The 230,686-nt window shown below is 50.1% G+C and carries 181 protein-coding genes, 13 tRNA genes and 2 pseudogenes (2 of these 196 only partly in view); 102 read left to right on the plus strand and 94 right to left on the minus strand.

Features of this window, described 5'->3' with window-relative positions:
• The 9 genes from ACO0LH_RS05340 to ACO0LH_RS05380 all read left to right on the plus strand — a co-directional run.
• Nucleotides 1-20, plus strand: partial view of a DUF1840 domain-containing protein gene (locus tag ACO0LH_RS05340; RefSeq protein ID WP_422940002.1) — the end only. It extends 325 nt beyond the left edge of the window; only the last 20 of its 345 coding nucleotides appear in the window; its start codon lies beyond the left edge, outside the window; it ends in the stop codon at nt 18-20.
• 4 nt (nt 21-24) lie between these two features.
• The gene (locus tag ACO0LH_RS05345) at nt 25-921 is read left to right on the plus strand and encodes a lysophospholipase (RefSeq protein WP_422940003.1); all 897 of its coding nucleotides are present in this window, start codon (nt 25-27) and stop codon (nt 919-921) included.
• Between the two features lie 183 nt (nt 922-1,104).
• Nucleotides 1,105-2,514 (plus strand): 16S rRNA (cytosine(967)-C(5))-methyltransferase RsmB, encoded by a 1,410-nt coding sequence (rsmB, locus tag ACO0LH_RS05350; RefSeq protein WP_422940004.1) that lies wholly within the window; start codon nt 1,105-1,107, stop codon nt 2,512-2,514.
• Nucleotides 2,515-2,570: 56 nt separating this feature from the next.
• Complete coding sequence (locus tag ACO0LH_RS05355) at nt 2,571-3,158, plus strand: DUF4390 domain-containing protein (RefSeq protein ID WP_422940005.1); 588 nt, start codon at nt 2,571-2,573, stop codon at nt 3,156-3,158.
• Entirely contained in the window at nt 3,155-5,515 is a 2,361-nt protein-coding gene (locus ACO0LH_RS05360; protein WP_422940006.1) for an ATP-binding protein, read from the plus strand. The genes ACO0LH_RS05355 and ACO0LH_RS05360 overlap by 4 nt, the downstream gene beginning before the upstream one ends.
• 171 nt (nt 5,516-5,686) lie before the next feature.
• Complete coding sequence (locus ACO0LH_RS05365) at nt 5,687-6,412, plus strand: response regulator (RefSeq protein ID WP_422940007.1); 726 nt, start codon at nt 5,687-5,689, stop codon at nt 6,410-6,412.
• A gap of 2 nt (nt 6,413-6,414) precedes the next feature.
• Nucleotides 6,415-6,777 carry a GTPase gene (locus ACO0LH_RS05370; RefSeq protein ID WP_422940008.1) on the plus strand — a complete coding sequence of 121 codons (363 nt, stop codon included), beginning with the start codon at nt 6,415-6,417 and terminating at the stop codon, nt 6,775-6,777.
• Nucleotides 6,778-6,937: 160 nt separating this feature from the next.
• A complete protein-coding gene (locus ACO0LH_RS05375) occupies nt 6,938-7,195 on the plus strand; it encodes a BTH_I0359 family protein (protein WP_422940009.1) in 258 nt (85 codons plus the stop codon).
• A gap of 403 nt (nt 7,196-7,598) precedes the next feature.
• Nucleotides 7,599-8,639, plus strand: a complete 1,041-nt coding sequence (locus tag ACO0LH_RS05380) for an adenosine deaminase (RefSeq protein ID WP_422940010.1) — start codon at nt 7,599-7,601, stop codon at nt 8,637-8,639.
• 26 nt (nt 8,640-8,665) lie between these two features.
• Here the strand turns inward: ACO0LH_RS05380 and ACO0LH_RS05385 are convergent, their stop codons facing one another.
• Both ACO0LH_RS05385 and ACO0LH_RS05390 read right to left on the minus strand, forming a co-directional pair.
• Nucleotides 8,666-9,832, minus strand: a complete 1,167-nt coding sequence (locus tag ACO0LH_RS05385; RefSeq protein ID WP_422940011.1) for an NAD(P)/FAD-dependent oxidoreductase — start codon at nt 9,830-9,832, stop codon at nt 8,666-8,668.
• Nucleotides 9,833-9,883: 51 nt separating this feature from the next.
• A complete protein-coding gene (locus tag ACO0LH_RS05390) occupies nt 9,884-10,885 on the minus strand; it encodes a GlxA family transcriptional regulator (RefSeq protein WP_422940012.1) in 1,002 nt (333 codons plus the stop codon).
• A gap of 112 nt (nt 10,886-10,997) precedes the next feature.
• On the opposite strand from ACO0LH_RS05390, the gene ACO0LH_RS05395 reads away from it, so the two are divergent.
• The 4 genes from ACO0LH_RS05395 (at nt 10,998) to ACO0LH_RS05410 (ending at nt 13,996) form a co-directional block, all read left to right on the plus strand.
• A complete protein-coding gene (locus tag ACO0LH_RS05395) occupies nt 10,998-11,429 on the plus strand; it encodes an MAPEG family protein (RefSeq protein ID WP_422940013.1) in 432 nt (143 codons plus the stop codon).
• Nucleotides 11,430-11,482: 53 nt separating this feature from the next.
• Nucleotides 11,483-12,064, plus strand: coding sequence for a gamma carbonic anhydrase family protein (locus tag ACO0LH_RS05400; RefSeq protein WP_422940014.1), 582 nt, complete (start codon nt 11,483-11,485; stop codon nt 12,062-12,064).
• Between the two features lie 125 nt (nt 12,065-12,189).
• Complete coding sequence (locus ACO0LH_RS05405; protein ID WP_422940015.1) at nt 12,190-13,395, plus strand: HDOD domain-containing protein; 1,206 nt, start codon at nt 12,190-12,192, stop codon at nt 13,393-13,395.
• A gap of 64 nt (nt 13,396-13,459) precedes the next feature.
• Nucleotides 13,460-13,996: a DUF6985 domain-containing protein gene (locus ACO0LH_RS05410; protein WP_422940016.1), complete on the plus strand. Its 537-nt coding sequence runs from the start codon at nt 13,460-13,462 to the stop codon at nt 13,994-13,996.
• 108 nt (nt 13,997-14,104) lie between these two features.
• Here the strand turns inward: ACO0LH_RS05410 and ACO0LH_RS05415 are convergent, their stop codons facing one another.
• The 10 genes from ACO0LH_RS05415 to puuE all read right to left on the minus strand — a co-directional run bounded on the left by ACO0LH_RS05415 (nt 14,105) and on the right by puuE (nt 26,518).
• Nucleotides 14,105-15,280: a hybrid sensor histidine kinase/response regulator gene (locus ACO0LH_RS05415; protein ID WP_422940017.1), complete on the minus strand. Its 1,176-nt coding sequence runs from the start codon at nt 15,278-15,280 to the stop codon at nt 14,105-14,107.
• 11 nt (nt 15,281-15,291) lie between these two features.
• Entirely contained in the window at nt 15,292-15,873 is a 582-nt protein-coding gene (locus ACO0LH_RS05420; protein ID WP_422940018.1) for a chemotaxis protein CheB, read from the minus strand.
• Between the two features lie 12 nt (nt 15,874-15,885).
• The gene (locus tag ACO0LH_RS05425; RefSeq protein WP_422940019.1) at nt 15,886-16,704 is read right to left on the minus strand and encodes a CheR family methyltransferase; all 819 of its coding nucleotides are present in this window, start codon (nt 16,702-16,704) and stop codon (nt 15,886-15,888) included.
• On the minus strand, nt 16,694-20,197 hold the full coding sequence (locus tag ACO0LH_RS05430) for a response regulator (protein ID WP_422940020.1): 3,504 nt from the start codon (nt 20,195-20,197) through the stop codon (nt 16,694-16,696). Before ACO0LH_RS05430 ends, ACO0LH_RS05425 begins: the two co-directional genes overlap by 11 nt.
• A 410-nt stretch (nt 20,198-20,607) precedes the next feature.
• Nucleotides 20,608-21,507, minus strand: coding sequence for a CPBP family intramembrane glutamic endopeptidase (locus tag ACO0LH_RS05435; protein ID WP_422940021.1), 900 nt, complete (start codon nt 21,505-21,507; stop codon nt 20,608-20,610).
• A 125-nt stretch (nt 21,508-21,632) separates the two neighbouring features.
• A complete protein-coding gene (locus tag ACO0LH_RS05440; RefSeq protein ID WP_422940022.1) occupies nt 21,633-22,079 on the minus strand; it encodes a carboxymuconolactone decarboxylase family protein in 447 nt (148 codons plus the stop codon).
• A 258-nt stretch (nt 22,080-22,337) separates the two neighbouring features.
• Nucleotides 22,338-23,033, minus strand: coding sequence for an ATP-dependent Clp protease proteolytic subunit (locus ACO0LH_RS05445; RefSeq protein WP_422940023.1), 696 nt, complete (start codon nt 23,031-23,033; stop codon nt 22,338-22,340).
• A gap of 272 nt (nt 23,034-23,305) precedes the next feature.
• Entirely contained in the window at nt 23,306-24,223 is a 918-nt protein-coding gene (gene sigJ / locus ACO0LH_RS05450; RefSeq protein WP_422940024.1) for an RNA polymerase sigma factor SigJ, read from the minus strand.
• Nucleotides 24,224-24,329: 106 nt separating this feature from the next.
• Complete coding sequence (locus ACO0LH_RS05455; protein ID WP_422940025.1) at nt 24,330-25,421, minus strand: porin; 1,092 nt, start codon at nt 25,419-25,421, stop codon at nt 24,330-24,332.
• 143 nt (nt 25,422-25,564) lie between these two features.
• A complete protein-coding gene (gene puuE, locus ACO0LH_RS05460) occupies nt 25,565-26,518 on the minus strand; it encodes an allantoinase PuuE (RefSeq protein ID WP_422940026.1) in 954 nt (317 codons plus the stop codon).
• Between the two features lie 281 nt (nt 26,519-26,799).
• Between puuE and ACO0LH_RS05465 the strand changes: the two genes are divergently transcribed.
• Nucleotides 26,800-27,645 carry a DUF817 domain-containing protein gene (locus tag ACO0LH_RS05465; protein ID WP_422940569.1) on the plus strand — a complete coding sequence of 282 codons (846 nt, stop codon included), beginning with the start codon at nt 26,800-26,802 and terminating at the stop codon, nt 27,643-27,645.
• Nucleotides 27,646-27,952: 307 nt separating this feature from the next.
• Here ACO0LH_RS05465 and ACO0LH_RS05470 read toward each other — a convergent pair whose 3' ends face one another.
• Entirely contained in the window at nt 27,953-28,933 is a 981-nt protein-coding gene (locus ACO0LH_RS05470; protein ID WP_422940027.1) for an alpha/beta fold hydrolase, read from the minus strand.
• Nucleotides 28,934-29,184: 251 nt separating this feature from the next.
• On the opposite strand from ACO0LH_RS05470, the gene ACO0LH_RS05475 reads away from it, so the two are divergent.
• Nucleotides 29,185-30,048, plus strand: a complete 864-nt coding sequence (locus tag ACO0LH_RS05475) for a helix-turn-helix domain-containing protein (RefSeq protein ID WP_422940028.1) — start codon at nt 29,185-29,187, stop codon at nt 30,046-30,048.
• Between the two features lie 39 nt (nt 30,049-30,087).
• Here ACO0LH_RS05475 and ACO0LH_RS05480 read toward each other — a convergent pair whose 3' ends face one another.
• Complete coding sequence (locus tag ACO0LH_RS05480; protein WP_422940029.1) at nt 30,088-30,750, minus strand: TetR/AcrR family transcriptional regulator; 663 nt, start codon at nt 30,748-30,750, stop codon at nt 30,088-30,090.
• A 225-nt stretch (nt 30,751-30,975) separates the two neighbouring features.
• Here ACO0LH_RS05480 and ACO0LH_RS05485 point away from each other — a divergent pair, with 225 nt between their 5' ends.
• Nucleotides 30,976-32,181 carry a TCR/Tet family MFS transporter gene (locus ACO0LH_RS05485; protein ID WP_422940030.1) on the plus strand — a complete coding sequence of 402 codons (1,206 nt, stop codon included), beginning with the start codon at nt 30,976-30,978 and terminating at the stop codon, nt 32,179-32,181.
• Between the two features lie 507 nt (nt 32,182-32,688).
• Here ACO0LH_RS05485 and ACO0LH_RS05490 read toward each other — a convergent pair.
• From ACO0LH_RS05490 to ACO0LH_RS05505, 4 genes are read right to left on the minus strand one after another with little or no spacing between them, the layout of a single operon-like run.
• On the minus strand, nt 32,689-33,705 hold the full coding sequence (locus tag ACO0LH_RS05490) for an ABC transporter ATP-binding protein (RefSeq protein WP_422940031.1): 1,017 nt from the start codon (nt 33,703-33,705) through the stop codon (nt 32,689-32,691).
• Nucleotides 33,698-34,684: an ABC transporter ATP-binding protein gene (locus ACO0LH_RS05495; RefSeq protein ID WP_422940032.1), complete on the minus strand. Its 987-nt coding sequence runs from the start codon at nt 34,682-34,684 to the stop codon at nt 33,698-33,700. The genes ACO0LH_RS05490 and ACO0LH_RS05495 overlap by 8 nt, the downstream gene beginning before the upstream one ends.
• 16 nt (nt 34,685-34,700) lie before the next feature.
• Nucleotides 34,701-35,621 carry an ABC transporter permease gene (locus ACO0LH_RS05500; protein WP_422940033.1) on the minus strand — a complete coding sequence of 307 codons (921 nt, stop codon included), beginning with the start codon at nt 35,619-35,621 and terminating at the stop codon, nt 34,701-34,703.
• A gap of 13 nt (nt 35,622-35,634) precedes the next feature.
• The gene (locus ACO0LH_RS05505; protein ID WP_422940034.1) at nt 35,635-36,612 is read right to left on the minus strand and encodes an ABC transporter permease; all 978 of its coding nucleotides are present in this window, start codon (nt 36,610-36,612) and stop codon (nt 35,635-35,637) included.
• Nucleotides 36,613-36,923: 311 nt separating this feature from the next.
• Here ACO0LH_RS05505 and ACO0LH_RS05510 point away from each other — a divergent pair, with 311 nt between their 5' ends.
• From ACO0LH_RS05510 to ACO0LH_RS05520, 3 genes are all read left to right on the plus strand, one after another.
• The gene (locus ACO0LH_RS05510) at nt 36,924-37,400 is read left to right on the plus strand and encodes a hypothetical protein (protein ID WP_422940035.1); all 477 of its coding nucleotides are present in this window, start codon (nt 36,924-36,926) and stop codon (nt 37,398-37,400) included.
• A gap of 301 nt (nt 37,401-37,701) precedes the next feature.
• Nucleotides 37,702-38,910 carry a M20 aminoacylase family protein gene (locus tag ACO0LH_RS05515; protein ID WP_422940036.1) on the plus strand — a complete coding sequence of 403 codons (1,209 nt, stop codon included), beginning with the start codon at nt 37,702-37,704 and terminating at the stop codon, nt 38,908-38,910.
• A 48-nt stretch (nt 38,911-38,958) separates the two neighbouring features.
• Nucleotides 38,959-39,537: an ATP-dependent Clp protease proteolytic subunit gene (locus ACO0LH_RS05520; protein ID WP_422940037.1), complete on the plus strand. Its 579-nt coding sequence runs from the start codon at nt 38,959-38,961 to the stop codon at nt 39,535-39,537.
• A 101-nt stretch (nt 39,538-39,638) separates the two neighbouring features.
• Here ACO0LH_RS05520 and ACO0LH_RS05525 read toward each other — a convergent pair whose 3' ends face one another.
• The 10 genes from ACO0LH_RS05525 to ACO0LH_RS05570 form a co-directional block, all read right to left on the minus strand.
• Nucleotides 39,639-41,366 carry a methyl-accepting chemotaxis protein gene (locus ACO0LH_RS05525; protein ID WP_422940038.1) on the minus strand — a complete coding sequence of 576 codons (1,728 nt, stop codon included), beginning with the start codon at nt 41,364-41,366 and terminating at the stop codon, nt 39,639-39,641.
• A 177-nt stretch (nt 41,367-41,543) separates the two neighbouring features.
• Complete coding sequence (locus ACO0LH_RS05530; RefSeq protein ID WP_422940039.1) at nt 41,544-43,289, minus strand: methyl-accepting chemotaxis protein; 1,746 nt, start codon at nt 43,287-43,289, stop codon at nt 41,544-41,546.
• Nucleotides 43,290-43,511: 222 nt separating this feature from the next.
• Nucleotides 43,512-43,925: a hypothetical protein gene (locus ACO0LH_RS05535; RefSeq protein WP_422940040.1), complete on the minus strand. Its 414-nt coding sequence runs from the start codon at nt 43,923-43,925 to the stop codon at nt 43,512-43,514.
• A gap of 11 nt (nt 43,926-43,936) precedes the next feature.
• Nucleotides 43,937-45,130, minus strand: a complete 1,194-nt coding sequence (locus ACO0LH_RS05540) for a hypothetical protein (protein WP_422940042.1) — start codon at nt 45,128-45,130, stop codon at nt 43,937-43,939.
• 336 nt (nt 45,131-45,466) lie between these two features.
• Nucleotides 45,467-47,683: a TonB-dependent receptor gene (locus tag ACO0LH_RS05545; protein ID WP_422940043.1), complete on the minus strand. Its 2,217-nt coding sequence runs from the start codon at nt 47,681-47,683 to the stop codon at nt 45,467-45,469.
• Nucleotides 47,684-47,840: 157 nt separating this feature from the next.
• Nucleotides 47,841-49,271 carry a metallophosphoesterase family protein gene (locus tag ACO0LH_RS05550; protein ID WP_422940044.1) on the minus strand — a complete coding sequence of 477 codons (1,431 nt, stop codon included), beginning with the start codon at nt 49,269-49,271 and terminating at the stop codon, nt 47,841-47,843.
• Between the two features lie 178 nt (nt 49,272-49,449).
• Nucleotides 49,450-50,628, minus strand: a complete 1,179-nt coding sequence (locus ACO0LH_RS05555; protein ID WP_422940045.1) for a serine hydrolase domain-containing protein — start codon at nt 50,626-50,628, stop codon at nt 49,450-49,452.
• A 106-nt stretch (nt 50,629-50,734) separates the two neighbouring features.
• Nucleotides 50,735-51,055: an AzlD domain-containing protein gene (locus ACO0LH_RS05560; protein WP_422940046.1), complete on the minus strand. Its 321-nt coding sequence runs from the start codon at nt 51,053-51,055 to the stop codon at nt 50,735-50,737.
• Entirely contained in the window at nt 51,052-51,810 is a 759-nt protein-coding gene (locus ACO0LH_RS05565) for an AzlC family ABC transporter permease (protein WP_422940570.1), read from the minus strand. Before ACO0LH_RS05565 ends, ACO0LH_RS05560 begins: the two co-directional genes overlap by 4 nt.
• Before the next feature lie 118 nt (nt 51,811-51,928).
• On the minus strand, nt 51,929-52,768 hold the full coding sequence (locus tag ACO0LH_RS05570) for an AraC family transcriptional regulator (RefSeq protein WP_422940047.1): 840 nt from the start codon (nt 52,766-52,768) through the stop codon (nt 51,929-51,931).
• Here ACO0LH_RS05570 and ACO0LH_RS05575 point away from each other — a divergent pair.
• From ACO0LH_RS05575 to ACO0LH_RS05595, 5 genes are all read left to right on the plus strand, one after another.
• Entirely contained in the window at nt 52,767-52,994 is a 228-nt protein-coding gene (locus ACO0LH_RS05575; RefSeq protein WP_422940048.1) for a hypothetical protein, read from the plus strand. The two genes, ACO0LH_RS05570 and ACO0LH_RS05575, sit on opposite strands and share 2 nt — an antisense overlap.
• A gap of 117 nt (nt 52,995-53,111) precedes the next feature.
• Nucleotides 53,112-54,692 (plus strand): ABC transporter ATP-binding protein, encoded by a 1,581-nt coding sequence (locus ACO0LH_RS05580; protein WP_422940049.1) that lies wholly within the window; start codon nt 53,112-53,114, stop codon nt 54,690-54,692.
• Entirely contained in the window at nt 54,685-55,752 is a 1,068-nt protein-coding gene (locus ACO0LH_RS05585; protein WP_422940050.1) for an ABC transporter permease, read from the plus strand. The genes ACO0LH_RS05580 and ACO0LH_RS05585 overlap by 8 nt, the downstream gene beginning before the upstream one ends.
• A gap of 6 nt (nt 55,753-55,758) precedes the next feature.
• Nucleotides 55,759-56,673 (plus strand): ABC transporter permease, encoded by a 915-nt coding sequence (locus ACO0LH_RS05590; RefSeq protein WP_422940051.1) that lies wholly within the window; start codon nt 55,759-55,761, stop codon nt 56,671-56,673.
• Nucleotides 56,674-56,768: 95 nt separating this feature from the next.
• Nucleotides 56,769-57,920 (plus strand): BMP family ABC transporter substrate-binding protein, encoded by a 1,152-nt coding sequence (locus tag ACO0LH_RS05595; protein WP_422940052.1) that lies wholly within the window; start codon nt 56,769-56,771, stop codon nt 57,918-57,920.
• A gap of 69 nt (nt 57,921-57,989) precedes the next feature.
• Here ACO0LH_RS05595 and ACO0LH_RS05600 read toward each other — a convergent pair whose 3' ends face one another.
• The 3 genes from ACO0LH_RS05600 to ACO0LH_RS05610 all read right to left on the minus strand — a co-directional run bounded on the left by ACO0LH_RS05600 (nt 57,990) and on the right by ACO0LH_RS05610 (nt 60,553).
• A complete protein-coding gene (locus tag ACO0LH_RS05600; protein ID WP_422940053.1) occupies nt 57,990-58,916 on the minus strand; it encodes a LysR family transcriptional regulator in 927 nt (308 codons plus the stop codon).
• A complete protein-coding gene (locus ACO0LH_RS05605; RefSeq protein ID WP_422940054.1) occupies nt 58,913-59,698 on the minus strand; it encodes a class II glutamine amidotransferase in 786 nt (261 codons plus the stop codon). The genes ACO0LH_RS05600 and ACO0LH_RS05605 overlap by 4 nt, the downstream gene beginning before the upstream one ends.
• Nucleotides 59,699-59,836: 138 nt before the next feature.
• Entirely contained in the window at nt 59,837-60,553 is a 717-nt protein-coding gene (locus ACO0LH_RS05610) for an ArsR/SmtB family transcription factor (RefSeq protein WP_422940055.1), read from the minus strand.
• A gap of 86 nt (nt 60,554-60,639) precedes the next feature.
• Between ACO0LH_RS05610 and ACO0LH_RS05615 the strand changes: the two genes are divergently transcribed.
• From ACO0LH_RS05615 to ACO0LH_RS05630, 4 genes are all read left to right on the plus strand, one after another.
• A complete protein-coding gene (locus ACO0LH_RS05615) occupies nt 60,640-61,851 on the plus strand; it encodes a cytochrome P450 (protein ID WP_422940056.1) in 1,212 nt (403 codons plus the stop codon).
• Nucleotides 61,848-62,192 carry an antibiotic biosynthesis monooxygenase family protein gene (locus ACO0LH_RS05620; RefSeq protein WP_422940057.1) on the plus strand — a complete coding sequence of 115 codons (345 nt, stop codon included), beginning with the start codon at nt 61,848-61,850 and terminating at the stop codon, nt 62,190-62,192. Before ACO0LH_RS05615 ends, ACO0LH_RS05620 begins: the two co-directional genes overlap by 4 nt.
• Before the next feature lie 44 nt (nt 62,193-62,236).
• The gene (locus tag ACO0LH_RS05625; RefSeq protein ID WP_422940058.1) at nt 62,237-62,941 is read left to right on the plus strand and encodes a DUF6058 family natural product biosynthesis protein; all 705 of its coding nucleotides are present in this window, start codon (nt 62,237-62,239) and stop codon (nt 62,939-62,941) included.
• Between the two features lie 261 nt (nt 62,942-63,202).
• Nucleotides 63,203-64,012: a tetratricopeptide repeat protein gene (locus ACO0LH_RS05630; protein WP_422940059.1), complete on the plus strand. Its 810-nt coding sequence runs from the start codon at nt 63,203-63,205 to the stop codon at nt 64,010-64,012.
• A 67-nt stretch (nt 64,013-64,079) separates the two neighbouring features.
• Here ACO0LH_RS05630 and mnmE read toward each other — a convergent pair whose 3' ends face one another.
• From mnmE to rpmH, 5 genes are all read right to left on the minus strand, one after another.
• A complete protein-coding gene (gene mnmE, locus ACO0LH_RS05635) occupies nt 64,080-65,486 on the minus strand; it encodes a tRNA uridine-5-carboxymethylaminomethyl(34) synthesis GTPase MnmE (protein ID WP_422940060.1) in 1,407 nt (468 codons plus the stop codon).
• Nucleotides 65,487-65,781: 295 nt separating this feature from the next.
• Nucleotides 65,782-67,461: a membrane protein insertase YidC gene (gene yidC, locus ACO0LH_RS05640; protein ID WP_422940061.1), complete on the minus strand. Its 1,680-nt coding sequence runs from the start codon at nt 67,459-67,461 to the stop codon at nt 65,782-65,784.
• A gap of 9 nt (nt 67,462-67,470) precedes the next feature.
• Nucleotides 67,471-67,767, minus strand: coding sequence for a membrane protein insertion efficiency factor YidD (gene yidD, locus ACO0LH_RS05645; protein ID WP_422940062.1), 297 nt, complete (start codon nt 67,765-67,767; stop codon nt 67,471-67,473).
• 1 nt (nt 67,768) lies between these two features.
• Nucleotides 67,769-68,176 carry a ribonuclease P protein component gene (rnpA, locus tag ACO0LH_RS05650; RefSeq protein WP_422940063.1) on the minus strand — a complete coding sequence of 136 codons (408 nt, stop codon included), beginning with the start codon at nt 68,174-68,176 and terminating at the stop codon, nt 67,769-67,771.
• 40 nt (nt 68,177-68,216) lie between these two features.
• A complete protein-coding gene (gene rpmH, locus ACO0LH_RS05655; protein WP_061535510.1) occupies nt 68,217-68,351 on the minus strand; it encodes a 50S ribosomal protein L34 in 135 nt (44 codons plus the stop codon).
• Nucleotides 68,352-68,817: 466 nt separating this feature from the next.
• Here rpmH and dnaA point away from each other — a divergent pair, with 466 nt between their 5' ends.
• The 8 genes from dnaA (at nt 68,818) to ACO0LH_RS05695 (ending at nt 85,414) form a co-directional block, all read left to right on the plus strand.
• Nucleotides 68,818-70,212, plus strand: a complete 1,395-nt coding sequence (gene dnaA / locus ACO0LH_RS05660) for a chromosomal replication initiator protein DnaA (RefSeq protein ID WP_422940064.1) — start codon at nt 68,818-68,820, stop codon at nt 70,210-70,212.
• Nucleotides 70,213-70,548: 336 nt separating this feature from the next.
• Entirely contained in the window at nt 70,549-71,655 is a 1,107-nt protein-coding gene (gene dnaN / locus ACO0LH_RS05665) for a DNA polymerase III subunit beta (protein ID WP_422940065.1), read from the plus strand.
• 226 nt (nt 71,656-71,881) lie between these two features.
• The gene (gene gyrB, locus ACO0LH_RS05670) at nt 71,882-74,377 is read left to right on the plus strand and encodes a DNA topoisomerase (ATP-hydrolyzing) subunit B (RefSeq protein ID WP_422940066.1); all 2,496 of its coding nucleotides are present in this window, start codon (nt 71,882-71,884) and stop codon (nt 74,375-74,377) included.
• Nucleotides 74,378-74,517: 140 nt separating this feature from the next.
• Entirely contained in the window at nt 74,518-75,270 is a 753-nt protein-coding gene (locus ACO0LH_RS05675) for a DUF4145 domain-containing protein (protein ID WP_422940067.1), read from the plus strand.
• Between the two features lie 208 nt (nt 75,271-75,478).
• Nucleotides 75,479-79,012, plus strand: coding sequence for a helicase-related protein (locus ACO0LH_RS05680; protein ID WP_422940068.1), 3,534 nt, complete (start codon nt 75,479-75,481; stop codon nt 79,010-79,012).
• The gene (locus ACO0LH_RS05685) at nt 79,009-79,674 is read left to right on the plus strand and encodes a DUF4145 domain-containing protein (protein ID WP_422940069.1); all 666 of its coding nucleotides are present in this window, start codon (nt 79,009-79,011) and stop codon (nt 79,672-79,674) included. Before ACO0LH_RS05680 ends, ACO0LH_RS05685 begins: the two co-directional genes overlap by 4 nt.
• An 11-nt stretch (nt 79,675-79,685) precedes the next feature.
• A complete protein-coding gene (locus tag ACO0LH_RS05690) occupies nt 79,686-82,538 on the plus strand; it encodes a DUF1156 domain-containing protein (RefSeq protein ID WP_422940070.1) in 2,853 nt (950 codons plus the stop codon).
• A gap of 11 nt (nt 82,539-82,549) precedes the next feature.
• Nucleotides 82,550-85,414, plus strand: coding sequence for an ATP-binding protein (locus ACO0LH_RS05695; protein WP_422940071.1), 2,865 nt, complete (start codon nt 82,550-82,552; stop codon nt 85,412-85,414).
• A 328-nt stretch (nt 85,415-85,742) separates the two neighbouring features.
• Here the strand turns inward: ACO0LH_RS05695 and ACO0LH_RS05700 are convergent, their stop codons facing one another.
• Together ACO0LH_RS05700 and ACO0LH_RS05705 are read right to left on the minus strand one after the other, a co-directional pair.
• Complete coding sequence (locus ACO0LH_RS05700) at nt 85,743-86,594, minus strand: hypothetical protein (protein ID WP_422940072.1); 852 nt, start codon at nt 86,592-86,594, stop codon at nt 85,743-85,745.
• Nucleotides 86,595-87,578 (minus strand): MOSC domain-containing protein, encoded by a 984-nt coding sequence (locus ACO0LH_RS05705; protein ID WP_422940073.1) that lies wholly within the window; start codon nt 87,576-87,578, stop codon nt 86,595-86,597.
• Nucleotides 87,579-87,737: 159 nt separating this feature from the next.
• On the opposite strand from ACO0LH_RS05705, the gene ACO0LH_RS05710 reads away from it, so the two are divergent.
• Together ACO0LH_RS05710 and ACO0LH_RS05715 are read left to right on the plus strand one after the other, a co-directional pair.
• The gene (locus ACO0LH_RS05710; protein ID WP_422940074.1) at nt 87,738-88,505 is read left to right on the plus strand and encodes a DNA adenine methylase; all 768 of its coding nucleotides are present in this window, start codon (nt 87,738-87,740) and stop codon (nt 88,503-88,505) included.
• Nucleotides 88,505-89,350: a hypothetical protein gene (locus ACO0LH_RS05715; protein WP_422940075.1), complete on the plus strand. Its 846-nt coding sequence runs from the start codon at nt 88,505-88,507 to the stop codon at nt 89,348-89,350. Before ACO0LH_RS05710 ends, ACO0LH_RS05715 begins: the two co-directional genes overlap by 1 nt.
• Here ACO0LH_RS05715 and ACO0LH_RS05720 read toward each other — a convergent pair.
• From ACO0LH_RS05720 to ACO0LH_RS05775, 12 genes are all read right to left on the minus strand, one after another.
• Nucleotides 89,285-89,962 carry a nitroreductase family protein gene (locus ACO0LH_RS05720; protein ID WP_422940076.1) on the minus strand — a complete coding sequence of 226 codons (678 nt, stop codon included), beginning with the start codon at nt 89,960-89,962 and terminating at the stop codon, nt 89,285-89,287. The two genes, ACO0LH_RS05715 and ACO0LH_RS05720, sit on opposite strands and share 66 nt — an antisense overlap.
• The gene (locus ACO0LH_RS05725; protein WP_422940077.1) at nt 89,940-90,545 is read right to left on the minus strand and encodes a 7-cyano-7-deazaguanine synthase; all 606 of its coding nucleotides are present in this window, start codon (nt 90,543-90,545) and stop codon (nt 89,940-89,942) included. The genes ACO0LH_RS05720 and ACO0LH_RS05725 overlap by 23 nt, the downstream gene beginning before the upstream one ends.
• A complete protein-coding gene (locus tag ACO0LH_RS05730; protein ID WP_422940078.1) occupies nt 90,542-91,759 on the minus strand; it encodes a PfkB family carbohydrate kinase in 1,218 nt (405 codons plus the stop codon). Before ACO0LH_RS05730 ends, ACO0LH_RS05725 begins: the two co-directional genes overlap by 4 nt.
• A gap of 5 nt (nt 91,760-91,764) precedes the next feature.
• Nucleotides 91,765-92,085: a hypothetical protein gene (locus ACO0LH_RS05735; RefSeq protein WP_422940079.1), complete on the minus strand. Its 321-nt coding sequence runs from the start codon at nt 92,083-92,085 to the stop codon at nt 91,765-91,767.
• A gap of 384 nt (nt 92,086-92,469) precedes the next feature.
• Nucleotides 92,470-95,115, minus strand: a complete 2,646-nt coding sequence (locus ACO0LH_RS05740) for an RNaseH domain-containing protein (protein WP_422940080.1) — start codon at nt 95,113-95,115, stop codon at nt 92,470-92,472.
• Entirely contained in the window at nt 95,112-98,615 is a 3,504-nt protein-coding gene (locus ACO0LH_RS05745; RefSeq protein ID WP_422940081.1) for a hypothetical protein, read from the minus strand. Before ACO0LH_RS05745 ends, ACO0LH_RS05740 begins: the two co-directional genes overlap by 4 nt.
• Complete coding sequence (locus tag ACO0LH_RS05750; RefSeq protein WP_422940082.1) at nt 98,612-99,907, minus strand: hypothetical protein; 1,296 nt, start codon at nt 99,905-99,907, stop codon at nt 98,612-98,614. The genes ACO0LH_RS05745 and ACO0LH_RS05750 overlap by 4 nt, the downstream gene beginning before the upstream one ends.
• A 239-nt stretch (nt 99,908-100,146) precedes the next feature.
• Complete coding sequence (locus ACO0LH_RS05755; RefSeq protein ID WP_422940083.1) at nt 100,147-102,021, minus strand: TniQ family protein; 1,875 nt, start codon at nt 102,019-102,021, stop codon at nt 100,147-100,149.
• Nucleotides 102,014-102,970 (minus strand): TniB family NTP-binding protein, encoded by a 957-nt coding sequence (locus ACO0LH_RS05760; protein WP_422940084.1) that lies wholly within the window; start codon nt 102,968-102,970, stop codon nt 102,014-102,016. The genes ACO0LH_RS05755 and ACO0LH_RS05760 overlap by 8 nt, the downstream gene beginning before the upstream one ends.
• A complete protein-coding gene (locus tag ACO0LH_RS05765; protein ID WP_422940085.1) occupies nt 102,967-105,048 on the minus strand; it encodes a hypothetical protein in 2,082 nt (693 codons plus the stop codon). The genes ACO0LH_RS05760 and ACO0LH_RS05765 overlap by 4 nt, the downstream gene beginning before the upstream one ends.
• Entirely contained in the window at nt 105,023-105,697 is a 675-nt protein-coding gene (locus ACO0LH_RS05770; protein WP_422940086.1) for a TnsA endonuclease N-terminal domain-containing protein, read from the minus strand. The genes ACO0LH_RS05765 and ACO0LH_RS05770 overlap by 26 nt, the downstream gene beginning before the upstream one ends.
• A 749-nt stretch (nt 105,698-106,446) precedes the next feature.
• Complete coding sequence (locus ACO0LH_RS05775; RefSeq protein ID WP_422940087.1) at nt 106,447-106,866, minus strand: helix-turn-helix domain-containing protein; 420 nt, start codon at nt 106,864-106,866, stop codon at nt 106,447-106,449.
• 918 nt (nt 106,867-107,784) lie between these two features.
• On the opposite strand from ACO0LH_RS05775, the gene ACO0LH_RS05780 reads away from it, so the two are divergent.
• Nucleotides 107,785-109,338, plus strand: coding sequence for a reprolysin-like metallopeptidase (locus tag ACO0LH_RS05780; protein WP_422940088.1), 1,554 nt, complete (start codon nt 107,785-107,787; stop codon nt 109,336-109,338).
• Between the two features lie 226 nt (nt 109,339-109,564).
• On the opposite strand, the gene ACO0LH_RS05785 is transcribed toward ACO0LH_RS05780, so the two are convergent.
• Nucleotides 109,565-109,888, minus strand: coding sequence for a helix-turn-helix domain-containing protein (locus tag ACO0LH_RS05785; protein ID WP_422940089.1), 324 nt, complete (start codon nt 109,886-109,888; stop codon nt 109,565-109,567).
• A gap of 170 nt (nt 109,889-110,058) precedes the next feature.
• Here ACO0LH_RS05785 and ACO0LH_RS05790 point away from each other — a divergent pair, with 170 nt between their 5' ends.
• The 3 genes from ACO0LH_RS05790 (at nt 110,059) to ACO0LH_RS05800 (ending at nt 111,691) form a co-directional block, all read left to right on the plus strand.
• Entirely contained in the window at nt 110,059-110,670 is a 612-nt protein-coding gene (locus tag ACO0LH_RS05790) for a hypothetical protein (protein WP_422940090.1), read from the plus strand.
• A gap of 97 nt (nt 110,671-110,767) precedes the next feature.
• Nucleotides 110,768-111,010 (plus strand): hypothetical protein, encoded by a 243-nt coding sequence (locus ACO0LH_RS05795; RefSeq protein WP_422940091.1) that lies wholly within the window; start codon nt 110,768-110,770, stop codon nt 111,008-111,010.
• Between the two features lie 48 nt (nt 111,011-111,058).
• Nucleotides 111,059-111,691, plus strand: a complete 633-nt coding sequence (locus ACO0LH_RS05800) for an HAD family hydrolase (RefSeq protein WP_422940092.1) — start codon at nt 111,059-111,061, stop codon at nt 111,689-111,691.
• A 7-nt stretch (nt 111,692-111,698) separates the two neighbouring features.
• Here the strand turns inward: ACO0LH_RS05800 and ACO0LH_RS05805 are convergent, their stop codons facing one another.
• The 6 genes from ACO0LH_RS05805 to ACO0LH_RS05830 all read right to left on the minus strand — a co-directional run bounded on the left by ACO0LH_RS05805 (nt 111,699) and on the right by ACO0LH_RS05830 (nt 118,052).
• A complete protein-coding gene (locus ACO0LH_RS05805; RefSeq protein ID WP_422940093.1) occupies nt 111,699-113,009 on the minus strand; it encodes a hypothetical protein in 1,311 nt (436 codons plus the stop codon).
• A gap of 52 nt (nt 113,010-113,061) precedes the next feature.
• A complete protein-coding gene (locus tag ACO0LH_RS05810) occupies nt 113,062-113,508 on the minus strand; it encodes a hypothetical protein (RefSeq protein WP_422940094.1) in 447 nt (148 codons plus the stop codon).
• 315 nt (nt 113,509-113,823) lie between these two features.
• A complete protein-coding gene (locus ACO0LH_RS05815; RefSeq protein ID WP_422940095.1) occupies nt 113,824-114,444 on the minus strand; it encodes a hypothetical protein in 621 nt (206 codons plus the stop codon).
• 262 nt (nt 114,445-114,706) lie between these two features.
• Nucleotides 114,707-115,591: a plasmid partitioning protein RepB C-terminal domain-containing protein gene (locus ACO0LH_RS05820; protein WP_422940096.1), complete on the minus strand. Its 885-nt coding sequence runs from the start codon at nt 115,589-115,591 to the stop codon at nt 114,707-114,709.
• A gap of 2 nt (nt 115,592-115,593) precedes the next feature.
• Nucleotides 115,594-116,490: a plasmid partitioning protein RepB C-terminal domain-containing protein gene (locus ACO0LH_RS05825; RefSeq protein ID WP_422940097.1), complete on the minus strand. Its 897-nt coding sequence runs from the start codon at nt 116,488-116,490 to the stop codon at nt 115,594-115,596.
• Nucleotides 116,487-118,052: a recombinase family protein gene (locus tag ACO0LH_RS05830; RefSeq protein ID WP_422940098.1), complete on the minus strand. Its 1,566-nt coding sequence runs from the start codon at nt 118,050-118,052 to the stop codon at nt 116,487-116,489. The genes ACO0LH_RS05825 and ACO0LH_RS05830 overlap by 4 nt, the downstream gene beginning before the upstream one ends.
• Before the next feature lie 647 nt (nt 118,053-118,699).
• On the opposite strand from ACO0LH_RS05830, the gene ACO0LH_RS05835 reads away from it, so the two are divergent.
• Both ACO0LH_RS05835 and ACO0LH_RS05840 read left to right on the plus strand, forming a co-directional pair.
• Nucleotides 118,700-118,876, plus strand: a complete 177-nt coding sequence (locus tag ACO0LH_RS05835) for a hypothetical protein (RefSeq protein WP_422940099.1) — start codon at nt 118,700-118,702, stop codon at nt 118,874-118,876.
• Between the two features lie 223 nt (nt 118,877-119,099).
• On the plus strand, nt 119,100-119,969 hold the full coding sequence (locus ACO0LH_RS05840; RefSeq protein ID WP_422940100.1) for a lysostaphin resistance A-like protein: 870 nt from the start codon (nt 119,100-119,102) through the stop codon (nt 119,967-119,969).
• 721 nt (nt 119,970-120,690) lie between these two features.
• Here the strand turns inward: ACO0LH_RS05840 and ACO0LH_RS05845 are convergent.
• The 5 genes from ACO0LH_RS05845 to ACO0LH_RS05865 all read right to left on the minus strand — a co-directional run bounded on the left by ACO0LH_RS05845 (nt 120,691) and on the right by ACO0LH_RS05865 (nt 141,658).
• A complete protein-coding gene (locus ACO0LH_RS05845; RefSeq protein ID WP_422940101.1) occupies nt 120,691-121,944 on the minus strand; it encodes a TolC family outer membrane protein in 1,254 nt (417 codons plus the stop codon).
• Between the two features lie 137 nt (nt 121,945-122,081).
• Nucleotides 122,082-123,464, minus strand: coding sequence for an HlyD family type I secretion periplasmic adaptor subunit (locus ACO0LH_RS05850; RefSeq protein ID WP_422940102.1), 1,383 nt, complete (start codon nt 123,462-123,464; stop codon nt 122,082-122,084).
• A gap of 218 nt (nt 123,465-123,682) precedes the next feature.
• Nucleotides 123,683-136,603, minus strand: a complete 12,921-nt coding sequence (locus ACO0LH_RS05855; RefSeq protein ID WP_422940103.1) for a hypothetical protein — start codon at nt 136,601-136,603, stop codon at nt 123,683-123,685.
• 634 nt (nt 136,604-137,237) lie between these two features.
• Nucleotides 137,238-139,328 carry a hypothetical protein gene (locus tag ACO0LH_RS05860; protein WP_422940104.1) on the minus strand — a complete coding sequence of 697 codons (2,091 nt, stop codon included), beginning with the start codon at nt 139,326-139,328 and terminating at the stop codon, nt 137,238-137,240.
• 134 nt (nt 139,329-139,462) lie between these two features.
• Complete coding sequence (locus tag ACO0LH_RS05865) at nt 139,463-141,658, minus strand: peptidase domain-containing ABC transporter (protein WP_422940105.1); 2,196 nt, start codon at nt 141,656-141,658, stop codon at nt 139,463-139,465.
• Nucleotides 141,659-142,015: 357 nt separating this feature from the next.
• Between ACO0LH_RS05865 and ACO0LH_RS05870 the strand changes: the two genes are divergently transcribed.
• Together ACO0LH_RS05870 and ACO0LH_RS05875 are read left to right on the plus strand one after the other, a co-directional pair.
• Nucleotides 142,016-143,245 carry a glycosyltransferase family 4 protein gene (locus tag ACO0LH_RS05870; RefSeq protein ID WP_422940106.1) on the plus strand — a complete coding sequence of 410 codons (1,230 nt, stop codon included), beginning with the start codon at nt 142,016-142,018 and terminating at the stop codon, nt 143,243-143,245.
• Between the two features lie 218 nt (nt 143,246-143,463).
• Nucleotides 143,464-143,574 (plus strand): annotated as a pseudogene (locus ACO0LH_RS05875) (helix-turn-helix domain-containing protein); the annotation flags it as partial.
• Here the strand turns inward: ACO0LH_RS05875 and ACO0LH_RS05880 are convergent.
• Nucleotides 143,524-144,546 (minus strand): hypothetical protein, encoded by a 1,023-nt coding sequence (locus ACO0LH_RS05880; RefSeq protein ID WP_422940107.1) that lies wholly within the window; start codon nt 144,544-144,546, stop codon nt 143,524-143,526. The pseudogene ACO0LH_RS05875 and the gene ACO0LH_RS05880 sit on opposite strands and share 51 nt — an antisense overlap.
• Nucleotides 144,547-144,935: 389 nt before the next feature.
• Between ACO0LH_RS05880 and ACO0LH_RS05885 the strand changes: the two genes are divergently transcribed.
• The 3 genes from ACO0LH_RS05885 to ACO0LH_RS05895 all read left to right on the plus strand — a co-directional run bounded on the left by ACO0LH_RS05885 (nt 144,936) and on the right by ACO0LH_RS05895 (nt 149,265).
• Complete coding sequence (locus tag ACO0LH_RS05885) at nt 144,936-145,649, plus strand: phosphoribosyltransferase (RefSeq protein ID WP_422940108.1); 714 nt, start codon at nt 144,936-144,938, stop codon at nt 145,647-145,649.
• A gap of 529 nt (nt 145,650-146,178) precedes the next feature.
• Nucleotides 146,179-148,107, plus strand: a complete 1,929-nt coding sequence (locus ACO0LH_RS05890) for a hypothetical protein (protein WP_422940109.1) — start codon at nt 146,179-146,181, stop codon at nt 148,105-148,107.
• Nucleotides 148,108-148,122: 15 nt separating this feature from the next.
• The gene (locus ACO0LH_RS05895) at nt 148,123-149,265 is read left to right on the plus strand and encodes a hypothetical protein (RefSeq protein ID WP_422940110.1); all 1,143 of its coding nucleotides are present in this window, start codon (nt 148,123-148,125) and stop codon (nt 149,263-149,265) included.
• A 70-nt stretch (nt 149,266-149,335) separates the two neighbouring features.
• On the opposite strand, the gene dndE is transcribed toward ACO0LH_RS05895, so the two are convergent.
• The 5 genes and pseudogenes from dndE to ACO0LH_RS05920 form a co-directional block, all read right to left on the minus strand.
• Nucleotides 149,336-149,704, minus strand: a complete 369-nt coding sequence (gene dndE / locus ACO0LH_RS05900; protein ID WP_422940111.1) for a DNA sulfur modification protein DndE — start codon at nt 149,702-149,704, stop codon at nt 149,336-149,338.
• Nucleotides 149,701-151,686, minus strand: coding sequence for a DNA sulfur modification protein DndD (gene dndD / locus ACO0LH_RS05905; protein WP_422940112.1), 1,986 nt, complete (start codon nt 151,684-151,686; stop codon nt 149,701-149,703). Before dndD ends, dndE begins: the two co-directional genes overlap by 4 nt.
• Before the next feature lie 8 nt (nt 151,687-151,694).
• Nucleotides 151,695-153,170, minus strand: coding sequence for a DNA phosphorothioation system sulfurtransferase DndC (dndC, locus tag ACO0LH_RS05910; RefSeq protein ID WP_422940113.1), 1,476 nt, complete (start codon nt 153,168-153,170; stop codon nt 151,695-151,697).
• Entirely contained in the window at nt 153,167-154,288 is a 1,122-nt protein-coding gene (gene dndB, locus ACO0LH_RS05915; RefSeq protein WP_422940114.1) for a DNA sulfur modification protein DndB, read from the minus strand. Before dndB ends, dndC begins: the two co-directional genes overlap by 4 nt.
• A gap of 99 nt (nt 154,289-154,387) precedes the next feature.
• Nucleotides 154,388-154,611, minus strand: a pseudogene (locus tag ACO0LH_RS05920) (GntR family transcriptional regulator); the annotation flags it as partial.
• Nucleotides 154,612-154,841: 230 nt separating this feature from the next.
• Between ACO0LH_RS05920 and ACO0LH_RS05925 the strand changes: the two are divergent.
• Nucleotides 154,842-155,087 (plus strand): hypothetical protein, encoded by a 246-nt coding sequence (locus tag ACO0LH_RS05925; RefSeq protein ID WP_422940115.1) that lies wholly within the window; start codon nt 154,842-154,844, stop codon nt 155,085-155,087.
• 313 nt (nt 155,088-155,400) lie between these two features.
• Here ACO0LH_RS05925 and ACO0LH_RS05930 read toward each other — a convergent pair whose 3' ends face one another.
• Complete coding sequence (locus tag ACO0LH_RS05930) at nt 155,401-156,078, minus strand: class I SAM-dependent methyltransferase (protein WP_422940116.1); 678 nt, start codon at nt 156,076-156,078, stop codon at nt 155,401-155,403.
• Nucleotides 156,079-156,427: 349 nt separating this feature from the next.
• Complete coding sequence (locus tag ACO0LH_RS05935) at nt 156,428-156,847, minus strand: DCC1-like thiol-disulfide oxidoreductase family protein (RefSeq protein WP_422940117.1); 420 nt, start codon at nt 156,845-156,847, stop codon at nt 156,428-156,430.
• 221 nt (nt 156,848-157,068) lie between these two features.
• On the opposite strand from ACO0LH_RS05935, the gene ACO0LH_RS05940 reads away from it, so the two are divergent.
• Nucleotides 157,069-157,347: a hypothetical protein gene (locus ACO0LH_RS05940; RefSeq protein ID WP_422940571.1), complete on the plus strand. Its 279-nt coding sequence runs from the start codon at nt 157,069-157,071 to the stop codon at nt 157,345-157,347.
• 67 nt (nt 157,348-157,414) lie between these two features.
• Here ACO0LH_RS05940 and ACO0LH_RS05945 read toward each other — a convergent pair whose 3' ends face one another.
• The 3 genes from ACO0LH_RS05945 to ACO0LH_RS05955 all read right to left on the minus strand — a co-directional run bounded on the left by ACO0LH_RS05945 (nt 157,415) and on the right by ACO0LH_RS05955 (nt 159,329).
• Entirely contained in the window at nt 157,415-157,666 is a 252-nt protein-coding gene (locus tag ACO0LH_RS05945; protein WP_422940118.1) for a hypothetical protein, read from the minus strand.
• Between the two features lie 102 nt (nt 157,667-157,768).
• A complete protein-coding gene (locus ACO0LH_RS05950) occupies nt 157,769-158,932 on the minus strand; it encodes an NADH:flavin oxidoreductase (RefSeq protein WP_422940119.1) in 1,164 nt (387 codons plus the stop codon).
• 1 nt (nt 158,933) lies between these two features.
• Nucleotides 158,934-159,329 carry a RidA family protein gene (locus ACO0LH_RS05955; protein WP_422940120.1) on the minus strand — a complete coding sequence of 132 codons (396 nt, stop codon included), beginning with the start codon at nt 159,327-159,329 and terminating at the stop codon, nt 158,934-158,936.
• A gap of 167 nt (nt 159,330-159,496) precedes the next feature.
• Between ACO0LH_RS05955 and ACO0LH_RS05960 the strand changes: the two genes are divergently transcribed.
• Nucleotides 159,497-160,417, plus strand: coding sequence for a LysR substrate-binding domain-containing protein (locus ACO0LH_RS05960; RefSeq protein ID WP_422940121.1), 921 nt, complete (start codon nt 159,497-159,499; stop codon nt 160,415-160,417).
• A 68-nt stretch (nt 160,418-160,485) separates the two neighbouring features.
• Here the strand turns inward: ACO0LH_RS05960 and ACO0LH_RS05965 are convergent, their stop codons facing one another.
• Nucleotides 160,486-160,782, minus strand: a complete 297-nt coding sequence (locus tag ACO0LH_RS05965) for a hypothetical protein (protein WP_422940122.1) — start codon at nt 160,780-160,782, stop codon at nt 160,486-160,488.
• Between the two features lie 67 nt (nt 160,783-160,849).
• The gene (locus ACO0LH_RS05970; protein ID WP_422940123.1) at nt 160,850-161,110 is read right to left on the minus strand and encodes a hypothetical protein; all 261 of its coding nucleotides are present in this window, start codon (nt 161,108-161,110) and stop codon (nt 160,850-160,852) included.
• Between the two features lie 170 nt (nt 161,111-161,280).
• Between ACO0LH_RS05970 and ACO0LH_RS05975 the strand changes: the two genes are divergently transcribed.
• From ACO0LH_RS05975 to ACO0LH_RS06015, 9 genes are all read left to right on the plus strand, one after another.
• Nucleotides 161,281-161,697, plus strand: a complete 417-nt coding sequence (locus ACO0LH_RS05975; RefSeq protein WP_422940124.1) for a DUF6130 family protein — start codon at nt 161,281-161,283, stop codon at nt 161,695-161,697.
• A 295-nt stretch (nt 161,698-161,992) separates the two neighbouring features.
• Nucleotides 161,993-164,887, plus strand: coding sequence for an FAD-dependent oxidoreductase (locus ACO0LH_RS05980; RefSeq protein WP_422940125.1), 2,895 nt, complete (start codon nt 161,993-161,995; stop codon nt 164,885-164,887).
• 38 nt (nt 164,888-164,925) lie between these two features.
• Nucleotides 164,926-165,672, plus strand: coding sequence for a hypothetical protein (locus tag ACO0LH_RS05985; protein WP_422940126.1), 747 nt, complete (start codon nt 164,926-164,928; stop codon nt 165,670-165,672).
• Nucleotides 165,673-165,733: 61 nt separating this feature from the next.
• Nucleotides 165,734-165,892, plus strand: coding sequence for a polyprenyl synthetase family protein (locus ACO0LH_RS05990; protein WP_422940127.1), 159 nt, complete (start codon nt 165,734-165,736; stop codon nt 165,890-165,892).
• 210 nt (nt 165,893-166,102) lie between these two features.
• On the plus strand, nt 166,103-166,249 hold the full coding sequence (locus ACO0LH_RS05995; protein ID WP_422940128.1) for a hypothetical protein: 147 nt from the start codon (nt 166,103-166,105) through the stop codon (nt 166,247-166,249).
• A gap of 155 nt (nt 166,250-166,404) precedes the next feature.
• On the plus strand, nt 166,405-167,265 hold the full coding sequence (locus ACO0LH_RS06000; RefSeq protein ID WP_422940129.1) for a DUF6920 family protein: 861 nt from the start codon (nt 166,405-166,407) through the stop codon (nt 167,263-167,265).
• 201 nt (nt 167,266-167,466) lie between these two features.
• Nucleotides 167,467-168,021: a lipocalin family protein gene (locus ACO0LH_RS06005; RefSeq protein ID WP_422940130.1), complete on the plus strand. Its 555-nt coding sequence runs from the start codon at nt 167,467-167,469 to the stop codon at nt 168,019-168,021.
• A 65-nt stretch (nt 168,022-168,086) separates the two neighbouring features.
• The gene (locus tag ACO0LH_RS06010) at nt 168,087-169,640 is read left to right on the plus strand and encodes an FAD-binding domain-containing protein (protein ID WP_422940131.1); all 1,554 of its coding nucleotides are present in this window, start codon (nt 168,087-168,089) and stop codon (nt 169,638-169,640) included.
• 19 nt (nt 169,641-169,659) lie between these two features.
• Nucleotides 169,660-171,033 carry a DASH family cryptochrome gene (locus tag ACO0LH_RS06015; RefSeq protein ID WP_422940572.1) on the plus strand — a complete coding sequence of 458 codons (1,374 nt, stop codon included), beginning with the start codon at nt 169,660-169,662 and terminating at the stop codon, nt 171,031-171,033.
• A gap of 80 nt (nt 171,034-171,113) precedes the next feature.
• Here ACO0LH_RS06015 and ACO0LH_RS06020 read toward each other — a convergent pair whose 3' ends face one another.
• Both ACO0LH_RS06020 and ACO0LH_RS06025 read right to left on the minus strand, forming a co-directional pair.
• Nucleotides 171,114-172,256, minus strand: a complete 1,143-nt coding sequence (locus ACO0LH_RS06020; RefSeq protein ID WP_422940132.1) for an ABC transporter substrate-binding protein — start codon at nt 172,254-172,256, stop codon at nt 171,114-171,116.
• 342 nt (nt 172,257-172,598) lie between these two features.
• Complete coding sequence (locus tag ACO0LH_RS06025; protein ID WP_422940133.1) at nt 172,599-173,231, minus strand: TetR family transcriptional regulator; 633 nt, start codon at nt 173,229-173,231, stop codon at nt 172,599-172,601.
• Nucleotides 173,232-173,391: 160 nt separating this feature from the next.
• On the opposite strand from ACO0LH_RS06025, the gene ACO0LH_RS06030 reads away from it, so the two are divergent.
• Together ACO0LH_RS06030 and ACO0LH_RS06035 are read left to right on the plus strand one after the other, a co-directional pair.
• Complete coding sequence (locus ACO0LH_RS06030; protein ID WP_422940134.1) at nt 173,392-174,210, plus strand: inositol monophosphatase family protein; 819 nt, start codon at nt 173,392-173,394, stop codon at nt 174,208-174,210.
• Between the two features lie 28 nt (nt 174,211-174,238).
• Entirely contained in the window at nt 174,239-174,865 is a 627-nt protein-coding gene (locus tag ACO0LH_RS06035) for an NAD(P)-dependent oxidoreductase (protein WP_422940135.1), read from the plus strand.
• 136 nt (nt 174,866-175,001) lie between these two features.
• Here the strand turns inward: ACO0LH_RS06035 and ACO0LH_RS06040 are convergent, their stop codons facing one another.
• The gene (locus ACO0LH_RS06040; protein WP_422940136.1) at nt 175,002-175,562 is read right to left on the minus strand and encodes a MarR family winged helix-turn-helix transcriptional regulator; all 561 of its coding nucleotides are present in this window, start codon (nt 175,560-175,562) and stop codon (nt 175,002-175,004) included.
• A gap of 226 nt (nt 175,563-175,788) precedes the next feature.
• Here ACO0LH_RS06040 and ACO0LH_RS06045 point away from each other — a divergent pair, with 226 nt between their 5' ends.
• Nucleotides 175,789-177,054, plus strand: coding sequence for a flavin-dependent oxidoreductase (locus ACO0LH_RS06045; RefSeq protein ID WP_422940137.1), 1,266 nt, complete (start codon nt 175,789-175,791; stop codon nt 177,052-177,054).
• Nucleotides 177,055-177,197: 143 nt separating this feature from the next.
• Here ACO0LH_RS06045 and katG read toward each other — a convergent pair whose 3' ends face one another.
• Nucleotides 177,198-179,372: a catalase/peroxidase HPI gene (katG, locus tag ACO0LH_RS06050; protein ID WP_422940138.1), complete on the minus strand. Its 2,175-nt coding sequence runs from the start codon at nt 179,370-179,372 to the stop codon at nt 177,198-177,200.
• Nucleotides 179,373-179,614: 242 nt separating this feature from the next.
• Between katG and ACO0LH_RS06055 the strand changes: the two genes are divergently transcribed.
• From ACO0LH_RS06055 to ACO0LH_RS06070, 4 genes are all read left to right on the plus strand, one after another.
• Nucleotides 179,615-179,863 (plus strand): DUF3297 family protein, encoded by a 249-nt coding sequence (locus tag ACO0LH_RS06055; protein WP_422940139.1) that lies wholly within the window; start codon nt 179,615-179,617, stop codon nt 179,861-179,863.
• Nucleotides 179,864-180,036: 173 nt separating this feature from the next.
• Nucleotides 180,037-180,840, plus strand: coding sequence for a tRNA-uridine aminocarboxypropyltransferase (locus ACO0LH_RS06060; RefSeq protein WP_422940140.1), 804 nt, complete (start codon nt 180,037-180,039; stop codon nt 180,838-180,840).
• 182 nt (nt 180,841-181,022) lie between these two features.
• Nucleotides 181,023-181,457, plus strand: a complete 435-nt coding sequence (locus ACO0LH_RS06065; RefSeq protein ID WP_422940141.1) for a MarR family winged helix-turn-helix transcriptional regulator — start codon at nt 181,023-181,025, stop codon at nt 181,455-181,457.
• A 174-nt stretch (nt 181,458-181,631) separates the two neighbouring features.
• Nucleotides 181,632-182,411 (plus strand): alpha/beta fold hydrolase, encoded by a 780-nt coding sequence (locus tag ACO0LH_RS06070; protein ID WP_422940142.1) that lies wholly within the window; start codon nt 181,632-181,634, stop codon nt 182,409-182,411.
• 85 nt (nt 182,412-182,496) lie between these two features.
• Here the strand turns inward: ACO0LH_RS06070 and ACO0LH_RS06075 are convergent, their stop codons facing one another.
• The 4 genes from ACO0LH_RS06075 to ACO0LH_RS06090 form a co-directional block, all read right to left on the minus strand.
• Entirely contained in the window at nt 182,497-183,978 is a 1,482-nt protein-coding gene (locus ACO0LH_RS06075) for a serine/threonine-protein kinase (protein WP_422940143.1), read from the minus strand.
• A 90-nt stretch (nt 183,979-184,068) separates the two neighbouring features.
• A complete protein-coding gene (locus tag ACO0LH_RS06080) occupies nt 184,069-186,318 on the minus strand; it encodes a hypothetical protein (RefSeq protein ID WP_422940144.1) in 2,250 nt (749 codons plus the stop codon).
• Between the two features lie 284 nt (nt 186,319-186,602).
• A complete protein-coding gene (locus ACO0LH_RS06085) occupies nt 186,603-188,186 on the minus strand; it encodes an FHA domain-containing protein (RefSeq protein WP_422940145.1) in 1,584 nt (527 codons plus the stop codon).
• A 117-nt stretch (nt 188,187-188,303) separates the two neighbouring features.
• Nucleotides 188,304-189,149 carry a dienelactone hydrolase family protein gene (locus tag ACO0LH_RS06090; protein WP_422940146.1) on the minus strand — a complete coding sequence of 282 codons (846 nt, stop codon included), beginning with the start codon at nt 189,147-189,149 and terminating at the stop codon, nt 188,304-188,306.
• A 325-nt stretch (nt 189,150-189,474) separates the two neighbouring features.
• Between ACO0LH_RS06090 and ACO0LH_RS06095 the strand changes: the two genes are divergently transcribed.
• The 10 genes from ACO0LH_RS06095 (at nt 189,475) to ACO0LH_RS06140 (ending at nt 204,771) form a co-directional block, all read left to right on the plus strand.
• Nucleotides 189,475-190,956: a glycine betaine ABC transporter substrate-binding protein gene (locus ACO0LH_RS06095; RefSeq protein ID WP_422940573.1), complete on the plus strand. Its 1,482-nt coding sequence runs from the start codon at nt 189,475-189,477 to the stop codon at nt 190,954-190,956.
• Nucleotides 190,957-191,156: 200 nt separating this feature from the next.
• Nucleotides 191,157-192,476 carry an ABC transporter substrate-binding protein gene (locus ACO0LH_RS06100; RefSeq protein WP_422940147.1) on the plus strand — a complete coding sequence of 440 codons (1,320 nt, stop codon included), beginning with the start codon at nt 191,157-191,159 and terminating at the stop codon, nt 192,474-192,476.
• Nucleotides 192,477-192,502: 26 nt separating this feature from the next.
• Nucleotides 192,503-193,216, plus strand: coding sequence for a response regulator (locus ACO0LH_RS06105; protein WP_422940148.1), 714 nt, complete (start codon nt 192,503-192,505; stop codon nt 193,214-193,216).
• A gap of 46 nt (nt 193,217-193,262) precedes the next feature.
• A complete protein-coding gene (locus tag ACO0LH_RS06110) occupies nt 193,263-194,726 on the plus strand; it encodes an ATP-binding protein (RefSeq protein WP_422940574.1) in 1,464 nt (487 codons plus the stop codon).
• Nucleotides 194,727-195,221: 495 nt separating this feature from the next.
• The gene (locus ACO0LH_RS06115) at nt 195,222-196,445 is read left to right on the plus strand and encodes an extracellular solute-binding protein (protein WP_422940575.1); all 1,224 of its coding nucleotides are present in this window, start codon (nt 195,222-195,224) and stop codon (nt 196,443-196,445) included.
• Nucleotides 196,446-196,837: 392 nt separating this feature from the next.
• Entirely contained in the window at nt 196,838-199,450 is a 2,613-nt protein-coding gene (locus ACO0LH_RS06120; RefSeq protein ID WP_422940149.1) for a TonB-dependent receptor, read from the plus strand.
• Nucleotides 199,451-199,748: 298 nt separating this feature from the next.
• Nucleotides 199,749-201,107 (plus strand): sugar MFS transporter, encoded by a 1,359-nt coding sequence (locus ACO0LH_RS06125; RefSeq protein ID WP_422940150.1) that lies wholly within the window; start codon nt 199,749-199,751, stop codon nt 201,105-201,107.
• A 349-nt stretch (nt 201,108-201,456) separates the two neighbouring features.
• On the plus strand, nt 201,457-202,185 hold the full coding sequence (locus ACO0LH_RS06130) for a class I SAM-dependent methyltransferase (protein ID WP_422940151.1): 729 nt from the start codon (nt 201,457-201,459) through the stop codon (nt 202,183-202,185).
• A gap of 276 nt (nt 202,186-202,461) precedes the next feature.
• Complete coding sequence (locus ACO0LH_RS06135; protein WP_422940152.1) at nt 202,462-203,613, plus strand: SPFH domain-containing protein; 1,152 nt, start codon at nt 202,462-202,464, stop codon at nt 203,611-203,613.
• 75 nt (nt 203,614-203,688) lie between these two features.
• Complete coding sequence (locus ACO0LH_RS06140; protein ID WP_422940153.1) at nt 203,689-204,771, plus strand: hypothetical protein; 1,083 nt, start codon at nt 203,689-203,691, stop codon at nt 204,769-204,771.
• 170 nt (nt 204,772-204,941) lie between these two features.
• On the opposite strand, the gene ACO0LH_RS06145 is transcribed toward ACO0LH_RS06140, so the two are convergent.
• Nucleotides 204,942-205,643: a YceH family protein gene (locus tag ACO0LH_RS06145; protein ID WP_422940154.1), complete on the minus strand. Its 702-nt coding sequence runs from the start codon at nt 205,641-205,643 to the stop codon at nt 204,942-204,944.
• A gap of 245 nt (nt 205,644-205,888) precedes the next feature.
• Here ACO0LH_RS06145 and ACO0LH_RS06150 point away from each other — a divergent pair, with 245 nt between their 5' ends.
• From ACO0LH_RS06150 to ACO0LH_RS06175, 6 genes are all read left to right on the plus strand, one after another.
• Entirely contained in the window at nt 205,889-206,713 is an 825-nt protein-coding gene (locus tag ACO0LH_RS06150; protein WP_422940155.1) for a hypothetical protein, read from the plus strand.
• Nucleotides 206,714-206,819: 106 nt separating this feature from the next.
• A complete protein-coding gene (locus tag ACO0LH_RS06155; RefSeq protein ID WP_422940156.1) occupies nt 206,820-211,121 on the plus strand; it encodes an MG2 domain-containing protein in 4,302 nt (1,433 codons plus the stop codon).
• Nucleotides 211,085-211,858 (plus strand): sigma-70 family RNA polymerase sigma factor, encoded by a 774-nt coding sequence (locus ACO0LH_RS06160; protein ID WP_422940157.1) that lies wholly within the window; start codon nt 211,085-211,087, stop codon nt 211,856-211,858. Before ACO0LH_RS06155 ends, ACO0LH_RS06160 begins: the two co-directional genes overlap by 37 nt.
• Entirely contained in the window at nt 211,855-213,153 is a 1,299-nt protein-coding gene (locus ACO0LH_RS06165) for a hypothetical protein (protein ID WP_422940158.1), read from the plus strand. Before ACO0LH_RS06160 ends, ACO0LH_RS06165 begins: the two co-directional genes overlap by 4 nt.
• A gap of 6 nt (nt 213,154-213,159) precedes the next feature.
• Complete coding sequence (locus ACO0LH_RS06170; protein WP_422940159.1) at nt 213,160-213,480, plus strand: hypothetical protein; 321 nt, start codon at nt 213,160-213,162, stop codon at nt 213,478-213,480.
• Between the two features lie 60 nt (nt 213,481-213,540).
• Entirely contained in the window at nt 213,541-213,843 is a 303-nt protein-coding gene (locus ACO0LH_RS06175; RefSeq protein WP_422940160.1) for a high-potential iron-sulfur protein, read from the plus strand.
• A 64-nt stretch (nt 213,844-213,907) separates the two neighbouring features.
• Here the strand turns inward: ACO0LH_RS06175 and ACO0LH_RS06180 are convergent, their stop codons facing one another.
• Entirely contained in the window at nt 213,908-214,414 is a 507-nt protein-coding gene (locus tag ACO0LH_RS06180; RefSeq protein WP_422940161.1) for a DinB family protein, read from the minus strand.
• A gap of 206 nt (nt 214,415-214,620) precedes the next feature.
• Entirely contained in the window at nt 214,621-214,926 is a 306-nt protein-coding gene (locus ACO0LH_RS06185) for a helix-turn-helix domain-containing protein (RefSeq protein WP_422940162.1), read from the minus strand.
• Between the two features lie 174 nt (nt 214,927-215,100).
• Between ACO0LH_RS06185 and ACO0LH_RS06190 the strand changes: the two genes are divergently transcribed.
• The 15 genes from ACO0LH_RS06190 to ACO0LH_RS06260 all read left to right on the plus strand — a co-directional run bounded on the left by ACO0LH_RS06190 (nt 215,101) and on the right by ACO0LH_RS06260 (nt 217,744).
• Nucleotides 215,101-215,358 carry a hypothetical protein gene (locus tag ACO0LH_RS06190; RefSeq protein ID WP_422940163.1) on the plus strand — a complete coding sequence of 86 codons (258 nt, stop codon included), beginning with the start codon at nt 215,101-215,103 and terminating at the stop codon, nt 215,356-215,358.
• A 34-nt stretch (nt 215,359-215,392) separates the two neighbouring features.
• The gene (locus ACO0LH_RS06195) at nt 215,393-215,563 is read left to right on the plus strand and encodes a hypothetical protein (protein WP_422940164.1); all 171 of its coding nucleotides are present in this window, start codon (nt 215,393-215,395) and stop codon (nt 215,561-215,563) included.
• 22 nt (nt 215,564-215,585) lie between these two features.
• Nucleotides 215,586-215,659: transfer RNA gene (locus ACO0LH_RS06200), tRNA-Gly, on the plus strand.
• 294 nt (nt 215,660-215,953) lie between these two features.
• A tRNA-OTHER gene (locus ACO0LH_RS06205) sits at nt 215,954-216,048 on the plus strand.
• 102 nt (nt 216,049-216,150) lie between these two features.
• Nucleotides 216,151-216,227: transfer RNA gene (locus ACO0LH_RS06210), tRNA-Pro, on the plus strand.
• A gap of 54 nt (nt 216,228-216,281) precedes the next feature.
• A tRNA-Ala gene (locus ACO0LH_RS06215) sits at nt 216,282-216,357 on the plus strand.
• A 77-nt stretch (nt 216,358-216,434) separates the two neighbouring features.
• Nucleotides 216,435-216,508: transfer RNA gene (locus tag ACO0LH_RS06220), tRNA-Lys, on the plus strand.
• 53 nt (nt 216,509-216,561) lie between these two features.
• Nucleotides 216,562-216,637 (plus strand) — tRNA-Asn (locus ACO0LH_RS06225).
• A gap of 322 nt (nt 216,638-216,959) precedes the next feature.
• Nucleotides 216,960-217,034: transfer RNA gene (locus ACO0LH_RS06230), tRNA-His, on the plus strand.
• Between the two features lie 35 nt (nt 217,035-217,069).
• Nucleotides 217,070-217,145, plus strand: a tRNA-Trp gene (locus ACO0LH_RS06235).
• Nucleotides 217,146-217,152: 7 nt separating this feature from the next.
• A tRNA-Arg gene (locus tag ACO0LH_RS06240) sits at nt 217,153-217,228 on the plus strand.
• 77 nt (nt 217,229-217,305) lie between these two features.
• Nucleotides 217,306-217,394, plus strand: a tRNA-Ser gene (locus ACO0LH_RS06245).
• Nucleotides 217,395-217,401: 7 nt separating this feature from the next.
• Nucleotides 217,402-217,477, plus strand: a tRNA-Thr gene (locus tag ACO0LH_RS06250).
• A 5-nt stretch (nt 217,478-217,482) separates the two neighbouring features.
• Nucleotides 217,483-217,557 (plus strand) — tRNA-Asp (locus ACO0LH_RS06255).
• Nucleotides 217,558-217,669: 112 nt separating this feature from the next.
• Nucleotides 217,670-217,744, plus strand: a tRNA-Met gene (locus ACO0LH_RS06260).
• Nucleotides 217,745-217,994: 250 nt separating this feature from the next.
• Here the strand turns inward: ACO0LH_RS06260 and ACO0LH_RS06265 are convergent.
• Genes ACO0LH_RS06265 through ACO0LH_RS06285 form a run of 5 tightly spaced genes read right to left on the minus strand, consistent with a single transcriptional unit; the run spans nt 217,995 to nt 221,508 of the window.
• On the minus strand, nt 217,995-218,297 hold the full coding sequence (locus tag ACO0LH_RS06265; protein WP_422940165.1) for a DUF3223 domain-containing protein: 303 nt from the start codon (nt 218,295-218,297) through the stop codon (nt 217,995-217,997).
• A 58-nt stretch (nt 218,298-218,355) separates the two neighbouring features.
• The gene (locus ACO0LH_RS06270) at nt 218,356-220,290 is read right to left on the minus strand and encodes an AAA family ATPase (protein ID WP_422940166.1); all 1,935 of its coding nucleotides are present in this window, start codon (nt 220,288-220,290) and stop codon (nt 218,356-218,358) included.
• Nucleotides 220,277-220,789 (minus strand): ABC-three component system middle component 5, encoded by a 513-nt coding sequence (locus ACO0LH_RS06275; protein ID WP_422940167.1) that lies wholly within the window; start codon nt 220,787-220,789, stop codon nt 220,277-220,279. The genes ACO0LH_RS06270 and ACO0LH_RS06275 overlap by 14 nt, the downstream gene beginning before the upstream one ends.
• On the minus strand, nt 220,783-221,337 hold the full coding sequence (locus ACO0LH_RS06280) for an ABC-three component system protein (protein WP_422940168.1): 555 nt from the start codon (nt 221,335-221,337) through the stop codon (nt 220,783-220,785). The genes ACO0LH_RS06275 and ACO0LH_RS06280 overlap by 7 nt, the downstream gene beginning before the upstream one ends.
• Before the next feature lie 18 nt (nt 221,338-221,355).
• Nucleotides 221,356-221,508 (minus strand): hypothetical protein, encoded by a 153-nt coding sequence (locus ACO0LH_RS06285; RefSeq protein ID WP_422940169.1) that lies wholly within the window; start codon nt 221,506-221,508, stop codon nt 221,356-221,358.
• Nucleotides 221,509-222,141: 633 nt separating this feature from the next.
• Here ACO0LH_RS06285 and ACO0LH_RS06290 point away from each other — a divergent pair.
• Nucleotides 222,142-223,212, plus strand: a complete 1,071-nt coding sequence (locus ACO0LH_RS06290) for a hypothetical protein (protein WP_422940170.1) — start codon at nt 222,142-222,144, stop codon at nt 223,210-223,212.
• On the opposite strand, the gene ACO0LH_RS06295 is transcribed toward ACO0LH_RS06290, so the two are convergent.
• Nucleotides 223,209-224,591 carry a hypothetical protein gene (locus tag ACO0LH_RS06295; protein WP_422940171.1) on the minus strand — a complete coding sequence of 461 codons (1,383 nt, stop codon included), beginning with the start codon at nt 224,589-224,591 and terminating at the stop codon, nt 223,209-223,211. The genes ACO0LH_RS06290 and ACO0LH_RS06295 overlap by 4 nt on opposite strands.
• Nucleotides 224,592-224,773: 182 nt before the next feature.
• Here ACO0LH_RS06295 and ACO0LH_RS06300 point away from each other — a divergent pair, with 182 nt between their 5' ends.
• Together ACO0LH_RS06300 and ACO0LH_RS06305 are read left to right on the plus strand one after the other, a co-directional pair.
• Complete coding sequence (locus ACO0LH_RS06300; RefSeq protein ID WP_422940172.1) at nt 224,774-225,595, plus strand: nucleotidyltransferase domain-containing protein; 822 nt, start codon at nt 224,774-224,776, stop codon at nt 225,593-225,595.
• Nucleotides 225,596-225,680: 85 nt separating this feature from the next.
• Nucleotides 225,681-226,682 (plus strand): LLM class flavin-dependent oxidoreductase, encoded by a 1,002-nt coding sequence (locus ACO0LH_RS06305; protein ID WP_422940173.1) that lies wholly within the window; start codon nt 225,681-225,683, stop codon nt 226,680-226,682.
• Between the two features lie 148 nt (nt 226,683-226,830).
• On the opposite strand, the gene ACO0LH_RS06310 is transcribed toward ACO0LH_RS06305, so the two are convergent.
• The gene (locus tag ACO0LH_RS06310; protein ID WP_422940174.1) at nt 226,831-230,070 is read right to left on the minus strand and encodes an efflux RND transporter permease subunit; all 3,240 of its coding nucleotides are present in this window, start codon (nt 230,068-230,070) and stop codon (nt 226,831-226,833) included.
• 2 nt (nt 230,071-230,072) lie between these two features.
• A protein-coding gene (locus ACO0LH_RS06315; RefSeq protein WP_422940175.1) for an efflux RND transporter periplasmic adaptor subunit crosses the window boundary here: on the minus strand, nt 230,073-230,686 show its 3' portion. It continues 565 nt past the right edge of the window; only the last 614 of its 1,179 coding nucleotides appear in the window; its start codon lies beyond the right edge, outside the window — the gene reads right to left on this strand; it ends in the stop codon at nt 230,073-230,075.

Raw genomic sequence — 230,686 nt, forward strand, 5'->3', positions numbered from 1 at the left:
AAGTCATGTGGGGAGTCTGATGCCATGACTTCCCACGTCGAAAATACCCGGGAATTCGTACTTCAGACTGAGGACGGTACGGAGATTTTTGTACGTGACTGGCCGCTCAATGTCAGCAGCCCGCTCGCTACTGACGAGGCACTGCAGCGGGGCGTGGTCATCATGCATGGCCTGGGTGAGCATTGTGGCCGCTATGCCCATGTCGCCCGTTTTTTCAATGCACTGGGTTTTGTCGTACGCACTTATGATCACCGGGGGCACGGCAAATCCGGTGGTGCCGTTGGCGATGTGCCTGACAACCTGGCAATTTTGCGTGATGCCCGCCAAATCATCAGCGATTTCAGTACGCAACTGGCAGAACCGCCTATCTTGCTTGGACATAGCATGGGCGGTTTATTCGCTGCCAGTCTGGCGCTGGAAAAAAGCGTGCCCTTGCGCGCACTGATTTTATCTTCACCGGCACTGGCGTTGCGTATGTCCGGCTTCCAGCATTCCCTGCTGAAAACCGCCAGGAAACTGATCCCTGGCATAGGTTTGCCAAACGGCTTGAAAACACGTTATCTGTCGCATGACGGTGAAGTTGTCATGGCCTATCAGAATGATGCCCTGGTTCACCCGCGTATCAGCGCTCGCCTGCTGACCTGCATGCTGACCGCCATGGATTTTTGCCATTCCCATGTTACTGAACTGGATATCCCCTTGCTATTGATGGCGGCAGGCGACGATCATCTGGTCGACCCCGATGGCAGCCGGCGCTTCCTGGGAAAATTAAGTCCGGCACAGGCCGTATCCCATTTTTATGAAGATTTCTATCACGAGATTTTTAATGAACTTGATGCCACCCGGGTATTTGATGATGTCCGTACCTGGCTCGAACAGCAACAATTTACCCCTCTCGAAGTCATACAAAAAGCAGCATAAATACAAGATCCGCTGTTGCGCATGACGCGGCGTTTTTCTTTGGTTCACATGCATCAGTAGTGAGGTGAGTACCTGCACACTGTTACACTAGCGAACCAGAGCAAGCTTTGTCCGCCGCATTTGCGCAGTAAAAATGTTTTATTGGCAATTCATGCAGGCTATCGCAATCATCATTTAAAGAATATGCCAGAACAACCAAGAAAAACACTGGGCAAACCCAGCAAATCAACGCCCGTCAATCCAGCAAATCCCGTTGCACCGGATTTCCAGGCGATAGAGATCAAACCTGATTCACTGGCATTCAGCCTGGTTGGTGCCGCGCAAGCGGTTGCCTATGTACTGGAAGGCACGGCCCTGCCACAGGCATTGACACGTGTATTTGCCCAGACTAATGCCCTGCCACAGGCGCGGGGCGCAATCCAGGATATTGCTTACCGTACCATGCGCCAGGTTGGCCGTGTCGATGCACTGCTCAAGGCAATGACCAACAAGCCGCCTGAACCTGCTTTGCTGTATGGCTTGTTGTGCTGCGCACTGACGCTACTGGTGGGCAATGAAGGTGAAGAAACGGCTGCTTATGAAGAGTTTGTAGTGGTCGACCAGGCCGTAACGGCAGCCACTTCCAGCCCGCACATGGTATTTGCCAAAGGTATGGTGAATGCGGTACTGCGTCGCTATCTGCGTGAAAAAGACGAATTGCTGAAACTGGTCATGAAACAGCCGGCAGCGGCATGGAATTACCCACAATGGTGGGTGGACCAGACCAAGGCAGCCTATCCACAAGATTGGCAGGCGGTGTTAAAGACCGGTAATCACCCGCCGCCACTGACTTTGCGCGTGAATCGCCGCGCAATGAATGTGCCAGAATATCTGCAATTATTGGCATCGCAACACATCGAAGCAAGACAAATCGGCCCGTATGCAGTGAAACTGGCGAAACCCCTGCCGGTTTTGAATATTCCCGGCTTTGAAGATGGCGTCGTCTCAGTGCAGGATGCCGCCGCCCAGCTGGCAGCACCGCTGCTGGATGTACAGGATGGCATGCGGGTACTGGATGCCTGCGCCGCACCTGGCGGCAAAACCGGTCATTTGCTCGAGCTGGCAGAGATAGAATTGCTGGCCATCGATACCGACCCCGCCCGCATCCAGCGTATCCATGAAAACCTCGCAAGGCTGAAGTTATTCGCCACCATCAAGGAAGGTGACGCCAGTCGTCTTTCATGGTGGGACAGCCAGCCCTATGACAGGATACTGGCCGACGTACCCTGCACTGCTTCCGGTGTTGTCAGGCGTCACCCGGACAGCCGCTGGCTGCGCCGCAAGACGGATGCGGCACAACTGGCTGCCCTGTCTGCCCGTATTCTCGACAATTTATGGCGCATGCTGAAACCAGGCGGCAAAATGCTGATGGTCACCTGCTCTGTCTGGCCACTGGAATCTGAAACCCAGGCAGCCGCTTTTGCCGAACGCCATGGCGCTTTGCGCCTGGATGCACCAGGGCAATTACTGCCGACCATGCTGACAACGTCCGAAAGCAACAACGAACATGACGGATTGTTCTATGCATTGTTTCAAAAACCCATGCAAAATTAACGAATGCCAACAAGTTCAAGCTATCATTAGCACACTTTTCATTTTGTATTGATTGCATGACACGACGTTCTGTTTCCCTGCTGCGCCAAATATTGCTGACGTTGATGTTGGCGATGATGGCATTGCTGGGTATATCTGCGGTGCACGCAGCGGACGTCGAAGTCAAATCAGCCAGACTCGAAGCCAGCGATGAAGGTTATCGCATGGCAGCCACCTTTGCCGTTGAATTGAGTGATGGTTTGCGCAAGGCCATCAAGGAAGGCATTCCTGTCTCGTTTACGACTGAAGTCGAACTGACCCGGCCACGCTGGTATTGGGTAGATGAAAAAGTGATCCGCAGTGAGCATACGGTCAAAATTGCGTATAACGAGTGGACGCAGCAATACACGGCCACCGTCAATAACGGTTTCCAGCAAACTTTCCCTTCACTTGATGCCGCCCTGAACCTGGTGCTGAGACCAAGCCGCTGGCTGGTAGCCGACAAAGGGGTATTGGCCAGTGGTGCCAACTATAACGGTGCCATACAGTTACGCATGGGTCTGAGCAAGATCCCCATGCACTTCCAGATACCCAGTTTCAACGACAGCAACTGGAGTCAAAAGACTGACTGGAAGCGTTTTTCCTTCAAGGCAGACGAAAAGTGACAAGATTTTTGCGGTATGCCCTGATTATCGGCGGTGCTCTGATGAGCATACTGCTGTTCTTTCTGACCACGGTTTCAGAAAACTCCTCCCGCTTTGAACGCTATTACGAATGGCTGCTGGATGCCAATGCCATCGTTGCACTGGCCTTGCTGGTACTGGTGCTGACACTGGTCTGGCGGCTGTTCAGGCGATTCCGCACGAAGGAATTCGGTTCCCGCCTGATGACGCGTCTGGTCGTCCTGTTTGCCCTGGTCGGCATCTTGCCGGGTACAGTCATTTATGTGGTCTCAGTACAATTCGTTTCCCGCTCAATAGAATCGTGGTTTGATGTCAGGGTTGAATCGGCACTTGATTCCGGCAAGAACCTGGGCTTGACTGCACTTGATTTCCTCCTCGCCGATTTGCAGAACAAGGCGCGCGATATGGCGTCCGAACTGACAGAACCTACCGACAGTTCCCTGGCCATCCATCTTTCCCGCCTGCGCGAACGCATGCAGATACAGGAAGCCACCATTGTCAACAGCAAGGGCCGCCTGATCGCTACCGCCAATGAAGGTGTAGGCAGCCTGCTACCGGAACTTCCCACGCAGGAAATGCTGCGTCAGGTCAAACTATCACGTTATTATGCGGCCCGGGATGAGAAAATTGCGCCTGTCAATTCAGAGGCAGCCAGTGCCGCTGACGAGAACCGTGGCGCCAACCATCCTGCTTTGGCGGCAGAACCTGCGCGTATCCTGCGTTCGCGCGTGGTGGTGCCCCTGCGCACCGGTGGCGGCTGGATTTCGCTACAGAATAATGAATCCCTATATTTGCAACTGATACAACCAGTGCCCGCCAACCTGGCCATGCATGCCGAAGCCCTGAGTAGCGCCTCGCGTGAATACCAGGTGCGCTCCATAGGCAGGGTCAACCTGAAGAAGATGTATATCATCACCCTGACGCTGACCTTGTTGCTGGCGATTGTGGCAGCAATCACCAGCGCCTTCCTGATTTCGGGCGAACTGGCCAAACCCCTGCTGTTGCTGGCAGAAGGGACCAAGGCGGTTACCGAAGGCAATTTCTCGCCGCGACCTATCGTCACCAGTTCAGATGAACTGGGCAGCCTGACCAAATCCTTCAACACCATGACGCGGCAGTTATTTGATGCGCGTTCAGCGGTGGAAAAAAACCGCAGTGAACTGGAAAACGCCAAGGCTTACCTCGAATCAGTACTTGCCAATATGTCGGCCGGTGTGATGGTGCTGGATCAAAGCGGTAATCTGGTCACTTGCAATGAATCCGTAGAACGCATCTTGCAGCGCAAACTGGAAACAGAAATCAACAAGCCGCTGGCGGATATCGAGGGTATGCAAGCCTTCGCCTTTGCCATTTCCAAGGCATTTTCCGAGCAGCATGCACAATCAGCAGCCGGTGGTGAAAATGAAAGAGAACAGCACTGGCAACAGCAGATAGAAGTGCCGCGCCCGAATGCCGGTAAAAAAACGATACCCTCACCAGATGCCTTGCCAGGGGAAGAAGAACCCCGAATTACCCTGCTGGCCCGTGGTTCGCACTTGCCGGTTGCGTCGGGCAGTGGTTATGTCGTGGTGTTTGATGACATCAGCAATATCATCTCTGCCCAGCGCTCCATCGCCTGGGGTGAGGTCGCACGCCGGCTGGCGCATGAAATCAAGAACCCGCTGACACCGATACAATTGTCGGCAGAACGCCTGCAGATGAAGTTGCAGGACAAGCTCAGCGCCAGTGACGTCCTGATTCTCAACAAAAGTACGACCACCATCGTCAATCAGGTTACGTCAATGAAGCGCATGGTCGATGATTTCCGCGATTATGCGCGTACGCCGCCGGCAGTTCTGATGCCGTTGAACCTGGCTGGTCTGATTGATGAAGTGCTGCATCTGTACATTGCCGGTGATGGCCGGGATGCTATACGACTGACACTGGCCCCGGATTTGCCGCTGATCATGGGTGACGCCACGCAGCTGCGTCAGGTAATTCACAATCTTTTACAAAACGCACAAGACGCTGTGGCCGACAATACCAATCCTGATATCGTGCCCCGTATTGACGTGATTACTGATGTGGTGCGCTATACCGGCACGGACCAGATTGCCCATTCTGCCGTACGGCTGTCAATTATCGATAACGGCCCGGGATTTTCGAGCAAAATTCTGGGACGTGCGTTTGAACCCTATGCCACTTCCAAGCCACGTGGTACCGGACTGGGCTTGCCAATGGTGAAGAAAATCATCGATGAACATGGCGGCAGGATCGATATTCAAAATCGCAGCGATACAAACGGTGCAAAAGTAGCGATTTTGCTGTTAAAGTTAGCACCGGATTCAAATACGGTATAAAAATGCAGTAGGAGAAGCGGCTATTCTTCTGATATTCCCAAAAGAGGAGTACGGATAAAGCAGTTGGCTTATTAGAGATTTTTTGTTCAGCGAAGATTGTCAGAGCTTCCCTGAAGATGAAACGACAAGAAGCACCCAGCAAAAACATAGAGGCGGTAATAGGGTAGATTTATGGCAAACATATTGGTCGTAGATGATGAAATGGGTATCCGTGAATTATTATCGGAGATACTCGGTGATGAAGGGCATGTGGTTCAACTCGCTGAAAATGCGCAGCAAGCCCGCCTGGCCAGGCAAGAAGCCAGGCCGGATCTGGTTTTGCTGGATATCTGGATGCCTGATACAGACGGTGTCACTTTGCTGAAAGAGTGGCAGCGTGACGGTTTGCTGACCATGCCGGTCATCATGATGTCTGGTCATGCCACCATAGATACGGCAGTAGAGGCAACGCGTATCGGCGCCCTGAATTTTCTGGAGAAACCTATCGCCTTGCAAAAATTGTTGAAAGCAGTGCAACAAGGTCTGACCCGCAATTCAGAAGCACCCAAACCGGCGGCCCCCGCCTTGCGCGTGATCAGCAATGATCATCCTGGTGCGCCGTCCATGTCAGGCAATAGCTTCGGCAGTGTGGCACCGGCTTATGAAGCCAGGCATTTTTCAGCGGCACAGCCTGTCGCAGCAACGCCTAATAACCAGTTTGCCAGCCTGTCTTTTGACTTGCCGCTGCGCGAAGCCCGTGATGCTTTCGAGCGTATCTATTTCGAATACCACCTGAACCGCGAAGGTGGCAGCATGACCCGTGTGGCTGAAAAAACCGGCCTGGAACGTACGCATCTGTACCGCAAACTGAAACAACTCGGCGTCGAATCCATGAAGTATGCCAAGCGCGGCGAGTAAATTTGGCTGCTGCCCTGGTTCTGGTTCACGGCGCTGATTATAGGCAAAGAGAAGCGGCAATCGCTGCCGCTATCTCTGATCTCTCCGAAAATCAAAAAATCACTGTCATACTTGAGGGCTTGCCTGATGGGCAAGACTTGTTGACGCCGCTTCCCCAACTACACATACATCGTATCGCCCCTGGTTGCTTTTGCTGTATTGGCAACCTTACCCTGCGCGTAACCCTGAACCGTGCTTTGCGTACCCAGCCAGACCATATCTTCCTGGCACTGGCCAGCCATGAACACCTGGATAAACTGGAACAAAGCCTGCAAACCCCGCCTTATAACGCACTCTTGTCGAACGCCGTCAGGCTCAGCTTGTAAAGCAATGTAAAACGGCCCTAAAGTTCAGAGGTTGCTTCGCCGTAATAGTTACTAGAAGCACGCACCATCTGTAACAATTTACATTTCGCTGTCATCAGGATCATGTCCGCAGCATGTACGCACCATGTACGGTTACCCCAAGCCTGAAAGGATGCATAAAATGAATATCATTTACAACAGCGATCAATATAGCGTCATCGAATACGGCGCCGACACAGATCATGAAGCCCTGCGCTTTGGTGGTTATGAAATTACTGACAAGTCAGTGCGCCGCGAATGGTTTATCGGTGGCCCGCTGGCCATCAATTTCCGCAAAGATGTGACCGAGCTCATCGCCTCCGAACCCAGCATAGAAGAAATCGATGATTTTCTCGGTCAGTTCGATGGCTATATGGGTCAAAGCGTATTGCTGCATTAACAGTAATCTTCAAGGACAGGAAGCCTGCCTGGTGAAATGCAAGGGTATTATTCCTGTCCTGTGAGAGTGCCTGAACTTATCGGTCAATTTCCTCTGATGTGGAACATGACTTTGCATGCCATGTAACAGTCCTGCCCCACCCTCTTTGTCAGCCTGGGCAGGGAGCCCCCGTCCTGATGCACAAGCCAGGCGATATCGCAGACACCATACAGAACATCACCTGCTTTTGATATACAGACATTGACGTAGTGCTATCGTAGAGTACTGTTCGCCAATGAAGCGCTGTCAGCATAAAGTGTGGATAATGCGGTGAATACGAGGTAGACAAGCAAGCTCTTCTATCCGTCAACTGCCATTCACGCCATCAGCGCTGCTTACTATCCATCATTTCAGGTTCGATATTATGAGTACCAACAGTACACAGTTACACGATTTTATCCGCGGCCTGCCAAAGGCAGAGTTGCATCTGCATATAGAAGGTTCGCTGGAACCGGAACTGATGTTCGCACTGGCGCAAAAAAATGTCGTCAGTCTGCCCTATACATCAGTCGATGAAGTACGTGCGGCTTATGATTTTGAAGACTTGCAGTCTTTCCTGAATCTGTATTATGCGGGGGCGGCAGTATTGCAGACCGAGCAGGATTTCTTTGACCTGACCCATGCCTATATCCAGCGTGCGCTGGCAGACAATGTACGCCATGTGGAATTGTTTTTTGATCCGCAAACCCATACTGCACGTGGCATTGCGATGGATATCGTATTCGCCGGCATCGCCCGCGCCCTGCGTGAAGCACGCAACAAGTATGGTTTTTCCGGCGCGATGATATTGTGCTTTTTGCGTCACCTGAGTGAAGAAGATGCCATCGCCACGCTGGAAGCCGCTTTGCCCCTGCGTGACCAGTATGCCGACCTATGGACAGGTGTAGGCCTGGATTCGGCCGAAGTCGGCAACCCGCCAGAAAAATTTGCCCATGTGTTTACTATCGCGCAGGCCATGGGGTTTCGCCTGGTGGCCCATGCGGGTGAAGAAGGCCCGCCCGCCTATATCCACAGCGCACTCGATGTCTTGCAGGTGGAACGTATTGATCACGGCGTACGCGCGGAAGAAGACGCTGCATTGATGACGCGCTTGCAGCAAAGCCGCATGCCACTGACGGTTTGCCCGCTATCGAACCTGAAACTCTGCGTGGTCAAGGATTTAAGCCAGCATAACCTGGCACGCATGCTGCGCGCCGGTCTGTGTGTGACGATTAATTCTGATGATCCGGCTTATTTCGGCGGCTATATGAATGCCAATTATATCGCGACCGCCGATGCCTTGGCGCTGAGCAAAAACGAATTGCTGCAACTGGCACGTAATGCGTTTGAAGCGTCTTTCGTGCCGGAAGAACAAAAGCAGTTGTGGTTCAAAGAACTCGATGCTTACGGCGCGGCCCATGCATAAATAAAACCGCTGAATATTCTCATCATTCAGATCACGTTCTTTTCTATCAGGGGCTGCTGATCAAGCAGCCGCTGTGCTGACAGTAACGACAGATCCAGGCTCTGATACGCACCATCGGCAATCAGTTCGGCAATGCCGCGCCCTGCGGCGGGTGAATGTTGCATGCCGTGGCCACTGAAGCCATTCGCCAGCATCAGGTTAGGCAACAGAGGATGTGGCCCCAGTACGGCATTCTGGTCAAATAAATTGTATTCATAGTAACCAGCCCAGGCCCGCTGCATGCGTAATGCTTCAAAACCCGGCACGCGCATGGCGATGATTTGCCAGACTGCATCAAACTGCCGGTGATCAACATCCAGCGGGACATCATCAAGATCTTCTTCTGGCGGTATGCCACATAACCAGAATTGCCCTTCCGGGCGAAACCACAAACCAGACGGGTCGATCACCAGCGGGCAATCCGGTGTTTTTGCCGGGCTTGATACGACGAAGACATCCCGCTTTTTGCCGACCACCGGCAAATCAAAGCCGGTATGTTGCAGCAAGGGCCGCGCCCAGGCACCAGCAGCATTGACGGCCCAGTCACACGCCAGGCTAGAACCATCTCGCAGGTGCACGGCATGGACGCGGCCAGCCTGATGCGCAAAGCCCTGTGCCTCAGTCTGCACATAAGTGACACCCAGGCTGCGTGCCTTGCGGCGAAATGCCATCAGCAGGGCATAGCCATCAAACCAGCCTTCGCCATGCACACCCAGCGACCCCAAAGCCAGATCATCTACATGCAGCCAGGGGAATTTTTGTGCCAGCGCAGCCCGGTCCAGCAGGGCAACATCGACGTCCTGCGTTTGCTGCACCAGATGATTTTCCTGTAATGCTGCTGCACCTGATTCACTGGCCAGATATAAATAGCCACGCTCCTGCAAGCCTACTTCGGGTGCATGTTCAGGCACACTCAGGGTTTGCTGGATATCACGCAAAAAAGCGAAGCCGAATTGCGACATCTGGATATTGACCGGCGTACTGAATTGCTGACGTATGGAGCTGGCAGACAGTGTGGATGACGCCTGCACATAACTGGGGTCACGCTCTATCACTGTGACCTGTCCTTGAAAACGCGGATGGGCAGCCAGGAAATAAGCGATGGCGCTGCCGATGACCCCACCACCCACAATCACCACATGATTCGATTTCATTGCACCCTTTCATCCTGTCCTGCTGTTTGCAGCCGTTTCACCGCAAGCGCCCTAAAACCGCAGACCAAAACGCTGGCGGTATTCTCTGGGCGTCAATTGCGCCCATTGTTTAAAGATTTTACTAAAACCGGAAACATCTTCATATCCGCAACGCACAGTGATATCTTCCAGAGACAGGCGTGTGGTTTCCAGGAACGCCTTGGCGCGCTCTACCCGCAATTGCTGCACATAATGAATGGGGCTGAGCTTCAGGGTTTCCTGAAAACGCCTGAGCAGGGTACGCTGGCTGACATGGCAGTGTTCTGCCAGTTCGGCCATGGTCCAGCGCTGATCCAGTCTTTCATTAAGCCAGCGACGTGCCAGTTCTATCACGGCATGGCCCTGGGTTTGTATCATGGCAGTCGCCATATACGGTGCCTGGCTGCTCCTGTTGGCATCCACCACCAGAATTTTTGCCGTCAACTGACGTAATTCTTCACCGGCAAAACGGGCGATCAGCCATAGCGCGAGGTCGATATTAGAGGTCACCCCGCCGGACGATACCAGATTGCCATCTTGTACCACCAGTTCTTCTGCCTCCAGCGAAACGTTTGGAAAATTCTTGCGGAAATAGGCGCTGAGCCACCAGCTCGTCGTTGCACGCCTGCCATCCAGCCTGCCTGTTCTGGCCAGCAGACAAGTGCTGGAACAACTGGAAATCAGCAAGTTGTTATTTTCCATGTAGGTGCTCAGCATGGCCTGTTCCAGTTGCAGGCCAGCGAGTAGCTGATGCAGGTCTTCTGAATCCACATGGTCGACACCCGGCACCATCAGCGCATGCAGGGGCTGGCGATGGATATCCTGCGCCTGGAAATGCAGGCCTTGAATTTCCATACAAATATCACCACGCGCACTGACCCAGCGTGGCGCAAATTGCAGGCGTTGCGCTGCGGGTCGCGTGCGCAGCAAGGTATTGGCAATGGCAAACACATCCAGCGGCATGACAGCACTGCTGCGCATGCAAACGGGGTAGACCAGTACACCGATGTGTATCAAATGATCAGTTGAACTCATATGGCTAATTACAACATATTTATGTCTATTTCGCCAATGGTGGTTTGCCTGTGCAAGGTCGACAATCGGTTTCATCTTCACACCCGACCATAACACTCATCAGGAGAACCCCATGTCTGCCATGCCCGCCCTCAATAGTTTTGCCTTTGCCCTGCTTGCCCTGTTCCTGAAAGCCAGCCTGCTCAGTATGTTCCAGGTCATCAGTCGCATGCGTAGCAAACGTTATTTGTTACCGGAAGATGCGGGTCTGGTCGGCCTGACCCCAGTCGCCAGTGAATCGGAACTGGTACAACGCTGCATGCGCGTGTGGCGTAATGATGTGGAAAACCTGCCATTCTTCCTGAGTCTGGCGCTCACCTATGTCTTGCTGGGGGCTGATCAGCAACCAGCGAGCTACCTGTTTGCTGCCTATGTCCTCGTCCGTTATCTGCACACCATCGTTTATTTGCGCGGCTTGCAACCCTGGCGCGCCATGCTGTATTTAACTGGTATGGCAATTTGCTGGATGATTGCCGCCGGAATTTTTCACAACATCATGGTCTGAAGCCGTATGCTATTCTTTTGTCAGCTTCCAGTCTGGATTTCAAGGAGATTTGCATGGCTTTTATCGGTCCCGATGTCACCCTCAGTCAAGCCGCCTATGTACATGACACGGCGCAGTTGTATGGCAAGATCAGCGTGGGCGAAAACGCCTCGATCTGGATGAATGTCGTGGCCCGCTCCGAGCACAAGGAGATCATCATCGGCCCTTACACCAATATCCAGGATTTTGTCATGCTGCATATCGGCGACCAGACCCCGACCATCATCGGCAGCCATTGTTCCATTACCCATCATTGCACGATACATGGCTGTACCATCGGTGATAACTGCCTGATAGGCATCAATTCCACCATCATGGATGGCTGCGTCATAGGCAATAACTGCATTATCGCCGGCCATACTTTTTTAAAGGAAGGCACGGTCATCCCTGATAATTCCATCGTCATGGGCACACCAGGCAAAGTCATACGCACGCAAAATAATTATGTGCGCAACCGTCTGAACGCCTATATGTACTACAAGAATGCCCTGGCTTATGCGACCGGGGAATTCCGTGAATGGGCACGTGCCGGTTTCCCTGTCGAAATCATGGCAGAAATTACCAGACTCAATGCAGAACTGGCGTCACTGGAATGACAATTTAAGTTAAAACGCTTACCGGGGGACAAAATACCCCGGCTTTGGCATTGACATGCCTGAGACAAATATCCAAACTAAAACCTGGCTTTGCTGCTTGTCCGAAAGCAAAATAAGCACCCTGCATGGAAAGGAAAGTTGTGGCCAGTACTCTGAGCAAATTTTTCAACCGCCTGTTCGGTGCCGAGCAAGAGCAAGCTGCGCCTGTCATGCGCAAACCGGAAGCAGACACGGCAACACCGCCCTCCGCACCGGTACAGCCAGCGACTCCCCTAGCGTCAGTACCCGTAGCAGCAGTCTTACGGCCGGAAACCAGTGCCCCAACACCAGCAGCAGTGACCCCGCCCGAACCCACTACAGCTGCCAGCTCTGCCGATATCCTCCCGCAAGAAAAAATCCAGACCTGGAAACCGGCATTGCCGATAGAAAGCCTGTATTTTGACTGGATCATGGGTTATCCCGGCGAAGGCGGCAATTTTGAGACTGAGCAGACCGTATTGCAAGCCCTGTACCGTTTGCTGGCATCGGATCTCAACGACGCAGTCATCGTGCCCCGCGTGCCCAGTGTGATACCGCAATTATTGAACAGCCTGCGCAGCAAGACTATTTCAGCTGGTGAACTGTCACGCCAGATCGTCAAGGATGTGGTATTGGTGGGTGAAGTCATCAACACCGTCAACAGCGCCTTGTATAACCCGGCTGACCGTATCAACAGCCTGGAAAAGGCGGTCATGATTTTAGGTGAAGGCGGCTTGCGGCTGGTGATTGCCAAAGTCGCGTTTCGCCCCATCATCAATCTCAATGTCGGGCAATTCACCCGTCGTGCTGCGCCGCATATCTGGAATCAATCTGAAAAATGTGCGGTCGCCTGTCATACCCTTGCGCACGACATGGACCCTTTCCATGCGTTCTTGACAGGGTTGATGAAAAACGTCGGCCTGATTATTGCCTTCCGGGTACTGGACCAGACTTGTGAGCATGGTAAATTCAAGTATTCCCCTGCCTTCCAGCCTATTTTCTCATCAGTCGCGGCGACACTGTCTTACCGCATTGCCCAGCGATGGGAATTTCCTGACCATGTGATACAGGCCTTGCAACAACAGACCGGTGGCCGCAAGGCCATAGAGTGGACCAGTCTCGGACATTTGCTGCACACGGCAGACCTTATTGCCAAAATGCGTTTGCTGGTCAATCACAGCCAGTTGAACAGCACCGATAAAAAACTCAGGGTGGGCCTCAATCCTGCTGAAGTCAGTTGCTTTGATCTCTTGAATGAAATCCAGTTATATGACACCACTGGGGTACAGCAACATCCTGAAGCGCAAACCTGAGCAGTTAGTGTGGGACAATAGCGCTTATGGCAAACGCTGCTCAACCCACTAAAGAAAACTGACCATGCATATCCCCGGACTTGGGCAAGTAGAAAAAGATGAAGAAAATGGCTGGTACATCAGTCAACCCATACTTATCCCCACCTTGCAAGAGCAAGACTATGAATTCCTGATAGAGGGCTACGATGAAGCTGATGAAGCTATCAGGGCAGCTTTTCATAATGCCATTGCCAACTTCATCAAACTCGATCCGGCCGTCCTGAGCAAGGCAGAAGCAGATATCTTTGCCTATTATCAGGACACGGCCAACTACCGCAAGTCTGAAAAACTGGATGTCGTGCAAATAGCCAAGCCTGCCGATGTCTGGCAACACATACAGTTTGGCTATGAAGCCTTGGTATGCCAGCGTCCCACAGGGGACAAGACAGTCTATGTGTCACTGGAATGTGATTGTGACTGGGATGAGGAGAATGGCCTGCAACTGGTTTTCCGCAACGGTGCAGAAATCAGCAAACTTGGTCCCTTTGATGACTACCTCAGCAATGCAGATGCCTTTGGTGAAGCCAGCCTTGACAAGGTGGTTTATCAAAGCCGGGGCTGATAAGGGCGGCAATGGCATACAGCGACAGATAGCGTGGGCAGGTTTTAATAAAGTTGAATTGATCTGCCTAATCGCTTTTTTCAAGGTTTGTTATTAACAAGCAAATAGTCAGCCCTCGCTCAAGGGCAAGACAACGGTGAAAGTAGAGCCTTCATCCACCACGCTTTCGACTCTGACAAATCCTCCATGGGATTCAGCCAGTTGCCGGGTGATGTACAAACCCAGGCCCAGGCCGCCGGAAGAATCAGAATTCAATGCCCGCTCAAATGGGGCGAAAATGCGTTGCAGGTTTTCATCAGAAATCCCTATCCCCCGGTCCTTTACATGGATATGGACGCTGTCTTCTTTCACCACACCAGAAACGGTAACCGGTTTTTTTGCACCATAGCGCAAGGCATTGGTCAGCAGGTTGATCAGCATTTGTTCTATGCGGAACTGATCCCACATGCCGGTCACAGGCTCTATTGCTTCCAGTTCTATCGTGCTACCACTAGACAGCGCCTGCGCGCTCAAATCATTGACGACACGTTGCAGCAAACTGGCAAGTTCGGTCGGTTGGCGGCGGATTGATAATTGCCCGCTTCTGATGCGCGATACATCGAGCATGTCATCAATCAAACGAACCATACTCTCAATCTGGCGGCGATCACGCTCTACCATTTTGCGAAGGCTGGTTTCATTGAAAAAATCGGTGTTATTACGATCCAGTTGTAGTGTCCGTAACTGGGATTCCAAAAACAGGGTATTCAAAGGCGTGCGTAGTTCATGCGCGACCATAGACATGAAATCATCCCGCATGCGCACGGCACGTTGCAGTTCTTCCTGCGCGAAATGCAGATCTTTCAACAGCACTTCCTGCTGCGCACGGCTGATTTCCAGTGCCAACACTTGCCTGCGGGTTTCATTGCGTTGCTGATAGAGGGCGACGAAGACGTTCACCTTGCTTTGTACCGCATGAATATCCAAAGGTTTATGCAGAAAATCTACCGCACCTGTTTCATAGCCCTTGAACGCATAATTGAGTTCCTTGCCCGCGGCACTGACGAATACGATGGGAATATGACGCGTTTTTTCTGTACTACGCATCATTTCGGCCAACTCGAAACCGTTCATATCCGGCATCTGCACATCCAGTATGGCCATCGCAAATTCATGCTCCAGCAATAAAGCCAGTGCCTGATCGCCGGACATTGCCTGGAAAACCTGCCGCCCCTCATGGCGGATGATGGCTTCCAGCGCCTGAAGATTTTCTGGCTTATCGTCGACAATCAGAAGTTTTGTCATATTGTTCGTGTTCATACCGTGGTTTTCAATATCAATAACAACTGATGAATCTCATGCGAGGGCAGTATCATGTCAGGCTGCATTTGCGCTATTGCTGCTTTTGGCATGGTGGCGACCTGCGCCTCGCCTGGGTCCTGCACTATCGTCAATCCTCCATGTCTTGCGATACTGGCCAGGCCATCTGCCCCGTCCTGATTTGCCCCCGTCAGCAATATACCCACCAGGTGCTTGCCGTAAGCATGGGCAGCAGATTCCATCAGGACATCTATCGACGGGCGCGAAAAAAATACTGGTGCTTCGCAACTCAGGGAAAAACTGCGGTCGACTTCCACTGACAGATGATACCCGGCAGTGGCAAAATATAAAGTGCCGGCATTGATCTGATCCTTGTCCTGCGCTTCCCTGACTGGCATAGCGATAAAATGTGCAAACAGCTCGGCCAGCTTGCTTTCACGGTTTTCAGGCAGATGCAGTAAAACAATGATGGGTAAGCCATAATCCGCTGGCAAGCCGGTCAATATGTCTTGCAAGGCACTGATGCCACCTGCCGATGCTCCAATCACAATGGCTTCTGTCTGATAGATACTGGACATGGGCTGAAGTTCTTAAAGCTTGCGGAACAAGCGGTCTTGCTTCGACAATGCCGTAAATTTATCTGCATACGCCGAAAAATCCAGACTTTCCTTACTACCCAGTGTCAGAAAACCCCGATGACAAAGGGATTCATGAAACAGGCCAAGCGCCCGGTTTTGCAGCGTCTTGTTGAAGTAGATCAACACATTGCGACAACACACCAGATGTGTTTCTGAAAACACACTGTCAGTTGCCAGGCTATGATCCGCAAAAGTGATATTGTCGGTCAAAGAGCGGTCAAACAGGGCAGTATCGTATGCTGAGGTGTAATAATCAGACAGATTATGCTTGCCACCGGACTTTAAATAACTGTTTGCATAGCCTTCTATCTTTTCCAGCGGATAAATGCCTTTCTTGGCCGTTTCCAGTGACTGCGGATTAATATCGGTGGCATAAATAAGACTGCGTTCGAGCAAACCTTCTTCACGCAGCATAATGGCCATGGAATACACTTCTTCACCCGTACTGCATCCGGCAATCCAGATCTTGAGAGACGGGTAAGTCTTCAAAAAGGGCAAGACCTGTTCGCGCACCCCCAGAAAATAAGCGGGGTCGCGGAACATGGACGATACCGGTATTGTCAGGAACTGCAATAATTGCGAAAACACATTCGGGTCATGCAAGACTTTTTCCTGCAAGGCTGAAATGGTGGCACAACCTAATTGCCTGATAGCATGCGTCACCCTGCGCCTTTGCGAAGATCCTGCATAATCGCGAAAGTCATAGCTGTACTTGAGGTAAATCGCTTCCATCAGCAAGCGCAGCTCAATGTCATTAATACTAGTCTGCATGACGTTCCAGATGTGGCATCCAAATACGTAACAAGGCATACAGACGGTCAAGATCAATCGGCTTGGCCAGATAATCGGTCGCACCCGCCAGCATGCACTGCTCCTGATCGTCTTTCATGGCTTTCGCAGTAATGGCGATGATAGGCAGTTTCTGAAAACGGCCATCGCTTCTGATACGGCGGGTAGCTTCCAGGCCATCCATGCCGGGCATCATGACATCCATCAAAACCAGGTCAATGTCAGGCACTTCGTCGAGCCTGGCGATGGCTTCAAAACCGTTGCGGCCTATCTGGACATTGACGCCTTTTTGCTCCAGCGCGCTGGTCAGGGCGAAAATATTACGGACATCATCATCGACCAGCAAAATTTTGCGTCCTTCAAAAATCCGGTCGCGGCTGCGCACCACTTTCAACATATTCTGTGCCTGCGATGGTAATTGCGATTCCACCTTGTGCAGGAACAATGTCACCTCATCGAGCAGCCGCTCTGGTGAACGCGCACCTTTCAGGATGATGGAGCGCGAATATTTCATCAGGTCAGCTTCTTCAGCCTGCGTGAGGTTACGGCCGGTATAAACAATGACAGGCGGGAAAGAAGGGATATTTTCCAGTGTCATGCGCTGTAATAATTCATGACCTTGAATGTCAGGCAATTTAAGGTCAATGATCATGCAATCAAATACCGTTGTGCGCAATAACTGCAAGGCCTGCTCGCCCAATTCTACCGCCGTGATCTCCACATTCAGGTCACTCAACAGCTGGATGACACTGTCTCTTTGACGGGCATCGTCTTCGACTACCAGGATGCGTTTTACTTCCTGCGTAAATTTCTCTTCGAGTTTCAGAAAAACATTTTTCAGTTCATCACGCGTCAAGGGTTTGTTGGCATAACCTATCGCTCCCAAATGCATGGCGGCATCACTGCGTTCCATGCCGGACACCATGTGGATAGGGATATGACGCGTCAGCGGATCTTCTTTTAATTGTTGCAACACAGTCAGCCCCGAACGGTCAGGCAGGCGAATATCCAGCAAGACCGCATCTGGCAGGAATTGGCGCGTCAGTGCCAAGCCTTCCTGCGCACTTTGTGCAACCAGGCAATTGAACTGCATTTCACGCGCCAGTTCATAAAGAATACCAGCGAACGTCAGTTCATCTTCAATGACCAGAATGGTACGATTGCGGGTGGATAAAGCCCCTCTATCATCAGGGAAAACCCCGACCGGAACTGTGTTGACCACTTCAGTTAATGGTGCTGCCGGTGACAGTGGCGCGGCAGCCGGTAACAAAGCCTGCGGCGTGGCTTGCTTATTATCGACAGTATTGGCAGCGGGACTGACAACTGGTGCCGTCTGCCATTGCTGTGGCAACGATAATGTAAATGTACTTCCCTTGCCTATCGTGCTGCAAACCCGGATACTGCCGCCCAGTAATTTCGTCAAGTCTCGCGAAATCGACAAACCCAGACCGGTGCCACCATAACGACGGTTGATCGTGCCATCTGCCTGCTGGAATGCTTCGAATATCGTTTCATGCTGGTCTGGCGCGATACCTATGCCGGAATCAGCAACGGCAAAGCTGACCATTTGATTCTGGTCAGCCGCAATGCGCAATGTCACCGTACCGGTCTCGGTAAACTTGATGGCATTTGACAGCAGATTCTTCAATATCTGATCGAGACGGGTAGGGTCAGACACGATCAATTCTGGCGCGCTTGGTTCCAGTTCAATATTGAATATCAGTTTTTTCTGTGACGCCAGGGGCTGGAAAGTTCTACCCAATTCCTCTGTCAGCCTACGCAGGCCAATTTCGTGCGGACTCAGTTCCAGCTTGCCAGCTTCCACTTTGGCGATATCAAGAATGTCATTGATCAGATTAAGCAAATCATTGCCGGCTGAATAGATCGTTTGGGCAAACTTGATCTGTTCATCATCCAGATTACCCTTTTTATTATCCGACAATAACTTGGCGAGGATGAGTGAGCTATTCAATGGTGTACGCAATTCATGCGACATATTGGCCAGGAATTCTGATTTGTATTTGCTTGCTCTTTGCAAATCCCGGGAATTTTTCTCCAACTCAATCTGTGCTGTATTCAGTGCAGCATTTTTACGATCAAGGATGCCGGTCTGCTCTGTCAGTTGATCATTAATTTGTTCAAGTTCAGCTTTTTGATTTTCCAAATTGGCTTGTGATTCTTCCAGTACACGTGATTGCTCTTCCAGCTCTTCATTCGCTGTACGCAATTCTTCCTGTTGTACCTGGAGTTCTTCATTCAATTGCTGGGTTTCTGCCAGCACATCCTGCAATTGCTGGCGATACAATGCCGCACCGATAGATGTGCCGATATTGTCTGCAATCAGTTTGAGCAGATCGATATCACGTTCTTGTACAACATCCATGAAACCCAGCTCGACTACCCCATTGACCCGGGCTTCATTTGAGAAAGGCAAGAGCACCACCATTTTCGGTTTGCTACTGCCAAGTCCGGACGTCACTTTCAGATAGTTGTCTGGTACATCATGCAAGGTCAAAATACGGTTTTCACTGGCAGCCTGTCCGACCAGACTTTCCCCAAAATGGAACGAACGCCCCAGGCTGTCATCATTGGTAAAGCCATAAGATGCAACTCTCTGCAATACATGACTTCCTTCACGCACATAAAACGCGGCGACACTCACATTCAGATATTTCGCCAGAAATTCAAGTACGCGCCCACCTACGGCAGATGCTGCCAGTTGACCTATGACTTGCTCTGCCAATTCTGTCTGACCAGACTTCAACCACGCCTGTTGCTGCAATACCAGCGCATGATCCGCATGCTTTTTGAGCGCATTGCCGTATGAAGCTGACAGGCCAAGCAAATCTCGCCTGCCCATGATGGCCAGCAAAGCCGCCAGTATCAGTGAAATGGTCAGATAAATGCTGATGGCCATCGTTACTGCCTGCTTGGAGGCATTATTGCGTTCCCATAATAAACTTCTTTCCATGGTGACGGCATCATCGAATTCATTGCGTATCTGGGTAAAGAGCGCCTTGCCACGCCCCGCACCAATAGCGGCCAGATAGTCCTGTTTGTTGCGTTTCATGTCGATGATGCCCAGCGAATATTTTTCCCATTCGGTTTGCAGGCTTTGTATGCGCTTGAAACGATCTACCTGAACAGGGTTATCGCTGACCATTTCGGTCAGGTTCCGCAACCGGTTGGCGACCTGTGATTTATCGACATCATAGGCGGCCAGAACATTCTCTTCGCCAGTTACCAGATAACCACGCATGCCGCTCTGCAAATTGACAGACAGTTGCGAAGCTTCATTAATGTTGGCAATGACCTGGACTGTATGTTCTACCCATTTCAGCACAGATAAGAGGTAAAAAATCATGCCGACAAAAAGGCCCGCGCTAATGACACCAACTATCAGTGGAAGCGAAATATTGCGGAAAAGAACACGTTTAAAATTTTCCTGTTCATTATTTGAAACTGGTGTCGTCATGCTTCTTCCTGAAATTGTGCAATACGATGTCGTTCAATTTTCAACCACTTTTTAGGTCATTCGAACATTTTCAATGTCGCTGCGCCTCCAGGAGACTTGAGAGGATATGCTTGCATGCGCGGGCAGTTTTAATGTCTGGTATGGCCGTCAATGAATATCGAAAATATTTAATTTTTGATTATATAATTGTTTTGCCATAGGATTTCCATCTATAGAAAATCGCCCAAAAAATACAGATTATAATGATCCGGTCAGAAATTGATTGTTCGCTGGCGCACATAATATCCATCACAGCGTCACTAGCTAGGTCGTAGATCGCATTATGGATTCGTTATGAAATCCGGGATATGCTAGGTATAGGAGAGGTCCAGGCTTGCTTTGACTTGAAAAATATCAATAAAAATAAAAAATCAAACTAACCGTGGATAAGTAAACAAAACGAAGTGACATAAATTGAAGGCTGCGTGTGTGAGTATCGCCCACTCCAGTCTGCGGGATTGATGATAGACGATTGCATAACCCAGTCCGGCAACTGTCGCCAGTGCAGCATACTGTATTCCACCGCCCAGATGTGCCAGGCCAAATAAAATTGCCGACACCAAAATTGCCAGGTAACCAAAGACCGGCTTGTTACCCAGTCGATAAATGAGTTCTTGAATCAGCCCACGGAAAAAAGCTTCTTCCGCCACACAAGTGAAAAACAGATTCACTGCCATAAACAATAAAGTCGCTTCTGGCAATTTTGGATGAAAACGGAAAAACTGCGTTACCAGACCCAAGGCTATCAAGACAGTAAGTGTCATGATGGCAGGAACAGCACTACGCTTTCCATCCACAATGAATTCCTTGAAGCTGCTGGCACGCTGACAAAACATCCTCAGCAACAGGTAGGCAACCATACCTTTGTCAAAGTTAGCGTACAGCGTAAACGGCAAGGCATCATCGGTCAACCGGATCTTGTCCAGCAAAAGGATATTGTGGAAACCCGGTACCTTGTGCATCGCCAGCATCAAGGCCACGAACAGTGCCAATGCGCCCGCGAAAACACGCAGTGGAAAAGGTAAACTTACCTTGACAGTTACCCACAACAAAAGCGCCAGTATCAATAATACCGCCGCTGCCGTCGGTAAAATGAGGCCAACTGTCAATGCCAGCACGCCGGCAAAAATAGCCAGCAAGTGACCAGGTACCAAGATTTTGAATGGTCCGGTCCATATCATTTTGGGTAACCATGCAGCAGTGATGGCGGCGCACAGAAACATATAAGGAAGTATCTGCAATAATTGCAATTCGGGCACAACAGTAGTCATCAAAATTATCCTGTCGGGCTCATGGTCGGATTGCGAAAACCCGGCCAAGGATAAATAATTTTATAAAAATGTCAATGTGATCCTTGCGTTTGTACATTCAACTTTTCGTGCCCGGACCGTTCATATCAACTGCGCATGCTGAAACTTTTTCCGCAGGCAATCGCTACGCGGTTCCATGCATTCATGACGCCAATCACATATGCCAGTTCAACCATTTCTTTTTCTGTGAAATGCTTGGGTAATTCTTCTTGCAGGCCTTCATCCACATGCTTGCCAGCGATACCCGTCAGTGCTTCGCTCCAGGCCAATGCGGCTCTTTCGCGTTCGTTGAAACAGGGCGCCTCACGCCAGCAGACCAGGCTATTGAGGCGCTGGAAGCTATCACCATGCTCAAGCAAGTCATGTGCATGTTTGTCTACACAAAAGGCGCAGCCATTGATTTGCGACACCCGCAAAAAGACCAGATCAATGAGGGATTTGCCAAGGCTGCTGGAATCCAGCACGGTATTCACGCCTGCCAGAGCTTGATAAGCGGCAGGGGCAAGGCTGGGGAAATTCAGTTTGAGTGTCATGATAATGCTCCATGTGGTTGAAATTGAATGACGTCAATTTGAAGTCATTTCACATACAAGACGCATGGGCACGGCAGTTTGTGACAGCTTTTGAAAATTAAATAAATTTTTCTCAAACGAAATACGGGTGGCGAAAACACTACCAGGCTACCCAGCCGACTCGTGATTAATTCCACATCTGACCTGTTCCACAAAACCCTCATTCCCGCGGCTTTCAGCGAGAATTCATCTTCAGCTTTGCACGCCTGCAAACCTGCCTTATTCCTCCTTCTTAGCTGCCTTTGGCGACAGGCTTTCGACATCGAGCAACTCTGCTGTGGTCAGGATGCCGATTTTCACGATGTTGTAGTCTCCCTTCACGTTCTCGCAACGTAAAGCGCCCTGGGTACAAAAGCGGATATCGGTCCAGCGGCCTTGCTCCGGATAATAAAACAACATCATATCCCCTGCCCTTTCGATGAACATGGCCTGATCCAGCACCTCTTCAGGGAACTTGCCATCAGTCGATTTCATCAGCCATTCGCGCAAATGCGGGATCGCTGCCTGGGCTACGGCATGCGTCTGCTTATTATGCGGGCCATGAAAACCAAGACGGGTGCGCGCCAGGGTCTTGCTGGCAGTCATCTGGCGTACGGTGCCGGCCATGAAGATGACCGCGCAGGAAGAAAAACAATTGCCCTGCACTGCGGTGTTGATTTTATTGGTCTTGATCATCTCGGCAATGTGGTAACCAGCACCCAAGTCACCACCCGGGCTTTCGCTGAGTACCACCTGTTTAATCGTCCCCTGGGTCAGATGCTGACGAAAACGCTCGCTGTCTTCAGGTTCGACGCCACCATACATGATCAGGGTTTCGTAAGACCTGATCATACCCATGGCGCTGGCTTGCGCAGTGAGCAGCAAGGCAGTTGTTCCAAGGCTGGCAGCAATGATTTTTTTAAAGCGCAGTAGCATGGTATCTATTCTTTTTAATAAGGACGCCAGATTTTACCCTCTGCCACGCATGGCGGACAAATCATCCTGTTTTTTTTAGCGGCCCTGCTCTAAAGAGCATGGAAATCAAAAGAGCGCGCCTACGATTTCACTCGACTGTTACCTGCAGTGTATCTTGGAGGGAAGCCAGTATTGACGGGCGATGGAACCGGTGCAGGCAGAGCTGGCTGTACGCGGGCCGCATTCTTGATTGACGACCTGTCTGGCACGCTGTCATCTGGGGCAAGAGCAAATTACCGACCTTGGCACACATTGCCGTTCAGAAATGCGGGCAAAACCAGGGAATGATAAGCCTGCAATTTTTCAGGATTGCGTATGGTATAGAGGTCGAGAATTTTCTCTCCATCACTGACGATGGAAATGGTGGCATCGAGTTTGCCATCCAGATAACGCAACAAGCCTGGTTCGCCATTGATCTGCACTTCCACATATTGCATACGTTGCTGATAACCCCTGGCAACCACGTGATAGAGCCGGGCAATCCGGTCTGCGCCATGCAGGATGCGATTGACAGAGGCGATCTTGCCGCCGCCATCGCCTATCATTTGCGCATCGTCAGCAAATAAAGATGTCAATTCCTGCAAATCACCACTCTTTGCGGCAAGTGTGAAGCGATGCAATAATTGCCTGTGCACGTCGCGACTGATCTGGAAACGCGGTTTGTCTTGCTGCACTCTTTCGCGGGCGCGGTGTACCAGTTGGCGACAGGCGGCTGCGGTCTTGTTGAGCATATCGGCCACTACCGGATAATCGACATCAAAGACCTGGTGCAACAGAAAGGCAGCGCGCTCTTCTGCGCTCAGGCGTTCCAGCATGCTCAGAAATGCCAGCGATACATCACTGCTGAATTCGGCAATCAGTTCTGGTGTCTGCGGGTCGATCTCTATCATCGGTTCTGGCAGCCATGGCCCGGTGTAGCTTTCACGCTCCAGCTTCAATACCCGCAGGCGATCTATACAGAGACGGCTGACGACCGTCACCAGCCAGGCCTGGGTATTGCGGATTTCTGCCAGCTCACTGTCGCCGAGATCATGCCAGCGCAAATAGGCATTTTGCAAAATGTCTTCTGCCTCGGCACGTGAGGCCAGCATGCGGTAGGCGATGCCAAACAGGCGTGGCCGGTTTTCGGTAAAAATTTGCAGGCGGTTCATCATGGGCTTTCCGTATCAGACATGATGATAAGACGAATCAGCCCGGCATTTTGTGACAAAAAAACCGCATATTTTTAGTCATGCGGTTTTTTTAAATGAAAAAGCCTCAGAAACGGTGCCGAATACCCGCTATGACGCTGGTTGCCCGGTCTGCTGCCGTGATTTTGTCGCTCATTAATACGGCATAGATGTCGGTGCGTTTTGACAGATTATAGTCATAACCCGCTGACACGGTATCGCGTTTGAGGTCATTGTTGGCCGTCAGCGTGCCGCTGCGCTTGGTATTGGCGTAGCCAAGCAGGAAGTCGCCGCCACCTGCCGGTACTTTCAAGCCCAGACTATAGGTTTTATCGTCGAGCTCTTTTACCGCCGGCGTGTCATTTTTGGTGGAAGAATAAGTTGCATACAATTTGGCCGCTGTCAGGTCATAGCTGGCAGCCACAAAATACGCGGTCTGGTTATTGATGGATGCAAAATTTACCGGTGCCGAAGTGGCATCGACGATGGCCGAGCCACCGAGCGGGTTGGATACCTGCACCTTGTGATAAAACGCCCCCAGAGCCAGTGGGCCATTGAAGTAAAGCGCATTCAGGCCGGCATTGCGTGTGCCGGTGTCGCCGGCCTTTTCACCAAACTGATAATGCAGATTGGCACTGAAACCATCGAAATTAGGGGTGCTGTAGATGATTTCATTACTCCAGCCTGAATCACCGGCAGCCGCATTGACCCACGTGCGTGCAGCAAAACCACCTGATGGCACATACCAGTGCAAGACGAGGGGAGAAATGGCAAAGGAATCACCAAAGGGATTGAAGATGACGACCGGCAAGAAACTCGGTGCCAGGTCACGTCCCAGTGAAACCCGGCCAAAACCACCGGACAGGGCAATATTGGCATCGCGTGAGAACAGCGTGTCGCCGCCAAAGCGACCTGACTCACCAGTATCCGGACGCAAAAATGCGGTCAATGCCATTTCTGCCTTCAAACCTCCACCCAGGTCTTCCACCCCTTTAAAACCAAACCAGGATGTGGTCATGCCGCCGGCTGTCATGGCGGCCGTACTGGCCTTGTCGCCACTGAGCTTGACGGTTCCCACCGACAGATCGACCAGTCCCTGTACTGTGACACTGGACTGCGCCATGGCCGTACCTGCCAGCAGACAGGAAATCACTGCCAGGACCAGGGGTTTCATTTGCATTGTCATCTTTCTTCCTTTTCTCTGTTTATATAAATAATCAAGTCTTTGCGAAGTGTGATAAGTGTGATTGCAGATTCAACTTTGTAAGCTCAATCGTCCTGATAGCGATCATTCCCTGTGCGGTAGTTCAGGAATGGGCAGATCTATTTATTTGCTGATTTTTGAAACGGGTGCACCTGCATCCAGTGCCGGGCGATGTCGATACGGCGGCAGACCCAGACTTTTTCATGGGCCTGCACATAATCAAGAAAGCGTTGCAGGGCGCGGAAACGCCCTGGCCGTCCGAGCAGTCGGCAATGCATGCCTATCGACAGCATCTTAGGCGCATTGTCCGCATCCGGATCGCCTTCGGCGTAGAGGACATCAAAGCTGTCTTTCAGGTAGTCATAGAAGTGATCACCCGTGTTAAAACCCTGCGGGGTGGCAAAGCGCATGTCATTGCTGTCCAGCGTATACGGGACGACCAGGTGTGGCCTGTCCTGCCCGTCTCTGGTGCGTACCTCGGTCCAGAATGGCAAGTCGTCCCCGTAATAATCAGCATCGTAGGCAAAGCCGCCATGCTCCACCACCAGCTTACGGGTATTTGGTGAGTCGCGCCCGGTATACCAGCCCAGCGGAGCAAGGCCTGTTAGTTCACGCATGATTTGCACGGCCTGCTGCATGTGTTCGCGCTCCTGCGCCTCGTCCATGCCCTGATAATGTATCCACCGCAAGCCATGGCAGGCGATCTCATGACCGAGTTCGCCAAACGCCTGTGTCAGTTCCGGATGGCGCTGTAAGGCCATCGCGACACCAAATACGGTCAATGGCAACTGGCGTTTCTCGAACTCGCGCAAGATACGCCAGACCCCGGCACGTGAACCATATTCGTAGATGGATTCCATCGACATATGACGCGCTTCATAAGCGGCTGCACCCACGATTTCGGACAGGAATTGTTCCGATGCCCGGTCGCCGTGCAGAACACTGTTTTCGCCACCTTCTTCATAGTTCAATACAAACTGTACGGCTATCCTGGCCTGCTGCGGCCACTGCGCATGCGGTATATGGCGACCATAACCGATCAAGTCGCGCGGATAATTGTCTGACTTTGTCATTCTGCTTTTTCTCCGGGTGATGCCTGGCAGAGCGTATGTATCCGCCACCGCCCATGTTTAACTTTTTGCCTGCGCATTTCTCATGCAAGTGACGTGCCATCTGCACTGACGCAAGGACATACGCGATACAAGACAGCATGATTTAAATAATTAATAGGATTGTCTGCATTTTTTATGCATTACTTATACTGTTTTTAGTATATGTTCTATTCGTATTTTCTAAGCCACAGTTTTCATTTCCATCCGTAATAGGATGTATGCAAAAATCACCGTCTCTGCCCATGCGTCTGCAATCCATCGATCATTTCCTGATCAACCTTCCACCGCGGGAAAACCTCAAAGGGTTTTCGCGTTTCTTGCTTGAATTCTGGTATTTCGGCATGAAAGAACTACGCTCCTGCCTGTTTGTCGGCATGTTCTTTGCATCCATTCTGCTGGTTCCCAAAGGTGGTTTCTTTGGCCTGCCACGCTATGACGTGCTGTTCCTGATCGCAGTGCTGATCCAAGTGGGTATGGTGTGGAGCAAACTGGAAACCATGGACGAACTCAAGGCCGTGACCTTGTTCCACATAGTAGGTTTTGCTTTGGAAGTGTTCAAGGTATCTGGCCAGATACAGTCCTGGGCCTATCCTGAACCTGGCTATACGAAATTATGGGGTGTGCCCCTGTTTAGCGGTTTCATGTATGCCAGCATAGGCAGTTACATCATCCAGGCCTGGCGGCTGTTTGACCTGCGCATACGTCATCACCCGCCATACTGGATGGCTGCAGCGATAGGCATAATGATCTACCTTAACTTTTTCACCCACCACTATATCGGTGACTATCGCTGGTACCTGGCCGCCTGTGCGCTGGGCTTGTATGCGCGTTCTTCAGTCGTATTCCGCCCGCTTGACCGCGACCGCAGCATGCCTTTGTTGCTGTCCTTCATCCTGATCGGTTTTTTTATCTGGCTGGCAGAAAACATGGGGACTTTTTTCGGTATCTGGCGCTATCCCAACCAGCTTGGTGCCTGGTCGACCGTGCATCTGGGCAAATGGAGTTCCTGGTCTTTGCTGGTCATCATGACCTTTACCATCGTGGCGCACTTAAAGCACATCAAGCGGCATATCCATATTGCCGAATAAGCCTGGGCAAACCGGCCAGACAAAAAAATAGCCCGCAAAGTTTGCGGGCTTAAATCCAAACCTTAGGAGGTGTTGGAGGAGACAGGTGTAACTTTACTGCGACGCAGCATATTTGTATGCTTTATTATTGAAATATCTGATATACGTAAAGCATATATCTGCGGTATCCCTGCACATGCGCCCAGTTCAACGATTGCCGGCATTGAACAAGGCTGAAATTTGAAAAATCATCGTCAAGTAATTTCGGCTGTTATTTCCACCAACTGCCTTGGGGCAGGAGACGGCCCCAGTTTCTGGGCTGAATATCTCAAACAGATTGCCACAATCGCCGCGCCTCGTCTGCGATGATGTCGGGAAATTCTTCTGGAAAGAACAATTTCCCCTCGGGGACCAGGCGTATGCCGCGGGAGCGTGGGAAAATACGATCCAGGTATTCGGCGTCCGCCACGGAAAATATCGTATCGCTGCCACCCCAGACCATCTTGACGGGAACAGCACTGCGTTTGAGTGCGGCTTCGATACCGGCCAGCGGGTTGGGTTCCAGCGCGAGATGGAAGTCGTGATACTGCGCACGACGCAAGGCAGAACTCACCAGCGGCCTGACATAATAGTCTATTGTTTCATCCGCCAGATCTGCGGGATTGTGATAAACGGCCGCTCCGAAAGTGGCGCGTGCCAGCGCCCGGTCAGTTAGCCATTGCCCTGTCGCGTCTGCCAGCGTGCCTGCCCGTGCCATGGCTATCGCCGGCTGTACGCCGGCTGGCGGGCTGTCTGGCTCGACATCGCAATTGGTCAACAACAGGCTACGCACTCGCTGTGGATAACGAGCTACCAGCAACTGTGCGACTGCGCCGCCACTATCACTGGCAATGATATCGACTTTGGCTATGCCCAGCTTGTCGAGCAATGCCACCAGCATGGCAAGCTGGGCATCTGCTGCCAAAGATTGCTGCTGAGGCACTTGCGAATAACCCAGCCCCATAAAGTCCAAGGCCACGCAGCGCCGGTAGGGTGACAGCAGATCAATCGAGCCGCGCCATTGAAAACTGTTAAGTGGAGCACCATGCAGAAACAGCGCGACATCCCCTGAACCGTGGTCTACATAGGCGATCCGGCCACATGCTAATTCCGCAAAACGACGCGCCGCGGTAAAGGCTGCCGCACTGCTGAGCGATGATGATGCCTCAGCAGCGGCGGCAGACTGGACAAGGTTACCAAAGACCATATCATCAGCATAGGTAGCCGCGAACGTGCTGACGGTAGCTTGCAAAAATTGCCTGCGTTTCATCTGACATCTCCAAATTGTGGTTTCAATATGGAAACGATGCTAGCAGCGCTTCATTGCATGTGCGCGCACGAATAGCCGATGCAGGATACAAAAGGATGATTTTGTTTGAGCGCAAGTTCAGATAAATCGCGGTTGCATAAATCGCAGGAATCACGCATTCTTGGCATTCGCGAAAAACTTGCGTTCAAGCCTGAAATTAGAGCCCAAGTAGCATTCTGGTGCCGCAATACAATACGCCTATTGAGCCTGTGATGAGCCTGAGACCTTCTTGCTATCCCCTCCCGCCAGCAGCATTGTTGCAGCATGCCGGTGCAGTCAGTCTGCCTTTGCTGGATGTGCTGACATCACCGGTTCCCTCTGGGCTTTTCAATTCCCCAGTAGATAAACGCCATGTGCTATGCCTGCACCTTGGCAAACCGGTGCCGGTTTCTTATCGCACGGGTAATTATGAACGGCAAGGTGTGCGCATTCATGGTCAGTTTTGCGTCGTACCTGCCGGGTCGAGCACGCGCTGGACCTTGTCGCAACCAGCCACGTCGCTGTTGTTGCGACTGACACCGTCGCTATTGCAGGACTCGGCAGAAGCGATGGGACTGGGATCACAAAGCGCGGAACTGAATCCCTCGATACATATACGCGACCCGCAAATCGAGCGCATAGGCTGGATGATGCAGGCCGAAGAACATGATCAACATCCCGGCGGGAGGCTGTTTGCCGACAGTCTGGCCTCTGCGCTGGCGACACGCCTGCTCACCGTACAGTCACGCCAACAAGTTCCTTCTTCAAGGCCAGGCCGTGAGCTGCCGGGCTGGCGCTTGCGTCATGTTATTGACTATATTGATGCACATCTTGACCAGGACCTGACACTTGCGGAACTCGCTGTCGTTGCAGGATTCAGCCTGTCCCATTTCAAATCACTTTTCAGGCAAGCCGCTGGCATGCCGGTCCATCGTTTCGTCCTTGAAAGACGCGCAGAAAAAGCACGCCTGCTTTTGATCGAGGGAAAAAAAAGCATGACTGAAATTGCGCTGGAAGCAGGTTTTGCGCACCCCAGTCACATGGCCCGCTGCATGCGTCGGCTATTGGGTGTCAGCCCTGCACAACTCCGCGCTTGACGCAGATATGCGGAAGCACGTCTGGTCTGAAAAAATTGCTCAAGCGTAGGGCGTACCTGCCATGGCGGCTTTCAACCCCATGCTTCCCTTGTCAACGATGGCAAGAAAAGCAGCTTGGGCTTTCTCTTTATCCTGGCTTTGCCGAAAAATGCGGTGAGCCTCAATCAAAGCAACCGTCCACGTCGCCAGCAGCACACCGGCTGTCAATTTGGCATCGGCATCGTCAGGCTCTCGCCCTGCACATCCTGATAATGCCTCTGTGATGACCTGGGCGATTTCATCACGGATTGCCCTGGCCCTTGCCTTGAGGGTTTCGCTACCTTCAATGGTCTCGATGAAGCCCTGGCTACCGGCGGATATGAAGCCCGGTGCGCCCGCAGGGAACCTGACATAAGGGCTTTCTTCAGCAACCAGACTGTGAGCCAGCAGACGCAAAGCCTCGACCGGAGACACCTCGGGATCGCGCTGGCGTAAAGCATCGCGCAGCATCTCGCGCCCCTCTTCGTCACGGTCAAAAAACATATCCTCCTTGCGGGGAAAGTAATTGAACACAGTCATCCGCCCGACATCGGCGGCCGCGGCGATTTCGTCCACGGTGACTTGATCAAAGCCACGCTCATGAAACAGTTGCGTGGCGACATTGGAGATGCTCTGGCGCGTGGCCAGCCGTTTGCGGGACCGAAGATCGGATGGGATTGACATGCTAAGCATAATAACATATCATTTTATGTACTTAGTACACATTTAGATTGAGTATATGAATGAAATAACTACTTTTATAACCCGATTGGCAAATCTGATCAGTTCATTGAGCACAATGGTAGCAATGACCCCTATTGCAGCCATTGCCATGAAGCCGATAGCCTTACCTGCACCGCGTCTTCTACGCAAGCCTGGCAGTTCAGCACACGCTACGGGAGTCCTGCCATGAACAAAGCACTGACTGTCATTTTCGCTGCCATTGGTCTCGATGCCGTCGGGATAGGCTTGATCTTTCCCATCCTGCCGCGTCTGCTTGCAGAGGTGACGCATGGCGACAACGTGGCACCTTACATAGGCATCATGACTGCCTTGTATGCGGTCATGCAGTTTATCTTCGCCCCCGTACTGGGTGCATTAAGTGACCGCCTTGGCAGGCGCCCGGTGCTGCTGATCTCGCTGGCAGGGGCCGCCATCAACTATGTGGTGATGGCATTCGCACCGCAGCTCTGGATGCTGCTGCTTGGCCGCGCCATCGCCGGGCTGACCAGTGCCAATATGTCGGTCGCGATGGCCTATATCACCGATATTTCACCGGAAGATCAACGTGCACGGCGCTTTGGCCTGTTCAACGCTGTCTTTGGGGCTGGCTTCATCATCGGCCCGGTTCTTGGCGGTGTGCTGGGTGACTATTGGTCGCGGCTGCCCTTCATAGCGGCTGCGCTGCTGAACGCGGGTAATTTATTGCTGGCCCTGCTGGTGCTGCCAGAATCACGCAAGCCTGGCCGTGAAAGAATTGACCTGGCAGCACTGAACCCTTTGCGGCCACTACGCTGGGTATTTGCCATGAAGAACCTGATACCTGTGATCGTTATCTTCTTCATCCTGAGTGCGACAGGCGAAGTGTATGGCACCTGCTGGGCTCTCTGGGGCAATGATGTGTTTAGCTGGAACGGCCTGTGGATTGGCCTCTCACTCGGCACTTACGGTATCTGCCAGGCGCTGGCGCAGGCTTTCCTACCAGGCCCTGCTGTCAGATTGCTGGGGGAACGCGGGACTATCCTGACCGGTATCGCGGGAACCTGCATCGCGCTGGTCGTGATGGCATTCGCCAGGCAAGGCTGGATGGTGTTTGCAGTCATGCCGGTGTTTGTACTCGGTGGCGTGGGTGTGCCAGCATTACAGTCGCTTGCGACGCGCCTTGTTGACGAAAGCAGGCAGGGGCAGTTCCAGGGTGTGCTGACGTCGGTCGTCAGCCTGGCATCGATCATTGCTCCTCTTGGGTTTTCCAGCTTTTACTTCGTGATCCGGGCGCAATGGCCGGGTGCAATCTGGCTTTCTGTCATCGCGATTTATGTGATTGCAGTGCCTCTTGTAATGAGCTTGCGGTTTCGCTCTGTGGAAGCGGCTGCATTAGCCAATGGTGTGCCCTGATGAATGTCCGTTTGGAAGGCTATACGACGCTATGCGACTTATGCGCGTTCAGCAGTTTCATCCCTAAACAGCCGAAAAAAAAGCCCGCAAAGTTTGCGGGCTTAAATCCAAACCTTAGGAGGTGTTGGAGGAGACAAGCGAAACTATATCGCAGCGCAACAAATTCACCAAGTTCTATTTTCACATATCAACCATTCATAAAACGTATATTGATAAGAGCAAAAATATTCCCTTGCAGAATTAATAATAAGAAAAACCACCATTAATCGCTAGAATTCATTACCGTAAAGTAAACAGGCGAAAAAAAACCCGCGACCTGAAGGTTGCGGGTTAAATCCAAACCTTAGGAGGTGTTGGAGGAGACAGTTCCTACTTTATCGCAGTGCAGCAAAGAAAACCGCTTTCTTTTTTGTATACCAGACATCATTAATATGAATATCTCTATTGTTCTGAAAGCGTCGTTGCTGACATCGGAATACAAACTGATCTTGCTGCTGTTGCGTGAGTTCACTGATTCAAGTGGCAGGCGGAAAAATGCCGGGGGGCGATCTCTTTCAATACCGGCTGTTCCGTCGAGCAAAGCGGCATCGCATGCGGGCAACGCGGGTGGAAATGGCAACCTGCAGGCGGATGCAGCGGCGATGGGATTTCCCCCTTGATGGCGATAAAGTCTATCTTCTTCACTTCCAGCTTGGGGGCTGCTGCCAGCAGGGCTTGCGTGTACGGGTGATTCGCATGGCCAAAAATTTCTGCGGTAGGCGCGGCTTCGACAATACGCCCCAGGTACATAATGATGACGCGATCAGACAAATGCCTGACGACACCCAGATCATGGCTGATGAACAGGTAAGTCAGCTTCAGTTCATCACGCAGACGAATGAACAGGTTCAATACCTGCGCCTGTATCGACACATCGAGTGCAGCCACGGCTTCATCACAAACCAGTAATTGCGGCTGCACTGCCAGCGCCCTTGCTATGCCGACACGGGCGCGCTGGCCGCCGGAAAACTGATGCGGGAAGCGCCCTGACATGGCCGTATCCAGCCCTACTTTTTGCAATAGATGCGCGACATAATCCTGTCTTTCCGCAGCGCTGATGAGGCCATGCACGACCGGGGCTTCGCCAATGATGTCTTGCACCCGCATGCGCGGGTTCAGCGATGCATAGGGATCCTGAAAAATCATCTGGATGGCGAGTTGTATCCGCTTGCGTTCGACAGCGCTGAAAGCATGCTCATCTGCCAGGTTTTGTCCCTGCCACCAGCGTGAGCCTTCAGACAGACTGTGCAGACCTACGGCCATGCGACCCAGGGTGGATTTGCCACAACCAGATTCGCCCACCAGGCCCACCACTTCGCCTGCCTGCAAGGCCAGGTCAACCCGGTCTACCGCATGGACTACCTGCTCATCACGGCTGGCACCAAAGAACCCGCTGATTTTGTCTGCCAGCGCTACGGGCCGGGTGAAGCGCTTGCTGGCTGTGCTCAGTTCCAGCAGGGGCTGGTTTGAATTCAGTTCAGCCATGTGCCACCTCGCTGATATCTGTCATGGGATGAAAACAGCGCAGGCTGCGGCCATTGAGGACTTGGATTCCCGGTGTTTGTTCACAGGCGGCACTGGCGCGTTCACAACGGTTACGGAAGGCACATCCCTGCGGCAAGTTCAGCAGTGATGGCGTTGCACCCGGTATCTGGCGCAGGCTTTGCCCATGCTGGTTGCGCGAAGGAGAAGAAGCGATCAGGCCATGGGTATAGGGATGCAGGGGCTGCTCCAGAACCTGGCGGACACTGCCACTTTCAACGATTTTGCCGGCATACATGACGCTGACCGTATCGGCCAGACCTGCCACCACGGACAGATCATGGGTGATCCAGATCAGGGCCGTGCCCGATTCACGGCACAGTTTCTGCATTTCATACAAAATCTGTCCCTGTATGGTGACATCGAGAGCCGTGGTCGGCTCGTCACAGATGATCAGTTCAGGATGATTCAACAGGGCAATGGCGATTGCCACCCTTTGCCGCATGCCGCCAGAAAACTGGTGTGGATAGGCCAGCAGACGTTCGTCGGGTGAAGCGATACCGACTTTGACCAGCGCATCGCGTGACATTTCGCGCGCCTTTTCCCTGCTCACCTGCTGATGTGCAAAGATGGTTTCCAGCATTTGCGTGTCTATGCGCAAGACCGGGTTCAGTGTCATCATCGGGTCCTGGAAGATCATGGCGATACGGTTGCCGCGCAATTGCCGCATTGCTTCTGCGGGCAGGCCACGCAACTCCTGCCCCTTGAACAAGATGCTGCCCGCACTGATCTTGCCTGGTGCATCAATGAGTCCCATGAGGGAATAAGCCGTCATGGATTTGCCTGAACCGGATTCCCCCACCAGCCCCATGATTTGTCCGGCCTCCACGCTGAACGACACATCATCCACCGCCTTGACGGTACCGGCGCGGCTGATAAATTCTGTTTGCAGATGACTGACTTGCAGTGTTGCCATGCTCATGATGTCCTGTTCAGCCTTATTGGGTCTGCAAGCGCGGATTTAATACATCGCGCAATTGATCAGCCACCAGGTTGATGGAGACCACCGTCAGCAACAACGCCAGGCCAGGGAAAAAACTCATCCAGTACTTGCCCGACAACAGGTATTGAAAACCATTGGCGATCAGCAGGCCAAGCGAAGGTTCAGTGACGGGCAGACCCAGCCCTAAAAAAGACAGCGTGGCTTCCAGCGAAATGGCCGAGGCCACCTGCAAGGCCGACACCACAATCAGCGGCGGCAGGCAATTCGGCAGCAAATGTCGCCAGATGATGCGCGCCGGAGACAAACCCAGGCCGACTGCGGCTTCTATATATTCCTTGCGTCTTTCCACCAGTGCCGCACTGCGCGCGGTGCGGGCATAATAAGCCCATTGCACCAGTACCAGCGCCAGAATGATCTTGCTGATGCCCTGCCCTGTCAACGCCAGCAAAATCAGGGCAATCAGGATCGATGGGAACGACAACTGTATATCTGCCACGCGCATGATGAGGGCTTCGACACGCCCGCCCCGGTAACCGGCCAGCAAGCCCAGGCTCAGGCCCATGAGCAGGGCAATCGCGGTACTGGAAAAACCCACGAGGAGAGAAATCCTCAAACCATAAAAAATCGCTGACAGCATATCTCTGCCCTGCTCATCTGTACCCAGCAGGAAAGTCAGCTTGCCATCAGATGACAGTTGCCCCGGTTCCTGACGGGAATCCATGACATCCAGGCCAGCCAGGTCATACGGATTTTGCGGTGAAATCAGGGGCGCAAACAGTGCTGCCAGCAATAATATGCCCAGCAGCAGGCAAGCAACACCCGCCAGGCGGCTGGCAAAGAAATCACGCAGGAAACGCCTGAAAGGTGTTTCCGCTGAAGCGAATAAAGACTGTGGAGGCAAAGAAACTGGTGTCATGCGCTATTTACCTTCAATCACGGGTTTCTGATAGGCGTACCCGCGGATCAAGCAGCGAATACAGGACATCCACTGCCAGATTAATGATGATGAACAGGGTCACGATCAACAACAGATAGGCAACGATAACGGGCCGGTCCAGTACGCGGATGGAATCAATGATGAGCTTGCCCATGCCCGGCCAGGCAAATACGGATTCAGTCACGATGGCAAAAGCGATGATGGAACCAAATTGCAGGGCAATCACGGTGACGATGGGTATCAGGATATTTTTCAGCACATGCACACCGATGATGCGGCTATTGCGCAAACCCTTCGCACGGGCAAAGCGCACATAATCTTGCAACAGCGCTTCCTGTGCGCCCGAGCGTGTCAGGCGTATTACCAGGGCAATATTGAACAGGGCCAGGTTCAGGGCGGGCAGGAGCAGGTGCTTCAAGCCATCCAGACTCAGGAAGCTGACCGGTATGCCCATCAGCAACGTGGTTTCACCGCGTCCGCTGGATGGCAACCAGCCCAGTTGTACGGCAAACACCATGATCAGCATCAAGCCTACCCAGAAAGTGGGCAGCGAAAAGCCCAGGATGGATACGGCCATGATGCTTTTTGCCAGCATGCTCTGTGGCCGCAGGCCAGCCAGCAAACCCAGAGGTATGCCAAGCACGATGGCGATGACGATTGCAAACACGGCCAGCTCCAGCGTGGCGGGCATGCGTTCCATAATGAGGCCCAGTGCCGGTGTAGCGTAGACAAAAGAACGCCCCATATCACCAGACAAGGCATTTTTCAGGAATAGCCAGTATTGCTGCGGCAAACTCTGGTCCAGACCGAAGGCAGCAATGACGCGGACACGCTCCGCCTGGTCAGCGTCGGGGCTGAGCAGGATGTCGATGGGGTTGCCGATCGCGTACACACCGGCAAATACCAGCACTGACATCACCAGCAGGACGGCCAGGCTTTGCAGCAGACGGCGCAGGACAAACCCCGGCATCTGTCAGACCTGCCCTGCAATTAAATGCAGATGCTGGAATGCCATTTGAGCACGTGCCTGTCTGGTTTTTTGCGCTGTATGTTGCATCATTATCTGCATTGCTTAGGGTCTGCTCACTGTCTGGCGAATCTGAATACTCTGAATATTTTGGATATTTCAGCTTCGGAGAAACTACTCAGGCCTGTACTTCAGCCGCATTTTCGCGAATTTTACAGGCTTTACCAGCTCCTCGTCTGAGCGCAATCACTCTGATACACTCACTGCGCTTACTTAACAAACCATCACGACTGTCACGTCTGACCCAGGGTTCCATGTCGACTACTGCCAAACGCATTTGCCTGCACATCTTTCTCATATTGATCGTATTGATATTGCCACCGGTGGTGTATGACTTTGTCAGCAGCTCCAGTCTCAGTCATCTCAGTCATGTTAATGGCCTTGACATGACAGGCGGCCTTGCTTACCCGGCTTATTTTTCCTACTGGGTCACACGTCTGCGCAGTGCCCGTGCCAGGCTCATTCTGTTACATCTGATCGCGCTGCTGACCATTTCGTTCTTCACGCTTGAAGCCAGTGGCCGTTCTACGCCGCTGTTCGTGATTTTGCTTCCCGCCATAGTGGGCCTGATCACACTGCCCATCGCGTTGCTGGCAACAAGCCGCGGCCAGAAACCATTGGCAGTCAATTGCCTGCTCAGCAGCCTGGTCAATGGTCCACTGGGCCTGATCTTGAGCCTGCTCACCATTTATGGTGCAGGTATGGGGGCCATGTCAGGCATGCGCTGGTAACGCTGGTAAAAAAACAAGCAGACAAGTGCGCACTTAAGTACCCGTACCAGGCACGCTGCCAAGTTTACCCGCCTGATCGTGGCAGTCAAATCAGTTTTTGTAGCATGCATATGCGGACGATGACTGCCAGTTTGCCCGGAATCTGGTATCGTTCTCCATATAGAAAAAACCTGTGGGCTGGCTCATGTTCTGGGGCAGGAATCAGGTTTTTATTATCAGGATAACACCCTGACAAGACTAGTTTGCGCATTCCTGCCGCTGGCACTGACATAGGCATTGCGAACGCCATCCGGAGACAAAAATGAAACTGATTGATCCTATTGTGCAATTCCATGCTGAAATCCAGCAAATCAGGCGTGATATTCACGCTCATCCGGAACTGTGCTTTGAAGAACACCGTACTTCTGAAGTGGTCGCACAAAAACTGCAAGACTGGGGCATACCTGTCATACGCGGCCTCGGTGGCACGGGTGTCGTGGGCATCATCAAAAATGGCAGCAGCGAACGGGCAATCGGCTTGCGCGCTGACATGGACGCATTGCCCATGCAGGAAATCAATACCTTTGCCCATACATCAAGGCATGAAGGAAAAATGCATGCCTGCGGCCATGATGGTCACACCGCCATGTTGCTGGGAGCCGCCCATTATCTATCGCAATACAGGGAATTTGATGGCACCGTCTATGTGATTTTCCAGCCTGCCGAAGAGGGCGGTGGCGGTGCCAGGCATATGATAGAAGATGGTTTATTTGAGAAATACCCGATGGAAGCAGTCTTTGGCATGCATAACTGGCCAGGGGTAGCGGTTGGCACTTTTGGTATCACCGCAGGGCCGATGATGGCTTCATCAAATGAATTTGAAGTTATCGTCAGGGGCAAGGGTGCCCATGCAGCCCAGCCCCATAAAGGCATAGACCCTATTATTGTTGCCATACAGATGGCCCAAAGCTGGCAAACCATCGTCAGCCGCAATGCCAGCCCGCTGGAATCGGCCGTGCTGTCGGTCACGCAGATTCATTCCGGCAGCGCGACCAATGTCATCCCTGACGAAGCAACGCTGATCGGTACGGTAAGAGCCTTCAGCACCGCGATGATAGATCTGATAGAAAAACGCATGCAGACCATCGCCGAGCATACGGCTGCCGCATTTGACGCGCAGGTTGACTTCCGTTTCAAGCGCAATTATCCGCCACTGATCAACCATGCCAAAGAAACCGCCTTCGCAGCAGAGGTCATGCGCAGCGTGGTCGGCACCGACAATGTCGATACCCAGGTAGAACCCACCATGGGCGCAGAGGATTTTGCCTTCATGTTGCAGGCCAAACCGGGTTGCTATGCCTTCATCGGCAATGGCGATGGCGGTCACAGGGACAGCGGTCACGGCCTTGGCCCCTGCAACCTGCATAACCCCAGCTATGACTTCAACGATGATTTGCTGCCTATAGGCGCAACTTATTGGGTCAGGCTCGCTGAAGCCTACTTGAAAAAAACGACTAGTGCAGCCATCTAGGCGGCATGCATCCCCCGAATTTCCAATTAAACCCTAGCAAAGACTTCCATGGCAGACGACAAAGACAATAACGATGTGCAACGCAGCCCTTTTCTTGAAGAAAAGGCATTCAAATCCCGTACGGTACTGGTATTTGGCACGATCAATGACAAACTGGCAGCCGAAGTCAGCAAACGCCTGATCGCTCTGTCAGCAGAGTCGAAAGAAGCGATCACCATCTTGGTGTCTTCACCTGGTGGCCATGTGGAATCTGGCGATGTTATCCATGACATCATCAAATTTATCGATGCGCCGGTCAATATCGTCGGTACAGGTTGGGTAGGCAGTGCAGCAGTGAATGTTTTCCTGTCAGTACCAAAAGAGCGCCGTGTCTGCCTGCCGAACACGCGTTTCCTGATCCATCAGCCTAGCGGTGGTTTCGGTGGCCAGGCGACGGATATTGCGATACAGGCACGTGAAATCGTCAAGATACGCGAACGTATCGCCGCTTTGATCGCAAAAGAATCTGGCCAGACACTTGAAAAAGTCACGGCTGACATCGACCGTGATTACTGGATGAGCGCTGCCGAAGCCAAGGAATATGGGCTGGTGTCACGCATTATTGTCAAACAGAGCGATCTCGGCTGATCAGCCGGTCACAATCAATTGAGCACAAACTGATGCATTGATACTATTCGCCCCACGTGCAGCAGATGCGCGTGGGGCGAATTTGTTTTTGCTGGTTCAGATTAAAACTCTTCCCATTCGTCGGCTTTTGCCGTACTGACAGGCTCTACCCTGGCACTTGGCTTGGTCGTGCGGCCTGCCGGTTTGGGCAAACTGCGTACTTTTGACTGCGCACTGGCTTTGTTGCCATTGGAAGCCGGGCGTTTGGCGACAGGCTTGGCATCAACCTGCTCAAGATGCAATTGATCAAGCTTGAAAACACTGACCACACGGCTGAGGTTTTCTGCCTGGGTTTGCAAGGCACCTGCGGCGGCGGCCGCTTCTTCCACCAGGGCAGCATTTTGCTGCGTCATCTGATCCATATGGGATACGGCAATATTGATCTGTTCTATGCCGGAAGTCTGCTCAGTTCCTGCTGCCGTAATTTCACTGATGATGTCGCTGACGCGCTTGACACTGTCCACCACTTCTTTCATGGTGGCACCGGCCTGGTCAACCAGGCGCGTTCCCTGCCCGACTTTTTCTACCGAGTCATTGATCAGTTCCTTGATTTCCTTGGCAGCACCGGCTGAACGTTGTGCCAGATTGCGCACTTCGGAAGCCACTACCGCAAAGCCGCGCCCCTGCTCACCGGCACGCGCCGCTTCTACAGCCGCATTCAGGGCCAGGATGTTGGTCTGGAAGGCAATGCCATCAATCACGGCAATGATGTCGACGATTTTCTTGGACGAGTCATTGATGGAACCCATGGTGTCCACCACCTGTGAAACCACGCTACCGCCCTTTTGCGCAACTTCAGAAGCAGAATGCGATAGCTGGTTGGCCTGACGGGCATTATCACTATTGTGTTTGGTGGTAGAGGTAATCTCTTCCATGGAAGAGGCGGTCTGTTCCAGTGAGCTGGCCTGTTCTTCGGTGCGGTTGGATAAATCCATATTGCCATTGGCAATTTCAGTCGCCGCAGAAGTGATCTCATCGGTGCCACGGCGCACCTCTGTCACCACTTGCAGCAAACTGGCATTCATATCTTTAAGCGCCTGCAGGAGCTGACCGGTTTCATCACTATGCAATACTTCGATATGGCTGGTCAGGTCACCCGAGGCCACCGTTTGGGCAACGCGAACCGCTTTCTGCAAGGGCCTGGCAACAATGCGGGCAATTGCATAGGCCAGCACCATGCCAAGCAAAACACTGACCACCAGCACAGCAATAATCAGCATGCGCGAATTTTGATAAGCTTCAGCACCGCTTTTATAGGCAAGGTTGCCGCCCTCGACATTGGTTTTCACCATTTTGTCTACCAGCGCGCGAACTTTGGTGTTGATTTTGGATGAATCACCGCGCATCATTTCCATGGCATCCTTGCCATTGCCTTCTTTTGCCAGGGCTGCCATTTTTTCGGTAATCGCCAGGTATTCACCCATTGATTTGCTGTAATCGGCGAACTCACTTTTTTCTTCGGCGGTTGTTATCAGTTTGCTGAATTCAGTTTCACTCTCTTTTAGTCCTACAATGGCCTCTTTGGTACGACCAAAATATTTTTCCGCTTCTTCCGCATTTTCGGCCGACACCATTTGAGCTTCTTGCGAGCGTATGCGCGACACTCTTTCTTTAATACCCATGGCAGCATTCACGCTGGGCATCCAGTTGGTACCCAGCTCATAGGCATTCTGGTTAACCTTTGCCAGCATGGTGATGGAAAACACGCCAAGAAAGATTGTCAACAACAAGAGAAAACCAAACCCAATAAACAGTTTTGCCGAAATTCTAAGGTTATAAAACGTGTTCATCACAATTCCTTTGGGTAAAAACGACAGTGCCTGAGAAATAAAACATACGGGGATGTCTCCATAATGTGGCGTGCTGCCTGAAATTCAGACACCATTACATCCTGAACAATTTGCAAAAATGTCAAATCACCGTCACCCCATGGTCAACAAGGAATGGGCTTAATTCAAACCCTGATGTCAGAATTCTTCCCAATCACCAGAAGCTCCTGTCATTGCGGCTTCTTTGGCCGGCTGGGCAGATTGTGTGGATTTTTTCAAAGGCTTGTTCAATGCAGGCTTCGCCACTGGCTTGCTGACGGGCCGTACTGAGGTAGCAAAACTGGCTTTTTCAGGCGCTTTTGCCCTGCCAAATCCCTGTTGGTGTTCATGCTGATGATCGAGTTTGAATACACTCACGACGCGACTCAGATTACTGGCCTGCTCTTGCAGGGCGGCGGCGGCAGCAGCGGCTTCCTCTACCAGCGCTGCGTTTTGCTGTGTCACCTGGTCCATTTGAATGATGGCGGTGTTGATTTGATCTATGCCCGAACTTTGCTCACTGCCAGCAGCCGTAATTTCGCTGATAATGTCACTGACACGTTTGACGCTTTCGACCACTTCTTTCATGGTGGCACCGGCCTGGTCTACCAGGCGCGTACCCAGATCGACTTTTTCTACAGAGTCATTGATCAGGGCCTTGATTTCCTTGGCGGCACTGGCAGAACGTTGCGCCAGGTTGCGCACTTCAGAGGCAACTACGGCAAAGCCCCTGCCCTGTTCGCCCGCACGGGCGGCTTCGACCGCCGCGTTCAGCGCCAGGATATTGGTCTGGAAGGCAATGCCATCAATCACGGCGATGATATCGACGATTTTTTTCGAGGATTCACTGATAGAACCCATGGTATCAACCACTTGCGATACGACCGTACCACCCTTTTGCGCTACCGCAGAAGCCGAATGCGAAAGCTGATTGGCCTGGCGGGCATTGTCACTATTTTGCTTGACTGTCGATGTCAGTTCTTCCATCGAAGAGGCGGTTTCTTCCAGCGAACCTGCCTGGCTTTCTGTACGTGCTGACAAATCCATATTGCCATTGGCAATTTCGGTAGAAGCCGTAGCGATGAGGTCAGTACCGGTGCGCACTTCGCCGACCACTGACAAGAGGCTGGCATTCATTTCTTTCAGCGCCTGTAACAGCTCACCTGTTTCATCTTTGGTATGAACCTGGATATCGCTGGTCAGGTCGCCGGAGGCGACTGTTTTTGCTACCCTGACTGCTTCCTGCAATGGCCGCGCTACTACTCTGGCGATCCAGTATGCCAGTAACAGACCCAAGGCGATGGTGGCGACGATCAGTCCCAGGATCAGCATTCTGGAGTTGGAGTAAATCCGCTCCCCTGTATGGTATTCGGCGATGCCGCCGTCAGCATTGATCTGTACCATTTTGTCGGCCAGTACCAGCATGTCTGCATTCAGTTTGGATGAGTCGCCACGCAGGGTTTTGCGTGCTTCTTCCGCATTGCCAGCCTTGGCCTGCTCAGTCAGCTTGCCGGCTTCAACGGCATAGCGCTGCCAGACTTTGCCATATTCAGTGAATATCTGCTGTTCTTCTGGTGAGGTGATGAGCTTGGCATAATCATCCTCGTATTTTTTGAGCTCGGCAGAATAATCCTTCCAGCGCTTTTCATATTTTTTCAGATTTTCTTCATCGCCGGCAGACAAGACAATCTGCATTTCCTGGGTGCGCAGGCGTGAAATACGTTCCTTGATACCCATCGCTGCGTTGACACTGGGCATCCAGTTAGTGCCCAATTCCAGTGCTGTCTGGTTAACTCGCGAAAGCTGGAATATCGAAAAACCACCCAGAAAAACAGTCAGCACCAGCAACAATATAAAACCCACAAAGAGCTTGGCGGAAATCCTCAGATCGTAAAACAATTTCATGACAAGTCCTTTTAAAAAGAACAGCACAATTGTAAAAACCAGGAAAAATAGGGGTGGGTATATTCAATATATACTTTGTTTTAGTAGGAATTGTTGCAAAACGCAAATTTCATCAAAGTAATTTGTTTTGCCCACAGTAAATGTGTACGCAAAACAAAAAAAGAAAGCCGGCTAGCGGCTTTCTTTCTTTTTGACAATCATTTAGCAGCAATGGCAGGCAGATCACGGTAATACAGTCACCACTTTCACCGTTGCATCCACTGCCGATCTTTCTATATAGCCTATGCCTGTGGGATTGGCGGCAACGGCTTTTTTCACATCGGCATTCGAATGCAATTCTTTCGGTGCCGTACCTTTGCCGGTAAATACCAGTTTCGACCAGATCGTTTTTACTTCCGACAAATCCTTGTCAGCCACTTTTTTATAGAATTCAGCACGGACAGGTGAATTCTCGGCCAGGTCCACCGGCGTAAACATGGGCGACTTGCCCAGGAAAAATTGCGACGCCTGTGCTGCCGTCATTGATGTTGCCGGATTTTGCGGATTCACGACCACGACAATTTCTGCTGCTGTCGCGGCGGTAGTGCTGATGACCAGGGCCGCAGCGATCAATATTTTTTTAACATGCTTATTCATCGCGCTCCCCCTTAAAATACGAAATCAACTGCAGCAGCAAATACAGTCACCGGGCCTTTGAAGCCAGGTTTTGTATTCACAAAAGTGCCAGGGCCGCTATCTGGTGAGAGACGGTCCAGCTGCAATTTCAGGGCGGCTGATTTATAGAAATCCCAACGCACGCCCAGGCTATTGCTGGTTTGTATGGGAGAAGCGCTCGCCAGGCCATTGGCACCGAGGGTATACGGCAGCAGAGGGCCGGAAGTTGGCAGGCCCGCTACCGTGCGTGGGCTGTCCTGGGTTGCCGAAGCATGGCTGAAATAAGGCAGGAAGCTGCCAAAGCGGTAGCCGAACATGGTGTACCAGGATGTAGTGTCAGCAATGGACAGGCTGGCAGATTTGCGTTTGCCGTATTCGGCCTGCACTACGAAGCTTTTCCAGTCAACGCCAAGGCCCAGGGATGTAAAGGATGCCTTGGTATCGTTGACAGCGATTGCGTCAGCGGCTGATTTGAAACCAAACTTGGCCAGACCAGTCACCAGCGTTGTCAGGTTGCTTGAATTATCGACTGTCACATTCGCATCGACACGGCCAAAGCGGAAAGTGAAAGGTCCGTTTTCAGCAACGACGTTGATACTCGATACCTTCTTGAACTTGGCAGTAAAGCCACCGCGGTTATCGGAATCAGTGACACCGTAGGCCAGTTGCGCAGATACCGTCGTCTCGCCCAGAGTGGTCTGATAGACCGCATCAACACCGTCAACACTTTCCAGTGTCACCTGGGTGTACATTTCTATCGGCGGACGCAACATGGTGTTGGCATAGCCAACATTGCGGTAATCAGAAATCATATAGACCGGCAAACCGATACGTCCGACACGTAGATTCAGGTTCTCGGATACCTTGGCTTTGGCAAACGCCCAGGCCAATTCCGCACCAAAATTGTCCGTCACATTTTTACGCACCAGGCCTTGCCCCGTAAAAGACAACCAGTCATTCATTTTTGCAGTGACTTGTATGCCGAAGTTGGAATCGACGCCGGTTCTGGCGCTGTCGGTGACACCTGCCAATTGATTCGGGCGCGCAAATTCTGCATCGGAAGAATTGCTACGCGTGAGTGCAGCGGTACCAAAACCGCTGATGGTGATGTTGGATGTATCCTCTGCCCAGGCAGTGGAAACGGCGGACGTCATCGCCAATAAAGTGATAAAAGGCTTCAATTTCATGCTATCTCCTTGAAAGTTTCCGCATTGTAACTTTTAAACAGGTGCACAGATTTAGACTGTTTCTTCGTAGAAACATTGAAAAAGGCCTTTGCAATGGTTTTTGGCAACGCCAGAAACACACAGATTTTTCTTATTTCCCCTAGGATTGCCACTTGGAAATAAAAACATTTGGCCTGTCTTTTCAAGTTAGATGATGGACAGACTTACAAGCAGCAATTTCACCATTTCTTGCATTTTGCGTGGCGAAATGCCGACATTTCAAATGCCATAAATGCAAAAAACGGCAGACGCGAAGCGCCTGCCGTTGCCAAAATGGTGCAAAAAAATGGGCGTTACTTAAAAATCTGCACTCACAGAAAAACTCCAGCTGCGTGCCGGTACAAAGGTGTATTGATCAAACTGCACACCCTTGCTGTTGGCAGAAACCGAAGTCACATCCTGCTTGTCGAACAGGTTACTGATACCCACTTGTGCCTTGATGTTTTTCATCATGGCCATATCCGCTTTCCAGCGGTAACCCAGGGTCAGATCTGTCGTTGTGTAAGAAGCGATTTTATACGCGGCAGGTTCGCCATCCTTTGCATATTGCGTCCCTGTCGTCTTGGCGATCAGCGAGCCATACAGGCCATTCGCCTTGTACAACACACCAAAGGCTGAAGTCGTATCTGGTGCCTTGGCGACCTGCAAACCGGTGTCCTTGGTTTTGGCGCTATTGAGTGAGGCATTCGCGTGCAGGGAGAAACCTGCGCCCACATAATAAGTCGCCGCCGCTTCCACACCCTTGTAGATCACACCGCCCTGGTTGTAATAGACGACATCATTACCATTCCCGGTCGAGGCAATCTTGTTATTGAAATCGATGTAATACACATCGGCATCCAGCGTCAGGTTTTTGGATTGATGCACGGCACCGAACTGGTAATTGGTCGAAGTCTGTGGCTTGGGCGTGCTCAGATTTGGATTATTCACATAGAACATCGACAGGTCAGGGACCAGGAAACCTTTGGCGATCTGTGCATAGGTTGACCATTCCTTGTTGATGCTGTAATTGGCAGTCAGGAAAGGCAGGGTCGATGTGTAAGTCTGGTCTGCCGTGGTAGGGATGCGCGTAGTCTGATTGACGGTGGCATCGAGTGAGCGTCTGAAGTTCATGTATTTCAAGCCCGGCGTGATGGTCAGATCAGGCATGGCATTCCATTCAAATTCAATGAATGGCTGATATTGCTTCCATGAAGAACGCTGATCATACGATACATTTTTTGGCGCAGTCGATTCCTTCGGATTGGGTGCACCCAAGGTCCAGTCAAGGTCATAAGTGTGACGATTGGTATTGGCGCTTTCCAGCCAGACGCCCACACGCAACAAACCTGCATCGAAATTATTGGTCGCCTTCAGGATATCGCCATTGACGCGGTAGGCATTGAGCTTGTTATAACCAGGGACATTCTTGTTTCCCGTTGGGCCGGATTTTGTCCCGTTCGCCGTTGCGCCGCTGGCATCTTGTCCGGAATAGGTATCGTTGGTGTACGAGTAGGTATACAGATTGTTATCAACATCCCAGCCTGCCAGTTTGGATTGCAGGCGAATGTAGTCAAAATCCGTGCCCTTGTTATTGAAGTTATAGCCAAAATAATTTTGACTGGTCGGGTCATTGTTCAAGGCATAGTTTTTACCAAACTGGGCAACCTGGCTCAGGGTCACACCACCTTTGTCAGGGGTGTAGCTGGTGATTTTGTTATACGTAGAAAATACGGTGATCGTCGTGTCTTTACCCAGACTGCGCTGCAACTTGAATTGATAATTGTCTTCGGTCACTGCGCTGTAAGTCAGATAGCCATCCGTAGTCAGGCGCGAGCCATTGAACATGAAACGGGTGTCACCAAAATGGGAAGTGATGCCGCTATCAAGCTGCACGCCCAGCATCTTGGTATTCCATGAACCAAAAGTTGCATAAGGGGTGAAATGAAAATCGTGCGACAGCTCTTTGGAAAACAGATTGATGGAGCCACCAAATGTTGCCTGACCAAGATTGCTGGCATTGCCGGGACCGCGCTCTATGACCATGCCGCCTATGATACGCGCAGGGAAATAAGAGGTTGAATGATGCGTGGGATTATTAGTGTCACCAAAGGGAATGCCATCATAGGTAATATTGTATTCACCATCCTGGAAGCCGCGCAGTGTGACCTTGGTTTCTGCCAGGCCTGGGCCATTTGGAGAAACGCCGGAACCGATGCTCGGCGCGATGCGCGCCACTGCATTAAAATCGGCCAGCGGGGTCACGGATTGTTCGATGAAGGTGGCAGTAATGACGGACTGTGGCTGAGTGGCTTTCAGGGAAGTCTGTACCGGTGCACGGTTACCGACGGCAGAGCCAGTGATAACAACCTGTGATTTAATCGCATTGGCATCAAGCGCAGAAGGGGATTCTGGCGGCGTTTCCGCAGAAGTAGTGGCCTGCGCATGGGCGCTGTTTTGCGCCATGCAGCTTATTGCCAGCAAAACTTGCGCTGCCATGATTTGCATGGAAAATTGTTGTTGCTTGCGATTCATCATTTGCCTTCCAGGGACTTGGTGGGTAGAAAACCCGCAAGTGTATGAAGCAGATATGACCGCCAGATGTATAAAAGATGACAGTTTTATGACATGGCAACAAAGCACAAACAAAAACGGAGCAGATATCTGCCCCGTCTATACAAAAAATAAACTATCAAGGTGTCATGGCCTTGCAATCCGTTTTCTGGTTCTGCATCATGCACTTGGTAATCAGCTTGCCATTTTTATCCCAGGCCTGTACTTTCCAGCCATTGGCTTCGCGCTCCAGCGTAGTAAACCCAACTGAATTTGAATTGCTGAAATGATCAACCCTGGCACCTGTGTAAGGTGTCAGGTCAGCAGCGATGGGCGTTGGCAAAGGAATATCCAGCGAAGAACCACCATTGCCGGTCACAAATTGCGTGGGCTGACCGCTGCTGAAAGTAAGGGCTTCGAATATATGTACATGCCCTGCCAATGTTGCCTGTACCTTGGCCGGGAACAGGCGCGTGCCGTTCAGGCTTTGCATGACATCCTGCAAGGCCAGGTTGCCTGGCCAGATTTTCATTTTCTCACCCTTTTTCAATTCGGCAGCAAAACCCAGCACCGGGTGATGATCCAGAAAGAGATTAAAATCAGCCGCTTCTGTCATACGGTTCACAGTTTTGAATTGATCCATGTAAATCGCGTAGGCCGCATCAGTTTTGGCCAACACCTTGTTAGGTACTTTCGCACTGTCAAAGATGATCAGTTGCGCCTGTTCACTGCCCATTTTACCCAGAGGAACCGCATAGGGTTCACTGTAATCGCCACGCAGGTCATCCTGTTCGAGATTGCAGTCACGGCCTTTTTGCAAAGGACGTGGGTCCAGCAAACGCCACCAGCCTTGCCCGGCACGGGTGCAGCTTTCGTGATTGCCACGCACCATTACCCAGGGTGCGCTCTTTAATAAAGTGGCTGCCGGATTAAAAAAATCTGCCTGCCAGGTATCCCAGCCATAACCCCAGGGACTTCCAGCACATTCCTTATTACCTTCGGGGCAGGCATTTTCGCGGTAATGGTAATCACCGACATGCACGACCAGATCTGGTTTAAATGTGGCCGCCATTTCTACCATCTGGCGGAAAGCCCATTTTTCGCTGTCATTGCAGGACTGAAAATAATCATCATTGGTTTTCAAGCGGCAGCCAGTATCACCAAACACGATAATTTTTTGCGCTACATTTTTTGGTAAAGCCAATATACGCCCGGCAATATTGGCTGCCTTGGTGTCCGGCTTGATCGGCGCTTCACAAGTCAGCACAGGAAAAGCCGATGGCTTGCTTTGCTCAGGCGTGCTGCCAGTTTTGCGTAAGGCGATGGTTTCTGCCGGCGCCCTGAGGCTCATGGTTTGCGCGACGCCATCCTGTGTCAGTACCGGGCACACGGTGTCAGTGGTGACGGCTCGGGCAATCGCCTGACCTTGTTCACCCAGGACGACCCAGCTCGTCTGTATTTTTGCCGCAGACTGATCTGGCTGCATTGCCATATTGCTACAGCCGGCAAGCACAAGCATGCCGGCCATTGCCGCAAACCCGCACAGTCGATGTGCTGTGTTGTTGATCATTATTTTCTCCATTGATGAATGCCTGAGGGAATGGCTGGCTTTTGCCTGGCTGATTGAGGTTGTTAATTCAGATTGTTGATTCAGGTTGCTGATCTGATTTACTGATTTAAGTTATTGATTCAGGAAGCTAGTGTAACGATGCGCGATGTCAATGCGATGAAATCTTTACATCCCATCTTTATCCCAGGCCCAGCGCTGCATAACTGAGTCGCTTGAAATCGAAAGAAAACGGATGCCAGAAACTCATCAATCTTTGTGTCATCAACACACCAGCAATATTATGGCGTGGTGATATCCACCAGTGCGTACCTGCAATACCACCCCATTCAAATTCGCCTGTCGATGCCGGCGGGTCGATGGAAGATGGCTGCAAGGTCACCGCACCACCCAGGCCAAAGCCTTTGCCTGGCACAGCCCCCACACCCGGGAAGGCAATACCGGTGCCAGCCGGTAAATGATTTTGCATCATCAGTGCGATAGTCTCTGGTCTAAGGATGGTATCGCCGCCTGGCATCAGGCTGCGCATCAGGGCCAGCATGTCACTCATGCTCGACACCAGGCCGCCACCGCCCGACAAACGCGCAACTGGCGTGACAAAGGCACCGGGATAAGGCGATTTATCCAGTCTGCGCAAACCTCTTTGCAGGATATTTTCAGGGTCACTGCCGGCATAATAGGCCGCCAGACGTTCGATTTTATGTTCAGGCACGACAAAGCTGGTGTCGTGCATGGCCAGGGGATTCAATATGCGCATTTGCAGGAACTGATCAAAAGGCTTGCCGCTGATGACTTCAATCACCCTTGCCAGTACATCGGTAGCAATGGAATATTCCCATGCCTCGCCCGGATGAAAACTCAGGGGCAACTCTTCCAGAACATCAATCATCTCGGCCAGGGTTTGAAAGGCATTCAATACCCGTCTCTCGTTATAGGCCTTGTACATCAGCGTGCCATGATCAAGCAGACCATAACTGAGGCCGGAAGTGTGATTCAGTAATTGCCGTATGGTGATACGCGAACGTGCGGGTTCGCAATCAACCAGGCTCGTGGCGCCAGGCTTCAGTACCTGGCGCTTACCCAGTTGCGGCAGATATTCTTCTACCGCATCGTCAAGCCGCAGCTTGCCGTCTTCCATCAGCAGTAAAACGGCAATGGAAGTCACCAGCTTGGTATTGGAAAAGACGCGGAACAGATGGTCTTCACGCATGGCGATCTGGTTTTCACGGTCTGCCCAGCCTGTGCAGCTTTGATGTACCAGTTCACGTCCGCTGAGCACAGCGGTGGAAACACCGGCAATGATTTGCCGGTCTACGTATTTTTGCATCGCTGCATTGACAGGGCTGAAATCGTATTTCATGGTTTTTGCTGATCATTCCGGGAAATCAAAGTCTGACATCTTACTACTGCAACAAAGATCAGCCCAGATCAACCAAAATCAACCCAAATTCGCCTCAACAAGCTTGTCAGGCCAGCATGAATTGCCAGCTAAAAAATACCGCCAGACCGGCAATGATGGTCCACAACTGATGACGGGTGACAGCGCAGACACCGATGGCTACGGTGGCCGCTACCAGTTGCGGGTTACGCCAACTCAGCTCCATGCCCTGCCCATGCGGTGCCAGTATCATGGGAACGATAATCGCCGTCAGCACGGTAACAGGCACAAAGCCCAGGGCTTTTTTCATCAAATCAGAAAAAACTATGCGGTCACCCAATATGAAGATGATGGCCTTGATCAGAAAGGTGATGATGGCCATGCCCAGGATGATCAGGGTCGTATTCATGCCTGCTCCCCGCTGGCAGAGCGCTTGCCTTCCAGATGGGACAACAGCAAGCCAGTGATGACACCGATAGTGATGGCCACCAGCAAACCCAGTTTATAGGGCAGACCCTGTAACAGATAAGCCATGCTGCCAGCAGCCACCGCCGCCGCAAAATGTGGCCGCCGGTTCAGTTGCGGCACCACGATGGCGATGAAGGTCGCCACCATCGCAAAATCCAGGCCCAGGGTCTGCAATTGAGGGAAAATCGCACCAAACAACAAACCGACCAGTGTCCAGCACTGCCAGTTAATATACATGGACAGACCGGAGCCAAGAAAATACCAGTGCCCAAAAGCCGTATCGGGATGCTGGCGATAAAAACGGTCAACCACGGCAAAAGTTTCATCTGTCAGCAAAAACCCCAGTGCCCAGCGCCAGCGGCGCGGCAAATGGCGCACATGCGGCATCAGTGAAGCCGCATACAGCATATGCCGCAGATTAACGATAAAAGTCGCCAGCCAGATCACCAGTACCCCGGTATGCGCGGCAATCAGGCCAACCGCGATAAACTGACTGGAACCGGCAAATACACCCAGCGACATCAGTTGCCCTTGCCATGCGGCCATCTGGGCGGTTGCCACCAGTGCACCAAAGATCATGCCAAACGGCGCTGCACCAACCAGCATGGGCAAGGTATCGCGGGCACCGGCAGTAAAACTGCTACGCCGTGTGGCCAGGGCGGCTGAAGTGGTTGAAGAGGCAGCCTGCGCTGACATTGATGACATGAAGGGATTCCTTTTGCTATTGAAATGGAATCTTGCCTTGTTGATGCAAATAGCGCTTGTACGATCTTGCGCTTTTGAGAAAATCAGGATTTAAATGCCAAATTGATAATTATAACCGCCAACGCCCTGGTGCCACCCCATAGGCTCGCTTGAAATGCCGGGTGAAATGGCTTTGATCGGTGAAACCGGTCATGCTGGCAATATCGGTCACAGACAGATTTTGCCGCAACAGGCTTTGTGCCCGGTTCAGTCTTAACTGGTTACGCCAGGCATGCGGTGGCATGCCAGTGCTGCGTGAGAACAGCCGCGCCGCATAAAAAGAAGAAAGACCCACTTCTTTCGCCAGCTCGGACAAACTCAAGGCTTCACTCATGTTTTCGCTTAATTTGGCTTTCATCATTTCTACCCGCACGGCGTCGGGTAACACGGCCTGCACAACTGGCCGGGTGCGTGCATGGCGTGACAGCAACAGGGCAAAGCCTGCTGTCAGTGCATTTTCTGCAGCCAGGGCATCGTTGCCGCTTTCCAGCATGCGATGTGCCAATGCCAGTTGCCTGGCAACTTCTACATCTTCGATTGCTCCATCAGGCAACCAGGGCACGCCGGCATCCGCACCGCTATCTTTACCTGCCATGTCCGAAGCCAGTTGCTGCATCCAGGCCACCGAGGGGTAGAAAGCCCGATAGGCCCAGCCATGCTCGGTAGCCCTTTCGCCAGTATGGATTTCGCCCGGATTGATGGCAGCGATGCAACCCACGGCTGCCAGGCAACGCGCGCCGCGATAGCGATAGGTTTGTGCACCGGATTGTATGACTGGAATGGAAAAGCTTTCATGCCAGTGCGGTGCAAATTCCTGGGCGAAATATTCTGCGGTCAACATTTCAGCATCCGGCAGCAAGGGGCTGCGCCAGAAGCGGGCATCATCACGAAAGGCCGTTTGCTTGATCATGGTATTCACCGTCAACACTGGAATGACTCATGCCAGCAATTCTAACCGCAGCCAGCCAAAGCTGCTGACGGCCAGTTGGCATGGTTTTGCTGGCATGGTTTTATATGATGCCGGAAAACAACGACTCGCCAGCAATGCGGATAAATCAGGCATTTTCTTCCACCCTCATCTCTCCCCCCAAAAACCGGATTTATTGTGGCGTCTGCAAATGACACAGAGATTTTGAATTTGTGCAGTCGAGCCACTTATAATGTCATGCAAATGTCCACCATGTCTTTCGCGTGATGCTGGCTGGCGGGCTTGCTCCTTACTCTTGAATATCAAACCGGATGGAAAGGTCAAAGTGAATCCTGCTGCACCAACGCTGCCCCGATTAGTACTGACTGATATCTGCAAGCGCTATCCTGCTGTCGTCGCCAATGATGGTGTCAATCTGACGGTGGCACCGGGCGAAATCCACGCCGTACTGGGTGAAAATGGCGCTGGCAAATCCACGCTGATGAAGATCATCTTTGGTGCAGTCAAACCGGATTCAGGCAGCGTCAGCTGGAATGGCCAGGAAGTGAAAATTGCCACGCCACAAGATGCACGCAAGCTCGGCATTGCCATGGTGTTCCAGCATTTTTCCCTGTTTGATACCTTGACCGTGGCCGAAAACATTGCCCTGGGCCTGGAAGCTGGCGTAGACATGCTGGCGCTGGCAGAAAAAATCCGCCAGACTGGTGACAATTATGGTCTTGAACTGGAACCGGACCGCCATGTGCATACCCTGTCAGTCGGCGAAAGGCAGCGTGTGGAAATTGTCCGCGCCCTGCTGACCAGACCACAGTTGCTGATACTCGATGAACCGACTTCGGTATTGACACCCCAGGCAGTACAAACCTTATTCATCACCCTGCGCAAGATAGCAGCAGAGGGATGCAGCATTTTATACATCAGCCACAAGCTCGATGAAATCCGCGAACTCTGTCATTCCGCCACGGTCATGCGTGCCGGTAAAGTTAGCGGACATTGTGACCCGGCGCAGGAAACTGCCGCCAGTCTGTCACGCATGATGATAGGGGCAGACCTGCCACCATCCACCCACACCAGCGACACCACTTTAGGCGACTCCCACCTGCTGATCAAACAGCTGAGTCTGCCGAAAGCCCATGCATTTGCCACCGCACTCGATGCGATTGACCTTGAAGTGTTTGGCGGTGAAATCGTTGGCATTGCGGGTGTTTCTGGCAATGGCCAACAAGAACTGCTGTCAGCCCTGTCGGGCGAAGACCGCCGTGCCAGGCCGCAGATGATACAGCTCAAGGGCAAGCCCGTCGGTAACCTCGGGCCGGAAGAGCGCCGTCAACTGGGCCAGAGCCTGGTACCGGAAGAACGGCTGGGGCGCGGTGCCGTGCCAGATCTGAGCCTGACCGACAACATGCTGCTGTCGCACCAGCACGCACCGTTCGTGCGCAATGGCATGATCAATTTCAGGCATGCCATGCAAGCTGCGGCGGATATCATCAGCCGTTTTCGTGTGAAGGCATCCGGCCCTGCCGCATTGGCGCGCAGCCTGTCTGGCGGTAACCTGCAAAAATTCATCGTCGGCCGCGAAATGGCACGCAAGCCTGATGTCTTCATCGTCGCCCAGCCTACCTGGGGCGTGGATGTCGGTGCCGCAGCACAAATCCATGCCGAGATCCGGCAATTGAAAGATGCGGGCTGCGCGGTGCTGGTGATATCTGAAGAACTGGACGAATTGTTTGAACTCTGTGACCGCATGCATGTGATTGCCAAGGGACGCCTGTCGCCTTCGGTTGCCACGGCCAGTGCGACACGCGAACAAATAGGGCTATGGATGAGCGGTTTATGGGAAGAGTGGACAACGGCGCAAACCGTGTCACTGGGCAAGACCCGCCGTGCCGGGGTGAAGAATGCTTAAACTGGAATTGCGCCCCGCCGGCTCGCGCAGCATGGCCTATTTTTCCCCAGTACTGGCATTGTTGCTGACCATATTTTTCGGTGCCCTGTTTTTCATGGCGATGGGCAAAAACCCGCTGACAGGCTTGCAGGTATTTTTGCTGGAACCCATACGCAATAAAGCCGCGATTGCTGAATTGCTGCTGAAAACCACGCCGCTGGTTTTGTGTGCACTCGGTTTATCGGTCTGTTACCGTGCCAATGTCTGGAATATCGGTGCAGAAGGCCAGTTGATTGCCGGTGGGCTGGCGGCAGGCAGCACCATTCTGTTCTTCGACAATGGTACACCTGGCCTGGCTGGCGGCATGGTACTGGTGCTGGCGACTTTGGCGGGTATCGCTGGCGGTGCAGCATGGGCATCCATCACCGCCCTGTTGCGTGACCGCTTCAATGCCAACGAGATACTGGTATCGCTGATGCTGACCTATATTGCACAACTGCTGCTGATGTATGCCGTCAATGGTCCGCTGAAAGACCCGAATGGCATGAACTTCCCGCAATCCAAAGTGTTTTCCAGCGATTATCTGTTGCCGCACCTGTTCCAGGGCAGCCGCATCCATATCGGTTTTCTCGTCATGCTGGTGGCCAGCGGCCTGATGGCGGTATTTGTCTACCGCAGTTTTGCCGGTTACCGCCTGACGGTTGGTGGCATGGCGCCACTGGCAGCGCGCTATGCCGGTTTTTCCAGCCGCAAGGCCTTATGGGTTTCCTTGCTGGTATCTGGTGGCTTCGCCGGCATGGCGGGGGCATTTGAAGTGGCCGGGCCGATCGGGCAGGTATTGCCATCGATATCGCCTGGCTATGGCTTTGCCGCCATCATCGTCGCCTTTATCGGCAGGTTAAATCCCATTGGCACCATTTTTGGCGGCCTGATCTTGTCGCTGTTTTATCTTGGTGGGGAGATGGCGCAATCGCGCCTGGGCTTGCCATCTGCCATCACCGGTCTGTTCCAGGGCATGTTGCTGTTCCTGTTGCTGGCCTGCGATACCCTGATCAATTACCGCCTGCGCTGGCAGAAATAAGCGACCATGGAAAATTTTGCTGCTCTTATTGCCGCCTCTATCAATTCCGGTACACCTTTGCTGATTGCTGCGCTGGGCCTGCTGATCAATGAACGTGCGGGCGTGCTCAATCTTGGTGCTGAAGGCATGATGCTGGTAGCCGCCATCGTCGGCTTTGCGGTCGCCCATCAAACCCATATGCCGTGGCTGGGCTTTGTCGCAGGCGCCATCGCCGGCATGCTGATGGCCAGCCTGTTTGCCTGGCTGGCCCTGGTATTGGCAAGCAACCAGGTCGCTACCGGGCTGGCTTTGTCCATCTTTGGCGCAGGCCTGTCTGCCTTCATGGGGCAGTCACTGACAGGACAGTCCTTGCCTGCTGGCAGTCATGGCATACCTTACCTGTCTGATATCCCCTTCCTGGGTAAAGCCCTGTTTGACCAGCATGGGTTCGTCTATTTTGGCCTGGCCCTGTGCGCGGCCATTGTCTGGTTCCTGTATCGCAGCCGCGCCGGCCTGGTACTGCGCGCGGTTGGAGAGTCGCCTGAATCAGCGCATGCGCTGGGTTACCCGGTACGCAAAATCCGTTACCTGGCGCTCTTGTTCAGCGGGGCATGCTGTGGCATAGCCGGTGCTTACCTGTCAGTGGTTTATACGCCCATGTGGGTAGAAGGGCTGGTGGCCGGTCGCGGCTGGATAGCGCTGGCGCTGACCACCTTCGCCACCTGGCGCCCGGCACGCGTCTTGCTGGGTTCTTTATTGTTTGGCAGCGTGACGATCTTGCAGTTTTACTTCCAGGCCATAGGCATTACCGTGCCGCCACAGATACTATCCATGCTGCCCTATGTGGCCACCATCGTCGTACTGGTGCTGATTTCGCGCAATCCGGACTGGATACGCCTGAACATGCCGGCATCGCTGGGCAAGCCTTTCCGCCCAGGCTAGGCAGGCCAGGCAGGCTGGGGGAAATGTGGGCAAGAATTATTGTGTTGTGTTTTTATTTCAAGAAACTCTTTATCAATCACCGGAGGATGCATTCCATGAAAATTTCTCGTAGAAAAACCCTGGCAGCCGCGCTGTCGCTGGCGATTGTCGGTCTTGCCGGTTGCGGCCAAAAAGAAGAAACCAAGCCAGCCGCGTCAGCGGCCGCCCCTGCTCCTGCCAGTGCCGCCGCACCAACCGCAGCAGAACCCTTGAAAGTGGCATTCATTTATGTCGGCCCGGTCGGTGATGCAGGCTGGACATTTGCGCATGATGCGGGCCGCAAAGCGGTCGAAGCCAAATTTGGCGACAAGGTAAAAACCACTTTTGTTGAAAGCATATCTGAAAGCGCCGCCGATGCCGAGCGCGTCATACGCGACCTGGCAGGCCAGGGCAATAAAGTGATTTTTGGCACCACCTTTGGTTATATGGAAGCCATGCTGAAAGTGGCCAAGGATTTTCCTGACGTGAAATTTGAGCACGCCACTGGCTACAAGACCGCTGACAATCTCGCGCAATATGATGTGCGTACTTATGAAGGCGCTTACCTCGCCGGTGTGGCAGCAGGCAAGATGAGCAAGTCAGGCAAGCTGGGTGTGGTGGCCTCGCTGCCCATCCCTGAAGTGCTGCGCAATATCGATTCCTTCACGCTGGGCGCACGCTCAGTGAACCCGAAAGCCACAACCAAAGTAGTCTGGGTCAACAAATGGTTTGACCCGGGTAAAGAACGCGAAGCCGCCACGACATTGATAGGCCAGGGTGTGGATGTGTTGATGCAAAATACCGATTCTGCCGCTGTCGTACAAACCGCAGAAGAAAAAGGCGTCTATGCGTTTGGCTGGGACAGCGACATGAGCAGTTATGGTGCTAAAGCCCATCTGGCGGCATCCGTCATTGACTGGAGCGTGTACTACAACAAGCGTGTCGGCGAAGCCCTGGAAGGCAAATGGACATCAGGCACAATCTGGTGGGGCCTGAAAGAAAACATGATAGACCTGAAAGCCTTCAACGCCAGCCTGCCTGAAGACGTGAAAAAACTTATTGCCAACAAACGCCAGGGCGTCATCGATGGCACTGCCCCGATATGGAAAGGCCCGATCAAGAACAACACCGGCAAGGAAGTGCTGGGCAAAGATATTGTTGCTGACGACAAGTTCCTGCATGACGTGAATTTTTACGTCGAAGGTGTCGAAGGTAAGGTGCCGGGTTAATGTAAAGAAGACTTTTTAGAGTCCACATGCTTTCGCCTTCCATTTCAGAGCTCAGAGGAAGGCGAAAAACTACACTATCACCTTGGCCGAACATTCGGCCACTATGCGCCGTAACCACTGGACTTCTGCCGCTGCGTGCGCACGCTCATGCCAGAGCATGAAGAACTTCATCTTTGGTACCGTGATTGGCATGGGCAAGACTTCGATTGGCCAGTCTTTTGCGCATTGCACGGCAAAGCTACGGCTGGTGGTGAAGATGAGGTCGGTGCGTGACAAGACATAGGGCACCATGCCAAAGTAAGGGATGGTCATCTGTATCTTGCGTTTTAAACCCTGCTCTGCCAGTGCGCTATCGATGATACTGCGGTGCCCCATCATGTAGGGCGTGGGAGCCAGGTGAGCCATTTCCAGGTAATGCTTGATCGACAGACCCTTGCTGACAACCGGGTGCTTGCGGTTGACCATGCAGACGACTTCATCTTCAAACAACTGCGCCAGATGCAGATGCGGCGGCAGGTCAGGCCAGTTGCCGATGACGCAATCAAGCTCGCCGGTTTCCAGCGCAGTCGTATAGTCAAAACCGGCATTCAGTGCATGCACGGTCAGGCCAGCGGAGGGCGCATGTTCACGCAGTTTTTCTATAATGAGCGGTATCAGCAGCGCGCTCAGGTAATCCGGTGCGCCGAGTTGAAATATCCTTTGTGTTGATGCTGGCATGAAGGCCGGTGCCGGGCTGGCGATGCTTTCAAGTACATTCAGGCCCTGGCGGGCCAGGAGCAATAATTCCTGGCCACGCTCGGTGGCTGTCATGCCGTTCTTGCCGCGCACCAGGATGGCGTCGCCCGTTATTTCACGCAGGCGCTTGAGCATGTTGCTGATGGCCGGTTGCGACTGCCCCAGTTTCATGGCGGTGCGGGTGACACTGCGTTCTGTCAGCAGCGTATGCAAGACCCGCAAAAGATTGGTGTCGAGCTGGTCAACCAGACGCTGGTTCATGCTGTTTCCTGTGGTATCGGCATGACGTCACCATCGGCAAAGACCAGCATCTGGCCCGCTTCGCACTGGGTCCAGCTTTCATTGGTGGTCAGCGGTTCTGTCACGATGATGGCGACCTTGTCAGCAGGCGTGGTCAGTTCAGAAAAATCGACCGCGACATCTTCGTCTGTCAGTGCTGCCGTGGCAAATGGATGCTGGCGAACGATATAGTAGAGCTTGGTGGAGCAATGGGTAAACAAGGCTTCACCATTCGACAGCATCATATTGAATGTGCCATAGCTGGCAATTTCTGTCGTTATTTCCCGCATGAAGATGGCCAGTTGTTCGACCGATGGCAAGATTTCGCCAAAATGCCTGCGCATGCGTTGCAGCAGGTAACAGAATGCCTGTTCGCTGTCCGTATTGCCGACAGGCTGGAAGCTGCCATCGAGCACAGGCGCAAACTCTTTGAGGTCACCGTTATGGGCAAACACCCAGTAACGCCCCCAGCATTCACGGACAAACGGGTGACAGTTTTCCAGGCTGACCTGGCCCTGGGTGGCTTTGCGTATATGGGCGATGACGTTTTTGGATTTGATCGGATAACGCTTGATCAGTTCAGCCACGGGCGACTCCACGGCCGACTGATGATCAACAAACAGGCGAACACCGCTGCCTTCAAAGAAAGCGATACCCCAGCCATCTTTATGTTCATCGGTCAAACCGCCGCGGGTAGCAAAACCCGTAAAACTGAAAACAATATCAGTCGGGGTATTGCAGTTCATTCCAAGTAATTGACACATGATGCAAATAGTAGAAACAGTTTGCACATACCTTACCATACGAAAACTGTGATATAGACGCCACTTTGATAAGATTTTTGGATTTGCTTATGCTTTTTGTGCAGGGTTTTACCACCAGAGCAACACATTGAGAGCGACTCAGGTCTGCAAGGCAAACACTTTCTGAAATTCACGCTTGCCCTTCAAAGTCAGCCCCAGGGCACGGCTATCGAGATCACGCTCCAGCCAGGCACGGCTGAGCAGCAGGTTCAACAAAGCCGCTCCCAATGCCCCACCCAGATGGGGTGTGCGCTCACTCCAGTCCAGGCAGGAACAGGCAAAACGTCGCCTGGTCTTGCGGATGGTGGCAATATCGAGACCCATTTCTTCCAGTGCCTTCACACCTTCCGCTGTCAGCTCATAGGCGGTATCGTCACCATTCACCGGCTTGACCCAGGCTTGTTGCAATAAATAATCATGCACACCGACGGCAACTTCACCGGCCATATGGTCGTAGCAGGTACGGGCTTTTCGCAGGCGGTCTGGTGTGGTCGGTACAAAGCGCGGGCGCGGCAAACCTGCTATGAGCAATAGCGATTCCAGCGCATTGGCGACTTCAGGGCTGGCCAGCTGGTAATAACGGTGCTTGCCCTGTGCCACGACATTGACAAGATGCAGTTCCAGCAATTTGCCCAGATGCACGCTGGCAGTGGAAGTGCCCACTTCAGCAACGGTGGCCAGTTCGGTACTGGTACGCGCGCGGCCATCCATGAGGCTGCACAGCATGCGGGCGCGTGCCGGCTCGGCGATGGCCCCGGCCAGCCTCGCCAGCTGGGTGTCGGCATAGTCAGGATTGTCGATTTGGTCTGCATTCATAGTTTGATGGTAGACGAATTGTCCCATACAAACAAGCCCTATACTCAAACCCATACCCAATCACAAAGAGAGATAAGGCCCGGCTCATGCACACCACTCCCCCTGTCAATTTACTGAACGCTGCCTGTCATGCAAACCCCTACCCCTATTACGCCAGCTTGCGTGAGGCAGGCGCACTTGGCTATGATCAGGAGCAGCGCTTGTGGCTAGCCAGCCGCGCCTCAGAGGTGCAGGAAATACTGGAATCCCCGCATTGCGCGGTGCGGCCTGCGGCAGAAGCTGTGCCAAAAAATATCGCCGGCGGCAGCGCTGGTGAAATATTTTCTCACCTGATACGCATGAATGAAGGGCAGGCACACACCTTGCCAAGAAAAGTCATGCAGACTTCTTTGCGCAATCTGGATTTATCCGGCGTCAGCCAACGCACAGCATTTTTTGCGCGGCAACTGGCCGGTGAACATGCGCTTGCCGGTGGCAATGCACTGACACAATGGATCAGTGATTTACCGGTATATGTCATGGCAGACCAGCTGGGTTTCCAGGCTGAAGAACTGGCGCAACTGGCCTTATGGATGGCAGACTTTGTGCGCTGTCTGTCGCCATTAAGCACCTCCGGTCAAATCGATAATGCCCAGTCAGCCGCAGCCGCTTTGCAAAAGCGTTTCAGGCAATTGCTGCAAGACAGTCATGCTGGAGAAAACAGCTTTATAGCGAAGATACAAAGCGAGGCACAAGCCGAAGGCTGGCAACAGGCCGATGCCCTGCTGGCGAACCTGATCGGCTTGTTATCGCAAACTTATGAGGCCACGACTGGTTTACTGGGTAATAGCCTGATCGCTCTACAGCAACACCCGCAATTATTGCCTGACCTGAAAGCACAACAGGAAGCCCAGCAGAATTTGGCAGCATGGCCTGATTTCGTCGCCGAAGTTGCCCGTTACGATGCGCCGGTACAAAATACGCGCCGTTTTGTACATCAGTCATGCACCATCGCCGGTCAGTCATTGCAGGCTGGCGACGTGATTGTGGTATTGCTGGCAGCAGCCAACCGTGACGAGCATGCCAACCCTGATGCGGAGTGTTTCGTGCTGCAACGCCAGGCCAGGCGCGTCTTCACTTTTGGCCATGGCCGCCACGCTTGCCCAGGACAGGATATCGCAGAACAGATCGTCGCCACCGCATTACAACAGCTGTTCAGCACATCGCCAGCCATTGATTTTGCTACACTCACCTGGGCATACAAGCCATCAATGAATGGTCGTATCCCCGTCTTCAATCACATCAAGGAACAAGCATGATCGCCGTCATTTTTGAAGTTATACCGCATGCCGACAACAAGCAGGAATATCTGGGCATCGCCGCACAACTGGCACCGTTGCTGAAAGAAATGGATGGCTTCATTTCCATAGAGCGCTTTCAAAGTCTGAGTGATCCGGCCAAGATTTTGTCCCTGTCTTTCTGGCGTGACGAAGCTGCTGTCGCCAACTGGCGCAATACCGAAGAACACCGTGCTGCACAAAGCCAAGGGCGTGGACATATCTTTGCAGATTACCGCCTGCGCATCGCCGCCGTGGTGCGTGACTATGGTTTGCTGGAGAGGGCCGAGGCACCTGCAGACAGTCGTCACGTGCATGGATGAATCTCCATCCACTTTGAATAAAACCAAAGAAGGGAAAACAGCAGATGTCTGAGCTTGATCTTTACCTGAAAAAATATTATCTGAACAAGGCCCGATTTGCCGCAGCCTGCGACAGCACAGAAGCTGAAATTGATGCGTTGATAAAGGCGCAGTTGCTGCCTGCACCATCGTATGTAGTGACTGAAAATGCGACCATATGCTCGGCAGTTTTTGGTGAAATGGATGCTTTTCAAACCAGTGCTGGCGACTATTTTCATCCAGCGCATCGCATCTGGTTCAATAAAGCGCAACAGTTGATTGCAGACTATGGCGTTACCGCGGCACCGGCACATGCCAGACAAGAATTCATGCAAAAATTTATCGTCGCACTGACTGATCTGAACCGTCATCTATGGCAGCTGCCAGAGTGTTTTCTGGCCGACGGCACGCCTGTCAGTGCTGGCCTGACAGCACGCGCAGAATTTTCGTGGCAGCATTTTTTGTCGGGCACTTTTGGCTTGTGCGTGGCAAACCCGGTTTCAGAAGCCGCCATAGCAAAAAAAGAAATATTGCAGGAAAAGCTGACTCACCTGACTGACAATGGCAGCAAAACGGATTTCAGCAGCAATGAGGCAAAAGATCTATTAAGTCTCATCGATGTGTTCAGTGAAGCCGCCATGTGGTTTTCTCCGGCTGAATATCATCAATCCAGCCGTAAGCGACTGGTTGATGATTTAAAACCCAGATTGCTGGCTATCGCCATCAATTGAATGCAAGGATATTTTCTCGCACCGTCTGTTGGCAGGTCGATTGCAACATCCATGCGACGCGCACGCTCGCCTCAACTGTTTATTTTGTCAGCAAGGCTTGAAAAACGAATCACTAGCAAATTATTATATTAAGCTTAGGGCTTGCTAACTGTTATCAATAACGGTTAGCAGCAACAGTCCCCAGTATTAAGCTAAATAGAGTTACTGATTCAAGATTCATTCCTTTTCGCCCGGATAGAAATTTACTTTTGAAGGTCAATAATGAAGCTGCCGTTGCCATTTAAGCACCATTTACTTTTCGCCTGTCTTTATGTGTTTTCAAGCGCCGCAGCACTGGGGCAGGAATATAACGATGGTGAAACTGCAAGGGCAAATGGCAATCTGGTCAAGGCAGAAAAAATCTGGCTGCCACTGGCGGAAAATGGCGATGTCGTGGCACAGCTCAGTCTGGGCCTTTTATACAAGGACAATGTTGATCAGTCAAAGTGGAAGGCCAGGCCCGACAAAGCCTTTTACTGGTTCAAGAAATGCGAAGAAGAACTGCCTTATTGCAAATCCTATCTCGCCAAATTATATGAAAGTGGCACGGGGCTGAAAAAAGACCCGCAACAGGCTGCCCAGTTATTTTTGCAGATCACCAAATCTAGTCTGAAAGATGATGACCAGTTTTTGAACGAAGCCAGATTAAAAGTGGGGGTTGCCTACCTGACTGGTACCATCGGTGAAAAAAATATTGCCGAGGCTGAAAAATTCATCCGGCTGGCGGCGAATAACCAGGTACCTGAAGCACAGGTGTGGATGGGTGATTTGCTGCAATCCAAATACAGGAACCCGCATTCAGCCAGCCAGATGGTAGAAATAGATACCTGGTACCTGCTTGCCATGAAGGGTTCTGACCCCTCAGCCAAAATCAGCGCTGAAACTGCCAGCAAGAAAATACAGGGCAGGATGAATGCCAGCCAGATCGATGAATCACGACGGCTTGCAGCGCAGTGGAAACCCCAGCCTGCCAGCCCGCCGCAAACTGCCGATGTGGCGGCGGGTTCCAGCACGGCAGCAGAAGGTAAATAAACGCCCGGCGAACATCCGCTTCAAAACGTGCATTTGGAAAACCGCATCGGCACCAGTTTCGCCTGATTTATTTGCCGATGCAAAAACGCGAGAAAATCACGCCCAGTAAATCGTCAGATGTAAATTCACCGGTGATGCTGTTCAGGCGGTCTTGCGTCAGCCGTAATTCTTCGGCAAACAAATCCAGCGACTGATCATTTTGCGCGGCGTATTCAGCGGCATTTTGCAAATGCTCATGCGCATGCTTGAGGGCGATCAAATGCCGTTCACGTGCCAGGTACAGGGATTCACCGGTTTGTTCCCAGCCGGCGATGCGCAATAATTCCCGGCGCAATAAATCGATGCCCACGTGTTCATGTGCTGACAAATAAATATGCGTTGCATCTGACATCAGGTCCACACTGGCATGATGGCCGGACAAGTCTATCTTATTCCAGACCCTGATCACCGGCACGCCCTCAGGGAAGCGCGCAACGATGGCATCGTCCGCACGTGTCGGGCCACGGCTGGCATCAAGCAGGTGCAGAATGACATCGGCCTTCTCGACTTCAGCCCAGGTGCGCTCTATGCCTATGCGCTCTACCGTATCGATGGCATTGACGGTCTGGCCTTCTTCCGGTTCATCATGCTCATGGCGTATACCGGCAGTGTCGATGATATTGAGCGGTATGCCTTCGATATGAATAGTCTCGGTCACCTTGTCGCGGGTGGTGCCGGCGATGGGCGTGACAATGGCAACATCATCACCCGCCAATACATTCAGCAAAGATGATTTGCCGACATTGGGCTGGCCTGCCAGCACGACATTCAGACCGGCACGCAACAAAGCCCCCTGCGCTGCCTGCTCAAACACTTTTTGCAATGCGGCCTGTATGGTCAGCAACTGGCCACGTGCATTCGATTTTTCCAGGAAGTCGATTTCTTCTTCGGGAAAATCCAGCGTGGCCTCGACCAGCATGCGCAGGTGTACGACCTTTTCCACCAGCGCATGGATGACTTTGGAAAACGCGCCCGACAAGGATTGTGATGCCGATTTTGCCGCTGCCTCGGTCGATGCCTCGATCAGATCAGACACAGCCTCGGCCTGCGCCAGGTCAAGCTTGTCGTTCAAAAACGCGCGCTGGGTAAACTCACCAGGTTCTGCCAGCCGCAAACCTGCTTCCTTGCCCGCTTCCAGACAACGTGCCAGCAGCATCTGCATGACGACCGGGCCGCCATGACCTTGCAGTTCAAGCACATCTTCACCCGTATAAGAATGCGGTGCCTTGAAATAAATGACGATGCCCTGGTCAATGATGCTGCCATCTTTTTGTGTAAATGGCAGGTAACTGGCATGGCGTGGCTTGAATTGGGTATTGCCAAACAGCGCAGCAACGACGGGAGCAAGGTCTTTGCCGGAAATGCGTACTACACCAATACCGCCGCGCCCGGGGGCAGTGGCAATGGCGGCGATGGGAATGGGGTCATAGATCATGTTGAAATTCTATCTGTGCTTGCACTCTGTGAGTGCAAATTAGTCTGTTGGTTTGTGACGGAAATGCGACAGGGTTGATGCCAGGACTACCTGTTCTCGTAGGTTGGGCCGGGCCTCGCTAGGCTACGGTTTACCAGCCCAACACTCGGCGCTTAAATATCGTGTACGTTTGTTGAGGCCCGGTGTTGGGCTGATACCCCGTAGCCCAACCTACGCACTAACCCAACCCACATTGGAATTGCTAAAACAAAAAAGCCCGCAAGCAAACTTGCGGGCTTTCTCATTTGCTCAATCTTTAAGCTTGCGCTTTATGCTCAGGCGGGATCAATTTATTGTTGATAACCCATTGCTGTGCAATCGACAAAATATTGTTGACTACCCAATACAGGACCAGGCCAGACGGGAAGAAGAAGAACATGACCGAGAATATCAAAGGCATGAACATCATCATCTTTGCCTGCATAGGATCAGCCGGCGCCGGGTTGAGTTTGGTCGTGATATACATGGAAACTGCATACACGGCTGGCAAGATATACCAGGGGTCAGGTGAAGTCAGGTCAGTAATCCAGCCCACCCAGGGCGCGCCGCGCATTTCCACGCTGGCTTGCAAGACCCAGTACAAGGACAGGAAAACCGGCATCTGGATAAGGATAGGGAAGCAGCCGCCGAGAGGATTGATCTTCTCGGTTTTGTACAACTCCATCATCGCCTGGTTCATTTTTTGCGGATCGTTTTTGAAACGTTCGCGCACTGCCTGCATCTTCGGCGTGACCACTTTCATTTTTGCCATGCTGCGATAACCTGCAGCAGACAGCGGGAACAGGGCCAATTTGATGGCAATGGTGAAGACCACAATGGTCCAGCCCCAGTTGCCCAGCATCTTGTGGATTTGTTCCATGACCCAGAACAAAGGCTTGGCGATGATGGTCAACACGCCATAATCCTTGACCAGTTCAAAGCCTGGTGCAATCGCTTCCAGTTTGGCAGACTCTTGCGGGCCGGAATACAAACGCGCATTCATCGATACCGTGGCACCTGGCGCTACTGTACCCATAGGCAGGACATTGCCGACTGCATACAGGTTGGCATCAACCTTCTTGGTAAATATTTCGCGCTTGGTCTTGTCTTGCGGGATAAAGGCAGAGACAAAGAAATGTTGCAGCATTGCTACCCAGCCATTGTCAGATTCTTTGGCATGGCTGTCCGTGCCTTTGGAGATTTTTTCAAAATCCAGTTTCTGGAACTTGTCGGATTCTGTATACACCGCAGGGGCATAAAATTCGCCACTGCCAGAGAACATGCCGCCGCTTTCAGGTTTGGTGCCGTCATGCAGCAATTGCAGATACAACGAAGGGCTGATGGCTGCGGTGCTGTTGTTGGTGACATCGTGGCGCACATCAATGATGTAATCGCCTTTTTTGAACGTATAAGTCTTGGTCAGCTTGACGCCGTTTTGTTCTGCTTCCAGCACCAGTTGCACCTGGTTGCCGTCACCCAGGGTGCGTACACCAGGTTTTGCCACGAAACCGGTCTTATGGTTAGGGAAAGGGCCGCCCAGCAAACCTGTCTGTGCCAGGTAGGTGCGCTTGGCAGATTCGTCAAACAACACCACATTGTGGGTGTGGTCTGTGCCATCTTTATGTTTCAGCAATTCCAGACGCTTCAGCTCGCCACCGATGGTGTCGATATCGGCCTTGACCACGTCAGTGGTAATAGTAATGCGCTCACTTTTGATGACAGGGGCAGCTGTATCGCCTGCTGCTGCCGCAGTGGCACCTGGCGTGGCAGCATTGCCTGCACTTGTTGTCGAAGCAGCACCAGAAGCTGAAGCAGACGCCGGTGTGCTGGCATTTTTTGTTTGCGCTACTTGTGGTGAGAAAATGGATGGCTTGCCGTTATGGCGCGCCCAACCATCCCACAACATCAACAGCGACATGGAGAAAATAACCCACAGGACGGTACGTTTGATATCCATTTGTGTATGTCAGGAAAGGGGAGAAGAATGACCAGTGTGGCCAGAATCGTGGCAACACTTGTCGGATGTGGGGGCACTTGGCTTTTTTTCACTAGCGGGCGGCACATGATCCACACCGCCGGGGTGCCAGGGATGACATTTGCACAAACGTTTGCCCGCAAGCAAGCTGCCTTTGGCAGCGCCATGCTGTTTTATTGCCTCTGCCGCATAGTCAGAACAGCTGGGATAAAAACGACAGTTCTGCCCCAGCATCGGGCTAATTGCCAATTTATAAAATCTCAGCAACAGGAGCAGCAGGGTTTTCATCTTAATTTGCCTTGCAGGCTGGCGCAGCGAACAGACGCAAGATTTCCGCCCTGAGCTCACGCTTGAGCTGGGCAGTCGTAGCAGGACCGGCTTTGCTATTCACAGGTCTGGACAAGCGCACGATGCAATCCACATTCAGCAAGGCTGCCTGCCTAAAAATTTCGCGGGTAACACGCTTGATGGTATTGCGCGTCACTGCTCGTGGCGCAAAACGTTTGGCGGCTACCACGCCCAGGCGGGCATGCGGCAAATCGTTGGTTCTGGCATACAGCACAAAGTGCGTCGTCTTTTGCACAGGGCGCAAACGAAAAACGGATGAAAACTCATCCGTTTTAACGATGCGCCGAACGCGGGCAAAATCTGCACCGCCTGCACCTGCCTGAACTGGGTCAGTTAAATTATTGATCATGCGCCTTCAGCCAAAGCTGCCGCAGACCAAGAACTTAAAATCAAGCCGCCAGGCGTTTACGGCCTTTGGCGCGACGTGCGTTCAGAACAGCGCGGCCACCACGGGTTGCCATGCGTGCGCGGAAACCGTGAGTGCGCTTGCGGCGAACGACGGAAGGTTGGTAAGTACGTTTCATGTTGGTCTCGCTAATTGAGCAATAAAAAAAATCGGAATTACGGATAAAGGCTGTCTTGGGTGCGACTCGGCTTGCACATTTTCGTCAGGCCTTTCGCCTTTACTGCCCCAAAACCGCTGCTCATCATGTGAAAGCACATTACCAGTAATCTGATAATTAGCACCACATCAATAAAAGAGGGGTAGGGAACCCTGAATTAGACACCATTTTTGGCTTGGGTGTCAATCACTTAGCGCAAAATTTAATCAACTGCCTTTTACGGCCTGGTGCAGTGCAAAGAATAAATTTAACGCAGAGTCTGTGGATAACTCGGCCCGGCGGGGGTAAAATAGCGGATTAGCGCAGTACCGTTTTATGTCTTTACGACAACTACTCTTGTTTACAATCTGGCTACAATCCTGATTGTCATTCTGAGCAGCATGTTAAACCGGCACTGCGCATTTGCATTTAATAATTAAAGTCATACATGGAAAATTTCTGGCAGGCCTGTTCTTCCCAACTTGAGCAAGAGCTTCCACCACAGCAATATAGCGCCTGGATCAAACCGCTTGTCCCACTCGATTTCGAGGACAACAAGCTGCGTATCGCTGCGCCCAACCGTTTCAAGCTTGACTGGGTCAAGGCCCAGTTCGCCAACCGCATTTCTGAACTGGCAAACCAGTTCTGGGATGATGAGGTGGAAGTGCAATTCGTGCTTGATCCACGCGGCAGCAAAAAACCGTCTGCGCCGGCTGCGGCACCATCGCGCCCGCAAGGTTTGAACGCTGATCTGGATGCGCAAGGCCAGATGCCAGAAATGATGTCCGAACCGGCCCAGCCGGAAGTGTCACCCCGCCGCGAACAAAGCCGCATCAATTCCGACCTGACCTTTGACAGCTTCGTCACCGGCAAGGCCAACCAGCTGGCGCGTGCCGCTGCCATACAGGTTGCCAACAACCCTGGCGTATCTTATAACCCGCTGTTTCTTTATGGCGGCGTGGGCCTGGGCAAGACGCATTTGATACACGCTATCGGCAATCAGATACTGGTTGACAACCCGAATGCCAAAATCCGCTACATCCATGCTGAACAATATGTGCGTGACGTCGTCACCGCTTACCAGCGCAAGGGTTTTGATGAGTTCAAGCGTTATTACCATTCGCTGGATTTATTGCTGATCGATGATATTCAATTCTTTGGCGGCAAAAGCCGTACGCAGGAAGAATTCTTTTACGCCTTCGAAGCCCTGATTGCGGCCAAGAAACAGATCATCATCACCAGTGATACGTATCCCAAAGAAATCACTGGCATGGATGACCGCCTGATTTCACGTTTTGACTCTGGCCTGACAGTAGCGATCGAACCACCAGAACTGGAAATGCGCGTGGCGATCTTGCTTAAAAAAGCGCATTCAGAAGGTGTCTATATTTCGGATGACGTGGCGTTTTTTGTGGCCAAGCATTTGCGTTCCAACGTGCGTGAACTCGAAGGCGCATTGCGCAAGATTCTGGCTTACTCCCGTTTCCATGGCAAAGAAATCACCATTGATGTCGTCAAGGAAGCGTTGAAGGATTTGCTGTCGGTACAGAACCGCCAGATTTCCGTAGAAAACATACAGAAGACCGTCGCCGACTTTTTCAACATCAAGGTCGCCGATATGTATTCAAAAAAACGTCCTGCCAATATCGCCAGACCACGCCAGATTGCGATGTACCTGGCCAAAGAACTGACGCAAAAAAGTTTGCCAGAAATTGGCGAACTGTTCGGTGGCCGCGACCACACTACCGTCTTGCATGCAGTACGCAAGATCACGGCCGACCGTACTAAAAACCCTGAATGCAATCATGAGCTGCATGTATTAGAGCAGACGCTCAAGGGTTGATGATAGGAATGTTGTAAGATGGGCAAGTTGGAATGGTTTTGAATTAAATTTGCATGACAGTTTTAGAGGGTGCACCGTGCGCACCATGGCAGCGAAAGCCCGGACGGTGCGCGCAGCGCGCCCTGCGAGGCAACAAGCAAGACAGTAGTAAATAGATGCGGCAGTAAAAGAAGCAAAGGGTGCGGGCTAGATTGGCCTATTTTCGGGATGCAGACCGCGAAACAAAACGCAGCAATACGTCGGTATTGCGAGGCTTTGTGACAAAGGTATGCGCCCGACAATAGGGTAAGCTAGCTTGCACCGGTCCTTTATCAACAATTTAGTGAGGATATTCAAATGCAACTGGTTAAAACCCACCGGGACACCCTGCTCCGGCCTTTGCAAATTGTGAGTGGTATTGTCGAGCGTCGGCACACATTGCCGATTCTGGCCAATATCCTCATTCGCAAAGATGGTGAGCAAGTGTCATTTTTGTCTACCGACATCGAAGTGCAGATCACGACCAAGGCAGCCATCGGTTCTGGCGGCGAAGTATTCGCCACCACCGTGGCTGCCCGCAAATTGCTCGATATCTTGCGCGCCCTGCCGGATGACAATGATGTTGTCTTGAAGCTGGACAACAAAAAGATGAGTGTGCAGTCAGGTAAATCGCGTTTTTCCCTGCAAACTCTGGCAGCAGAAGAATTCCCTACCGTGGCCCAGGCAGAGCATTTCAATGCCAGCGTCAACCTGCCGCAAAAGACCCTGAAGCACCTGTTCAACATGGTGCATTTCTCAATGGCGCAACAAGACATTCGTTATTACCTGAATGGCTTGCTACTGGTCGTCGATGGCAAGAACGTTATCGCCGTCGCCACTGACGGCCATCGTCTGGCGTTTTGCCAGGTCGAAGTCGAACAGGAATTCCCGCGTCACGAAGTCATCATCCCGCGCAAAACCATCATCGAGATGCAGCGCCTGCTGGAAGACAAGGACGACCCGGTACAGATCGACATCGCCAATAACCAGGTCAAACTGACTTTTGCCGATATCGAACTGATTTCCAAACTGGTTGAAGGCAAGTTCCCCGACTTTAACCGCGTTATCCCCAAAGGTTATAAAAACAGCTTCACGCTGGGCCGCGAGCAGTTACTGCGTTCCCTGCAGCGTGCTGCCATCATGACCTCGGACAAGTTCAAGGGTGTGCGTTGCGTGATCACTCCCGGCCTGATGCAGATTCTGTCGACCAATGCCGACCAGGAAGAAGCGATAGAAGAAATTGAAATCGACTACGGTGGCGACAGCGTGGACATCGGCTTCAACGTCAGCTACCTGCTCGATGTATTGAACAACTTGAAGTGTGACCAGATCAGTGTGTCTTTGGGTGATTCCAATTCATCAGCCCTGATCACCATCCCCGACAATACCGACTTTAAATATGTCGTCATGCCGATGCGGATATAGTTTTTTTATTTGCTGAATTGCCGTGAAAGCAGTGCGTTAAATTCACGGCAATCTCGTTACCGTCATTCCCGCGCAGGCGGGAATCCAGCGTCTTTCTACCCTGGTGCATCAACACCCAAGACACTGTATCCACCTGTACAGAAATGACAAAGCAGCCCCTGAATATGTTTCACATTGGGCGATTTACAAAATTGTCCAAAACAGTTTGTTTTTTTAGAAGGTAGCCATGTCCGATAACACCCAAGACAATACTCCAGCGCAGCCCAACCAGTACGGCGCGTCTTCAATCCAGATTTTGGAAGGCCTGGAAGCCGTGCGCAAGCGCCCCGGCATGTACATTGGCGACACCTCGGATGGCACCGGTCTGCACCATCTGGTCTTTGAAGTGCTGGATAACTCGATTGATGAATCCCTGGCCGGTCACTGTACCGAGATCAACGTCACCATCCACACTGACAATTCCATCTCGATTACCGACAATGGCCGCGGCATCCCTACCGGCATCAAATGGGATGACAAGCACGACCCCAAGCGCAGTGCGGCAGAAATCGTCATGACCGAACTGCATGCCGGCGGCAAGTTTGATCAAAACTCCTACAAGGTATCTGGCGGTCTGCATGGCGTGGGCGTGTCCTGCGTGAATGGCCTGTCCAAACTGCTGAAACTGACTATCCGCCGTGACGGCAAAATGCACACCATGGAATTTGTCCGTGGGGTACCGCAAAACCGCGAGCTTGAAACCGTTGACGGCATCGTCACCTCCCCGATCAAAGTCGTCGGCGACACCGACAAACGCGGCACCGAAGTGCATTTCTGGGCGGATGAAGAAATCTTCACCCACGTTGAATTCCATTATGAAATCCTGGCAAAGCGCATACGCGAATTGTCCTTCCTCAACAATGGCGTGCGCATCAAACTGAACGACCACCGCAGCGGCAAGGAAGAAATATTTGCGTTTGAAGGCGGCACACGTGGCTTTGTGGAATACATCAACAAATCCAAAAGCGTCCTGCACCCGACCATTTTCCAGGCCACCGGCGAACGCCTGTCTGACCAGGGCACCAACATCACCGTTGACGTTTCCATGCAATGGAATGATGCGTATAACGAACAGGTATTGTGCTTCACCAATAACATCCCGCAGCGCGACGGTGGCACCCACCTGACCGGCCTGCGCGCAGCGATGACACGCGTCATCAACAAGTATATTGAAGAACACGAATACGCCAAGAAAGCCAAGGTCGAAGTCACCGGCGACGACATGCGCGAAGGCCTGACCTGCGTCTTGTCTGTCAAAGTACCAGAACCAAAATTCAGCTCGCAAACCAAAGACAAACTGGTATCAAGCGAAGTGCGCGGCCCGGTAGAAGAAATCGTCGCCAAGACCCTGTCTGACTACCTGCAAGAAAAACCAAACGACGCCAAAATCATTTGCGGCAAAATCGTTGAAGCATCCCGCGCCCGTGAAGCCGCCCGCAAGGCCCGCGAACTGACGCGCCGCAAAGGCGTCATGGACGGCCTGGGCCTGTCTGCCAAACTGGCCGATTGCCAGGAAAAAGACCCTGCCCTGTGCGAACTGTACATCGTCGAAGGTGACTCTGCGGGTGGTTCAGCCAAGCAAGGCCGTGACCGCAAGTTCCAGGCGATTTTGCCACTGCGCGGTAAAGTGCTTAACGTAGAAAAAGCCCGATTTGAAAAAATGCTGTCCAGCGAACAGATCACCACCCTGATCGCCACCCTGGGCACCAGCATCGGCCCTGACGAATTCAATGCCGACAAACTGCGCTATCACCGCATCATCATCATGACCGATGCTGACGTCGACGGTGCCCACATCCGCACCCTGCTGCTGACCCTGTTCTACCGCCAGATGCCACAACTGGTAGAACGCGGCCACATCTACATCGCCCAGCCGCCGCTGTACAAGGTCAAGGCAGGCCGTGATGAACGTTACCTCAAAGACGACGCCGAAGAAGCCAGCTACATGATGACCGTCGCCCTGACCGGTGCCGTATTGGTGCCAAGCACAGGTGCCGACCCCATCACAGGCGAAGCCCTGGGCGAACTGGTACGCCAGTACAACCTGGCCAACGCCATCATGATGCGCCTGACCCGCGTCATCGACCGCGCTGCCCTCACCGCCATCATGACCGGCGTCACCCTCAAACTGGATAACGCAGAAAACGCCGAAGCATCCGCCATCGCCCTGACCAAGGCCATCGGCGACAATGCCGTCAAGGCAGTGGTACGCAGCGACGAACTGTCAGGTGCATTCAGCCTGCGCATAGAACGCCTGTACCACGGCAACATCAAGGTCAGCAGCATAGATGCCGACTTTGTTGATGGTGCCGACTACCAGGTACTGGAAAACGCCGCCACCACCTTCAAAGGCCTGCTGGGCGAAGGCGCATTCGTACGCCGTGGCGAAGGCGAACGCGCAAAAGAAATCGCCGTACAAGATTTCCACCACGCCATGCTGTGGCTGCGCGAAGAAGCCGAACGCGGCGTCAGCAAGCAACGCTATAAAGGTCTGGGCGAAATGAACCCAAGCCAACTCTGGGAAACCACCATGGACCCCACAGTCCGCCGCCTGCTCAAGGTACAGATCGAAGACGCGATCGCCGCCGACCAGATCTTTACGACACTGATGGGCGACGACGTGGAACCACGCCGGGCGTTTATTGAATCGAATGCGTTGAGGGCGGGAAATATTGACGTTTGATGTTGCAGATGCGGAGGCGTTCAAAGTTAGTGCAATCAAAGCACTAACTTTGCAATCAAAAAGTCGAAGTTATTGCAATCTGCCTAAGATATCAAATTTTTTGTTTACGACAGATTTGATTAATAGATAGGAGTCGTTTGATGAGTTTTGATCGCACGCTCTGGGGGAACCTAATTAGACGGGCCTCGATTCCAAAATTTCGGTGCCCAAGCTGCAAGAATGGACACTTAAGCGGCGTAATTAAATCTAATAACATCGTTGAACCAACGTATTCCAAGACAGCAGGCAAAGATACCGACTGGGAGCCTGATTGGACTACGGAGAGATTCGTCGGATTCTTGCAATGTGATATACCAGTCTGCGGCGAATTTGTCGCTATATCTGGAGATACGGCAACCATAGAGGATTTTGACGAAGAATTTGGATGGGCGTTCCTGAGCGTTTTACGACCAAGGAGTTTCTTTCCATCACCGCCAATTATTAATATCGCAGAACAGGTGCCAGAATCTGTCGCTGAACAATTACGATACTCATTCCAGCTTTATTGGATGGATCTCAACGCGTGTGCGAATCGACTTAGAGTCAGCGTTGAGCTTCTTTTGGACCATTTCAAAATTTCAACGACGGCAACAGGTAAAAGCGGGAAAATAAATCATCTGGATCTCAACGGAAGAATAGCTCTCTTTGAGAAACAAGATCCTGAACACTCAAAGACGCTCACTGCGTTAAGAATGATTGGGAATCTAGGCTCGCATGGCGTTGACGTGAAACGTGAAGCCATTCTTGACGTCTATGAAATTTACGAAGATTGCTTAGCAGATCTTTGTGGTCAACGCAAAAAGCGTATGAACGCATTAAAACAGAAAATCATTAGTTCCAAAGGAAAATATTAACGCTTCAATCGCCGTCCTTTCAAGAACAACATCATATGTCGTCACATGAAGCTTCGCACACCAATAAATGTTTGATTAGTGATTTTCTTAAAGAATTCATTTTGATCTAAGAAGCTCTGTCTATATATCAACACGTTCATCTACATAAATCAGTATCTTCAAATATCTGCATGGCCTATACAAAATTGTTTAAATATTGGAATGCTCAATGAAACTTGAATCTATTGTGAAGGGTGCGTTGATCTCAGGAATCGAGGAAGCAAAGGTCGTCCGCGTCGTGAGTGCCGATTTCCTTGGTGATAGTGCGTTGACCGTCGTCTATAGAGCTGATGATGGACGCTTGGGAGAGCGAGTGGTATTTAGAAGTGAAGAGTCCAAACTCTCGCTTGCAACAGCAGGCCGTCCATGGGGTTTTGATGCCGATGGTGCCGATTTCAAGCTGGCTGCCGAAGCCTATCGAATCAACTTGGCGCATCTGTTTGATCCGATGATGGCGATCCACACGTCCAACGTCGATCCACTACCCCATCAGATCACGGCCGTCTATGAGTCGATGCTGCCAAGGCAGCCGCTAAGATACGTTTTGGCCGACGATCCTGGCGCGGGGAAAACCATCATGGCTGGCCTTTTGATCCGCGAGCTTCTGATGCGCGCAGATGCCGCCCGCATTCTGATCGTATCGCCCGGCAGCCTGGTTGAGCAATGGCAGGACGAGCTTTACGAAAAGTTCGGTTTGGAATTCGCCTTATTTTCTCGCGACCTCGAGCAGCAAAGCCGGGGCGGCAACGCATTCGAGGACAACCCGCTGATGGTGGCACGACTCGACCAACTCTCTAGAGCGGATGATCTTCAAGAGAAGTTGGAAAACACGCGCTGGGATTTGATCGTTATCGACGAGGCTCACAAGCTCTCAGCCACGTGGTTCGGCTCAAAGATTAACGAAACCAAGCGCTTCAAACTGGGCAAGCTTCTGGGCGGCATCACGCGCCATTTCCTGCTGATGACGGCGACGCCACACAATGGCAAGGAAGAGGACTTCCAGCTCTTCATGTCGTTGTTAGACTCAGACCGCTTCTACGGTAAGTTTCGCGACGGCGCGCACAAGGTTGACGTGAACGACATGATGCGGCGGATGGTCAAAGAAGATTTGCTCAAATTCGACGGTACGCCACTGTTTCCGGAGCGTCGGGCCTATACATGCAACTACCAGCTTTCAACAGCGGAGTCTGAGCTTTACAACGCAGTCACGACTTACGTCAAAGAAGAAATGAACCGCGCCGAGAAGCTCGATGGAGGCCGGAAGGGCACTGTGGGGTTCGCCCTGACCGCTTTGCAGCGTCGTCTCGCATCGAGTCCCGAGGCGATTTATCAATCATTGAAACGCAGGCGCTTGAAATTGAAGCGTCGAGTCGAGGACGAGAAGATCAAGCAACGCGGCGGCAAGCCACTAGCCGAGACTATCCCAGGCATTGGCGATGTCGAGGACATTTGGGACAGTGCCGAGGACATGAATCCTGAAGACTACGAACAGTTCGAGGAGGAAGTAGTCGACCAGGCAACCGCAGCCCAAACAATAACTGAACTCGAAGCTGAGATTTCCACACTTGAACACCTCGAGGAAAAGGCTCGCGCATTGGTCCATTCAGGCCAGGATCGCAAATGGGAAGAGCTTAGAGAGTTGTTGCAGAACACGCCAGAGATGCATGGGGCAGACGGTTTGCAGCGCAAACTCATCATTTTCACCGAGCATCGCGACACGCTCAATTACTTGGCAGTCCAAATCCGAGGCCTCCTAGGCAACACAGAGGCCGTGACCATGATCCACGGCGGAGTCAAACGCGAGGAACGTCGCAAGGCCCAAGAGCTGTTCCGCAATGACAAGGATACCCGAGTATTGCTCGCGACAGACGCCGCAGGCGAAGGCGTCAACTTGCAGAACGCCAATTTGATGGTGAACTATGATCTACCATGGAATCCAAACCGATTGGAGCAGCGCTTCGGCCGCATCCACCGCATTGGGCAAACTGAGGTCTGTCATCTCTGGAATATGGTGGCCAGCGAGACACGCGAAGGCGCTGTGTTTCATAAACTCTTCGAAAAGATCGAGATCGAGCGCAAGGCCCTGGGTGGTCGCGTGTTCGACGTGCTGGGAGAAGTGTTCGATGGCGTGAGTTTACGCGAGTTGTTGATCGATGCGATCCGTTATGGCGACGATCCTGCAGTGCGCGCGCGCCTTCGTCAAAAAGTTGATGGAGCGCTCGACACGAGTCACCTTCGTGAGATCATCAGCCGCAACGCCCTGGCAGAAGAGATCATGGACGAGAAGCGACTCTTTGCTTTGAAGGAAGAGATGGAAAAAGCCGAAGCCAGAAAGCTCCAGCCCTATTTCATCCGCTCATTTTTCGCGCAAGCATTCGAACGGCTTGGCGGCGATCTGCGCCCACGCGGATCAGGTCGTTATGAGATTACTTTCGTCCCTGGCGTGATTCGCGAGCGTGATCGTCAGATTAGCGGACGTGATCGGCGCAACATGGACCCTGTCCTAGTCAAATACGAACGCGTCTGCTTCGAGAAGCAGTTTGTCCGGCTGTTGGACCGACCGAGCGAGCCGATGGCCAGCTTGGTTCACCCCGCGCATCCGCTCATGCATTCGATCGTTGATTTGATGTTGGAGCAGCATCGTGGCAAGCTCAAACAAGGTGCGATTCTCGTCGATCCGAATGATGACAGCCTTGACCCGAAGCTACTTTTCCTCATCGACCATTCGATCCGCGAAGGCGACGAAGGCGCCTTGGTGGTATCCCGCAGATTGCAGTTTGTGTCAGTAGACAAGAATGGAATAGTTCAAAATGCTGGTTGGGCGCCACACTTGGACCTTAATCCTATCGAAACGGATGAGCGTGTGCTCGCCGGTCCCGAGATCGACGCCGATTGGATCAAGAAGGACTTGGAGGAGAACGCACTAGCGCATGCATCGGACAAGCTTGTGCCGACACACTTCGAGGAGGTCCGTCAACGGCGCGAAGCGCAGGTCGACAAGAATTTGACCGCCATCCATGAGCGCCTGATCAAGGAAATCGACTACTGGTCCGATCGTCACGAGAAGTTCAAGAACGATCTGGCAGCCGGTAAAGATGTGCGACTGACACTCGAAAACGTCCGCCGAACCATCGACGAACTGACAGCCCGTTTGGAGACGCGGACCAAGGAACTCAGGGCTTCGCGTCATGTCGTATCATCAACCCCAGTAGTCGTCGGCGGCGCGTTGGTGATTCCAGCAGGACTGCTTGCGCAGCGCCGGGGCGACGTAGAAGGCGAGACGTGGACCGCCGATTCAGCTGCCCGTGCTCGTGTCGAGCGAGTGGCCATGGCGGCAGTTCGCAAAGCCGAAGAGGCCATGGGTCATCAAGTCATCGATGTGTCGGCCGAGAAATGCGGTTGGGATTTGACCTCGATCCCGTCGGCCGAGGAAGGTAAGATGGCCGAGGCACGCCACATCGAAGTAAAAGGACGAGCCAAAGGACAATCCTCCATCACAGTGACGCGCAATGAGATTTTATATGCACTGAACCAAGCCGAGAAGTTCATTTTGGCAATAGTGATTGTCGATGGCGAGAACCATGAAGGACCGTATTACATCCGAACCCCATTCGATCAAGAACCAGGTTGGGCAGTCAGTAGTATCAACATGGACTTGAGATCGCTGCTTTCAAGCGCAACCCCCGTGGGGAGTGATAAGTGAACACGGTACCTATGGTCATCTGGTCGCACTGCAATGAATGTGGTCGTGAAACCAAACATGATGTGGTTCACAAAGCGCGACGGGTTCGTACATACGATTACGAACAACATTCTGTCGACGCGGGTTCGACATGGACAGTCATCCAGTGTCGCGGATGTGAAGAAGTTGCGATGCAGCGCATTGAATGGTGTTCCGAATATGACCCGCAGGAAGGTTCAGACCCGGCGACTTACTTTCCGCCGAGGATATCAAGACGAAAGCCTGCGTGGATTGATCGTCACGATGTCGACGACGAATACGTCGAACTGCTTAACGAAGTTTATGTGGCACTACATGCCAATAGTGCTCGTCTTGCCATGATGGGAGCGAGAGCATTGATCGATGCCGTCATCAGGCGTTCAGTTGGCGATCAAGACAATTTTGGCAAAGGGCTCGACGCGCTAGTCAAAAAAGACTTAATGAGCGAACGCGATCTGGAAATAGTCAAAGCGGCAATCGATGCAGGCCATGCATCGGCCCATCGTGGCCACAAGCCATCATCAAATGACGTGAATGTCGTGATCGATATTGTCGAGCGCATGATTCACGCGGAAATCCTGGCAGAACAGGTCAAGGACCTAAAGAAAACAACACCGCAGCGGATGCCGCGTGCGGCCAAGTAGAAAAATTAAGAATGTATCCAATAAGAATACCTAAAAAACTCATCGAAGTAGCGTTGCCGCTTGACGACATTAACGTAGCAGCGGCCCGAGAGAAATCAATACGACATGGGCATCCGTCAATGCTTCACTTGTGGTGGGCACGTCGTCCACTTGCGGCGGCTCGTGCAGTTTTGTTCGCTCAAATGGTCAATGATCCTGGATACGAAAGAAATCTTGGGCGAGGGGTCAATAAAGAGAAGGCGGAAATTGAGCGCCAGCGACTTTTTGGAGTTATTCGGAAGCTGGTTCTTTGGGAGAACTCAAATAATGAATCCGTCCTAGGTGAGGCTCGTGCAGAAATTCTAAAGAGCTGGCGTGAGACTTGCGACTTGAATAAGGGGCACCCGAAAGCGGCAGAGCTGTTCAACCCCAACGTCTTGCCCGCTTTTCATGATCCGTTTGCTGGCGGAGGCGCTCTTCCATTAGAAGCCCAGCGGTTAGGGCTGGAAAGCTATGCCTCTGATCTCAATCCAGTCGCCGTTTTGATTAACAAGGCGATGATAGAAATTCCTCCACGTTTTGCGGGAATGTCTCCGATTGGTCCAATTCATTCAAGCGATAAGCAGTTGAAGATTGAACCTGACTGGTCTCGAGCCAGAGGGCTTGCCGAGGATATTCGACGATATGGAGCTTGGATGCGCGACGAGGCGCTTCGAAGAATTGGGCATCTATATCCGCAAGTAGAGCTTCCAGCGAATCATGGTGGCGGCAAGGCCAAAGTAATTGCTTGGCTATGGGCCCGAACAGTTAAGAGCCCCAACCCAGCTTTTGCCCATATTTCTATTCCGCTTGTATCTACATTCATATTGTCCACGAAGGAGGGGCGTGTCAATTACGTTCGACCATTCGTGTCGGGTAACAGTTATTCGTTTGAAGTGGTGGCAGGCATACCTCCAGCAACAGCAAAGAATGGAACAACCGCTGGCAAAAGAAACGCATTCCTATGCATCTTGTCGGGTGTCGCCGTTGACTACAACTACATACGAGCCGAGGGTAAGGCGGGCCGTATGGGGCAAAAGCTTTTGGCTGTTGTTGTAGAGTCGAAACAGGGACGCTTGTATCTGTCCCCCACGCCTGAAATGGAGACTTTGGCTGTCCATCTTGTTCCTGAGTGGAAGCCAGATACAAAACTTCCTGACAACCCTCGTGACTTCAAAACTCCGAATTACGGGTTGACGACGTTTGGTGATCTATTTACGCCAAGACAATTGGTTGCCTTAACTACCTTCTCTGATCTTGTGCAAGAAGCGAGAATGAAGGTGAGAGCGGATGCTGTTCAAGCTGGAATGGCTGATGATGGCAAAGGATTGAATGATGGCGGTCGAGGAGCTTCGGCATACGCGGACACCGTGGCGGTATATTTGGGAATGTCGGTTGACAAACTCACGGACTACAATAGCAGCTTAGTTGCTTGGAGCTCGACCCGCGATCAGCTCAAAACAACGTTCGGTAGACAAGCGCTGCCGATGGTCTGGGATTATGCAGAAACAAATCCTTTCGCAGAAGCAGCAGGCGACTTGATGGTCTCAATCCAAGGAATTACTCGTTCCTTGGAGGGATTGCCTAGCGTTGGTTTTGGGCTTGTCGCTCAAGCTAATGCACAAAATCAGGCGATTAGTCAGGACAAAGTAGTTTCGACAGACCCCCCGTATTACGACAACATCGGCTATGCGGACTTGTCAGATTTCTTCTATGTGTGGCTTCGTAGGGCACTTAGGCCAGTATTCCCAGAGCTATTCGCGACAATGTCGGTCCCAAAGGCTGATGAACTTGTTGCAACGCCATATCGCCACGGAAGCAAAGAAAAGGCTGAGAAGTTTTTCCTTGACGGCATGACCCAGGCAATGCATCGGCTTGCAGAGCAGGTCCATCCAGCTTTTCCAACTACGATCTACTACGCGTTCAAGCAATCTGACACAACCGATGTTGGAACCGGAAACACAGGATGGGAGACCTTTCTTGAGGCTGTTTTGCATGCGGGCTTTGCCATAAATGGGACTTGGCCAATGCGAACCGAGCGAGATGCGCGTTCGATAGGAATCGGAACGAACGCATTGGCATCAAGCATTATTTTAGTTTGCAATAGGCGTTCGATAGATGCTCCGACAATTTCAAGGCGTGAGTTCTTAAGGGAACTGAAGGAAGAACTTAAAGAGGCCGTGGACGTGATGATTGGTGGCGCAGAAGGAGTTTCTCCAGTCGCTCCGGTCGATTTGGCCCAAGCTGTTATTGGTCCAGGAATGGGAATTTTTTCCAAATATTTAGCGGTGCTCGAAGCCGACGGCAGTCGTATGACGGTTCATACAGCGTTAACTTTAATAAATCGTATGCTCACCGAAGGGGCCGATGATTTCGACGCTGACACGCAATTTTGTCTAGGATGGTTCGACGAGCAAGGTTGGGCAACCGGAGAATTTGGTAAAGCGGATGTGTTGGCTCGTGCCAAAGGAACTAGTGTTGACCACGTAAAAGAAGCTGGTGTTGTGGAAGCTGGGTCTGGGCGTGTCAGACTACTTCGGCCTGTTGAATATCCGAGTGATTGGAATCCCGTCAAGGATAACAATACGCCAGTTTGGGAGGCATTGCACCAATTGATTCGCGGCCTACGAGCGGAGGGTGAGGGAGCAGCAGGTACTTTACTTGCGGGGATGCCCCAACGTGCCGAGCCGATTCGCAATTTGGCATATCGTCTATACACACTTTGCGAACGCAAGGGGTGGGCCGATGATGCCCGCGCATACAACGAGCTGATTACCTCCTGGACCGGAATCGAGGTCGCTTCGCACGAGAAGGGACATTTCGGTTCACAGGCAGATTTGATTTAAGGGAGCATGAAATGAATCTAAAACCTTGGCGCGAAATCGCTATTCCTCATGAGGATGTACTCAAGGGCACTTTCCAACAGGCCGAGTTCGCCGCCGATATTTCACGCGTTCACCAAGGTACTGCATCTGACGAATATCAAGACCCGGCGTTGTTCTTTCAGCGAACCTTCATCACTGAGGGCATGCGCTTATTGTTGGACTCTGTAGTCAAGCGCCTTGCGGGTAAGGGCGGGGATCCGGTCGTTCAGCTCCAAACCGCATTTGGCGGCGGCAAGACCCACACTCTGCTTGCCGTTTATCACCTAGCGAAGGGAAAGCTTCCAGCGAGCCAACTCCAAGGGGTCTCGCCAATCCTTGACGCTGCAGGTATTCAGGAACTCCCTAAAGCCAATATCGTAGTCTTGGACGGTGTCGATCTGTTGGACCTGGTAAGCAAACCGCGTAAGCACGGCAAGATCACGATCAAGACGATCTGGGGCGAGCTTGCCTGGCAATTAGGTGGTGAAGACTGTTTTGCACTAGTCAAAGAGGCTGATGAAAACGGTACTGCGCCTGGCAAGACTGCCCTTGCAGATCTATTGGCATCACGTGCTCCTTGCATCATTTTAATGGATGAACTGGTTCGCTTCGTTTCGCAATTCGAGGAGGGCAAGACGCTATCAGGCGGCACCTACGACACGCAGCTCTCGTTCATTCAATCTCTAACGGAGGCCTTGAAGGCGGTTCCGACAGCAATCCTTCTGGCTTCGCTGCCATTCTCAGATCGCGAAGCAGGCAGTCAGCAGGGGGTGAAGGCTCTTCGAGCATTAGAGCATTACTTTGGTCGTATCCAGGCCTTGTGGAAACCAGTGGCTACTGAGGAGGCCTTTGAGATCGTTCGTCGTCGGCTGTTCGCCAACGTATCTAATCGACTAGCCGCAGAGGATGTATGCAGGGCGTATGCCGATTTCTACGCTGCCAATAGTAGCGATTTTCCATCAGAGACTCAGGACAGTCACTACTTGGAGCGGATGAAGCACTCCTATCCGATTCATCCCGAAGTATTCGATAGGCTCTATGAAGACTGGTCATCCTTAGACAACTTCCAACGCACGCGCGGCGTCTTGAAGCTCATGGCCAAGGTGATTCATCGCCTTTGGACAGATGGCAACAACGATTTGATGATTCAGCCAGGCAGTTTGCCGCTATATGATTCCGACACGCGCAACGAAGCAATCTATTACCTGCCTCAAGGTTGGGACCCTGTTCTCGAGCGAGACATTGACGGCGAGCGCGCCATCACTACTGAGCTCGACAACAGCAAACCGTTATTCGGCTCTATCCTGGCATGTCGGCGGATCGCGCGTGTCGTGTTTTTGGGGTCTGCCCCAGATGCCGGAGCTGTCGGTGGTGCCAAGCATCATCGAGGCATTGAGCTTGAAAATTTGATGCTTGGTTGCGCTCAACCAGGACAAGTGATTGGCCATTACAAGGACGGAGTTCGCTCTTTGGTGGATAGGCTCCAATACTTCAATAGCGCCAACAATCGCTATTGGTTCGACATCCGTCCGAATTTGCGCCGCGAGATGGAAGATCGTAAACGTCGGTTCAATATGCGTGAGGACGTGTATCCCTATATCCGTGAGAAGCTTCGCTTCGCACCAGGCCTCTTTGGCGGCGTTCACGTCTTCACTAGCAGCGGCGACATACCCGACGACTGGACTCTGCGGCTAGTGGTCCTGCCTCCCGAGGCAACTTTCGGGCGTTCCGCTCAGTCACCTGCTACAGATGCGGCGCTTGCAATTTTGAAGCAGCGCGGCGAACAGCCTCGCCAAAAACAAAACCGCTTGATTTTCCTAGCTCCGGATGCGGATAGTGTTAGTCGGCTCAAAGAGCAAGTGTGCTCCGTGCTAGCATGGCAATCCATTGTTGCCGACGTGAGGGAGGCGCGTCTCAATTTGGATCAACACCAAGCGAAGCAAGCGTCACATAGCCTTGACCAGGCCAATGATGGTTTGGGGCGTATGGTTCGTGAAACCTACAAGTGGCTTTTGGCACCAATGCAAGATGCCAGACCTGGTAAAGGGATTGGCGATATACAATGGGAGCATTTCCAAATCAACCCCGCTGCTGTGAATCGTTCCGAAGAAATCGAGAAGATTCTCAAGGAGCACGAGCTCTTGATCGCCGAATGGTCGCCGATCCATTTGTCGAATCTGATGCGATCATGGTTTTGGAAGGACGATGTCGCGGCCTTCGGCGCAGTCGAAACTTGGCAAAAGACGTGCTGCTACCTTTATTTTCCAAGACTTCGCGACGCCGACACGCTGCGTGTCACTGTCAGCGCCGGATTAAATTCGCGTGATTTCTTTGGCGTAGCCTATGGCCAGGAGGATGGTCGTTACCAAGGATTTCACTTCGCCGAGAACACGTCAATAATCTTTGATGAATCACTGCTATTGATCGAACCTAAGGTCGCATCGGATTTTGCTACTAAGCTTGCTGCCGAAGTTATAGAGCGTGAAGCGATAGCCACTCAAACCGGAAGCTCGTTACCAGCCGTGAGCCAAGTAACAGGCAGATATCTAGCTGGAACTTCGATAAGTGGAGCATCATCTCCTGCGAGCACAGAAGAGAAGATTTCGACATCGATAGCTTCAACCAAAAAAAGGGTATTTTTCGGCACAGTGGACCTCGACCCGGTCAAGGCAAAGTTGCAGTTTTCTGATGTAGCGGATGAGGTTCTGATGCTCTTCACGCAAAAGCCAGGAGTAAAAATAAGGATTTCTGTTGAGATTGAGGCCGAATCTTCAACGGGTTTCGATGATGGCGTTCAACGCGCTGTGCGGGAAAACTGTAATCAGCTCAAATTCAAGAACCAGGCCTTTGAGGAGTAATTGTTTGGCGAAATTGGGTGTGCTGAAAAAGCTTACGAGAATGAACAATGCCAAAAATTTTTGCATTTGACATACTTTTCTTAATGAATGGTTCGCCTAGCATACACGTAGTTCTCAATAGTGTGATTCACGGACATCGTTTCAATTTCCGTAAAGGCAGTTCATCTCTGTATTTTTTCCTGAATGCCTCCTTTTGAAGGGTAAAACTTAGCCGCGACTTCCTACCAAAGTAGCGCCTTTTCCGCCAGTTCTGCTAAGCTTTCGACTGGCGTTTTACCTTGAAGTGAACTGTGAGGAGCACGTATATGTATGAGATAAAACGCTTGCTTTACATTTTTAAAAATGGCATCAAAGCTGTTTGTGCACTTGGAGGAAAGCTAAAAGTAACTTTTGCTCTGGCTCTCGACAATGGTTCAGGGTGAATAAGTGCCCGTTTTCCAAGCTTTGTCTGCTCGGTCCATTTATCGCGTTTTTCTTGATTTTGACCTAGGGCATCATCCATGTGTGCCAGGTGAGATGCCGGCAAACCAGTAGGTCCCTCAGGCGTCGGCGCCCTTTTTCCTGCTGGTGGAAGTGGCCTAACAATTAGTGCAATAAATGGAGCACCTACAAAGCGGCGTGTAAATGGCATTGTCTCAAATGGGGCTATACCAACTGCCCACGACTCGTAACTACGGTCAGGAGCGATCCAACGAAGGCCAATTTGTATGGAGTCACCTTCCTCGCCTGCTAGCCAACCTGTATCATCACAGCGCCAACGAGAATGTACTGCCAACCTCTCAACAATTGTAATAGCTTCATCGTCCGTGCCATGACCGGGAAATAATATTTGCAACCCTTCTGCCCCCTGTTCAATTGAGGCATCGATAATTGCAGTAATGTAATCCCCATCCCAAGGTCCTTCCACAACTGCCGAATACCACTTCGCAGTATCGGCTAACCGAGCAAGATGAACTGCAAATAAACACGCGATTTGACCAGAGGAGTACCATTCGAAAAGAAGATCTGACCACAACTCAGGTCTACTGACTCTAATACTTTCCACGCTGTCAGCTCCACCATTGTCAACGACCCAAGCCGCCAAATTGTCAAAGGAGGGAAAGCTTCGCTTAACCGTCTTACTTATTTCACGGATAACCTCGTTTTTTCGACGTGTTGTTTGCTTTTTTGACTCGCTCAATTAACTCAACCAGCTGTCGTAGTCGTTAGTCACCATGCCTTCAACTTCAGGATATGGTTTGTACATTGCTTGTGAAGGGTTATCGTTCTTCAACGAACGATTTTTTGTCAGGAGAATTCGGACGTCACCAACCTGCAGAGTTTCACCAGTGCTTCCGCTCTCATTGAGTGATCTAGTGATCTGTTTTTTTATTTCTTCGTATTTTTGAGTTGGCATTTGCACGGGAGCATATCGCTTTGGGTTATAAATTGAATCTAGCTGAGAGACACTGGTTAATTGCATCAATTTTATTAATTCAACTTCGAATATTTCGGTACCCAGCCAGCGTTTTTTTGAAGGCTTTCCGTTTGCAGGGACAGCCTTCTTTGCATATATGGAACCAAGCACCTTTGTCATTTGGGGGAATACTCGACAATAACTTGACGGGACACCTGCTAGCCGTGCAAGTTGCTTGTATTCGATGACAGTTCCTGATTGAACCAAATCTAAAACTTTGATAACGCGAACACGCCAATCGTCGGACCAAATAGGTAACACAAAGTCTAGGCGCTGAACCCGATCTTCTACCCGGATAGCCCCACCTCGAACGACTCTGGCAAGCATTCCTCTATGTGCACCAATTACTTTCGATAAACCTGGTTTTTGAATATTCAAATGTCCACATGCTTCACATTGAAACGTCAACCATAGAATAACTTCTGTACCAATTCTAAGAACTGTACCAGATTTAAGTAACGAAGTATCAATATCAAGAAGAAGATTTTCACGCAACGCATTGAGCGGAAGATCATTTTGTGAGTATGCCCCCGCCCCTGCCAACAATACTTGGCGTAGGGAAAGTGGATCTGCGTGCATATCACCATCCAGGCCGATACCGCTCAATGCCAGCACGCTTTGGACAGATTCAGGTTCCCCTGATCGGGTCCGGCGTATTTTCACCGCCTGGACGGAGCCGATGTCCTCACCAAGAAAAGCATTCAACATTTGATTAACACAGTTGCTAACAAGGAAATATAAATCAAATAAACCCACCATTATAGCAGGCAACGATATTCAGATCTCGGAACACAAGATTCCGCACGTCAGGTATGTGTTTATGAAGCAGTATATAAACTGGCAAAAACTTAGCAAGATAACTTACATATGTTTAATTTTTCATGTTGCCTGCGCACTACCCATCTCGCAAATCATTATAAAAACCTTGCTTTCATCGTCGAAATTGACGATGATATGTTTATGAGATATCCAGGCGGAAAAGGAAAGTGCTTCCATCAAATAATTAATTTGATGCCACGTCACCATACGTACATCGAACCGTTTCTTGGTGGTGGGGCAGTTATGAGGAACAAGAAACCTGCCGAGAGAAATATAGGAATTGATCTTGATCCAAGGGTCTTTGATATGTGGCAACAGATATCACATCCTGGTATGGAATTAATTCACGCAGACGCCGTTAGCTACTTGTCGTCATTCAACTTTGACGGTGGTGAGCTAGTCTATATTGATCCCCCGTATCTACCAAGCACTAGAAGAAAACAACGAATTTACAGATTTGAATACAATGATGAACAGCACATAAATTTGTTGAAGTTGGCAAATTCGTTGCCTTGTTTGGTGATGATTTCAGGATACGATAATTCACTGTATGACCAACACTTAGACAAGTGGAATAAGTCTAAATTTTTTGTGAATTCCCACGCGGGCCGCCGCGAGGAATGTGTCTGGTTCAATTTTGCGCACGCAGAGGCTCTACACGATACGACTTATCTTGGAGAGACATTCAGGGATCGCCAATCTGTTAAACGGAGGCGTGGCCGACTTCATGAACGTATTGAAAGAATGGATGCAGTCGAGCGTAGCGACCTGATGGAATGGATGATTGCCACCTATGGCGAAGATAGGACCATGTGATGCAACGCGGAGCAGTAATTCTTGACACCATGGTGGTTCAACTAGAACTACCATCCGAAAGCGTTGAGGTTCTACCAGGTGTGTGCTGGGGGAGCATAGACGCATTTCCAAGTCCAGCTTACTGGGCGTTTCAAGTCCTTGCGAGAAGAATTCAAGGAACTCGCATTAATTTTAAACTTGGTACGTCGCTACGGGAAGAAGTCGGAGCTTGCTTACTTGGAGGGCATGGTATTCCCGCTCGAGTTGGTCTCGCTGCATTTAGCAAGTTGAAGCAACTTGGTGCTTTTACGGGCGAAGCGCCCGATGAACAGACTTTATTTGCATGGTTAAGTGATTTCATAGAGCTCGATGGAAAAAAAATCCGTTACAGATTTGCCAGTCAAAAAGCCAAGTATCTGGCTGCAGCGCTCAGAAAACTTGATTTGGAAGCGGCTCCGCTAGCGACTGGCCGAGAGCTAAGAGATTGGCTTTTGAACATTTCAGGTATAGGTCCAAAAACTGCGTCTTGGATTGCACGAAACTGGTTAGACGCCGACGACGTGGCTATTTTAGACATCCATTTGCTCCGCGCTGGGTGGCTTGCCGGTTTTTTTCCACAAGGATTAACGGTTGAACGTCACTACTTGCAATTGGAATCATTGTTCCTATCGCTGAGCAATGGATTGGGAGTGCGCGCTTCTGAGCTAGATGCAGTAATTTGGTGGGAGATGATGTCATCAGGAAGTATAGTGAGCAAATTACTCAACCAATACAAACTAGATGGGCCTCAGGAAAAAACGTCAGGTGGGCGTCGGCGATCCAATAAGAGCAACACCAACTCCGCAGATCAACTCGTGTTGGTCTAGCATACGAGCCCACGAATTACCTGTCATTCCCAGAGAGCAGAAGTTTAACCCAAGATAAGTAGCAACCAGGCCAAGTTGAGCAATGAGCGCACCCGTATCTCGCCAAATTAAGCTATTGGCGTTTTCGTACTTGCTTGCCGTCTTCCCTGGTTCCGCTGCAATCCAAATAATTGCGCCATTTTGAGGTTGTACGTAAGAGCTAACCTCCTGAATCGCATCCAATGAAGCTGGCATTCCCGTTGGGATTTCGATAAGGCTATGAGTAAATGAGTTGTATAGCTGCCAGTGTTTGGCTTGCACAGGAAGAATTAGCAAATGAAGCGGATGGATTGCCCCCGCAGATGGTACTGGACGATAGCTAAGGTCATAGCCAAAGCCAGAGGGTGTTTTCGAGATTGCATGTGATGACAGCCAAAATAATTTAGAAATATCTTGTTCTGTGATCGCGCCGAACACGCGTTGCGATCTACGCGTCGATATAACGTCTACGAAAGATTGTTTGGAGAATGTTGGCTGCGGAAGTACTACGCTATCACCTGTCGGCCAATTAAATGGTTGGTAAATTTGTCTTTCGTTTCTAGGCCGGGGGTCACCCAAGTCGATCCAGGTCATATCCCAGTTCCTCATACACTTCACTGTATTTATTGCATCCGCGGCATTGGCCACAGGGAATGTTTGATTTATGGCAGCTATGTGCCCATGCAAAAAGCTCCTTTGGGACATTTGCAATCTTGACCAATTCACTAGTTGACAATCCAATAGCTGGTGCCTTAATTTGCATACCTCCCTCTTGGCAGGCGAGCAGTCGATCAATTATTTCAACAAATTCAAGTGTTCCATCTTTGTGACTGCCATCAGATTTGACCGTCCCTATCAACAAATTTGTGACGCCAAGACTCACCGCCTTCATTGCCGTAAGAGTAATTAGCAATTGATTGCGGTATGGCCACCAGTCGCTCGCCGGAGCTAGAGGATCTTTAGCAGTGCCTGCCATGTCGCCGGAACCAAGCTGGCTACAATCGATGTTAATTATGTGGTGCTCAATTTCTAATATATTGCAAATTTGTACCGAGGCATCAACTTCAGCTTGTGCAGCAAGTTGCCCATAATTTAATGTGAACGCGATATCTGGAGATTTCCAATATGCAATCGCGAGGGAGTCCATTCCGCCGGAAAGAAGTAGCGCGCTTTTCATTGTTTGATTGCTTCCCACAAGGTTCGGTATATGGCGCTAACATAATCTTTGACAATGATGCACTGTGCCCCTTCAGCCATTTTCAGATCTTTATCCGGTTCATTTTCAAAGTAAATTATTACCGGCTTTCCGTTTGCTTTCGCGAAGCCAATTTCAAACATAGTTCCAGAATCAAGCCCGTCTGAAATAGCAAAAACAATATCAGATTTTTTTATAGCCGCCAAATCTTTCGAGGCCACATCTTCTGCCGATGCATGGCCGACGTCGTGATAAGGAGAGAATACTTGTAGACCCATTGCAGTTAGTTGATTCCGTGCCTCCTCAACAAGCCATAGTTGAGCAAGCGTAAAGAATGGACCAGCCAAATACACGGAAGGCTTTTTCCCTTGCCTATATGCATCAGTTATTAAAATTGGCTCGGGAGAAAAGCAATCTACCTGGCTCCGTGTAGCGAAACTGCGGTTTTGGCAGTAATAAGCGGTAGCCTGCGATGCCTTTAAAGCTGCGTTCAGCGCTGACTCTCCAGACATCCAGTGAGCTGAAAAATTTGCGACGAAAGTGTCACCCGACCCAATCTTCCAAACCGATTCTGTCCAGTATGCAGGTATTCTGTGAAAAATCCCTTTTTCCCACACTAGAGCACCCTGCGGGCCGAGTTTGACAATTATTACCTCGGCACGCGATTTGTCCACCAACACCTCCACCATCTCTTCGATGGTGCCACGTGGCAACCCCGACAAGGTTGCTGCCTCGAACTGGTTAAGCACGAGTGCTAAATGATTGGCCCTAGATCCATTGTCGGAGAAATGTACTGGATCTTTTACGTTCTGGGGATCATAAACGACGAAATCAGCAACTACGATTGCTTCTGTCTCAATCATTCCGAAACGAATTACTCGATCGGCTGTCACTGCGATTGGATCCAGGGGAAGTTTCAGGTAGCTAATTATAGGAGTTGCAAGACCATGCGCATAATGAAAAGTAATGCCCTTCGTGGTTGGTAGAATTGCCAAGTCGAAATTTTCTAAAGCGGAACGCGACTCTAGTGCTGCACTTGCCATCGAGTCTGCGTAACCATGCAAGATAACTTTGCCACCAAGTTGAGATATTGCCGAAGCTGCACGACCTGCAGATCCGTAGATTTCTCGCCAATCCGGACGCATGCAGATTTCTTGGTAAATACCACCGACTATGTTGATCGTATTGTTAGTCATTAGGATTACGCTGGATGAATGCGCACTCGAATTTGGCCACTATTTATGGAATTGACAGTCGCACTGAATCCATACCCTTTCTCTATGCAGTCACGCAATTTGGCGGTATCGGGCGTAGCGAAACCGCCAGCAATTTCTCCATCATATATTGCGACCAGAACAATCCTACCGTTCATTGACTGCAAGGCTATGCTTAGTTCGTCCCCCTCACTTATGTGAGCAATAACATCTGGTTTTGGTGAGCTAAGTTGAGTATTGATGAAAACTTTATCACATTCGATGACATAATCGGGCGCACCGCCACCCCCACCGCCGCTTCCAGACATATTGCCTCCCCTATTTTATATTTACACTGCAAGACACATTAAATGTGTTGAATATTCGAGTTCGTCTTCAAAAATTAATTGCTATTTTAACTAATTAATTTAGCAATGTGTAAAAATAATGAGATCGATGCTGATCAGACTTGTCCTCCGAATGCAATTCAAAAAAACTTTTTCACTAAATTGAAATTGACCAATAAGCCTCTCTCTCGAATATCTACAAATAGCATTGGGACCAACTTTATCAAAATGATTTGATTTAAAAACCACGAGTAGTGCACTGCTCATACAGAGCAATTTTCATCGACACAAAAGTTCCCATAGGAAATCAAAACCAAATCAATTTAAATTGATCAAATTTACATTGAAAGTGATGATTTCAAGTAATCAACGAATAACGGAGAGCTCATGCAAAGGAAATGGCAATAAGGTTTCTTCGTCAGTAGCAAGATGAAGCTGCATTGCCTTTCGAGTAATCCCAGCCAATTGGTCTGCCTCCATGTCTTCACCTTTTAAAATTACTGCAACCTCGCTAAGTGATGGGAATCTGCGATGAGCAAATTTCCTTGGATCCGTTTCTACATGACGCGAGACGGTATTTGCCCAGCTATGTCCTTGTTGTAGCGCATCTGTTAAACCGCGATTCAGCCAAAATACGTTTTCTGCCCCTTGCTCTTGAAAGAAGCCTTTTGCCACACCTTGTTTTCGTTCACTGACCCAATAGCATGGAGACTTTTTTGCCTCGTTCGTAATTCGGATCAGACTAATTGCTTTACCGGACCGCATTTCCCTTTGTGCGGTAGCGCCTCCAATGCCTCCTAGGTTCAGCGTATCAAATTGCAAGGCGTCGTTACTTAGTCCTTTGATGAAGCGTCTGATATTTGTGGCCTCACTAAAAATCACAGTAGGAATTGCATCATTTGGTGTCGCAGCAGCAAAAAATTGCTCTACTCTTGTTGCCTGTTCGGAGAATTTTTTGATTTTGCTCAAATCAAATACCTTTCTTTGTGCTATCCGAATGAGTGCTTGCGAATAACTTAACCATTCGACTTTTTCACCGTCATTGAGAATACAAACTCTTAATTGCCCATTGATACAATCGGCATAGAGTGGCGTAACAAGTCCGTCAAGTTCACCAGGTCGCTTATCAAATGACCGATCATTCCTGGCTAAGATCCACCAACCAGCTAATCTTACCTGACCAGAAACAAGCGGACTAACGCCTGCTGAACGCAATAAGTCGCATATTGCATTCTCGTATATAAGGCGCTTGACCTTGATTGCCTTTTCGTCAGTCTCTATTGTCACATCATCAAAATCAGTCAGCTTCGTTTGAGTTACCGCTCCTTGCTCAGCAAGAACTTCGTAATTCAATAAAAATGGATCCCGTGCCGGTTCTTCTTGTAGGAATTTGGGGATTTCAACTAATGCGGCCCAAAGCGTATCGGTCGAAGGTGCATATTGTGAAACATAATTTGCAATATTTTTTCTTGCAGCTTCTGCGGCTTCCTTTTGAAGGTGCTGCTTGATAGACCAGCGCTTTGATTTATTTTCAACCGGTACCTGAGCAAGTATGGTTTCATCGATTTTTGGAACTTTATCTGCCAGACTTCCTGCTTCAATTTTTTGATAGATAAACTGAAAATCTTCCTCATACTTAATTTCGACCGACGTGCTATCTATTGGCGTAGCTTGCTTTGGCTCGCCAAATAACTCTAACAGCGCTCCCTTTGCACTCTCTTCATCTTTGTTTCCGTTCACAAAATGAGTGAGTCGAAATCCTCCAGGCATATCTGCCGCAGCTATGGCCACTGCATTCCGTAATGCACTTGCGCCGTCAATTGCTTTCAAAGATCTTTCCTGCTTAAACGAGCGATTATTAAACTTGATTCGCTCAAAACCAGCTGGCAGCAATCGATCATCTAATAATTGCAAATAATTTTCACGTTCAGGATTAGGGATACCGGTTCCAGCCAATGCATACTTATCACCGTGATTTGAACCAAGTCTGGGATAAAGACTAAAGCCGTTAAGCTCAAACGGAGTTAACCCCAACTCCTGTGGAACATCTCGTACACCAGACATTTCCATGAGTTTTAACAAAATCTTTCTCTCACGAGACGTTTCATTAGATTTAGATGTGGAATTTGAGTAGTCTGACCTCATCAATTCCAATTCAACACAGCGCATGCGTCGGACATTGTTGCTCAGCACCTGATCACTAGGTATGAAAATATCAACGTACCTGGATTTTTGTTTAAATAAGGCTGCAGGATTGATGTCACCGAAATTTCGAATACCGATATTCACTGCGATGCGCAAGTTGTTTTGCTCCGGCGTATTTAACGCAACTGCAGTAAATATTTCTGACCAAAGCCCTGAGCGCGTCCCCTTTTCGATTTGTCCAGGGCGATATCTCATCAGGGACTTACCAGAGTACAAATCGTTTTGCGGACCCGTGCTTATTAATTCTCCTTCTTCAATCATTCCCTGATTGATGATCGCTCCCTCAAGTTGCCTGGCAGCGAACAATGTGAGTAAGGAATACATGCGATTATCTTTTGGCTTCGCGCATGTGCCTCCAGACTTCAGTGCAGAATCAATTGGAAACGGAATGCACCCACCGCCGGAAGAAAATCTCCCGTCATGTAGTTTGTTCTGCACCTGAGAAAATGAATCTTTTGAGAGAGCGAGCCCAAGCCAAATTTCAAGAGCGATATCTGCTTGATTTTTCAGCGTCTCAATTGACTCACTTGGATCAATCATCCAGAAACATAAAGTTCTAGCATAATTATTTTCCTCAACTGGCTCAAATGTAACCAAGTCTACAGAGGGTGCAGCCCAGCCTAAGACTGCTGCGAGTCCACCAATATAAGCATTTTTGGGTGTAGTGATTTCTTGCGCCTGCTTAAGTGCTTCGTACGCCCGAAACGGCATACTGTAGCGCACGGCAACACGGTCTCGTAAGTTCGCAATATCGTATGAATATAAGAATGGCTGAAATTCTGCGGGAGCTTTTTTTGTAGAATTCATTTTTTTTCCTTTTGGGACTCATTCGCATCAAACAATTTATTTAACATATCGCGAAATGGTTGATATAGTGTCTTTGCAATTTTTTGATCTATGCCATCACCGTTGATTGCATTCTCTAGTGTTTTTTCACACTGTTTCAAGCAACTGGAATAAACCGTATCAGCTACAGCCGGGCTCTTATAAATGCCAGGAGCAAAACGCTCATCAACAAATCCTACATAGACAGGTACGCCACCACGAATCCCGCGCCCTATGGTCTGCCAAATCGACGTGATTAAATCCCACGAATATTGAGTTCTCGCCAGCTTCGGCATCTGCGCATATGCTGTTCGCAACGCAAATCCCTCATCAAGTGCACATTGTGCTTTTCGCCTGAACCATTCACTTTTTTCTTCGATATCATTACCTTCAGGTTTAGTGTGTCCAAGCACCACATCCATTGCGAAGCGATTTATTGCACCAATAACGCTGGCAAGATCGTCCGGGCGCGGATGGGGACGGTGCAAGAAATAAATCGTACTTATAGCCGCGAAACCTGAGCCCGGAATTACAATATTGTGGCCCCTGGAGATGGGATGCAGCGGAGTTACTAGTATGCTGCCAGGCGGTGCTTCACCAAAACTTTCGACCTGAGACCTTGGCAATATTTGTATATCACGGTGAAATGCCTCCCCTGTACGCTTAGCGTCATTGGCAGCTTCCCCGGATCTTGCCAGCGTATCGGATACTAAGCAGTAAACTGTGTGCTTCTTTGGATTTGCCTGGGCAAGTGTATTAGCAACGAGTTTCGCATCATCGTAGTTATTTGTCACAAGAAGTGCGCGCTGGCGCAGCGAATACTTTCCAATATCGTCTTTATCTGACTCTATGAGTTGACTCCATTTTCGCTCAATTGGTGTCCCACTTACCCCTGATTTTGTCAGCAGGCTCGCTATGCGTTTTAAGTTTTCTCTTCTCACTTCAGGAGGCTGGCCCGACACTGATATTGGAACAGGGCCAAGCGAAACAAACTCACACATACTAGTGGAAAGTGCCTCCCGCTCTTTCTCTGGCTGTTCCAGGATGGCAGAGACCGGCCACTGCACATCAAATAAAGGTGAGGCACTTGGTGACGCGCCACCTGCCCAACTTGTTCCAGACAACAAAAGAACGTGAGGACCCGCTTGCCCCTCTTCGGCCAGTAGCTTGTCCATATTAGTTAACAGAAAACGTCCAAGCGCTAAATGATTAATTAATCGCAGCGTGCCCCCGTCTTCTGAATTTTCTCCAGATGGCTCGAACATGAGTCCAAATGTGGAACCGAGCAATGGTCGCGGAATAATTCCACCATAGTGCCGCATTATTCTTCTTGCTTCGCGGAAAACGTCTGTCTCTGTCAGACCAAAATCGTCTTCGACAGCGGCCTGATTCCGAACCAAATATGAAAAACTTGACAGACAATTGTTTGTAAGGAGAGCCAGGGTAATTGCAAGTGCTCTCGAAAAATTGTCATCTGGAACGTTTACACGCCTTCGTTGAGAAAATCTTTCTTCAGTTTTTTTGGGTACTTGTTGGTCACTATCACTTGCGGCATCATTCGAAGAAAAAACCTCCAAAGGTCCGCATGCCAACGCCTCCATAATCTGCTTAAATACGTTATCACTTTCAAGTGCTGGTGTGGCTTCTATGATATTTACTTGGATATCGGCCAAAAAAGAGAACGCATCTTGCAGCTTAGGATCTGCATTAATTGATTCAAACCTTGATTTGATAGGCTGTCGGTTTCCCGGCATACTCAATGAATTGTAGAGAGCCCCACTTAATGCAGCGAGCAGCTCCAGTTTATCAATGGCTTGGGACTTGGCGCTTGCATTGCCATTTGCCGATTCTTCGTATCCAGCGCCGTGCCGCCAAAGTGAGGTAAGTATGCTGGCAGATGTAAATGTTTTCTGAGAAATTATCCATGAAAATTTATCTCTGTGCTTCAGAAATAGATGATAAATTGCACCAATACTGTCCTGAAGCTTATTGAATTGGCGGTGCCATTGAACATTCGAGAGCTTGGCGTACTGGCTACCCCCTCTATCACCCAGTGAACTTGCAAGTGCGCGAGTACTGGTTAATGTAAATGCCCTGCCATCCGAAGATAATAAACCTTGCTGCTGCGTACATTGTTCATCAAATGTACGCAGCACCTCGTCTGCTTCATCGATTAAAACCACGTCGGCAAAAAACTGCATGGCCTCAGGAAAGGATAGCTCCTCACTCAGTGCATATTTCTCTGGAGTCATTTTGATAAACGCCTGTGGCGTCATCGCTATCACACTTGCTGAAGAAAGCATTCTTTGCTGCTTGTGCGTAGGACAGGCTGCAATCAAAGGGCAGGCTACTTCTTGCTCTTCGCCTCCCTTTTTTTCTTGTATCAGATTAAAACAAGGTTTTCGCGGATTCTCCCTTGAGAATGATTTTTCATTAGATTGATATCCATCTAGTGGGCATGCAGTACCAAGGCTCTCTGTTAATGCGGCAGCAGCTTCAAAGGTTTGATCTGAAGAGTAGCTTTGTGTATTCCAGAGCGCTGCGCTCAGATGAACATCTCGATTGTTAATCGAACTAATAACGGTACTGTTTTTTATGCCGTGCGCTTTGAGGCGGGCAATTAATTCAGAAGCCGCAGCAGTGTCCTTGCTCAAAACGAGCACTCGTTTATCATATCCAGGACTGATTAAAGCAAAAAGCAGGGCCTGAACTAGCGTACTTTTTCCACTAGATAGCATGCCTACCATATGCTGGGTTCCATCAAGGATCAATGTATCATCTCTATAAAATTCGCTGCCTAAAGCAGTAATTTTTACCTTTTTAATACGTTGTTCAAGATTTAACTTCGGCAGCCATTGAGGGAAATCATGTGCTTTTTCTCTTGCATCCACGTCTTTGGCAATTGCCAGCAAAGTATCCCACCGTATTGAAATAGGTGGATTTACTTCTCTGCGCCTGAGTTGTGCAAGCTCCGCTACCGTTCCTTTTTCAGCGGGCAGATCGACTGTGAACTCTCTGCCAAATGCCCTGTTTCGGAAAACCGCTGTGCCGCGTTGTCCAAATTTAAGCACCCTCATTGGATAAGGTGCGGTTGACTGCAATGAATTCGATAATTCTGAAATAACTACATCGCTCACACCATCCCGTTTTCTAGCGACATCATCTTGAACCAGGTATGCCGTGTTCGAGTACTGACTATGTTCATTCAGTGCAGATCTCCACGCCAGGCGGCTACAAAAGCCATTTGCATATTGTCGCATGATGAACAACGCCTTCCTGGTTTCCTTAGGCAGATCCCTCACTAAGTGGCCTTGCAACAAACTAGGAACCACCCAGACAGATTCTGATGGCATATATGTAGAAAGGAAATGTAAGCACAAATCTACCAGACATATATCCCTGCGGACATAAAAATTCTTCCGATTTGATGCTGGAAATGAAGCATCAGAATATGCGGCAACAAGGCTATTTGGCGTTCTCATGCTGAGGCCTCTAATATTTGTATAAATTCGGAGACTGTTGCCATTTGAATTGGTGTCTTCAGTTTGGAGCGGCGCGCCCTTTCAAACTGCAGTAAATACTCTGGATTCATATCGCAAAGATAGTCGGGTATCACGATCAATTGTTGATGTCTTCGAAAATGCTTAAAGCCTTCAAAAGATCTGGCCAGGCTAATTGAAGATCGATGCTCTTTCAGGTCGACTGCATATCGAAGCGGTTTCGTCGGGTGGTTAATTACCAGGTCCACCGCATCCATCCGTGGCCAAAGCTCAGCTTTATAGCCAAGTTCTTGTACCTGCTTGAATAAATTTACTTCTTGAATGCCAGGTAACGTCCAAAAAACCCTGGCAGGCCTTTTGAGTTCAAGCATGCCAGGTAAAAATGGGCGCAAAATTGGTCCCGTCTGTAATAGCATCTGCGTAGCTCGTGGGTCCCGAGACTCAGTGACCCAGTCACCATGAATTTTCTTGAGACGAGTATTACTGATGAGGCAAAGTGCTATGTTGTTGTCGTGAGCATGAATGGCAGATAGCGGCTCATAAAATATTTCTGCCAATCTCTGGGTAAGTTGCAGACTACTGCGTAAGATCGGGTCTGAGAGAAAGGTAGTAAATCCATTGGCAACTGGATTTTCAATAACAGTTCGCCTCCATGCCACATAATATTTTTGGCTAGTTTCATCATCTAGCTCAGCGCATGCATCCATTAACGATCTGTAGAAATATAACTCTGGATCTACATCACTCAAACCAGCGATAGCGAGACAGTCAGCAGTAATTTCACCGTCCTTGACCAAAATTGCTGCGCCAAATTCTTCTGCGCCTTCACCCTCGTATTCCAGGCACCAACTATAGAGCGGTGTGCTGGCAACAGCAAAAAGTTCAGCCAGCCCGGTAGGGTAAGTTTTATCAAACTCAAGATTTAAGGCCGCTGCAATGTTAAGTCCTCGCACCAGGTCGGGAGGATACGGGGCCTGGATATGACCAATTTTATCGATTCCCTCTTGCAATATGCACAATCCAGATGCTAAGAGATTGACCATATCGTATGCATTTTCGATCTTGGTGCTCTCCTTGGAAATGAGAGGGCAATTAAGTAAGTCCATTAGAAAGGATTCGGGTATACGTCCCCCTTCACCACTGCTATCAAGAGATAAATATCTATCTAGCGTCGGTCGGGATATGCCAATCGCTTTGCAGGCAATAGACTTCCATCCGTGGGTCTGAATATCAAATCTAACGGCTAGCAAATCGATTAAGCTGGAATTTTCCATGTAAATGTCCCTTCATTTATTACAAGTTTATACTAAAACGTAAATATGTAAACATTTAAATAAATATTATCCAAATGGCCACCAAACCGAACTGCTGCGTGAGCTGTCATAAGCAGATTTTAAATGCAGCATTTCACCTGACATTTCAGGTCATGAGTATCCACATTGATGGGGTGCGCCAAAAAGCGTGACCTGCTTTTCGGCACACTCGAACTTATATAAATGTTAAATAACGATGCCTAACCTGAAGGGAAAATTGAAGCAGCTTTTCCTTGCTCTATAGCAATTGAATTAATGGCCGCTTCAAAATCCCGGGTTCGCCGCATTAAGACTTGCCGACATCCATCAATTGTTGGACCAGACACTGGACAGACACCAAATTTTTGCAGTCTTGATATCAGCCCCCTTGAAGAGCAACTCATTTTCTTTGCAATATCCGAGAGAAAAACATAAGTACTCAAAAATTTCCCCATTGCTTCCAGCGTGATTCGACTTTGTTTAATGCGATCAGCGTCTGAAATATAAGAGTCAACAAACTGGTGGCGTACCAAAAAATAAGCAACCTCCTGTTTCATCTGCAGGCGTGATGCAAATTCCTGTACGGTTATACTGGTTTCATCAGATTTTTCCAATTTGCCTATGTAAGAACTGACTTCATCTATGCGGAATATCCAATTGCAAATGCCGTGTTTTTGAGAAGACACTGCTACTGGTTTGATGTGCCCAGCAGCCGCAGCCTCAATTATTTTAGCGATGTTGTTACTTCCTAACTTCCAGTACTGCATAACATGCCCAAAAGTGATCTGACCATGTTCAATGCACTTGCCCGGTAAAAGCGAATTTGATGCTGCCAATATTCGATCAACGTAACTACGCCGAATTGCCCACTGAGATTCTCTTGTAGCAAATAATTTCTCTGCCAGCGGAAAAAGAAGCGGTCGCAATTCAGCCATTCTCTTTTTACTCAGACCAAGTAGTTGAGTCGCTTCTTGTAAATCGATTGAACTGGCAAGTTCCAATTTCTTGCTGTTAAAATCAACTCGATTTACATAAGTCCTGGTCCGATCACTTCTTTTGGAAGTATAGGTATATCCATCAATTTCTCCGTCGTTAATCATTTTTTCCAGGCGCTTTGGCGAAATGGATAATTCTCTGCAGGCCTGGCTTCCGGGAAGCCAAGTTCCTGCGCGGGTTCCGGGATCCAGACGAGTATTTCTTTCTGCTATTGCACCACGCCAATTCGAGACAAGATAACTAGAAAACGCCTGTCTAATAAAATCAAAATTGGTTCCCTCTAAACCTCGATAAATTTTGGTGTAGAACGTGCCAAAGCACTTTGCTAATCTATTCTCCTTTGAACTAATACGATATTGTTCCTCTCTAATTGCAAGTGAAGAATAGAAACTCTCCGGCCATGTACCTAGCACCTCGCCAGAGATTTCTGCTAAATTTTTTGATTCTTTCATGCTGTCAGGGCTAAGAACAAAAGTATTTACTGGATCCAATCGTTCCTTTATATACCGGCCATATCCAATCAATTTCACGACTCGCTGAATCTCATCGATCTGAAGATGTCCAATGACTGGCAACTGAGGTACTTCAAAACTCATATTTAATTTGCGCAATATCTCCGCTGAGATCGCTGCAACATTTGTTGTGCAAGTCTCAGAGACCATTTCAGTCAAAGATATATTGCAATCACATGAAAGAAGCTGCTTCCTGGTCCAAAGAATATCTTCTCCACATTTTGTACAAACATCTATCAACCAACATTGATGAACAGGACAAGTATCAAAATGCCTCAGTTCCCATTCAATTTTCCAGATGGGATTTGACGCAAGGCAAATGGGACAAAATCTTGAATGTTTCACGTTCCAATTTCTTTTTCCCAAAATTTGCGTTGAAGGCTTTGAATGGCGACTAAAATCCTGCACATCCTGGCTGTCGAAAACTATTTGCTTCGCCATCTTTTTCGAAAGGCAATTTTCTGAAGTAACCCGTTTCATGTAGCCCAGCCTTCCTTCATATGACTGACGAATGGGCCTTATGAGCAGTTCAGAAAACATGACAGGCCGAAGCTCCGGCATGGCTGCATCTAAAAGTGGTTTATCCATTTAGGCCCTCCTGCCAGCCATGATTATCACCATCCAGATCTGACGGCTCATAAAGCTCTCCAGGTAGCGTTAAGCGTCTTTTTTCGAATTTCTCTGAAAAAGGATTTGGATTAACTCCTTTGGAAAAGCGCGACATCACGCCGATCCAGGATCGGAAAGATGCATGCAGTATGCGCATGGATAACACTTGAGACTTTTCCTTCTCTGCGATATCTTCAGCAATCACGATCAGGTCTGAAATATTTCTCAATACACCATCTGTCGCATAAAAAAACCGTTGCAATGACTCATCGTCGTCAAAGAAATTAGCGTTCTCAAATACAGAGTTACCAAGCATGGCTCTCATCAATTTTTTGAATGAAAGTGTAGAATTTTCCGTGAAGGTCGAGAATGGCAAAAACGCAGTAATTTTCTTAAAGCGACCGCGCAATTGTGTATTGATTTTGAATAATTCAATTGAACGGGGAGCACCAGCTAAAATTACCGAGCAATCCAAAGCATCCATCAGCACCTTCAAAGAATCTGCATGTGCTGTGTGCGTTTTTAATTTTCCTCGGTCTAAGAAATGCTGTATCTCATCTAAGATAAGTAACTCAACTCGACATTTTTTAAACAACTCAATAATTCGATGTCTCATTTCTGTTACCTTACCAACGTAAGGGAAAGGATCTCCTAAAGCATATAGAATTTCACTGCATATGGCGGATTCAATGGGTTTGCTCGGTAATGCCACATACAAAACCGTGATGATAGATCTATCTTCAATCATGGAGGGAGAGTGCAAATCTCGATATGCCTCTAATAAAGTTGTTTTCCCAACGCCACTGACGCCGACGATCCGCAAATTTTTTGGCTTACGTCCTTTCTTGAATGCTTCGTGACAGCTTTTTATTAAATCAAAGCCATCTTTATACTGAGGATGCTGAATTATGTAGGCTTCAACACTCATTTCGTTCCTCCGCCATAGTGAGGATTGGGAAAGCTATCGTAAGCGTCATCGTCTTCATGGAGTGTCTCCTGGTCATTTTCGCTGTCGGAGTGATTGTCAGATTGCGCTGAATTAGCTGGTCTAAATATGCCGTTAAAAATGTGCTCCGATTCACTTTCACCTTGATTTAAATTTTTTACCTGACGACTGTTTTTTCGTGCTGCTTGCCTAGATGTTTTTCCATTTATCTTTGCGGCCTTTGATCGATCCGCCATGTTGCTGCTGGATGATAAGGCCGCCACTTCGTGACGCATACGCTCCTTTGCCTCAATCAGGATTTGATAATCATCAGATTCTTTGTACATTTGCTTTGCAAATTTCTGAATGATTTCGTGTTGATACAAGGTGATTCCGTCTGCGTATTCAGGCTGAGTATTTGGTACTTTTAACCAAATTTTCTCAAAGGCATCAAAAACCCATATGTGGCCGATGTCAAATTTCAATGTCTTGATTTTAATTTCTGATTTTGATTTTCCATTTTCGTGAACGCCGATGCGCCGGCGCAAATCAGCAAGATCTGACGAGTTATATTTCTGCCTGCCATTCAATTCAACCCCATATTCCCAAATTGGTCGAGAGACGGTTTTATTGCAGATAATTTCGAGCTCGTCGGGAGTGAAGGGAAGATAACCATCGTTCAATTTCCACTTTTTATTCCATGCTTGCCTGGGCGAACATCCTAGACCTCGATGCAGTTCACTCATGTAGACATCAATCACCCAAGTATGTACAAGTCTGTTCAAGACATGAAGATCAATGACAGCGCATTTTTCAGGGTCGTAACCCTTTCTCTTGTAGAATTTTGCAAGTGTGGTTCCGGGCAATTTATGCACGAACTCGTAGTTGAATGTCTTCAAAAAAGATTCAATAGAACCTTTCCAATTAGATTGTTTTTTGGGACAAAAAGCTAATTCAAATTCAATCTCGGAAGCTACAATCTCAAGGTCTTTTGAATGAAACTCTAGACCATTATCACAACGAAGTTCTCCAGGAATGCCAAAGACCGGCCAGTCCCCCTTAATCTCAGGAAAATCATTTTTTACATGGGTTTTCGGCTTTATTCCAAGTTCAATGCAAGCAAGTACTGCATCGGCACTGCAGTCATCAAAACCAATGTGAAACCCCCACGGCATTTTTGTTTTACGGCAAATGGCCATAGTTAGGGTTGGTCTGCCTAAGGCTATTCCACGATCTTGATCGATTACAAAAAGATCAAACGGAGTGTGATCAATCTCCACAATTTCTAGCCTCGATTTAGGAAGCGGAACAATACCATTTGATCGGAATCTTCTTATAGCTACTTCGATGCCTTCACGTGCTGCAACCACTTCAAACGGATCAGAATGATGGATTCGTCGTCTGAAACTAGACTCAGATCTGGTGCGCAAATGATTCTTTGGTACAAGCCATTCATTCTCTCTTTTGCAAATCAAATCCATTTGCATGTTTAGCTCTCGCAACGAAGCGCCACGCTCTTTCAGGTACATCTCTTCAATCAACTGGTCTTCAATAATGGCCTCTTCTTTTGAGCAGCGACGCTGCCCTTTTCCACCACGATTCTCAAATTGATAGATCAAAGAGTTCTTGTCACCGCCTGAGGCAAGGAATTTCTTGTGCCAGCGAAAAACTGTTGTCTTATGAGGTGGATTCTTGTCGCCGATTTCAACTGCTACTGCTAAAATTCTCTCGTCGATAATGCCAGCTCTATCAATATAAATTGGGGCTTCATCAAGCAACATTTTCAAATACTGGCTCGCACGGACGGAATGCTTTTTTGTTGCTGTGGAAAAATTGCTCAAGGTGCGACGAGCAGCGAATTTTCCTTTCTTATTTTTTTCCAAAACAATAGGATCTGGGTTCAGATTAAATGTCAGATTTCCGTTGCAATATGCAGCAAGCAAAGAATCTATTTTTGCAGTTGTGAAATTGTTCGGTGTTGACTGCAGCACTACATCCCCGTCGTCATTCATCATGCAAATTTCATACTTTCTGTCATTCCAAAGAAATGCGTTATTAACCGAAAAGGAAGCTTGCTGCATCGTGATTCTCCAATGTTGGTGCGTAGAAAAGTTCAGTCTGATCTTGTATTTCAACTTGAAAATTGAAGTAAAGAAGGCCGGATGCCATCATCACTAAAACATCAACCTCAGAATTGAGGTAACTCACTGAGTTCGAGAAATTCGGTTCAGGAAATTTCTTTTTCAGCTCTTCAAGTTGATAGTGGATTCTTGCCGTTTCATCCCTACGTTGGAGATGTCTCATCCGGTATGGCAGTAAAAGCCGGGCATTCGTCAAGGCATGGCCGCGACGCAGCATTTCATCAGTGACGATAAAGTATCGATAGCCATCACTTTCAAAATGTTGCTCGCCAATTTCCATGTGATTTTGCATCTGTGGATCATCAAGCCAGTCTATCGGCTTACACTCGACAATGATTTTTTCGCTATCTGTTTCAATTAAAAAATCCGGTGTGCGCGATGTCTGTTTTCCCACATGCATGAATGTTGATTTAAATGGTTGACTGGTCACATTCGAAATGCGGTGCGAAAACTCAAAAATTGCTACGGCATCTTTTTCAATACCACCCTCCCATTTAATTTGTGTCTTGTATTTGGTTGACGCAAAAATTCCGCGCAAAATTCCACCCGACCGCGTAACGATTCGACGCGGCTTAGAATAATTTGACATAAGTACCCCTTCCGCCTAGATAGCGGAATAGCTTAATTGGTTAAGAATAGGGAGCCTCATATCCCATCTTTTTTTAACGGAATCTTTATCTTGAAATGCGGCTTCCCCCCGGAAGAAAAATCCGATATTGGTAATATTCGCGGGAACGTACAGAGGCATGCTTGCATTCCGCTGCTTGACAGCAGTGAATGTAAGTTGTAGAGTGAGTTCAAAATTTTTGGTAGAAATTTGAAGTCTCACTGAAAGCCCCCTGTTCGCCAACAGGGGGCTTTCTTATTAGCCTTGTAAATACCCCATTTTTTACGAGCTTGGCATAGCTTTTCCTTTCAGTTTCGATAGTTACTGGGTTAAATTTACCTACTTAAATTCCAAAACTTTCTTTGTGCTGATAGTGCATAGACCTAAAACCATGGCATGCGAATTGCTTTTTATTTTATTGCTGTTTGATGGGCGTCAGTGGTCACATAGACCGGACTATGTAATTGAATTTTTTTTCAATTCTTTTGTGGTTTTGCACTTGCTCTACAGCGCGACAATCTTCTTGATTGTTTGATCGCAATTGTGCGTAGTGATATCAGTATTAGTCATGGTTTTGGGTGAACGCGTCTCTTCCAGCAAGTGAACTTGCGGAAAAAGTAGTTAAATTAGGGACTTGACGCAGGAACAGGCATGACAGATACTGTGTTTTCTAGAACCGTATCGTCAGATGCGTAGCCCCGCTAACTCATCGTTTGAGTTGTGTGGGGCTTTTACATTTTGTTCTCCAAATTGCTTGCATCGGCATGTTCATGCCGCCGATTTTCAGCGGCCATTGCCAATGCAGCTTGCACAATTCCTGCGACGTCAGGTGACATGTATGGAAGAGCATTATAGAAATCCGCAGCGAGATTCCACTTCCAGGGTGGTACATCTTTAATTTCGTACGTATTGCAAGATAAAGCCTGCGCCCGCAGTAGCTCTGATTTTTCTTCGCCGTTTAAATTCAAGGCCACGAAAATTCGTTCTAAGAGACTTTGAGAAACATTACCTTTCGCACCTTTTATCACGGCAGATAAATAGGATGGACCTACATCAATTCTTTTCGCAAGTTCTCGCTGCGTTATCTCTTGCTCTGCGATGAAACGTTTGATGAGCCAACCGAGCGGGGTAACGTGATCAGTGGATTGCATCCAATTTGCAAGAAAATAATTTGCGCGAAGTTTAGTGTACGTGTTCATCCCAGCAAGATACACCACGTTGCACGCGATTTCAAGAGGCGATATTGCGCTATAACCTATTGATTAATAAGGAGATATATCATTTTTTGATCTTTTGATTTTTTTAAGAAATCGGGTGTCAAAAAAATGTTTTTTTGATGTCTCACTTTCGAATATTTTAAAGAATAAAACTGCTTTTCTACATTGACGCTGACCTACAAAGACATCATTCTTCAGATATTTTTTGTATCTCGTTCAGTGAGCAATTTTGCCTATTTTTTGTGCGTTTTTTAGACTTCTGACATGGGTAAAGTAATATTTCTAACTTTCAAAAATGCCATTGATTTAAAGTCACAGTACGCTGGATTAGCAATGACGAATATCCAAATTGATGTTGAGTTGGAAATTGAGGCAGTACAAACTGTACGATAGCGCCATGAATGACCACACTACATCTAAATTTCAAATTTAAGTATGAATTGAATTGTTTTGTTTAAATTTAATCCCTCAAAATTCTCAACTCCTTGTTACTAGCTCATTCGACATATGGGACAAGCCCTTCACCAGCCGCATTGCTATCAAGTGCCGCGCATTGTTTTGAATCTACCTACGGCCACTCACGTTAATTAATAAGACTTTATAAATCTCCTCTCTTTGCTGCTCTACTACGCTTTGCTCGAAATAATCACCACGCCATGCGCCATCTGAGTGCCTCTGGCGCATAAGCTTTCTTCAGTGTTCAGCAATAGTTCATTTTTGCAACGAATAGAAAATTATTCAATTTTCTACTTATATTTATAATTATCCTTAAAGAAAAAGAACTATCATTTGCTTATTCGTATTGGGAAATCAAAATGCGGCGAAGAACGGCTGCGCTTTTAAGGAAATATAATGAATATTGGCCGCGCCTTTTTACTGCTCGTCATGACTTTCCTTACTGCGTGTCAGACCTCAGATAGCATTTCGCATCGTCGAGTATTTTTGATCGTGCGCGACAGCTTAGAGATTAGCAAAGCTGGCGTTTCTCGCGTCACGATGGACATTCCAAGATTGTTCAGTATGAAAATCGGAGAAAAAATCGGCCTCAGTCTAAAGCAAGATGAGCACTTGACCTTCCAGATCGACGACATTGAAACAGTCAACCAATATCGATCTTGGACCGCGCACCTCGTGAAGGAAGGCCATGTCTATAGAGCAGTCATTGTGCAAACTGGAGAAGAGATCGTTGGCTCAATCGATTTGCCAACTGGGGCCTATCGGATCAGTGGCTCCACTAAAGATATCATCTTGCAAGACGTAAGCGGTTTCCCAGCGTTAATTTTCGAACCCAACCACTCAGATGGAATGCGGCCGTCTCGCATCCCGCCTTCACCATCATTAAGTATCGTCACAATCCCCGATCCGGGCCCAATAGAGGTGGTGCATATCAGGGTTCTCACACTGATTACGAGGGAACTGGCAAATAGCTTCCCTGGTGGTTTGTTCAAATTAAAACCGTATCTGAACCTGTTGCAGCAAAAAGCCAGGCAGGCAATGAAGGACAGTCGTGTCTACATCGAACTTGATTTTCTAGAGGCACCAACTGTTACCCCAATAGATGGCATTCCGATGGGCGCATCGAACCTCGACACTCTGAAAAACATTACACCCAGCGAAGGGCCGATTGAAAAATGGTCTATCCTCATCCGAAACGCTAAAAGATCAACTAACGCCGATCTCGTCGTTCTTTTTACGAGCTTTCGCGGCGGGAATTGCGGAGTTGCCTGGATTGGAGGTCACAGGGACAGCCCAGATATTCCATCATTAGATCTCACTAATGCCGCGCAGATTGGCTACTCGGTTGTAAATGTTAATGACTCGAATTGTGATCAATACACATTGAGTCATGAGATTGGCCACAATCTTGGATCCGTGCATGACTATGTTACCCAATCCAGCTCTTCCGAACGCGGTGCGTTCAACTACAGTTTTGGGCATCGGGGTCAGCGTTTTGTCACGATCATGGGATATCCTGATGCCAGCCATACTCGGCTCGGATATTTCTCCAATCCTGATGCACTGAGTTGCCTAGGACAACCATGCGGCATAATGCCAGGACTGGCCAATGCTGCGGACAATTTCGACGGTTTCAACTCTGTGAGAGCCAAGGTATCGCAGTGGCATTATTTTCGCGATCTCAGTATTGAAGTCCAAGGCCAGGGAAGCGTGGTAAGCACTTATCTGGACGGGCAAGATACCGGCTTCCAACGTATAAATTGTCCCAGCAACTGCTTCACTACAGTCCCGTCCGGTAGAGTCATCAGACTGACTGCAGTGCCGGATAGAGGATTCAAGTTTTTAGCATGGAGAAATTCGAAATGTTCTAACTCGGAGTGTGACATTCATAATCAAGATGTCCCTACCTCCTCTGTCGTAGCAATTTTCGCTGCGTTACAGCGGGATTAATCTTGCTTATGAAGTCGGCTTTTAGTCCTCTCGCTATTGCGCGTAGTGAAATCAGGTCATGAATGTGAGAGAGTTTAATTGCATACAGTAATGCCACGGCATCAATCTACGTGGGATTATGCGGTGGGTGTGAATCACAACCGACGCAAATTATCCAGCAAAGTTGGAGGAGATTCCATTACAAGTTAACAGACGGAAGAGAATGATTCTATTCAGCAGGTATTTGTTAACCTAAAAGTGCGGCCCTAACGGCCTCTGCCATCTTTACTAAATTTGGGTAGTCCGCTTTGCTAGCTGTTCGCATCAAAAAATCTCTTAATTCTTCTGCAGATGGTTTTCCATCAAAATCAAAGAAATCCTTCAAGTCAACATCCAACTCAAACCGAATACGTTCCAGCGTTTCTAGGGATGGGTAATGCTGGCCGCGCTCCAGTCTGCTCATCGACTTTGTGTCAATACCAATTCGGCTAGCCAATTCTTCCTGCGATAGTTGTTTGCGTTTGCGCAGAATTTGCACTCGCTGACCGACCAAATGCCGAACATCCTCCATGTGAACCTCCAAAGTTGACTACCTTCAGTAAATCAACATTGGGGGCTTCTTAAAACTTCTTATTACGTCTATAATTTAATAAAATCTACTTTATACGTCTACTATTTGATTTTTGAGCCCAAAAATAGATTTGCTACTTCATAAAACCAATTGAATTTGGACACAACATCATGGGATCAGCAAAAAGCCTTGGCTTGGCATTGCTCGCAACATTTGCGGTTCCTGCCGCAGGCCTATCCGGGATAGGGGCTATCGGTGCTCTACTTGGTATGCTGCTTTCCCGAGACAACAGGACAAGCAGCGTTTTCACTTTCTTCGTGCTGGCGTTGGTCATCTGCTTTTTGTCCATCCGACTGCTGGCACGCATGTACAAAAAAGCCAAAGACCTGGTGGAGAGCGTCAACCAGCAGTCCGACCTGAATTTCAACGCGGGAAATCTATTGGGTTATCCCAGTCCAGTATTCCTGATTTTTGACAAACAAAACCGGAAACTGGCTTTTTGCAATAGCAGCACCGGCGATTTCAAGATATATGAACTGTCGCATTTGTTAGCTTGGCGCTACGAATGGAAGATCAAGGAAAGTATGGAGCTATCAGGCCCAGGCCGACAAGTTGGTACGACAAATATGCACATGCCGTCATTTGAGCGTGTTCAGCGTGCTGGTGAGTTTGCACTGATATTGGAAGTCGCCGATGAAAGCAACCCTGTCATCAAATTTTACATGAGCGAGAGAGCAGCCAAAGAATGGTGCGCAAAACTGAATGCCATCGTCAACGGCTAACTGATGTGGCGTGCGCCCAGCATGCTCTCTGACAAAAACAATATTTATCACTATATCCCATGGTTTTTTCAAGACCAGGATAAGGCCTACAGAAATTATGAATTCGGTTCAAGAATTACAGCATGGCGCCATTATGGTTCGTACGAAGTGCTTAGAAACAGTCACTCAATTTGCTTCAAACAATCCAGGTATCCCAGCCCAAGCCGTTGCCATTGGCCTGGGTGAGCTACTTATTCAATTCTCTGTCTCACAACTAGGACAGGAGCATACGCATCATCTGCTGTCGTCACTGCAAGAAGCCCTGCTGCTGTTCGGTGATAAAATCATGGAACAGCATTAAGCAGTCCTGCGCTGACGATCTAGTCTGCACGAACAATTCATCTCTACAATGGACAACGCCAAAAAGACCAAAGGAATTATTGCGCTGGATGCAGATGGTGTGCTTCTTGACTATCATGCTTCCTATGCATTGGCATGGAAAAAAGCGTTTGGAGTCCTGCCAGCAGTCAAAGACCCGCTAGCCTACTGGCCCATAGATCGATGGAGTGTTCAACGAGTGACTGGGGATGAACTGGAGCGGTTTCGCCAGTGTTTTAATATGGAATTCTGGTCCACCATTCCAGCGTTGCCGGGTGCGCTAGAAGCTTGCCATCTGCTCAAGAACGCCGGTTATAACTTGGTGTGTGTAAGCGCACTGAAGCAGACATACCGGCTCTCCAGGCTACAGAATATTCGTGACCATGGATTTCCAATTGATGACGTGGTCGCGACTGAACACAGTGATGCAGACACCAGCCCGAAAGCTAAGGCGCTCAGCACATTGAAGCCTGTTGCATTTGTTGATGACTACCTGCCTTACTTTCGTGGCGTGCCAGCCAATATACACATGGCACTCATAATCAGAGAACCTAACGGGAGTCCAAATATTGGAGATGAGCTAAACAATATCTCTTCGTCACATTCCGATTTAATGGAATTTGCGAACTGGTGGATACATCGCGCGCCAGACGCAGAGTCATAAATAGCGACTAAATTGCATTGGTAACAACTAAGAATTCTTTTTCTAAATTTTCAATTAATCCAGCAATATTATCAATCCTCTTCTTATCGCTTGTTCCCTCTGCTCTAGCCCTCCTTGCCTCAATCGCGTTCCCATTAAAGAATCTAGAATATAGTTCATCTTCAAAGTTCGAGGTGTTTTCACCGAAAGTATCTGATGGATAATGCTGATAAATGCGCCCTGAAAGTTCATTGTATGCAAATCCCTTTAGTGGATATGCCTCCAGCACATCAATGTAGCGTTTATCAAACGTCAAAATGGCCGGAAGAAAATAGCGCACATCTTTATGAGTCTTACTAGTCATGGCTCCCTCTAAGTTTCGGACGTGCAACATATCCCATGCCATAGAGCGCAAATCTTTCAGCATTTTTTTCCCATTTCTATTACCCTGTATTGTATTAAAGAATGGAAATTTTTGCCCCTGATGGAAGTAGCGGTTAGCAATTAACAATTCTCGTTGATAGACCACGCCTAAATCCTCATCCATGAATTGAAGAAGGGTGGTCAGCTTACGTTTCAAACCTTGTTTAGGGGAATTAATTTGAATTGATGTGATCTTCAGAAGTAGTGCGTAAATAACACTATGTCTGAACAGGAGTGGTGAGAGAAATCTTGGATTTCCACACTCATCAATCATACTTGCCACCTGCACTTGCGCCGCAGCTACAATTTCATTGTCACTCAGTTTGGAGCGAATTTTTCCGGTGTTGTTCAAATGTGTCGCATCAATTGTTCGCAGGCGATGATAGGCTAAAAGGCTTTCGAATACTTCATCAATATGCGCTCGGTCTGTCATTCGTGGGATATTTTCGAGACAGTATGGGATAGGATCAACGTTCACATTATCCTGAGCGATAAAATTGAATACCTCAATAAAATCTGGGGGAATTCTACTTAGAGATTCGTCTTTTAGGAAAGGTGCCAAGTAGCTTAGCGCTTGCGCGTCTAAGCCAATTGAATAGTCAAGTGGCAGCCGAGCGCTTCCGGTTTTCATTGTCTCCAGAAATGTATCTTGATCCCAAACGTGTACATGAGTAGCTGCAAACAAGCTTCTTACTGCAGCCCCGTGAGAAAAAGTAGCATTTGCAAGAATTCCAGGCTTATCTGCATTATTTACTGGGAAGATAAATTTCCAGTTAGGTAAAAGCATTCCAAATTCTTTGTAATGTTCAAACGCCTCATTCAAATCTTGAGACTGTAACATTTTTGCAATAATTTTTTGCTCTAAATCTTTAAAGCGAGGGTCTGCCATCAAATGGTCAGCAATTGTTGGTGGCATAAATCCGTTTCTAATTGACGTACACTTTATTTATGCATGAGCCATGCAATTTTCAATGGATAGTATAAAAATTGTTATTGGAAAAAGATATTAACTGCGTTACCACGAGCAGAATGCGATGAGATCCTCTGTAGCTAAATGTGCGTTTTCTTGCTGAATTGACCTTGTCAGTTTGATCCACCTTCCACTTCCTGGCGAAGGCGGCCACCCGGTCATACGACCCTTCAAATCCCAGTTCTTTCAGATCGAGATGAAACTGCTTTAAGCTTCGTCGCTGCTTACGATTTTTACCCGCTTCGGTTTTAAGCCAGCTTGAAAGCTGCAATGCATATTTATCAATGGCACTGGTTGTTTGTCGCTCCGCATACGCTGGCTCTGTGACTTCAGAGCGCAGATAGCGCCGGGCAGTGTTGCGATAGATGCCAAGTCGTCTGGCGATCTCCCGTAATGGAATCTGGTTACAAATGTGCCAGCGCCGAATAATACCTAGTAATGCCACGTCGATCACTCCTGTCCCCTCGAATACCGAGACAGCCGCGGATTACGGCATAAACCAGTCCAAGTTTTACGCCGCCGCCCTGTGGGTCAATTTTCAGTGCAAATCAACAAGGATTGGCAAAGAAAAGTCAGCTACAGCTAAATTAATTAAGAGGCAGAATTTTCATTCGTATTCTGCCTCAATCATGTTTTCCTAAAATTTGAAGCCAAAAATGCAAATGGCACACACTAGCGGGCCATTACTACTCTAACGTCTCCAGAAGATCATAATTAAACCATATGACCTACCAAGAAAATCTACAAATCTCCATTCTTGTTACTGATTTTGCCAATCCAAGAATTCTTGATTCGCAAGATCATCAAGCCTTGTGCACAGTCCATCGTATTCACCACCAAGCGCATTTAAAATCGAATCAAAGAGAATTTTTCGCCCAACCTGAGGGGTGTATCGCATTACACCGTACCCGACTTCGATCATCCCATCATCATCGTCTTCATCATAGTCATCCTCAAACACAAATAAATCCGACAACCCTGAGGCGTCATACAGAATGGTTGCGTTAATTTGGGATGCATACTGCGTAACCGCTCCATTAAAGCTATTGCCCAGTACTATCAAACTATTTTTATCAACCTTGTTAGTTTGTGCATCTTTTATATGAATCCAAATTGATCCACTGTGTCGGATCAATCGAAAAATTTCATCGTCGTCAAAGTTTTCAATAAAACTCGTCACTATTTTAAGTAGATGAGAAAAGCTGACCATGGCGGTCGCAGGTTTTTCTGCATTCTGCATGAGCAACGACCAGTTCTTGAATCCCTGCTGCTCAGCTATGTCATCAAGAGCGCGAGCATTTTTAATTTTTTTTTCTTTACACGCTTTTCTGGCCTGACGTTTAAAAAATTTAATTTGTTCGAGGGAAAAAATTGTAGGCATGATTAAACTCCATCAAAATTTACCTGAGGTACTTTGCGCCCACACACATGTACCTCAATCGGTAATTTTTCGGAATTTAATTTTAAGAACGTTGCTGATGCAGCTTTGCGTTGTGGGCGCGCAAGCCAACGTGAGTGGCTCTATTCGATAACTTTATTCATTACCACTGAATTTGTCAAGTTTGCACACGATGGCCCGGCAGTGAGGCAAGTCAGCAAGCAATTTCAATGTACGCTGTCCTGCAAAGTCTGAGTGAGATCATCTACTGCTCTAACGTCACACTTTTCACAATCGATTCAAACTCAGAGAGCACGTCAGGATACTGTTGCGACAAGCAGCGTGCCACCGACTTATTTTCAAGCATCTTGACCAAATAGCCCCTCGCCAAAACAAGATTCAATACGTCGCGGCCATAAGACTGTTCAACCAGTTTGTACTGCGTCTGCAGGCTTCCCATTTCTCTCTCCATTTTTGCGACCTGTTCTTTGGTCACGCCTGTGAGTTTTTGAGGTTTCTTGCCATCGACCAAGAGATCAACTGGTGTGGCAACCAGCATTGCTTCTGCATAAGAGGTTGTCACAACGTTCGCCGATATCATTAACTCCACGCATTCAATTTGTCGTGTGGGTTTCATCTTGCGCAGTATCCTGGAGATGTCAGCAGAAAACTGCCTGTCCTTCAGGAGTTCCGCAGCCTCTGGGCAGATTCCTTTCAAGAGGCTCATTTTCTTGATAATTTGACTGATATCTACATTGAGAACTTCTGCTAGCCGCTTTGTAGAGACGCCACGCTCAATTGCACGTCTAATCATGAAATGCTCTTGTATGGTGGACAGGCGATTGATCCTGCTGTTGTAGGTGTAGCCTTCATCGTCGTTGGCCACCAGGCATGGTGCTACCTCGTAACCGAGATCGCGCAGTGCGACCAATCGGACATGCCCATCCAACAGCATGTGGTGTTCAGTTTTTTTGATGACAGACGTGACAGACAAGGGCTCAATCAAGCCGATCTCTTTGATGGAAGATAGGATTTGCTTAAATTTTCTGGAACCGTTCGGTTCTTTTGGGATATTGCGTGAAGGCAGAATGTTCATCAACCCCAGTGACAATGGCTCCATAGAAAATCCTAATGCGACACCGTCCGACATGTTCAACTCCCCGCGCTCCAGACACGCTCAGCCAGATAGGTAGGCAAGGTGTCCAGTCCTTCGGCCCGCAGCAGGTTCGTGAAATTTTCATTTGAGAGCAGTTGGCGTAATGCGCCGACCACAAACATGAGCCTGTGCTGCGTCATTTCAGCTTTCTTGACCATCATGCGCTGGCGCTCTACCTCTTTTTGGTAGGTGCGCACCAGGCTGGAGGTGGTGACATCACTCCGCTTGCGAGACATGCCACGCTCCAGTGTTCTTCCCAGCGCATGGCGACACTCGATTACTTTCTTGGCTTCGAATAGCTGCTTGCCTCTGAGCTTGCCGGATTCGTAGGCATCTTGTAACGCTTTTTGCACCGCTTTGTCATCATCTTCGCCACCAACTATGGCGAGCGCCGCCGTGAGTGGTATCTTGCCTCGTTCAACTGCTACCAATAATCGCTCCTCCCCGCGCTCTAATAGCAAAAGAATGCCGTGGACCCACTCAGGCGTCAGCCCTGTTTTGGCAGCGATGGCTTTCTTGTCGTAACCTTGAGTGCGCAGTGCTTCTATATTAGAGAGTAATTCCAGTGGGCGGTACTGCCGCCTGGCGATATTTTCAGCCAGGCTCATGATGAAAGCATCTTCATCACTGACAGAGACGACCAATGCCGGGATATTGGCTTCGCCCAGGGAAATGAAGGCTTTCATACGCCCCTCGCCGCAGACCAGCAGAAAGCGCTCATCGCCGTCCTTGCCTGCGCGGGGTGTCACGGTGATGGGTTTCTTTAAACCCAATGCGCGGATATTCTGAATAATGTCTTCAAATATCTTGGTATTGCGCTCTCTTGTATTGAGGATATCGATTTTATTGATGGGAATCATCCTCAGATCACCTACAGGCAGGCTTTTAGTCATGCATACCTCCGTAACCGGGTTCGCTCTGCCATGCCGTAGAGATAATCAAGGGTGTCAAAGCGGTAAGTCTCAAATTCCATCGCATTTTGTTCTGCGAGACTCAACTGCTGGGAACTGAAATCAATACGCGGCAGCAGAAAATAATCCAGGGACACTTGATTGCTACTGTCTAAACGAACGGCCACGGTGACATCCGGTAATAGTGAGGCATCAAACCTGACCTTCCAGCGGTTCCGGCCAGAATCCAGGTGATGGCAGCGAGCCAAGACAATGGACACTGTAAATTCGTGGTTGACCATGATCAAGTCAGTGGCTGGATCTCTTAATACCAGGCCACCGAGTTGCAATATCTTTGCCTCCGTTTCCATGACAATTTGCGGATGCATGCTGCGGATAAAACGATTGATTTCCAGATACTGGTAATCGCGGTCTGGTGTAAAGCCGACCATCTGGTATGCGCGCAGCAAACTTCCAAAACGATACATATATACAGATGATGCTGGCATGCCTTCCATTTCATCGATAATGACACCTGATAGCATGCCGCGCGTTTTATAGAGTGAACGCAGCCGTTCTATCAATTCTTCATCGGAATAGCGACGTGCCCTTGCGCGCATGATGCCTTGAGCGGTATAGAAGATTTCTGTAGGAACGATAGGGGCAAAGGCTTGTTCCTTTCTGATCCACATATCAGGTGTGTTAACGACACGTGTTTTTTTGAGTTTATAGGAAATCCGGTTGAATACATTATTGCCTATGTATTTTTCATTGGTCAGTACCTCATGGATGGTAGCTCTGGTCCAGGGCCGGTTGATTTCAGAATAGGTTTGCATGGCATCGAGGCGGCTGGCGATTTCTACTTCATTGACTCCTTCATCAATAAACCAGCGATAGATCTGATTGACGACACGGATCTCGTCCTCAGGGCCTGGCATTAAGATGACACGATCTGTCTGCAGGCTTTTATGTTCTCCGCGTTTGAGTTCTCCTTTTGTGGTTCCATGTTGGTCGATCAGAAGCCGCCGCAGTCCATATCCTGCGGGCCCACCTTGTCTGTAACCCAGTTCTATTAGTCTGCATTGCCCTGCAAATACCTTGGCAGAAAGTTCGCGACTGTATTCGCCTGCCATTGCCCGCTTCACGCCTTTGACTATAGTAGAAACAGGAGAGCCATCATTCTCGAATTGTTCTGCGCAGTAGGCGACCTGTATCCCGGCGCGGCGGCAGATGTATTCATAATAGGCACTCTCGTCCGCGTCCTGGAATCTTCCCCAGCGGCTGACATCATAGACAAGGATGATGGTAAAGGCGGCATTGCCACTTTCTACATCGTGTATCAGCTGCTGCAGCGCGAGTCTGCCATCGATGTGCAGACCACTTTTACCTTCATCAGCATAGGTTTTGACGATGTTGATATTGCGGTGGGCGGCGTACTCGCGAATTTTTTCGCGTTGATTGTCTGTTGAGTACTGTTGGTGCTCTGTAGACATGCGGACGTATTCTGCAGCTTGGAAGAGGACAGGCTGTACAAATGATCCGAAGCTTTCTTGATCTAGTTTCATTTGCTTTCTCACCCAATTCCATCTGAATTTAGAGACTTTGCGACTTATACAACTAGCTATGATGCAACAACCAAGTTAGCAGACGCATCACGCCTTAGCCACGCGTCCTCTCTTTGCAATCATTGGCGCCAATCTTGATTTTTCTGAACATATGAGGGAGAGGTAGACAGTCCACGCGTTCTTCTTTGCAATCAACGGATTGGGTAAAAGGATCAACTGATAAAAGCCGTTTAGCCCTGGGTTTGGTGGATTTGACGCGTCCAACTGAACGCAACGCGACGTCCCGCCAACCCATCACCCAGCCACGCGTAAATCCTTTTTCGATCAGTCGCTCCGTGACTTCTGCCTCGCTCACCCAGTAGCGCGGGGTAACAAAGAAAGCCGGGTCGACTTTCTCAAAGTCAGTTATATCACGGCTAAACGCCTGACGTTTCCACCGTTGAAAAAGCTCACGATCACTTTCACGCTTGAAAGTGATCGAGACTAGCGTTGTTAACTTTAATTATTGTTGAAGATTTTTTTTGGAAAATGTTAACAGCAATATTGATAAATATATATGTGATCAGGTTTAATTTGTGGTGTTATTATTAATCGTCTTTTATCAAAAAGATATGTTTCGTATTATTCTTTGTTTATGGAGGTTAACTATGCAAGTACTTAGTGTGCAGGAAATTTTAAGCGTTTCTGGTGGTGATGCGGCTGAAACGCGTATTCCAGGCCAAAATAGCTGGGGTGAATGGGGAGGCAGTAATCCAGAAGGGGAGATTTGGGCTCGATGCAAAGCTGGCCAGTGGGTTTATTGTATTTATTTTGCTTTGCAATAAATCACACATTATTAATTATCACATTATTGCTATAATTTCATGCTGATTATAGTTATTTCCACAACAAACTCTTATTGGCTTGTTGTGGATTTAAAGCTTTTTAGAACCATCTTGGAAAATTGAATATTTTGAAATTGATTTGCTTTAATCCTAGCTTATCTGGTATTTCAGCAGGGATTTGTTAGTGTCAATATTTTTGAGAAATTAATTTAGGACAGGCTTGATGGTAAATACCGAGTCAGAAGAAAAACAAAGCAACTTTTTTCTTCAGCTAAAGTTTGAAAAGCATAAAAATAGAATACGTATTTTCACCAAAATATTATTGGCAATATATTTTTGTGGTTTTGTGAACTATAAAATTACGAATGGCGTTATATTTTTAATATCTAAAAATGGTTTTTTTGAAGAGACATTACGCGCTTTTTTGCACGCTTGTTTGGCATTTTTAGTCATCTTTTTTTTATTTCCTAAAAAGCTTCCTGAAGAATTGCTTCGTCGAAAAAAAAACGGATTTCGCTTTGGCATGAAAGTAGCAGTTGGCTTTCCACTATGTTTATTTTTACCTAGTGCCGCTTTAAATTTATATTACGGTGCGAATCTATCCTTGTTTATACCTTCCACTGCAAATGTTATTTCATTGGTTTTACTCTCTTTGTCAGCCGCGATTGAAGAGGAAGTAGTTTGTAGATTTCTTCTATTTGAAAGATTATCGCAAGTTTTTGGCATTGTAATTTCCTTTGCTGTTCAGCTTTTTTTCTTTGTCATACTTCATATGACAGAGCATGGGATGTCCCTTACAAAATTTATATTGTTATCTATTACATCGCTTTTGTTTGTAGTTTTATACAAGAGAACTCAATCCCTCTTAGTCGTAATGACAATGCATTTTTCATATGATTTTTTCTTGATGTTAATATTTGGAGGATTTCTTGGGGATACGCATTTTGTTGGATTTATTGGAAATGCTCTTTTGGGAGAAATGTATTCAAATTATATAAAACTTGTATTGGTGATTATGTTTATTGGCTACCTAATAATTTCTAATAGAAGAATAAATAACGAAGAATTCGGCAAGACAAACGTAATTATTTGAGAGCCTGTAAATAAAAGTGTGCATGTAATTATAGTCAATGAACCTCTTATACCCTGGACGCACCGAAAATAGCGTAATTCTATGATGTTGATTTGCACTGAAAATCGCCCCACTGAAGGTGCAGACAATAACTTGGACTACTTGAAGGTAGTTCATGCACTCATATGAAGTGTAGTAGTTTCGATTTGATCTGACAGCAAGGCCTTGTCAAAGGCGAGGTTACCCGATTTGATAGAGGTGCGAGTTTTTATTAAACCAGCTTGAGAGCTGCAATGCATATTTATCAATGGCACTGGTTGTTTGTCGCACCGCATAGGCTGGCTCTGTGACTTCAGAGCGCAGATAGCGTCGCGCGGATAGCGCCGGACAGTGTTGCGAGAGATGTCCAGTCGCCTGGCGATCTCCCGTAATGGAACCTGGTCACGAACGTGCCAGCGTCGAATAATACCTAGTAATGCCACGGCAATCACTCCTGTCTCCTACTCATCAAGATAAGTAGGATTGTGTGCTAAACGTGGGTCACAATAGATGCAAATTATCGTCCGCACTTCCAGTGGGTCAATTTTCAGCGCAAATCAACATTTCCCAGTTGTATTCTGAATGTGAATTGAACCAATTGAAGTTTTTTGCGGCTTGTTTGTAAGCTGTATGTTGAGTTCTGGCTGAAATAATTTGGTATTTTTCTTACATACCGTGAGCTTCACCACATAATTCCAAAGCCTCACCGCAACATCCCATTCACCGCCCTCAAGTCTCCCTCCCCCAACGCCCCCGTCGCAGCCTTGAGCTTCAACCCTTGCAACAAAGTATCATAGCGCGCCTTCGACAATTCTTTTTGCGCCGAAAACAATTGCTGCTGCGCATTGAGCACATCGATATTGACACGTATGCCCAGCCTGTAACCTGCCTGATTGCCTTTTACGGCACTCAGCCCTGATTCGACTGCCACATTCAGTGAATCAATCAATGCCAGGCCGTTCGTCACGCCGGCGAATGCTTGCCTGGCATCGGTTGCTGCCTGACGGCTGGCCGCTTCCAGATCCGCTTCCGCCTTCTTCATATTGGCAATGGCTTCTGCCACCTTTGCATTGACCGCGCCACCAGCATACAGCGGCACAGTGACTTGCACACCGATCTGGCGCTGGTTGACGCGGGTGCTGTAGTCGCTTGGCGTACTGAGGCTGCGCGACGTATAGTTATTGCCATAATTGGCAACCAGATCAACGCTGGGTAGATGTTCAGACCGATTTTTCTTGATGGTTTCTTTCGCAGTTTCCAGCGCAGCCCGTTGTGCCCGTACCAGCGGATGATTGTTGCGTGCTTCGTCCATCCATGCGCGGCTATCCAGAGGACTCGGTGGTGATGGCGTCAGGCCTTGCTGCAAACCTGCCATATTGTCCATGACCTTGCCGGTCACCTTTTCCAGGTCGGCCTGGGCGCTTTCCAGATTGTTTTTTGCAGCGACCAGTTGGGCACGTGCACTGCCTAATCGTGACTTGGTATCGTCAACATCAGTGACCGCATGGGTACCTAAACTAAAACCGCGGTTGACCTGTGCCAGTTGCTCAATCAGAGCCGCCACTTGCGCCTCTGCTGCCGCAATCGCGTCTTGGGCAACGATCACACCAAAGTAGGCCTGGGCAACGCGCAGCAATAACTCTTGCTGTGCCTGGTCAAATTGCGCTTCAGCTTGCGTAAGCAAATGGCCTGATTCACGGTAAGCATATACATTACCCATGCGCAGCAGTGGCTGGGTCAATTGCAGATTCCAACCCCAGGCTTTCATATTGCGGTCTACTGGCAACACATCAGAGAAAGTTGTTTCGGCACTGGTGACTCCTTCATTACCGGTCATGGCAATCACGGGCAACAAGCCTGCACGTGCCTGCGGTACCTTTTGTTGTGCGCTTTCCAGTGCATAGCGTGCCGATTGCAAGGTCGGATCGCTGCTTTGTGCAGACCGGTAAGCATCCATCAAATCACTGGCCAAAACGGGTGTTGACGTTAAACAGGATGTTGCTATTACCGTCAGTAGCGCCCTCTTTATCAGTTTCCACTCCACTTGCTTTAGGCATTGAGTTGAAGGCTGAACAGTATTCTTTATCCGGCCCATCATCGCTCGCGCCCGCTTTCCCTGACGGTTTTCTGCAAAGGCGACAGGATGTATTCCAATACCGTACGCTTGCCCTGATTGATTTCTGCCACCACCTGCATGCCTGGCAAGAGCTTGTATTGCTTGTTCTCGGCATTCAATTGCTGCACTGGTAAAGAAACCAGGGCTTTGTAGATCGTGGCATTACCGGTTTTGTCTTTATCCCTGTTTTGCCCATTCTGGCCGCCCTGGGCCTGCATATCGCTGGCGTCTGCCCCAATGGTCAATACTTCACCATCCAGCATGCCATATTGCTGGAAGGGATAGGCAGCTAACTTGATCTTGACTTTCTGATGTGGGTAGACGAAGCCAACATCATCATTCCTGACCATGACTTCGGCGACCAGCGGTTCATTGTCCGGCACGAGTGACAACAAGACCGTGCCGGGCGAGACAACAGTGCCAGTAGTATGGGTAGCCAGGTCCTTGGCGATGCCTGACTGCGGCGCCTTCAGTTCGAGCAAACTGCTTCTGTGTTCATGCTTGACCATGTCTTGCTGCAATTTGCGGTATTGGCCTTCTGCTTCTATTCTTTCGTTTTGCAAGTCACTATGGTATTTGGATGTTAATTCGGCTGCCTGCTTGCTGACGCCGTTCATAGCGGCTTCCAGGCTGGCGAGGGTAGATTCCTGTGCTTTCAGGTCACGTGACTTTTCTAAAAACTCGCGTTGCTTGTCACGTACCTGTAACTGAGGGACGTAGCCATCCTTGCCCATCTCGGCATAAGAATCTGCCTGCTGCTTCAATATAGGCGTAACTTCGCGCAGTTTGGCCAACACCTCGCGGCCCGATGCGGCATCATGCCCGGCCCTTGCCTGTGCTTCGCGCACCTGTTCCAGTGCGTCTGTGTAGGCATGGCGATGATCGGCATACTGGGATGCCACCTGGCGGAACAGATCATCCGGGTCGCTCGCCAGTCTGGTCATGGGCTTATTGCTTAATTCCGCATCTATCCTCCTGAGTTGCAAGGACCGTAAAGCCAGTTGCATTTGCAAAGTGCTCTCATCTGCCTTGGCGTCTTTGGTATCCATGCGCATCAGGACCTGGCCTGCTTGTACATGCTGGCCTTCCTGTATCAATATCTCTTGCACGATGCCGGCATCAGCTGGTTGCACGATCTTTACATAGGATTGCGGCACAAGACGGCCTTCTGCGCTGGCGACAATATCGAGCTTACCGAAGACCGACCAGCCCAATAAAATCAGGAATAGCACGGTCACCAGATACAAGGTGACACGCGGCAAGCGGGCCGGAGGGCTTTCCTGGATGGCCAGCAAGCCTGGCGCAAAGTCCAGCGCATCGGGCGACAAGCTTCTTGTTTTGTGACCAGTCTCATCAAGCATGCTGGCCCCTGGTGGTTTGCCTGATACCTGCCATCAGGTGGGTGTAACGATCCTTCAACATATTTCTTTCACTGCATGCACGGCATAGTTTGCCGTGATATTTTTAATATTTGGTCGCTGGAAATTGATACTCGTCGCAAATGATCTGGTCATGCATTTGTAACCAGATCATTTGCGGTTTGTTTTGCTGCTCTCTTATTCAGGTATTGGCATGATGCTTACTGAATACGATTATTACTGGCACTGACACCCGCCCAGGCATCAACGGTTTGTGCCGTTTTGCCGAATGACGCATTTTGCAGCGTGGTGACTGCCGTTGCCATGTTCAAGCCTGTCAAACTGCCACGCAAACCATCGTAATACGCCAGGTCACCGCCAAGAGCCGCGGTATTGCTGTCACTCAAATGCGCACTCAGCAGACTATTCATCAGGTTCCAGTTGGTCAGCGTTGGTGTTGCTGCCAGGGCGGTGTTGAACAAACCAACCAGTTTCTTGAAGTCAAACTCTTCAATTTCCTTGTTATAAAGGATATTGGTAGAACTGGCGCTATACGTGCTGGCCGCCTGCTCTATCACCTGCAAGTTGACAAAGTTCTGGTTGGCCGTACCGCTATACCAGTTCTGGAAGGTAATGGCATTGGCGCCGCCCGTGTTCATGATGAGGTTGTTGCCACTCTTGCTGAAGGTCAGGTCGCTGTAAGAGATACCACCACCCAGTGAGAGCGTATTGGCAACGCCCGTCCCCGCGGTGATGGTAGCCTTGCCATCACCCGTGGTAAATGCAACAACCGCTGCGCCAGCGCCAAGGGTGATGGTATTGGTACCTGCACCACCAGCAATGAATTGTGCACCGCTACCGGCAATCATAGTAGTGTTGCCCGACCCACCCAGCATCGCACTGGCGCCGCCAGAATCTTTCAGGGTACTGGCACCAGTACCGCCTTCCAGTACGTCTGTACCAGCCCCACCTTCAAGCGTACTGGCACCGCCGTTGGAAACGATGAGGTTGTCACCGCTGTTGCCAGTGGCCGTCAACGCTCCAGTACCCGTCAATATCATGCTCTGGACATTGGTCGGCATGGTGTAGCTGACAGATGACTTGATCAGGTTCACACCACCAGTTTGTGCCACCACGACGTCAGCGATGTTGTTGACCACAAAGGTGTCATTACCAGCACCACCTGTCATGGTCGTGATACCTGAACCAGCAATCAATGTGGTGTCACCCGAACCGGCAACAAGTTTGGACGTACCGGCATTGCCAGTAATGACGTTAGACAAAGAGTTACCTGTCAGCGTGATGCTGGCACTACCTGTACCGGTGATATTTTGTACATTGGCTGGCAGGGTATAGCTGACTGAGGTCTGCACCAGATTGGTATTGGCATTGGCTGCCTGGGTAATCACGTCACTGGCATTGTTGATCACAAAGACATTGCTACCCGTTCCCCCCACCAGCGTTGCCAGACCAGTACCCGCTATCAGGGTGTCATTACCAGCATTACCCGTGATTACATTGGCCAGGGTATTACCAGTCAGGGTGAGATTGGCATTACCGGTACCGGTCATGTTTTGCACATTAGCCGGCAAGACATAACTGACCGAAGTCTGAATCAGGTTTTTATTGGTGTTGGCAGCTTGTGTGATGACATCACCAACATTATTGATGACGAAAGTACTGGTACCTGTACCGCCCACCAGCGTGGCCAGGCCACTGCCAGCAATCAGGGTGTCATTGCCAGAATTGGCAGTTATCACATTCGCCAGGCTGTTACCTGTCAGGCTGATGTTGCCACTACCTGTGCCAGTGATGTTTTGCACGTTCGCTGGCAATACAAAATTCACCGAAGTTTGCACCAGGTTATGGTTGCTGTTTGCCGCCTGGGTGATCACATCGGCAGAATTGTTGACTACAAAGGTGCTGGTACCGGTGCCACCAACCAAAGTGGCCAGGCCACTGCCCGCAACCAGTGTGTCATTGCCGGTGTTTGCCGTGATGACGTTGGCCAGGCTATTGCCGGTCAGTGTGATATTCGCCGTACCTGTCCCTGTGATATTGCGCACACCTGTCGGCGTGGTGAAACTGAACGGCACCTGTACCGTATCTATACCGTTAGTGCTTCCTTCTACGACGACATCGGCTGCGTTATTGAGGACAAAGGTGTCGTTGCCAGTACCACCCACCAGCGTTGCCAGGCCGCTGCCGGCGATCAGGGTATCGTTGCCACTATTAGCCGTGATCGTGTGGGCAGAGCTGTTGCCTGTTCCGGTGATATCTGCCGTACCTGTCAGTACCAGCGAGGTCATGCCTGCAGACAGCACTGCGCTGGTGGCCGAATACATAGTGGTGGCCGCGCTCAACAGGCTGCTGATGGTAGACGTACCGCCATCGGTAAAACTGACCTTGGACAAGGTATTGCCATTGACCACCACTGAGCCGCCACCAGTAACCGTCAGCGTGACAACGGTGGAACTGCCTGAACCGGTCGATGTAGCATGGATATCAGCGGCCGTCAGGCCAGTGCCAAATTTCAGCGTGTCTCCACTGGCACCCTGGGTGATGGTGGTCACGCCATTGCCTTTGTTAAAGACGTAGGTGGTGTTACCAGCACCGCCCGTCAGCGTGGATTTACCGGTGCCACTGATGAGGGTGTCGTTTCCGGCGCCAGCAATCAAGGTGTCATTACCCGAATTGGCGGTAATGACGTTGGCCAGGCTATTGCCTGTCAGGCTGATATTGGCGCTACCGGTACCAGTGATATTTTGTACATTCGCTGGCAGCACATAACTGACCGAGGTTTGTACCAGGTTGGTATTGGTGTTGGCTACCTGCGTGATAACGTCACTGGCATTGTTGATCACAAAGACATTATTGCCCGTACCACCCACCAGTGTCGCCAGGCCTGTGCCAGCGATCAGGGTATCGTTACCGGAGTTGCCCGTGATGACGTTGGCCAGCGTATTCCCGGTCAGGCTGATGCTTGCGCTGCCCGTACCCGTGATGTTTTGCACATTCGCAGGTAACACATAGTTGACCGAGGTCTGCACCAGGTTCTTGTTGGTGTTGGCAGTCTGGGTAATGACATCGGCAGAATTGTTGACCACAAAGGTATCAGTCCCTGTACCGCCGATCAGGGTTGCCAAACCCGCACCAGCTACCAGCGTGTCATTGCCGGTATTGGCGGTGATGGTGTGCGCTGTGCTGTTACCGGTAAGGACAAGATTGCCGGTACCTGTACCGGTGATTTTTTGCACATTTGCTGGCAAGGTATAACTGACCGATGTCTGTACCAGGTTGGGATTGGTATCCGCACCCTGCATGATGACGTCACCAGTGTTATTGACCACGAAGGTGTCATTGCCGGTACCGCCGATCAGGGTCGCCAGGCCAGTGCCAGCAATGAGTGTATCGTTACCGCTGTTGGCGGTGATGGTATGTGCCGTGCTGTTACCGGTGCCGGTAATGCTCGCTGTGCCTGTCAATACCAGCGAAGTGATATTGGCGGGCATGACGGTACTGGTGGCAGAATAAAGCGTGCTGGCCGCATTGAGCAAGTTGCCGATAGTGGTCGTACCGCCATCAGTAAAGCTGATCTGCGACAAGGTATTACCATTGACCACGACATTGCCACCGCCTGTCACGGTCAGCGTTACCACTGTCGAACTACCGCTGCCACTGGATGTCGCGTGGATGTCGGCAGCGGTCAGGCCAGTGCCAAATTTAAGGATATCAGTGCTGGCAGTCTGGCTGATGGTGGTCAAGCCGTTGCCCTTGTTATACACATAGGTGGTATTGCCAGAACCACCTTTGAGGGTATCTTTACCTATGCCACCAATCAGGGTGTCGTTAGCGCCGACCGCCACCAGACTGTCATTACCGGTATTGGCAGTAATCACATTGGCCAGGGTATTGCCGGTCAGGGTGATATTGCCGCTATAGGTACCAGACAGGTTTTGTACGTTTGCTGGCAAGACATAGGTGGTGGACGTTTTAAGCAGGTTTTGGCTGGTATTGGCAGACTGGATAATGACGTCAGAGGCATTGTTGATCTCAAAGACGTTGTTACCAGCACCACCGACCATAGTCACCAGGCCTGCGCCTGCAATCAGCGTGTCGTTGCCTGAATTGGCTGTCATGACGTTGGCTGAGCTATTGCCGTTCATGATGACGTTTGCCGATCCGGTTGCCGTAATATTGCTGGCACCTTCCGGCAAGTCATAACTGAAAGCCACCTGCACGGTGTCAATGCCGTTATTACTGCCTTCAACGATCACGTCGGTCGCTTTATTGAGGATGAAGGTGTCATTGCCCACACCACCAATCAACGTGGCCAGGCCTGTACCAGCAATCAGGGTATCGTTACCGCTATTGGCAGTAATGGTGTGTGCCGTGCTGTTGCCGGTACCGCTAATGCTGGCAGTGCCGGTCAATACCAGGGATGAATAGCCAGGCGTTAATACAGCACTGGTGGCTGAGTACATGGTGCTTGCCGCCCCCAGCAAGGCACTGATGGTGGATGTGCTGCCATCGGCGTAACTGACATTGGTCAGGGTATTGCCATTGACCACGATATTGCCACCGCCGGCGACAGTCAAGGTCACGACAGTGGAGCTACCGGTACCGCTGGAACTGGCATGGATGTCGGCCGCCGTAATACCGGTACCGAATTTTAAGATATCGGTGCTGGTGGTCTGGTTGATCGTGGTCAGGCCATTACCTTTGTTGTACAGGTAAGTGGTGCTGGCTGTGCCGCCTGTCAGCGTGTCTTTGCCTGTGCCACCGACCAGGGTGTCATTGGCACCGGAGGCGATCAGGGTGTCGTTGCCGGTATTGGCGGTGATAACGTTTGAACGGCTGTTACCGGTCAAAGTCATGTCTGCATTGCCAGTGCCGACGATATTAACTACGGTACCTGTTGCAACGTAAGTGCCTGTCGTCGTGGCGGTGATACCATCACTGTTATAAGTAGAGATAGTTCCGTTGGCGTAATGTGCCGCGCCACTGCTCTTACCATCCTGCGTGTAAGTATTGCTACCGTAACTACCGTCAGCCTTAGTCCAATTATCACTACTCAAGGCGGTGCTGATTATTCCTGACGTATTTTTTGTGGTTGCAAGAATTAAAGCACTTGGATGAAATCCTGTTGGCAGATTCGCACTGATAGAGGAATTTGCGAGTGGACTTAAAACACCATCGGTGCCAATCGCATACTCAAGTATTGTGGCACCCGAATTCGAACTGGCATACAGGTACTTTCCTGTGGGATCAATCGTAATGTTGTCAAAGGCAACCCCGGAGGAAACGATGGGAACAGACAATGGTGTGACAGAACCATTGGCGTTAAACGCGTATGCAGATATTCCGGTTCCAAAACTCGTCGTTCGATAAACATATTTACCCGAATTGTCGAATACCACGTGATTGGTTGCGTTATTGTCGTTAAAGGGTGCTGCCATCGCGGTGAGCTGTCCATCGCTGCCTATACTGAATTCAGATGCACCAAAGATCAGGTATTTTCCAGATGGATCTATAGTTGCTTTGAAATCAGCAAAAAAGCCAACACCCGCTATCCCGCTTGCAATTGGGGTAGCCATGGGATTGAGCGACCCATCTGCGCCTATCGTAAATTGATAGAGTGCTGGCACACCCGTACCCAGGTTGGTCATGCCATAGGCATATTTTCCGGTGGGATCAATAATCAAATCTGTCACACTCGCAGCGACTCTGGCTGTGCTTAAGGGCGTCAACTTCCCGTCAGCACCAACAGAGAATTGCGCGATATAGCGTGGAAGATTGTTCTGATTCAGCGTATAAGCAAACTTGCCTGTAGGATCAAGGATGATCCTGACGGGGTATTGATCAGGGTTAGACGTACTGCCGCCAAATGCAGTCGCACCAATCGAAGTCAAGCTGCCATCTGGTGCGATGGCATATTGCCATACATTGCCCTTGTACATCTCAAGGCTATTGCTAGCAACGTACAAATATTGTCCAGAAGGGGATATCGCTGCATCAAAGATATTGGATATATCGCCTGTCAACAGGGATTTAATTGTCATCAAACTTCCCACCGCATCTTCGGAGAATTCTGTCGTGTTCGTAGTAAGATTGAGTGTATTCAACCTCAAGTCGAATACATAGGTGGTCGTAGGTTTGTTGATCACCATATAATTACTTACCGTAGAATTACCCAGACCATCACTGACATAAGCGCTGTAACTTCCATCGGCAAATTTAACTTTGCTCAATCCGCCTTGCATTGTAACGGTCGGGCCGCCGGAGACTTTTAATGTCATGGTGGGTAGATTGCCGACCAATGCATTGGTAAATACAATATTTCCTGCGGAAATGCCTGCTCCAAATTGCAAGGTGTCGTTGCTATTGCTATTTGTAATGCTAACGTTACCTGTGTTAACGATATAGGTCACTGATCCCGTACCACCCGTCAAGGTATCGCTGCCACTGCCGGCCACCAAAGTATCATTGGCAGAACCAGCAATCAGAACATCGTTACCGCTATTGGCGACGATGGTTGCTGCTGTGGAATTACCTTTCAAGGTGAGGTTGTTGCTTCCCGTTCCTACCAAACTGGTCTTGTGCCCACTGATATTACTCGACAAAGTAAAATCAACCGAAGTCTGCACGGTAAAAGAAGCATTACCAGGGCCGCCTAACAATACATCAGATGAATTGTTGACGATAAACGTGTCGTGAGAGTTATCTCCACCGCCGACCATCGTCACCAGGCCGCTACCTGCAATTAAGGTAGTATCGCCGAATCCTGCATCCAGTTCACTATTTCCAATACCGCCGATCAAGGTGTCGCTGCCACCTATGCCAGAACCTCGGTAAAAATCACTGGCATAAATCGTATCATTACCATCGTTGGCTACGATCACGTCATCCAGTTCGTTGCCGTACACCGTCACACTGTTAGTTCCAGTCAAGGTGAGGTGCTGTATGCCAGTTCCCATTCTGGTGTTGTATGCGGACGTCGCAGCAGTTGCGCCGGTGCTGGACTGTGCGAGCAATCGACCCAGACTATAAGAACTACCATCTGCCAGTTTGATTTGGTTCAGGTCACTTGAAACCCATTTTGGAATGACAACAGAGCCGCCCAAATTATTGGTCACGGTCATCGTGTAACTACCATCACCTTGCCTTGTTGTCGAAGCCGATAAATTACCTAGCGAAATACCGGTACCAAAAACAAGCGTGTCACTGCTGGTTGCTTTACTGATGGTTGTAGCACCAGTTCCGCTATTAATCTGGAAGGTGTCTGCGCCCGTTCCACCAACGAGGGTCGAATTGCCGACACCAGCAACAAGGGTGTCATTACCTGCATTGGCAGTAATAAGGTCATTGAGATTATTTGCGGTCAAAACAATGTTTGCATTGCCAGTGCCGGTCAATTGCAGCAAGCCCGTCGCGGCAGTAATACTGACACTGGTTTGTTCAATATCGTTTGCCGCATTTACGCCAGCCTGAATAACATCGCCAGCTTTATTGATGACAAAGGTATCACTGGTCCCTGCGGCGCCACCCACCAGCGTAGTTGCTCCGCCACCTGCAATTAGCGTGTCATTACCAGTACCTCCAACGAGTACACTATTACCACTACCACCAACCAAAGTGCTCGGGCCACTACCCGCTGTTAACGTATCATTACCATTATTGGCGGTGATCAGGTTAGGGAGATCATTACCCGTGGCAGTCAGGTTCCCAGACCCAATCAAAGTCAGGTTGAGAATACCAGCCGGCAAAACCGGCACGCTGGTAGATGAGGTCATCGCTGTAGGACCAGTAGGCGATTGGCTCAATAACTGGGCTACAGATACCTTACTGCCGTCGGCGAATACGAAATTATTCAGCGAACTTGCCGACCAATTGCTGATGACAACCGAGCCGCCCAGTTTATTTTTAATTGTAACGTCGTTACCACCGCTAATGCCAGCAGCGAGTGTTGCGGTAAGAGACGCTGCTGTGACACCTGTGCCATAGGTCAATCCATCACGTAATGCGCTTTGCTGAATGGTCGTTGTTCCATTGCCTGCCTGTACGACATATTGCTCTTTGCCAGACCCACCGACCAGAGTCGCGTTACCTGTTCCCGCTATCAATGTATCGTTGCCAGTGCCAGCAATTAATGTGTCGTTACCACTGTTGGCAGTGATCACGTCATCAAAGAAGTTTCCGGTCGCACTGAGGTCAGCATTCCCTGTCAACGTCAGTTTCACTGCACTCAATGGCATTACCATGCCAGTCGCAGAAGAAATCGCATTGGCAGGATTAAGCGCCAGCAGTTGGCTGATGGTCATCGTAGATTTATCGCCCATCAATATCGTAGGTGATCTTGTTGCACTGACCCCTTGAATCTGGACTGAACTATTAACTATGGGAATATTGAGCAAGACATTGGCCGTGCCATCACCAGCTGCAGTAGCTGTCGCAGTCACATGGGTGCGGTCTGCTATGATTTGCAGCACTTCAGTACCGCTCCCTGCGATTAGGGTATCGTTGGCTGTACCAGAGATGATAGTGTCATTACCAGTCTCACCATAATAGAGATTATTACCATGGCCACCTACCAGGGTGTTATTGCCACCACCAGCGTGGATGACGGTGTTACCACTTCCTGCCACCAGAGAATCATTGCCTGCACCACCAATCAAAGTGCTGTTACCGCTAGCACCGATCAAGGTGTCATTACCGGTATTGGCTGTAATAATATCGCTCAGGTCGTTGGCCGTCAGAACGATATTATCTGTTCCTATACCAGTCAACTTTTGTATTCCGCCAGCGGCGGTCATGCTTACTGTTGTTTGTTCAATATCGTTGGCAGCATTGCTTCCCGCTTGAACAACATCGCCGGTGTTATGAACAACAAAGACATCGCTAGTCCCGGTTGCACCACCGATCATGGTGGTTAATCCCGTGCCGGCGATCAGTGTGTCATTACCAGTGCCGCCGATGAGTACGCTATTGCCACTACCACCGACCAGCGTGCTGGTGCCACTGCCAGCTGTAATCGTGTCGTTACCGCTGTTAGCAGTAATCAAATTCGGTAGGCTATTACCAGTGGCTGTCAGGTTGTCGCTACCAGTCAATGTCAGCGTCTTGATGGCGGGCGGTAAAACGGGAACACTGACCGACGATGTCATTGTCGTGGGATCATTGCCTGAGAGGCCAAGTAATTGCCCCAACGTAGACTTACTTCCATCTGCAAAGACCAAATTATTAACGGTATCTTCAGACCAGTTTTTAATGACGACAGATCCGCCTTGCGCGTTGACGATGGTAACGTCACTTATGCCACCGGAATCAGTAACTAAGGTCGCTGTCAACGATGCGGCAGTTATTCCAGTTCCATACGTAAGCGTGTCTTGGACTGCGCTCTTTTGTATCGTGGTTGTCCCTGTGCCAGCGCGAATGGTATATTGTTCTGCTCCGATCCCACCCACTAAGGTTGCGTTTCCTATGCCGGCAACTAAAGTGTCGTTACCTCCGCCGGCAATCAAGGTATCGTTACCGCTATTAGCGGTAATAATATTATCGAACTGATTGCCAATAGCTGTGACGTTTCCAGTTCCAGTCAATGTCATGTTACGGACAATTGGAGCAAGGGTAACATCGGTGGAAGAACTGGCTGCGGTTGGGCCATCGGTCAGCGCGGCCACCATCGCACCCAGCGATACCAGACTATTGTCTGAAAATGACAGCGTGTTCACCATACTGCCATCTGCGTTGGCATTGATGACGACCGAGCCTCCACCATTATTTTTTACCGTCGTAATTAGCGTCCCGTTCGCAGAAGTTGCAGCGCTGACAGAAAGACTACTTAGTGTTATTCCGGTAGAAAAATTGAGATTATCTGCACCGGTACTGCGATTGATGGTTGTGACCGTATTTTTACCCGCAGTCACTTTATAGACATCAGAATCACCACCACCGACCAAGGTATCGTTCGCCGTACCAGCGATCAAAACATCATTACCCAAGTTACCGACAATCGTATTACTGACATTATTGCCGGTCGCGACCAGATCGGAATAACCAGTTAAAACCAATGCCTGCCCGCCGTTTCCTGAGGATGCTGGCAAGGTCTGGTCTACAGAAGAGTAGGTTGTATTTCCGACCGAAATCGTCGGCATAAGCAATTGATCTATCGACACTACAGAGCCGTCACCAAACGTCACTTGTGACAATGCGCAAAGTGAAATAGTGACTATTCCACCGTCAGGCAAAGAAAATATAACGTCGCGTCCATTCCCGTATTGGGTCGTTGATACCTCAATATTCGCGATTGTTACGCCAGCGCCAAACTTCAATTGATCTCCGGCTCCACTATTATTAATTACGGTGTTTCCGCTATCACCAGCTATTTGGTAAGTTGTAGGACTTTGGCCACCAAAAAATATGCCAGTTCCACTACCTGCCACCAGGGTACTAGTCCCACTGCCAGCAGTTAACTTTGCAACACCTGCGCCGCCATAAATTGTGACGTTTCCACTCCCACCAAAAACCTCAGTCGGATTGTCTTCAGTTCCACCATCGCCGCTGTAAATAACGTCAGACCCTGCACCTGCAGAAATTTTACTGATACCTTCACCACCATAAACCGTGGTATCTCCTACACCAGCAGTAATTATTGTTGGTTGCGCAGCGTTACCGCCATTGCCAGCGTAAATGATGTTTTTACCGGCGCCACCATAGATTGTATCTTTACCACTGCCGCCATATATAGTTGCGTCACCAGAACCTCCGTTGATCAAGGTTTTTCCGCTACCTGCAACCAACGTGTCTTTTCCAGCTCCGCCGTAGATCGTACTGTCCCCGCTACCAGACCTGATATAGTCGTCACCAGCACCAGCAACCATCACCGTTTTTCCGCTACCGCCCAAAAGCACTTCCTTGCCAGCTCCGGCATAGAGTGTGTCATTACCACTGCCACCAATCAGCGTGTCGTTACCGCCTGCTCCATATATCTGGGTATTGCCGCTACCAGCAAATATATAATTGTTGTTTTTAGTTTGTGAAGTAGCCCAGGCTGCGTTACTGTCCCCGCTATAAATCGTATCATCACCTGTACCGCCAAGGACTGTTGAATTTCCCCCTTGTAAAACAACAAAATCAGTTCCAGTTTCGCAATCAATGTAGTTATTACCACCACCACCGAAAATTGTGTCATTGCCTTTACCACCATAAATGGTGTTGTTGCCAATGCCAGCTTGAATCTGGTCATTCCCACCGCCAGCATCCAAGTAATTATTCCCGTTTGAAAGCAGATAATAACTATTTCCTGTACCACCAAAAATTGTGTCGTTGCCCAAGCCTACAGGGACGATTATTTGACCGGATCCGGTGTCTTCAACGAGAGTACTACCTTGATATCCATCTGGTGCATTAAACGGTGGACTAACTTGCCCTGAAACATTCGTATTGACGATATTGTGCCCAACCATTGTTGACGTCCAATTCGCCGCTAAGGTAGTCGTTTCTGTCCCACCACTTACGGTAACCGAGCCGGGGCCACAAACAATCACGTTATTGCCAGTGCCAACACTTATGTCATCATCGCCATTTCCACCGACAATCGTGTTATTGCCGTCACCCACAGCGATATAATCACCTTTCACATGCGTGGCAACGGCAGTTTTTTGCAGGCTTAACATAGCTGCCAGGTCTGTTTGTACCGAACCAGCAAAGACCTTGTTATCTCCATTTCCCAGTAAGAACAAATCCTGACCAGAGCCACCGCCTCCCGCTATCGTGCTTTTGCCGTTCCCGGTAACAAAAAAATCGTCGCTTGTACCACCCGTAAGGCTGGCATTGCCATTGCGTATCCGAAAACGATTTGATTCATTATCAGTAACTACGGAAAAATTCGTATCTCTAGCATTATCAGGGTAGTTATTTACATCATAAAAAGTGTACGATTTATGAACACCATCAAGCTTGATTACATTCCCTTGCAATGGCGTCATGACCAATTCTGGTGCAGGTGTGCCATTGAACGCAATGGAAAGAACATTGCTATTTGGCGATGTAGTCTGTCCTTCACCACCCACAATGTTTGAAGTCAATTGAACTGACTGACTTTTTGTGGCATCACCTGTGTAAACCAGGCTAAGCGTAACTTGATTTGATCCTGCTGGAATGGTGGCGCTAATGCTGCCATTGCTGAACGATAAAAGTTCTGCACCCGTACTCAATTTAAAAAGTGAAGCGTCAGCACCGCTCAACACGAGATTAATTGTTTGCGCCGTTTTATCCGTTACCGCAGTAAATATTGTAAACGTCTGGTTAGGCCCGCCGGCGTTAGAACTCACATCCTTAATTTGATCGCCGGAAATAAATGGGTTTGGTCCAGTTTTCGGTTCAATCGCAGCTCGGCCAATGATCTTGATTCCCAGATAGCCTTTGGAATCCTGCGTGGCAGTGGTAAGGTTGAAGTTATTGACAATCATCTTGCCACCATTGGTACCAAGAACACCTTTGCTGATAGTCAAAGTACCTATCGCATCGCCAGCCAAATTTGATTTACCGTTCAATGGCTCATATTTATATTCTGTGCCATCTGTTGCAGTCCAAAGTAAGCCATTGTCTGGATAAGTCAGCTTTGAATCCTCGCCTGGTCCAGTGAGTTGTTTCTCACCACTGCTGGTCGCATAGGAGAGAGTTGATTTTGCAGCATCACACCCGTTAGGGTCAATCGTGTCGATTTCAGGAGTATCTGATCCCCCTTTATAAAGAAATTTAAGAGTGGAACCAGGGCTAGCTACAAATCTCTGATTTCCAGAACCACCAAATAATTGCTTTGTGGTGTCGTTTGTAAAGACGATGTCTTCGCCTTGATTTGCTACAGAGAAATCATCGCCAGGGCCACTATTGGTTCTGGTAACGCCAGAATTGGGATCTACAATTACATTTCCACTGTTGCGCACAGAATTGGAGGTGTCGTTATTGGCTAATTGAAACTCCGATTCAATTTGATCCGTAATTTTCTGGTAGTCAGCATTGTTTTGAGCCAATGTTTTACCATTACGTGGAGGCCCATTAAAAAAATTGGACTGTGCGCCATAAACTACTGCCGTTTTGTCTTCTATCGCAGCGCCAGTTTGCGCATCGATAGCATTCACTATATTCTGATTGGCGATAGTTATTGTTTTGCCCGCATTCAAACCAACTATATTTGCTAATTTTAATGGTGTCGATAAGTCGCCACTTAAAGGCCGGCTAAAAAACTGTTTGCCTAAAATCGTAACCGTTGAAATGCCAGTAAACGTTAGGCCGCCACCGTCCAACCAATTCGGCACCAGGTTTAGTTTTCCCGAGTTTGCATTATTTGGACCAAAACTAAAATCTAAGGTACTAATTCGCCCTTGATGCTCGCCGGCAATATCATATTTAATCGCGACGGAGGACATTCCATAAGTAATGGTCGTTGTCCCTTTTTTCGCCCATTCCATATGGACTGGACCGGTATTTGTGGTTGTCGTTTTAGTAGTGATGTCATAGCTTGCAGATGTATTGCCTGGGCCGGCAATGCTAACTTTTCCTTGCTTATCCCCCTTAACAACAACACTAATTTTGTAATCGCCTAGACTAAATACAAGAGTGTCACCCTTGAGTTTTAATGCCATGTTTCTCTTTCTAATGAGAACCTTCGTTCTCTAAATTAATATCTCATTCCCCACCGTCGTTACGTTTATTAAATAAACCTAGTGGTGGGGTTTTACAAACGATCTCTTGGTCAGAGTCATTTCTGTTGCTTTAAGGAAGCTGCAATTTGAGAACGGCATTTCCTGAAATGACGGCAAATGTTTTCGGCCCTAATCTGACAAGACTACTGGGATCGTACAGGCTACCAATTAAACCTAATTGCGTACCATGCGCATGGGCAATGCCAGCCAACGTCGTAACAGTATCGCTGGCAGTTCTTTTACGTATTGTTGAATCAAACGTAAAATAGATATCGTCATTTTTGTCTATTACTATGTCTTTGGGGTAATACAAAAATTTATAATCTTTCTGAACTATAAATTCTTCCCCATACTCACCCCAACTGGTAACGTTTGCTGTGGGGCTAATTTTTCGGAGCACTTGATCATCAAAAACAACCATATTCCCCTTGTAGTCGAACGCTATATTCGTCATGGATAAGAACACAGCGTCCTCGCCAATGCCATCTTTTCTACGGTACGCCCTATTACCTGCGAAGACAGTCGCTTGGCCTTTAGCATTTAGCTGATACAAGACATCGCGAGAACTAAAGAATATTTTCCCCGCCGAGTTTATAGCGATACGATCAGGGGAAAAATTATTGTCTACTTGTTGTACACCATCAATAAAAAAATCTTCTTTGGGGGCGCTAACAACAGTACTTACCTTGCCTTTAGAATCTAATTTTCGTATATCGCGATTGTCAATTTCAACTACATAGAGACTGCCTCGATCATCTAGGGCTAAATTACTTACTCCCTTAAATTTAGCCGACCTTGCCTCACCATCTTGGTGACCTTGACCAGATGGTCCTGGCATGCCAGCGACGGTACTGACGACACCGATCGGGCTAATTTTACGAATCACATTATTTCCATGATCAGATACATACAAATTACCCTGTTTATCTGCGACTAAAGCGAACGGCAAATCGAAACGTGCATCTGCACCAGGGCCATCAACGTATCCGCCTGTCAACTTCTGACCGGCTATCGTGCTAACGTCGCCTTGTTTATTAATTCTTCGGATGAAATTATCATCGGCGACATAGATATTTCCCGCAGCATCCAAAGCAGGTTTACCCATTGCTCTAAATATGGCATCAGAACCACGTCCATCCAGATGCCCAGCTTTATGGTGACCAGCAATAACGCTTGCTTTGCCATTTTTATCAATCACTCGTATGATTGCACCTTGTGTCACATACAAATTTCCTGCGCTGTCAATGGCAAGCCCGTCAGGTTCTTTCAAGCTAGCCACTTCGTCTTCATTAAATCTAGCTGGCTCAACTATCAGGCTTAAGGTAGATACCACACCATTATTGGAAATTTTTCTTATTGCGTTATTAGATTCGTCTGCTACATAAAGTACGCCATCTGCATCAACGGCAATATCCTTGGCTACACCAAATTGAGCCTGGGTACCAGTGCCATCCCTCAAGCCTTGTTTTCCCGGCTGACCTGCAATAGTGCTGACCACACCATTCGGACTAATTTTGCGTATGCAGTAATTAATCATATCGGTGACAAATAGCTCACCTGCAGCGTTGGCCGTTATACCCATAGGGCGATTGAATCTGGCGCTAGCACCTTGTCCATCGGCCCAGGCAAATTGACCGGGAGACCCTGCCACGGTAGAGACCTGGCCTTCCGGGCTAATTTTACGGATCGTAGAATTGGCGACATCGGCAACGTAAAGATTATTTTTGGCGTCAATTGCCAAGCCAGATGGAAATTTGAAGCGGGCCGTTGAGTTCATTCCATCGGTACTGCCTGCTTGCCCAGCCTTGCCAGCGATGGTGGTGACAACGCCTTGCGGGGTCATCTTTCTTATGATGTGATTTCCTGTATCAGCGATATACAGATTGCCAGACGAATCGATAACCAGACCTTTACTATTGACACCAAAGTCGTTTAAAGTCGATCGGCTAAATTGTGCTTGCAGACCGACACCATCTGCCCAACCAGGGCCCTCCGTACTGCCAGCGATCAAGCTCAAGGTGCCCGGAGCAATCGTGGGCGCCTTGTTCTCAAGTTTAATATCTGGCCTATTTTTCGAGTCCGTTTGCGCATTGCAGTCGAAACTAGTAAATCCAAGAGATACGCTAAGCGCAATGCAAAGACGAGGTATGATTAATTTCATTTGTAATCCCCAATACAATTTTAAAAACCGTTGATAGTAAGTAAATTTAAGCGTTCTTCTTTTCGCTCAATACTTCTGTTAAATACACCGAATTTCAATACAAGCAATACAGGCACTTTCTACCTTTAACTATGTCATTCCTGGTGCCGACCTATCTTCACCACCTCATCCACCAATAAATTCTTAGGCAACGCATGCGTAATAAACAGCATGGTCACTTGTCCTTTTAACTGATTAATCGTCGCAGCAAAGTGTTCTGCCGTTTCTGCATCCAGGCTGCTGGTCGCTTCATCAAACACCAGAATCTTCGGTTGCTTTAACAAGGCGCGGGCAATCGCCATGCGTTGCTTTTGTCCGCCCGACAAACCGACGCCGCGCTCACCGATTTCTGTCTGATAGCCTTGTGGCAGGCTTTCAATGACGTCGTGCATCTCTGCCATACGGCAGGCGTGTGCAGCTTGCTCAAACGTGGCATGTGGGTTGGCCATTAATAGGTTGTCGTAGATGGTGCCTGAGAACAGCACAGTTTCTTGTGGCACGACGCCAAAGTAATTACGCAGTTCGTTGGCTGACAGATGACGAATATCGTTACCATCGATCTTGATCTGACCTTCTACAGGTACATAAAAGCCTTGCAGTAGTTTTGCCAGAGTGCTTTTGCCAGAGCCGGATGGCCCCATGATGGCGATGACCTTGCCGGGTTCTACTCGCATGCCAAAGCCCTGGTACAGGAAAGGCAAATTATCGCCATAGCGGAAGCTAAGGTTTTCGATGGCGATACTACCCTGACTTTCACGCAGGCGGTTGGGCAAGATCGAATAGGGTTCCATCGGTGCATTCATGATGTCGCCCAGGCGCTGGACTGACATATTGGCTTGCTGGAATTGCTGCCACAACCCAACGATGCGCAGCATGGGTTGAGAAACACGCCCGGCAAACATCTGGAAGGCAATCAGCATGCCAATGGTGAAGGTGCTGTCGTTCATAACGGTATAGGCACCCACGACCAAGACCAGCAAGGACATCAACTGTTCCAACCCATTGGCGGCAACGTTGTAGGTATTGGCGATTTGCTTCATGGCGAAACCGGCTTGCAAGTAATCTGCCAGGTAATCGCCATAGCGTGTGCTGAGCTGGGCTTCCATCTGCAGGCTTTTGACTGTTTCCAGGCCAGAAACGTATTCGGTCACAAAAGCCTGGTTACGTGCGCTGAGCAGGAATTGCTGGTTCAGCCTGTCCCTGAATATCGGTGCCATCACCAGGCTGAGCAAGACGATGGCACCTATTAATGACAAGGCTAGCAAAGTCAGCGTGACGTTGTAATAGAACATGATGCCAACAAAGATGAGCAAGAAAGGGAGATCGAGTATCAGGGTGACGGCAGCACTGGCCACAAATTCACGGATGGTTTCTACCCCATGCAGGCGAGCGGCAATGACACCGGTGGGCCGGTGTTCAAAATAGCGTGGCGGCAGCTTGAACAAATGATCAAAGACGGCACTGCCCAGAACAGCATCAACCCGGTTACCGGTATGCAAAACCAGGTATTGACGTACCCAGGACAACAAAGCCGAAAACAGCATGAAAACGAACAGGCCAATGCCAATGACGATGAGAGTGCTTTCTGTACGATGCACAACGACCTTGTCAATGACGACCTGGGTGAACAGAGGTGTGCCCAGTGCCAACAGCTGAATGATCAGTGAGGCGATCAATACATCACGCCAGACGCGCCTGTGTTTTAGCAGCTCAGGGATGAACCATTTGAAGCCAAATAGCCTGCCCGCGTCTTTGGTGGCATCGGGGTCATTGATGGCTTGTGCTTCAGGTGCGAGCTGGAATACGGTGCCGGTATAGTCACGGTTAAATTCTGCATGCGTAAGGGTTTTAGGGACATTGCTGCCTGCTTCAAACAGTACCACTTGTTCTGCATTGAACTGCACGATGATTGCCGGGCGTACTGCGGGGCTGGTCGGGTTCGTGGGCGTGGACGTGCTCGGGTCGCTACCATCTTTGATGGCAAGGTCGATGGTTCTGGAATGCAAAATCGCCAAGCAAGGCAAGTTCAAGCTGCCAATGGCGTCACTACGACAATCCTTGCGCTTGATCTTGAAACCCAGGGCGCGGCCTGCATGGATGAAGAAGTCTCCGATATAAGGTGGCGGAAACTGGCGTATCAGCAGATTGCTGTCAAAAGGCTTGCGGTTCAATGCGCAGAAGCTGCCCATTGCCCAAACCACATCCTCCACAGAAAAGGTTTGACGCCCTAAACTTTGGGCATTGTCATGCTGCTTGAACGCAAACAAGGTACGTAAAAAATTACCGAACATCAGGGAAGATCATTCAGGTGAGACTTCAATGGGACGACACGCAGGGAGAACAATTGTTCGTTTGGCCCGGTGTATTTGCCGCAGGGAAATAGAGGGGTGTACTGGGGGCAGCGGGATACAACTACTGCCAGCTTAATGCATCGCATGCACGCGATCTTTCAAATAAGTATTGCTATCCAATTGGTTTTAAAACACTGCATTGATATCTTGTCGACAGACTATCAATGGTCGCACATGTTCGCGCGGGCGCATTATGACACATTTTTTAATATTGTTGTAAAATAATAAATTCCCACAGGGCAATGTGCATAAAAGCCCATTCTCGATTTTGCCTGAATCGTGTACAGTGCTGACCCCATGAAAGTCTTATTCGTCCATCAAAATTTCCCAGGCCAATATCTGCATCTGGCACGCCACTTGGGCGCAACACCAGGCAATGAAGTGGCATTTATTACTCAGCGTACCGATGCCAATTTGCCGGGGGTGCACAAGTTTGTTTATAAACCTCAGCGGGAGATCACGCCCGGTGTGCATCATTACTTGCAAGAAACAGAAGCGGGTGTATTAAATGCACAGAATGTGGCACGTGTAGCGCTGTCGCTGAAAGAATCTGGTTTTGTGCCAGACGTGATGCTGGCACACAATGGCTGGGGTGAGTTGTGGTATCTGAAAGAAGTGTTTCCTGATACGCCCCTGATTGGCTATTTTGAGTTTTTCTACCGGCTGAAGGGTGCGGATGTGGGTTTCGAGCCAGGCCCGCCATTGATATTTGATACGGGACCTCGCCTGCGCACAAAGAACTTCGGTAATTTGCTGGCTCTGGATGCGGCAGAATATGGTCAATGCCCTACCCAATGGCAAAAGTCGCTTTACCCAAAAGAGTACCAGCACAAATTGCATGTGGTGCATGAAGGTATTGATACGCAAATTGCGGCACCAAATAGCGCAGCCCGGTTTTCCATACCTGGTACGGATATCGAACTATCACTGGATGATGAAGTCGTGACGTATGTGGCGCGTAACCTGGAACCTTACCGCGGTTTTCCAAGCTTTATGCGTAGCTTGCCAGCCATACTGTCGCAACGCCCGAAAGCGCGTGTTCTGATTGTGGGTGGGGACGACACCAGTTATGGACCAAAACTGAGCACTGGGCAGTCTTTCCGGGAACAGATGTTGCAGGAATTGGGTAATACGCTTGATCTGAGCCGCATACATTTCCTGGGCAAGGTGCCGTATTCGGCGTTTATCCGTATTTTACAAATTTCAACCGTGCATGTGTACCTGACTTATCCGTTTGTGCTGTCTTGGTCGATGCTGGAGGCGATGTCGGCGGGTTGCATCATTGTGGGATCAAGCACGCAACCGGTTCAAGAAGTCATTACTGATGGTGAAAATGGTTTGCTGGTGAATATTTTTTCGATTGGGGAAATTGCTCAGCGTGTGGTGGATGTCTTGAAAGACCGCAAAGCATTTGATTACCTGCGCCACAATGCCAGACAGACGATACTTGAGAAATATGATTTGCAAACCATCTGCCTGCCTGCGCAATTGGAGTTGCTGAAGATGGCTAGTGAAAAATCTGAATAGATTTAGTGGCCCATATCTGTTTTGACTGGAAGACCCCAAATTAAAAAATAAAACCTACTTCTTCGGGCTCAAATACCAACTTGCCCACCTTAAGAAATGAATTTGGTGTTGATTTGCACTGAAATTAACCCCACCTCCCACTTTGCTGGATAATTTGCATCTATTGTGACCCACGTTTAGCACACAATCCTACTTATCTTGATGAGTATGAAGCAGGAGTGATTGACGTGGCATTACTAGGTATTATTCGACGCTGGCACATTCGTGACCAGATCCCATTACGCGAGATCGCCAGACGACTGGGCATCTCTCGCAACACAGTCCGGCGCTAGACTTTCTACAAATGCCTTGGCTCGGCGGCTCTCATCCTGCTCCTTGGTTAATTTTTCGGACATGGCCTTAAAGCGTAGATCGGCAGCAACGGCATTCTCTTTGCCCTTCGATCTTGTTCTCTCAGCTTCGTCGGAACAGGCTACCAATTCACGAACAAGGTCAGGAATTTTTTTTAGAAAATCACCGACGTGTGCTTCTTTCCATTGCTGACTCCATTCGGCATCGTAATAAGATGTATAAGCTTGAAGACCTAGGCGACCGCTTGGGATTTCTTGAATAGATGTCCAGCTATTTATATTCGTTCGAGAAAATTTGGGAGGTGTATGTTCATTTTCCCGTACATATTTACCGTTCATATATCGCATGGTAGTTGACTCAGTCATTTCAAAGAGTGTAAGACCGATAGGCGTTCCCATTTCTCTTTTCATTTTTGCGACCTGTTCTTTGGTTACGCCTGTTAGTTTCTGAGGTTTCTTGCCATCGACCAGCAGATCAACTGGCGTGGCAACCAGCATTGCTTCTGCATAGGATGCCAGTCTTGATTTTTCTGAAGATATGAGGGAGAGGTAGACAGTCCACGCGTTCTTCTTTGCAATCAACGGATTGGGTAGAAGGATCAACTGATAAAAGCCGTTTAGCCCTGGGTTTGGTGGATTTGACGCGTCCATCTTTGCAATCAGGCAGGAGCGGTTTTGATAATTACGGACAAGTTGTTTAGCGCGATTGTCTTCTACATATTGGGGATGGGCGCTACGATAATGCTTCCAATAGTCTGGATTTCGCTCCAGCCAGGCCTGTTGGGCGCGTGCCTGATTGTCGACATAGTCGGAGTCGGTGTCACGCTTGAACTGCTGCCATAGCCTTCGTCGGGCTTGCTGACATGCCTTTTTGGTACAGTAGGTTTGGGTGGGGTTCTGCGGGCGGGGGCAGAAAAGTTGGCCGCATCCGAGACAGGCTCGATTTTCCATAATACCCTCCCAACCAATTACGCCCTGGCTGTAGAGTTTACCAATCTAAGCTGCTGAACGGCATCACTGGATCTTGGCCTTGTAGGGGCAAGATCATCAAAGTTCAAATATTGCTAAATTGCAATTAATTTAACCAAAAATATTGATTGCACTAACTCCGACTCGAAAAGAGGCGGATTGCAATAACTTCGACTACAATTACCACCCGTCCAAAATTTTGCAATCAGCGCTGAGCCTTTATTTATCGAGCTTTGTGATTGCACTAACTTTGGATGCCTCCGAGATGTCTGTACAGTAAAACGAAAAGGCCAATCATTCTTGATTGGCCTTTTTTGCGTTTATCCACTAAACAGCTTTCCTAATCATATTAGATAAATTACATTAATGCTATGAATGCGAATATACCAATCCGTACTCCATGGCAAAATTTTCCATCAGTGATTCTGCACACAGAAGAGTCACTAGTAAAAAAGCATCCCCATTATCAAGAAGCTAAAGCAGGGGACGCAGATGCCGCGTTTACCTTAGTCAAGGAAACCACTTCTGAGCAGGCAGTAACAGAGCTGAAAGAATTGATTCAGGGACGTCAAGCCATCCTTGTCTCAGCGCATGCATTTGAAAAGGATGGTGTCAACGCTATACCAGAAGCATTTGCCGATGAACTTGGGCGAAGATTAGGCATACCTACTGACGGCAGCGTAGTACAGATTAATGTCGTCGGACATACTGGCGCAAATGGTTTTGCTCGTATGGCCAGGCAAGCAATTTTTGACGGTACTGTTATTAAAGGTGCTAATTACGTACTCGTCGATGACTTCATAGGTCAAGGCGGTACGCTTGCGAATATGAAGGGATTCATAGAAGCAGAAGGCGGCATAGTAATCGGAGCAACCGTATTAACTGGGAAACCGTATTCAGCTATACTTACACCAACGCAAGAGCAATTGGCAGAATTGAGGGCAAAACATGGAAAAGACTTTGAAGACTGGTGGCGAGACAAATTCAGTCACGGTTTCGACTGCCTTACTCAATCAGAAGCAAGGTACCTTACGCGGACCGAGGATGTTAACACCATCAGAAATCGTCTTGCTGCGGAAGAGTAAGCAAGAGATTGCAGCCAGATTTAATGCTAAGCGCTAATCAATCCTGTAGTCACAAAAGTAAAAATACAGACCTCGGAAACCACGATTTTATCCAGTCATGCATATGTTTTGGCTGCGTGACGAAGGCAACCGAGCCTTCAGCAAGCAACTCTTAAAAGGCCTGAGTAAAATGTTCTGGGAGCCCACCACGTCCCCACAGGCCACAACCTGCTCAAAGTACTAATCGAAAATGCCATCATCGTCGGTCAGGTCCGCACCGCAATGATGTGCGATGACATGGAATCACGCCAGGGAATTCCGACTAAATTCCAATTCGAAAAATCAGCTATTTTTTATTTAGAAAAACGAGCTTTTTATCAGCAAATAATAAGATAAGCGCTTGCATTAAAAATGCACAATCTAAGATTGTTAAGAATCGAATTTTCAAAAGAATGAAAAATCATAGGACGAACGATTTCAATTATTAAGCCTGAGATTTAAGTAAAATTTTGAATGTATGAATGAAGCCCTTTAAATATCAAGGAATAAAATGGATAACTTAGACAGCTTTTACTCTGGAAACATATTTAGTAAAGAGTATTACGGCGTGTATGGAACATTCACGCCAGAATCTAGTGAAGATTTAGAATACTTAATGACAAATATTCCAGTCAGTGATCTTCAAAGTATTAAAACAGCCGCTGATATAACAGAATTCGACAACGTAACCTTCGAAGAAATCATTCAGCGCGATATTGATTACAAACGTGTTGATGATGAACTGATCGCACAATATTTAGAGAGTAGCGATAAAGGGGTTAAATTTTTCCCTCCTTTGTTAATATCTTTAGTACCTTCAAAAACTGATGAACCCGCTGCTGTAGTACATCAGCCTGTCACTACTATTGAAAATAACAAATTAATTATTACGTTTGGGAAAGCTAGCTTTCAATTGCATCTTAATCTCTCAAATAATGCCACGCCGCACAAGATCAAAGTTGATGATAACGTTCGTTATCGAATTCCTTTCGCAGCAATAAAAATCAATCCAGATGCCGTTAAGTTAGTAGTAATTGATGGACAACATCGGTTTGAAGCGCTCAGAAGAATGGCTTCAAATCCTGTCCAACGGAAACATATTGAAAACATTGAAGTTCCAGTTTGTATATTCTTTACTCGCCGAGATCTCTCGCACAATGCATCGACAAATAGTGATTTAAGAGAATTATTCGTCACCATCAACTCCAAACAAAAAGATGTCAGTGGGCATTTCATTGTCTTACTGGACGACAAAAAGCTTTCCTCTCATATAGTTCGCACTCTCGCCAATAAATGGAAACGGGAAGAACTAATCCCTGGTCGTTGTGCCCTCCCACTTCTTGAATGGAATACAAGAGAAAGTCGATCAGCATATCAAAGACAAAAGAAATATTCGGTCACTACGGTCTCCGTAATTGCTGATTGTATTACGAAGTATTTATTTAGTGACAGTCGCAAAGGCTACATGCATTCTTTACTCCAACTGACAGAAATAAAAGATCAATTAGTCGGTTCAAAAGATGCAGTAGGATATGATCAACTTGATAATTCCACTTTTTCAACTGAGCAATTTTCATTGCTAAAATCTCGTGTTGAAACACGAATTGTCGAACCACTTGACGTACTACTTAGAGAGCCTCGTCCCTATAAAGAACTCATAGCATCCTTTACCAAAAAACTGTTCGACTTTACGGAACAAGAACAAAAAGGCATCGTCGGAATTAACTATTATTTAAACGAGGTACTTTATAAGTATCGTAGGTGCACAAAAGGTGATCAACAAGCACCAAGAGATGCAGAAATTGAATTTGAGTCAGCTATAAAAGGTGACGACCTTGATGACGCTATATATTTTAAATTAATTTTTCAGCAAGGTTTAATGCGCAGTTGGGCTGAATATGCGACTTCATTAAGCAAGTATAAATTACCCGCGAAAATATCAGCACAATCATTAATTGCTGGTCTTGAAGTACTTTGCTTTAAAAAAGGGGCACGATTTTGCGAGCCATCAAATTTATATACTCAAGCCCTAATATTCGAGGGACAAAGAATAGTACAGAATGAAACATCAAGAAAAGCTTGGATTCATTTACTTCTCGCCACTCTGATGAGCACAAACGTTAGAAAAGAAATCGCTGATTTCATTCAAAAAAATGTCACAGAAATTGAGTTAGCCAGTTTGGAAAGTACACTTCTGAAACTCGGGGAAGAAAATGCAGATGAATACTTGGAATTGTATTTGGAAGCGGCCGAGGGAGATATAAAAAGAAATTGGCGCTATCGTGACTTAAGTCGAGAGGACATGGATCAATTAATAGAACTAGAAGCAGATGCGAAGAAAAAAATAGCTTTTGAAGAAAAAATATCTGCCTTAGCCAGAATTAAATTCGATGAAGCAAGCAAGTCATTATATGCGGCTCTTTCCACGGCTAATACCTAATTACTTGAATAATTTATGTCTAAGAAAAGTATTCATCTTTCAATCTTTGACGGTACGTTCAGCGCAAATACAACGCTTCTTTTTGTCAAAGAAGAGGACTTGGAAACATTAAGAGAATATAAGAGCGAACTTCCCGAAATTCCAGATTTTTGTTTTACTATAAAAAACCAGATTGTCAACGATGATCTTTGGTTGCTTGCCTTTTTTGGCGCTGCGTTTTACTTAGAAAAAACAAATACAAAACATTTCCACGTGTCTGGATGGGAGACGAACCAAACAAATTTTCAACATGCGATTCAAGGCTTGAGCACTCTTAGATCAGAAATAGGAAACTGGAATAAACTTGAAGCAATCGACAAAAAATTAAAATGTCTTCATGATTGCTTACCACCCGCATATTCCGACGCGAGGCTCGGATTAGATTTTGTTCGCAAATACTATTTAAATATTTTGCTACCAATGCAAGAATTGCACTTATTTACGGTACCAGTAAAAGCTCCGCTGTCAGATCCGATTAGTAAATCTATTTTAATTTTAAAAAAACAAATTGAGAGTCTTCAAACAACAAAGGTCAGGAAATTTCTAAATCCTATTCACGAATGCCTTGCGAAGATAAGTCTAGATCAAAGTTTGTCGGACGAAGACTTACTATATGAATACTCAGGATATTGTCTTTGGTTATCTCGAATAGAATTACAAAAGAAAAATGCTACTGTCTCAATTATGCTTTTACATCGGGCATGTGATTTGTTAATACAGAGTATCTGTTGCCGAGAAAATCTGATTACCTCAACAAAAGAAGGATTCAAATATACTCAAGGTGATTATGCTAAAGAAAAAATATACCTAAAATCCTCACTTGAGCTTTTAAGTTCTAATAGTTTATATGTTATTGAAAGGAATATAATCAACGAATTTTTTGCTCTGAATAGAGCGCGTAATGATTGCTTACTTGGGCACGGGACCTTCGGGCATTTTGAAAGTGATGCAGGAGTATTACATCAAAAAATTTCGAATGCCGTTAAAGCTCTTGAAAATGGTACCAGATGGGTTAATCTGCCAAATAATTTCGAGATCGGAGCATCATTTGAAATATCTAGTTTATTAAGTTCAAATACTGCACTTGCCACTTACATTACTTTACCTAGCAATGTTTAGTTTAATAGTTTCGGTTTAGGCTGTTCTGCCAATATCATTTATTTATTTCGCTTAGTAACGGTCAATTTTTTTAAAATTTGCCTGCTAGCCCCAAAAGTAAGTCCCTATCATTTCTGCTCGACAAATACGACAGCCCTCTATGTATGTGACTTGCCAAAATTTGACGCAATCCTTCTTCGTTAATTAGTACATTATCGTTGCTAATTCTTAATAATAGCAAGTTCGTATACAACGCCTCGTTACCACCAGTCAATGTTCTCCAATCAATATCAATTCCCCCGCTATAATTGTAATTTTCATTCGGTGGTGAGCTTGGGTTCGCTAGCGACAAGCACAATGCATATCGACACAAGACATTGTAATGTTCAATTCCAGTTTTTCTCTTCAAAGAAATTAACTGATTTTTTCCAGCAGCGCTAATCCTTAGCCTATCAATCATATTGCAACTCCGACCTTTTGGTTCTTGATACGAGCAAAACTACTCCGACTGTCATCATTAAATGCCAGGTCATATTCTTGACTCACATACGGCAAAAGGGCTTCGTATGCGTCTCCATCAACCTCCTCATCAGTTGAAAGAACCATCACTTGATGCGATATTTTTGAAAAGAAATTGCTTATTAAGGATTCGCGATGCTTCTTATCGAGTCGTGCTAAAGGTGTGTCAACAACTACAGGAAATGTTCCCTTACGTTCACGTATGAGCGCACTCAAAACGGCAATTGCTAGGATTTGTCGTTCGCCAGCAGAAAGACGTTCCATCGGCAATGCATGTCCTGTTTTATCTTCAATTGAAACAGCATAAGTCGTAGGATCAACAACAACTTTGGCAATAAATTTACGTTTTCGCAAAAGTCCACTAAACTCAGTAGTTATCATTTCGGACAACCAATTTGCCTTAGAGGCTAACAATCGCTCTCTGAAAAGATTCAATACTTGCTTTGCGCGATTTGCAGCTTGTAGCCCCTTAATTTCCAAAGTGCGCTCAGAAAATTTTTCTCCGACTTGTTGTAGTAAACTATTTACTCGACTCTCTAACAATGCTTGGCTCGCTCTCTCATGATTCAGTTTTTCACTAATCAAATGATATTGGGACTCAAGATTAACTACAGCTTTTGAGCGTGATTGCAATTCCTCAAATATTTCACTCAATTGCGCTTCAGCAGGAACCTCACTCACAGATTTATCTGCTCTTTCAAGTAAATTACTCAATTTCTTAAATGATTTTACTCGGTCATTTACGTCAGCTATAGAGCTATCAAGGCGGGTTTGAATTTCTTCAGGATCTGCACCAGGCAATAATAAAACAGTACTTTGATGTTCATGCTTATATTGATTCAGGTCAGATTTAAGTATCTGACTTAAAGCCTTTTCTTGATCAGGCAGTGCACGTCTTAATACTGAGAGAATTCTTTTATCCCGCTTTTGGAATTCTGCTATTAACAGGGCTGCATTCTGCGCATTACTATCTTGCTCCCACTGGGTTTTGTATTGATCCCAAAGAGGACCTAACCATATCAATGGGAGAAGCGGATCGCTAACAGCATCAACTAAAGCTGCACGAGCTGCTTTATGCTGTTTGTCAGCAGACTCCAAAGAACCTTTTAGTTCAGCAGCCTGCTGATATGCTGCCAAGCCTTGACGTTGTGCACGTGCAGTGAACTTATCCAATTCACTTTGGGCGTGCTCAACAGCATTTTTTAAATCCCCCTGTTGCTGCACTAAGATCGCAATGCGTTTTTCAAGTTCCTCTAGCTGATCTTGAAAATTACTTAGCTGGACACTAGATTCATCATTATCAATCGGAGCATCTTCACTTTTTCTATTTGCACGACGTTCAACTGCTTTAAGATCATTAGACAAAGTATCGATACCACCCAAACCTAAAAACACCTCTGTGGCACGGCGCAACAACTCGGGCAAACGCTCTGGATTGGCCAAAGCTTCAATCTTCTCGCCATCAAACAAAAAGAGATGGACAAGTTCCACCGGAAGAATGCTGTTGATAAAATCGTCCCAAGACTCAGCAAAGTCCAAATCTTTGATGCCATCACTTAAGACTGTAAAATCTTCGATAAGATTCTTACCGCGAAATGTCCATTCGCGCCTGAGTGTTACTGATTGTATTTTGCTACCAATCTCAATATCCAACGTAACCTCAATTACTGAACTACCTATCGCATCTTTTCGCTGAAGACTGACGATCAATTGTTCGTATTCAGAGCGACGAAATGCATTAATTGCTTTATATCCGTATAGGCTTATTTGCAATGCAGTGAGTAATGTTGTTTTGCCACTACCATTTAATGCTTTGATCAATACTACTGGTTTGTTTGTCGCAACATTTAGATTCAGAGTTTGACGCTCACGAAATGGCCCCAGGTTTTCAATGGAGATTTTTGTAAAAGTTATTTTTGCCATATTCGTACTTAATCCGGCAACAAGGAGTCATGCTCATCATCTTCTATCAATGATTCGTTGCGAGGATTATTTAATTTCAATTTTTCAGTTTCAAGTGCAAAATGCAGTGCGTCTTCTTCATTCTTAAAGGAATGAAATTGAAGGACCTGCTCCAATTTGTCTAGATGGATTGAGCGCTTATTTGATTGCTGAGTTTGAAATTGCACTGCCAAAAGCGAGCGTGTCAAGCGATACAATTCCTCTGCGGCCTGCGGGTCTACATCTTGGCTAATTGATTTTAATAGTTCAAGATCTTCACGCTCTAACGGTACTGGTTCAATTTTTTTCCCTGGATAAGTAAGCGAAAAAATTTCCTCATAAACCTTGGGGACTATGTCTTCTATTTCGCCTTTATTTTCTAACCAAATCCGGCGAATTTCATCCAGCTCATCAATCGAAATTAATTCTATTGAACGGTAGTTAGCTACCTTCGCCGCTTCCTGAATTACTTTCTGAGTAGCCAAAAGCTCTCGTAATATTTTCTCTCGATGACTTTGTAAATATGGACCATGTACGAGCCTGCCGTTATTTACTTGCAACCTACCATTCATGCGCCTGAAGTCACGCAAATGCCTATCATCAGTCGATAAATTGACATTACGAAAATCAAGAATAGGTTGCATCCAACGCTTTTGCTCGTCGTTCTGTACCATTGCTTGCATAGACTTGTCTTGCGATACCATTGTGCAGACATAACAACCAAATCTACTATCACCGCAGCTCGGCGTCGATTTATCTACGACGATGGGACATTCTGCATCAGGCGTTGCGCCGCGATATATGCTGAACAACTCTTGATTGTCCACGCCCCAAGGGTTTGGTTCAGTAATGATGTATTCCCATACGTTATCGCTAGACCAGGTTTCAATGGGAAGATAAACCCAGACCCTCGATAATTTTGGATCTTTGTTGCGACTCAATCTATCGCGAGTACTGCCTTCGTAATGATCCATCACTTTGTCACGCGCTTGACTCTCACCGCGTCTTTGTCCAAGTACAAGAATTGCTTCGCCACGATTTTCAGACAAATCATGAATGAATTGTGTAGAAGCACTGATTTTCAAACGGTCCGTACACCACCTAAAACGATTCCGAGGTGCAGGATAACCTTTCCCGATAAGATTGACCCAAAATCGGTTTTCAATTGATGGCTCAAGCCGATGTGCTTCAATGGGCAAGCCCTGTACTTGGGCGGCGCGATTAATACACTCTAGCGAATTGATCACCCACGTTGCTATGACCGGATTTTCTACCAATGTATCAGTGCTAATAACGTGTATATCTTTGCTGCGCTTTTCTTTTGGTAAAGCAGCGACTGCGTTCCAAATAAGCTGCAGTGAAGCAGTGGAATCCTTACCACCGCTATATCCGATAATCCAAGGGATGCTATCCGAAAGATATAACTCTTGAATTTCTTTTGAAATTACTTCAACTGAAGTTATCACTTTTTATTTTTCCTTACTACTTTATTTGGGCTACGTGCCTGCAATGCCTCTTCAGCAATTTGTTCTTCAGGCGTTAGCTTCAAACCTAATACTCGTTTGATTTCGTTTGTGGTCAATACTATATTTTGACCTGATTTTGACATTGAACCGCCTATCATTGCACGACCTTCCCAAGTCAATGCGTTCTTACGTGACCAATCAATTTTCTTTAATTTCGTCAACAATTTGTTCAAATCGGATTTCGGCAATTGATAAATAGTTCTGCCAACCCTACCAAGGGCCTGCAATACGATCGCATGCGAATGAATAAAATCACGCCGCACTTCCCCTGCTGTCATTTTGGATTCGCGCACATAAATCCATTCGGGTATTTGCGCACCAACTACTTCCCAGTACTCATGGCATTTTTGTGTTGCTGCCGTAAAGTCTTCCAGTTCTTTCTCAGGTAATAATTCAATAATTGCGTAGTGCAATGCACTTAAAGTAAATAATTTTCGCGATCGTTCTGACAATGAAGATCGCTCAGTCTCTATCAAATTATTAAATACTTTTGAGGTCAAACTGAGATGACGAGCGACATTTGCAGCAATGCTTCTGTGGTCGTAAAGTATTCCTAACGACGCAGAGGTTTTTACAGCATAACGATTTAAATCAGCAAACATTTGCTGACATCGGTCCAAACCTTTATCCAAGAAAAAAACTACTGCAATGGTTTCATCAGCCAACTCTGGTGCTGTAAGTAGCGCCTGTTCTATTGCTGCCCGCCGATGTTGCCCATCATTAACAATAAATTTTGCATCCATTGAGACTGTCAAAGCTCCCATACGGAAACTTGTCACGTCTTGCGTGCCAACTGGGGTGAACTTTACTTCCCCGTCGATAGAAACGGTAATTGCAGAAAATGTATAACTATCTTTATTTTCGACAATATAACGAGCCATTTCAGGTATGCGCGCTTTATTCAAAGACCGCTGCGCCCTTAGCTCAGGAACAAGCTCTTCGTCATCAAAAGAGAATAACTTTGTCAACAAGCGCATAGGACACATGGAGACATAGTACTCATGCCCCGCCTGTATCCCTCGAATTGCTGGGAAGTTATAAGAGAAATTGCTCGTCATAATGCGCGCGATTTTAACATGTTTGGGTTTTTACATACAAACGTATGTAAACAGGAAATTATAAAATGCAACACTTATAAATTTCTCATTTGCAATACAACGTCTGGCTTCGTCATATGCGCAGGTGATAGTCGCCAGGTCCAAGTCCAGCTGCGCTGCCAACTGGAGTTGCGAAGGAAGACGATGACCCGGTTTCAGCGATCCTTCGGCCATGGCCGCTTGCAAGGCATCTGCAATCTGCAAGAACCGTGGCCCATCGTTCATGGCTAATCGCGGCAACTAGGTTGGCAAATTTTGTCTTGTGTGTTTTTCAACTGAGACAATTTGTCCTCATATATGGAAATTACTTTGAAGTAGTATGTATTAGGACGTGCAGCGACACTATTCTTACATGGAAGTCGTTGAGGTTTTCTGCTCTCATCTGCATTCGGTAAATTACTTACCTTGATGCCTGAGCGAATGGTTTGAACAAAAAAACTGGCTGCTGAAGCAAGGTTTTAAGCTAGTGGCTTTACGATAGTTAGTGTTGTGTAATAACCTGGAAATACTCAAAATGATGGAATGGATTCCTATAGTCCTAGTTACGTTCAAGGCTCTCGTGCTTGGCGTGGGCATGTTCTTCGCCATCAAGTGGCATTACGATCAAGGGAGGAAAGAAAAGGACTACGCGAAGGAGCAGCGCGCGGTGTTACTTGCGAGTGGCAAGGTGGCTACCATCTTCATGCTATCGCTCCTGTGCCTGGGGTTGTTCACCTTTGTCATTGCAAGGAAGTTCGGCTTGGACTTGACCTTCCCATGATGGCAAAGAATAGTCGGCCGATATCTTGTGATGCAGCGGCAATTGCCCGATACGGCTGCTGGGCGTCGCTGGCAGCCGGCTCAGAGTGAATCACCACTAATCTGCAAGACACTCGCTTGCCGTTGAAAATACAGTCAAATATAGATGGCTGCTTGTGGCATCAGCATAGGCTGGTATGAATCCAATGCGGAGAAGCTGGGCTAAGGACTTATCAATTTATATGTGCGTTCAGATAATGTCAGGTCTGTCGCCTGGAACTTTCGAAACCAGTGGATCATCCCGATAGTTAAATACCGGAAGTACATTCACTGAATTATTTATTTTTAACGGCGAAAAATGCAGTGACGCCAACCACCTCAAAATCAAGCACTTGAAAATTCTTTTCCAGGAAATCTTTCAGATCGCGAGCATTGTCATTGCGGTTGTTAAACACGCCTAGATAATTCATCAGCCACATGAATGGCTTTGCAAATAAATTTTTATGTACATCTTCAGATAAGACAGATGTTCCAAACAGCACGCTATTGTCAGTGAGAAGTGGTTGCAGATGGCTGAATGCAATGCCCTTTTCTTTGAAGCTGCCTGGAACGCAATGCATGACATAGTTGATCGCGATGGAGTCAAATTTAGCTATCTTGTGCTGGACGGGCTCCAGCAAATTTTGAATGTATGTTTCCGGCGCATATCTTGAAACCTTGAATTTGGTTTTTGCCAGACACTCACGGCTGAGATCCATCAGCGCAAGCCTCGGCTTGGCAGTATCAAAGACAACCCTGTTTAATAGAAACCCAGTCCCAACACCGACTTCGAGGTGATTGGAAGAGACGTATTTTTTATAATGTGCGTCCAAACGCTGGATAGAGCTGCCCCAGGCATATTTGGAAATCACACCGTACAAGATGAAGTCGTAAAAAAATAGACTCAGCTTATTAAAATATCGCTGCGACCTTTCGACTTTTAAAGTGCTTAAATTCTGGTTGGCAGTTTTCATTATTGCTTTCATGTTGAGGTACGTTCGAATTGTAGCTGTCTATCCAGCACATTACATTGCGTTCGACTGAAGCAGCGGACTTTCTTGTCCTGAATCCATCATTCCAAGCTCAGTCCAAGGCACCAGATCATTTGGAAGTTTGGCACCCGGCCTATCGCTGCGCCACTTGCCATCGCAAGGACCGAATCGATTTTGCGGGTGAGTATCGGCCCTCTCCGACAGACGTGCAATCTTCTGCGGTTGCGCCAGCGCGATGATGATGGAGGTTGGATGGCCAGGGATTCATTTCGTCCTCTTTATAAAGGTCTTTGCAATGAAGGTTTTGTAACCATGATTCTCAATTGAGAGATTATTGCTCTGGCCTGGCAAACTTTAAATTTTCAATGTATTGGATGCCGAGCAGTTTGAGCAGCAGTGTTCGAAATGCCTTGCCTAATGGGTAGAAGATCTTTGCGCCAAGTTTCGAACTAAAGAAATAATAATTAATGCGGTTGAAAATTCCTGAAGGCGTACTCAATGACGTCAGAACATAAATTGCATCTGCACCGTAATAGATGACACCCTTAAATTTAAGGACCATTCCTTGGTCAATATTGAGTCCCATTTTGGTGACTTCATTAAGCAAAGCACTTGGATAGCGCGCATCGACAAGATGCAATTGACCTACGGCTTCTCGAATTCGGATGTGTTTGCAGTAAGTTTTACAAACTGGGCATTCCCCGTCATAAACTAGCCATAGGTCAATATGAGCAACGGTATTATTTTCCATCTCAATTCCCCTTTGAAGAACTAGTTTTGTATCCAATATAATTTCATATTACACCTCAATTAGCTAATTAGCTAATTATTTATAAATATCGATTACGTATTTGAGCCGCTGGCATCCACCCCACGTCGAAGCATCTGCCAAGGACATCGGTGACAATGCCATCAAGGCAGTGATACGCAACGACGAACTGTCAGGCGCGTAGAAGCCTGTACCAAGGCAACATCAAGGTCAGTAGCATCGGTGCCGATTTTGTCGACTGTGCCAATTACCAGGTACTGGAAAACGCCACCACCTTCAAAGGCCTGCTAGGCGAAGGTGGATTTGCACGCCGTGGCGAAGTTGAGCGCGCAAAAGAAAACGTCGTACAAGGCTTCTACCATGCCATACGATGGCTGCGCGAAGAAGCAGAGCGCGGCGTCAGCAAGCCGTGCCTATCGCCATTGCATGACACCAACGGAACTTTGGTACTGTTCATGATCGAGGTGTTGACCTGCAACTGAAGCTAGGGTACTTGCAAGCTTGCGAATAATGCCACCAGGGCACGGTAGCGGGTTAGGGATTCCAGTGCTAGTCGTAGTAACATGAAGCCGCCTGCGGATACTCGATGGCGAATATCCGGGTCTTTTCTGTGCTGAGGTCATTGATGAGTTTGTCGATCAGTACATTGATGAAACCGACGTTGTCGATGTCGCGGCCATCGACCTGGTAGTCGCCGACTTTGCCGCAATCGTTCCAGTCAAAGTCGTAGTAATTGGGATAGGCGATAGCGAAGTCAAGCTGCTGTTGAGGCGTTCGAAGCTGTAGCCGATTTCGACGCATATATCTTCTACACTTGGCCTGTGCCGTGCATGACCAGCTCTGGCGGTATGCCTTTAGGAAAATTATGCGGGGCAGCGCACCGCATAATTTAAAGTGTAAGTCTTACTTTAACTCCTTAAGCGATTTTTTAGACAGAGATTCTATTCTTTGCAAGTACTTATCCTCATTCGCAAGATCCGCAATCGGAAACAGTATCTCGCGGTCAAATTCATCAAGTGCCGCACCATGCAGCACCCGCGCTGGCCAGTCTGCATGGGTCAGCGCGCCGCGGCCGAGTGATATGGCATCGGCCTGGCCGCTTGCTATCAGGTCCGCTGCGCGCATGGGGTCGTGTAGTGATCCATTGGCGATGACGAGTATGCCCGCATGTTGTCTCGCCAGTGCCGCCAGGCTGGGGCCAGTTTCGAAGGCACTTTGCCATGCTTCGAATTCGGTGGTGTGGATGTAGTCGATGGGCAGCTTTGCCAGTGTGCCGAAGATGCGGGCGGCATCGTCTTCTGCATTGCGCCACTTGTGTGTGAAGTCGTTGACCTTGCCCTGGGATATGCGCAGGCTGACTGTGAACTCAGGGCCAACCGCGGTACGGATGGCTTGTGCAACTTCGATGATGAGGCGCAGGCGGCGTTCGATGTCGCCGCCGTAGCGGTCATTGCGCAGGTTGGTCCCTTCTGTGAGGAATTGGTCTAGCAGGTATCCGTTTGCGCCATGGATTTCTACGCCGTCAAAACCTGCATGTTTTGCGCGGGCGGCTGCGTCGGCAAAGCCGCAGATCACTTCTGCGATCTCGTCGTGTGTCATGGTGCGTGGTATTGGGTAGTCACCCTTGCCTCTATAGAATTCCATCTGTTGTCCTTTGGGCCGTATTGCGGAAGGGCCAACCGTGTCATCGCGGTAAACATTGCCCTGCGAGAGCGCACCTGCGTGCATCAGTTGGGCAACTATGCGGGCGCCGCCTTGATGGACGCGGTCAGTCACGGCGGCCCAGGCATCACGCTGGATGTCGTCTGACAGGCCGGGCTGGTTGCGGTAGCCTTGTGAATATGCCTTGTCGGTATAGATGCCCTCGGTGATGATGAGTGCGAAACCGCCCTCGGCAAAAGCGCTGTAATAACGCGCCATGCGCTCTGTCGCACAATCGTCATCGGTTGCGCTGACGCGTGTCATGGGGGCGACCACCAGGCGATTTTTAAGTGCCATGCGGCCTATGGTCAGTTGCTCGAACAGGCAGTCGTGCTGATGGGTGTCATGGGTATTGGTGATACGCATATCAAACCCCACTGTGAGGACGAACAGCGGCAATGGCTTCGATCTCTATCATGGCAGCGGGGTCGTACAATGCCTTGATTTCAGCGATGGTGTCGGCCGGATAAGGTGCAGTGAAAAACTGGCGGCGCAGTTCTACCACTTCGTTGAAGTTGCCCATATCGGTGACAAAGATGGTGACCTTGATGACATCTGCAAGGCTGGCCCCGCCTGCTTCGAGTGCGCGCCTGAGATTGGCAAACGCCTGTTCACCCTGGGTGCGGAAACCGCCAGCGACGATCTTGCCATCATCGTCTGCGCCTGCCTGGCCGGAGACAAACAGCAGGTTGCCGAATTTGATTGCCTGAGAAAGCAGATAGGGTTCGTAGTTGTCTGGTTGGGTAACAATTCGTTCGAGCATGATTGCTCCTTTCGTGAGAGTAAGGGAAGGGTGTCCGGCCTGCCGGGGCCGTAGCGAGAAGATAGTCGTGCGCCCTTGCGTTGACAAACGATAAGTTGTCAGGCATAACATGAGTTATTCTCATCTGTTCTTCTCATCTGTTATCTTTATTTGCATCCATAACTACAATGCGGCGACTGCCTTCCCTCTCAGCATTACGCGCGTTTGAAGCGGCGGCCCGCCATGGCAGTTTCAAGCAGGCTGCTAACGAACTTGCTGTCACGCCGACGGCGATCAGCCATCAGATTCGTCTTCTTGAGGAATACACTGGCCTGTGCCTGTTCGAGCGGCAGGTGCGCAAGGTGGTGTTGACGGACGCCGGGGCGGAGTTGTATCCGGTGTTGCGCGATGGCTTCAATACTTTTGAGACGGCACTGCAAGGTTTGGGAAAGCCGCAGGCGCGCCGCCGTATCGTCATTTCAACCACCAATGCGTTCATGGCACGCTGGCTGGCACCAAGGGTGACGGGCTTTCAACAGTTACACCCTGAAATTGACCTTGAACTGCATGCTTCTGACCAGGCAGTTGACCTTGAGGCTGACGCTGCTGACATAGCGATACGTTATGGTCGGGGGCCATATCCCGGCATGGTGGCGGAACCATTTTTCACCGACTGCTTTGCGCCTGTGGCCAGCCCCCGGCTTGGCTCTATTGGACAGGCAGATCTCAAGCAGCTTTCGCTGATTGATTTCAAATGGACGCACGAACATCCCTTCAACCCGACCTGGAAGAACTGGTTCGCGGCAGCAGGTTTACCGTGGAAGGCAGGTCGCGGCCAGCTTGTTTTTTCAGATGAAGGCCATGCCATCCAGGCGGCACTGGCTGGCCAGGGTATCGCCCTGCTGAGCCTTGAACTGGTGGCGGACGACATCGCGGCGGGGCGACTGGTGCAGCCCTTTGGCCCTACCCTGCCCGGGCATACTTACCACCTCGTCCGCAGTGCTGGCCATATACCGGGGCCGCATGTTGACTTGGCGTTGGCATGGTTGCGCGGTCAGCTGCACGGGCCGGTGAAATCTACCGCGTTGTGCGGCGACTCGGCAGGGTAAGCAAGAGAGTGGCGCCAGATAATTGCAGGCGCCACTCCTTTACATTGCCAAGTCGCGCTATCGCTGCATCAAAAATTATTGGTGAATTGTGCCAACTTTAAAAACGCCCGTTGCCCGGTGATTATTACGTCATCACCGATGTTCAGTTGAATTTGCTGCGGGATCGTCGTTGCAGAAAAATTTAGCGAGCCTTGCTGCATGGTCACATCAAGTCGTTTGATTTCCACACCAGCACCTAAAGTTAAACCTGCCCCCTGTCTTCTCTCCTTTGACAGCATTTGGCAGGCCGATGTGAGTTTGAGGTGACTGACCGTGAAACTTTCCATACTAAGATATGGCTCACAATCTGAAATTTCCAGACTCAAGTCGGCATCAGCTAGCGGCAAACTGCCAGAAATATCAACTGAGTGGACGTTAGAAAACTTCAGGCTTTTATGCCAATGGAAACAGGATGCTGATGATGACAAAAGCCAGCAGCCATTTCTCAAAAATGGAAGCCGGGCGCATCAGGGCGATCAGGCTGGCACCCGGGTTGACCATGTGCCTGAAATACCGCCCTGCGAAGATAATTGCCGTGGTAAACAAACCACCCGTGTACCAGCTCATCTGCATGCTGAACTGGAACATGCTGAATGTCTTTTCTTTTTCGGCACTGAAAGAAATCAGTATGAAGACCAGATTCAGCATGGCCATGATGCCGGCGAACCAGGCATACTCTCGCCAGCTCTCTGCCCATTGGGCGCGCTACAGGCAGCCCAGCGTGCGCTATCAAAAAAATTGTTCATGACAAATCCCTGCTTGAATCTTGATCAACTGCGACGGCATCGGTCGCCGTCCGTGACCATCTGAACAGAATAGAAAATATGAGATTGATCTACCCACCTCTGGCCTGCGCACTTGGCCTGACACTAACCCTGCAAGCCCTGTCTGCACCCACCCTGGCAGAGACACCGCATCTGGTCATCGACTCGCCCACCAACTCGGCTGTACTGGAAGGTGCGGTGATCATTACATTCCATACCGAAAACCTGAGCATAGACCCGGCCTTTGGCCCGGAAGCAAAGAAACGCATTCCTGTTATTGGTCACCTGCATATACCAGTCGATGACAACCAATGGCTGTGGGTGTACACCAGCAAAGAGCCTCTCATCCTCGTTGGCCTAGCGCCAGGGCCGCACAAGGTCAGGCTCGATCTTGCTGACCCCAATCACGTGGTACTTGAAAGCCAGACTGTCAATTTCACGATGGCGGGTGAGATGACATCACAACACAAGCATTGATGCGCAGATATTCAGATGCAAGGACACGCTTTATTGTGCCTGGCTTTGAGTATTGCTTACATCAATTGATTGCGGCTGAATGGCCTCAGACCATCTCTGAGACCATTCGCTGCCGCCTGATGCGTCAAGAATCACAGAATTCCTGCAAACTGACTGCCTCTGTCGGTTATAAAACAACATCGAATCCCCGCACACCTTTACTTGCTACAGTTCAACAAGCCCCGCAGCATATAATGTTTGCTGACTAACAGCGGGCGGCCCTTCCCCCGCTATTCCATCTTTGGGAGAGAGCGCGTTGAAGCCAACTAGAGTATTGATTGCTGGCGCAGGTATCGCTGGTCTAACTGCCGCGCATGAACTGGCTGAACGTGGTTATCTGGTGACGGTGGTGGAAGCGCTGGCTGCGCCGGGTGGCAAGTCGCGCAGTATTCCGGTAGAGGGTTCTGCCACTACTGGTCAGCAGGATCTGCCGGGCGAGCATGGCTTTCGCTTCTTTCCCGGGTTTTACCGGCATATCCCTGACACCATGGCGCGCATACCCTGTATGCTGGCAGATGGTTCTTATGGCAGCGTGGCAGACAACCTGGCGCATACCTCGCGCACGCTGGCGCTGTCAAAGAAAGGGCGCTGGGAAGTGCCCAACCAGTTGCGCTCATCATCACGTGATGCAGCGTCGCTGCTGTCTTTTTTGTACGATCTGTTTGTAGGCAGCGGTGTCGATGTGCCGCGCGAAGACATGCTGCATTATGTGCGCTGCGTGTTTACTATGCTGACCAGTTCTGATGAGCGCCGTTTTGGCGAATTTGAAAACATCTCCGCCTGGGATTATTTCCAGGCACCGTCACGCTCTGAGGCTTACCAGAAATATGTCATCAATGCCGTAACGCGCACCCTGGTGGCTTGCCGCGCAGCAGACATGAGCGCACGTTCCAACGTGGTAGTGGGCATGCAACTGCTCAGCGATATCTACCGCAGTTGTGCCGACCGCGTACTCAATGGCCCGACCAGTGAAGTATGGATAACGCCGTGGGTCACGCACCTGCAACACCTGGGCGTGGAATTTATCCAGGGCGTGTCTGTAGCAAATGTGTTGTGGAATGAAGCAGACAATACTGCACGTGCACTGCAACTCAGTGATGGCACAGAACTGACAGCCGACCATTTCATTCTGGCGCTGCCGCTGGAAGCCTTGCAGGCCATCAGCAATGAAGACATGCTGGCAAGAGCACCCAGCCTCGCCAAGCTCGATGAACTCAAGACTGAGTGGATGAACGGCATCCTGTTTTATCTGGGGCAGGACATAGAACTCAATCACGGGCACACCATATTTCTGGATGCACCGTGGGCACTGACCTCGCTCTGCCAGCAACGCTTCTGGCCACGCGGGCTGGCGCAATATGGCGATGGCACAGTACGCGGCATATTAAGTGTTTGCATCTCTGATTTTGATGCGCCGGGTGACTACATACGCAAACCTGCAAAAGATTGCACACCCGCAGAAATACAGGAAGAAGTCTGGCAGCAAATACTGGCCCACCTTGCACCTGCAGACCGGGCTGAGCTGGAAGCTGCCGTAGTAATCGCCTGCTCCATCGACCCATCACTGCGCTGGACAGCGCATGGCATGCAAAACGATGCGCCGCTCTTTGTCAATACCGCCGGTTCATGGGCAGCGCGGCCTGATGTGGATATAGGCATCAGCAACCTGCTTGTCGCTGGCGATTTTGTGCGCACAGGCACTGATGTGGCGACGATGGAAAGCGCCAATGAATCTGCACGTAAAGCTGTCAACCGCATACTGGCGCAGACTGGCTCCAGCGCCCAGCCTTGCCAGATTTTTGCGATTGAAGAACCGCAAGCACTGACGCCATTGAAAGTCATCGACAGGCTGCGCTTTGAAGCAGGCTTGCCACACCTGCTGGACCTGGTGCCGGTATTTTCAGGTGAGACCATCGCCTGGCTGGGTGGCATGACCAGCCGCGTTGCCGAATATTCTGTCAAGGCTGGCGACATCGTGCGCCAGCTAGGCTGGGACCAGCGCCTGCCAGAATTTGAATCCAAGGCCATGCGCTTTATCAACAATCTCAGCAGGGGCGTGGCACCAGTTTCCAAATGGGCCAGCACTGCGCCTAACTCGAAATCAGGCACAGCAGAAGCACAGGCGAATGCATCCGGCGTCAACACGCTCATCAACGATGTCGTCGGTGCCATCAATGACAAGGCACTGGCCGACGACCTCGACAAATTGCGCACCCGTTTGATCAGCGCGCTTGATCAGACCGACAAGCACTTCAGAGAATACGGCACCAGCCACCAGCGCCACCTCATTGACGGTGTGCTGGCTGATTCACTGTTCCAGTCCGGCAAGCGCCTGCGCGCAAGCTGCGCCCTGCTCTGCTCCATGCTGATGCGGCGCTTCTTGTCAGAAGAAGCGGTGCAAGTCGCCATCATCACCGAATCGATACACGCTGCCACGCTGCTGCACGATGACATCATCGATGAGGCCGACCAGCGCCGCGGCCACCCCACCGCATGGAAAAAATATGGCGTCGGTGCCGGTGTGCTGGCAGGCAACCTGCTGGTATCACGCGCCGTGCGCTCACTGTACCGTATAGGCTATAACGGCCTGGCAGATGATTTGTTTGAAGTCATAGAATCCATGATCGCCGCCGAATCTGACCAGCTATCAGGCCGCCGCAACCTGGAAGCCTGCGAACAAGACTACCTGCGCATCATCGACGGCAAAACCGCCGGCCTGTTCGCCTGGTCCTGCCGCGCCGGCGCCACCGTGGGCGGCTGCAACGCCGCCACGGTCACCGCCACCGCACAATTCGGCCGCCACATGGGCCTGGCCTTCCAGCTCATCGACGACATACTCGACCTGGCACCTGACACCAATGACACCGGCAAAACCCGCTACACCGACCTCAGCACCGGCCTGCTGACCTACCCCTTGCTACTGGCACGTCAACGCGACCCGCAAGGTTTTGATAAACTAGCTGCAAGTGGCTTTGCAAATGCTGTCGAGGTCAGTGCATGGCTGGTCACCAATGAAGCGCTGGAGGATACCCGAGCGGAGGCTGCCAGGCAGATTGCAATGGGGGTCGAGGCTTTGCTACCGGTACGGCATTCTGCGGCGAAGGCGGCCTTGATTGAACTGGCACGGGCTTCGACTAAAAGGCTGCGGTAGAAAGTCAACGATCAATAACTGAGATTATTCTTAAAAATATGCAAACCAAGACATTCGCAAATACCATAAGAAGGATTGTTCCAACTGGCCTGTTCGCTTTGCATAGCCTTTGCATTGCCAATGATGTTGCGCCAACACCTGAAAAAAAAATTCCTTGTACCCTGGAGGTCGTCGCAAGTGGGCGAATTGGATTGATAGAAGTGCCCTTGGAGAGCGGCGCGCCCTTCATTGCAGAGGCTCACCACCGAAATGATAAACTGGTTGACGACAAACTGCAGCCAGGACCTGAGCAGGTGCATAAATTTTACCGTGACAGCATGGGGCGGGTACGTGATGAAACGCTTAACGCCGACGGCAGTGTAGAGCAAGTCGAACTGCGTGATCCGGTAGCTGGAGTTCGTTATTCACTTTATGGGCCTTCTGAAGACGGATTTGTCACGGCTCTAAAAGCAAAATCTGCAAATGAAGAAACGCCGATCCCGGAAGCCGAGCTACCCAAAAATGCAGAAATTTTGTGCCGCTCACTTGGTACTCGTCAATTCGATGGAATCAGCGCAAATGGAGAGTCAGTGCATTTTACGTTGAGAGATCGGGCAAACGATCAGGTGGTCTTGGAAGCCTTCCTTGAAAGCTGGTATGCACCTGCATTGAAAGTTCTCATATTTGGGACAGCGCGCGGTATGAAATTTATTAATTTTTATAAGAAATTGACGCATATAGAAAAAACAGAACCAGCGCCTGCCTTGTTCCAGCCACGAAGCGGCGCGAAAATAAGAAAAATATAGACCAGAAAAACCAAAAAATTACCCCGAACCTTCTCAAAGCAAGTAGATAAAGAGAAGTACGATGCACGCCGCTACCCTGCTGCACGACGACATCGTTGGCGAAGTCGACCAGCGCCGCGGCCACCCCACAGTATGGAAAAATATGGCGTCGATGCCGGTGTACTGGCAGGCAATCTGCTGTGTCACACACCGTGTGCTCACTGTACCGCATAGGTTATAAGGGCCTGGCAGATGATTTGTTTGAAGTCATAGAATCCATGATCGCCGCTGAATCTGACCAGATATCAGGCCGCTGCACCTTGGATGATAAGAATATCCATTTCAGATTTCATGGCATCTTTCAATGCAGTACGGAACTCCGGCGGGCCAGGTTTGGCTTTTTTCAGCGCCAGGGGATGACGCGGTTCAGTAGCAGTTAGGCGTCATAACCGTGGGCGGAGAACTGGTTTCTGGTGCCTTCGCCGTATTGTTTTTCATAGCGGTTGGTGAAGGCTGTGGCAAGTTGTTTGGACGGGTGATTGTCTGGCAGCAGCTCGGGCAGGATGGTCAGGCCTGCGATGACGAAGGCGCTTTCTAAGTCTTTGTCGCCCCAGGCGTATCAAGTCAGGCGAGGTGTCGGATATGAAGAATACCCACACAAACTAAGCTCTCTTATGTTTGATACCCAACAAACAAAGTACGGAGCTTTGCGCATAATCTATTACATCTTTCATCTCGGCCGGCGATTTCCCTATGACTTTAATTGTATGGGTGCTACTTACCATGCTGAGTGTCGCCGTAATGCTCATTGCCCTTGCCGCCTATGGCACGGCGCGTTGGGCGGGTAAGACGCGGGGCTTGTTGGCGCGACTTGAAAGTTTCCGGGTGCCAGCGCCGAGTACAACATTACGATATAACGCACTGGAAATTGAAGATTTGCCTGCCCCGGTTGCCAGGTACTTTCGTACTGTATTGAAGGATGGTCAGCGCATTATCACTGCTGCAAGTGTTGAACATGCCGGCAGCTTTAACCTGAGTGCGACTGATGAAAAGTGGAAGCCTTTTACATCGGCACAGCGGGTCATCACCCGCAGGCCTGGCTTTGTCTGGAATGCACACATTGCGATGGCACCGGGCATAGGTGTATATATACACGACGCTTATTTGAATGGTGAAGGCATACTAGTCCCTGCCATACTTGGCTTGTTCACTATGAAGGGAAACATCAGCGCGCATGACCTCGCTGAGGCTGAGTTCATGCGCTTCTTTGCTGAAGCTGCCTGGTACCCTACCGCCTTGCTCCCTAGCCAGGGTGTGCGTTGGCAAGCTGTCGATGCCAATTCAGCTAGTGCGACGCTTGCCGATGGAACTATCAGCGCGACCATGCTGGTCAATTTTAACCAGGCTGGCCTGATTGAATCAGTGCGCTTTGAGGCGCGCGCAGCCACGGTGGGCAAGATGGTAGTGCCTACGCCATGGGAAGGGCGCTGGTCTGATTATCAACAATGCAATGGCATGCTGGTGCCGCAGAGCGGCGAAGCGGCATGGCTGCATAGTGAGGGACGCAAGCCATATTGGCGCGGCAGCATCACTGCACTGAGGTATGAATTCTAGGCTGATAAGCAGTGTGAAGTAGGTGGAGGGCCATGCCAACTTGGCTGATATCAAGCGCCGTCAGACCTTTTTGATTGAATACCTGATTGACTGTATATTGTCAGGCCGAGTGGCAGGTATGTTTCTCGCTATTTGTCGCCATTTATCGCTAACCCGCAGTCATGCTGATGCAACCGTACATGAAATGATTTGGAGCATGTAATGAAAAAAAGAATTATCACTACGATATTGTTTGCACTAAGCCTGAACGCGAATGCTGTCGATACGTTGCAGGCTGCTGCCAAGCCTGTTGTGACTATCGCCGCCCTGGATGTGCCTCGCTATATGGGTACTTGGTATGAAATCGCGAAGTTTGAAAATCGATTCCAGAAGAAGTGCGTGGGATTCACGTCTGCTACGTATTCTGCATTGCCTGATGATAAGGTGCAGGTTGTGAACCGTTGCCAGGGTAGTAGCGGAGAGGCCATTGAAGCGATTGGCGAGGCGCGCCAGGTGGGTAATTCGAGTTCACCGAAGTTGAAAGTGCGTTTTGCACCGGCGTTTCTGTCTTTCCTGCCTATGGTGTGGGGAGACTATTGGGTCATCGACCTGGACAAGGATTACCAACTGGCTGCTGTCAGCGAGGCCAAGCGCGAGTTCTTGTGGATATTGTCACGTACGAAAAAAGTTGATAAGCAAAAGTACGATGCCCTGGTCACGCGACTCGTGGCGCAGGGCCTTGATGTAAGCAAATTAGTGCTTACTAAACAGGAATAGCATGTTTAGCATGCCGGGTTTTTCACGAGCGGGATAAAATAAAGTGATATTGATATAATCCCTGCATGACATATAGCATCGTTTGGTTCAAACGCGATCTGCGTTTGCATGATCATCTTGCGCTCTGCACTGCGGTCAGTCGTGGGCCAGTGTTGTGTTTGTACGTGGTCGAACCATCCTTTTGGGCGCAGGCTGATGCGGCCAACCAGCATTACCAGTTCTTGCTCGAAAGCCTTCGTGAGCTTTACACTGCTTTACGAAAAAATGGTGGTCAATTACATATACTGACAGGTGAAGTCACTGAAGTATTTGCGCACATTTTTACCCATCAGCCATTCTCGGCTATTTATTCACACGAAGAAACTGGCAACAATGTCACTTACCAGCGCGATAAGGCGCTGGCTCGCTGGTGCCGCACGCAACAAGTGGAATGGCATGAGTTTGCCCAGTTTGGCGTGGTGCGTCGCTTGCAGAACAGGGATGACTGGCAGGCAAGCTGGAACGCGCATAATGACTTGCCTTGTCTGGCGTTGACGCCATTAAGCACCGCAAGTTTTGCACCAATGACACCAGCTATTACACTCCCACGATTGCCGCCTTCAGTACAACAGTTGCATCTGGACCCTTATGACCCACCTGAGCGCCAACACGGTGGGAGGCAAAATGCTTTGATGATACTGGATAGTTTCTTGCGCGAGCGTAGTCATCAGTACCGGGGCGGGATTTCATCGCCCTTATCGGCAACTACTGCTTGCTCGCGCTTGTCACCCTATCTGGCGTTTGGCTGCCTTAGCTTGCGAGAAGTGGTGCACGCAACACGGCAACAACGCATAGAGTTGCCAGTCACGGCTGATCGTCAAAAAAAGGGACTGGATGCCTTTGTCAGTCGCTTGTACTGGCATTGCCACTTTATTCAAAAACTGGAAAGCGAGCCTGAAATCGAATACCGTAATATGCATCGCGGTTATGACGGGCTGCGTGAGCAGGAATGGAATCAGGCGCATTTTGATGCACTCACTTCTGCCCGCACCGGCTGGCCGCTGGTAGATGCGTGTGTGAGCATGTTGCGGCAAACAGGCTGGCTTAATTTTAGAATGCGCGCCATGCTGGTTTCTGTCGCAGCCTATCCTTTGTGGCTGGACTGGCGACCAGTAGGGCATTGGCTTGCGCGACAGTTTTTGGATTATGAACCAGGCATACACTGGAGTCAGATGCAAATGCAATCAGGTACGACAGGGACGAATATACCTCGTATTTATAACCCGATTAAGCAAGCGAGCGATCATGACCCCCATGGCCACTTCGTGCGCCGCTGGTTGCCTGTGATGCGACGCGTCCCTGACACGTGGTTGTTTGAGCCCTGGCGCATGCCGCCTGATGTCCAGGCAGCTTGTGGTGTCAAAGTTGGTATTGATATTCCAGAACCTATTGTAGATTTGGAACTGGCGACCCGTGTTGCCAAGACGCGACTCTTTGATTTGCGCAAGCAAGCGCATATGCAGCCAGAGAATTTGGCCATTTTAGAAAAGCATGGTTCGCGTAGAAAAAGTTCCAGTATGTCGCGCCAACCCACCGCACCTGAAAAACCAGGTAGCACGCAGTTAGAATTGGATTGGTGAAATGAGAACAAGAAATGCAATGAATGGCAATTTACAAAGTCCCCATACGCGAGGCACCATTATTTATTGGTTTCGTAATGACCTGCGTCTCGACGATAACCCTGCTTTAATTGATGCATGCCAGAATGCGGAAAATATTCTGTTTGTCTATTGTCATTCGCCTTCAACTTCACATGCATCGCGCTGGCAGTTACCGCATCCTGGATTACATCGTCAGCGGTTTTTGGCATCCACTTTAGCTGATTTGAGACAGCAGTTAATAACACGCGGGAACCAGCTATTAGAAGTCAGCATGGGTGCTGCGGAATTTCTTCCGCTACTGGCGAGGGAATCCGGTAGCAGCGTGATTTATTGTGAAGAGATTGCGGCACCCTATGAGCAGGATGAAGTGCTTGTATTAAAGGCTGCTGGTTTGACTGTGCACACCCGATGGCAATCCACCTTGATTGACCCGGTAGATTTACCTTTCATGCACTATGCCCTGCCCGATGTATTTACCCAATTCCGCACCATCATAGAACGTGAAGGTGTGCAAGCACCTGCGCCACTGCCAGGACCACAGTCGTTGCCGCCACTGCCGGACAACTACAGCCAGATTGCCAGTAAATGGGCGATTGATACACGCTCTGCTGAGGCGCAGGTACACACTGACATATCAAAAGCGCAGATGGATCAGCGCTCATCGTTCCCCTACTTTTTACCTGAGTTTTCTGGTGGTTCAACTGCTGCTTGTGCCCATGTGGAACGCTATCTCAATCGGAAATTACCGCATACCTACAAGCAGACCCGCAATCAATTATCCGGACTGGATTATTCGACTAAATTTTCTCCCTGGCTGGCATCTGGTGCGATATCTGCACGCCAGATCTTTAGTGCGCTGAAAAAATTTGAAGCTGAACATGGTGCCAATGAAGGCAGTTACTGGATCTGGTTTGAATTATTGTGGCGTGACTATTTTCGTTTATTGCATCTTAAATACGGACACCAGTTATATTTCGCAAAAGGGCTGACCAATTTGCCGATCCCTACGCACGATGCGGGAAAATTTAACGACTGGTGTCTTGCGAGAACGGGTGAGGCGTTTATTGACGCGGCGATGGCTGAGCTTGCTGCGACCGGTTATTTATCTAACCGCATGCGTCAGGTGGTTGCCAGTTATCTCATCCATGAACTGGCTTGCGACTGGCGTGCTGGTGCTGCATGGTTTGAAGCACAACTCATTGATTATGATGTGTACAGCAATCAGGGAAACTGGTTGTATATCGCAGGACGCGGCACTGATCCACGCAATGGCCGGCGTTTCAATATTCAAAAGCAAGCTAACGACTATGATCGCGATGGGTCATATCGACGGCTATGGGGCAAACTTGAAAGTGTAACCAGGGATCAATAAGAACAAGAAAAGCAAGAGCCGCGGCTTAGACGGCGCTTGCTACTGACATCAGGGTTTTACTTCAGGTTTCGTCCTGGATCTCAAGGCCCAACGGCCTTCCAGTTGCCACCCTGTATCGTCAACATCACCCGCGCCTTTTCTTCCAGCCCAAAATGGTCATTCGCTGTGTAATGCAAAACACCCTGCGTGATAGGGATATCGATTTCAGATTCCATGGCGTCTTTCAATGCAGTGCGGAATTCCAGCGTGCCGGGTTTGGCTTTTTTCAGGGCCAAGGGGATGACGCGGTTCAGTAGCAGATAGGCGTCGTAGCCGTGGGCGGCGAACTGGTTTCGGCTGCCTTCGCCATATTGTTTTTCATAGCGACTGGTGAAGGCTGTGGCCAGTTGCTTGGATGGGTGGTTGTCTGGCAGCAGCTCTGGCAGGATGGCGAGGCCTGCGACGACGAAGGCGCCTTCTACGTCTTTGCCGCCCAGGCGTATGAGGTCACGCGAGGCGGCGCCATGAGTCTGGTAGATTTTGCCTTTGTAGCCGCGTTCTGCCAATGCCTTGTGCGGCATGGCTGCACCGCTGCCGGAGGCACCGATGAGGATGGCATCTGGCTTGGTGGCGAGTATCTTCAGGGTTTGTGCGGTGACGGTGGTGTCGGGGCGGTTGAAGCGTTCTGTGGCGACGGATTGCAAGCCTGCCTTGCTGGCAGCAGCGGTGATGGCCTTGAACCAGGCTTCGCCATAGGCATCTGAATAGCCAAGGTAGGCATAGGTTTTGACGCCTTCTTTTTTCATATGGTCAGCCACGGCATTGGCCATGAGCTGGGTGGACTGGGCGACGCGGAAGGTCCATGCGCCTTTGCCTGGGGCCAGCTCAACTGGCGAGGTAGAAATTTGCGGCACCTTGAGTTCTGTCGCGACTTCTGCCAGTGCGACGGAGGCGGGTGTGGCAGTGGAACCGACGATGACATCGACCTTGTCATCAGTAATGAGCCTCCGGGCGTTTTTGCTGGACTGGGTGGCGTCAGATGCGTCGTCGAGAATAATCAGTTTGATCTTTTCACCGCCTATGGTTTCCGGCCACAGACCTATGCCGTTCTTGGTCGGGATGCCCAAGCCAGATGCCGGGCCGGTCAGGGGCAGGCTGACACCTATGGTGATGTCAGCCTGGGCAATGCCTGCGGCGGTGGCTATCAGCAGTGCCAGTAGAGTGGGTTTGAGCTTGAATTGCATTGCGGTCTCCTGAATTATTGTTGGTATTGCAGATGCGGGTAGGGCTTGGTGGTCTATCTCTATTTGGCCTTGTTTGCTGGCTGGGCCTGGGATTTTTGGTCGGTTTTTTTACAACATATTATTGTTATGCAACAGAACAGTTATTCAATATAATAATATTTTGAATGGGATGCAAGCAGGGTTTTAGGTTTTTGGATTGTTGTTGGTGAATAGCGGCGGCTCATGGCACGTGAAGTTTTAGATTGGCCCCTCCTTCAGGCACAGACGATATGGATGGGGGACGCGTTTCTTTAGCAAATTCAATCTGATGTGAATGAATTGAAAACTGTGCCCCAGGTTAATTTAGATGGCAACGAGTGAATAAAGCGAAAGATAGCCTGAAACGGCTGCCAGAATTTTTGCTTCCAGTTTTTCAATATCCCTGTCATCTGCAAATCCTGCACGATCATTGAGTGCCTTCATAATTGCCATGACATCGCCAACAATGGCCGCTACGGGCATGGATTCAGGCACATGCCTGGAGAAGAACTTGAATAGCAGGGATTTTGCCATGGCGGCATTTTCTAAGGGCGCGTTCAGGGCGACCAGCCTTGCCTCTTCAAAATCCAGTCTTTTTGCAAGCGCTGGCCTGGCCATTTGATAGTCGACGGCAGCTTTGATCAGTAGACGAATCCCTTCTTTGAAAGAACTCATCTGGGCTATTGCTTCCATGCAGCTCACCAGACTGGCTGACTCGCGCTCAATCAGGGTGATTGTTATTGAATCTTTGTTTGGGAAATATTGGTAGAGCGAACCGATACTTACCCCGGCACGACTGGCAATGCCATTGGTCGTGTAATTTCCAAAACTATTCTGCTCCAGAATTAAAGCTGCTGCGTCCAAAATCGATTTAACGGTTTCTTTCGCACCTGTCTTGGATGCAAGCTTGCGCGGATTTAATTTTTTATCTTGTTTACTTTTAATTTTTTTGTCCATATCCGCTTTTGCAATGTGAGTTGAAGTTTTCCTTATTTTATAAAATCAATAAATACATATAAAAATCAACCACTTATACAGTTTATTTTTTCTCGTTCATGCGAGTTTTTTATGTGGGCAATGATTCATATAATAAACCTATTCGCACAAGGAGATGAGTATGAAAAAAGAAATTTCAGCGTTCAAAGATGAAACAGTGACAGACGAAACATTACTTCACGCCGTGGTTGAAATTGCACATGATGCCGCAGAAAATTTGCTGCAATTTTTTTCGCCGGACAACCGCCCTAAGGGCAAATCCGATATGTTTGAAGCGGGAAAAAGAAATGAGGAATTGGTCGCAGATCAGGTGACAACTGCCCTTAAGGCACTTCGCCCCAATGCGAAATTTGTTGAAGAGGCGCAGGAAACCGCACCCCTGCCATCAGGTGAATGGTGGGTCGTTGATCACGTTGAAGGTAATGTGAATCATGTACATGGCATGCCGGAATGGGCAATCACTATTGCCTTGATGCGCGATGGACTGGCTGTACTCGCGGTAGTCCGGCAGCCTGTTGGAGACCTGACGTATACAGCAATTCGCGGCAAAGGGGCTTTTCTTAATGGCCGCAGATTGCAAGTCTCCAAAAAAATGGAAATGAACGCGGCACTGGTGGGGACGGGTCAGGCCGAGGGTGGTCAAATTGAAACCTACCGGCGCATAGCAGACTCGATCTTTGCGATGTTACAGCATGCACTTCTTGTTCGCGCCTCGGTTCCATCGACCTTTCCGATGGTATTGGTAGCGGCAGGCCATATGGACGTATTTTGGCAATACCAACCCGTACTTCCTGGTGTTGCACCTGGCATTCTGTTTATAGAAGAAGCTGGCGGGCGTGTTAGCCGTATCGACGGCACAGCCTGGAAAGCCGGAGACAAAGACATTTTGGTATCAGCACCTGGGCTGCATCAGGCGGCCATTGATATTCTGAAAATTTAAGATTTGGTTTAAGATTAAAAGGCTACAAATGAAAATTATTATCCTCGGCGCGTCTGGAGGCACTGGTCGCGAATTAACTAAACAAGCGTTGGCGCGCGGCCATGAAGTCATCGCCATAGTTAGACATATTTCCAGCATGGACGATATGAAATCAGATCAGTTGACCGTAAAGAAGGGCGATGTTTATGACGCCAGCTCAATTGCCCGTATTGTCAGCCCTGATTCTGTTGTCATCTCTGGCCTTGGCGTCAGTGGCAAGGACAAAAAGAGCAAGACCGATGTGCTGACAACGGGAGCACGTGCTGTGGTATCGGCAAACCCAAAACGGATTGTATGGCTTGGAGCTTATGGCAGCGGGCCTTCAGCCCGGGCTGCGGGATGGGTAACAAGAACAATTCTTTCTCTCATGGGTGACAGGCTCAAAGACAAGGTGAATGCAGATGCGCATATCTTGCACGCGGACGGCAGTGTCTTTCATGCTGGCATACTCTCCAACAATGCCATGAGTGAGAACCCGCATGTGGTTGAGCTAAAAAATGCCCCCTCCAGTTTTTTTCCACCAAGCATCAGTCGTGCCGATGTGGCGCATCTCATGCTTGATGAAGCTGAAACACCGCGGTTTTCTGGTGCAATTGCCTTGCCTTTGAAGGGCTAAATTAAAGGCTAAACTTCGCAACTGCCCGCATCTGAGATCGGCTTCGTCTGCATTTTTGACAGGCATTTTTCAGCATGCGGGTGACGTGAGCGAGTATGAAGAAGAGAGTCCTGTCTTTCTAAACGTCAGCCATTTTTTAAGAATCAACAACTGGGCCAGAGTCCGGCTCACGACATAGCTTGCCCAACAAGGCGCGCAACTGCTGCCTTTCCTTCAGCGTCAAGTGCTGACTAACCCGGTCATCATGTTCTTTCACAACCTGCTTGTATTTTTCCAGCTGCTTCTGGCCATCTTTGGTCAGGTGCAGGTTGTAGGCTCTGCGGTCGCCAGCGTCCTGGCGTTCCAGCAAACCGGCCTGTTCAAAATTATCGATAATGGCGACCACGCCTGAGCGGGCGATACCCATGACTTCTGCCAGGCGGGTTTGTGAGATGCCGGGGTTGTTGCTGATGATCACCAGCGATGAGAAGCGTTGTGGCGTGATGTCAAAGGCCCCCAGGCTGGCGGTGAAATCTGCATAGATGGATAGCTGGGCGCGGCGCACGGCATAGCCGGTGAGCTCTTCAAGAATGTCATAGTCTATGCCTTCTATGCGGGCATTGAAGATAGGGGCTTGCGCCTGGCTGGCCTGGCGCCTGGGCAAGGATGCATTAAGCCTAGCTGGCGCTTTGGGTGTGGCTGTTTTTTGTGTGGGCATGGTCAGGCACTATGTATGGATTTGTTTTTTGAAATATTGTACATGCTGGGCTATGTTTAATTAAGCAAACTGCACTAAAACTATATTGCCAAAATACAAGGGACAGGCTATTCAAACTTGCAACAGGGCTTGTGTTATTCTGAATAATTGTTATACAGTAGAACAATTAAGCCGTTTATTGAAGATTGATTAAAACTTGCGGCATCATGAATTGCGGGAGAAAGATATGAAAGTGGTAATCGCCGGGGCCGGGATAGGCGGACTGACTCTTGCATTGATGTTGCATGAGCGCGGAATAGATGTTGAAGTCTATGAAGCAGTCAATCAGATCAAACCGCTCGGTGTGGGCATCAATCTGTTGCCGCATGCGAGCCAGCAATTATGTCAGTTGGGGCTGGAGAGTTGCCTGGCTGAGCGCGGGATTGAAACTTCGTCGCTGTCTTACTTCAATAAGTTTGGGCAAAAAATCTGGCAAGAGCCGCGTGGACGTGCCGCCGGTTATGACTGGCCGCAATATTCGATACACCGTGGCGAGTTGCAGATGACTTTGTTGCAAAATGCGATAGAGCGGCTGGGTGCCGGGTACATACACCAGGGCCATGCATTCACGTCTTTTGAGCAGGTGGCTGACAAGGTGATTTCTACTTTCACCCGGCAGGCAGATAAAGCAGCTGTGCTGGTAGAGTCTGACTTGCTGATTGGTGCAGATGGCATACATTCGGCAGTGCGGCGCTTTTTGCATCCACAGGGTGACCAGCCGCGTTTCTCTGGCCGCATGTTGTGGCGCGGGGTGACTGAGGCTGCGCCATATATGGATGGGCGCAGTATGTTCATGGCGGGGCATCAGGACCAGAAATTTGTCTGCTACCCCATCTCTGAACCATTGCGGGCGCAGGGGCGTTCGCTGATTAACTGGATTGCAGAATTGCGCGTGACTGGTGGTGAATTGCCAGCGTCAGACTGGAACCGCAAAGTGGATAAAACCACCTTCAGCAAACCCTTTGATAGCTGGAACTGGGGCTGGATAGATATCCCTGGTCTGATCGAAAAATCAGAGGTGGTATATGAATTCCCGCTGGTAGATCGTGACCCTTTGCCACGCTGGACATTTGAGCGGGTGACACTGCTGGGTGATGCTGCCCACCCCATGTACCCGATAGGCTCGAACGGCAGTGCGCAGGCGATACTTGATGCGCGCTATCTGACCGATTGTCTGCTTGGTGAAGCAAGTATTTTGTATGCCTTGCGTGAGTACGAAGCTGAGCGTTTGCCGCGTACGACTGGCATCGTATTGCGTAATCGTATGAACGGGCCCGAGCAGGTGATGCAGATGGCAGAAGAGCGTGCACCGTTGGGTTTTGCAAATGTAAATGAGGTGATTGCGCAGGCTGAACTGGAGGCGATTTCTTTGCGTTATAAGCGGCTGGCGGGGTTTGATAAGGAGGCAATGTCTTTGACAAGTGTGGCGGGGAAGCTCAGTCCAAAAGTGTAGATGGGGACGGGCCTGGCCCAACCTACGACTAATTTACCTGCGATCATATTGCAATAGAAACCCATCCCCACCCTGGCCCTCCCCTTGAAGGGGAGGGAATACTTATCATCAAACAATACTACAGAGTTATTGATTATTAAGGCTCACAACAAATCAAACCTGTCCGCATTCATGACCTTCACCCAGGCTCTCACAAAATCACGCACGAAAACCTGTTGTGCACCGCTGCTGGCATAAACCTCAGCCAGTGCCCGCAGTTGTGAGTTGGAACCAAAGACGAGATCAACCACGCTGGCAGTCCATTTCAACTCACCGGTTTTTCTGTCGCGGCCTTCAAGCTGGCCGTCGGTGGCTGACTTTTGCCATTTGGTTCTCATGTCCAGCAGGTTGATGAAGAAGTCGTTGTTGAGTGTCTCGGTATGTGTGCTGAGTACGCTTCTGGTATCGAGTGCACGCAGACCGCCGACCAAGGCTGTCATTTCTGGCGCACTCAGATTCAGCAGTTGAGCCTTGTCGATGAGCAGTGCTGCTGCAACATCTTCGAGACCTTTGCGCAGATAATTGCGGAAACCGTCTGCCACCGGTTCGAGTACGGCGAAGGATGCAACGTCGGTTTGTTCCTGGCTGGCATCCATGCGGCCTGGTGTAAATGGCACGCTGATCTCTTGTCCGGCTTTTTTGGCTGCGGCTTCAATGGCGGCGCTGCCACCTAATACGATCAAATCAGCCAGCGAGATTTTTTTGCCACCAGATTGCGCTGCATTGAACTCTGCCTGTACGGCTTCCAGTTTTGCCAGCACCTTCGCCAGTTCGGCTGGCTGGTTCGCTTCCCAGTCTTTTTGCGGGGTCAGGCGTATGCGTGCGCCGTTGGCACCGCCACGTTTGTCGCTGCCACGATAGGTGGATGCTGATGCCCAGGCTGTGCTGACGAGTTGCGAAATCGACAGGCCGGATGCCAGCAGCCTGGCTTTAAGGCTGTCGATGTCTTTGTCATCCACCAAAGTATGGTCTACTGCCGGAATAGGGTCTTGCCACAGCAAGACTTCTTTTGGTACCAGTGGGCCAAGATAACGGGCAACAGGCCCCATGTCACGGTGGGTCAGTTTGAACCAGGCACGGGCAAAGGCGTCTGCCAGTTCTTGCGGGTTTTGCAGGAAGCGACGTGAGATTTTTTCATACGCCGGGTCAGCACGCAGGGCTAGGTCTGCGGTGGTCATCATGGGAGCGTGGCGCAATGACGGGTCGTGCGCATCTGGTACGGTGGTCTTGGCGGCAGGGTCTGTCGGCGTCCATTGATGCGCTCCAGCCGGGCTCTTGGTGAGTTGCCATTCGTAGCCGAACAGGGTTTCAAAATAGCTGTTGTCCCATTTGGTGGGCGTGGGCGTCCATGCGCCTTCTATGCCGCTGGTGGTAGTGTGCACACCTATACCTGTACCAAAACTGTTGGTCCAGCCCAGGCCTTGCTCTTCTATGCTGCCACCTTCTGGTTCTGCGCCGACATGGGCAGGGTCGCCTGCGCCGTGGGCTTTGCCGAAGGTGTGGCCGCCAGCGACAAGGGCAACGGTTTCTTCATCGTTCATGGCCATGCGGGCGAAGGTTTCGCGGATATCGCGGGCAGATGCCAGCGGATCTGGCTTGCCATTCGGGCCTTCTGGGTTGACGTAGATCAGGCCCATTTGTACGGCGGCGAGGGATTTTTCGAGTTCACGGTCGCCGGTATAGCGCTGATCATCGAGCCATTTGCCTTCTGATCCCCAGTAGATATCGTCTTGCGGTTCCCACACATCAGGGCGGCCACCGGCAAAGCCAAAGGTCTTGAAGTCCATGGAGTCGAGCGCAACGTTGCCGGCCAAAATCATCAGATCAGCCCAGGACAGTTTGTTGCCATATTTTTGTTTGATCGGCCACAGCAGGCGACGTGCCTTGTCGAGGTTGCCATTGTCTGGCCAGCTATTGAGCGGTGCAAAACGTTGCGCACCTGCACCTGCACCGCCACGGCCATCGGCAGTACGGTAAGTGCCTGCGCTATGCCAGGCCATGCGGATGAAAAAGGGACCATAATGGCCGTAATCTGCCGGCCACCAGTCTTGCGAATCTGTCATCAGGGTATGCAAGTCTTGCACTACGGCATCCAGATCCAGGGTCTTGAAGGCTTTGGCGTAATTGAAGTCCTTCTCCATGGGGTTGGATGAAGGGGAGTGCTGATGCAATATCTTGAGATTCAGTTGATTGGGCCACCAGCCTGCATTGGCAGGCGCACCGGCTACCGCAGTTAAGCGGGCACTACCTGAGAATGGGCATTTTGCTTCGTTTGACATCGTTATCTCCTTTGATTGAGTGACACTGGCTACCTAGTCGATTGTAGAGATGCATGATTAATAGGTATACTTAATTTAATTTATCGATTTAATTTGTTTTAGCTATTGATGATTGACATGCCACAGGATGCGCTTTGAAAACAAGGGGGCTGATTGCCTTTATAAGATTATCATATAGATATCAACATGCCAGCGCACAGTTCCCATTGAATCCCCTTGCGATCTAAGGGATAATGTCGCGCATGAACGACACTACACAATACCCCCCATTACCAGATCGCCTGTCGGTTGATCCGCGCAGCCCTTATCATGTCGCCGAAGTGTTTCAACACGATGTCGGCATCAAGCTCAATGGCAAAGAACGCAATGACGTTGAAGAATATTGCATCAGCGAAGGCTGGGTCAGCGTTGCTGCTGGCAAGTCGCGCGACCGCAAAGGCAACCCCTTGATGATCAAGGTCAAGGGCGTGGTTGAGGCGTTTTACCGCTGATTGCTTTTTGTAAGTTGCAACCGGGTGCAGCCGCTGGCTTTGCATCTGTTTCTTTTAGCCAGCTTGCGGCTTATCCGCGCAAGTCGTGCCTTTGTTCAGCTCTCCAGAATATTGCCTGCCTGTTTTTTCAACAGGCATGGTGCCATACCTGCCTACCCTGATTTGCATCCCTGATGAAGTCGTTGCCATTACCACATCTGCCACATCCCCCTCATGCAGTGTCGCGCTTGCGTTCTGCCCGGCTTGAGCGCAGTACCAGGCCGTTTCTGGCGCGTGGCGGCCCCAAGGGTGAGCGTTGTGGTGGCTGCCGGCTCATCCTCAGTCATTGCCTGTGCGAGCTGCGCCCCATCGTGCCTACCCGCGCCGGGGTATGCCTGCTGATGGCCGAGCATGAAACGCTGAAGCCCAGCAACACGGGTTGGCTGATCGCCGACGTAGTGCCCGACACCATGGCCTTTGGCTGGGCACGCACTGAAGTGAACCCAGCCTTGCTGGCAGTGCTGGCTGACCCGCAATGGCAGCCATATGTGGTCTTCCCGGGTGAGTTTGTGGCACCTGAGCGGGTGATTACGGAATTGTTGCCTGCGGATGAACCGCAGAATAGCCACAAGCGCCCCTTGTTCATCTTGCTGGATGCAACCTGGCCAGAGGCGCGCAAGATATTCAAGAAAAGTCCTTACCTGGCGCAGTTCCCGGTATTGAGCCTGCTGCCAGAGCAGTTGTCACGTTACCGCCTGCGCCGTTCACGGCGCGATGATCATTTGTGTACGTCTGAAGTCGCCGCCTTGTGCCTGGGGCTGGCGGGTGAGACTGCGGCGGCGCAGGCGCTGGAGATGTATCTGGATCTGTTCACCGACCATTATCTGCGGGCCAAGCAGCAGTTGAAGGTGGAGTGGGACGATGAATTGCATGTGCAGATGCGGGAGCTGGTAGGAACTGCTGCAATAAAATCGAAGGTCGATGGGCCTGCGTTGTAGCTTGGGCTACGCCTTACCAGCCCAACACTCCAAGTATAAATTGTGTATGCAATCCTCGAGGCCAGTGTTGGGCTGATGAAACCTAGCCCAACCTACAAACCTACCAACCTCGCTTTCCTTAGCATTTGCTGTCACAAGAAAATTACGTTAGTCTAAGCTGCTCCAAAGAAGCTTTTTACCAAATGACCACCCGCAAACCACCCCTGCTCGCAGACCACCTGTGTTTCAACCTGTACTCCACGTCATTGAAAATGACGCAGTTGTACAAGCCGCTGCTGGCTGAATTGAACCTGACCTATCCGCAATACCTGGTCATGGTAGTGCTGTGGGAAGAAGAAGGCTTGGGAATACGTGACCTGGCGACACGACTGGGGCAAGACTCGGGATCAATTACCCCTGTGGTCAAGCGTCTTGAGGCAGAAGGGTATCTGCTGCGCAACCGCGACCCTGAAGATGAGCGCAACCGCGTGTTGACGCTGACGGATGCGGGCAATAAGCTGCGGGCAGCAGGCGTGCGCATCAGTCAGAAAATTGCCACGGCCTGCGATTTGCAACTGGCAGACTTTCAGCACCTCATGGCCGGCCTGAACAAGCTGAGCCGTAATCTCGATCATTGAATAGCCTGGTCTTGTCAGCGAAAAATATTTAAAATTAACTTGCGCACTAATTATTAGCGCGCTATTATTCGCAACATGGCAAAGCGCAAAAGACGTTATATGCCATTCAAATACTTAGCGTGCTAACTAATTTCAGGTAATTTTATTTTTAACTATTTTTTGAAAGTCATCGTCATGAAAAACATCAGCAAAACTGCATTGATCTCATCTGCTGCCTTGACAGCTGCCCTGTCCGCTGCTGCCGTACTGCCTGGCCAGGCATTGGCCGCCTCAGGCAGCGACACCACGGTTGTGCTGGTACACGGCGCTTTCGCTGACGGCTCAAGCTGGAACCAGGTGACGCCGTTTCTGCAAGCCAAGGGCGTCAAGGTCATTGCTGTACAAAACCCCTTGTCTTCGCTGGCTGATGATGTGGCTGCGGTACAGCGTGTCGTCGATGCACAGACTGGCAAGGTCGTCTTGGTTGGGCATTCATGGGGTGGTGCCGTCATTACCCAGGCAGGCGTCAGCGACAAGATCAAGGCACTGGTATATGTGGCAGCTTTTGCGCCATCTGAAGGCGAATCACTGGGTGCCCTGGGTAAAGATTACCCTGTCCCGCCGGGCATCGCGACATTGAAACCGGATGCCAATGGCAATCTGGAATTGTCGCCAGAGTCATTTGCGACCAACTTTGCGCAGGATGTTGCCAAGGAAAAAACGGCTGTACTGGCCACCACGCAAGGCTTGCTGCCAGCCAAGGTATTTGGCGAAGCTGTCACATTCGCTGCATGGAAAAACAAGCCCAGTTATTACATTGTTGCCAGCAAAGACCGCATGATAGATCCTGGCTTGCAAGCTGCGTTTGCTAAAAAAATCAATGCCGTGACGACTACTCTGCCGACCAGCCATGTGCCTATGCTGTCTCAGCCAAAAGCCGTTGCTGATGCAATTTTTGCTGCGGTCAGAAATTAAGCGGTTATTAAGCAATCATTAAGCAGTTAAGCTGGATGCCTTTGATGCCAGCGTCTTATGTTTCTTTTAGCACGGCCTTCTTTACTCAGGCTGTAAGGCCTGGCATTTGCCCGTTGTCAGCGCCCGTATTGCGGCTGATGGCGGACAGGTAGCGCTGTGCTTCTTCCCACGTGACGGTGCCAGGTGCTGGCTTGTCGGCCTGGATGGCGGCAGCCAGCGCCTGTTGCTGTTGGCGTTTTTGTTCTTGCAGATCTCTTTGCTCTCTTTGCTGACGCAGTTGTTCTTCTTTCTGGCGGCGCTGCTGTTCTTCAATTTCACGCAAATGATTTTGTTTTTTGATCAGTGCGTGCAAAGCCAGACTGGCCTGCTGACGTCGTTGCAGCTCTACTTCCTTGCGCTGCCGTCTTTGTTCGGCGCGCTGGCGTGTGGCTGCTTCGGCGGGGGATTCTTTCTTTTCTGGCTGAGGTCTGGCCTTGCTTTCTGGTGAGACTGACTGCATACCCATCATACCGGGCTTCAGGATGATGGCTTGTGCTGCCGCCTGCATGGCCTGTATCAGGGCGCGCACGCTGGCCGGACGCTGGTCTGGCTGGATAGCAAAGCCACTTTGCAAGACTTGCCATTGTGCGGCGTTGAGGGTGGCGGGCTGTAATGCTGTCTGCCGAACGTGGCGGTATTCGCCAAAGGGCATGGCACCTTCCAGCATCTGGTAGATCATGATGGCGACGGCATACACATCCAGGCCGGGGCTGTGCTGATGGTTGCCGGCTTCCGGCGCACGGTAACCGGCAGTGCCAGCATAAGGTGAGCGCGATGGTGTCATGCTGGTTGGCACGGTATTGAGCCCGGCGCTGGTATGACTGCGCAAACGGGCAGAGATACCAAAATCAAGCAGCTTGATGTCGCCACGCTGCGTCAGCAAGAGATTGCTGGGTTTTAAATCACGGTGGACGAGCTTGTGCTTGTCCCATGCATATTGCAGGGCGTCGGCAACCGGGCTGAGCATGCTCAATACTTGCTTGAGCGTGCAGCGCTTGTGCTTGTCTAGGTAGGTTTCGAGGTCTTGCCCGTCCAGATATTCCATAATGATGAAATAACTGCTGGTGGCAGGGTCACGCGCCCAGTCATACACCCTGACGATGTGTTCATGCGCCAGCCTGCGCACCATGGATGCTTCTTCCACCAGCAGGCGCGCATGCATGGCACTTTGGGTCAGTTGCGGCGGCAGTATCTTCAGCGCCAGCATTTCGCTATGGCCCAATTCTGCCTGGGTCGCCAGGTCACTGGCTTGCCATACCTGCCCCATGCCGCCCTGCCCCAGCAGACGTTCGAGACGATAGCGCTTGGACAAGCCCCCCACTTCCTGGCCAGCCAGAAAACCGAGGTCAGTGCCTTGCGTCAGTTCATGCTCTGTTTCATCACTGTGTTTGCTGGCACGCCGCGTTTCAGCCGGGGCCAGTTCGCTATCCAGTATAGCGTTCTTGCGCAGGTTAAATTCGTCATCGGTGAGCAGGCCTTCATCAAGCAATGCACGCAATTCACGGATTTTTTGTAGAGGCGTTTGCATTGTGACTATCTTGATGTGCGTGGCAGTACTGGTTGAATAAGATGGTAACGATGATGGTTTGCAAATTTCAATGACAAGTCGCGTCTGTGATTATTTCCTGTCGACATGGCTGGCATTATGCTGGTGGGCATTTTGCGCCATGCTGAGGTCAATCTGGTGACGTCTTTCCTGCTCGATATTTCTTTGTTCACGTTCTTCGCTGATACGGTCTTGCAACATGCTGATCGCCTGTTCCCAGCTCAAACCCTGCCGGGCAGTGGCAATGGCATGCATGGCCTGGGCAGCATGCGGTGACATGCCTGCCTGCATGGCCAGTATCTGTTCTGCGCTTAAACCGGCTTGCGCCTGTATTTTCAAAATCTCGGCCAGGGCAAGGGCATTGGGTGCATCAGCGGTGGCGATTTTAGCGGTTTCGCTGAAGTTGGAAATAGCGGTCATGCGCTCAATCGCGATGCGTGCCAGCAGGGCATCATGTGCCAGTTCTGCCTGGCGTTGTTCACGTTCCAGATTCAGGCGGGCAAATTTATCAGCGCGTTCAGCATCCGCCTGCCGCAATTCTTTTTGCCAGCGGCGTTCATCATCATCTTGCTGCAACTTGTGCCTAGCTGTTTCTGTTTCCATGTCAGCCAGCATGGCCTGTTGGCGCTGTTGCTGGTTTTGCTGTTCAAACAGGGCCTGGGCTTTCAGGGTATTGAGCAATTTTTCATGCTGGGCCATGGCATCGGCCTGGCTGTCGCTGCGTGTGATGTCATTGATTTTTTGCTGAAACTGGCTGACTTTCAGTTGCGCATCACGATCGCTGATGCTGTCATCACGATGCAGGGCGCGTTTGCGCTGCTGCTGCAATTCTTCTTCCCAGGCTTGCAGGCGCTGGAATTCACGCGCCCTGGCTTCGGCATCAATGCTGATGAGGATCAGGCGACTTTTTTGTTCTTCGTCTTCCAGTTCCTGTTCGCGGCGTGCAAGCTGGTTTTGTTTGTGACGCAGCAATTCTGTCTGGACGCGTTGCTGTTCCTGGTCATCAATCAGTTGCGCCTGAGCAGTTTCGTGCTCAAGCTGAAACTTTTGCAATTGATGTTGCATCTTTTGCTGCATCAGTTGCGCTGTCTCTTTGCCTTGCAACTGGGTGACTTCAGATTCAGAACGCATTTTGATGCGTGCCATGGTGCGCACATGCAGCCACTGGTCTGCCTCGTTCTGGCGGCCTTCTGACTTTTGTTTCAGGCTATGTTCGAGTTCCTTGACGGTATCACCTGCGCCACGTTCCAGTGCCTGCTTGCGGGTGGTGGCATCGACGACGCGGCCATACAGTTCCAGTTCACGCGCACGCAGGGTTTGCAGTCTTTCGTTTTCATCCTGGCGCAGCTTGGCACGGCTCAGGCGTTTTTTGGCATTTTCCAGCTGGCCTTGCATGTACAGCCAGCCCAGGTCTTTGCCAAATTGCTGGCGCATTTCTTCACGTTTGTAACGCAGGCGGATCTGTTCTTCCTGCTTGGCGATTTTTTGCCATTCGCTATTGGTATAAATGGCATCGAGTCGTTTGCTGTGTTCAAGTTGCGCGCGCTGGCCATCGATCACCAAATGCAGTGTTTCTATGTTTTCACTGAGTTTTTCCCTGTCGCCAGTCAGTTTTTCATGACGGACATCGCGGGTGACGGCCTGGGTGGCAATAAAACCATAGGCAGCAATGGCGGGGTTGAGGGTTGACAGCAGGCGTTCATCAAGCTGTTGGCGCAAATGCAGATTGTCTTGCAGTTCCCTTAGGGATTGCGTACCCAGAAATTCAAGCGCGATTTTTCGTACCAATGGTTCCAACAATTGTTGTAGTTGCTGGCAGGTGATGATGCCGGGCGTACTCATGAAATATTTGGCAAACGCCCGTACGTCGTCGATCTTGACGCTGATGACAAATTTGGCTGCTATCGCCAGAAATTCCGTCGTATGCAAATCATCAAAACTGAACAGCAGGGCGAATGGATTGAGGCGCGTCAACAGGATTTCAGCTGGTTGATCTGTCTGCAAACCGATGAGCTGGCGGGCAATGTCATCGGCGATATAATCGCCCGCCAATAACTCTGCGAAATGACTGTCCTGCAATACATAGGCACGTGCGCTGGCCGGGATGTGCAAGCCTTGCCTGGCAATGCTGGCCAGCGGGCGTACGCCGAAAAACAGGGCGACTTCATTTTCGCCGGGCAACCAGCGACTGTGGCGCAAGGCCATCTCATGCCGGGGGCTGCCGACCATCAGGCCGCAGTGCGCGCAATAGACTGAGTCTGCTGTATTTTTATGTTCACAACGTGAACATTTGAGCTTGGACTTACCGAACAGGCTGAACATGCGAGACTCCTTCAATCACTGCGCACGGTGCGGGAAAGCGCGTACTGTTAATTGCACCTGAGAAAAAATGGTAGCACCGGGTCTATTTGTGGAAGACGGGAACAGAGAGGGGAAAAGGGCCTATATCAGTGCATTGAAAACAGGCACTTAACAAGCCGCTAACAGCTTGTGTTTTTTCGTCATCGTCCTACTGGGAGCAGACCTGACTTGCTGTCAAGAGAGCCATCTTCAGATCATTTTGCACAACCGGCCTGGTGACAATAATTTGCAATCCTGGAAGCTCATCAACCGTGAAAAGTCCTGGGTCTGCGCATGCGTTGTTGTTCATCACGCCATGCGCCATAGCCTTGTAACCTGGTATCGGCGTAAGGTGAGCTGAAATAGCGGCAAGCAGCAGGTAATTGATGCCATGCAGCCAGACTGGTGTTGGCATCAAGCCTGACTTCTCTCTGTGTACGTGTGTCACGGTGCCAGAAGCTGCCCTGGGAATGAAACAGGGTCGGCAAGTCAGCAGATACGCCCTGCTTCATTGTGCCGGGGCGTGTTTCAGGCTGTATCAAAAATAATACTTCCCTGCCCTTTCTGGCATCCATATGCGCCATGACAATGGCATGTGCCTGTATGGCAATGACCTGTAGCTTCACTATGCCCCTGACACTGGCGCAAAATTCTATCTGCATGCCTGCGCGCAAGGGATAAGGCTCTTCTTTTTTCAGGGCTATGCCGTCGACTAAAGTGCCATAGCGGGATATGTCCATGATTTCTGCACCCTCACCCCGTCTGCGGATGATGGTGTGGGCAGCGCTGATACGACGTGTCAGGCTGGCGTTTTCCAGCGTACTGCCGGCACGGTGTGACAACAGAATATCTGCCTTGGGATAGTCTGCCTCCATTCGCCCAAATACCCATTCATCTAAGGCGAATAATCTGAACTGGGTGCATTCTTGCGCTGCATCACTGATCAGACTGGCCGTATTGGTGGCTGAGGTGGCATTGTCTATATGCGGCAGTGACGTCACTTTTTGTGCTGCAGGTGGTTTTGTGGATGTTGCAGGAACCAGCACAGGGCTTGCATTTGCTTCAGGCGCCACTTCGATCAACTCTTCATCCCAGGCGATGGTACCGAGAGCGATTTCATATTTGCCAGCAGGGGCGCGCATGTCGAGCTTGGCGATTGCCGCATCTTTGGCGTTGACTTCGATATCCAGGTTGCCATGCGCATAGCCATCTGCCTGAACCAGACCTGTCAGGCTGGCGATGGCACCATCTTCTGCTGTAAGCCTGACACTTTTTTGCGTAGCCAAGAAGACACGATGAATTTCTGTCAGCGATGCATCGGCACGTGGCACAAAGATAACGGCGGTACAGACCCATTTGCGCAAGTTCGTGCCCTCGTGCTGGCTCAGCAATGCGACTTCGATGGGGTATTGTCCATGCTCTTTGTTCTTCGAAGAAAAATTGATGAGCAAGGCTTGCCAGGCGCCGGATAAGGTGCGTAAGAAGCGATGTGTGGATGCGCCGGTGGCAATCAGCTCTGAACGCAGTTGTACATCAATTTGTGTAATGAGCGGAGACAGCATGCCGCGCAATTCCAGCCTGATGCTTTGACGCCCACCTGCCGCACGCGGGTCATAGCCACTGAAATGCAGGTGTAATTTTTCTGGTGCAGTTGTGGTTGCATCAAGGATCTTGGGGAAATTGGGCAAAATGCCGCCAGACACGATCAGGTCATACCGGCTGGCAACTTGCGGCTGATCCAGGGCTTGGGCCTGGTCTTGAGCCTGCACATGCCCTGCCGTACAGACAGCTTCGCCCTCAGCCACCCGGTAGGTACAGTGGGGATGATGTAGTGAATGGCATTTTTTCATGGGGAAGCAGGGTCAGGGTACGCACAATGATCCTACTATAGGGTGAAAGTGCCAGATCAAAGCCATGAACAAACGCGTGTTTTGCCGCTTTCTTAAGCGATATCATTCTTGCCAGCATCAGGCATTCCGGGGTACCAGTCTGTGTTTGAAAAAATCCAGTATCTCGTCACGCGCAGCTATCGTCGGTTGCCCAGCTTCATCGATAAGATGGGCAGTCACCACGCTATGCGGGGTTTTGACATAACGCTGAAAAAAGGGGGTGGTATCCTGGCTGGCGGCGCTGTCAGGCAATACGCGGATGACAAAACGCTCACCCAATGCTGCGGAAAAAGCCGCGAAGCGTTCTGCCTTGCAGATCTGGTCGCCTTCAAAGCGATAGGCCAGGACAGTCAGGTCTTCCCTTTCCAGCCTTTGCCGCACGGCCAGCAATTCATCGCTTGGCAGACCTGTTGCCGAGGTGTCGTCAAACGGCAATGAAGGTTGCGACACGACTGGTGCCAACACAGAAGACTCTAGCATCATGGACAGTGCAAAGTTGCCTGTAAAGCACATGCCTATCGCGCCGATACCAGGCCCGCCGCATTCAGCATGCGCCAGTTTTGCCAGGGCGCGCAGCCACAGGGTAACCGGGCTTGATGCCGGCCCGGCAGCAGCAAAGGCACGAAACTCTGCGCTGACACAGGCGCGCTTGAAGACGGCTACCCCCTCGTCTGCGGTGACCACCGCCCCGTCGCGGCCAAACAGGGACGGCATATAGACTGTAAAACCCGCATCCCGCACCCAGCGGCTAAAACGGGCGACATGCGGACTAATGCCGGGCATTTCTGTCATGACGATGACGGCTGGCCCGGTGCCTGCAACATGCACCACCTTGCTGACGCCGTCGAGGCTGATCTCGCGTGAATTAAAGTCTTCCAGCAAATCGTCTTCATGCATGTTTCTGGTTGTGGGCGATGTGCTCATCATCTGGCTTTCCGGGTTTGAGGTGAAATGGGAATTGCATGTTGCCAGACCAGATTTTAGGTTCTCAGGCGCCAAACAGTGAGTGTCTGATTTGACATATTTAATGCGTAATCAGCCATTTTTTGAAAGTAGTGCCGTCTATGCCAGCCAACAGAAAAATTGCCTGTATGGAAAGCGGGACAAGCGTCTGCTGCCAATCTGGTATTCTTCATGCCACTTCGTTCAACAAACAACAGCAATACCTTGCCGGGATCATGCCATGCAGATAGGGAACCGCGTCAGACATACATCGCCCACACCAGGGCGCTTTGTCATATTGCTGTTCATGTGCATGCATTTTGCAGTTGCGCATGCCGAAGCGACGCTCAATATCGGCTCGAAACGTTTTACTGAATCTTATGTACTGGGTGAGATCCTCAGCCAGACTGCCGCGCCGTTTTCGCCAGTACACCATCACCAGGGTCTGGGGAATACGGCGATAGTCTTCAATGCGCTCAAGAGCGGTAATATCGATGTCTATCCAGAATACATGGGTACCATCAATACAGAAATCCTGAAACATGACAGCGCCACGCCATTGGCACAGTTGCAGAGCGAACTCGCTTTGCAGGGTCTGGGCATTGCCGTGCCACTGGGGTTTAATAACACGTATGCGCTTGCCATGCGGCCTGAAGTTGCGGGCAGCAAAGCAGCAGGCAATGCACCGCAAACCCTGACCGGGCTGTCCGCGCATACTGCATTGCGCTTTGGTCTGTCGCATGAATTTCTGGGCCGTGCTGATGGCTGGCCAGGTTTGGCGCAACGTTATCATTTGCCGCAACAGGCAACCGGGCTGGACCACGGGATAGCGTATGAAGCCCTGAACGCTCGCCAGGTTGATGTGATTGATATTTATTCTACCGATGCCAAGATCAAACAACTGGGTTTGCGCGTGCTGGTAGATGATGGCAATTATTTCCCACGGTATGATGCTGTCCTGCTGTACCGGCTTGATGTGCCATCGCGTTTTCCAAAAGCCTGGGCGGCGATACGGCAACTGGAAGGCAAGATCGACAATACGCGCATGATCGCCATGAATGCGGCGGTAGAACTGGACGGTCAGTCATTTGCTGCCGTGGCGCAGCAGTTTGTGGCAAAGTCATCCGCCAGCCCGCCCGCGCGCACAGGCTTTTTGCAAAAACTGTTGGGTGATGATTTTTCACGGCTGAGCAGACAGCATCTGTTGCTGGTTGCTGCGGCAGTCCTGCTTGCCTGCGCTGTGGGCATACCACTGGGCATCATCGCCGCATCCCGGCCACGCTTGCGTAATGCGGTGATGGCAGTTGTCGGCATCTTGCAGACCGTGCCTTCGCTGGCCTTGCTGGCCATGTTGATTCCTTTGCTGGGCAAGATCGGCTTCATGCCGGCGCTGATTGCCCTGTCGCTGTATGCGCTGCTGCCCATCGTCCGCAATACCTGTGTGGGCCTGGCACAAGTGCCGACTGGCCTGCGGCTGGCAGCACAGGCTTTGGGCCTGTCGGCACGTGACCGCCTGTTGCACATCGACTTGCCGCTGGCCCTGCCCATGCTGCTGGCTGGCATACAGACAGCCGCGGTAATGAGCGTGGGTACGGCAACGATCGCTGCCTTCATTGGTGCAGGCGGTTACGGTGAACGCATTGCGATAGGCCTGGCGCTGAATGACAACCAGATGCTGCTGGCGGGAGCCTTGCCTGCGGCAGCGCTGGCCTTGCTGACGCAATGGGGTTTCGATTTGCTGGAACGCTGGCTGATACGGGGGCCGCGTACTGGTCACGACAAACACTAACGTCACCATTCTGCCACGCTTCTTGCTGTCTTCAGCACGGTAAAAGCACAATGCCTACCAGAAACCCTGTCCCTTTGGTAATATGCATCCGGCTTGATGCTGCGGAGGCACGGGCACACAGCATTGACACAGCAACGACATATCCATTTCCATAATGCAATAAATCTTTTGCCAATAATCTTTTGCCGATAAGAATCCAGGTGATTTACTTAACCGAATATGTCGCTGTCCTGAGGCTGGCCCTGCGCTTTGCCCGGACGCTCATGTTTGGCGCCTTGATTTTATTGTTTTGTCCGGCTACAGCCTTTTGCGGTAGCGCGCAGGCCGATACCACTTTACAGGTTTTACACTGGTGGACATCTGCCAGCGAACGCAAGGCGGCAACTTTGCTGGCAGCCCGGCTGGCGGATGAAGGCGTGGCCTGGCGTGATGTCGGCATACCTGGCGGCGCCGGGATCGGTGCTGGCAAGGTATTGAAAAGCCGCGTGCTGGCCAATGATGCGCCAGAGGTGACGCAAATCATCGGTGTCTCCATCAGGGAATGGGCGGACCTGGGCTTTTTGCTGGAACTGGACAAGGTTGCCAGCGCCAATAAATGGAATGCCAGTTTTTTCCCCACCATACAAACACTGATACAACACCGCAAGCATGTGGTGGCTGCACCGCTGGGCATACACCGCATCAATACCCTGTTTTACAACCGCAAATTGCTCGCCACATTGAGGCTGAACCCGCCGGAAACCTGGGAAGAACTGGTGGCCGTAGCAGCAAAACTAAAGGCGGCAGGCATCATACCGCTGGCGCAAAGCAGCGAACCCTGGCAAGTAGCCACTCTGTTTGAAAACCTGATACTCGCCGAAAGCGGGCCGGATTATCATCGCGAACTGTTCGTCAAGCAAAATGCCCAGGCCGTGTTTGACAAGCGCTTCACACAAGCCCTGGAACGCATGCGCCAGATGAAAGGCTGGATGAGCAACCCGGTTGATGAACGCCCGTGGACAGATGTAGTACGCCAGATCGCCAAGCGCGAAGCGGCCATGGTAGTCATGGGTGACTGGGCCAAGGGTGAACTGAACGAATGGGGTTTTGCCACCGACGATGAATTCTCATGCACGCCCATGCCGGGAACCGGCAAATACCACCTGTATAGCGTGGACACCCTGTCGATGTTTACCAATGATTATTCGCGCGTACTGGCACAGGAAAAACTGGCGCGCCTGATCGCCACACCCGCAGTACAGACTGATTACAATGCCGTCAAGGGCTCGGTGTCCGTGCGGCGCGATGCAGACCCGACCAGGATGGATAGCTGCGCACGCGCATCATGGAATGCCTTTGCCCAGGGTGCTGCCTTGCAGGCCCCCAGCCTGGTGCATCGCATGGCCACCGATGAATCAAGCAGGGACGCCATCATTGCCGTCATCCACCGTTATTTTATCGATGACACGGTGAGCGCAGCCGAAACACAAAAACGGCTGGCAGCGATGTTTCGCACATTCAATAACAATAGTCGCAAATAAACCAATAAATATACCGGCAGACAAACATGACGCGCAAAATACTCATCGTTGATGACGATCAGAAAACACGGGTATTACTGAAAACCTACCTGGAAAAGAATCAGTATGAAGTCATCCTGTCACACAATGGTGAAAGCTTTGTCGCGGAATTCAACAGCCAGGTCAGCCAGTTGTCGCTGGTGATACTTGATGTGATGCTGCCCGACACGGATGGTTTTGCGCTGTGCAAGATCGTGCGCCAGCGCTCCAACGTCCCTATCATCATGCTGACCGCCAGTTCGGATGAAACCGATCGTATCGTCGGGCTGGAACTGGGTGCCGATGATTATATTGCCAAGCCGTATAGCCCGCGTGAACTGCTGGCCCGCATCAAGGCCATCTTGCGCCGCACAGCCATGGATGTATCGGCGGCACCGCGTTATTACCGCTTTGTCGGCTTTACGCTGGACCTGGTGGAGCGCAAGGTGACCGACAGTGCCGGCGAGCCGGTAGCACTGACAGGGCTGGATTACCAGTTACTGAAATATTTTGTCGAACACCCAGGTGATGTGCTCGACAGGAATGTCTTGTCAGAAGAAACCCGCGGGCGCGATGCAGGGCCGCTTGACCGTTCACTGGATGTGCAGATCAGCCGCCTGCGTGTACTGCTTAAGGACGACAGCAAGCAGCCCACGCTGATCAAGACCGTGCGCGGTGCAGGCTATGTGTTTTCTGCAGATGTGAGCACATCAGGTGTCTAAGACCTTGCCAAAGGCTGCCCCCTTGACTGCGCCCGTTCAGTCGCCAATGCAATCACCAGCACCTGCCAGTGCCAGACGCTGGCACTGGCTGCCGCAATCGCTGCTGGGCCGCCTGTCGCTGGTGATGGTGTTCGGCGTATTGCTGACGCAATTGGTGGGCAGCGCCATCTGGACCACGCAACAGCGTGCCAAGGCAGAAGTAGAGGCGACCACGGCTTCACAATATCTTGCGCACAGTGCTTCCAGCGCCATCCGTTTCTTTCGCAGCCTGCCACCAAATTACCGCACGGTGCTGATACAGCAGTTTCGTGAGATGGGGGGCACACGCTTCTTTGTGCAAGCCAATAATGCCGTTGTCCCCATCACCCCCATAGAGCCTCAGGCGCTGGCGCAATCGGTGTTGAACAAGGTGGGTAATACGCTGAAAAGCGATTTGCCGCAATACCCTGAATTCCACGTTGCCTTTGCCTGGCCAGATCAATTGACGACATCCGCCGATGGCACGCGCATCAGCGATTTGCCGGAAAGCTGGGTTCAACATATCTTGCTCATCAAACCAGAACCCGCACCTGTGCTGGTCATACAGACCGAGCTGGAACCCGGCAACTGGCTCTACCTGGCTGCCCTGATGCCCAATCCGTATTTTTTGAAGGGCAATGACCCGCTGTCATTTGACCGCCTGGTCTTGCAGGGCCTGTCGCTGGCAGCCGTCTTGCTGCTGTCAATCATGGTGGTGCGCTGGATCACGCGCCCGCTGGCGGCCCTGTCGGATGCAGCAGAAGCCTTTGGCAAGGGGGAACACACGCCAGCGCTGCCAGAAACCGGCAGCCGTGAATTCATCAACACGGCCCGCGCATTCAGTGCCATGCGCCAGCGCATACAGGGTTATCTGGAAGACCGCGAACGTCTGTTCATTTCCATTTCGCATGACTTGCGCACGCCGATCACGCGGCTGAAATTGCGTTCTGAGCTGCTGGATGATGATGTCTTGCGCAGCGAATTTGAAGAAGACCTGGATGACCTCGACATGATGGTCAAGGGTGCGCTGCAATTCGTCAAGGACAGTGACATTCACGAAAACCCCACTGAAGTACGACTGGACCCCCTTATCAGGCGGCTGGTACGCAGTGCGCATCTGGCCAAGCACAATGTAAAGTTTGAAGAGTCCGGCATCTCGGTACGCGGCAAGCCACTGGCACTGAAACGCGCGATTGGCAATTTGCTTGACAATGCCCTGTTCTATGGTGAACGTGCTGAAATCAGCGTACAGGCCACTGATGGCCTGGTCATCATACAGGTACGCGACCATGGCCCCGGCGTGCCGGAAGATGCCTTCCCCAGCCTGTTTGATCCCTATGTGCGCCTGATACACGGGCGCGAACAAAATGAAGGTGGCATGGGGCTGGGACTGGGCATCGCCCGCAGCGTCATTGAAGCCCACGGCGGCAGCCTGACACTGGAAAACCATCCTGAAGGCGGCTTGAACGCCATCATCACATTGCCTGATTAAGGCATTGCGACCGTAGCGTTGTCACGGCAACGCTGACTCTTCCCTCTTAATTCTCACCTGAAGCACAGATACCTTCAATCCCCTGAAGTTTCTGCACGCTGCCCCCTGTGCCTTGGTGATTTTTGATGATGAAGGTGTTCTCCACCAGCCTTTCCAGGCATTTAACAACACCCTGAACATGAGTTTTGTAAAGTTTTGTAATGTTTTATGAGGAAAGGTTTTGAAACTTCAAAAACTCAAAAACGAACCTGGCCTGTCTGGCCTAGTGACTAGCCATATTTGCGTTTGTGGCAGGTAAGGATTTGTAAGCGCGCTATATCTGCATTTTAAAAATCATCAAATAAATCAATCACTTAACTTTCAATACCAGTTTGTTTTTTGCAAGTGGCATTACATTCAGGCCGCTGATAGCATCAGTCACATCAAGTCATGCAATTGAAATTTTTCAAAAGAAGCTGATAGGGTTTGATCTTGAAACGCATTTTTTACACAGCCATGTTGTGCGCCATCGCAATGACGGGGTCTGCCAAGGCAGGCACGCTCGTCATTGAAAGCTGGCGCGTAGACGACAAGGCTTTGTGGGAAACGGTGCTGATACCGGCATTTGGCAAAAGACACCCTGGCGTAGAAGTCCGGTTTGCGCCGACAACGCCGACAGAATATGACAGTAACCTGCAAGCCCGTTTAAGCAATGGCAGTGCTGGTGATTTGCTGGCGTGCCGGCCATTTGATGTATCGCAATCTCTGTACAGCAAAGGTTATCTGGAAAAACTGGATGGCAAGCCCGGCATGGAAAACTTTGATACAACTGCCTTGCTGGCCTGGCAAAGCGACGATGCCAAGACGACTTTTTGCATGCCTGTCGCCTCGGTCATACACGGGTTTTTGTATAACAAAAAGATTTTCAAGAAATTGAATTTACAGGCACCAAAGACAGAAGCAGAGTTTTTGAATGTGCTCGATACAGTGAAAAAGAATGGCAGTTACTTGCCGCTGGCACTGGGTACGGCAGAAAAATGGGAAGCCACGCAAACTCTGTTCACCAGCATAGGCCCGAACTTCTGGCGCGGTGAAGAGGGGCGCAGGGCGCTGATCAATGGCCGTGCAAAATTTACCGACCCGCAATTCGTGGCAGCTTTTGAATATGAAGCCAAACTGGCTTCCTACCTGCCCAGCGTCGCCAGTACACAGACTTACAGCGACAGCCAGCACCAGTTTGCTTCTGGCCGGGCAGCGGTATACCCGGTCGGCTCCTGGGATATATCGTATTTCAACCAGGTGCAGGGTCTGGAGTTTGGAGTGTTTGCCCCACCGGTACGTACAGTGGGTGACAAGTGCTACATCCTTGATCACATGGATATAGGCATCGGTATCAACAAGAAATCGAAGAACAAGGAAGACGCCTATAAATTTCTGGAATGGCTAGGTTCGCAAGAATTTGCAGATATCTATACCAACCGCGTTACCGGATTTTTTTCGCTGTCGAATCACCTGATCGCAGTGCGGGATCCGATAGGCAAGCAAATGATGGAATGGCGCACTACTTGCGAATCCAGCATACGCGTCAATGCACAGATACTGAACCGTGGGCAGCCGAGCATGGAACAGGAATTATGGAATGTAAATGCCCTGGTCCTGAACGGCAATTTGTCAGGCAAAAATGCAGCAGCAAAGATACAGAACGGTTTCTCGACCTGGTACAAACCAGAGCGTAAATGATCATACCCTCCCCCGAGCCGTATGACTTTCCGACGCCCAGCGTGGCGTCGGTTTTTTTAAGTCAGGCATGCAGTCGGGAATGAGGAAGAAATAGCCAGTAAATCTTCTTTTGAATTGAATAAAAATGAAAACTCCAACAAGAAAAAACACGCATTTCAACAGGAGCAGGCAGTGATTGACCAATTTTCAAACAGAACTTATACCCGTTATTTCTATCTTGTTTATCGTATCCCGTAACAAGACAGGGACTAGCTCAGGTATTACCGTATTTTGCATTCGCTTCGCATGTATCTTCATATTTATTTTCGTACTTATTTTCGCATTTATTTTCGCATTTATTTTTATACTTATATCCCACGTCAATTAGCAAAAAAATCCAGAGGAGACTTAATATGAGCAAGCCCGTATTCAAGAAAAAAATATTGCCGCAACTGATAGCCCTGACACTGAGCACGGCTGCTTTCAGCGCTGTTTATGCTGCTGACGAAACACCGCAAGCTACACCAGAAGCGCCCGCAGGCTCACAAGTGATTGAAGTACGCGGCATCCGTGACACGCTGAAAAAAAACCTGGCCGGCAAACGTGATTCTCAAAACATCGTTGATACCGTTAACTCTGAAGATCTGGGCAAGTTCCCCGACAAGAACGTTGCTGATTCCCTGCAACGCGTACCTGGCATTTCTGTTGACCGTACCTGGGGTGAAGGCCGCGATATTTTCGTGCGCGGTACTGACAAGAACCTCAACATGACACAACTGAATGGCCAGTCAGTCGCTTCTGCCTACTGGTGGAAAAATGATTCACAAAGCCGCGGTTTTAACTATGACATCCTGCCTTCGGAACTGGTTGGTAGCCTGGACGTTTACAAAAGCCCGTCAGCTGACCTGGATGAAGGCAGTATCGGTGGCCTGGTCATCGTCAAAACGCGCAAGCCTTTCCAGTTCAAGGCTCCTTTGACTGCACAGTTCTCGCTGGAAGCCACTTATAGCGAACTGCCTAAAAAGACTGACCCGCAAATATCTGGCCTGGTGAACTGGAAAAATGAAGAAAATACCCTGGGCATCCTGCTGTCATTGAGCAAGCAAAAACGCACTATGCGTCGTGATGGGCTGGAAAACTTTACTGATTCCACCAAATACACCATCATCGACCAGAACAATGTCGCAACACCAAACGCCTACGCATCATGGGGTGGGGGTTCGGCGATATTCCGTCAGGACAGGGAACGCACCACCGGCAATGTGACCCTGCAAATCAAGCCTAACCGTGACAGCGACGTATCCCTGAATTACATCAATTCAGATATGAGCATGAACAACAGCAACCAGAACTACCTGTGGGAAGTGGGTGGCCTGGCAGACAAGAATAATGTCATCCACATCACCAACCCACGCTTCATTACGACCTCTGATGGTACCAAGGCCTTTGTCGGTGGCACGGTAGGCCCTGATACAGGTGTCTCATTTGAACCTATCTACCGCGAAGCCTATATCAGATCCAAGGTGCTTGACCTTGAAGGCAATTACGAGGGTGATGGCTGGAAAGCACATGGACAGGTTGGTACTACATCTGCCGAAGGCGGCAGTAACCATGACCGCAATTTCTGGTTCACCGGTACGACCCGCACTACCATCAATATTGCGCCGGACACCTATCAGGTTTCGTATCTGGACATGAGTCCACTGGACCCCACCAAGCTCACGCTGCAAAATGCACGTGACTGGATACGCAAGATGGAAAGCAAGGAAAACTATGTACAGGGCGACCTGACACTGGATTTGACAGGCTCCTTCATCAAGGATGTAAAAGTTGGCTTGAAATACCGCGACAATACTGTGCAAAACCATCGCACGATAGGTACGATTGATTCCTCCAGCCCGGTCTGGCAATCTTTCTCACTGGCAGATCTGTCTACTGGCCCTTCCCCTTTGTTGAGCCAGGCTGCGGCTAATCCCGGTTCGCTGACCCAATATGCGTGGGTCAATGACAGCCTGGCTGCCAGCAAGGGTTTCGCCATGTATGACAAGGGCATGGTCTATGCTGAAGCCAAGGGCGAGTATTACAAGATCAAGGAAAAAATCACCGCAGCCTATGTGAAGGCTGACTATGCGGTCGATAAATGGCGTGGTGATTTCGGTGTACGTCTGGTCAAGACAGAACAGACATCCGAAGCCTATCAAAATCCGAACGGTGTTTATAACCTGGTCAGCACGACCCGTACTTACAACGATGTCCTGCCTAGCCTGAACGCTGTGTATGATCTGCGCAAAGACTTGATTGTCCGCGGTGCCCTGTCGCGCGTCATGGCACGTAATACCTTCAGCGACCTCAGCGCCAGTACCGAAGTCAGTGGCACGACCAATGCGGCAACGGCAGGTAACCCCTTGCTGACGCCTTACCATGCTGACCAGGCAGAAATTGGCGCAGAATGGTATTTTGCCGACGCATCAATGTTGTCTGGCACCCTGTTCACCAAACGTCTTGATACCTTCATCTACACATCGACAGCACAGGAAAATGTCGGTGGTGTCATGCGCCCGGTAACACGTCCGCACAATGCTGACAATGGTGCCGTCATCAATGGTCTGGAACTGCAATGGCAACAAGCTTTTGGTAATGGCTTTGGCGCAATCGTGAATTACACTTTCACCGATGCCAAGGCAGGTTCCATCGCCGGTGGACAAAAACTGAATGTGGTCGGCAATTCCCGCAATCAGCTGAACGCCAGTGGTTATTATGAAAAGAATGGCATCAGCTTCCGCCTGTCTTATAACTACCGTTCCAAATCCTACGGCGGTCTGGATGAAGGCGGCCAGGATGTCACCAGCGCCTACGGTCAGTGGGATGCTACGGCAAACTGGGATATCACACCGAAAATTAGCCTGTTTGCCTCTGGCGTGAACCTGACCAACTCTGTCATCCGTACCAATACGACAGACGGCTTGCCAGTCGGCGTGTATGAAAACGGTGCGCGTTACAGCATCGGTGTCAGGGCCAAGTTCTAATCCCGCACCGGGCAACCTGCATCTGGCAGCATCAGTCAGGTATCAAGAAAAGCCTCCCCTATTTTCTATCCGGGGAGGCTTTTTTCTGGAATTGCCTGCATTTGCCTGTTCAGCGCAAGCGCTGGCCTGCTATGCTCAAGGCATATCCTGGCACCAGTCTGATGATTGTGTGGCATCTTGCAATATTGCAAGGTTTGGTGCCGTACAGCGCATGCCTGCATCATCAGCCAGATGTGGCGTTGCCCATTGTTGCCCTATCCGATCACTGTGAACGTTTTTAATATTTTTGGAATCCCTCATGAATAACAATGATCAACCATCAGGATCAAAAAAAGATGTGGTGATTGCCATGTTTTTTATCAGCCTCTTATTCTTCATACTGGGCTTTGCCACCTGGCTGAATGGCTCGCTGATCCCTTTCCTGAAAATTGTGTGCGACCTCAATAATTTCCAGGCGCTATGGGTGACGTTTGCGTTTTACATCGCCTACACGGTCATGGCTTTGCCATCTGCCGCCATACTGAGCCGCACCGGCTATAAAAATGGTATGACGCTGGGCCTGGGTGTCATGGCCGTGGGTGCACTGCTCTTCATACCCGCAGCCAAATCCAGTTACTACGGTTTTTTCCTGCTGGCACTGTTCACCCTGGCCACGGGTATGACGTTGATGCAGACTGCCATCAACCCCTACATCGTCTGCATAGGCTCACGTGAAAGCGCTGCCATGCGTATCAGCATCATGGGCCTGTTCAACAAGGGGGCTGGCATCGTCGTACCGCTGGTATTTTCTGCATTGATACTGTCAGGCATCGACAAATATTCTGATGCCGCCATGGCCGCACTTGATCATGCTGGCCGCGAAGCCCTGCGTTCAGAACTGTCATCGCGCCTGGTCTACCCCTATGCCATCATGGCCGGTGGCTTGCTGGTGTTCATGGTCATCGTGCATTTTTCTTCCTTGCCAGAACTGAGCATGGAGCAGGATAAAAACCAGCCCGCGGTGAAGAAATGGGGGGTACTGCAATACCCGCAACTGGTGCTGGGTGCGCTGTCACTGTTTGCCTATGTCGGCGTCGAAGTCATCGCCGGTGACACCATAGGCCTGTATGGCCGCAACCTGGGCGTGCAAAACTTTGCCATCCTCACGTCTTACACGATGGGCTTCATGGTACTGGGCTATCTGCTGGGTGCAACCACCATCCCCAAATTGATGTCGCAAAAAACCGCCCTGCTACTGTCGGCCATCTGCGGTGTTATCTTCACCTTTGGCGTGGCATTGAGTTCTGCCACTGACACGGGACTGTCGCAAGCGCTGCTGGGCTGGGCCGGTGTCCCTGTGGTACCCGATACTGTCATGTTCCTGTCCATGCTGGGTCTGGCCAACGCCCTGGTCTGGCCATCCATCTGGCCGCTGGCCCTGCAGGGTCTGGGCAAATACACAGCCGCCGGATCAGCCCTGCTCATCATGGGTATTGCCGGCGGTGCCCTGCTGCCCATGCTGTACGGCCGCATCTCGGACGCCTCCAATTCACAGCATGCCTACTGGGTCATGCTGCCCTGCTACCTCATGATCTTCATGTATGCGGTGAAGGGACATAAGGTCAGGAGCTGGGGTGGGAATGAGGGCAGGCTGGAAAGAGTGGATCAGGCGGGTTGAGTTATCGCTTGAGGTTTTTACTGGCTGCTGAATCAATTGCCTCACCCTTGACATTGCGAGGGTGAGGCTCAATCGAAAAACAATATCAGATCAATTAAATTTGTTCGCAAACCCGCTTTGTTCTCCCATCGTATCCGGTAGATTTCTACAAAAAAGCCTGTGTAACGGGGCTTAAGCGATAGAAAACCAGTGGATATCTCATCCTGCCTCTATTGCTGTCGAATCTTAGAACCTTGACTGCATTGGTACCGTCTGCCATTTCCCTATATTTTCTTACCCCCAGGCACCAAACTCTCTCAAACTCACTAACTGCTACTATAAGTATTTCAGATGCTTAAAAAGGAATAATGTGAACAGCGAGGAACTTAAAAGTATTTTTGATCAACAGGCTTCCAGCTACGATCAACAATGGGCGAGAATGGCGTCAATTAACAATAATCTGTACTTCTTGCTGGAATCCGTTTTTTCTGCATTGCCTCCAGAGGCCAGGATTCTATGTGTCGGGGTCGGTACAGGAAAAGAGTTGATCCATCTTGCAAAAAAGAACCCCGGCTGGCGGTTTACTGCAATTGAACCTTCAGGCGCAATGCTTGATGTCTGTCGCCAGCGTGTCGAAGAAGAAGGACTTGGCTCACGATGCTATTTCCATGAAGGCTACCTCGACTCGCTACCTGTCATGGATCTCCACGATGCAGCGACTTGTTTCCTGGTATCCCAATTTATATTGGAAAAAGAAGCCCGCTCCAACTTCTTCAGGCAAATCGCCAATCAACTTCAACCAGACGGCATACTGGCCAACTCGGATTTGTCGTCAGGTGCAAATTCTGAAAATTATGATGCATTGCTGGGTGTGTGGTGGAAAGTAATGGCGACATCAACCCTTTCTTCTGATGGCCTCAATCGCATGAAGGCTGCCTATGCCAAGGACGTCGCCGTTTTGCCACCTGTAGAAGTGGCATTGGTTATTGAAACTGGCGGATTTATGGCACCGGTACAGTTCTTTCAATCAGGCTTGATACATGCCTGGTTTGCTAAAAAGGCCAGTACGGGCGTCAATGCGCAAAGTGATAAAGACTGACGACTGACTTCGGCAAATCTCATTGAAGCGTGATGTTTCAATGAGATTCAAACGCTTTACTGCTCCATTCATTGATAAAAAAACACCATTCATTCCTTCAAATTTACATCTGGAAACAAGCTCCAATAAATACCCACAGCCCCTTGTGATAATGTACCAATTAAGCAATACTTCGCCTACGCCGGATAGTCTTGAAATCCGCCGAATAGCTGTTGGCTGCTATCAATAGAATTGTCTGCCAGCATCCTGCAAGAATTTTTGTATTTGGAGAACACTATGGGTCTGTGGAACAAGCTCAGCAATGAATTTATCGATATCGTCGAATGGCTGGATAACAGTCCCGATGTGATGGTGCATCGCTTTGAGCGCTATCAGAACGAAATCAAGATGGGTGCCAAGCTGACGGTGCGCGAGGGGCAGATTGCTATCATGGTCAATGAAGGCCAGATGGGCAAGGGCCAAGTGGCTGACGTATTCATGCCGGGCATGTATGACCTGTCCACAGAAAACATGCCTTTATTGAGTACACTCAAGGGTTGGAAATATGGCTTTAACAGCCCGTTCAAGGCGGAAGTGTATTTCTTCAAGACCACCCGCTTCACGAACCTGAAATGGGGCACGGCTGGCCCTGCCACCATGCGCGACCCTGAATTTGGTGTGGTGCGTGTAACGGCATTTGGTATTTATGGCATACGCATTACCGATGCCAAGGTCATGTTGTCTGAGCTGGTGGGCACCAAGGCTGACTTCACGACACAAGATATCGAAGAAAACCTGCGCGGCAAGATAGGCATGCGCATCAAGGAAGTCATGCCTGAAATTGGCGTGCCTGTCATTGACCTGGAAGCCAAGGTCACCGTGGTTGGTCAGCGGATACAGGAAAAAATTGCCGGCGATTTTGCGCAATATGGCCTGGAACTGTGTGAAGTGCAGGTGCAGGACATAGGCTTGCCGGAAGAAGTGGAAAAAGCCATCGACCAGCAAGGCGCGATGCGCATGATAGGCAATATGAACCAGTTTGCCCAATACCAGGGTGCACAGGCCTTGCGCGATGCGGCACAAAACCCCGGCATGGCAGGTGCCATGATGGGTGTTGGTGTGGGCGGTATGCTGAGCCAGAGCATGGGTACCATGTTTGGCAATAACCCGCAGCCTGCCGCTGCCGCACCTGTAGCCGCCCCGGCGCCTGCTTCGGGTGGTGGCATGCCGCCACCGTTGCCAACAGCGGCATCGTATTTTGTCGCCCAGAACGGTGCGCAAACCGGGCCGTTTGATTTGACAGTGCTGCAATCGCATGTGGGCAATGGCAGCCTGACGCGTGACAGCCTGGTATGGCGTCAGGGCATGGCAGCCTGGGGCAAGGCGGCTGAACAGTCTGACCTGGCTGGCTTGTTTGCAGCCATGCCGCCACCGTTGCCACCACAGTAAAAGCCTGGCTTATGATGCGGCGTCGCACCTGTCTGGGTGCGGCGCCATTTCTGTTTTGTTCTGGAATCATCACCCGTGACAACAAAAAACTACCCCTGTAAATCTTGCGGTGCGAAGCTCGAATACGCACCTGGCCAGCATGCACTGCAATGCCCGTATTGCGGTGCAAAGAATGATATCCCCGAAGACAAGGAAGCCACGGTTGCGGCGGTGGAAGAACTGGATTACCATTCTTATCTGGCCAATCAGGCTGGCAATGAACCCATGCTTGATCAGCAGCATGTGAAATGCACAGGCTGCGGGGCAGAATCGCAACTGGCTGCGAATGTGGTATCTGACCGCTGCCCGTTTTGCCAGGTGCCGCTGATTGCCAGTTCTGCCTACTCGGCACGCAAGATCAGGCCGAAGGCAATCGCGCCGTTTGATATCAAGGAATCGGAAGCGCGTTCCAAATTTACCAATTGGGTCACGGGTCTGTGGTTTGCACCGAATGCCCTGAAGCAGGCTTACCGTGCTGAGCGCGGCCTGAAGGGCATCTATACGCCCTATTGGACTTATGATGCTGACAGCGACACCACCTATCAGGGGCAACGCGGAGTTGATTACACGGTAACTGAAAACTATACCGAAAACGGCGAAAGCAAAAGCCGCCAGGTCACCAGGACAGACTGGTACCCCGCAGTGGGGGCCGTACAGGTGTCGTTTGATGATGTCCTGGTAGTCGGTTCAAAAACCCTGCCAGTGTCGTATGCAGAAAACCTGGCACCGTGGCGACTCGAGAAATTGCAGGGTTACCGTGACGATTTTGTGTCGGGCTTTACGGTAGAAGCTTACCAGGTGGGGCTGGAACCAGGCTTTGTCGACGCCCAGGGCAAGATGGAAAGCGTGATACGCGATGCGATTTGCCGCGACATTGGCGGCAATCACCAGCGCATCATTGCCATGCAGCCTCGCTATTCGAATATCAGCTTCAAGCACATCCTGTTGCCAATCTGGCTGTCTTCTTACAAATATGGTGACAAGACTTACCGCTTTCTGGTCAATGGCCAGACCGGTGAAGTACAGGGTGAACGCCCGTATTCAGCATGGAAGATTGCCGGTGCAGTGCTGCTGGCCGTGGCGGTGGTTGTAGCGTTCATGGTGTTCAAGCACAAATAAACAGGGTCAAGGCCTCACCACAAAGAGTCACAGCGTATTTATGGTGGCTCTGTGGTGAGTTTTTGGGTCTTCTGAAAATTCTCCCAAAATCACGCCGCAAACTGACGCGGCTGACACACTGCTTTGAAATCATGTGGCCCCAGGCATATCGGGTTGCATCACCAACCCGATCACTCAAACTGCTTTTTGAATTCGGCAAACTGTGCGCTTAAATCTGCTACCTGCTGCTTCAGTTGTGCAACTTCCGTTTCCAGTTGGCCTACCCTGTCACCTCTTGACGTGCCGGATGCGGTACTGGGCTGGCCAGCTTCTGCCTGATCGAGACTGGCTTCATCGCAGGAAAGCAGGTGGGCATAGCGCGGCTCTTTGGTGCCGGGGGTACGTGACAGACGTGCCACCAGCGGCGGGTATTTGTCGATGAGGTAATCCAGGCATTTTTCGACTTCAGCCACGGTGGCAAACTCATGCAGACGACCAGCGCGGCTACGGATTTCACCTGCGGTCTGGAAGCCGCGCAGCATCAAAATGCTCAGCACGGCTACCTTGGGCTGGTCCAGCATCCATTTGATGCGCATGCGGTGCTCGTATTTGGCAACACGCGCACCGGCCTGATGGATGGCATTTGCCAGTTTTTTGCCAGAAAGCCTCTCTATGGCTTCTAGCACATCGGCTTCTGTCAATGTCATGACAGGGTCACGGCTGGTCAGTTGATTGCAGGCATTGACCAGGGCGTTCAGTGACATGGGGTAATTGTCTGGCGTTGCGGCTTCTTTTTCAGCCAGTGCACCCAGCACGCGTACTTCAGCTTCATCAAGGAAAGCATCATCTTGCGCCCTGCGCGTGATGGGTTCTGGTGTGTTATCGGTATCCATCTTTGATCCTGTTATTGTTGCTACGGCGACTGTTTGCGACTATTTGTGACCGTTTTTGGCCGTTCGTCGCTATTCACTACTGTTTTGCCGTTCTAGCTGCATATTATCCCTAAATAATGAAAGCGTGATGCTCAGGTTTCAGAAAGCCTGTAATTCTTGTTCAGAAAAAATTTAAAAAAAGTTTAACCCCGTTTGTCTGACTGCTCCGTTTAATGAGTATCACCCTCGTTTTTATGGAGAAGAAAATGAACAAATGGAAATCTGTACTGGCTGCCCTGGTAATGGGCGCAATGGGCACGATGAGTGCAATGGCACATGCCGGCCAGCTTGCTGGTGTCAGCATCATCAATCAAAGCACGGGTGAACGGCTGCCGATATGGCGTCATCAGGGCAATAATTATGTGGCTGGCAAGCCAGGTGAGCGCTATGCGGTAGAAATTACCAACAAGACCGGCGGGCGTATTTTATCGGTCTTGTCAGTCGATGGCGTCAATGTGCTGACAGGTGCCACGGCGTCGCCGCTGCAATCAGGCTATGTACTGGCGGGGAGGCAGCCAGTTGAAGTAAAGGGCTGGCGCAAGAACATGGATGAAGTAGCCGCTTTCTATTTCACCCAGTTACCTGATTCATATGCGGCACGTACGGGCAGGCCAGACAATGTCGGTGTTATTGGCGTTGCCCTGTTCAGGGAATATAACGAACCTGTGCCTCTGGAACAATTGTATTCACGCCGGAACGAAGCTGTTGCCCGTGATACTCGTGCTGCGCAAGCCTCTCCCGCACCTGTCACCTCTGCCTCTCCTTCTGCTGAAGCAATGGGTAATCTGGCAAAAAGCAAGTCTGACATGGCTGAAAAATCAATGGATGCCAGGATAGGCACAGGCCATGGCGAGCGCATAGACAGCAGCGTGAGAAATACCGATTTCCGCCGTGCCAGCCAACAGCCTGAAGAAATCATCAGTATCCAGTATGACACCTATGCCCATCTGGTAGCGCGCGGCATTATCCCGCGTGGCCGTCATCAGGATGCCAATCCCTTCCCCGGCAGTTTTGTGCCAGACCCGAACTAAAACCTTACATAGCCAATAAAAATCAGGAAAACACCATGCCATGCATGACTACTTTGGGGTTTCCCCAGGCCCCCGTTCAAATTAAAAAACCAGGAGACTGTCAATAATGAAAAAATCAGGCCACTTCTTCAAAGCACCTGTCTTGTGCCCTTTGCTGCTGATGATGCTGGGCGGCTGTCAGTTAAATGAAGTTGCAGCAACTATGGGAGCCACTGGCGATGTCATGGCAAGCCCGCAAATGGATGGCAGCACTTCCACGCCAGCCAGCAAGAAAAGCAAGGCCATGACGGCGCAGGATGGGCAAAAACCGGCGCTGGCCCCTGTCGTAGCTGAGCCAGCACCCGCTGCCTCAGCCAGGATCAAACAAGTGCGTGCAGAAGAATTGCCAGCCCTGATCAACAGTTATTTTGATACACATGAAGGCCGCAATTTGTACATACAGGTAGACAAGCCTTTGTACAAACCCGGCGAAACCATCTGGTTCAAGAGCTGGGACCTGAAGGCCCGTAATTTGACCGGTGCTGCAATAGAGCAGGCAACGGTAGAGCTGATCTCGCCCAAAGGATCCAGCGTGATCAGGAAGCGTTTGCGCGTTGATGCGGGCAGCTCGGCCAATGACTTTGAGTTACCCCCTGAAGCGCAGGGTGGCGAATACAAAATACGCATCACCACTGGCGATGGCAAGGTACTGGAACGCGCCATCATCGTATCTGCATTTGAAGCACCACGCATGAAGAAAACCCTAGAATTTGTTAAAAAATCCTATGGTGCAGGTGAACAGGTCAGCGCCACGATTGCCGTCAAACGGCCTACCGGTGAAACCTTGTCAGGCAAACGCCTGGTTGCCGTGGTCACCGTCGATGGGATGGAACTGCCACGCGTCAACATCACTACAGATGCGACTGGTGAAGCACTGGTGAAATTTGATTTACCCAAAAACATCAGTACCGGTGATGGTCTGTTGACGATACTGGTGGAAGATGGCGGCGTGACTGAATCAATTTCAAAATCCATCCCCATCCTGCAAAACAAACTGGCGCTTTCTTTCTTCCCGGAAGGGGGAAAAATGGTCGCCGGCTTGCCGACGCGTCTTTATTTTGAAGCCAAAACACGTTTGGGAAAACCGGCAGATGCTGAAGGCAGTCTGGTCGATGACCTGGGCAATACGGTCGCCAGGTTCAACACCTACAAGAACGGCCTTGGTCGCCTGGCATTCACCCCCGCAACGGGACGCAGTTACCATGCAGAAATCAGCAAACCCAGTAGCGTGACTGAGCATTATGCGTTGCCTCTTGCTGAAGAAAACGGCTGTGTCATGCGCAGCTACGATGATCTGGATGGGCAGGAAAAAGCCTTGCGGGTAGCAGTGCAATGCAGCACCGCACAAAAGGTGGTGGTCGCGGCCACCGTACGTGACAAATTATTTGACGCTGGCAGTGTCGAGGCTGGCCCCGGCAAACCGGCAGTCGTCTACCTGCATGCCAAAGACCCTGCCACTACAGGCACCGCTGGTATCGCGCGCGTGACGCTGTTTGACCAGAACCTGAACCCGCTGGCTGAACGCCTGGTTTTCCGCAATCGCCGTAACCGGCTTGAGATCAGTGTCGAACAAGACAAGAAAGCCTATGTGCCACGCGGTGAAGTCGCCCTGAAGATCACGACCAGGGATGCGGGTGGCAATGCCGTACCGGCCGAACTGGCCCTATCTGTTGTCGATGACACCGTATTGTCCTTTGCCGATGACAAAAGCGCCAACATGCTGTCACGCCTGTTACTGGAAAGTGAGTTGCCCGGCAAGATAGAAGAGCCTAATTTTTATACCGACCTGGGTGAAGACAAAAGCGCCCTTGCCCTGGACATGCTGATGGGTACGCGTGGCTACAGGCGTTTTGACTGGGTACAGGTAACCCGCCCGATTCAGCCTGTGACGGTTGTTGGCAGCAATATCAGGCGACAAGACGCCAATGCGGTAGCGCCTGTGCCTCCAATGAAAGCAATCCCCTTGGCGGTACCAATGGCTATGCCCGTGCCTGCGCCGGCAGCTCGTCCAGCAGCACCAGAGTTGAGAAAACTGGCTGCTGCTGAGGCACCACCAGCACCTCAAAAACCCGTCATGGAAAAAATGAAGGAAGAAATTGCCGGACGCAGGATCAGGCATGTCCCGCCTGAGCAGGGAGAAGCTGCCTATCTGCCCCAAGCGTCTATCGCTGTAGATAAAGACTTCGCCCGTGCAAATGCGAAAATGATGGCCCCGCCAGCGGAGATGGAGCCAACATGGGCAACCGTGCGGGTGTTCCCTGTTCCAGCCTATACGCCTGATTATGCCGGGCCACGCGATGATTATCGCGATACGGTACTCTGGGCACCTTCGGTAAAAACTGACAAACAGGGCAAAGCCACATTGAAGCTGGCTTTGTCAGATGCGGTCACTTCCTTCCGCGTCACGGCAGAGGGTGTTGGCGGCGGGCAGGCCGGACATAGTCAGAACATCATCAAATCATCATTGCCATTTTCTTTATCAGCCAAGCTGCCACTGGAAATTTCTGCCGGTGACAAGCCACTGATCCCCGTCACCCTGAGCAATGAAAGCGATCAGACTGTCAATGTCACACTCAACAGCAATTTTGGCAAGCTCTTGAAAACCACTGACAGCAATGACAAAGTGGGCGCTATCGCCGCGGGCCAGCGCAAGAGCATGTTCATCCCTCTTGAAGTCACAGGCACGCAGGGTTTGTCGCAAGTGCAATTGTCGGCGACTGCATCGGGTTTGAAGGATGAAGTCTTGCGCAGCATACCGGTGGTCGCCCAGGGCTTTCCGCAATTGCTGGAGAAGTCAGGGCAAATCAAGGGACAGGTCACGCATGATCTCGACCTCAGCAAAGCCAATAAGGGCAGCGCGCAGGCTTCGATCAGGGTGTATACCTCATCGCTGTCGACCATGGTATCTGGCCTGGAAGGCATGTTGCGCGAACCGTCTGGCTGTTTCGAGCAAACCTCATCGACCAATTACCCGAACGTGATGATCATGCAATACCTGAAGCAGCATGATGTTGCCGACAGCGTCTTGCTGGAACGCACCAGTAAATTGCTGGACAGCGGCTACAAGAAGCTGGCTGGCTTTGAATCACCGAAAAAAGGCTATGAATGGTTTGGTGGCGACCCCGGCCATGAAGCACTGACTGCCTATGGCTTGCTGGAATTTGCCGATATGAAAAGTATCTACGGTTCTGTCGATACTGCCATGCTGACACGTACTGCGGCCTGGCTGAAAACCAGACGTGATGGCAATGGCGGTTATCAGCGTGATACCAAGGCACTCGATACTTTTGGCCGGGCTGCGCCAGAAGTGACCGACGCCTATATCACCTGGGCCCTGGTCAATGCCGGAGAAACCGGGCTGGACAAGGAAATTGCAAAGTCTGTCAAACTGGCCGAAACCACACAAGATGCCTATCAACTGGCACTGGCCACTGGCACCATGCTGGCACCATCTGCAAAAACAGCGGTATCGGAAAAGACCCGTCGTTTCGCGGCGGATAAACTGGCAGACATGCAAAATGCCAACGGTTCATGGACCAATGCTGATCATTCCATCACGCGCAGTGGTGGCAGCAATCTGCATATAGAAACCACATCGCTGGCAATACTGGCCATGTTGAAAGCAGATGGCCACCTGGAACAGGCACGCAAGGGCATCACCTGGTTGCAGGCAAACCGCAGTGGCTACGGTCAATGGGGCGCTACACAGGCCACTGTGCTGGCGCTGAAGGCAATGATCGCCTTTGATGAAGCAACCAGGGTTGCGCCCACGGCTGGCAAAGTCAGCCTGATTGTTGACGGTGTCGTAGTCAGCGAACAAAGCTATGAAGCTGGCAGAGGTCTGCCCCTGTTGTTCAATGGGTTTGAAAACCTGCTGACACCTGGCAAGCACAGCATCACGCTCAAGACTGGTAACGGATCTGCCCTGCCCTATTCCATGGTCATTGAATACCGCAGCAATGAACCGGCCTCATCCAATACCGCTGCCATCAAGCTTGATACCAGGCTGGCAAAAACGGATATGAAGATGGGTGAAACCGTCAGGCTCGATGCGGTCATCAGCAACAAGACCCAAACTGGCCAGCCCATGAGCCTGGTCCGTCTGGGCTTGCCTGGCGGCCTGACTTTCCAGAACTGGCAGTTGAAAGAAATGCGGGAGAAAGGACAGATCGATTTCTATGAAACCCGTGCACGTGAAGTGATACTGTATTTCCGTGACATGAAACCGGGCGAAGTGAAAAAACTGGCGGTGGACCTGGTGGCAACGGTGCCAGGCAGCTATACCGGGCCTGCCTCTTCTGCCTATCTGTACTATAACGATACCGACAAGACGTGGACAACTCCGCTGGCAATACGCATCGCGCCTTAGTACAAGGCAAAGCCCGGCCCGGGCGTTTTTCTGGCAAGTTGATTATTGCCAGAAAAACGCTGAAAGCTGCTTTGTTGCGCAACAGTTTTACCCTGATAGACCATGGAAATTATGCTGGTGAGACGGGATTTTCCGCTAAACTAGCGGCCATGATGACCGAACCCCAGACAGACGAGGCCTTGATGCTGCTCTATTGCGATGGCGACCTGAGCGCCTTCAAGGAGTTGTATCAGCGTCATCGCCTGGGTTTGTATCGATTTATCGACTGGCGTTCACCCCGTCAAGAATGGGTCGATGAAATCGTGCAGGACAGCTGGGCTGCTCTGCATGCAGCCAGGTCGCAATACACTCCACTTGCCGGCTTCAAGACGTATCTGTACCAGATCGCGCGTAACCGCCTCATCGATATATTGCGCCAGAGAGAAAGCCTGCTCGACAGCGACCCAGATCACTATGAGCACACGCTGGAAAGCACACAAGAATCCACGCCACTGACCAGGTCACCAGAAACACGGCTGGAAAAGAAACAACAAACCGAGCGCTTGCATGAGGCCATCAGGACCCTGCCCGGCGAACAGAAAGAAGCGCTGGTCTTGCAGCAATTTAATGGCTTGAGCCTGGAAGAAATAGCGGCCATCACTGCCGTATCGACCGAGACAGTAAAAAGCAGATTGCGTTATGCCATGCAAAAATTGCGGGCTGAATTGCATACCCAGAAACAAGGGGAGCCAGCATGACATCCAGGAATGACGACATGCACGACGCCGAATTTGAGGATTTCCTGCAAGGCAAGGGTGAACTCGCGGGCCTGCTGCAAGATCTGCCGCAGGCACAGCCGTCGGCGAAGCTGGATGCAGCTATCATCCATCATGCGGAGCGTGCGCTTGCGGCTTCAACACCCGTAATTTCACCCAGAGCTGCCAATGACACTATTGGCCCTGACGGCCATGGCAAACCACCGTCTTTCCTGTGGCGCTGGAAATTGCCACTGGGCCTGGCTGCCAGTATCTTGTTTGCGATACCTGTAGTCTTGCAACAAAGCCAGCAAACCGATAGTACAGATCCTGTCACTGCTGCGGCACCCGGTTCACCTCATACACCCGGTACGCAGGAAAAAGACAGTGCAGCACTGCCGCAACTTGCCCAGGCAGATATGGCAAGACAGGCAAAGGTCGCTGAAGTTTCTCCTCCGGCAGCGGCCATGAGCAGCACGGCACCGCCTGTGGCACAAGTCAGCAAAGCCAAAGAAAGCAAGACTGGCAATGATGCCAGGCCGGCGATGATGGCCAAACAACGTGGTGACGTGAAACAAGCTGATCAGCAAGCTGCCCCCGAACCCCTGCCAGCCCCAGTACCGCCAGTCATGGTGGCCGCTGCACCAGAGGCCAGGGCTGTAACGGTGACAGGCTCGGCCATACGCAGACAGGATATGTCTTCCGCCGCGCCCGCCCAGGCGATCACGAATGCGGCAAGTAGCGAAGAAAAGTTGGCAGCAGCAAGCCAGTATGCCGACAGTGCAAAAATACGCACGCCTGCACAGAACGCAACTCCTGCCAGAACAGAAGCCACAGGCATGCTGGCCAAAGCCAGCGAAAAAGAATCCAGGTTGCCAGAAGCCATCGCAGAGAAACCTGTGATGACAGCCTCCCGCAGGGCATCTGTGGTAGACGCCGCAACCCATTTGAAAGACGACACCGTTTCGGCAGATAAGACAGAAAAAAAAGCAGACATGGTCGCCGCAGTACCGGTGCCGGTCCAGGCACCACCACGTGCGCCTCTGGCGGCACCCCCTGTTGCGGCGACACCACCGATGGTCTCAGCCCCTCACTCTTCCACATCGACCTCACTATCAGCTGCATTGGCGCCCGAAACGCATTTGAATGCGCCAGACTGGCTGAAAAAAATCGAACAACTCCTGAAAACCAAACGCAACAGGGAAGCACTTGAAGAGTGGCAAAAATTCCGTGCGGTTTATCCAGATTTTGTCGTCGATCAATCTTTGCAAAAGCAAATTGACGTGCTGCAAAGATGAAAGAAATTGTGGCCTGCCAGCAGTAGCGAACCACCGGCAATCTGCCACTCTGAAGATAATTTTTCTGGCATTTTTCTCATTACAGAAATCGTAATTAAAGTAAGCGCCACCATCACCATGATGATTTTTGGCATCCACTTTTTGAAATTCTATTTCATCAACTTACCTGTGTATTCGTCAAGACAAGTCCATTTTGCCTGGACACAAGTTAGTTGCAAGCAGCGTGCGACTAGCGCAAGGCTTGAGCGACAAACGCGGTTTTTTCAGGATAAAGCGGGCATGCGCAAAAACACTATGTCAGGCGTAAAATGGCCTGCCTTCAAATAGCTTTTGCAGTATCAGCTCATCCTGGCTTCCAGCAACACTTTTCTGATCAAGGAATTGCAAATGAACACCAATAATCAACGCCGTCTATTCATGACCCGGATGGCCGGTACCTGCCTCGTCATGTGCACGCCTGTCTGCCATGCGGCTGATCCGGCTCTGAAAGAAAGCGACCCGGCGGCGAAAGAGCATGCCTATGTGGAAGATGCGGCAAAGGTGGATGTGAAGCGATTTCCTGAATTCAAGGACACGCAAAAATGCGGTAGCTGCCAGCTCTATGAAGACAAGGGCAAGGGTTGGGGAGCCTGCGCGATTTTCCCGGGCAAACTGGTGAAAGAAGCAGGCTGGTGTGATGTATGGGGTTGAAGGGCTTGGCGAAATATCAGCCAGACATACCAGCGCGGCAACTGCTTATGCGCTGCATCGCTGGCTAGTTGCCGAGCCGCCGCTCAGGTTCATGCCTGTGCAGATATTTTGTCAGCGAATCCGGCGGTGAACCAATCCCCGTATCTTCTATCATCTGGCCGATGCTGCCGCGGTGATAACCGGCATGGGTAATGACATGCATCAGCATTTCTTCGCATGACATAGTGCCTTTGTCGCCATCAATGAAATTGAAATACACGCGATGCTGCAAGCGCTCTGCGCTGATGCCTGATATAAATTGAAGATACCAGGTATCGGTAGAACTGACTGTTTCGCGCAACTGTGACAGGCCAGGCACAGGGTCAGAATGGGTTGCCATGAAAGCGGGCCCTGTCGTACCCATCAGGTGGTGCTGGAAAATTCTATCGACCACATTGGCATGATCCAGGGTATGCAGCATGCTCAGGAATTTATCCGGGTATCGCTGGGCGTCAAACTGTTCCAGCGCGGTGAGAAGTTCTGTATTTGCCCAGGCTTTGTATTTGAATAGTGAAACGAGAATGCTGTTCATGGCGATGGTATTTCCTTGCTCTGATGTCTTCGACGATGATTTTTCCGTGGTTGAGAATTACCGGTTTTATTTTCCGGCATACGGATATTATCCAAAAACATCACTTGATGCTCAGCCCCATGAGCCAGAACGCATTTCATGTGCAGGCAACTAAACGCCAGCAGCAAATCTGCCTCGGTAAATTGAACCGCCTGAACATTGCAGTCTCAACTTGGCGGCATTGTCACATCGGCTTCTGTATATCTTTCGATTTTGAACAATTCACTTTCACTGCAATTGAACACTTCGATGAAGGCAGCGAGAAATTCCACTTTCCAGTGATCGGCCTTGTTATCGACGATGCGCAATAACTGGGAATGCGAAACGGTGACTTTTCTGCTGATCAGTATGCGGTGCAGTGCCGAGACTGAACGAATTTTATGTTCTGCCATTAATTCACGCAGGCGCAAAACTACACGCGTACGCTGTTGAACGGCAGGATTTTCAGATGGATTTAATGGTGTTGTATGCATGTCCGAACCTCACTTCGAAGGCGCGCATCATAACAATAAATGGCGAAATATTGCGCACGTTGCATAAATACATCAATAAAATGCTTAAATTCTTCATGCCATGCTAGATTTTTTATAAAAGCTGTGTCAAGATACATACATCGAATCAGCAACAACCACTTTTTAGGAATGACCGTGAAAACTACTTTGCTCAAACAACTGATACAAAACTTGCGCAGTAATGCGCAGGGGCTGGTATCGGCTTGCAAAGCAGCCGCGAGTCATCCCGCCAAACGGGCGATTGCGTCTTATCCAACGCCTCAATATTTTGATTGCGAAATGTTCAATGATGTCAGCCCCATTAATGATCATGGCACATGGTTGGCCTACACAACGCAAGTAACACGAACACGCATACGAGGGGAAACCCTGAAGGTGACAGGAGCAAGCTGAAACTGCTCTCCCACCCTAGCGCTGAAAAGCCCGGATGCCTTTAAAAAGCTCCGGGCTTTTTGATTTTTCCGGCCTGTCAATCACAGGCCACAGCATTGAAACCCGCTTTGGCGGTCGTGACCGGACAACACCGGATCATGGAATTTCTTTAACAATTTGGGAAGAGTCATTCAATGATATTGCTCAGGCATCCTCACATGCCTGAGCAATATCAAAGAATGCCAGATGCGGGTGTAGCTCAATGGCAGAGCTGAAGCCTTCCAAGCTGATGACAAGGGTTCAATTCCCTTCGCCCGCTCCATCATGAAAACGACTTTGCAGGTGATGTCCAAGGTCTTTTTCATGATGTCTTAGAACCTATTTACGATCTTACTGCGCCTGCGTGATCGGGGCTCATGTGCTGCTCAAAATGCTCATGTACTAAAGTACATTCCGCTTTTTGCGCTGCTCTTCAACCCGCTGACGCACGCTCGCTACAGATCGCAAACAGGTTCTTCGTCGTCTAAAGGTAAGGACAACTGATTTTCGATCAGCAAATGGCGGTTCATTTCCGCCCTGAGACACCAGTTCTTGACTGAGGTAATTCAGTCACCAGGGATGGTTGCCCGACCGGTAAGGGGTGCGGCTGGGTGCAGCTGTAAACCGCGAGCATGCAAGTCATAGGTGGTTCAATTCCATCACCATCCACCAGTTTTTGTGCCTCAAGCTAAAAGTGAAAACGCCGATCCGGAAAACTGGAGAGCGTGGATCGATACCACGGATAGCACAGAAAGCATCACAGATTAAAGTATTCGGAGTATGGCGCAGCCTGGTAGCGCAACTGCTTTGGGAGCAGAAGGTCCGAGGTTCAAATCCTCGTACTCCGACCATTCATCAACATGCATTTTATCAATAGGGATGAGATGCGTTCCAGTAACAGATACGGGGGTGTAGCTCAGTTGGGAGAGCACCTGCTTTGCACGCAGATTGTCGTCGGTTCGATCCCGGCCACTTCCACCAATTTTTTAACCTGATTTCCATTGGAGAACACCATGAAACGAAAGACCAGACATCGCAAGATGCCAGATAAAACATAACGGGATGTAGCTCAAAGGTAGAGCATTCGGCTTTTAACCGAACGGCGAGAGTTCAATTCTCTCTATCCCGACCACGCCAGAATCTCGATTAAAGCGCAGTCGTTTTAATCGATGTTTTGTCAACAATTCCCCGGTAGCTCAGTTAGTAGAGCGGCGCACTGTTACTGCGCATGCCCCTGGTTCGAGTCCAGGTTGGGGAGCCAATCTTCAAGTAAACCTTAAGCAGGTCTCTAGAACTCATTTCATAAATAGGGATGAGATGCGTTGGCCTCATAGCGTGGGCTGGCAAGGCGGGCGAGGCCGTCAATAGTGGTGCTATTGACAACGAGTCCAACACAGTCCAGCCAACGCTATGAGGCAAACCCTTCGGGAACTGACGATTTGGGCGCATTGCTGCGTTGCGCCGCTTGCAAAGGCGGACGCCTTAGCTGCGCGTCACGCCTTGCACTGCATCCTAAATCGCCTTGTTCGCATTCACCCCTATTTATGAAATGAGTTCTAAAAATATTTCGAGAGTATTTTGGTGTGGCCATAACTTAACGGTCAAAGTCGTGGATTGTGATTCCGCTTATCTCGGTTCGATTCCGAGTGGTCACCCCAAAATATTTTCTTGCTTGCATAGCGCAAATTCATATATCTCAGTAACTCAATTGACAGAGTAACGGTCTCCAAAACCGAAGGCTACAGGTTCAAGTCCTGTCTGGGATGCCACTTTTATCTCGCTTTAGCTCAGTCGGAAGAGCGCAACGATACGAACGTTGATGTCGCAGGTTCGATCCCTGCAGGCGGGTCCAGTTTTACCGTGCGCTCGCATGGTCTTTCCCCTCACACGAGCAGGCATGTTCGATAGCAGGCGCGGTATTTTTTACAAGGAAGATTCGCATAATGGTATTGCACCGGGTTGCTAACCCGGCGGGCTCGCCAGGGCCCGTGTGCGTTCGAGTCGCACATCTTCCGCCAGTTTTTTGCCGGTTTAGCTCAGTTGGCAGAGCGGCTGATTTGTAATCAGCGGGCCGTGGGTTCGAATCCTGCAACCGGCACCAGATTTGCCCTATTAACTCAATGGTAGAGTCCCCGCCTGTCTAGCGGGTTGCCAGCGGTTCGATTCCGCTATAGGGCGCCAGTTTCATTGCAATCAAATGCATCAATAAGCAATGCACTCTTGCGACCGCCACACACAGACCCGTTTCGGCTTTGCCGATTCGTGGCGATCGTCCGCCAGTAAGGTTCATCATCGAAATTTAGCTCAGTTGGTAGAGCATTCCTTCATATGCGAGCGGTCGCTGGTTCAAATCCGGCAATTTCGACCACTACAACAAAACCCATACTTTCCATCTCCGCTGTATATCCCTGTTTTACATTTAATCACATACAGTCAGCATTTTATGTCGTGCGTGATGTGACAGCTGCAACCATAAAAATAATAAGGAAACTCCAATGAGGAAATTAGTCACTATCAGACAAGTCAGTAACGTCAAACCCATCCCAGACACAGATGTCATTGAATGCGCAAGCGTGAACATAGACCATCGTCAGCAAAGCCGCGGCGAGGAATCTTGCCTATTTGCGATTTCTGACGCATTCGGTCCAACTGATGTTGTCGTTGGTGCCGTCACTTTTATGGATTTGAAAACCGACAGTGCCTTTTTCCTGTACAAGTACTTGGATTCGGTCTACCCCAGGATAGACCTTTTCTGGATAAGACGGATGGCTTTCGAAAAGCGATAGGCAGAACGCGCGATCTTCAAAGGTCAGGAAATCACCGATTGGATACTTTTCAACGAGCGACTGAATGTATGTAATGAGGTCTTCCTTCTTCCGGAAGACGTACCCATTTATGTTCACGCTGATTGCTCTTCCCATGTCCGTGTCCCTTCGTAATGATTTGGATTCCAACAATTAGCCCGCGGTCCCCAATGGCTCAGGATGGAAGGATACCTGGATGCGCAGGGCCAGCTTGAATGTCAATGGATTTTTCTTCATGTGTAAACTTTCTACCGACGATGTATTCGCTTGTATCCAACTCGGGGCATACACTCATCGTCGTCATAATGATTTGATGAACGACTTTCGATTGGCTCGACCGGCGTGCGATAATTTTTTGGAAGTTGTAGCTGCGCTCGACTTCCATGCCGCCATCTTCGACACCGTCGATGATCAATAGCCGTGGATAGCGGAAATAGGGCAATTCCAGTGACGATAACAAGAGAGCGAGATGGAAGCCGTGGCGAAGGAATACCATCGAACTCGCAGAAAATTCACGCTGCCCATCGATCGACAATTGATTCGCACCGAAATCGATGTTGATGGAATCAGCGCGCTCGAATTCAGCTTGGCGAGAGAGGTCATCCTTGAGGATCGCCTTCAGGTTGTTCGCGACGGCGAGGTATGCTGAGTTACGCCGGCCTTCTTGTTCGCGAGTGACCGCTTCAATTCGCCCCTTTATCCATTCTTGCCTGGCTTCGATTTCACCAAGCTTGTCGGTGAGCCTTTCCAGCAAATCGGCAAGTTTCTTTAATTCCAGCGCGTTTTTTATTTCCTGCTCTTTGCCGCCGATCTCCTTAGAAAGTGACTGCATCAGGATATGGTCGGGAGAGCGCCAATGGGCTTGATTCCGTTTGAACTCGGTTTCTAGCGCTTTCAGCCTGCTTTGCGCAGAAGGTATGTCTAAGACGACCTTATCGAGTTCTTCCAGTTGCTGGACACGAATCATTCCAGATTCCCTCAACTGCAAGGCCAGCTCGTTTTTCATCCGTGCCAATTGCGATCGCGCGGAATCCTCAGCCATGTCGGATTTGCATAGAGCGCAAGAGGACTGGTTTGCCTCCGGTGGTTGAAGCTTGGTAAAGCAACTTGGGCAAAACGAAAAAACAGCCGTTCCAAGATAAGACTCGGCAGCAGCTGACTCTTCAAGACTGAACATTCGCTCTTCAAGTTCTCGAAGAAAAAGTTCCGAATCTGCGATCTCGGTTTCGAGATTAACCTTTTTCTCTTTGAGCTTCGAAAGTGCCATGTGCGCGTCGGTCAGTTGCGCGCGCAGTTCGTTGTCCTCCTTGGAAGACGAGGTTTTAGAAGCCGCACCGCTGTCTATATTCTCAAGCCGGGATTGGAGAAATAAAATTTCGCTTCCCAATGTCTGAATTTGATTGTTCAGGAATTCGAGTGAAATGTTCGTGCCCGAGTTTCCAAACGTGGAATAAATTGTCCTGATGCTGACGCGGATCGCGGACGCATCCTTGTCTGCCGCAGATTCAAGCAATTTGAGGTCGTACAGCTCGGTCGAGTCGATACCAAGCAAGTAGTCGCCAATCGCAGCGCGAGTGATGCCGCGGTCGAAGCGGTCAAAGCGAAAAAGGTCGGAGGAAGGTGTCTCTTGGTCCGAATAGATCAGGCGCATTAGCTGATGCATCGTGATGTTTGATCCCCCTTCACCACGGAGTTCTGGCATGTCGAGCAGCCGGAAGAGAACTTGAGAAAAACTCTCCTTCATCTCGCTACGCTTGAAGGGAAACTGCTGCCACATGGAGGATCCCGCAGTCAGCGCGCCCTGCATCGTTCCCCAAAATATTGAGAGCGGCCGCATAAGCTGGGTACTGACGCCCCGTCGCAAGGTTACCACAGCATCGTTGGCCGTCACCTCCAAGTAGATTTCATCGCAAAGTTGGGCGACTTGGTTGAAGCTGATGCCTTCAGACCCAAGCGCGTATGCGATGAACCGAATGGTAGTGGTCTTGCCTGAACTATTTTCACCAGTGATGATGTTGAGCCCGGCATGAAACGGAATATTCATGACCGAACGGCCCCCTTTCATGACGACCAGGCGATTGACAAGGATAGTCGGTTTATGCAATGTCATATCGATGCTCTATGAGGTTGGAGCGATGTTTGAGCCCGTTTTCGCCCGTGGCAGGAATCGCGAGAAAGTCTGAGAGCAGAAATTTTCCGATTGTGGTTTGCCGCGCTTGAAAGCGCTGGGCGGCCGATGCTAGCTCCTCGGGCATGGGAAGACTTGTGAGTTCAATAACCCCTTTTTGCAGCGCGGAATCTTGGATGAAGCCGGAAGCGACAAGTCCGCTAAGTGCAGCGAAAAAAATCGGGCGCATGCGTTCGAACGCTGCGCGATTGCCATTAGCATGCCTATATGGGTTTTCGGTCTCTTTCACGGCTGCGCGCAACTGCTTGAACTCTGCCGGAAATTTGAAGTTCGCCATTTTGTAAGGGTAGGCTAAGAAGTAGTCCGCAATCCGAGCAGCGTCGACTGTCAGCTCCGCGGTCCGCGCAGTCGCCGAGATCGCGATGGCCAAAATCCTGACGGCTGTGTGGTAAGGGTCCAAGGCGGGATCATAGATCAACATGCGTCCCACCTGATATAGCAATTGCCTGCCAAGAAGTAGACCAAGCCTTGGATATCCATTTTGTCCAAATTCAGCGGATTCGATTCGAGCATGCAGAGCGCCGGGGCTATGACTTTTTCCAACATGGCTGTGTCGATCGTTGCCCTTGAGGCGCCGTCCTGAACCAACGGAAGGACGGCCTGCTCAAAATTCACGACAATCTCGGCCATCAAGAACGTATAGATAGTCTGGGCAGACTTCGAGCCTTGTTGGCGCAAGATCGCTTTATAAGCCGACTGCTTTTTGAGCAGCGCGCCTTTGAGCAGGTCTTCCCGCCCGGAGGCAGTTAGCTTTACTTCCAATCCTCGTACATCGGAGCTGGTTTGATTCGACAGGAAGTGTTCAAGTTTTTCAGTCCAGGCTATCAGGGTCTGATCAGCGAGCGTTTCAGCTAGATACTGCTCGACGAGTTTGGCCATAGCGGTCGGTTCGCGCGCCGCGTGATAAGTCTTGACGACATCTCTACCGGCCGCGTCGCCGCCAATGGTGTTGTCCCTGACTGTGGACATCAAACTCGACATTCGAGCTTATTTCTTTTTGATGTCGCGACCGGCGATGTCACCGCCCGCGATATTGCCTTTCACGGTGGTGCTGTTTTTCGACCTGTCGACAATGACTTTCAGCGTCCAGCCAGTAAATAGGCCGCCCAAGAAACTCAAAATCTGCGGCAAATACTCCATGAAGTCCCCCGAAAAGTTATGTGGTAGTGCGACCTTATCATTATTTATACAGTTTACGGAAGAAATTTTGTAGTTTTTTTAATATTTTTATGCAATACGAATGTCTGATTCCTCTGACTGTATTCTCTCTTAGTATAAACAAATTCCGTTCCCGGCAACGGTCACCTTAAAGGGCTCGATCGGTTCTTTTTTTGGTTTGGGCAAGTAAGAACTTACAAAGTAGACGCAGTTAGGATAGAGAATTTTGGGAGGCATGTTTAGGGGCATAATTCCCCCTTGAGCATATAGCAAACCCAGCATTCATGATGGTTTCAAAAGCTTGTTCGACTACCACCGCTTCCATATCTTATCAGCCGCGCAAAGGATAGAGGCCCGTTTCAACCTTGCCGATTCGTGGTGGCCAGCTCTTTACTCTTCCCAATACCGCAATGGCATTCGACAGGAAGCGCATGCGCTTCATAGATGCTCTCTGAAGTCTAGTGCGCCTAATTTCGGCCGATCACAGCTTGGTAAGCAAATCGACAATATTCAAAATTGTTGTCAATACCAGGACACTCAGATTATCGTCTGACATTTCAGAAATTTACGCAGCACGTGAATGATGTGCTGGTACCATTAAAAAAAGGAAATGATATGGGCGGCAATGCACTCCAGGCAGCCTCAGTACGCCTTCCTGCTTCACGGTATCGTGTAGTGGAGCAGGAAGCTGTGCAGACATTGCAACAGCACTTTCCAGGGCGGCGTATTGAAGCGGTATTGGCATATGCTGATAAGCCTGATTTTGGCGATCTGGATATTCTGGTGGAAGACCATGGCAACTATGATCCTATGCAAATGGCGGGTGCCTTGCAGGCAAGCGAAGTGGTTCGCAATGGTGATGTCACCAGCATGGGCCTGCCGCTTGCTGAAGGTATATTCCAGGTCGATCTGATCCAGACGCCCTCGGCATCATTTGATTTTGCCGTGCGTTATTTTGGCCTCAATGATTTTGGCAACCTGATCGGGCGTATCGCTCATAAGTTTGGTGCCAAGTTTGGTCATCAGGGGCTGCTTTACCCGCTGCGCGACCCGGACAATAGCAGCCACCTGATTGCAGAGCTTTGCATCACGACAGATTTCAGCACCGCGCTGGATTTGCTTGGCTATGACGCTGAGCGCTATGAAACCATGCGTATCACTGGTCAGTTCAGGACACTGCACGACATTTTTCAATATGTGGTGTCATCGCCGTATGTGAACCGTGAAATTTATCTGCTTGATAACCGCAACCATAAAGCCAGGATACGCGATGCAAAACGGGCGACCTATACGGCTTTTCTGATCTGGCTGGAAGAACAAGCAGAGGGTGTCTTGCCAGCCTATCCATGGGCAGAAGCTGGCAGCAGAGAAAGGCAACAGCAGAAGCAGGAATTTCTGGAATCGGCGTTTGCTGAATTTCCCGCATTCAAACAGGCATATGACCAGGCTTTGGCTGTCAATGCCCGTAGGAAGCAGGTCAGGCTGCAATACAATGGCAGTCTGGCGGCAGAATTCACTGGCCTGTCGGGTAAACCACTGGGCGAATTGATGGCCCGTGTGCGCAATGCATTTGTTGACGAGTCTGCTTTTGAAGATTTTTTTATTACTTCATCACGTGAAACCGTGAAGGCCAGATTTTTGCAGGAGGCAGCGGCAGGCCAGCACGGCAACAAATTGAAAACCTAGGGCAGAACCAGGCCATCCATTTTGACGACTTCAAAACTGCTGCCCTTGACACTGCCCAGTTCTGGCAGGAGTTTGTCGTTGTTCCAGCGCGCATCAGGGGCGCCGCTGACATACCAGTTTGAGCCGTTGTCAGCCACCAGCATGCCATAGGTTTTCATGGCTTGCAGGATGGCTTTGCTTTCATTGGAAAAATTCGCCGGTATCTGGTAACTGGCTTTCAATCGCACACGCATGCCCATGGGCGGCAGGGTGTTGCTGGTATTCGATGAGGCGTAGTGCGTCGCCGGCGGCACGTAGGCACGGCGGGTGCGGCTGACGGTGAAGCGGAAGGCATGGCGTATGACACCACTAGCAGCCTCTTCATAACGCACCAGGCCAGGGAAGATGGGCAGGCCAGCAGCATCGGCACTGGTCCAGCCTGGCTTGCCACCTGGCCGCACATTATTGGATGCCAGGTCAAAAATGGCGCCGCCACTGACTTTCCAGCTACCGCCTGCCTGCGGATAGGCATTACCGACCTCATACAGGCGGCTGGCATCGCGGTCTATCACCAGCACATGGCGGTCACCACCAAAGGTACTGCCATTGGCTTGCTGGCCTTCTATGGGTGCATTGGCGGGAATGGGATAGGGGCCGGGCTCACTTTCATCACCATAGTCGGTAAATTGCACGCTGACTTTGGGCTGGCTTGCTGCAACAACGATATAAGGTATACCTATCGGCGCGCCATCATACAGACCCGAGCCAAAATCAGGATGCAGGCCGGTTGTCATGCCTATGCTGGCAATCAATGCATCAGATGCCGGGTCGACCTGGGCGCCGGAGATATCGGTATTCCAGGCATTAGTGGCAGGGAAAGGCAGGGCCCCGTTCAGATTGGCACCAGCACCCAGGTCAGCCTTGCGCAGATCGCCGTAGATGGCATTGCCGCTATTGCCTGTACCAGCGCCAGCACCCATATTGCTGACATTGATGGTGACAGAAGCCGAGGTATTGCAAGCTGTGACGCAAGCTGAATTAGCGGCCACCAGGGTATAGGTTGTACTGGCAGCCGGGTTGACGCCCACGCTATTGCCGGTCACTGCATTGCCATTGAGTGTCAGGCTGGTGGCACCGCTGACATTCCAGCTCAACTGGCTGGCTTGCCCTGTACTGATGCTGGCCGGTGTGGCGATAAAACTGTTGATGACGGGTGCGCTGGCCGTAGTAGTGCCACCGCTGGTACCTGTGGTGCCTGTGGTACCTGTGGTATTCGTTCCTGTGCTTCCTGTGCTTCCTGTAGATGAACTGACTGGTGCACTGCCAGATCCACCGCCACCGCAGGCAGCGAGGCTCAGTATCAACGTGATAACTGACAATTGTTGGATGCGCTTGGGCATGATTTGATTCCTGACATGGCTGCGGACGGGCATTAAGCCTAGTCTTGAAGACACGCGCAGACAACGGCAATTGCATTTTCTTACAAATTAACTTTTGGGAAACAAGCGCGGCTTTTAGCAGCCCCCTGCTCTGCTACACTGAAGCCCGTTTATAGTCTCGTTGTCATCCATCTGAACCACCTATGCATAACAAACCTATCCCTTTTGAAGAACAGGAACACCCTATTGACCCTGTCATACGGACAGAAATCAATGCGACTTTGCAACGCATAGAGCACAGCCATGATGTAAAGGTTTTGTTTGCCTGCGAATCCGGCAGTCGTGGCTGGGGCTTTGCTTCGCCTGACAGTGATTACGATGTACGCTTTATCTACGTCAACAAACTCGACTGGTACTTGAGCGTCTCACCTGAACGGGATGTCATCGAATTGCCTGTCAATGAAATCTATGATGTCAGCGGCTGGGATTTACGCAAAGCGTTAGGCCTGCTGCGCAATGGCAATGCCACGTTGATTGAATGGCTGTCTTCACCGGTTGTGTATGTGGCTGACCCGGTATTTTTGCAGGCGATTCAAGCCGCCGCCAAAGAAGTACACCGGCCAGAACGCTCTTACTATCATTACCTGCACATGGCTGCGAAAAACTATCGCGAGCATTTGCGTGGTGACGTCGTCAAACTGAAAAAATATCTGTATGTGTTGCGCCCCTTGCTGGCAAGTCTGTGGATAGAGCGCGACATGGGCATCGTACCCATGCGTTTCCAGGACATGGTGGATGCCCTGATCAGTGATGATGAATTGAAAGCCGCCATTGCAGAACTATTGGTCATCAAGCGTCGCGCCAAGGAATCTGAACTGGCACCGGCGCTGCCTGTCATCAACCGCTTTATCGAAAGCGAGCTGGCACGGCTGGAAAATGTACAGGCGATTAAAACGGAAGATGTCGATTTTTCTGTGCTTGACCGCCTGTTGCGGGATACCGTCATGAATAAATTGAGCGAATAGCAAAAAAACAGTTTTTTGCGCCGGCAAACAGGAATCGGCAATTTCACCCATAATGATTTTCTATTCATTTTGAAATTGCTGGCTTATGTACCCACTTTCCATACTCGATCTGTCACCGATTGTCGAAGGCAGTGATGCCGCGCAATCTTTTCGCAACTCCCTGAGCCTGGCGCAACATGGCGAAGGCTGGGGCTACCAGCGTTTCTGGCTGGCTGAACATCATGGCATGCCAGGCATTGCCAGCGCCGCCACGGCCGTGCTGATCGGCCATGTGGCAGCTGGTACCAGAACCATCCGTGTCGGGGCTGGCGGCATCATGTTGCCAAATCATTCACCGCTGGTTATTGCCGAACAGTTTGGTACGCTGGAATCGCTATTCCCTGGCCGTATAGACCTGGGCCTAGGCAGGGCACCAGGTTCGGACCAGCGCACGGCACGTGCCCTGCGCCGCAATCTGGCCAGTGATGCTGATGAGTTCCCGCAGGATGTACAGGAACTGATGGATTATTTCAGTGGTGAAGCAAGACAGGCTGTACGCGCCGTACCGGGCGATGGCCTGGATATCCCCATCTGGATACTTGGCTCCAGCCTGTTTGGTGCGCAACTGGCGGCGGCACTCGGCTTGCCATATGCATTCGCTTCGCATTTTGCGCCCCAACAAATGATGCAGGCGATAGACATCTATCGGGCGACTTTCCGCCCTTCTGCACAATTATCCAAACCGTATGTAATGCTGGGTTTTAATGTCTTTGCCGCCGATACCGATGAAGAAGCCCATTACCTGGCCAGCTCCGCCCAACAAGCCTTTATCAATTTGCGCAGTGGCCGCCCGGCAAAACTGCCTTTGCCGCAACGTGACTTTTTAAAACACGCGGGCCCGCAGGAACAGGCTTTGCTCGAACAGATCCTGTCCTGCTCAGCCATCGGCGCGCCTGACACCGTGGCAGAAAAAATGCAGGCATTTATCAAACACACCGGTGCTGATGAGTTGATGATTACTTCGCAAATTCATCATCATGCGGCACGTCTGCGTTCTTATGAAATTGCTGCACAAGCCACCAGGACGATGGTAAACAAAGCAAACTGATTTTTCGAAAATTTTAAAAAAAGCCTGTACAGACAGGGTCTGCACAGGCTTGGAAATTGCTGACCAAACTACAAAGGGTCTTATCAGCAAGAGGGAAGCAAATCAATACACATACCCGTAAAAACCATCCCTACGGGTATCAACAAAATCAGCTATTTTCTGGCGCAACCGTCAATACTTGCTTGGCTTTTCGACTACGTCCTGTTGCCAGCAACACCAGTTTTTTCAGGCTGCGATAAATCAGGCGGATGAAAGTCAGTGTGAAAACTGCTTCCAGCATGGTCATGCAGAAACCAAGCAGGGGGTTACCTTCTGCCATGCGCCTACGCATTTTTGCCATCATGCGGTCACGCGCAATTTCTATGCTGTCATAGAAGGTAGGCACGACCAGCAGTGTCAGGATGGTAGAGGTAATCGTGCCGCCGATAATTGCGATAGCCAGCGGGCGATAAAATTCACCGCCCTCACCCAGGCCGAGGGCGACGGGCATCATGCCGGCGATCAGGGCGAAGGTGGTCATCAGGATAGGACGCAGACGTACCCGGCCCGCATGCATCAGCGCATCTTCCCTGTCATAACCTTCGGCCTCGCGTTTGCGGGCAGCATCCAGCAGCAGGATGGCATTCTTTGCCACCAGGCCCATCAGCATGATGATGCCGATAAAACTCATCAGGTTGAGTGTGCTGCTGGTCACCAACAGAGCCAGCACTACACCGATCAATGACAGCGGCAGCGACAGCATCACGGCCAGCGGCGCAGTGAATGAGCCAAACTGTATCACCAGGATCAGGTACATCAGGCCTATGCCTGACAACAGGGCAATCAGCATGGCACCAAACACTTCTTGCTGATCCTGGCCGGAACCACCGAGTGACAAGCCATAGCCAGGTGGATAGTCAAAGGATTCAGCCAGTTTCATGGCATCGGCAATCACTTCACCGTTGGAACGGCCCTGGGCATTGGCGGAAACGGTAATCGTACGTTTGCCATTCGCATGCTCTATCCCTGACGGTCCCTTGCCCATGGTGACCGAGGCGATCTGATCCAGCGGTACCATCTGGTTCGTGCCAGATACGGCGATGGGCAGGCGTTCTATGTTTTCCTTGCTGACGCGGTCATCAGGATGCAAACGGACAGCCACATCACGGGTTTCACCGGTAGGGTCAACCCAGTCACCCACTTCGATGCCAGCAAAAGCCACACGCAAGGCCTGGGCTGCGTCATTCGATGAAATGCCCATGGAGTTGGCCAGACCGCGGTTGAGTTCTATCTTCAATTCCTTTTTCGGGTCTTGTTCAGACAGGCCAACATCAACGGCACCTGGCACCTGACGCAATTTATCCATGTAAGCACTGGTAATCTCAAGCAACTTGCGTGAATCAGGGCCGGTAAAATCTATCTGCACCGGTTTTTGCGCGCCATTGTTGAGATCATCCAGCACGACATATTCGGCGCCGACAAGGGTGCGTATTTTTTCGCGCAATTCAACCGCGATTTCCTTGGCACCACGCTTGCGCTCAGTACGCTTGCCGATATCCACATAGATACGGCCACCAGCCGGTGTAATGCTGCTATTGGTGTCCTTGGTTTCGGCAATGCTGCGCGCAATTTCTGCCGCTCTTTCCATCTTCAGACGCGCATATTCTATCGATGACGACGCAGGCGTACGGACGGTAATCATCAGGTTACCGGAATCTGCTGCGGGCAGGAAACTGGTACCACCCCACTTTACCTGCACACCCAGGGCCACGACCAGGCTGACCAGCGCGATGGCGCTCATCCAGCGGCGGTGATGCAGTGCCCAGGCAATGACCTTACCGTAACGGTCAGACTGATGATCGAACCAGTCATTGAAACGCGCCAATACCTTGCTGATGCCTTTTTTAGGTGCCGTATGGTGATCTGCCGGGTCACCCCAATACGCCGACAGCATGGGGTCCAGCGTGAAAGAGATACCCAGGCTGACCAGCACTGAACAGGCGACCGTCAACGCAAACGGGCGGAACCATTCACCCGGCATGCCTGGCATGAAAGCCACGGGGATGAACACGGCAATGATGGAAAACGTCGTCGCGGCAACAGCCAGGCCAATTTCTGCCGTGCCTTCGAGCGCTGCCTTGCGACGGTCAGACCCATTCTGCATATGCCGCACGATATTTTCACGCACCACGATCGCATCATCAATCAGGACACCGATCGCCAGTGACAGACCCAGCAGAGTCATGAAGTTCAGCGTGAAACCACACAGCCATACCGCGATGAAAGCAGCAATGACCGAGGTTGGCAGGCTCAGTGCAGTGATCAGGGTAGAACGCCAGGAATTGAGAAACGCATACACGACAAAGATAGTCAGGCAGGCACCGAGTATCAGCGATTCGATGACATTGTTCAGGCTGTTCTGGGCATCTTTACCGCCATCGCGGGTAATTTCCAGCTTGGTACCAGGCAGGTTCTTTTCCAGGTCCTTATTGATTTCCTTGACCTTTTCACGCACGGCATTGGCTACGCTGACCGTACTGGCATCACGTGCACGTGTCACATAAATACCGACATTGGGTTTGCCACTGCGTACACTAAGACCGTTTATATCGGCAAAACTGTCTTCTATGCTGGCCACTTGCGCCAGACGGACTATCTGTTCTCCATTACGTTTGATGACTATGTTCTGGAATTCTTCCGGCGATTCTATGCGGCCTACCAGGCGTATACTTTCTTCATCCAGGTTGCCACGGATCTTGCCTACCGGTGCATTGGTATTCTGATTGCGTAAGGCATTGACGACATCACCTACCGATACATTGAATTCGCGTAATTTCTCAGCGCGTAACAATACCGAGAGTTCGCGTTTCAATGAACCAGTCACTTCAACGGTAGCAACACCATTGATGCTGCGTAATTTATCAGCCAGGGTGTCTTCTGCCAGGCGCGAGATTTCTGCGTGGGTCTGCTTGCTGGATGACAGCGCCATATTCAGGATAGGCTGCGCACCCGGATCCCAGCGCTGTATCAAGGGTTCACGCATTTCTGTCGGCATTTTATAGCGCATGCTGGAAATGACATTACGGACTTCATCCGAAGCCTCGATCATGTTTTTCTTGAAGGTGAAACGCATATCAAAGCGGCCACTGCTTTCAGCAGCCGTTGCCCAGACTTCCTGCACGCCTGAAACGGCTTGCAGGGATTTTTCAAGGCGGTTGATGATTTCGCGTTCTACCGTATCTGGCGATGCGCCAGGATAATTGATCACGACAGACAGACCCGGCACTTCTACGTCAGGGTTTTGATTCACCTTCAGCTTGCTTAAAGCCAGCAGACCCAGAGCCATCAACGCGATAATCAGTACGATGGTGGCAGTCGGCTTTTTGATACTGAAATCGGATAAGAACATGATTATTTCCCTTGCACTGGTGTCGCATCAGCCACGGCGATCTTGGCAGCGGCCATTTCTATGCTCTGTCCATCCTTGAAACTTGAACTGGGGCTGCGCATGACGATGTCACCCACTGCCAGCCCGCTGCGTATTTCATAATTACCAGTGCGCTGATCACGTTTACCGACCTGTAAATCCACGCGGCTCAGGGTCTTGCCAGCGACTTTCCATGCATAGGATTTATCACCGGACTTGATGACGGCAGCTTCCGGCAACATCAGTGCATTGACGGTCGCGGCTTCGATATTGCCTTCGGCATATAAGCCCGCCACACGTGGCTGCGTGCTGTCGGCAAAGGCCACCAGCACCTCAACCTGGCGCGTGACATCATTGGCGGCTGGGTCTACGCGGGTAACCTTGCCGCGAAATTCTTGTCCGGCATAACCATTGATGCGAAAACCGACCAGTTGGCCCACTTTGACCATGGCGATCTTGTCGGTGGAAACACGACCGGCAAAGCGCATGCTGGTCGGGTCGATGACTTTGACCAGCTCTTTGCCTATGGATGCGGTATCGCCAGCCGATACTTTACGTTCACTGACGACGCCATCAAACGGGGCGCGCACCACAGTGC

The organism is Undibacterium sp. TJN19 (assembly GCF_049339485.1).
GTDB lineage: Bacteria > Pseudomonadota > Gammaproteobacteria > Burkholderiales > Burkholderiaceae_D > Undibacterium.

Excerpts from the sequence above, each read along its gene's own strand:
- ACO0LH_RS06175 (WP_422940160.1), top strand. The coding sequence starts at position 213,541 with ATGAACACCAATAATCAACGCCGTCTATTCATGACCCGGATGGCCGGT.
- ACO0LH_RS06000 (WP_422940129.1), top strand. The coding sequence starts at position 166,405 with ATGACTTTAATTGTATGGGTGCTACTTACCATGCTGAGTGTCGCCGTA.
- dnaN (WP_422940065.1), top strand. The coding sequence starts at position 70,549 with ATGCAACTGGTTAAAACCCACCGGGACACCCTGCTCCGGCCTTTGCAA.
- dndB (WP_422940114.1), bottom strand. The coding sequence starts at position 154,288 with ATGACGAGCAATTTCTCTTATAACTTCCCAGCAATTCGAGGGATACAG.
- ACO0LH_RS06040 (WP_422940136.1), bottom strand. The coding sequence starts at position 175,562 with ATGCCCACACAAAAAACAGCCACACCCAAAGCGCCAGCTAGGCTTAAT.
- ACO0LH_RS05745 (WP_422940081.1), bottom strand. The coding sequence starts at position 98,615 with ATGAGAACGCCAAATAGCCTTGTTGCCGCATATTCTGATGCTTCATTT.
- ACO0LH_RS05490 (WP_422940031.1), bottom strand. The coding sequence starts at position 33,705 with ATGGCTGAACTGAATTCAAACCAGCCCCTGCTGGAACTGAGCACAGCC.
- ACO0LH_RS06075 (WP_422940143.1), bottom strand. The coding sequence starts at position 183,978 with ATGCAAACGCCTCTACAAAAAATCCGTGAATTGCGTGCATTGCTTGAT.
- ACO0LH_RS06155 (WP_422940156.1), top strand. The coding sequence starts at position 206,820 with ATGAAAAAATCAGGCCACTTCTTCAAAGCACCTGTCTTGTGCCCTTTG.
- ACO0LH_RS05890 (WP_422940109.1), top strand. The coding sequence starts at position 146,179 with ATGGATAACTTAGACAGCTTTTACTCTGGAAACATATTTAGTAAAGAG.
- ACO0LH_RS05365 (WP_422940007.1), top strand. The coding sequence starts at position 5,687 with ATGGCAAACATATTGGTCGTAGATGATGAAATGGGTATCCGTGAATTA.
- ACO0LH_RS05495 (WP_422940032.1), bottom strand. The coding sequence starts at position 34,684 with ATGAGCATGGCAACACTGCAAGTCAGTCATCTGCAAACAGAATTTATC.
- ACO0LH_RS05880 (WP_422940107.1), bottom strand. The coding sequence starts at position 144,546 with ATGGAAAATCGAGCCTGTCTCGGATGCGGCCAACTTTTCTGCCCCCGC.
- puuE (WP_422940026.1), bottom strand. The coding sequence starts at position 26,518 with ATGACAAAGTCAGACAATTATCCGCGCGACTTGATCGGTTATGGTCGC.
- ACO0LH_RS05615 (WP_422940056.1), top strand. The coding sequence starts at position 60,640 with ATGCACACCACTCCCCCTGTCAATTTACTGAACGCTGCCTGTCATGCA.
- ACO0LH_RS05710 (WP_422940074.1), top strand. The coding sequence starts at position 87,738 with ATGTTTAATTTTTCATGTTGCCTGCGCACTACCCATCTCGCAAATCAT.
- dndD (WP_422940112.1), bottom strand. The coding sequence starts at position 151,686 with ATGGCAAAAATAACTTTTACAAAAATCTCCATTGAAAACCTGGGGCCA.
- ACO0LH_RS05355 (WP_422940005.1), top strand. The coding sequence starts at position 2,571 with ATGACACGACGTTCTGTTTCCCTGCTGCGCCAAATATTGCTGACGTTG.
- ACO0LH_RS05540 (WP_422940042.1), bottom strand. The coding sequence starts at position 45,130 with ATGAAATTGAAGCCTTTTATCACTTTATTGGCGATGACGTCCGCCGTT.
- ACO0LH_RS05760 (WP_422940084.1), bottom strand. The coding sequence starts at position 102,970 with ATGAGTGTTGAAGCCTACATAATTCAGCATCCTCAGTATAAAGATGGC.
- ACO0LH_RS05425 (WP_422940019.1), bottom strand. The coding sequence starts at position 16,704 with ATGCAGACTAGTATTAATGACATTGAGCTGCGCTTGCTGATGGAAGCG.
- ACO0LH_RS05675 (WP_422940067.1), top strand. The coding sequence starts at position 74,518 with ATGAGTTTTGATCGCACGCTCTGGGGGAACCTAATTAGACGGGCCTCG.
- ACO0LH_RS05860 (WP_422940104.1), bottom strand. The coding sequence starts at position 139,328 with ATGAAATTAATCATACCTCGTCTTTGCATTGCGCTTAGCGTATCTCTT.
- ACO0LH_RS06020 (WP_422940132.1), bottom strand. The coding sequence starts at position 172,256 with ATGCAATTCAAGCTCAAACCCACTCTACTGGCACTGCTGATAGCCACC.
- ACO0LH_RS05770 (WP_422940086.1), bottom strand. The coding sequence starts at position 105,697 with ATGTCAAATTATTCTAAGCCGCGTCGAATCGTTACGCGGTCGGGTGGA.
- ACO0LH_RS05800 (WP_422940092.1), top strand. The coding sequence starts at position 111,059 with ATGGACAACGCCAAAAAGACCAAAGGAATTATTGCGCTGGATGCAGAT.
- ACO0LH_RS05740 (WP_422940080.1), bottom strand. The coding sequence starts at position 95,115 with ATGAATTCTACAAAAAAAGCTCCCGCAGAATTTCAGCCATTCTTATAT.
- ACO0LH_RS05505 (WP_422940034.1), bottom strand. The coding sequence starts at position 36,612 with ATGCCGGGGTTTGTCCTGCGCCGTCTGCTGCAAAGCCTGGCCGTCCTG.
- ACO0LH_RS05455 (WP_422940025.1), bottom strand. The coding sequence starts at position 25,421 with ATGCAAATGAAACCCCTGGTCCTGGCAGTGATTTCCTGTCTGCTGGCA.
- ACO0LH_RS05380 (WP_422940010.1), top strand. The coding sequence starts at position 7,599 with ATGAGTACCAACAGTACACAGTTACACGATTTTATCCGCGGCCTGCCA.
- ACO0LH_RS05525 (WP_422940038.1), bottom strand. The coding sequence starts at position 41,366 with ATGAACACGTTTTATAACCTTAGAATTTCGGCAAAACTGTTTATTGGG.
- ACO0LH_RS05870 (WP_422940106.1), top strand. The coding sequence starts at position 142,016 with ATGAAAGTCTTATTCGTCCATCAAAATTTCCCAGGCCAATATCTGCAT.
- ACO0LH_RS05950 (WP_422940119.1), bottom strand. The coding sequence starts at position 158,932 with ATGCGTATCACCAATACCCATGACACCCATCAGCACGACTGCCTGTTC.
- ACO0LH_RS06005 (WP_422940130.1), top strand. The coding sequence starts at position 167,467 with ATGAAAAAAAGAATTATCACTACGATATTGTTTGCACTAAGCCTGAAC.
- ACO0LH_RS05765 (WP_422940085.1), bottom strand. The coding sequence starts at position 105,048 with ATGCAGCAAGCTTCCTTTTCGGTTAATAACGCATTTCTTTGGAATGAC.
- ACO0LH_RS05590 (WP_422940051.1), top strand. The coding sequence starts at position 55,759 with ATGGAAAATTTTGCTGCTCTTATTGCCGCCTCTATCAATTCCGGTACA.
- ACO0LH_RS05560 (WP_422940046.1), bottom strand. The coding sequence starts at position 51,055 with ATGAATACGACCCTGATCATCCTGGGCATGGCCATCATCACCTTTCTG.
- ACO0LH_RS05430 (WP_422940020.1), bottom strand. The coding sequence starts at position 20,197 with ATGACGACACCAGTTTCAAATAATGAACAGGAAAATTTTAAACGTGTT.
- ACO0LH_RS05845 (WP_422940101.1), bottom strand. The coding sequence starts at position 121,944 with ATGGATGCTTACCGGTCTGCACAAAGCAGCGATCCGACCTTGCAATCG.
- ACO0LH_RS06295 (WP_422940171.1), bottom strand. The coding sequence starts at position 224,591 with ATGCCCAAGCGCATCCAACAATTGTCAGTTATCACGTTGATACTGAGC.
- ACO0LH_RS05420 (WP_422940018.1), bottom strand. The coding sequence starts at position 15,873 with ATGTCCAGTATCTATCAGACAGAAGCCATTGTGATTGGAGCATCGGCA.
- ACO0LH_RS06280 (WP_422940168.1), bottom strand. The coding sequence starts at position 221,337 with ATGTCCACAGTCAGGGACAACACCATTGGCGGCGACGCGGCCGGTAGA.
- ACO0LH_RS05440 (WP_422940022.1), bottom strand. The coding sequence starts at position 22,079 with ATGACACTCAAACTGAATTTCCCCAGCCTTGCCCCTGCCGCTTATCAA.
- ACO0LH_RS05730 (WP_422940078.1), bottom strand. The coding sequence starts at position 91,759 with ATGACTAACAATACGATCAACATAGTCGGTGGTATTTACCAAGAAATC.
- ACO0LH_RS05680 (WP_422940068.1), top strand. The coding sequence starts at position 75,479 with ATGAAACTTGAATCTATTGTGAAGGGTGCGTTGATCTCAGGAATCGAG.
- ACO0LH_RS05535 (WP_422940040.1), bottom strand. The coding sequence starts at position 43,925 with ATGAATAAGCATGTTAAAAAAATATTGATCGCTGCGGCCCTGGTCATC.
- gyrB (WP_422940066.1), top strand. The coding sequence starts at position 71,882 with ATGTCCGATAACACCCAAGACAATACTCCAGCGCAGCCCAACCAGTAC.
- ACO0LH_RS05850 (WP_422940102.1), bottom strand. The coding sequence starts at position 123,464 with ATGCTTGATGAGACTGGTCACAAAACAAGAAGCTTGTCGCCCGATGCG.
- ACO0LH_RS05415 (WP_422940017.1), bottom strand. The coding sequence starts at position 15,280 with ATGACAAAACTTCTGATTGTCGACGATAAGCCAGAAAATCTTCAGGCG.
- ACO0LH_RS05400 (WP_422940014.1), top strand. The coding sequence starts at position 11,483 with ATGGCTTTTATCGGTCCCGATGTCACCCTCAGTCAAGCCGCCTATGTA.
- ACO0LH_RS05475 (WP_422940028.1), top strand. The coding sequence starts at position 29,185 with ATGAGCCTGAGACCTTCTTGCTATCCCCTCCCGCCAGCAGCATTGTTG.
- ACO0LH_RS06285 (WP_422940169.1), bottom strand. The coding sequence starts at position 221,508 with ATGGAGTATTTGCCGCAGATTTTGAGTTTCTTGGGCGGCCTATTTACT.
- ACO0LH_RS06015 (WP_422940572.1), top strand. The coding sequence starts at position 169,660 with ATGAATGGCAATTTACAAAGTCCCCATACGCGAGGCACCATTATTTAT.
- ACO0LH_RS06095 (WP_422940573.1), top strand. The coding sequence starts at position 189,475 with ATGTGCATGCATTTTGCAGTTGCGCATGCCGAAGCGACGCTCAATATC.
- ACO0LH_RS05835 (WP_422940099.1), top strand. The coding sequence starts at position 118,700 with ATGCAAGTACTTAGTGTGCAGGAAATTTTAAGCGTTTCTGGTGGTGAT.
- ACO0LH_RS05510 (WP_422940035.1), top strand. The coding sequence starts at position 36,924 with ATGTCGACTACTGCCAAACGCATTTGCCTGCACATCTTTCTCATATTG.
- rsmB (WP_422940004.1), top strand. The coding sequence starts at position 1,105 with ATGCCAGAACAACCAAGAAAAACACTGGGCAAACCCAGCAAATCAACG.
- ACO0LH_RS05515 (WP_422940036.1), top strand. The coding sequence starts at position 37,702 with ATGAAACTGATTGATCCTATTGTGCAATTCCATGCTGAAATCCAGCAA.
- ACO0LH_RS05530 (WP_422940039.1), bottom strand. The coding sequence starts at position 43,289 with ATGAAATTGTTTTACGATCTGAGGATTTCCGCCAAGCTCTTTGTGGGT.
- ACO0LH_RS05470 (WP_422940027.1), bottom strand. The coding sequence starts at position 28,933 with ATGAAACGCAGGCAATTTTTGCAAGCTACCGTCAGCACGTTCGCGGCT.
- ACO0LH_RS05385 (WP_422940011.1), bottom strand. The coding sequence starts at position 9,832 with ATGAAATCGAATCATGTGGTGATTGTGGGTGGTGGGGTCATCGGCAGC.
- ACO0LH_RS06080 (WP_422940144.1), bottom strand. The coding sequence starts at position 186,318 with ATGTTCAGCCTGTTCGGTAAGTCCAAGCTCAAATGTTCACGTTGTGAA.
- ACO0LH_RS05930 (WP_422940116.1), bottom strand. The coding sequence starts at position 156,078 with ATGAAAACTGCCAACCAGAATTTAAGCACTTTAAAAGTCGAAAGGTCG.
- ACO0LH_RS05805 (WP_422940093.1), bottom strand. The coding sequence starts at position 113,009 with ATGCCACCAACAATTGCTGACCATTTGATGGCAGACCCTCGCTTTAAA.
- ACO0LH_RS05545 (WP_422940043.1), bottom strand. The coding sequence starts at position 47,683 with ATGAATCGCAAGCAACAACAATTTTCCATGCAAATCATGGCAGCGCAA.
- ACO0LH_RS05375 (WP_422940009.1), top strand. The coding sequence starts at position 6,938 with ATGAATATCATTTACAACAGCGATCAATATAGCGTCATCGAATACGGC.
- ACO0LH_RS05500 (WP_422940033.1), bottom strand. The coding sequence starts at position 35,621 with ATGACACCAGTTTCTTTGCCTCCACAGTCTTTATTCGCTTCAGCGGAA.
- ACO0LH_RS06065 (WP_422940141.1), top strand. The coding sequence starts at position 181,023 with ATGACCACCCGCAAACCACCCCTGCTCGCAGACCACCTGTGTTTCAAC.
- ACO0LH_RS05610 (WP_422940055.1), bottom strand. The coding sequence starts at position 60,553 with ATGAATGCAGACCAAATCGACAATCCTGACTATGCCGACACCCAGCTG.
- ACO0LH_RS06070 (WP_422940142.1), top strand. The coding sequence starts at position 181,632 with ATGAAAAACATCAGCAAAACTGCATTGATCTCATCTGCTGCCTTGACA.
- ACO0LH_RS05795 (WP_422940091.1), top strand. The coding sequence starts at position 110,768 with ATGAATTCGGTTCAAGAATTACAGCATGGCGCCATTATGGTTCGTACG.
- ACO0LH_RS05625 (WP_422940058.1), top strand. The coding sequence starts at position 62,237 with ATGTCTGAGCTTGATCTTTACCTGAAAAAATATTATCTGAACAAGGCC.
- ACO0LH_RS05445 (WP_422940023.1), bottom strand. The coding sequence starts at position 23,033 with ATGCTACTGCGCTTTAAAAAAATCATTGCTGCCAGCCTTGGAACAACT.
- ACO0LH_RS06090 (WP_422940146.1), bottom strand. The coding sequence starts at position 189,149 with ATGAGCACATCGCCCACAACCAGAAACATGCATGAAGACGATTTGCTG.
- ACO0LH_RS05990 (WP_422940127.1), top strand. The coding sequence starts at position 165,734 with ATGCACGCCGCTACCCTGCTGCACGACGACATCGTTGGCGAAGTCGAC.
- ACO0LH_RS05410 (WP_422940016.1), top strand. The coding sequence starts at position 13,460 with ATGCATATCCCCGGACTTGGGCAAGTAGAAAAAGATGAAGAAAATGGC.
- ACO0LH_RS05465 (WP_422940569.1), top strand. The coding sequence starts at position 26,800 with ATGCGTCTGCAATCCATCGATCATTTCCTGATCAACCTTCCACCGCGG.
- ACO0LH_RS05925 (WP_422940115.1), top strand. The coding sequence starts at position 154,842 with ATGATGGAATGGATTCCTATAGTCCTAGTTACGTTCAAGGCTCTCGTG.
- yidC (WP_422940061.1), bottom strand. The coding sequence starts at position 67,461 with ATGGATATCAAACGTACCGTCCTGTGGGTTATTTTCTCCATGTCGCTG.
- ACO0LH_RS06120 (WP_422940149.1), top strand. The coding sequence starts at position 196,838 with ATGAGCAAGCCCGTATTCAAGAAAAAAATATTGCCGCAACTGATAGCC.
- ACO0LH_RS05945 (WP_422940118.1), bottom strand. The coding sequence starts at position 157,666 with ATGCGTCGAAATCGGCTACAGCTTCGAACGCCTCAACAGCAGCTTGAC.
- ACO0LH_RS05520 (WP_422940037.1), top strand. The coding sequence starts at position 38,959 with ATGGCAGACGACAAAGACAATAACGATGTGCAACGCAGCCCTTTTCTT.
- rpmH (WP_061535510.1), bottom strand. The coding sequence starts at position 68,351 with ATGAAACGTACTTACCAACCTTCCGTCGTTCGCCGCAAGCGCACTCAC.
- ACO0LH_RS05695 (WP_422940071.1), top strand. The coding sequence starts at position 82,550 with ATGAATCTAAAACCTTGGCGCGAAATCGCTATTCCTCATGAGGATGTA.
- ACO0LH_RS05570 (WP_422940047.1), bottom strand. The coding sequence starts at position 52,768 with ATGATCAAGCAAACGGCCTTTCGTGATGATGCCCGCTTCTGGCGCAGC.
- ACO0LH_RS05705 (WP_422940073.1), bottom strand. The coding sequence starts at position 87,578 with ATGTTGAATGCTTTTCTTGGTGAGGACATCGGCTCCGTCCAGGCGGTG.
- ACO0LH_RS05960 (WP_422940121.1), top strand. The coding sequence starts at position 159,497 with ATGCGGCGACTGCCTTCCCTCTCAGCATTACGCGCGTTTGAAGCGGCG.
- ACO0LH_RS05975 (WP_422940124.1), top strand. The coding sequence starts at position 161,281 with ATGAGATTGATCTACCCACCTCTGGCCTGCGCACTTGGCCTGACACTA.
- ACO0LH_RS05715 (WP_422940075.1), top strand. The coding sequence starts at position 88,505 with ATGCAACGCGGAGCAGTAATTCTTGACACCATGGTGGTTCAACTAGAA.
- ACO0LH_RS05895 (WP_422940110.1), top strand. The coding sequence starts at position 148,123 with ATGTCTAAGAAAAGTATTCATCTTTCAATCTTTGACGGTACGTTCAGC.
- ACO0LH_RS05815 (WP_422940095.1), bottom strand. The coding sequence starts at position 114,444 with ATGCCTACAATTTTTTCCCTCGAACAAATTAAATTTTTTAAACGTCAG.
- rnpA (WP_422940063.1), bottom strand. The coding sequence starts at position 68,176 with ATGATCAATAATTTAACTGACCCAGTTCAGGCAGGTGCAGGCGGTGCA.
- ACO0LH_RS05405 (WP_422940015.1), top strand. The coding sequence starts at position 12,190 with ATGGAAAGGAAAGTTGTGGCCAGTACTCTGAGCAAATTTTTCAACCGC.
- sigJ (WP_422940024.1), bottom strand. The coding sequence starts at position 24,223 with ATGAACCGCCTGCAAATTTTTACCGAAAACCGGCCACGCCTGTTTGGC.
- ACO0LH_RS06045 (WP_422940137.1), top strand. The coding sequence starts at position 175,789 with ATGAAAGTGGTAATCGCCGGGGCCGGGATAGGCGGACTGACTCTTGCA.
- ACO0LH_RS06105 (WP_422940148.1), top strand. The coding sequence starts at position 192,503 with ATGACGCGCAAAATACTCATCGTTGATGACGATCAGAAAACACGGGTA.
- dndE (WP_422940111.1), bottom strand. The coding sequence starts at position 149,704 with ATGATTGATAGGCTAAGGATTAGCGCTGCTGGAAAAAATCAGTTAATT.
- ACO0LH_RS06055 (WP_422940139.1), top strand. The coding sequence starts at position 179,615 with ATGAACGACACTACACAATACCCCCCATTACCAGATCGCCTGTCGGTT.
- ACO0LH_RS05985 (WP_422940126.1), top strand. The coding sequence starts at position 164,926 with ATGCAAACCAAGACATTCGCAAATACCATAAGAAGGATTGTTCCAACT.
- ACO0LH_RS05970 (WP_422940123.1), bottom strand. The coding sequence starts at position 161,110 with ATGGCCATGCTGAATCTGGTCTTCATACTGATTTCTTTCAGTGCCGAA.
- ACO0LH_RS06270 (WP_422940166.1), bottom strand. The coding sequence starts at position 220,290 with ATGACATTGCATAAACCGACTATCCTTGTCAATCGCCTGGTCGTCATG.
- katG (WP_422940138.1), bottom strand. The coding sequence starts at position 179,372 with ATGTCAAACGAAGCAAAATGCCCATTCTCAGGTAGTGCCCGCTTAACT.
- ACO0LH_RS05790 (WP_422940090.1), top strand. The coding sequence starts at position 110,059 with ATGGGATCAGCAAAAAGCCTTGGCTTGGCATTGCTCGCAACATTTGCG.
- ACO0LH_RS05750 (WP_422940082.1), bottom strand. The coding sequence starts at position 99,907 with ATGGAAAATTCCAGCTTAATCGATTTGCTAGCCGTTAGATTTGATATT.
- ACO0LH_RS06265 (WP_422940165.1), bottom strand. The coding sequence starts at position 218,297 with ATGGGAAGAGCAATCAGCGTGAACATAAATGGGTACGTCTTCCGGAAG.
- ACO0LH_RS06110 (WP_422940574.1), top strand. The coding sequence starts at position 193,263 with ATGCAATCACCAGCACCTGCCAGTGCCAGACGCTGGCACTGGCTGCCG.
- ACO0LH_RS06135 (WP_422940152.1), top strand. The coding sequence starts at position 202,462 with ATGGGTCTGTGGAACAAGCTCAGCAATGAATTTATCGATATCGTCGAA.
- ACO0LH_RS06305 (WP_422940173.1), top strand. The coding sequence starts at position 225,681 with ATGTACCCACTTTCCATACTCGATCTGTCACCGATTGTCGAAGGCAGT.
- ACO0LH_RS06125 (WP_422940150.1), top strand. The coding sequence starts at position 199,749 with ATGAATAACAATGATCAACCATCAGGATCAAAAAAAGATGTGGTGATT.
- ACO0LH_RS06060 (WP_422940140.1), top strand. The coding sequence starts at position 180,037 with ATGAAGTCGTTGCCATTACCACATCTGCCACATCCCCCTCATGCAGTG.
- ACO0LH_RS05725 (WP_422940077.1), bottom strand. The coding sequence starts at position 90,545 with ATGAAAAGCGCGCTACTTCTTTCCGGCGGAATGGACTCCCTCGCGATT.
- ACO0LH_RS05480 (WP_422940029.1), bottom strand. The coding sequence starts at position 30,750 with ATGTCAATCCCATCCGATCTTCGGTCCCGCAAACGGCTGGCCACGCGC.
- ACO0LH_RS05690 (WP_422940070.1), top strand. The coding sequence starts at position 79,686 with ATGTATCCAATAAGAATACCTAAAAAACTCATCGAAGTAGCGTTGCCG.
- ACO0LH_RS06025 (WP_422940133.1), bottom strand. The coding sequence starts at position 173,231 with ATGGACAAAAAAATTAAAAGTAAACAAGATAAAAAATTAAATCCGCGC.
- ACO0LH_RS05605 (WP_422940054.1), bottom strand. The coding sequence starts at position 59,698 with ATGTGTCAATTACTTGGAATGAACTGCAATACCCCGACTGATATTGTT.
- ACO0LH_RS06165 (WP_422940158.1), top strand. The coding sequence starts at position 211,855 with ATGACATCCAGGAATGACGACATGCACGACGCCGAATTTGAGGATTTC.
- ACO0LH_RS05735 (WP_422940079.1), bottom strand. The coding sequence starts at position 92,085 with ATGTCTGGAAGCGGCGGTGGGGGTGGCGGTGCGCCCGATTATGTCATC.
- ACO0LH_RS05720 (WP_422940076.1), bottom strand. The coding sequence starts at position 89,962 with ATGACCTGGATCGACTTGGGTGACCCCCGGCCTAGAAACGAAAGACAA.
- ACO0LH_RS05435 (WP_422940021.1), bottom strand. The coding sequence starts at position 21,507 with ATGACTACTGTTGTGCCCGAATTGCAATTATTGCAGATACTTCCTTAT.
- ACO0LH_RS05620 (WP_422940057.1), top strand. The coding sequence starts at position 61,848 with ATGATCGCCGTCATTTTTGAAGTTATACCGCATGCCGACAACAAGCAG.
- ACO0LH_RS05825 (WP_422940097.1), bottom strand. The coding sequence starts at position 116,490 with ATGACTAAAAGCCTGCCTGTAGGTGATCTGAGGATGATTCCCATCAAT.
- ACO0LH_RS05395 (WP_422940013.1), top strand. The coding sequence starts at position 10,998 with ATGTCTGCCATGCCCGCCCTCAATAGTTTTGCCTTTGCCCTGCTTGCC.
- mnmE (WP_422940060.1), bottom strand. The coding sequence starts at position 65,486 with ATGATCTATGACCCCATTCCCATCGCCGCCATTGCCACTGCCCCCGGG.
- ACO0LH_RS06115 (WP_422940575.1), top strand. The coding sequence starts at position 195,222 with ATGTTGTGCGCCATCGCAATGACGGGGTCTGCCAAGGCAGGCACGCTC.
- ACO0LH_RS05780 (WP_422940088.1), top strand. The coding sequence starts at position 107,785 with ATGAATATTGGCCGCGCCTTTTTACTGCTCGTCATGACTTTCCTTACT.
- ACO0LH_RS05865 (WP_422940105.1), bottom strand. The coding sequence starts at position 141,658 with ATGTTCGGTAATTTTTTACGTACCTTGTTTGCGTTCAAGCAGCATGAC.
- ACO0LH_RS06145 (WP_422940154.1), bottom strand. The coding sequence starts at position 205,643 with ATGGATACCGATAACACACCAGAACCCATCACGCGCAGGGCGCAAGAT.
- ACO0LH_RS05820 (WP_422940096.1), bottom strand. The coding sequence starts at position 115,591 with ATGTCGGACGGTGTCGCATTAGGATTTTCTATGGAGCCATTGTCACTG.
- ACO0LH_RS06035 (WP_422940135.1), top strand. The coding sequence starts at position 174,239 with ATGAAAATTATTATCCTCGGCGCGTCTGGAGGCACTGGTCGCGAATTA.
- yidD (WP_422940062.1), bottom strand. The coding sequence starts at position 67,767 with ATGAAAACCCTGCTGCTCCTGTTGCTGAGATTTTATAAATTGGCAATT.
- ACO0LH_RS05565 (WP_422940570.1), bottom strand. The coding sequence starts at position 51,810 with ATGTCAGCGCAGGCTGCCTCTTCAACCACTTCAGCCGCCCTGGCCACA.
- ACO0LH_RS06150 (WP_422940155.1), top strand. The coding sequence starts at position 205,889 with ATGAACAAATGGAAATCTGTACTGGCTGCCCTGGTAATGGGCGCAATG.
- ACO0LH_RS05345 (WP_422940003.1), top strand. The coding sequence starts at position 25 with ATGACTTCCCACGTCGAAAATACCCGGGAATTCGTACTTCAGACTGAG.
- ACO0LH_RS06310 (WP_422940174.1), bottom strand. The coding sequence starts at position 230,070 with ATGTTCTTATCCGATTTCAGTATCAAAAAGCCGACTGCCACCATCGTA.
- ACO0LH_RS05935 (WP_422940117.1), bottom strand. The coding sequence starts at position 156,847 with ATGGAAAATAATACCGTTGCTCATATTGACCTATGGCTAGTTTATGAC.
- ACO0LH_RS05555 (WP_422940045.1), bottom strand. The coding sequence starts at position 50,628 with ATGAAATACGATTTCAGCCCTGTCAATGCAGCGATGCAAAAATACGTA.
- ACO0LH_RS06300 (WP_422940172.1), top strand. The coding sequence starts at position 224,774 with ATGCATAACAAACCTATCCCTTTTGAAGAACAGGAACACCCTATTGAC.
- dnaA (WP_422940064.1), top strand. The coding sequence starts at position 68,818 with ATGGAAAATTTCTGGCAGGCCTGTTCTTCCCAACTTGAGCAAGAGCTT.
- ACO0LH_RS05885 (WP_422940108.1), top strand. The coding sequence starts at position 144,936 with ATGAATGCGAATATACCAATCCGTACTCCATGGCAAAATTTTCCATCA.
- ACO0LH_RS05785 (WP_422940089.1), bottom strand. The coding sequence starts at position 109,888 with ATGGAGGATGTTCGGCATTTGGTCGGTCAGCGAGTGCAAATTCTGCGC.
- ACO0LH_RS05630 (WP_422940059.1), top strand. The coding sequence starts at position 63,203 with ATGAAGCTGCCGTTGCCATTTAAGCACCATTTACTTTTCGCCTGTCTT.
- ACO0LH_RS06185 (WP_422940162.1), bottom strand. The coding sequence starts at position 214,926 with ATGCATACAACACCATTAAATCCATCTGAAAATCCTGCCGTTCAACAG.
- ACO0LH_RS06275 (WP_422940167.1), bottom strand. The coding sequence starts at position 220,789 with ATGTTGATCTATGATCCCGCCTTGGACCCTTACCACACAGCCGTCAGG.
- ACO0LH_RS05575 (WP_422940048.1), top strand. The coding sequence starts at position 52,767 with ATGGTATTCACCGTCAACACTGGAATGACTCATGCCAGCAATTCTAAC.
- ACO0LH_RS05755 (WP_422940083.1), bottom strand. The coding sequence starts at position 102,021 with ATGGATAAACCACTTTTAGATGCAGCCATGCCGGAGCTTCGGCCTGTC.
- ACO0LH_RS05550 (WP_422940044.1), bottom strand. The coding sequence starts at position 49,271 with ATGATCAACAACACAGCACATCGACTGTGCGGGTTTGCGGCAATGGCC.
- ACO0LH_RS05955 (WP_422940120.1), bottom strand. The coding sequence starts at position 159,329 with ATGCTCGAACGAATTGTTACCCAACCAGACAACTACGAACCCTATCTG.
- ACO0LH_RS05485 (WP_422940030.1), top strand. The coding sequence starts at position 30,976 with ATGAACAAAGCACTGACTGTCATTTTCGCTGCCATTGGTCTCGATGCC.
- ACO0LH_RS05830 (WP_422940098.1), bottom strand. The coding sequence starts at position 118,052 with ATGAAACTAGATCAAGAAAGCTTCGGATCATTTGTACAGCCTGTCCTC.
- ACO0LH_RS05390 (WP_422940012.1), bottom strand. The coding sequence starts at position 10,885 with ATGAGTTCAACTGATCATTTGATACACATCGGTGTACTGGTCTACCCC.
- ACO0LH_RS06030 (WP_422940134.1), top strand. The coding sequence starts at position 173,392 with ATGAAAAAAGAAATTTCAGCGTTCAAAGATGAAACAGTGACAGACGAA.
- ACO0LH_RS06195 (WP_422940164.1), top strand. The coding sequence starts at position 215,393 with ATGCCTTTAAAAAGCTCCGGGCTTTTTGATTTTTCCGGCCTGTCAATC.
- ACO0LH_RS05840 (WP_422940100.1), top strand. The coding sequence starts at position 119,100 with ATGGTAAATACCGAGTCAGAAGAAAAACAAAGCAACTTTTTTCTTCAG.
- ACO0LH_RS06290 (WP_422940170.1), top strand. The coding sequence starts at position 222,142 with ATGGGCGGCAATGCACTCCAGGCAGCCTCAGTACGCCTTCCTGCTTCA.
- ACO0LH_RS05775 (WP_422940087.1), bottom strand. The coding sequence starts at position 106,866 with ATGCAATCCACTGATCACGTTACCCCGCTCGGTTGGCTCATCAAACGT.
- ACO0LH_RS05595 (WP_422940052.1), top strand. The coding sequence starts at position 56,769 with ATGAAAATTTCTCGTAGAAAAACCCTGGCAGCCGCGCTGTCGCTGGCG.
- ACO0LH_RS06180 (WP_422940161.1), bottom strand. The coding sequence starts at position 214,414 with ATGAACAGCATTCTCGTTTCACTATTCAAATACAAAGCCTGGGCAAAT.
- ACO0LH_RS05600 (WP_422940053.1), bottom strand. The coding sequence starts at position 58,916 with ATGAACCAGCGTCTGGTTGACCAGCTCGACACCAATCTTTTGCGGGTC.
- ACO0LH_RS06085 (WP_422940145.1), bottom strand. The coding sequence starts at position 188,186 with ATGAAAAAATGCCATTCACTACATCATCCCCACTGTACCTACCGGGTG.
- ACO0LH_RS06010 (WP_422940131.1), top strand. The coding sequence starts at position 168,087 with ATGACATATAGCATCGTTTGGTTCAAACGCGATCTGCGTTTGCATGAT.
- ACO0LH_RS05585 (WP_422940050.1), top strand. The coding sequence starts at position 54,685 with ATGCTTAAACTGGAATTGCGCCCCGCCGGCTCGCGCAGCATGGCCTAT.